Origin of the sequence: Rickettsia hoogstraalii (assembly GCF_000825685.1) — a bacterium.
In the GTDB taxonomy this organism is placed as follows: domain Bacteria; phylum Pseudomonadota; class Alphaproteobacteria; order Rickettsiales; family Rickettsiaceae; genus Rickettsia; species Rickettsia hoogstraalii.
The window spans coordinates 1035147-1265832 of sequence record NZ_CCXM01000001.1; the positions used below are offsets into that span (position 1 = coordinate 1035147).

Below are 230686 nucleotides of genomic sequence, written 5' to 3' on the forward strand. Positions count from 1 at the left end.
ATTAAAAAGTTATTTAAAGAAAAAAATACTGAGCAATTTATTTTAGAGTTACCAAATGGCACAGTAATTAATGAAGGTGGAATTTTAACTCAAGAAGGTTATATTCTACAAGATACTCAAACAAGCTTAGGTGATCAACATCGTTTATTAAATAATAAACGAGATATTAATACAGAAAATCCTTTATATTTTAATGGAAAATTAGCAGTAATTTCATCTTCTGGTTTTGAAAATTGGTATCATTGGCTGCTACAAATTTTGCCTAGATTAATTATATTAAAAGAAAATTATATTAAAAGAATCGGATCTTGAATATGACCGTATCTATATTAATAATTTAAAATATTCATGGCAAATTAAGTCATTAAAAATAGTATTAAATTATTTAAATATACCGGAAGATAAGCTTTTTGTAGTAAATAGCGATTGTATAATTCAAACTACTAGACTAATTGTTCCATCTGTACCGTTTATTCCGGTAAAAGGTACACCTTTGCCTTTATGGTTAAAAAAAGATTTAAGAAATATTTTTATTTAAAGATAATAGTAAAGCATACGATAAAATATATATTTCTCGTAAATACGCTTCTACCCGAAAAATAGTTAATGAAGAAGAATTAATAGAAAAAATTGAGAAACTTGGTTTTAAGGCAATATATCTAGAGCTATCCTCTCCGTATGAACAGGCCCAGCTTTTTAATAAAGCAAAAATAATAGTTGGACCGCATGGATCAACAGAATGAGAAGCAGAAGCTAATCTTCTAGGATAGGAAATGAATCCTAAACAACAATAAGGAGGTCCATATGGAAGTTACCACAATTGGTATAGATATTGCAAAAAGAATTTTTCAAATTCACGGTGTAGATAAAAATGGTAAGACAATATTAAAAAAAAAATTAATGAGAGAGCAGGTTATAACTTTTATGGCTAATTTACCAAGAAGATGTCTAGTAGGCATGGAAGCTTGCGGTGGTTCTAGCTATTGGGCAAGAGAATTAACAAAATTAGGTCATAATGTAAAACTAATGGCTCCACAATTTGTTAAGCCTTATGTTAAAACTAATAAAAATGATCAAGCTGATGCAGAAGCAATATGTGAGGCAGTAGCAAGACCTAATATGAGGTTTGTGCCTATCAAAACTGTAGAGCAACAAGATATTTTATTTATTCATAGGGTAAGACAGAGATTGGTAAAAAATCGTACAGCTCTTGTTAATGAGATCAGGGGATTATTACATGAATTTGGTTTTGTTATTCCGCAAGGAATCAATAAGATTATGACAAAATTAACCGAAATTTTAGATGAAGGGGATTTAAGTCAGCTAAGCTATCGAACGTTTAGTGAGTTAAAAGAAGAATTTCTAGAGAATGATAAAAAAATAAAAGAATTAAATTAATAGATTCTAATCCGGAATATGCGAAAGAATGATAATATTGATGGTAAATAAGACGAACCTTAGCTTACAAAAAAACTGAACTGGACAATGACTCTTTAGAAGTCGACAAAATGATAAGTAATATAGTTTGTAAGCCAGCGAATTCCATCAGGGCTATAGGGTAAATTTAAAGTGATTTATTAACTATAAGCCGGATACATGACTGCATTCGATTTTTTTGCTGTTATATATTATTTTTTTCTTGCATTATCGGGTAGGTCCATACATGTAAAGTAGTAGAGATTGATCATGGTACAACTCCTCCTAGAAGTTTTTATAAAAGAATGGCAAATTATATGTCATGTGATTATTATCCTTTTTATGTAGATCAGACAACAGAAGAACATTTAGAAGATGATATAAAAATCAATATTGATGAATTTATTAAATTTCTTAGGTCTATCTGTAAATAAATTTTAATTAGTAATTAAAGAGCTTTTTTAGCGAAAATTGATAAAATTTTTGAAGGGATAATATTCATATTTCAATCTCTTAAGGAAGTTAATTCTTAAAATCATTATTTAATAAATAAGATTCGCTATTCATTTCATTTAGTCTTGAAATAGTGCGTTTGAATTCTGTGGCTCGTGCTGAACCTTGATATATTTTACTCGGCTTATCTTCTAGGCTCATAAATAAAAGTATTTTATAGAAATAGGCATTATCGATAAAGTTGATAAATCTAACGGCTGTATTTGTATCATTAGCATCGATAGTATGAACATTCCCCACTATAATAACGTTGAAATTTTGACAAATATTAACATAATCGATATAGCTTAAGTCTCTTGTAAATAATTCATTATAATCTGTTACTAATATTCTTTTATGTACTTTTTGAAAGGATATTTCTCTACCTAGAACCTGTATATTTTGAGAAACGAGATTATTATCACTAATATCTGTGATAATTTTTTCAAGTTTGTTTTGGTTTTCTAAAGTTAAGGGATAAATTATCCTTGCCCCTTTAACTCCTAACGCTTTATCAAATCGATAATCATGGTGATTATCTAGATATTTAACGTAAAATGTATTATTGATTATCTTTATAAAAGGTAAGAAAGATTCTCGTTGTAATCCGTCTTTGTAAAGATTATTGGGACTCGTGTTAGAGGTTATAAAAATAAAAATATTTTGCTTTATTAATTCATTAAATAATCTGCCTATTATCATTGCATCGGTAATGTCTTTAATTTCAAACTCATCTATACATAAAAGTTTAGTTTGTTTAGCATAGTTTTTAGCAATTTTAGGGATGATATCTTTCTGATTTTCTGTTTGTAATTTATGCATAGATTTATGAATTTCCTGCATAAAGTTCTGATAATGGATAATGATTTTAGGTATGCTTATCTCTTCAAAAAAAGAATTCATCAGCATAGTTTTACCGCTGCCCACCGGACCGTATAAATAAATTCCGCTTTTTAAATTTTTTTGATTAAAGAATTTAAATAAACTTTTAGGCTTGTTAAGTTCTGCTGCTAGTTGTTTTAATTCTTCTAATAACGCAGTTTGTTTTGAATCTAATATTAATGAAGTAGAGAATTTTATCATCCAAAATATTTTTTCTCTAGTTTATTATATGTTTTTTCTAAAATCGGCAGATATAACTTTATATTCTCAAAAACTTGTTTTGCATCTTCATATTTATAAACATGAGAAGTATTATTGCGGTCATCAAGCATTCCAAGCCACATTTTTTCATCATCGATAAGACTAAACTGAAAAGCTTTACTTAAGACATCTTTTGGAGTATTACTTTCAATCTTTTCGTGTTTAAGTATTTTTTTTAAGGTTTTCCAAAATAATTCAATAACAAATTCAAATCTTTTTACAGAGGCATCTAACACATAATCATTTTTATCTACCTTAGATCGCTCTATAACTTCATGTAAACGTTGTATAGCTTGCCCTAGTGCTAGGAAAGAGTCTTTCCAAAATATTTCTTCCATTAGTGTGAACCTTTTTTATAAAGAATTTTTTTAAAATTAATAATATTTTGTTTAAGTTTATCATCATCGTTTAATGTATCGAATCGTACACAATCTATTTTTAAAAGTGTATCTGCATCATCTATTATGTCTAAAACTTGATGCCAATCATCTTCATTTGCATTAGGGCAAAGAATGGCGATATCAATATCTGCTCTCTCATGATTATCGCCTCGCCCGCGTGAGCCAAAAAGCCAAATCTCCTCGATAAAAGGTAATTTAGTAAGATTTGTTAAAAAAGAATATTCTGTGATACTATTCATACTTTCCTATACAAAAGTGTTGCATCGCCATAGCTGAAAAAACGCATTTTTTCTTTTATAGCATATTTATATAATTCATGCATCTCTTTAAAGCCGGCAAAAGCACATATAAGCATAAATAAAGTAGATTTAGGGAAATGGAAATTAGTAAGTAGCATATCTGCTGTTTGAAATTTAAAACCCGGGGTTATGAAGATATCGGTTTCAAAGCTACCTGCTTTTACGATGCCGTTATTGCAAGAACTCTCAACTGTTCTAAGTGTTGTAGTGCCGACTGCGATAATACTCCTCCTTTCTTGCTTTGCTTTGTTGATGATTTCAGCAGTTTCAGGAGTAATAGAGCAATATTCGGTGTGCATTTTATGCTCATGAATATTTTCGGTTTTTACAGGTAAAAAAGTTCCAGCTCCTACATGTAAGGTTAAAAATGCTGTTAGTACGCCTTTTGTTTCAAGCTGATCAAGTATATCTTTAGTAAAATGCAAGCCTGCCGTCGGTGCTGCAACCGAACCTTCTATTTGACTATAGATGGTTTGGTAGCGTAGAGAATCTAGTTTAGCGTGATTGCGAGGCGTCCTTTGGGATGCCGTGGCAATCTCAGGATTTTGTAACGAGATTGCTTCGTCAGAACTCTGTTCTTCCTCGCAATGACGTTTAGAACGCCTAATATAAACCGGTAGCGGCATCTCACCGTATTTGTCTAAAAATTCAAATACCGAAATATTATCAAGTTCAAATTTTACTTTAATCTCACCCATTGCAGATTTCTCAGTAATAATTACCTTATGATTATCAAAATAAAATTCATCATCTACATGAAGCTTTCGAGTCGGTTTAGCAAAAGCCGACCAACTATCATCCGATAATTTTTGATTCAAATTTATTGTAATATTCTTCCCTAAATGTAACTTTGCTTTAATCACTTTGCTATTATTAAAGACTAATAAATCCCCTTCTTTTAAGTAATCTAATATGTTGTAGAATTTGGTTTTAATAGGTGGTGTAGTAGCAATTAATAAATCCGAGTTATCACGTTCACTAGATGGATATTGTGCAATAAGTTCACTTGGCAAATTAAAGTCAAAATCAGATAGTTTCATTGTTTAAATATTAGTAACTAAAGAAGTCATTATAACAGCATATGACAATATTTAATATAAGATTTTAGTTTAAAGGTTGAGGTCGGTATTATGTCACGTAAGGTTTGCTTGCGTGTATACTAAAGGTCATCATTGCGAGGAAAAACTGTAAGTTTTGACGAAGCAATCTCAGGATACTTGACAAGATTGCCACGTCGCTTCGCTCCTCGCAATGACGACCTTTAGTATACACGCAACAAGGCCGGCGGGGCCACGGTATGACAATAGACTTCTTGCTTCACACTATCAATCCTTTAACTTGGGAGTTCCATAATTTTTGATACAGCTTACTATTTTTAAGTAATTCTGTGTGGCTACCGTCATCGATTATACTACCTTTTTCAAAAACTAAAATCCTATCCATATTGAGTAAAGTAGATAATCTGTGGGCAATAACTATCACGGTTTTATTTTGCATTAAATAATCCATTGACTCTTGAATTAGGCTTTCCGTCTCGCTATCTAAGCTACTTGTTGCTTCATCAAGAATTAAAATAGGAGCATTTTTTAAGATGGCTCTTGCTATGATAATTCTTTGACGTTGACCGCCGGATAAATTATTTCCTCGCTCTCCGCACATAGTATCGTAACCGTCCGGTAGATTATCAATAACATCATGAATATGTGCAGATTTTGCTGCTTCTATAACCTCCTCAAGAGTAGCTTCTTTTTTTCCGTATCTGATATTGTCCAAAATGGTACGATGAAAAAGCACCGGTTCTTGAGGTATAAGGCTAATGACTTTTCTTAAAGAATCTTGAGTTACGTTTTTAATATTTTGATTATCTATTAAAATCATTCCTTCTTCTATATCATGTAATCTAGTGAGTAAACTAATAAAAGTGGTTTTCCCTGAACCAGAAAATCCGACTAGCCCTACTTTTTGTTTACTCGGTATTAATACCGATTTATTATAAAATAGATTGTTATTATGATGATAATTAAATGTAACATTTCTAAATTCGATAACCCCTTCTTTGATATCTAAAGGAGTAGCATTTTCAATATCCGTTATAATATGCGGTGCCATTAGGGATAAGCCTTGATTAAATGCCCCGACCTGCTCGAACATATCACCTATTTCTTGCGTTAAATCCCAAATATCGTCTGCTACATTTATACATAATGTTAGTACTAATACGCAATCACCTATGCTTATATATAATTCGCTACGAAGTTTAGATAAATAATAAATCATTATAAAAATCATTATTGAACAAGAAGTTCCAAGAGCATAACGCAATTTGAACATAAAGAATTGCATAGTCTGCTCATCAGCCACGGCATTTTCTACCCTTGTTTCTAGATGTTGACGTTCAAATTTATGGGCTGTAAACATTCTAACCGCATTAATGTTGCTAATTGCATCTACGATACTACCGGCAACAAAAGATTGGCTTCTAGCATAATTTAATGAGTATTTATTGATTTTATCCGAGAAAAGAACACTAAGTCCTAAAAAAACCGTAATCCATAAAATAAATATCGTAGCAAAAACGTAATGTACGGAATATAAAGCAATTAATGCAAATACGATAATAGCTAGTTTACGAAGAATTTTTTCACCGAATATTGAAATAATCATCTCAAACGATCTTGCGGTTTCGGTAATACGATTGCTAATATGTCCGGCTAAATTATCCTGAAAGAATTTATGGCTATGATATTGAGTATAATTATAAAGTTCATTTAGTATTTTTCCTTTTATTACGGGCATAGTCTTTAGATACAAATAATCATATGAACGATATGCTATATTAATACTCTCCCACCAAAGAGCATAAAATACTGCCCAGTAAATCATGGAAGATAAAAGGTTATTTGCGTTCTCATCACTGAAAGATTCGATTAGATCAATGATTTTCTGAAGTAATATACTATCAATTGCCGGAATCATACCGAGTAAAATACAGATTACAGTCAATAAAGTAATTTTAACTTTATCGAATTTTAAAAAATAAATACCTAAGCTAAATGTTGATTTAGATAAAGTAGGGTATTTTATCACGATAATGTACCTCAATTTTAAAATAATATATTAATTCGTGTTATTTCAGAGCATATTTTAATTTAATTGATTTTGCAAAAATATACCTAAAAATTTAAATCTATGGAAAAATAATAAACAAGCCTTGCTTTTTACCCTAAATAATGCTACAAAATTCAGAAAATAACTTCAAAATCATTAGAAATGCAAGAAAAAGAATTATCTAATAATTTTTTAGAAGAACAAGAAAAGTCTAAGGAAGACGATTCTCCGTTCTTTGATGTAAAATATATTTGTCAAGCAAGTTTATTAATTATGGATTCTATCCGAAAAGGGTATGATGTAACTCAATTGCCCAATGGTGATATTAATGTTACAGAAGTAAGAATAGTAAATGTTCATTATAATTGGAACTCCGAAAAAGGAAAATTTGTTAAAACTAATCAGATAGAATTTAATAATAGCAAAGGTGGATGATTAAATCAAATATTGTATTGATGTTATTGTGTACTTCAGTTTTTTCGTCATTGCAAGCGGGCATTGCCCGTGTGATACCAAATCGTCATTGCGAGCAGCCGTAGGCTGCGTGGCAATCTCATTGAATAATAAGAAACTCCTGAGATTCAAAATTTTCAATTTTTTCTCGCAATGACGTTGAATCTTAAAACAGCAGCTTAAATATGGAATTTGATCAAGTATTATTATCGAGGATTCAGTTTGCTTTTACCATAAGTTTTCATATAATATTTCCTGCTTTTACTATAGGGCTTGCAAGCTTTCTAGCGGTAATTGAAGGGTTATGGTTAAAAACAAAAAAGCCGGTTTATCAAGAAATATACAAATTTTGGGTGAAGATTTTTGCCGTTACTTTCGGTATGGGAGTAGTTTCGGGCGTTGTAATGTCTTATCAATTCGGTACTAACTGGTCGAATTTTTCAGATAAGGTTGGAAATGTCCTCGGTCCGCTTCTCGGTTTTGAAGTATTTACTGCCTTTTTCCTGGAATCTTCTTTTTTAGGTATAATGTTATTCGGATTTAATAAAGTCAGTAAAAAAGTACATTTTATTTCTACGTTAATAGTTGCTGTTGGTACTGTAATCTCAGCTTTTTGGATACTTGCAGCTAGTAGCTGGATGCATACGCCTGCTGGTTTTGAACTGCGAGGCGATGGGTTCTTTTTCCCTTTAAATTGGCTAGAAATTATCTTTAACCCTTCTTTCCCATATCGCTTTTTCCATATGATTACGGCGGCTTATTTAACTACTTCTTTTGTTATCGGTGGTGTAGCTAGCTTTTATTTACTAAATAATCGTTATAAAGAGCATGCTAAAATTATGCTTTTTATGGCGGTGTTAATGGCGTTAATCGTTGCACCTATTCAAATATTTATCGGTGATTTGCATGGTTTAAATACTCTTAAATATCAGCCGGTTAAAGTTTCGGCTATGGAAGGTATTTGGAATACGGAAAAAGGAGCAGCTTTTAATCTTATCGGCTTTCCTGATGGGGAAGAAGAAAAAACAAAATATGCTGTAGAAATACCTTATGCTAGTAGTTTAATTTTAACGCATAGCTTAGACGGTGAAGTGAAAGGATTAAAAGAATGGACAAAAGAAGAGCGTCCGCCGGTTGCAGTAGTATTTTTTAGCTTCCGTATTATGATAGGAATCGGTTTCTTAATGGTATTTACAGGTATTGCTGGGTTATATCTTTACTTGAAGAAAAGATTATATACTACGCATTGGTTTCAATATTGGTATATATTAATGTCACCTTCAGGTTTTATTGCAGTACTTGCTGGTTGGTTTGTAACCGAGGTAGGTAGACAACCTTATATAGTATATAATATTTTAAAAACCGTAGATACGGTATCACCGGTACTCGGCAAATATGTATTTATTTCTCTAATTGCTTTTGTAGTAGTATATGTAATCATTTTCGGAGCGGGTATATATTATATAATGCATTTAATAAAGAAAGGTATAGAAGCGATAGATAATAAAGAAACGTACGGAGAGATTGGTTTGAATAACCCATTATTAGAAAAGTAAAATAGTTTTTACTTAAATAAATCAGAATGAGTGCCTGTGTGTTCAAAAATTATACATTCATTATCAATTTTATAGATTAGTAACCAATTGGGTTCTATGTGACATTCTCTCCGACCTATAAAATTTCCGATTAGTTGATGATCTCGATATTTGATAGGTAAAGCTGTTTTATTAACTAATAATTCTATAAGCATTTTTAGTTTATTTAGGTCTTTGCCTCGCTTAATTGCTAGTTTTATATCTTTTTCAAAAGATTTAGTATACATAGGTCTAAACACAACTTAAATACCAAGTTTTTTAAACATTTCCTTTGTGTTATTAGAGGCAATTAGTCCGATTTTATTATCAGTTGATTCAAATGTTTTTAGAGTAACGGCATTGGGAATTTTTATTGTAGTAGGCCATTTATGTTCGCGTGCTACGTACTTATATAGCATAGTAACCGCTTGTGTAGGAGTGATGCCAAGCTCATCAAGCACGTTTTCTGCTTCTTCTTTTAATTCCGGTTCAACTCGTGCTCTTATGAAAGCTGATTTAGTCATACAATTACTTGAAATTTAACAATGATTACTACTATATTAGTAGCACAAATGAGATACATTAAGCAAGAATATTTGTAACCTTATATAAAAGAACTCTACAAAAAGAAGAAAAAAATGTATATACTAATATCGTAAATGATATAATTTAAAGAAAAACCTAATGTTAAACTTTGCACCTTATATAGATTTACCGCTTGTTTGGGGTGGTCTTATAGCTACTGCTATTTGTTTATATGTTTTATTAGACGGTTTTGATTTAGGAGTAGGAATCTTATTTCCGTTTGCACCTACCGATGATTGCCGTCATAAAATGATCAATTCTATTGCTCCTTTTTGGGACGGTAACGAAACTTGGTTAGTACTTGGCGGCGGTGGTTTATTTGCCGCTTTCCCGCTGGCATATTCGCTATTAATGCCGGCCTTATATATTCCTATTATATTAATGTTACTTGGTCTAATATTTCGTGGTGTAGCTTTTGAATTCCGTTTTAAGGCTCATATAGGTCATCGTTATATTTGGGACTATGCTTTTCATTTCGGTTCTATGCTTGCTGTTTTTTGTCAAGGTTTAATGCTTAGTACGTTTGTCCAAGGAATAGAGATAGAAGGACGAGAATTTGCAGGAGGGAGCTTTGATTTTCTTACTCCCTTCTCCGTTATGACGGGGATAGCATTAATATTCGGTTATGCACTCTTGGGTGCTACTTGGCTTATTCTGAAAACAGAAAAGAAAACACAAGATTGGGCTTATAAATCTGCTTTATATATTTTATTTTACGTTGCACTTTTTATGGGACTTGTAAGCTTATGGGTTCCTTTCTTAAATAACCACATAAATCATCGTTGGTTTAGTGTACCTAATATTTACTATTTATCGATTGTACCTATTGTAACTGCTTTAATATTTATTAAGTTAATTAAAGCCGTTAAGCAAAAAAAAGAAGTAAAGCCGTTTATTTATACGATCTTGTTATTTTTATTAGGATATTTAGGGCTTGCGATAAGTATATGGCCATATATCGTTCCTTATAAAGTTACGCTCGAAACCGCAGCAGCAGCACCGGAGTCACAGTCTTTACTGTTGATAGGGGCTGGGATATTCCTACCTGTCATACTTGGCTATACTTTCTATTGTTATTATATATTCCGTGGCAAATCATCTCATCATCCGATATATTAAAAAAATAACCTCTTGTCTAAAAGGGTGGCAATGGTTTATTATTCTATGGCTCAGCGGATTATTATCCACGCTACTTTTAACTTATGTAGTTAAGTTGGTGTTTAGGATGATAGGGTAAAAAAGTAATTAAAATTGTCATTGCGAGCGAACAAAGAGAGCGTGGCAATCTCAGAATTTTGACCTGAGATTGCTTCGTCAAAATTTTCAATTTTTCCTCGCAATGACATATTATAAAATATATGGAAAAAATCTCAGCATTTATTATTACCAAAAATGAAGTTGCAAGAATAGCACGAGCTATAAATAGCGTAAAAAATATTGTCGATGAAGTTATAGTAGTCGATAGCGAAAGCACAGATGATACGGTTAATATAGCTGAAAAATTAGGAGCAAAGGTAATAGTAAAGCCGTGGCTTGGCTATGTAGGGCAGAAATCTTTTGCCGAAAGCCTTTGCGTAAATGATTGGATTCTTAATATTGATGCCGATGAGGAGTTGTCTAAAGAGTTACAAGACGAAATAAAGTATATTTTTGCCTTTCATAATCAAAATCGTTATTTGGTTTATCAAATAAAGCTGTTAATAATGCATCGTAATGACCAAAAGCCACGAATGTTTGCTCCATTTAATAAATGTACTCGGTTGTATAATAAAAAATTTGCAAGTTTTGCAAATACCGTAAATAGTACTACTCATGATTCGGTGGTATTTAACAAAGATGTTGATTTTGCAGGTAAATTTTATCTATTAAACGAAGCTGCTTATCATTATTCCGGTACTTCAATTGAGCAGTTGGTAACTAAAGCAAATTTTTATTCTAGCGAGCAAGCAAAAGATTTAGTTAAGCAAGGAAAAAAGCTTTCAAATTTTCGTTTAACAACTGAAATGATATGGTGGTTTTTTAAGGCGTTTTTTATCAGACGCTATTTTGTATTCGGTTTTGACGGTTTTGTAGATTCAATAATTTTTGCTTTTGCAAGATTTCTAAGGCTTGCGAAGTTAAGAGAGTCATCGCTTAAATCAAAAAACGTCATTGCGAGCGACTATAGGCATTATTGCATGGATACCAAGTCGTTATTGCGAGGAGCGAAGCGGCGCGGCAATCCAGAAAATAATATAAAAAAATTCTGATTTACAGAATTTTTAACTGGATTGCTTCGCCTTGATTACTATGTAATTCTTCTTAGCTCAGACGGAAAACCGGTCCACGCAACAACGCCTCGCGGGAATGACAATTTAGAAAGTAAAAAATAAATTATGAAAGAAAATTTTAACGTTAATAAATTAAAAAACGGCTTGACAATTTTAACCTATAATATGCCTTATGTTAATTCGGTAGCAATAAATTTAATTGTTAAAGTCGGAAGCCGTTATGAAAATCCTGAAGAAGAGGGCATTTCTCATTTTCTTGAGCATATGGCTTTTAAAGGTACAACAACAAGAACGGCAAAACAAATAGCCGAAGAATTTGATGAAATAGGCGGTCATTTTAACGCTTATACAGGTCATGAAAAAACAATATATTATGCACGAGTATTATCCGAAAATTGTGATAAAGCACTTAATATACTTGGCGATATAATACAAAATTCTATCTTTGCTGAAGAAGAGATAGCAAAGGAATATCAGGTAATATTACAGGAAATAGCCCATAGTCAAGATAATCCGGATGATTTAATATATGAGAAGTTTTATAGCAGTGTTTATAAGGATCAGCCGCTCGGTAAACCGATTCTTGGAACAAGAAAAACATTATCTAGTTTTACTAAAGAGCATTTTTTGAGTTTTATAGATAAACATTATAACGCTGGAAATTTGTATTTATCGGTTGCCGGTAATGTTGATCACGATAAAATAGTAAGTAGTGCAGAGCGATTGTTTTCCTCTTTAAAGCAAGGAGAAAAAAGTAATTTTCTTCCTGCAAAATATATAGGAGGTAATAGCTTTATCAATAAGGATTTGGAGCAGACTACTTTAATCCTTGGTTTTGAAGGAACGCCTTATATTAACTTAGAAAGGCTTTACCGAACCCAGTTACTTGCTATAATATTCGGAGGTGGTATGTCTTCACGTTTATTTCAGCATATTCGTGAAAAATTAGGTCTTGCATATGCAGTGGGTAGTTATAATAGTACATATTCTGATAGTGGGGTATTTACTATTTATGCAAGTACCGCACATGATAAATTGGAGTTATTATACAAAGAGCTTAAAACCGAAATAACCAAGATGACTGAGAAAGTTAATGAAGAAGAGATGATTAGAGCTAAAACGCAACTACGAAGTAATTTGTTGATGGCACAAGAAAAAGTAGCTTATAAATCAGAAGAAATTGGTAAAAATTATGCAGCTTTCGGTAAATATATTTCTCCTGAAGAGATTATGGAAATTATTACGAATATAAAAGCCGATGACATTATTAATACGGCAAATAAAATATTTAGTGGTATTACTACATCGGCAATTATCGGTCCGAATGATCTTCAGGGATTTTAATGATATGTTTATGCGGATACCCGAGTCGTCATTGCGAGAAGAATTACGTAGTAATCAAGGTGAAGCAATCTCGTGCCAAAGTCCTGAGATTGCCACGCTCCTTTTAGTCGCTCGCAATGACGATAGCCTATGGCGAGGAAAATGAATTTTGAGAAAATAACAAATGAAAACACAACTTTACAAAGGTTCAAGTAAAATTCTATATTCCGCCGAAGAAGATTTTTTACTTATAATGGCCTTTTCCGATAATGTTACCTTAGAAAGCGGTGAAATTATTGAGGTCTCAGGCAAGGGGGTACTTAATAATAATATTTCTTCCTTTCTAATGGATAAACTGGAAATGAACGGCATTGAGAATCATTTTATTGAAAAAATAAATATGAGGGAGCAATTAATTCAATATGTTGAGGTTTTTCCGGTACAAGTAATAATATCATCGGTAGCGTGCGGTAGATTTGTAAAAGAATTCGGTATGGACGAAGGGTATGTATTTGATAAACCGATCATTGATTTTAAGGTCCGAAGTCGTGAATTTAAATATCCGATAGTTAATGAGTATCAAATATTAAATTTCGGCTGGTTAACTAGGGATGAAATTAAAGCGGTAAAAGAACAAGCTTTGCGTATATATGATTTTCTAAGCGGCTTATTTATCGGTGTCGGGATTCGGCTTGTTGAGTGTAAATTAGAATTTGGGCGTGTGTTTAACGGTGAAGAATCTATAATTATGTTAACTGATGAAATTAGTCCGGATAATTGTAGGTTATGGCATATTAACAGTAATGAAAAATTGGGATTTGAATTGCTTGAAAACGAGCCGAATAAAGCTTTTGAATCATATCAGCTAATAGCTGATCGTTTAAAAGAAAAATAAATATATTTTTAAAGCGATATATGCTATTTTGGACTTGAAAAATACTCCGATGTCATACCGGTTTTGTTGCATGGTGTTTCATCGTCATTGCGAGCGGTCATTGTTGTGCGGACACCAAATCGTCATTGCGAGGAGCCGTAGGCGACGTGGCAATCTCATGAAATAATAACAAATTCCTGAGATTGCTTCGTCAATTGCTACGCAATTTCCTCGCAATGACGGATAAACCAATCCACGCAACAATGACGATTTGGTATCCACACAAGGATAACATTTTTGATTTTTAATAATTTTTTACAGTAAAAAAGATGAAAATACGATTTATTATAATAAGTTTTATAGCTCTAATCTTAGTGGGATGGGGATATACTGCCTATAAATTTGAACATCAAAGTAAAGAGAATATTATCTCTATTCTTGATGAATACGGGGAATATATAACCTATGATTCAATAAAAGTTAATAAATATTGCTTTAGTGTTACTTTGAATAAAGTAATGTTAAAACCTATAGATTTTTATTTTGATGAAATAGTTATTAGGCATATACCGTTTTTAAATATTACAAAAATTGATTCTTACGGAAATGACGTAAAAATTACTACCGCTCAAGATGAAAAAAATATTTTTTACTCACCTGATCATCATACAACAATTTGGTTTAGAAAATCTTTATTTAATAGAGAGCCTGATTATTGGAAATTAAGCTTGAGTGACAATAAATCAACTCTTTATAGTTCTTTAGATGCAGAGAGATTAGCAGAAAGTGATATTAGCAATTCTGTAATTACTAATACTAAAACATCAGATAACCTTAATTTGTTAATTTTGGATGGAGAAAATACGGTTTCTTTTATTTCTGAAAATTACAGAAGAAATTTATATGATAAAATTTTTGAATTTTTGAGAGATAAAATAGCTAATGACTCTGATACTGCTTCCTTTGAGTATGGTTTGACAAAGTTAGATATATTGAATTTGCCTATTTCTTATAATTCCAAATTAAAACTAAAATATAGTGATGAGTTAGTAGCTCTTGGAAAATTATTAATTCAAAACTTTTCTCTAAATCAAAAGCAAGATGAAAATATGCATGCTGTTATTTTTATGCAGATGTTAGGAGAATTAGTAAAAGGTAAACCGTTTTTATTCTCTTGCGATATTGAAAGAAAAGGAAAAGTAGAAAGTAATTTATATAAATTAAATATAGAAAAAGATAAAATTTTTGATTTTGCTTTAAATATTAAATCTACTATAGAACCTTCTGAAACATACCAAAAAACGGCAGTTGAAGCTTTAGGAAGCTACTTTAGTAATGGTTTAAATAAAAAAGCCGAGTTAGATAAAATTTTTAAATTAACTAGCCCTATTACTCAAGAAGACGGGGAAAAAGTAATGGGTGTTTTTGCAAAAATAAATAATTCTGAATTTAATTTAAAAGGTGAGTTTGATCCTGAAGCAAAAAAATTATCCGGTAAAACTAATCTTGTAATGGATGATTTTAATTTTGCTATTGATATTGATATGCTTAATTTAGATAATCCTCTGAATCTAGAAAGTGTAATAAAATTATCGGATCCAAATGCGGTTATAAATAATTTTGTGAATTATACCGATAATGCCGTAATACCGGTGCTTAATAAAATAGAAGATTCTAAGGAATTTGCTTTAAATCTAGGAAAACAATCTTCAGTAATAAAGCAATACGGCTTTAGGGCAATAGAAGCTTTTAGTAAAAACTCTGAGTTAAAAGACGGTGAATCTTTAGTAGTTGATGTGAAAGGTAAAGATACCGGACTAACCTTTAATGATAAAACTATAGATCAGATTTTTGGTGATGCTAGAGTATTAGAATTTATGAATGCTATGGCTCAAATAGACCACGAAAGAAAGTAGTCTACAGTGTCATTCCTGCCTGGATACCAAATCGTCATTGCGAGCGAACTTTAGTTCGCGTGGCAATTCCAGCAAAATAATAAAAAATGCGGGTTTTTAGCATTTTTTACTGGATTGCTTCGTCAATTACTTCCGTAATTTCCTCGCAATGATGTTGAAAACTAATTATGAAATTTGAAGAAAAAACAAGTTAGAATAAAAAATGATAAATATATCTTTTCCCGACGGTAGTATAAGACAATTTGAAAAAAACATTACCGCCTATGAAGTAGCAAATGCAATTTCAATGTCACTTGTAAAACAAGCAATGGTTGCTGAAATAAACGGTGAGCTTAAAGACTTAAGTACCGTAATTGAAAATGATTGCAAGCTTCGTATTTTAACCGCAAAAGACCCTGAATGTCTTGAGATAATAAGGCACGATGCGGCACATTTAACTGCTGAAGCAGTAAAGGAACTATTCCCTGAAACTCAGGTAACGATTGGTCCTGCAATTGAAAACGGCTATTATTATGATTTTGCTCGTGATAAGCCTTTTACCACTGAAGATTTAGCCGTTATAGAAGCTAAAATGCAAGAACTTTCAAAGAAGAACGAGAAAGTAACAAGAGAGCTATGGGATAGGGATAAAGCCGTAGAGTTTTTTAAGTCGATAGGAGAGCATTATAAAGCCGAAATTATTGCTTCAATTCCGGCAGGTGAGCAAATTACTTTATACAGGCAGGGTAGTTTTATTGATTTATGCCGAGGTCCGCATGCTCCCTCTACAGGGTTTGTTAAACATTTTAAGTTGATGAAAGTTGCAGGAGCTTATTGGCGAGGTGATAGTCGTAATGAGATGTTGCAGCGTATATACGGTACGGCGTGGGCCACGAAAGAGCAGTTGGATAATTATTTATTCATGCTTGAAGAAGCCGAGAAACGTGACCATAGAAAGCTTGGGAAAGAGCTTGATTTATTCCATTTTCAGGAAGAAGCTCAAGGAATGGTATTTTGGCATAATAAAGGCTGGAGTATATATAATACTATCGAGCAGTATATTAGGAAAAAGATTCGTAAGAACGGTTATACTGAGGTTAAGACTCCTGTTTTGGTGGATAAAAGCCTTTGGGAGGCTTCAGGACACTGGGAAAAATTTCGTGATGATATGTTTGCGTTAGAAACAGATGACAAGACATTAGCTTTAAAGCCGATGAATTGCCCTTGCCATGTGCAGATTTTCAAACAAGGTATCAAGAGCTATCGTGATTTACCGCTTCGTATGTCGGAATTTGGTTTGTGTCACCGTAATGAAGCATCGGGGGCTTTACACGGTTTAATGAGAGTGCGGAGTTTAGTGCAAGACGATGCACATATATTTTGTGCGGAGGAACAAATTACCGATGAAACGGTTAGTTTTTGTAAATTACTGACGGAAGTTTATAAAGATTTTGGTTTTACCGATATAAAGGTAAAATTTTCTGATCGCCCTGAAATTCGTGCAGGTAGTGATGAAGTTTGGGATAAAGCTGAGAATGCTTTAAAAGAAGCAGTAGAAAAAGCAGGTTTTACCTATACGTTAAACCCAGGTGAGGGAGCATTTTACGGACCGAAGCTTGAGTTTGTATTAACCGATGCGATAGGGCGGCAATGGCAATGCGGAACACTTCAGATGGATTTTGTATTGCCGGAGCGACTCGATGCTAGCTATATTGCAGCAAGCGGTGAGAAAAAAAGACCGGTAATGCTCCATAGAGCAATCCTTGGTTCGCTTGAGCGTTTTATCGGTATATTGATTGAAGAATATGCCGGGCGTTTTCCTCTTTGGCTTGCTCCTATACAAGTCGCTATTGCAACAATCACAGGCGATTTAAACGATTACGCTTTAGAAGTGCAAAAAGCTTTAATTGATAATGGCGTAAGAACGGATATTAATATCTCACCTGATAAAATTAACTATAAGATTCGTGAATTTTCTAATCAAAAAATACCGATGATTGCCGTAATCGGTAAGCAGGAAAAAGAAAATAAACAAGTAACGATTAGAAGACTTGGAACTACCGAGCAGGAAGTCTTATCGATAGAGCAGCTGATAAAGTTAATTAAGGAAGAGAATGAGAAGTATTTGTAGATTTTAAATCTAAAATGTGATAGTATCATAATATCCCAGTTAGGAAAAATCCTAAGGAGCTTATGTGAGAACTATTATTAATATAGCTGATTCGCAAATTAAAATTCTAGATCAACTATCCAAGAAAAAAAAAGTATCAATAGATAAAATTATTAGGCAAGCTTTAGCTAGTTACATTGCTAATCATGATCATAATAATAAAGCATTTGAAAACGCTTTTGGACTTTGGAAAGATAAAAATCTAGATAGTTTAGAATATCAGACTAAATTATGTAATGAGTGGAACGAATGAAAGCTACCTTTGATACTAATATATTAATAGACTACCTCCTTGGAAACTTATCAGCTCGTAGAGAAATTAGTTTATATAATAATCCTCAAATTAGTATAATAACTAAAATGGAAATACTAGTTGGTACATCAAAAGAGAACTAAGAAATTATAGAAAGTTTTTTAAAAAATTTTCTTATAATTAATCTGAATGAAGAAATTGCTGAAATTGCAGTAGTTCTTCGTAAAGAAAATAAAATTAAACTACCTGATGCTATAATATGGGCTACTGCAAAGTTTACCAATAGCATATTAATTACAAGAAATACTAAAGATTTCCCTGTTAATGCTTTTGATATATAAAGTACCTTACAGTATATAGGTTAGATCTGGGCATTCCTTATATAACCTAAATTTGTCCAATATTTCTCAATTTATGAAAACAACATCTCATCTCGTCTCTTTTTTATGGTCAGTTATAAAGCCGTATAAATATTGCTATCTTATTATGATTATGGCACCGTTTGCGAGTGCTTTTTTAACTATGCCATAAAACTTTTGCTGGATTTATTTACTCAAAATGAAAAGATTACATTTGCACAAAGTTATAAACCGGTAATGGTTTTTATAGCTGCATAAGCAATACTTGATGTAGCTTGGCGTGTTCACAATTTTGCCCAGCTTAAAGCAATGCCTTATATTTTTCAAGATATGATGAATAAAATATGTAATCACTGTTTTAATTTGCCATACACTTATTTTCAAAATAACCTTTCCGGTTCTATAGTCGGAAGAGTACGGGGCATAGGTGATAATTATCATAAAATGCATCAAGCAATTGAGTATAAATTAAGCCAAACTCTACTTATTACATTATTTTCCGGTGTTACTCTTGCCTATATTAATATTAAAATATTTATTATTATTGTTGGTTTTATTGCTGTTTATTTACCTCTTGCATTACGGTTTTTTATCAAACTTGCAAGAATGGAGCAGGATAAGCAAGATTCTTGGTATAATTTATTTGGTATCGTAGCTGATTGTATAACAAATATCTTTACTATTTTTTCATTTGCGGCAAAACAGAGAGAATTAAATAAAATAGAAGATTATTATTATAATGTGCATAATATTTTAACAACTAGATATTATAAATATGATCTCATTATCTCTATAATATTGAACTTAGTATATTGGGTATATTTGATAGGAGTATTTGTATATGTAATTTACTTGCGTAATTTTGGTGAAATTAGTATCGGTGATATCACTTTTATTATGTCACTAACTTTTTTATTTGCTGAAAATTCTTGGCATGCTACTATGAGAGTTAAAGACTTTTTAGAAGATGTAGCAGCATTTCGCTCCGCCTTTACAATCATGCAAACCCTGCAAGATATTATAGATAAAGAGGATGCGGTCGAATTAAAAATATCTAAAGGCGAGATTATATTTAAAGATATATCCTTTGCATACAAAGAGGGTAGTAGTGTATTTCAGTCTCTTAACTTGCATATTAAAAGCCGGTGAGAAAGTAGGTATTGTAGGACATTCAGGTAGCGGTAAATCTACTTTGATTGCGTTATTATTAAAGAACTTTAAAGCCGAAATCGGCGATATTATAATCGATAACCAAAGCCTTTACGATACTTCCTCTGACAGTCTACGGGAGCAGATATCATTAATTCCTCAAGATATTATGCTTTTTCATCGCTCCATCGGTGAGAATATCGGTTATACCAAACAGAATGCTTTGCCTCATGAAATAGAAAATGCCGCCAAAGCTGCAAATATCCATGAATTTATCGAAAGTTTACCGGAAAAATATAACACCATTGTCGGTGAGAGAGGAGTAAAGCTAAGCGGCGGACAGAGGCAACGTATAGCAATTGCTCGTGCTATTCTTAAAAACGCTCCGATTTTGGTTTTAGATGAAGCAACTTCAAGCCTTGATAGTCATACCGAGCAAGAGGTACAAAAATCTATTAATACCATGCTTGATATTGAAAATGTAACTATAATTGCTATAGCTCATAGATTATCTACTATCAAGCATATGGATAGGATTATTGTTATGGATAAAGGCAAAATCGTAGAAGACGGAACTTATTAGTAAGAAAAAGGGTAAATTTAAAGAACTTTGGGAGCATCAAGTTAACGGCTTTGTCTAGACTCGTTTATCTGTTATTAGAGTACCATATGATTTTGACTTTATGTCATTCTCGCGTAGGCGAGAATCCAGTAAAACCATATAAAAACAAGTTTTTATATGGTTATTTTATCAATATGTAACTTCTATAGCAATATTGAAGCTATTTTTCTGGATTCCCGCTTTTGCGGGAATGACATAAAAAATCGTAGGGTACTATAATCTACTCTTTATTTTACTTATTTATTGGACTTTATTCCTAAAAAAGCTTACTATTTAGGAATGTATTCCTGATAAGTAATGAAAAAATATTTAACAGATATATAAAATTAATCTTAGATAAAAAGCAAACTGCTTTTTTATGGGGAGCAAGAAAAACAGGAAAATCTACTTATTTAAAAGAATTATATCCGAATTCTATATATTATGATTTATTAAAAACCGACTTACAGATTAGATATTTAAAACAGCCGTCAAATTTTCGAGAAGAAATATTAGGGCTTGAGAAAGATAAGCTTACTTTACCGATTATAGTAGATGAAATACAAAAAGTACCTTCATTACTTGATGAAATACACTGGCTTATAGAAAATACAGACAGCTATTTTATGCGGTTCAAGTACGAGAAAATTGCGGGTCGCAGGAACAAATTTATTGGGTGGTAGAGCAATAAAATATAATTTTTATCCTTTAGTATATCCCGAAATAAAAGAAGATTTTAATTTACTCAAGATATTTAATAATGGTTTAATTCCGCTACATTTTATTAGTAATAACCCTCGTAAACTCTTAAAAGCCTATGTAGAAGATTACTTAACAAATGAAATACGTGCGGAAGGGTTAGTGCGTAATATAGCAGCTTTCGGTAGGTTTATAGATAGCATCGCTTTTTCTCACAGCGAATTGTTAAATTATTCTAATATAGCCCGTGATTGCGGAATAGACGCAAAAACAGTTAAGGAATATTATCAGATACTTGTTGATACGTTAGTAGGATATTTGGTTTATCCTTATACCAAGAAAGTTAGTAGAGAAGTTATATATTCTATTCCGAAATTTTATCTTTTTGATGTCGGAGTTGCAAATAATATCATGCAATACCAATTTAATGAAGTCAGAGGAGCTGAAACAGGCAAAGCTTTAGAACATTATATATTTACAGAACTTACGGCTTATTTAGGTTTAAATGATCTCGATTACGCAATAAATTACTGGCGTACCAAAACAGGTTTAGAAGTTGATTTTATAGTTAGTACTATTAGAGGTAAAGCGGCGCCGATCGAAGTAAAAATATCGTCAAATGTACATAATAACGAACTTCGAGGAATTAAATCTTTTATAGAAGAACATCAAATAAGTAAAGGTTATATTGTTTGTTTAGAACCAAAGCTTAGAAAAGTAATTTGGGGAACTCAAGAAATAGATATAATACCGCTGCAACAATTTTTAGAAAAATTATGGAATCATGAAATTTTAGAGTAACTTTTATAGACGAAGTTTAATTTGGAAAAGAGCAAGGCATTTTATATTTTTTGACCGCAGCGTACATACTAGTACGTGAGGATCAAAAAATATAAAACAACGATGCCAATTTTTCAAATTAAACGAGTATTACACCCCTAAGGCTTTTTTATCTTTAGATTGTTCTTGTTCAACTGCTTGAGTATGAGATTTGACTTGAGGGATTGCAAGATCGACTACATGTTCATATCTAACGCCGTTTTCAAATAAAACTTGACCGCATTTATTCACTTGAATAACATCTTCTTTAGAGAACTTATTTAAAATAACTTCCGTAATGTCGTAAAGGAATTTCCAAGATAATTCTATTCTTTCTTGTAATGTCAGCTTTTTATTTTCCGGTTTTTGACTATTAAGGGCAACATTTGGCGAATCATCAATATTACCTCCTTCAGTAGGTAATATATTTTTTTTACGTGCTGCTATTTTCTTATACATTAAAAATATTAATAATAATGCTAAGCAACCTATGGCAATTAAAATATGAGTATTAGAATTAGACACTATTTTGCTCTTCCTTGTTGTTGAGTTAAGTTTTGTGTTTTAGAAAGCATCGTAACCACTGCTTTACCTATATTAACTAAGTTAGCTATATCAGGAGCTAGCTTTGCAACTGCTAAGACAGGAGGCGGTAATAAGTTAGTTTTTATTGTTAGACTTATAACATTTCCGAGTTCTTTACTTCCTGGTATTACTCCTACTATTTTTTTTATGTCACTTGCAAGTTCCATAGCTTTTTCTGCGGCTTTACATAAGGATTCTATCTTTTCGCCAAAAGAAGCTTCCGGATTTAATACTTTTAATAATTCTGTTTTAGCTTCATTTAGATTATCCGAAATAGTATTCTTTACAGAGTTTAATTTGTCAATATTTATATCTTGTGGAATTGCATTTTCAATATTACTTTTTAGTTCTGCTATTTTTTCTTCTACTTCATCTTTATTTTTTGGTATAGCTTTAGTAGCTTTTGCAGCATTCTCTAGTGAAGCTTGGTTATTAGGGTTTTTATTTGCTATTTCAATAATTTTTTGAGGCGGTTCTTTTGATATTTCTGAAATTGCGGCAACTTTCTTGGCTTTTTCATAGATGTTTTCAAGCTTCTCATTAGATTTAGCCTCTTCTCTTATTTCTTTTATATCATTATGCAATTTTGTTATTTTTGGCAATAGTTTTTCAGAGTCAATAAGATTATTTACTTTTTCAAGTATTCCGCTTGTTTGTATAAATATTCCAAGCATCGGTATTTGAGTGGATATAACCCCGACTAATATATTTTCTAATGATTCTATAATTTTTTTAGAAGCTCCAGGATAGAGTTTATCTAATTCTTGCTGAAATTTTAAAACTTGTTCTAAAACGTTTAAACATTTTTCTACAATAATCCCGTCAAATAAAAAGATATCTTTTGTTTTTAACTGTTCTTGATATGCTTTCTCAAGTGCTTCAGATAAAGTAGCTAGAGATTCTTGGATTGTCCTATTAAAAAGTTTTTCTATTTTCTCTACATCAATATTTTCAGTGTGAGATAATTCATTTAAAGAATTTTGTAAAATATAAAATAAATGATCTTCTAAATCTTTTACATTCATTTTCAAAGATTTTGTAAAACCGTTTAATTTTATTAAAAGTCTTTGTAGTTCTTCTTGTTGTTCTTTATTTAATCCACTAAAACTAGAAAAATCAATTATAGACATAAAATTTATTATTTTGTTACCAAATATTAATTAATCTTAAAGCTTTATAACCGTAAAATAAAATGTAAAATAGTTATCATTGCCCTTGAGATTAATTTTTGTTATATTACGTGCTAACATTGCTACAATAGATTTATATTGTTTATTGGGATATAGGTATATTCTTGAAAGATTAAACTAATCTAACTAACATATTATCAATTATTCAAAAAATTTATGCGTAAATTAACTACATTTATTATCACATTATTACTAACTGGTTCGGTTGTCGCTGTTGATTTGCAGGAAGCTTTAACTGAAGGATATAAGAATAATGAGGAGCTGAAAGCTGCTAGAATTAAGTTTTTGAATGCGATTGAGCAGTTCCCTCAAGCTTTCTCAGGATTTATGCCTAGTGCCGGATTGCAGATTAATAGACAAAATAGTAAGACTAAATATAATAAAAAATATACTGATAGGCTTGGTCTTACTCCAAGAGAGACAGATAGCAATCAAGGTGCATTAACAATTGAGCAATCATTATTTAGCGGTGGTTCTAGTGTTGCGGCTCTTAAAGCTGCTCAATCAGGGTTTAGAGCGTCACGAGGCGAATATTATGCCGGCGAACAAAAAATATTATTAAATTTAATAACTGCTTATCTTGATTGTTTTGAGAGCAAAGAGAAATATGATATTTCTGAAAGTAGGGTTCGTACTAACATACAACAAGTTAACACTGTTGAAGAGAAATTAAGACTAGGGGAAGCAACGGCAATAGATATAGCAACTGCAAGAGCAGGGCTTGCAGCGGCAGAAACGAATAAACTAGCTGCCTATGCCGATTTTCAAGGAAAAAAAGCAAATTTTATTAGAGTATTCGGTATAGAGCCTAAAGATATAACTATGCCTAATTTACCTGATAGATTACCTGCTTCATTGGATGAGTTAACAAGAAAAGCCGTTAAATTAAACCCTGATATTGATTCGGCAAGACATAATGTAACTTCGGCGAAAGCTTTGGAAATGGTGCAGAAAGGAAAATTATTGCCGCAAGTAAGCGTAAAGTTGCAATCAGGTAGAACTAACTATAATCCACAAGATCCAGCTGTTCAAAATATAAACAGTAAAAGCTATACTACTATTCTTTCGGTAAATATCCCTATTTATCCAAATGGAGGGGCTCAATATTCAGAAATTAGAAAAGCTAAAAACCAAACAAGAAATAGTGCAGTTCAGCTTGATAGTGCGATAAAGCAGACACAAGCGGGTGTTGTAAGCGTGTGGGAAGGATTTGAAGCAGCAAAATCTCGTATTGTTGCAGCTGATCAAGGTGTGGAGGCTGCACAAATATCATATGATGGTACGGTGCAAGAGGAAATAGTCGGCTCCAAAACTATACTCGATGTTTTAGATGCTGAGCAAAAATTGTATGAAGCAAAAATAACTCGTGTGGATGCGTATAAGAATTCAGTACTTGCAGCATATCAAATGAAATTGTTAACCGGCGAGCTAACGGCTCAAAGTTTAAAACTTAAAGTAAAATATTTTAGTCCTGAAGAAGAGTTTAAGACTATTAAAAAGAAAATGTTTATAGGTTTCTAACGTGAGTAAGGAAAATAAAAAGAACCAAGATATGTCTGTAGAAGACATATTAAAATCGATTAAAGGAGTAATTAACGAGCGTAAAAATCCTATTTATGAAAATGATAGTGAAGATGAAGATATATTAGAGCTAACGGAAATAGTAAATCAAGATGAGGAAGAAAAGTTAATATCAACTAAATCTGCTGAAGCGGTAGGTGATATTTTTAAAAATTTTACCGATACTATTAAAGATAAAAAGCTGGATAATAATATCTCATCTAAAAATGCACTTGAAGAATTAGTCGTCCAGATGTTAAAACCGGAACTTAAAGCTTGGCTTGATAAAAATCTACCTGTACTTGTTAAAGAGTTAGTAGAAATTGAAATAAAGAAATTGGTGCAGAATAGTAAGAGGTAGGTAGATGTCATTCCCGCGTAGGTGGGAATCCAGTACTTTAAAGCTTTTTAAAAGCTCGATTTATCTCGCTTTATCCTAGATTCCCGCCTACGCGGGAAGGTATTGTTGCGTGGATATCTAATCGTCATTGCGAGGAGCGAAGCGACGCGGCAATCCAGAAAAAATAATAAAAAAATTCTGTAAATCAGAATTTTTTACTGGATTGCTTCGTCGAATTACTACGTAATTCTTCTCGCAATGACGGAAAAGCAGGTCCACGCAACAATGCCACGCGGGAATGACATCTGTTTGTAATTATTTAATAAGGAATTATATGTTAAATAAATTATGTAAGATATTATTTTTTATCAATCTGTTATTGGTTGCAGTGCAAAGTTATGCTTCCCCTCCGCCCTTACCGCCATCATTACCGGCTGCCGAAGTAGATACTAAAGACAAGGATGTTAGCTCTAATTCCGATATTTCTTTTTTTGATAAATTTAAGCAATTTTTTAGTAAATCAAAAAAGAAAAATATCCCCCCTAAACAGCCAAATGAACAAACTAAAGCAGCTCCTCAAGAAGAGCCAAAGCTAGCTTCACAAGAGCATACTGAAGCTGATGCGTCTGAACCTTTTATAGATACCGGTAATACGGCGTTGCCTAGTGCCACCGCAAGTAATGAACATGAAAATAGTGTAAATTTAGCTTCTCATGACATTCAGGAATCTAATGAAATCGAAGCATCTAAACCGTTTATAGATGTCGGTAGTACAGATGTCGGTAGTACAGCATTGCCTAGTGCTGCAAGTAATGATGTTCATACAAATACCGAACATGAAAATAGTACAAATTTAGCTTCTCATTATAACACACCGGATATACAAGTTACACAACAAGAACCTAATGAATCGGAAACATCTGAACCTTTTATAGATATTGGTAGTGCAAAGTTACCTAGTGCTACAAGTAATGAAATACATGAGGAAGAAGTTGCTTCTAATGAGCATAAAGATACAAATTTAGCTTCTAATATTATAACTTCTAATGTACCGAGACCGATAGTATCTATGCCTCCGGCTCAAGCAGGAAGTTATGTAGTGCCTCCGCAGCGACCGGTGCAAATATATAAACCAACCAATTTGCCGCCTGTGCATAAGCCTATTCCGCTTAATCCCCCTCCTGATGCTAATAAAGAGGAAGAAAGCGTAGCACCGATAGCACCGCAATCTATATCTAATATGCCTGCTGTTTCTCCGCCTGTGGTCAGCCCGCCGGTAACCCAAGATACTACTACCCCTAGTACTATGCCGACAACGGTACCTCCTGCAGAAACTCCGGCAGTACCTAGTAATGTACCTGCACCTCCGGTAATGCCTACAAATCAACCTTCTACACAGCCTATACTACCTCCTAGCCCAAATACACCCGTTACTACTCCGTCTAAAGTAGTTCCTACAACTGATTCTTCGGCGGAAATAAATAACTCGCAAGAGACATTTGTTGCTGTTTCAGATGTCCCAAAAAAACAAGATTGGAATACTCCGCTTATACCAGTTGTTGTAGTGAAGCCGAATCAACCTCAATCTCAGCCTTTAGAGAAGCAAATTAATAATGATCAAACTACAAATAATCAAGAGAAATCACCTCCGGTAAGCTCTCCAAATGTCACGATTCAAAAACAAGATAATAAGGTGAATAATGAAACCTCGGAATCGACAACAAAATTCGTTAAAGATGAAACACAAATGTTGCTTTTGCCTGATGATGATATAGTTCTTGGTAAATTAACAGAGCAAGCAACTTTAGAGCAGATGGATATGTATGCATATATAGAACTGTTCCAAAAGAAAGAAGAATGGATAGCAAGTGCTGAAAGAAGAAAAGTTGTAGAGAGTTTTATTAAATATGATAATGATATAAATAAAAAGAAAGATATTTATGCCAATCTATCTTATTGTAAGGCAGTAGATAATGCTTTTAGAGCAGTTGATAGAAATAATCTTTTTGGGTTGCGTGCGTTACTTGACGTTTATCCAATATTGCAAGAAAAAAGTAAAAGCGGTGAAACATTACTAACTGCTGCTATTTATAACGATAATTACTATTTAGCAAAATTTTTGGTCATACGAGGTATTAAAATCTCTACTCTAAATGATGAATGTCAATATCCGTTAGATATTGCATTAGCTCAAGGAAACGCTAACATAGCTTGCATGTTAATCAAAGCTAAGGGGTATAACTAATTATGTCATTCCCGTGTGGTATTGGCGTTGTTGTATGGCTCGATTTTTCCGTCATTGCGAGGAAATTATGAAATAATTGACGAAGCAATCCAGTAAAAAATTCTGATTTACAGAATTTTTTTATTATTTTTGCTGGATTGCCGCACTCCCTACGGTCGTTCGCAATGACGACTTAGGTATCCGTGCAGGCAATACCTGCTCGCAATGACGTAGAATTTTCAAAACAATTTCTTTAAAGCTTAATTGCTTTTCTATGTTAAATAGTTTATTTAGGAAAGAAAATAATTAATTAAATCTCTAATATATGAGCGATTTATTCAGCTTTAACAAAGAAAAGAAAAATAAGCTAGTCGATAATAACTATAGTGCAAAAGATATTGAAGTATTAGAAGGGCTTGAGCCTGTTCGTAAAAGACCGGGGATGTATATCGGGGGTACTGATTCAAATGCTATGCATCATTTAGTATCTGAGGTGCTGGATAATGCTATGGATGAAGCAGTCGCCGGCTTTGCAAGCATCATCACGATAAAAATGCATCAGGATCATAGTATTACTATATTTGATAACGGTCGCGGTATTCCTATTGATAATCATCCTAAATTTCCTGACAAATCAGCTTTAGAAGTAATTTTAACTACTCTTCATTCAGGAGGTAAATTCTCAAATAATGTTTATCATACTGCAGGCGGATTGCATGGTGTTGGAATATCGGTAGTAAATGCTTTATCTAAACATTTAGAAATAAAGGTTTATAAACAAGGTAAATTATATAGCCAAAGTTATTCTAAAGGAGAAAAATTAACTGATTTAATATGTGAAGAAGCATCTAAAAGGCTAAGAGGTACATCAATAAATTTCACTCCAGATCCGGAAATTTTTAGTGAAAAATTACATTTTAACCCTAAAAAGATTTATGAGCTTGCAAGGTCAAAAGCTTATTTATATCGCGGTGTTACTATAGAATGGGAATGCGAAGTAGAAGTACCGTCAGATATACCTAAAAAGGCATTAATAAATTTCCCGAACGGTTTAAAAGATTATTTAAGTTCAAAAATAACTTTAGATAATTTAATTATTCCGGAAATTTTTTCAGGTAATATAGAGTCTACGCCGGACGAGATAAAACTTGAATGGGCGATTTGTTGGCAAAATAATGATAACTCGGCATTTATTCAATCATATTGTAATACTGTTCCGACTCCTCAAGGAGGAACGCATGAGCAAGGTCTTAAGTCGGCTATTTTACGTGGGCTTAAAGCATACGGTGAAATGATAGGGAATAAAAAAGCTGCTAATCTAACTATTGAGGATATTTTAGAAACCGCAAGTGTCGTACTTTCTATTTTTATAGCTGAGCCGTCTTTTCAAGGACAAACTAAAGAAAAATTAGTATCAAACGGCGTAAGTAAACCTGTCGAGAATATAATAAAAGATCATTTTGATCATTTTCTTAGTAGCGATAAAGCTTTAGCTACTAATTTACTTGAGCATGTAATTGCTATTGCTGAGTTTAGAATAAGTAAGAAAAACGAAAAAAATATTTCCCGTAAAAATGCCACTCAAAAATTACGTTTACCCGGTAAACTTGCCGATTGTACACGAACTTCACCTGAAGGGACGGAATTATTTATTGTAGAGGGTGATTCGGCAGGAGGCTCTGCAAAACAAGCACGTAATAGAGAAACGCAAGCAGTATTACCGCTATGGGGTAAAGTTCTAAATGTTGCGAGTTCTACGCTTGAGAAAATCGTTAATAATCAAGCAATACAAGATTTAGAAATAGCTCTTGCCTGCGGTAGTTTAAAGAATTATAAAAAAGAAAATTTGCGTTACGAAAAAATAATTATTATGACTGATGCAGATGTTGACGGTGCTCATATAGCTTCGTTATTAATGACTTTCTTTTTTTTACGAATGCCGAAATTGGTAGAAGAGGGGCATTTATATCTAGCTAAGCCTCCGCTTTATCGTTTAACGCAGTCTAATAAAACTTATTATGCAGGTGATGAAGAGGAAAAAGCTAAGTTAACGGATAAATTATCGAAAGCTAGTAAAGCTAAAATTGAAGTAGGTAGGTTTAAAGGTCTCGGTGAAATGATGCCTGCACAATTAAAGGAAACTACTATGCATCCGGAAAAAAGATCGCTTTTAAAGGTAACTTTAGAAGATTTCCAAAATGTCGATAAAATAGTAGATGATTTAATGGGTAAAAAGCCGGAAAAAAGATTTCAATTTATTTATGAACAGGCTTTAGTTAAAATGGATAAAATTATTAACGAGTTGGATATTTAAGACAAGGTGTCATTGCGAGGCATTGTCAACGTTGCCCGCATGACTCGGTTTTTCCGTCATTGCGAGGAAAAACTGTAAGTTTTGACGAAGCAATCCAGTAAAAAATTCTGATTTACAGAATTTTTTATTATTTTTCTGGATTGCCGCGTCGCTTCGCTCCTCGCAATGACGGTCTGGGTATCCACGCAGTCTACGACTGCTCGCAATGACGTTTTAAAAACTTAAAACACACACATATTCGGAGTATTATGTTATTACGTTTAATTATAACACTATTTTTTATTATAAATTCTATTTGTGCATTTGCAGAAGAAGAAAAAGAAACTGAAAATAAAATATCAAATCAGGAAGCTTATAAGCAATTTCAAGACGTATTTGAACGTATTGAAAAGGATTACGTACAGGTACCCGATAGGCAAAAAATGATAGATGAGGCAATTAACGGTATGTTAAACTCGCTTGATCCTCATTCAAGCTATTATACCGATGAGGATTTAGAAGATATTTTTACTTTTACAAAAGGTGAATTCGGCGGAATCGGTGTTGAAATAATGTATGATAGCGGAGCAATTAAGATAATATCGCCTATTGACGATTTGCCGGCTTTCAAAGCAGGGCTTAAAGGCGGGGATTATATAGTAGGCGTGAATGACGAGTTAGTCTCTACGCTTGGACCTAATAAAGCTATAAAAGAGATGCGTGGTACGCCTGGTACTAAGGTTAAATTGTTGATAATTAAGGAAGAAGAGGCAAAACCGCAAGAGCTAGAGCTTACTCGCGAAATAGTAAAAATCAAGCCGATAAAAGCACATTTAGAAAAAAATAATATTGCATATATACGTATAACTACTTTTAATGAGTCAACAATTTCTGAGCTGAAATCAGCAGTAAAGAAGTTAAAAACTGAAAGTAAAGATGACCTAAAAGGTATAATTCTAGATTTACGTAATAATGCCGGAGGTATACTAGATCAAGCTATTGCCGTTAGTGATTATTTTATTGATTCCGGTGTAATTGTAACAACAAAAGGTAGAACTACATCAAGTAATAGCGAAACTAAAGCAAATGAGTTTTCTTTAAAAGCTCCTAAAGTACCTATGATAGTTTTAATAAACGGTAATTCTGCCTCTGCCTCGGAAATAGTTGCCGGAGCTTTGCAAGATCATAAAAGAGCAATAATACTTGGCACTAAGTCTTTTGGTAAAGGATCAGTTCAGGCTTTAACGCAAATCAATTCTAGGGCTGCCGTAAAACTCACTATATCTAAATATTACACCCCAAGCGGTCGTTCTATTCAGGCAGAAGGAATAGAGCCTGATATTTTAATTGAGCCCGCAAAAGTCGAATATCCTGAGGTGAAAAAAATAGATAAGCGTTTTTCAGAAAGTTCTTTAAAAAATTACTTAAAGAATGATAATGAAAAAAATAAAGATAATTCATCTAAAAACAAAGATAGCAAAAAAGAAACAAAAGCCAAAAATAATAAACAAGAAGAGAATGAATTATCGGAATTATACAAAAAAGATTATCAATTTGCTCGTGCTTATGATGTAATTACAGGGTTGATTATTAATAAGAAGCTGGAAACGAAAGAGAAAGTTAAACAAGAAGATAAGTAGAGAGGATAATGTCATTCTAGGTTTTGCTGCATGGATGCCGAGTCGTCATTGCGAGGAGCCGTAGGCGACGCGGCAATCCAGAAAAATAATAAAAAAAATTCTGTAAATCAGAATTTTTTACTGGATTGCTTCGTCAATTACTTCGTAATTTCCTCGCAATGACGACTTTCAGTATCCATGCAACAATGCCTTTAGTTGCGTAGCTTATGACGATTTGGTATGCAAGCAAGCTTTCCACAGGAATGACATCCGTTGAGCTAAAAATAACTACTAGGTCTCGTAATGAACCATAATAAGTATATAGTAAGATTGTCATTTATTATATTATTTCTTAATATTGTCATAAATATGATGTTTTATCGTTATTTTATGATAAAAGAAATGATAGTAAAACAAGTGGCTTTGGAACATACTAAAATTGTAGAACTTTACACTGATAATATTTGGAATACTCATCAGAACGTAATCAGTAAATTACATAAATTCGATTATTTAAAATTATTACAAGATCAAGATTTTATTAATTTTGCAAAGATTACCGCTCAATGGTTCACCAATCTTAATATTAATATTTCTCTCTACGATCTCAAAGGTAATAAATTCATCACTAGTAATATGTTACATATGTATAGTGTAGACAATTATAAAGATGATAGTTTGGTTGAGATATTTACTGCAAAAATCGATAAATTTTTTTTAAAATCCTTTACTTCAAAAGCTCCGCTTCGAGATGCTTTTGAGGGTATTACAAGTCATATATTATTACCAAGGGTAGTAATAGAAAATGAAAGTGATTTAACAGTGGAAGAAGCTTCTTTTGTTACTAGCTATATCCCTGTTATAGATAATAATTTAGATTTTCCCGTAGATGCAGTATTTGAGATTAATACTAATATTACCAGCCAGTGGCAAAATATAACCTCTCTTGAGCAAAAGGTTTTTATAACTTTTATCATTATTTTTATAATATTCTGCACTATAATTATTAGTAATACTAACTATGCTAGACAAATTATTGAGAAGCAGCTTGAAACAAATAGAAATTTAAAAGCTCAAATAGTAAAAGTAGAAAAAACCAGCTCTTCAAATACAAAGTTTTTTGCCAATATTAGTCATGAATTGCGTACACCGCTTAATGCTATAATAGGCTTTTCGGAAATTCTTATGTCGGAAAGAGATGCAGAAAAAAGTAAAAATTATATTAAAGATATAAATGATGCCGGTAAACATTTGCTTAGTATGATTAATGATATTTTAGATCTTTCTAAAGCTTCTGCCGATAAATTAAAAGTAGATAGTATAGATCTTGATTTAAATAAATTAATTAGTTCTTCGCTGATACTTGTTAAGCCTCGTGCCGATCAAGCCGAAGTGGCTTTAATTAGTAGATTACCGAGAGAGCATGTGGTTATAAAGGCTGATCCAAAGAGGCTAAAACAAGTATTCTTAAATCTTTTATCAAATGCCGTGAAATTTACAAATTCCGGAGGAAGTGTTACTATTGCACTTGAAAAAGATGAGTTAGCAAAATTAGTATATATAAAAGTTATAGATACCGGTATCGGTATTGAGGAAAAAGATATCCCAAAAACTTTATCGGCGTTCGGTCAAATTGATAGTGAGCTTAGTCGAAAATATGAAGGTACCGGTCTTGGGCTGCCGCTCACTAAAAAGCTGGTTGAACTTATGAACGGTAAATTTGATTTGCAAAGTAAGATAAATGAAGGTACCACCATAACAATAACTTTTACATATGATGGTAGTATTGAGATATAAGCATTGCCTAAAAAGAATTGTTTGAGATAGAATGCCTATATGTCATTCCCGCGTAGGCGGGAATGACAATAAGGTCTTTATTAAGTGTTGTATAAAACAAAAGTGCCTTTTTAGGTAATTCCGAAATATAAAAAATTGTGTGGAATATTAAAAAATTTTCGGTATTATAAAAAAATTATAAATTTTAAAAAAATATATGAAGCTTATTATCTTATTATTTACTTTTTTATTTTCTATGTTTTCTTTTGGAGAAAGCGAAACTATTAAAGGAAAGCCTTTAAAATATGCAGCAAATAATGATTTTGAAAATAGACTAGATGAACAGGAACAAGAAATCAGAAGGCTAATCGGTAAAGTTGAGGTTTTACAGCATAAAATTGATATGCTAACGCAGAACTCAAATATTCCAAATCAAGAAGAAAATACTGAAGTTTTAGAAGCCGGTGATTCAAAAAAACAAGATGTTTTTGATATAGCTTTGCTTAAAGATATGCCGGATAATGCTCCTAAAAAAGCTATTGCGGTTAATAAGGATATAGCTCCTGATAAGCAAGCTTACGATTTGGCTCTTGCTGCTTATAAAGATAATAAACTTACTGAAGCAAAAGATAAGTTTAAAAATTTTATCCAAAAATATCCTAACAGTTCGCTAATTAGTAATGCTTATTTCTGGTATGGGGAATGCTTTTTTAAACAAAAAGACTATAACGGAGCCGCGGTTAACTATTTAAAAGGCTATAAAGAGTCGCCGAAAGGGGCAAAATCTTCCGATGGATTATTGAAGTTAGCACTTTCCTTAGGCGAACTAAAAAAAACTCAGGAAGCATGTAATATGCTTGCTAAGCTTGATAAGGAATTTCCAACTAATAGAACTGCCGCATCCAAGAAAATGGCAGAAGATGCTAAGATTAAATTTGGCTGTAAAAATAAATAAAAATAATAAAATATGACTGATATTTTGGATGAAGTACTGAGTGATCAAAATGAAGAAAAAAGGTTAATTTTTTTCAAAAAGCTTTTACCTATAATAATAATCATTTCTATAATAGCTATTACTATAATGGTTGTTATTAATAATAATAAAGATAAAAGAGTTAAAAATAACAAAAAAAACGGAGATATTCTTGTTAAGACTGTTGGTTTGGAAACAACAAAAGATAATGAAGAATTAGCTTTTAATACTTTAGAGAATTTAGTTACTACTAGTAATACTAAAATAAAAGAAATAGCTGCATTAGAACAAGTAGCCATAAAGATTTCGGAAAAAAAATATTCAGAAGCGAAAGACCTGCTTAATAAAATTATTGAAAATAAAGAATATTCCGAAATTTCTACTTCTTATGCACGTATTTCATGGTGTGGTCTTGTTATTGATGATCAAAATCTAGATATTCAAGATAAAGAAAAATTGACAAAATATTTAAACTATTTTGATGACGAGAAAAAACCTTTTTGGGCTACAGCAACTATCATAAAAGCTATGTGGGATATTAAGAATAATATGAAACCGCAAGCAGAAAAAAATCTAAAAAATTTATTAATTTCAAATAATGTATCTGATCTAATAAAAGATCAGGCTAAAGCATTGCTTGTAAATTTAAATAAATAATAATTTGTACTTAAGGAAAAATATGACAAAAAAAATAGCACTTCTGTTATTACCTTTTATTTTAATTTCATGTAACGGGCTTGGACCAAAAAGGGTAAAAAATATTGTTGAGTTGACTCCTAAATTAGCAATTCAGACTAATGAGCCTATATATTTAGATTCTAATGCAAATATATATACATTTAATACAAATATGCTTAAGAATAAACAGTATAGTTTCGCTAGAAGCAAAACAATTACTGAGCCGATTTTTATAGGCGATATGATTTATGCATTAGATATTAGATCGAATATTTCTGCATTTTCTATAGAGAAAAATAAGATTATTTGGTCTTATAATTTAAGTAGACATAAAAAAGATAATTATATAGGTGGCGGAATTTTACACCATAACGGAAAATTATACGTAACATACGGTTCAAGGCTGCTAGTAGTACTAGATGCAAAATCAGGTTATGAAATAATTAGAAAAGAACTTCCGGATATTATTAGAATTAAGCCTATTGTGCTAAATGATAATACTGTCTTAGTGCAAACTATCAGTAATCAAACTATTGCTTTAAATGCAGAAACTTTAAAAACCGTATGGGAACATGAAAGCCTAGCGGAAGTTTTATCGGCTAGTTATTTTATGACGCCGATAGTACAGCATGATAATGTAATAGTAACTTATAATTCCGGTCAAGTACTTGCCTTAAATATAAAAAACGGTGAAGTAAGATGGAATTTTGAGTTTGTAAATCTTAATGATCGTACAGCTATACCGAATTTTGACGAATCAAGTATTTTATGTACCCCCGTTCATGATAATATGAATCTGTATATAGCGACCGGTCTTGGTAAGCTTATTAAGCTTAATATAGCAACCGGTAGTGTGATTTGGCAGGTAAATGCCGAGGATATTCAATCAATATCTTTAATCGGTAATAGCCTATTTGTAACAAATAATGCTAGACAAATAGCAGCATTTAATCCTGAAACAGGGAAAGTAAAGTTTGTAGCTGATTTAAATGATGGAAAAGATCCTAAGAAACTAAAATCTGCTACTTTTTTAGTACCTTTTGTTGGAGTTGATAATAACAATAAACGAAGTTTAAATGTTATTTCCGTTAACGGTGTTTTATATAGTTTTGATGTTGATAATAATGGATTAAACATGATGCCTCATATTGTCAAAATTATAAAAAATATTCGTTATTATGGGCTAATGGCAAATAATAATTTATATTTTTCTACCGATAGAAAAATAATATTCGGAAGTAAATAGATTATATTTAGCTTGACAGATAGCGGGTATTAATGCTATTAAATATGTTTCTTGATTCTTTAATTTTAAATTCTAATTAAAATAGATACTATTGTGAAAACTTACTCGGCAAAGCCATCGGAAATTGAAAAGAAATGGTGGGTCATAGACGCAAAAAATATTGTACTAGGACGACTCGCTAGCAGAGTTGCTAATATGCTACGCGGTAAGCATAAGCCTAGCTTTACGCCTCATTTAGATTGTGGTGATAATATAATCATAATAAATGCAGAGCATGTAAAATTAACAGGTAAAAAAGCGAATCCCAAAGACGGAAAAATATATTACAGACATACAGGATTTCCAGGTGGGATAAAAGATACTACGGCAGGTAAAATCTTAAGCGGTAAACACCCTGAGAGAGTTATTAAAATGGCCGTAAAAAGAATGATTACAAGAAATGCTTTAGGTGCTAAGCAAATGAGTAATTTGTATGTTTATGCAAATGGTGATCATCCTCATATGGCACAGCAACCTACTGTTTATGATTTTGCAAGCCAAAATCCAAAAAATAAAAAGTAATAGAATATGACCGAGTTAAAAATTAAAACAGAAAAAGTAGAAAAGCAGTTAACTAAAGAGCCTTTAAAACCGGTATTAAAAACTCCTAAAGAAAAAATAGATAATTCAGGCAAGTTTTATGCTACAGGTAAAAGAAAAAATGCTATAGCACGAGTATGGCTTAAAGTAGGAAAAGGAAAAATAGTTGTTAATAAAAAAACAATAGACCAGTATTTTCCTTCTGAAACTTATGTGAAAACTATCTTACAGCCGTTTGTCTTAACAAAAACTATTGATCAGTATGATGTAATTTGTACTGTTAGAGGTGGAGGAATTTCAGGACAAAAAGGTGCTATTTTACATGGAATTTCTAAAGCTTTAGATAAATCTGCTCCGGATTTTCATGCTATTTTGCGTAAAGGCGGTCTTTTAACACGTGATTCTAGGGTAGTAGAGCGTAAGAAATACGGACAACGTAAAGCACGTAAGAAAACACAATTCTCTAAACGTTAAGATAAAATTTGAGATTTGGCTGTTGCCATTGCTGCATTTTTTGTTATTGCGTGGATCGGTAAAACCTACTGTGTCACCCCGTGGCTTGACCACGGGGTCCAGAAAAACAATAAAAAATACTAATAATTTTAGTATTTTTAACTGGATCCCGTGGTCAAGCCACGGGGATGAGACAGAGGTAAAATTGATCAATGCGGGGATGACATAGAGTAGGTTTTTTGAGCCATACAACAAGGTCGACTTGATCGCAGGATCTCCAGTCTTTGGTTAGTTTTTTTGTGGATTCCCGCCGCTGCTGGAATGACATAAACAAGCCTATACGACAACGCCTACGATCTTAATAAATTATATAAACACTTCTCCCCTGGCGGGGTAGCTCAGCTGGTTAGAGCGACGGAATCATAATCCGTGTGTCGGGGGTTCAAATCCCTCCCTCGCTACCATTCATTCATCTTTTTGAAAGTTCTATATTAAACTGATTTGAACTTTGTGCTTCGTTGTTTATCGTCTCGTCTATTTAATATCCTCCTGTCTGTCACAAAATTGGGTTGAGTTTACTATAAAACTGTTAACAAAATAAATTTTAAAGCTAATTAAATTACTTTTTGCTACAAATTATAAGATTTTTTTGAAATAGGATTAACTATTCCTACAAAAATCTTATTAATTTTCGCTAAAAATTATTTTGTTAATAATTCCATAGTTTTTAATAAAATTTTGTATAAGATAAATATATAAATAATTAGGTATTGCTCACTAAAGAGAGATGTCATCCCGTGGCTTGGGAACTAGATCCAGTAAAACAACTAAAAATACTAGATGTTTAGGTATTTTTTTTGGATCCCGTGAATAAATCTATAGTACAGGACAGTTTTTGAAAAGACCTCGATGTCATCCCCGCGAAAGCGGGGAGCCAGTCTAAAAAATCTTAATTTTAAAGATTTTTTATTATATCGTTTTTTTTAAAGATAAAGCTTTCAAAAAAGCTTTAAAGTACTGGATTCCCGCTTTTGCGGGAATGACATAGAATAGAAATTGTCCGGTACTATGTAATAAATCACGGGATGACATTGAGTTTTTTACTATTATCTCTCTTTAGTTAACAATACCAAATATTAGATTTCTTGCATAATCTATCTTATAAAGAGGAATTTAAAAGATGCACGGAACACAGAACCGGAACGTATCAAATCTATGTGAGGATTCAAGTACTGGATTACCTTTAGAAAGAGGTTATACAAGAAGTCTATTTTATATTAGGTTCTATGAAGATCTATAAAAAGATTTGATTTGCACTAAAAAATATCTTAAAATAACAAATCAATTAAAAACCTTTACAAAGCCTAGGTTCTGTGCACTTTTAATAGAATAATCATAATTATGGCTCTTTTTAGCTGCAAATTATAAGATTTTTTTGAAATATGAATAACTATTCCTTCAAAAATCTTATTAATTTTCGCTTAAAAATATCTCATAATTATAATCATTAATCAAAAGTGCACAGAACCTAGCATTTTATGAAATTGATTTTAACAAGTTTGATTTTTATATTTATGAGCTTTTTTCCAATATATGCTAAATCCTTACCTAAAGGGTTCGTGTATCTGAAAGATATCGACCCTACAATTATTCAAAATATGCGTTATTATTCAGATGAAAATTTTGTTGGTAAAAAGGTAGATGGTTATAAAGCACCAGAAGCAATTTTAACCATAGAAGCTGCTAAGGCTCTTAAAGCAGTACAAGCTGAGATAAAAAAAGATGGTTATTCACTTATTATATATGATGCATATAGACCGCAAAAAGCTGTACAACATTTTTTAAGATGGAGCAAAGATAATATTGATCAAAAAAATAAGGAAAGCTTTTACCCATATATAGATAAGTCTAAATGTTTTACACTAGGTTATATAGCTGAAAAATCCAGTCATAGTAGGGGTAGTACTGTAGATTTATCAATAATAAAGCTTCAGAAGGAAGTTAATAATAATCCAAAAGTCATTAAGAGAAAATTGAAAGATGAACGTGTTATATCCTATTTAGATGATAATACGGTAGACATGTATACTTCTTTTGACTTATTTGATGAAGCTTCACATCATGACAGTAAATTAATTGATAAGCAATATTTAGAAAAACGTAATTATTTACGTTCTAAGATGCAAAAACATAATTTTAAAGCATGTCAGATTGAGTGGTGGCATTATACACTTGAAGATGAGCCTTATAAAGATCAATATTTTAACTTTGATATAGAATAGACTTCCTGCATAAGTCACTTCTAAAGGTAATTTGTACGTCGATCCGGTACTCGAATCCTCACGTACGCTTGTGTACGCTGCGGTTCTGCGTTCCGTGTCTCCTTCAAATTCCTCTTTATAAGATGACTTATGCAGGAAGTCTAATAAAAAACTATGACAGTATTAAGTGAAAAAAATGCATACCATGTGAGGGCGGTATTCCGCCGCTTGAGAAAAAAGAAATTGATAAGTTACTAGTTCAGTTACAAAGCAAGTGGCAAGTGAATGAATTAGGGCATCTTTATAAAAAATATAAATTTCCTAATTTTATAAAGGCTATGGAATTTGCAAATAAGATAACTGAAATTGCAGAGCAGGAAGCACATCATCCCGATTTAACTATATCTTGGGGAGCATGTGATGTGGAAATATGGACTCATAAAATCGACGGTCTTACGGAAAACGACTTTATATTGGCTGCAAAGATAGAAAGTATTAATTACTTAAGTGAAAAGAATAATAGCAAAAATCACACAAGTATCAACAGCTAAACGATGATTTCTTATTAAATTAATTGAATTATAACAATATTCTTAATAATAAGGCATGTTTATAATAAACATAAGGTAACGTTATGCCAAATTATCATATTAAATTTTTACCAAATATAGTTAATTTAATCGGTTATTTTTGTAGACTTGTTTTATTACCAAATTTAATATCAGCTGATTCTAGTGAAAATAGTTATGACCAAAGCCTTGATAGAAATAAGGTATATTCTGTACATTTAAAACCTTTTTCTAATAGTTCTACATATTTTTTAGATGAGCATCCTGAACATACCTTTGTACATATTGCTGATAAAAAATATATTTTATGTGGATTGGTTAGAGAACTAAAATTTGCGTTTGAAGATATAAATTCATGGTTTTTAATGCCGGAAGCTCAAATTGATACGGTTAATTGGGAAACTGAAACAACAACAAATCACTGTCTAAATAATTTTATTATAAACTTATTTCATATAAGAGAAGTAAAAGATTTTATTGCTAATATAACTATATCTAACCTAGCAAATGTATTTACTGCACATTATAATCGGTGATAATAATTATAACTTAATAAAGAATGATAGTACATATTATATGATCGAATCTAGTTGCGATAAAGATATTAGTTTATTGTCTAGAGGAACAAATGAATGTGTTGTATTTACTTTAGGCAATGATACGGATACTTCATTATTTAGTGCTATAAATGAATTAATTGAAGGTGATAGAGAGGTAAATAGTGCTGCTACAAGTACTATATTTATCTGTATTACAACAGCAGTAACATTAAGTATATTAGGCATAAGATACATAGCTAATAAAATTAAGGTACATATAAATTCTGATTACCATGATGATAGTGATCAACATAATATATGTTTAGGTCAAATAGAGGATCAAGGGGCTCTAAATAATTAAGTATACTCGTTTAATTTGAAAAATTGGCTATTATGTTATCTTTTGCTGATAATCCTCACGTACTAGTATGTACGCTGCGTTTATCAGCTTCAAGATGCCTCGCTCTTTTCCAAATTAAACTTCGTCTACCAATTCTTCATTTATGAGAGGTATATATAAAATTTTTACTGAATTAATGATTCAAATTCTTTTACGACGGCTTGATAAAGTTTCCGTTTGAAAGGAATTATAATAGATAATAGTTCGTCAAGTGATGCCCAACGCCATTGGTCAAATTCCGGATTAGAGGTATTTATATTAATATCTTCGTTATTTCCGGTAAATCTAATTAAAAACCAGCGTTGTTTTTGTCCGCGAAAATTACCGTTCCACAATTTAGGTATTAAAAAGCTTGGTACATCATAACTATACCAGCATTTGCTTTCGGCAATAATATATCCTTTATCGCTTCCTATTTCTTCTAACATCTCACGCATTGCTGCAATACTTGGTGTTTCGCCGGGAACTATCCCACCTTGCGGCATTTGCCATGCAGATATTTTTGTATCTATTCTTTTACCGACGAATATATGGTTATCGGCATTTAATATCATCATGCCGACTCCTGGTCTATATGGTAAATCAAGATGTTTTTTGGAAGAATTTCTCATTATTTTTTTACTTTAAAAAATCAATTATAATTTTACTACTTTATTTTTACCCATTGTTTTAGCCTCATACATAGCTTTGTCAGCACGTTCAATGAAAGATTCTATTGATTCTTCTTTTTTATATTCCGTAACTCCGATTGAAATAGTTTTTTTTAAAGGTTCAATTTGATCTTCAATATGAAAATCCATATATTCTATTTTAACTCTAACTCTCTCCGCAGTTTCAATTGCTTTAGAAATATCTATATCCGTTAAAAGTATAGTAAATTCTTCACCGCCGAATCTTGCTATTAAGTCTGTTACTCTAAGAGTGTTCTTCAAAATACGGGATACAATTGTTAAAACCTTATCGCCTGCTTGATGACCGTAAGTATCGTTTACGTGTTTAAAATTGTCGATATCGCACATAAGTAAATATAATTTAATACTTTCTTTATTAGCTTTCTCAATCATTTGTTTGAGGTGTATATCGAAATAGCGACGATTAAATAAGCCGGTTAAGCCGTCTTTAGCTGCTAAATTAACACTTTGTTCAAGGTCATTACGTAAATTATCTTGATATTGCTTACGCCTTAATTGTGTTCTAATTCTAGCAAGTAATTCGCTTTCCTCTATAGGATAAACGAAATAATCATTAATACTGAGTTCAATACCTTTCACAACTAAAGGCATACCGTCTTCATCAATTTGTAAAATTATTACCACGCCGCTTATTTCTGCTTTACCTCTTAAAATAACACTGATTCTCAAAGGATCTTCATTTTCGAGCGTACTACTGATAATTACTAAATCGGGTATATATTCATTTATAATATCTAATTCATCGGAATTACTTATTACCTTTACGTTTTGGGTAATCTTAAGTAACATTTGTTTTATATTTTTAGCTTGTACCACATCATCATTAATTAGTAATATTTTTTTATCTGCAAAAGTGTCATGTATTTCGATATTTGTTACGCCTAATAATGCATTAGTGCTATTACGAAGCTTTAACTCATCAATTAAGCTTTTCATTCTAGATAGCGATTTAAGTCTTACAAATAGAGCAGTATCGTTAACCGGCTTTGTTAAAAACTCATCAGCGCCTGCCTCAAGACCTTTAACTCGATCATCAATATCAGAAAGTGCAGTTACCATTACGACCGGTATATGAGTAGTTTCCGGATCAGTTTTTATCGTTTTACATACCTCAAATCCATCCATTTCCGGCATCATAACATCAAGTAGTATAATATCAATTTTTCCTTTTTTAAGAATTGCTAGTGCTTCTTTGCCGCTATTTGCAGTAAGAACCGTATAATACTCTTTTAAAAGTTTGGCTGTCAGTAACTTAATATTGGTTTCTATATCATCTACTACTAATATTGTGGTCATAAGATTAAATTCTTGTTTTTAAAGGAAATAATTTGTATATTTATACTTTAATTTTAAGTCTTAAATGTATAATATATGAAAATTTCAGCAAATTCAATTAGAACAGGTAACATATTAGTTTATAATAATGATTTATGGGTTGTAAGCAAAACACCGGAACATACTCAACCAGGGAAAGGTGGAGCTTATGTACAAGTTGAGATGAAAAATTTAAAAACAGGGACAAAGCGTAACGAAAGATTCAGTTCTTCCGATTATTTAGAAAAAGCCGAACTTGAACAAAAAGATTATCAATTTTTATATTTTGAAGGTGATGATTTGGTATTGATGGACACCAAACATTTTGAACAAATAAATGTTTCCAAGGAAATTTTAGAAGAAAAATTACCTTTCTTAACTGAAAATATGATTGTTAAAGTCGAATTTTATAATGAGAAGCCTTTAAATATTGAGCTTCCTCCAACTGTTATACTTGAAATTAATGAAACTGATCCGGTAATAAAGGGAGCAACCGCTACCGCTTCTTATAAACCGGCAATTTTAGAAAACGGTATTAAAGTTAAGGTCCCGCAATATTTAGAAGTAGGAGAAAAAATTGTTGTTAAAACTGATGATATGACATATGTCGAGCGAGCAAAGTAAGTTGTTTTATTGAACCGTGGATGTCATGTCTAGCTAAAATACCCGAATCGTCATTGCGAGCAGTCGTAGACTGCGTGGCAATCCAGAAAAAATAATAAAAAAATTCTGTAAATCAGAATTTTTTACTGGATTGCTTCGTCGAATTACTGTGTAATTCTTCTCGCAATGACGGAAAACCGATCCATGCAACAACGCTTCTAAAAGCGTAAATGACACAATAAATTAACTACTAAAATATAAATGCAACCTATAACTAATTTATTAATTAATGCCCTGCGTAAAGCAGTTAAGTTTTTGCATAGAGATTTTTTAGAACTCGAAATGCTACAAAAAAATTCTGTAAGAAATGAAGAATTTTGTAAGCGATCTTATTTAAGATTAAAAACTTTATTATGTGAAGAATTACAAAAACATACACAATATTTATTTTTTCCAGAGGATCAATTCGATTTAAATAATAATTATGAGAGTGTTTTTTTAATTAATCCTATAGATAGCCCAAATAATTTCGCTAGAAGCATACCTTTTTTTGCGATATCCGTAACTTATTTAAAAAGGAATCAAGAAGTTTTAACTCCTACTTCTACAGTAATATATTTTCCTGCTCTTAATGAAATTTATTATGCTGAAAAAGGTAAAGGAGCTTGGATAGAAAAAAATAATTTAAACTCTAATTATCAAGGATTAAGACTTAGAGTTTCCGATAATGCCGATTTAAAAAATTGTTTAGCAATTATTGAAGGTTTAAATCATAATGATTTGGAGGAGATAGAGGTAGATAATATTAGATCTTTTGGCTCTCCTTGCTATGGGGCTACGCTTATAGCATCAGGTAAAGCGGATTTAATATGTTTATCATTATTAAATTTTACATTATATTATGCATTTGAGCTTCTTATTAAGGAAGCAGGCGGGATAATTATAGATTCTAACGATAAATTTATATATTCAAATCGTTATATTACTAAGAAACTTAAAAAATATTAGAGGTTATATGTATCAGTTATTTTAATTGATAATTAAAGAGATTTTATAGCGAAAATTAATAAGATTTTAGAAGGAATAGTAGTTCCTATTTCAAAAAAATCTTATAATTTGTAGCAAAAAAGCTTTTAATTAGCTTTAAAGTAACTGATACAGTAACCTCTTGGACAGAAATTATTTTAGATTTGCATTTTTATTGTTAGAATATAATAATATTAATATAATTATTAATTCATAAAGTTATGGCACATTATAAAGAGTTTGAATTTGACTGCGATTTTGGTGGAAAAAGAGCCAAGTTTAAGTTTTATATAGGTACGCCTCAAGAAGGGCATCATCCGCTACAATTTCAAGCAAAATGGTTATCTGACGAAAGAGGCGGTACTATTCCTGATGAGGTTATGAAAGCAATATCACAGCTAAATGATCTTGCCAAAAAAAACAGTGTTCCACTTCCGGATTTATGCGTATATGCTCTTGGTTCTGCTCAAGAAGCCCAGGCTACCCCTCAAGAAGAAGATGAAGATGAGAGTGAGAACCAAGAGGATAAAGTAGAGCAGGCATAGTTAAAAATAATAAGAATCGCCAATAGCAAATTACTTACGTAATTTACTATTGATCTAAAAGTTGTAGAAATCGGGGTTTGAAGCGGTTCTTCACCCCGATTTCAAAATAATATGTTATTATATTCAGTAAAAAATTATAAATTTTTGCTAAAAATAACATATATACTTAATTCATATAAAAGGTGGAAGGCGGCTTCCACCTTTTATATTCAATATTTTAACCGAATAGCGGATTATATAATAATTCGCTATTCGCGTTAAGAAGATTCATAGGGATTAAAATGAAACAATATAATGATTTATTTAAAATTATTCACCGCGAAGGATATATATTTATTGCTAGCTTTGCATTAGTAAGTTTTTTATTAGCATCATTTAATGAAAAACTTGGCTGTATTGGATTTATCGCTACTGCTTGGTGTATTTATTTTTTCCGTAATCCTGATCGCTTTGTGCCTATAAGTGATGATCTGGTAATAAGTCCTGCAGACGGAATAATTCAAGAAATTAAGGAAGCATTGCCGCCCCCGGAATTAGGTCTTGGTGATGTGGAAATGATTAGAGTTAGTATTTTTCTAAATATTTTTAATGTCCATGTTAATAGAATCCCGGCAAACGGAAAAATTTTAGCACTTCATTATAATCCCGGAAAGTTTTTTAATGCTTCACTTGATAAAGCTAGTATTTATAATGAGCGTCAATCAGTATTAATGGAAACTGATCAAGGGCAGAAAATCGTTTTTGTTCAAATAGCAGGACTTATAGCAAGGCGTATAGTTTGTGATTTAGAAGAGGGTAATGAAGTTAAAACAGGCGAGCGATACGGTATAATTCGTTTCGGTAGCAGAGTAGATGTTTATCTACCGTTGAAAACAGCTTTATTAGTGAGTAAAGGGCAGACTGCTATAGGTGGTGAAACTATCATTGCTGATTTTGGACGTAAAAAGACAGCAGAATTTAAGTTTGAGAGGAAGTAGTCTCGTAACTTCAAGGTCGTCATTGCGAGGAGCGACGCGACGCGGCAATCTTGTCAAGCATCCTGAGATTGCTTCGTCAAAACTTACAGTTTTTCCTCGCAATGACATTATAAATACATTTTGAGTATTAAAATTGTTAAAAATTCGTAAATCTATAATAACTAAGCCTGTACCTCTAATAAAATTAATTCCCAACTTTATTACGTTGCTTGGTTTAGTAACCGGTATGAGTTCTATAAAATTTGCTTTGGATAGTAGATGGGAACTTGCAGTATATTGCATTATAGTAGCGGCAATTATTGATGGTATCGACGGTAGAATAGCAAGGATACTAAATGCAACTAGCCCATTTGGTGCAGAGCTTGATTCATTATGCGATTTTGCTAATTTTGGTATAGCTCCTGCCTATCTGATATATTTATGGTCTTTTCAGCAATATGAATATAAGGTATTTTCATCAGCAGTAATGCTATTATTTATAGTGTGTATGGCACTACGTTTAGCTCGTTTTAACGTTGGTATTTATCAACCGAAACAAGATAAAAAAACTGAATATTTTTTTACCGGTGTACCTGCCCCATGCGGTGCTTTACTTGCTTTAACGCCTGTAATGATAGATTTTGAAATCGGTACGTTATTAAATATCAATACCCGTACTCACACTATAACAATTAATATATATTTGGCTATTATAGCTTTTCTACTTGCTAGTAGGCTTCCTACAATCTCAACAAAAAATTTGAGTATTAAACCTGAATATTTATCGCTGGCAATGATTTTAGTTGCTATTGTTATTATAAATCTTATCATATATCCATGGTATTCGCTGCCGTTAATTGCAGTTATATATATTTTTTCTATACCAATTTGTTATTTTTTTAAACATAGAGGGTATTGGTAAAGTTAATTATGCCGAGTGTATTACAACAAGCTATCGACAAATATAAACATCATCCATTTACTAAATATGTAATTATTATAGCCTTAATAATATTTATTTATTTGGGATATAGAATTTATGTTTGGGCAAATACACAATCCACGGATAATGCTTACATAGATGCAGATATTTCAAATGTTAGTGCTGAAGTTAGCGGTGTTTTAACAAAGTTATTTGTTACCGATAATACTAAAGTTAATAAAGGCGATCTTATAGGCGAAATTGACGATAGAGATTATAAGGCAAAGCTTGCAGCACTTGAAGCATCTATTGAAGCTTGCATAAAAAATATAGAAATTATAGAGCAAAAAATCTCAATAGGGCAGATTAGCCTAGAGCAAGCGGCTGAAAAATTAAAGCTTACTAAAATAAGCTTTGATATTGTTTCAACAGATTTTACTAGAGTGCAGGAATTAAATAAGGCAAAATTTGCTAGCTCTAAAACGTTAGATGATTCTAAAAACGCATATCAGAAAGCCAAAACGGATTATAAACAAGCACAGTTAGATTTAGATATATCTAAGCAAAATTTACAACTTCTTGAGCTTGAAAAAGCAGCAGAACAGGAAAAACTTAAAGAGTTAACGGAAAACAAAAAAGTAACCTTAAGGAGCTTACAAAATACTAAACTTATTGCTATGGTACCCGGTATATTCGGTAATAGTAGTTTAGAAGTCGGAAATTACATAGTACCGGGTAGGGCGTTGTTTTCTATAGTTCAAGATAATACTATGTATATTCAGGCTAATTTTAAAGAAACACAAATTAAGAAATTTAAGTCCGGCATGAAAGTCAAAATTAAATTTGATGCTTTGCCTAAAAAGGTAATTTACGGGAAGATTCGTAATATTGCTCCTGCTACCGGTTCTAAATTTAGTTTAATCCCGCCCGATAATGCTACCGGTAATTTTACTAAAATCGTACAACGTGTACCTGTTTTAATAGATTTTGAATCCCCAAATGCTAATCTAGTCCCCGGCATGTCAGCAATAGTATCAATCAGAACTGATCAAAGTACATAATTTTTGTTAAAAAATAGATTAATTTAATTTTCCGCACGCAAGAACCTATTAAAAGTATACATTCTAGTATTATTTACTTATTACTTAAAAAGTTATATAATATAGTAATACTAAAAAGTAATAATTAATATGCAAAGATATTTAGATCCTACAAATGATAGTTTATTTAAAAAAATCTTTCGTGATTTAGAAAGGTTAAAGGAATTTATCAATGCAGTTCTTGAATTACCTGAGGGGTTTAGAATTAAAGAAATAGAATTTATACCTGTAGAGCAAGTACCTATTATTGATAAAGGGGAAAAAAGCATATTTGATTTAAAGGTTAAAGATGAAGCCGGTAGCTGGTATATAATCGAAATGCAAAAAAGAAATGAAAGCGATTATTTAAAAAGAGTACAATATTATTCTGCTCATTCTTACGTACAGCAACTGACTAAAGGAATAAAGCATAAAGATTTATTACCAGTAATAGTTATTTCGCTTATAAAGACTAAAATGTTTGATGACGAAGTACCTTGTATAAGTCTTCATAAAATGCTTGAAACTAAAACAAATAAGCAATATTTATTTGATTTTTCCTATGTATTTATAGAGCTTAAAAAGTTTGATAAAGATAAGTTTGATAATACTATAGATGAGTGGCTACATTTATTTAAGTGTGCAGAAAACGAAATTAGTCCACCTGCAAATATAAAGAGCGAGAAAGTACTAGATGCGTATAATGTAATTGAAATGTACAACCTCACCCCCGAAGAATACGACGCCTATATAAGAGCAAAATTAATGGAAGATGCCGAGGAAATAGCTTTATCTGAAAATTTTGAAAAAGGTAAAGCCGAAGGGAAAGCAGAGTTAATACAAATAATGCTAAAACAAGGTAAAACTGTTCAGCAAATAATAGAGTTCACAGGATTATCTAAAGAAGAAATAGAACAGCTAAAAGCAAAAATAGAAAATTCTAAAGCTAGTTGATTAATTATTTACCGCTTAACTCTGTTAATTCTTTTTTTAGTTTTATTACTAAAGTTTGTAATTTTTCAAATTCTTCGCGAGTGACGTAATTACCTTTAAGTATTTTATCCTCAATTATGCCACAGCTTTTATCCGCTATGCTATTTAAGGCTTTTTGTGCTACGCTGCTAGCTCCAACGGCTACTTTTAAAATATTATTTGTTTTCATATTACCTCTATAGATAAAGCATGTAAGCCGCTATTAAATTCATCGGTAAGTAAGTTATTAATAGTGCGATGATTGGCAATTAGGCTTTTTCCCTGTAATGTTTCTGCAGCAATTCTTATTTTTATATGGCTGTGAATTCCGTCATAATGACTAGCATGTTTATAGCTTTCATCTATTATTTCTTGAAAATGTGGTTTTAACACACTTAATTTTTCTTGTATCCTTTTTATGCGGCTCATATTTTTATTTCATTTACAGTAAAAATGTCCTAATATTCTTAAGTATATAATTTTATGATAAAAATGGCAATGTCGGAATTAATAACGGATTATAAAGATTTACAAGATGAGATAGATAAATTGGAAAAAGGCGCATGTTTTGCTTGTAGATTAGTTAATTATGATGAAATAGAATTTATAGAGCAGGATAAGCATTTTATAATTGAAGATTTAGATCAAATCATTGAAGATGTAAGCAAAGAACTTAATATTTTTTCAAAGTTTAAGAAAATAAAGAAAGATAGAATATTATTTATCCTAAATACTACTGATTCTGACTTAATTAAAAATTTTGCTAGAAAATTATATTTATTTTCACAGCTTTATATTAATGAACAGAAGCCGGCAATTTATATGAATTGTTATATTGCTAGTATTAAAGTAAGTAATAATACTAAAGAAATTGAAAAAACATTAAATATGTTACTTTCACAAAATAATAATTATTATTACCGTGAATATAGCCCTGCAGAACATGATCTGGAAAATATAAGAAAATCTAATCTTCAGCTTAACTTATTACGACAAGCCTTAGCAAAAAAGACTATGCGATTTGCTTATCAGCCTATAATAGATCGCAATACCATGAAAGTTCATTATTATGAATGTCTGCTTCGTATACCTGACGAGAACGGCGTTTATATTTCCGTAGGTCCTATAATCCCTATTGCTGAAAATAAAGGATTAATTTTTATAATTGATCAAATTGTTTTGGAAATGACTGTTAACGAACTTGCAAGCAACCCAAACTTAATGTTAGCCGTTAATATTTCAAATATAGGAACAGGCGATGAAGCTTTATGGGAAATAGCAGAAAACTTATTAAAAGCTCATAATGTTCGGGACCGTTTAATTATTGAAATTACAGAAACTTCTTTCAATGAGAATTATGATAAAATAACTTTATTTATTAATAAACTACGTAAGTACGGATGTAAATTTGCATTAGACGATTTTGGCTCGGGTTTTACTTCTTTTAAACAACTTCAAAGCTTACCAATTGATATTATCAAAATTGACGGTAAATATGTACGTAGTATTACAAGTGACGTACAAAGTAGGTATTTCGTAGAAAGATTAATTAAAATTTCAGAAGATTTAGGTATTGAAACGGTAGCTGAATTCGTAGAAAACGGAGAAATAGCTAAATTTTTAATTGATCTAAAAGTCGGTGGGCTACAAGGAAACTTCTATTCCGAAGCAAAATTTGATAGGGTGGATGATATTTAATTATTGTCGTATAAAGTCGTCATTGCGAGCGACTGTAAGGAGCGAAGCAATCTTATGAAATAGTATAAAATCCTGAGATTGCTTCGTCAAAACTGACAGTTTTCCCTCGCAATGACGTTTTATAGCACTTGACAATCTACATAAAAACCTATATGCAGAACTCAACTTTAAATGATTAAACTTAGATGCTGTTACTTGAATTAAAAAAAACTAATCAAACTTTAGAAACTATACATTTTATAGGTATCGGCGGCGTTGGAATGAGCGGTATTGCCGAGATATTACATAATCTAGGTTATAAAGTACAAGGTTCCGATTTAGTAGAAAATTATAATACTAAAAGACTTGAGTCATACGGCATTAAAATATTTTTAGGACACGCCGAGCAGAACATTACCAATGTTTCGTATGTTGTTATTTCATCGGCAATTAATTCAAATAATCCTGAAATAAAAGAGGCATTAGAGCGTAAAATTCCGATTATTAGGCGTGCGGAAATGCTTGCTGAACTTATGAGATTAAAATGTTCGGTAGCAGTTTCGGGATCGCACGGTAAAACCACTACTACTTCTTTAATTGCTTGTTTATTTGAGGCAGCCGGTTTATGTCCTACAGTTATTAACGGTGGGATTATAAATAATAAATCGACTAATGCATATCTTGGTTCAAGTAATTATTTAATTGCGGAGGCCGATGAATCGGATGCGACGTTTATTCATATTCCATCAACTATTGCGATAATAACTAACATTGATCCTGAACATTTAGATTATTATAAAGATTTTGAAACATTAATTGGTGCGTTTAAAAGCTTTATTACTAATTTGCCGTTTTACGGTTTTGCTGTTTGTTGTATCGATCATAAAATAGTTCGTAAGTTAGTAGATGATATTACTGAAAGGAAGATTGTTACTTATGGAATCGATTCAGAAGATGCTCATATTGTAGCGTTTAATATTAACACTGATATTGCTTCCTCTACTTTTGACGTAAAAATTAGTCTACCAAATGTACTAGGTACAACGATTATTGAAAAAATTACTATTCCAACGCCCGGAAGACATAATATTTTAAATAGTCTTGCTGCAATTGCTGTTGGGATAGAATTAGATTTCGGTATTAAAGTTATTAAAAACGGTTTTAATAATTTTAAAGGAGTGAAGAGAAGATTTACTAAAGTAGCTGAATATAATAAGGCTTCAATTATCGATGATTACGCTCATCACCCCGAGGAAATCAAAGCAACACTTGCGACGGCTAAAAATATAGCAAATAAACAAAACGGTAAAGTTATTGCTATTTTTCAGCCTCACAGATATTCAAGAATGCAGCATTTATTTGATGATTTTATGCTTTGCTTTAATGATGCGGATATGATTTATATTACCGATATATATGCTGCAGGAGAAGAGCCTATAGAAGGGATGACAAGCCAAAATTTAGTTGATAAAATTGCTAAGAATAAGCATCACGATAAAGCAAATTTTCTAGCACAGCTAGATGATGCGGTCGGGGTTATTATAGATAATGCAGCTTCCGGTGATATGATAATTATGATGGGAGCAGGTAATATTTCAAGTTTTGCTAATGAATTAGATGGGAGATTATCATCCCGCACTTGGTATCCATGCAACAACGTCACACAAGAAAAAAGATGACAGTAAAAATATGTTAATTTTACCGACAGTAAAAGGCGAGTATAAAAAAGATTATAATTTAAAACATCTGACATGGTTTAAAGTAGGCGGTAATGCCGAAATTTTCTTTAAACCTTTAGATAGTGAAGATTTAGCAAGTTTCTTAATACAAAATAAGCAAAAATTACCTATAACTACTTTCGGTGCAGGCTCAAATATTATTATAAGAGACGGCGGGATAGAAGGAGTTACAATAAAGCTCGGTCAGAATTTTAGTAATATTGAGTTTATAGATGATCATCTAATAGTAGGTAGTAGCTGCCTTAATTATAATTTAGCAAAATTCTGTCAAGCAAATGCTATTTCCGGTTTTGAGTTTTTAGTAGGTATTCCTGGTACTATCGGTGGCGGTGTTGTTATGAATGCCGGTGCTTACGGTTCTGAATTTAAGGATATCATAGTTAGAATAGAAGCGATTGATTTTGCAGGAAACTTTTTAACATTCACAAATGAAGAAATCGGTTTTAAATATCGCGGCAACAATTTACCAAAGGATTTAATTATTCTCAAAGCCGTTTTTAAAGTAAATAAAGGCGAGAGTGAGAATATATTATTACGGATGAATGAAATAAATAACGCAAGATCATCAACGCAGCCTATTAAAGAGCGTACAGGCGGTAGTACTTTTGCAAATCCTGAAGGGCTTAAATCTTGGGAACTTATTGACAAAGCGGGGCTTAGAGGCTATAGAATAGGCGGTGCTTCGATGTCAGAACTTCATTGTAATTTTATGATAAATAATGGTGATGCTACCGCTAAGGATTTAGAAGATTTAGGTGATTTCGTCCGGCAGAAAATATTTGAAGATAGCGGCGTTGAATTAAGGTGGGAAATAAAACGTTTGGGTAGGTATGTTTAAAAATCGTCATTGCGAGCAGTCGTAGACTGCGTGGCAATCCAGCAAAAATAATAAAAAAATGCTAATCTATAGCATTTTTACTGGATTGCTTCGTCAAAACTTACAGTTTTTCCTCGCAATGACGAAAAATAAGTCGCAGGATGACAATATAGAATAAAAGCAAATAATATGAAATATCAAACACATTGGGTGGAACATTCTGAAGTCAAAATATTAAGTACTACCGGTAAAAAACATATAGCGTTAGTAGCGGGCGGTATGTCTGCCGAGCGTGAAGTATCCTTAGTATCAAGTGAAGGAGTTAGTAAAGCCTTAATTGAATTAGGATATAAAGTTACCTTTATTGATATGGGAGCGGATATTGCGGTTAAATTACAAGAAATAAAATCTGATATTGTTTTTAACTGTTTACACGGTACATATGGTGAAGATGGTTGCTTGCCTGGATTACTTAATATAATGCGGATTCCTTATACTCATAGCGGCGTGTTACCTTCAGCTTTAGCATTCGATAAAATACATTCTAGGAGCTGGTTTTTAACGAATAATATTAATATGGCTGAAAGTATCGTTGTAAATAAAAGCGATAATATTAGCCATCTCTCCAAACTCGCTTATAGAGAGGAATTTGTAGGAGACACGGAACACAGCACCGCAGCGTACAAAAACGTACGTGAGGATGCGAGTACCGGATCGACGCACAAATTACCTCTAGAAGTAGAGTTTCGAGAGATGGCAAATGATCCTATGAAGCGACCATATGTAATTAAGCCTCTTACGCAAGGTTCAAGTATTGGTGTTGAGGTGATATTTGAGGAAGATGATTTTAATTTTGCCGATTATAATTTCCCTTACGGTGATCAGGTGATAATAGAGCAATATATAAAAGGGCGAGAGTTGCAAGTAGCGGTATTAAACGGCAAAGCTCTTGGGGCTTTAGAAATTAAATTACTAAAGAATCGTTTCTATGATTATGAAACTAAATATACCGAAGGATTTGCTGAGCATCTTTGTCCTGCTCCGCTACCTGCTAATTTATATGAAAAATTGCTTATAGAATCAGAAAAAATTTATAAAACAATGAATTGTAAAGGTCCTGCTAGAGCAGAATTTATTTTAGAAGAGCAGACAAACAAATTATATGCTTTGGAGATAAATACTCACCCAGGTATGACGCCTTTATCAATAGTGCCGGAAATTGCAGCTTATGCAGGGATAAATTTTACTAACTTAATTGAAGAAATTATAAAGACGGCAAGCTTTGAATCATGAGAAAAAAAACAAACTCCAAAAAAAAAAAACAAACAAAAAAAACTAATAATATCTCATTACGCCGAAAATTAGGACTAATTTACAAGAAAGCAATATTAGGGTTTAAGATTGCTTTAATTATCTTTGTATGTCTATTTGTTTTTACAAAATATTTTGCCGGCATAAAAACCTACTTAACAACAAATATATATCAAACAACAACAAAACTTGGGTTTAAACTTGAGAATGTTATCATCGAAGGACAGCAAAATGTCGATGAGCCTACAATATTAAAGGTTTTAAATGCGAATAAGGGTAGTCCTATTTTTGCTCTTAAATTAGACGAAATTAGAAATAATTTAAAGAAAAATAAATGGATCAAGGAAGTATATGTCAGTAGAAGATTACCAAATACGGTATATATAAAATTATTTGAAAGAGAACCTATTGCTATTTGGCAAATTAATAATCAGCTTTTCTTAGTTGATGAAGAAGGTTACGAAATTAGTAAAAATATTCAGCCTTTTCTTCATTTATTACATGTTGTAGGGGAAGGGGCAAATATCTACGCAGGTAAATTAGTACTAGAGCTACAGAAATATCCGGCATTAATGAATAAAACTTCAGCTGCCGTAAGACTCGGAGATAGAAGGTGGGATTTAAATCTTAAAGGTAATATAAGTATTAAGTTACCTGAAAAAAAGTTTGAAGAAGCATTAAAATATGTCGATGCACTTAATAAAGCAAACAAGCTATTTAACCAAAATTATAAGGCTTTGGATTTAAGGGATAAGAATAAATACTATATAGAGAAGTATTGAGAATCGTCATTGCGAGGCAAAACGTAGTTTCGACGTGGCAATCTTGTCAAGCATCCTGAGATTGCTTCGTCGAATTACTACGTAATTCTTCTCGCAATGACGTTTTTGGAATAACAAACATAAAAAAAATGAAAGAGAAAATATCAAATTTTGTAACGCTTGATTTCGGTAGTAGTAAGATTGCCGTAATTGCTGCCTATATTAGTAAAAAAGGTGAAATTAAAGTAGCTAGCCAAAATTTGCATCATTCTAAAGGTATTAAATCAGGAGTTATATCAGATTTAAAAAACGCTGAAACTAGTATTGTTTCGGCAATTTATGCACTTGAAAAAGATTGCGGTAAAAATATAAAAAAAGTTATATTATCGTTATCAGGTGCCGATACTAAATCTTATTATATTAATTATACCATTAAAGTTAACGGGCAAACCGTAACGCAGCAGGATATTAAAAAGTTACTACAAAAAGCATTACTTGAGTTTAAAGTTAAAAACCAAGAAATTATTCATTATTTTCCTCTTGAGTTTACTCTTGATAATAATTCAGTCGAGAATCCTATAGGTATGTACGGTAGAGAGCTTAGTTGTGAATTACATATTATTGCAGCTAGTTCAAATATGTTATTAAATATTGTACAATGCTTCGCTAAATGTCATGTTGAAGTCACAAATATTACTCTAGCAATTTATGCTTCTGCTATTAGCTGTCTTACGAATGATGAAAAAAATCTAGGCTCGCTTATTATAGATATGGGCGATAAAACTACCTCTTTCGGCATTTTTTTTGCCGGTAAATTAATATATACGGGGCATGTAAATATAGGTAGTTTTCATATTAGCTCGGATATTGCTAAAGTTTTCGGTATTGATCTTGTTACGGCAGAGAAATTAAAAATTTTATACGGTAATGCAATTATACCTTTATTTGAGAAAGATAGTATTATAAATATGGATGATTTTCAGGTTGATACTCATCATAATTTAAATACTTCCGTAACAATTTATAAATTAGCTGAGGTAATAAGAGCAAGAGTCGAAGAAATATTATCAATGGTAAAAGCCGAATATGATAAAGCAACAAAAGGGCAGGTTGAAGTTTTTAGAGTTGTAATTACCGGTGGTGGGTCTCAGCTTAGAGGACTTAAAGAGCTTTCAAATAAAATTTTTGAAAAACAGAGTAGAATCGGTAAACCGGAGATTATTGCCGGTTTTACAGAAGATTATAATCCGGCTATGTATTCAGCAACTATAGGAATGCTAAAAATTCATGCTCTAAAACAGCAAAAAGAATTCGCTCATATTAGACTTGATGAAAATAGCAGCTTCTTTAAAAAAGCTTTTGATTGGTTTAAAGAGAATGTTTAGAGAAGTTATTGCGTGGATCAATTCCACCGCGTCATCCCGTGATTTATTCGCGGGATCCGGTTAAAAATACTAATATTATTAGTATTTTTAGTTGTTTTACTGGATACCGTGGACAAGCCACGGTATGACACCGAACGCATTTTTCAAACTACGCAACAATGCCATTTAGAAATAATATTTTGCTAAGAATTATTATTAGATTTTTCTCTAGAACAAATTAGTACATTCCCTTTAACTTCGACAATAAAAAGTCGGTCGCCTGTTTTTGCATCGATTTCGTTTGGTGCAAGATAAGCATTCATAATAGCACCAGACCATTTTACTTGTCCTAAAGTATCAGAAGAGACGGTAGAACTATAAACCTCTACCGTTTTGCCTATCATATCCAAGTAATTTTCTGTTTTATCAGTTTTATTATAAACATATTTTTTAAGAGGATAATATAATATGCAAAACCAAATAAGCGATAATATACCAAAAAATGTTATTTGATTTGTTAAGCTAACTAGAGGATAGTTATATACCACAAGAGTGTTTGATAATGCTCCAAGCCCAAAGAATAAGAATCCGATACTTGGAACTGCAAAGAATTCAACGACTACACAAATTATGCCGATTATTAACCATATTTCGGTGAGGTAATTATTTATCATGAACATAAGTTTTTAAAAATAATATTACGTCAGCTATGTCTTGTGGTTTTGAGATACCGGCAAAGGACATTTTAGTTCCCGGAGCATAGCTACTTGGTTTATGTAAGAAAGCAAATAAACTATCATCATCCCATACGCCGCCGAGTTTTGATAGAGCAGGGGAATATTTATAGTCTGCTATGCTTGCTTTTGGTCTGCCTGCTACATCCCAGAGATGCGGTCCTAGTTTATTTGGACCGTCTTTATCAAGAGAATGACACATTAAACATTTCTTGGCTATTTCACGACCGTTATCGGCGTTAGCAGTCTTCATTAATTCCGGTATATTTACCGGTGCTTGCTCTAATGCGGTAGTATTTTGATTTTCTGATGATTCTTGAACCGCAACGCTGTAGCCGCGATGCTGTAACTCTAGAGTGGGTTTGTATAATATATTTGCAACAAATCCAACCATCATAGCAATTAAACTAGCAAATAAGATGGCTGCAACAATTTTATTTAATTCTTTTCCAGACATTTATTTTGTTTTTTATTAGAATTTATACTATAATTTAAGTTGTAAGAGAAGTTAATTAAATAAATAAAAGAAAAATTTATAAAAATATTTGTTCTTTGGAGAGAAAAATAAATGTCTGATTCAAAAAAAATCAAGGGTTAGAAAAATATTTAATAAGTTAAAATCTTATTGGACTAGTTTTAGACAAAGTAAAATCGGTAAAATATTATTTAGCAATAGTTTAAGTTATGCAGTTTCCATAGCTTCTATAGCAATTGCAGTTTCCGGGCTTTTTACTCCTATATCACCGATAATTATAGCTGTAGCTGTTGTTTCAGGAGTTAGCGTAGGAATTCAAGCTATAAATGAGACTTTGAAAGTGCATGGTTTGCGTAAACTTCATAAAGAGAATAATTTATTAGTACATAACAGAAATGCTAAAAGTCAGCAAGATTATATATTATCATTAGAACCGAGTTTAAAAGATATTTTGAAAAATGAATTATATACGCCGCAAACGGCAGGCAAGGATGCTACTCAAGATAAGTATGAGTTAAATGTAAATAAATTGAAAAGTACAGGACGAATATTTGGAAATAATTTAGGTGGAGCCGCAAATTTGGCTGCCTCTATTATTAAAGGTGCTAGCGGTAATGTGCTTGATATATTAAAAGCTACGGGTTATGGTGTAGTTACGACCGCATCATTAATTATCGACGGTCTTACTGAAAAGGAAAAAATAGAAATAAAAGCAATATTTAAATTAAATATAAATGAAGAATATAAAAAACAAGACACTCCTATATATGAAAATTTAGAACAATTAGAGAATTATACTAAGAATCAAGTATTGCAAACATTGGCTTTAAAAAAATTAATAACGGATAAGAATTATTGGAGTATGAATAAAGACCAAAAAATACAAAAATTTCGAGAAATAAGAGGTAATTTTAATTTTGAAATAAAAAGAAACGGTTTAGAAGAATTTTTTAAAGAAAATAAAATAACAATGGATAATAGAAAAGAGAGTTATGTTAAAGATATTAAAAATGTAATGAATCCATTTTATGAAAATCCTAGTAAAGCCGAAGGATATAGTCCGTTAACTAAAGCTATGGATAAAGATAAAGTTAATAATGCTGAAATAAAAAGGACAAAAAGTGAAAATTTAAAAAGGATGCAAAAAAGAAAGCGAAATTTAACAATATGAAATGATTATTATAACTCACTGCTAGTTACAAATTTGTAAGAGGTAGTATCGCTAAATATTCTATGCAATAATTCATTATTAAGAGCGTGGCTGGTTTTGTAGCCTTTAATTGAACTTACAACGCTAGTGCCGCTGGTATATAAATCACCGAATAAATCTAATAGTTTATGGCGAACAAATTCATCTTCATAACGTAAGCCGTTTGGGTTTAAGATTTTATCCTGCTCATCTATTCCTATAGCATTCTCAAATGAGGCACCTTGGGCAAGTCCTTTGCTTTTCAAATAGTCAACATCTCTTATAAATCCAAAAGTTCTAGCATCCGCAATATTTTTAGTAAAAGATTCTTGATCTCTAAAACTTAGATTTTGTCTACCTATAGCTTTACTGCTAAAATCAATGGTTAAATCTACAGTCATGTGATCGGAAGGAGTACAATATAATTCACAATCTTTGTGAACTACTTTTATATCTTTTAAAATTTTTAGATATTTTTTAGGAGCATTTTGTAATTTTTTTCCTGCACACTCAATCATAAACACAAAAGATTTACTACTGCCGTCCATAATTGGTACTTCAGGACCATCAATTTTAATAATTGCATTATCAATGCTGCATCCCCAAAGTGCTGCCATTAAATGTTCAATTGTTGAAATTTGAACTTTATGATCATTACTTATAGTGGTAGATAACAAGGTATCGGAAACATTGAAATAGCTAGCTTCAATATAATTATTTTCAGAAGATATATCGGTTCTAATGAATATAATTCCGGTATTTTCTTTAGCAGGTTCTATAGTTAACTGGGTACGTTTTCCTGAGTGAACCCCGATCCCATAACAACTAACCGGTTTTAATAATGTACTTTGCTGCATGCGAGGCTATAAAAAATATACTTAAATATTAATATTTTATGCCATTTTATGCCGAATTATACAAGCTATATTATGTTACAAAATATTACACATATACTCGATGAACTTCAAAAATTGGCTACGTCATCCTACAAGTACTGCGGTACTCACGTATTAAGTATACGCTCCGTTCCTCGTCTTGGGGATTCCTTGCTCTTTTTGAAGTTGATCTTCGTATATGTATTATATAATCGAAGTACAAATTACCCTGAGAAGCAAGTTATGCAGGAAGTCTAATTAAAATCTATACAATTTATACTTAATAAAATACCAAAAATGATAAGCTACAAAACTACCGACTACGGCAAAAACGGAAAATAAGAAATCACTGCCGTTAATGGTGCCGTAAGGTACATGAGATGATAAAGCTCCGGCATATATACCGATGCTGCACATTGAAAAATACGAAAATAAAGCTGTTCTAAGTTCGTAATCTCTAAATTTATCAATTAGTATTAAAATATTGCAAATATAAATGGATCCTAAACAACTACCGATTAGTATTATATATAATATATTAAGGTTTTTACTAGTTCCATGAAGCGGTAGTAAAATAAAGCAGACGAGCAGAATTATAGTTAGTGATAAATTAGCCAAATATTTATTTACTTTGCTTAATATGTAGCATATAGGAATTATAGAAAAACATATTGCTAGAAAAATATATTTTAATATGAGTCTTAAATTAATTAATGCTAATTCTTTCTTTAATGCAAAAGCTTCATAATACCATAATATATCCAAGGTGACATAAGCAACTACGAAGCCTGTCAATAATTGTAATTCGACATTTTTTATTAAGGATGAGAATTTTGAATTTAGATTTAATTTATGAGATGTGGGATTATAATGCAGAAATTCAGTTAGTATATTGATACAATATAACAATGCACAAATTACTATAGTATTATTTGTCGGTTTTATAAATGGATTTAATAAATCTACCATTAAGTTTCCACCCGCCCATAACAACATTATACAAGCTAAAAAAAAATATTTCTTTTCTTTGCTACTCTCAATAATGTCTAATGTTATAGAAGTGAAATATGAAAATGTTCCAAAATTAATTAAAATAAAATTAATTTTAATTAGAGTATAATTATTTAATAAAATGAGGTTTATTGTACAAATAATTAATAAAGATAAGCTAATTAAAATAATTTTTTTATTACTTAACCTATTAATTAATTGTGTTAAGGCAAAGCCTGCGATTATCGAACCTATAAATTTAGTTTGATTTATATGATTTATTTGTTCTCCGCCTAGATTTTTATTTATCAGTAAAAAGATTTTAAAATTATAAAAATTTATAGCATTGATACAGGAAAAAATAAATATTCCCAAAAGCGAGAAAAAAATAGTTTTGTAATCGTTTTTTAAAGTCATAAATTAAGTGTTTGCTAAACATAAATACATGGTATATAACTCATAATTATAATGATTAAGATTATTATCTTAAAAATTAAAGAGATTCGTAATTCCATTATTTAAGTATATATGGATAGTTATTAGATTATCAGCTTTTAATCAAGTATGGTAGTCTTAATTTATAATTTGTATATAATTATTGTTTAATTTTAAAAAAATTAATGAATTAAATAATATGAAAATATTTTAATGTAAGAAAAATAATAATATATTTTTTAGTATTTTAAAGAGGTGTTATTTGAAGTTTATCTAGAATTTCATTTTTGCTCTTTAATCATAGATAAATTATCTATTTAAATAAATTAATACAAGATAAACAATGATTTTTCTTAAGATACAAGCATTATATTAATTATTTGTTCTTCAAGTTAGTGAGCAAGATAAATGAATAAAAAGATTATAATTGATGCTAATTTTCCAAGCGAAACAAGAGTAGTTTTATTAGGACAAAGCAACAATATAGAAGATATTGAATTTCAAACAACTGTAAGACAACAAAATAAAGGTAATATTTATTTAGCAAAAGTCACAAGAATAGAACCATCGCTACAAGCTGTTTTTATAGAGTACGGAATGGATAAAAGTGGATTTTTACCGTTTAGTGAAATCCATCCTAACTATTACAATTTGCCTGCCTCAGAGAGAAATTTTCCGGTTAATGCTTTTCCTGAAATAGCTCTTTCAAATATTACGGTTGAGGATGATAAAGAGAAACCGGCTGCTATATATGATTCTTTGGTTGATAGTGAAGAAATTGACCTAAAAAACATAGAAGATTTAGTAGAGAGTGAATTCCAGTCAGAACTTAATTTAGAAGCGGCTGACGATATTGAAATTATTCAAAGCGGTGTTGAGCAGAACGTTCCGCAGTATAAACAATATAAAGTTCAGGACGTAATAAGAAAAAACCAAATATTATTAGTACAGGTTACTAAGGAAGAACGAGGAAATAAATGTGCCGCTTTTACTACTTATATATCCTTGGCTGGTAAATATTGTGTTTTAATGCCTAATAAAGGTTCGCAAAACGGCATATCACGTAAAATATCAAACGGGGAAGAAAGAAAAAGACTGAAAGATATTTTAAATAAAATAGTAAGCGGTGACAAAAATGCTTACAGCGTCATTGTTAGAACCGCAGGTAGAGGAAGTAGCACCTTAGATTTGAAGAAAGACTATAATTATTTAGCAAGGTTATGGAATAAAATTCGTAAAAGTACTATTAAATTTCCGGCTCCGTGTTTTATTCATGAAGAAGATAGTATAATACGTAAAACCATACGTGATATGTGCGATCACAATGTTAAAGAGGTGGTAATTCAAGGACAAGAGGCTTATGAAGACGCTTCAAAATTTATGCAGGATTTATTACCTTCAGAGCTTTCAAAACTTAAAGAACATAAAAATAAAACTCCTATATTTACTAAGTTTCAAGTAGAAGAGCAATTAGTTAAATTATATCAGCCTGTCGTGACACTACCTTCAGGGGGATATATCGTTATTAATCCTACAGAAGCTCTTATTTCAATTGATGTAAATTCCGGTAAATCAACTTCTGAAAAAAATATTGAAGAAACGGCACTAAAAACTAATTTAGAAGCAGCCAAAGAAGTAGCGAAGCAAGTAAAGCTTAGAGATCTATCAGGTTTGATAGTTGTTGATTTTATAGACATGAGTGAAGCTAAGAATCGTAAAATTATTGAACGATCCTTTAAAGAGTTTTTAAGTCGTGACCGTGCTCGTATACAAACCGGTAATATTAGTCAGTTTGGACTACTTGAATTCTCAAGGCAGAGATTACGTTCTTCTTTCTTAGAAACTAATTCGGCAATTTGTTCTCATTGCAACGGTAAAGGAGTCATTAGAGCAAGTGACGCTAATGCTATGTTAATTTTACGTACTATAGAGAATGAAATTTTTGAAGAAAGAATTGATGTAATAAATGTTTTTACCAATATCGTTTCAGTTATTTATCTACTTAATAATAAACGTGCTGAGATAAAATTTATTGAAGAAAAATATAATATAAAGCTTAATTTTTATTCCGATCCTAATGCTACATCAGATAGTTATTCGATTGAAAAAGTGAAGCTATTGAAGAAAAATAATAATAATGTTAATCCTGTTAAGCCGGTAATTCAGAATCATAGTGCCGATTATACTGAAGAAGAGCCGAAAAAAGAACAGTTACGCAAAAATAAACATAAATGGAAAACAGCTAATAATAGTAATAATATTGCTAATGAAGTAAAAGATAAGAGTTTAGAGGTAAAAGAACCGGTAGAGCAAACCGTAAGCGTTGTGGAAGAGGTGAAAGTTGTAGAAAGTAATGCCGGCTTAGAAGAAGCACAAGCTGTTCCAAAAAAGACAAAACGTAGATATCGTAATAAAAAATCAAATAAGAAACGTCCTGCTAATACCGCCGAAGATACGGAGAAGAATGTAGAGTCTTGATTTGACTGGTGGTTACCGTCATTGCGAGGAGGCATTGTTGCGTAGACCGGTAAAATCCACTGTGTCACCTAGTTCGCTTGACCACGTGGCCCATAAAAACAATAAAAAATACTAATAATTTTAGTATTTTTAACTGGATCCCGTGGTCAAGCCACGGGATGACAGAGGCGAAATTGATCCACGCAACAATGCCTTGCGAGGAGCGAAGCGACGTGGCAATCTAGGATAAATAATAAAAAAATTCTGTAAATCAGAATTTTTAACTGGATTGCTTCGTCGAATTACTTGCGTAATTCTTCTCGCAATGACGGAAAACCCATCCATGCAACAATGCCCGCTTGCAATGACGAGGCAACAAAATAAAAACATAAACTTAAAATAAAAGTGCAGAAGAGTTTAATTACAAAATGGTTGTTTATAAGTTGTATAATGGTCATAGCGATGATTGTTATAGGGGGGATAACAAGGCTTACAGGTTCTGGTTTATCTATAGTTGAGTGGCGTCCGGTAACCGGTATTTTGCCGCCTTTTAGTTTTGAAAGCTGGCAAGCAGAATTTGCTAAATATAAAGCTTTTCCTGAATATAACTCCGTTAATTATGGAATGACTTTATCGCAGTTTAAGTTTATTTATCTGTTAGAGTTTATACATAGATTACTCGGTAGAATTACAGCTTTAATATATATTGTACCTTTAATATATTTTTATTTTAAAGATGTTATAAAAAATCATGACATACTACCTTATATAATTGCTTTGCTATTATTTTGCGTACAAGGTTTTATGGGGTGGTATATGGTTAAAAGCGGTTTGTTGAGTAGCCCTTCTGTTAGTCATTTTCGACTTGCTTTTCATTTAATTATTGCCGTAATTATTTATCATATACTTTTTTATCAATTAATAAAAAATCGTTGTGATATTTTGTTAATACCGTCACAAACAGATTTAAAATTACCATTAATATTTTCCAGTATTGCTATTACTGTAATATATGTGCAAATTTTTTTAGGGGCGATGGTTGCAGGGCTTGATGCAGGGCTGATATATAATAGTTTTCCGCTAATGGGTGATAGTTTTATCCCGATGGAGATAAAAGATAATTTCTTTAATCTTGCAAATTTGCATGATCAGGTTTTTATACAATTCATACATCGTTTAGGCAGCTATAGCGTATTTTTGGTTGTTGTGATTTTGGTAATTTGCTTGTTAAAAATAGAACATCCGAAATTAAATAAGATAGCGTATTTTCTAATGATTGCATTATTGATACAGATATCTACCGGAATAATTACTCTTTTATACTCTGTACCTATAATAATTGCCTCTATACATCAGCTTTTTGCTATAATCCTTTTATCTATAATAATTTGGTGCTATTTTTTAATAAAAAGTAGTTAAAATGTTACTGTGGTTAAGTCGGCATTGTTGCGTGGATACCAAGTCGTCATTGCGAGGAGCGAAGCGACGCGGCAATCCAGAAAAAGATTAAAAAATTCTGTAAATCAGAATTTGTATAACTGGATTGCTTCGTCAAAATTTTCAATTTTTCTTCGCAATGACGAAAAAACTAATACATACAACAACACAATAAAAAGCTCTAAATGATCATCGATGTCAATACTCCTATTCCTTCTAGGTTAGATAAATATTTAAAACGTCTATATCCATTATTGACTCAAGGAGTAATAGAGAAAGCATTACGTCAAAAACAAATTACCGTTAATTCTCAGAAAGCAGAAGCGAGTTTAAGAGTAAAGGGCGGCGATAAAATTTTTATTAACGATAAGTTTAATTTACCTGTTAAGCAACCCGAAAAATTAGTTTTTACCGATGCTGAAATTAAACTAGCGAAGAAAATTACTACCGATTATCTGATATATGAAGATGATAATTTAATAGCTATAAATAAACCTGCAGGTCTTGCTACTCAAGGTGGCAGTAAAATAAATTTATCTATTGATTCTGCATTAAAATATTTGAATTATAAAGGTGCTGATTTTAAGCTAGTACATAGGTTAGATAAAGAAACAAGCGGTTTGCTCTTAATAGCCAAAAATTATTTAAGTAGTGTAAAACTTCATGATGCTTTTAAAGAAAAATTGATTGTAAAAACATATTTTGCTGTAACCTATGGAAAGCCAATTAAAAATGTAGGAGAAGTTAGAAGTAATATAGAGAAGAGTAAGGGAAGTACACCTAAAATTACTGATATTTATAGTGAAAATGGTAAACTTGCCATTACTTATTATAAATTACTTAAATCACTTGATAATAACTTATTTTTAATTGAATTTACGCCGGTTACAGGTAGAATGCATCAATTAAGGTTGCATGCTAAATTATTAGGTTGCCCGATAGTTGGGGATGATAAATATGGTAATAAAGAAATAATGCCGTATAGTAAATATATGTTCTTGCATGCTAATAATATATGTTTATCTGAAAAGATTTTTGGTAAAGAGATTAATTTAGAAGCAAAATTACCGTTTTATTTTACTAGACGTCTTACATAAATTGCTTCTAAAGGTAATTTGTACGTCGAGCCTAGACTCGAATCTGCGCGATTGCTTGTGTATGCTGCGGTTCGAGGTGAAGTGTCTCTTTCAAATTCCTCTTTATTAGCGAACGTTTGTAAGACGTCTACTGATAAGTTTGTGGAGTGTTGAAGTTATGATTCGTAGATATTTTTTGTTGCTGCTTTTTTTAATTACTAATAGTATTGATTGTTTTGCAGATATACAGCAAAGAATCAATGAAGCAGAAAAAGAATATATAAGTAATAGATTTTTAAATGCCGTTTTTATGTTTGCCGATGATTATAAACCTTTATTAACCGGTGCTAAAGGAATCTTTGCTTTAAACGGTGAGCAATTAAAAGCAAATGAAATGATGCCTATTGCTTCTGCTACAAAGCCTTTTACGGCAGCAGGAATTTTAAAATTACAAGAACAGGAATTATTAAATATTAACGATAAAATCTATAAATATCTTGATCCGGAAATGTGGGGTGGAAAAGTACCGGATTGGGCGTATAAAATATCTATCCATAATTTATTAACGCATAGTAGCGGTATTGCTGAATATTTTAGTTTTGTTAAACTTGATTTAAATGTGCCTAAGAAAGAGATTTACAAGAAAATATTACAATTTGTTTCTTCTAAACCTTTAGAAATATCTATAGGGAAAAAATTTAAATATAGTAATACTAATTTTGTTATACTCGGTATGATTATCGAAAAGGTTGCTAAAAAAGATTTAGCTAACTTTTTTTATGATGAATTTTTTAAACCTCTTAATATGAAATCTACTAGCTTTGCTTCATATAGTGAAGCCGCTAGAATCCAAAAGAACGTTATTAGTTCTAATTATCCGGTAAGATATTTTTTAACGCCTAATAATAGTAATAAACCTATATTTACTCCTGTAACTGCTGATTTTTTAGCAGTTCCTTGTGCTGACGGTGGTATAATATCAACACCGGTTGATCTTATTAAATGGTATAGGGCATTAAATGAGGGAAAAATTCTTTCTAAGAAGTCGTATAAACTTATGACTACTAAATATTTTTTAGCAAAAGATATAGAAGGGCGTAAGTCTTATATGGGTTACGGTATTTTCCTTACGGATCTTGATTCTAAGCATTTAATGATTCATTATACCGGAAAAGCCCTTGGAATACAAAGTGAAGCAGGATATGTTTTGCCTGATAATCTTTATTTTGCTATACTCAGTAATACTATGATTAAAATTCCTGAAGAAGAAAAAGATAAAATTGACATGAAAAATCCTTTAAATCAACTTGGAATAATTTATCTCAGAGATGCAATAATAGGGGCAGCTATAAAAAATTGATTAGACTTCTTGTATAACCTATCTTATAAAGAGGAATTTGAAGGAGACACTTCACCTCGAACCGCAGCGTACATTTAGTACGTGAGGATGCGAGTACCGGATCGACGTACAAATTACCTTTAGAAGGAGGTTATACAAGAAGTCTAATGAAGATAGTTACATGGAATATCAATTCATTGCGTCTGCGGATCGATTTATTAAGAAAATTAGCACATGAGCATCAACCGGATATTATTTTACTTCAGGAAACAAAAGTAGATGATTCGCTATTTCCTCTTGAAGTTATTAAAAATATAGGCTATGAACATGTAATATATGCAGGACAAAAATCATATAACGGTGTTGCTATTATTTCAAAATTTCCTTTGAATAATGTTTTTTCATTGGAGTTATATAATAGTGATAAAAGGCATATAGCAGCTATAGTTAATGATATAGAAATACATAATTTTTATGTTCCTGCCGGTGGTGATATACCTGATATAGAGGTAAACTTAAAATTTAAGCATAAGCTCGAATATGTAAGGTTAATGCAGGAATGGTTAACTACTAACCGTACTAAAAACGATAAAATTATCATTGTTGGGGACTTGAATATTGCACCGCTAGAACATGATGTATGGTCTAGTAAGCAGTTGAGAAATGTTATCAGCCATACCGATATTGAACGCTCGTTATTGGTAGAGCTACAAAACTCGTTAGGTTTTATTGACAGTAGTAGACATTTTGTTCCACTTGACGAAAAATTCTATACTTGGTGGAGCTATAGAAATATAGATTGGAAAAAATCTAACAGAGGTAGAAGGCTTGATCATATTTGGGTTAGCGATAATTTAAAAGATGCATTATTTTCTATGCATTTACTACCAGAAGCACGTGATTGGCTGCCACCTTCGGATCATGTACCGTATTTTGTGACATTAAAAAGCGTCATTGCTTGCGTGGATACTGAATTGTCATTGCGAGGAGATGCGTAGCATCGACGAAGCAATCCAGTTAAAAATTCTAATTTACAGAATTTTTTTAATCTTTTTCTGGATTGCCACGTCGCTTCGCTCCTCGCAATGATGTTTAAGATTATAAGGAGTAATTAGTGGATATAAGCTCAAGAAAATATAAGCCGATAAAGGAAGAATATATAAAAAGCTTTAAAGATATGCTACTACTGCGTCGTTTTGAAGAGAAATGCGGGCAGTTATACGGTATGGGAGAAATAGGCGGTTTTTGTCATTTATATATAGGACAAGAAGCAGTAATTTCTGCGGTAGATATGGTTAAACAAAAAGGAGATAGTACAATTACTAGCTATCGTGACCATGCTCATATTATTTTAGCGGGAACAGAGCCTAAATATGTTCTTGCCGAGCTTATGGGGCGAGCTACAGGCTGCTCGAAAGGTAAGGGTGGTTCGATGCATTTATTTGACGTACCGAACAAATTTTACGGTGGACACGGTATAGTCGGAGCTCAAGTACCTATAGGCACAGGGCTTGCTTTTGCTGAGAAATATAATGGTACGAATAATATTTGTTTTACTTTTTTAGGTGATGGTGCGGTTAATCAAGGTCAAATATATGAAGCCTTTAATATGGCTGCTTTATGGGGTTTACCTGTAGTTTATATTATTGAAAATAACGAATATTCGATGGGGACGTCTGTAGCACGTTCTACCTTTATGCGTGATTTATATAAAAAAGGGGAATCGTTTGGGGTTAAAGGATTTCAGTTAGACGGTATGGATTTTGAAGAAATGTATAATGGAGCTAAACAAGCAGCCGAGTATGTTAGAGAAAATAGCTTTCCGTTAATATTGGAGGTAAAAACTTATCGTTATCGTGGGCATTCGATGTCCGATCCGGCAAAATATCGTAGTAAAGAAGAAGTTGAGCAATATAAAGAACGTGATCCGCTAGTGATAATAAGAAAAACGATACTCGATAATAAATATGCAACCGAAGCGGATTTAAAAGAAATAGAACAGTTGGTAAAAGAAATTGTGAAAGAAGCAGTAGAATTTTCAGAAAACTCACCACTGCCTGATGAGGGGGAGTTGTATACACAGGTGTATTATTAAGGCGTCATTGCGAGGAAATTACGTAAGTAATTGACGAAGCAATCTCCTTATTATTTTCTGAGATTGCCACGCTCCTTTCAGTCGCTCGCAATGACGTTTAATTTAATCAAATAAAAAAGAAAAATGCAAATAACGGTACGTGAAGCATTGCGTGATGCGATGCAAGAAGAGATGATAAGAGACGACAAGGTTTTTGTCATAGGCGAGGAAGTTGCAGAATATCAAGGAGCTTATAAGGTAACTCAAGGATTACTAGAGCAATTTGGTCCTAAGAGGGTAATTGATACACCGATAACGGAATATGGTTTTGCAGGGCTTGCAGTTGGAGCAGCTTTTGCAGGGCTTCGTCCGATTGTGGAGTTTATGACCTTTAACTTTGCTATGCAAGCATTCGATCATATAGTTAATTCAGCTGCAAAAACGCATTACATGTCAGGCGGGCAGGTCAAATGCCCTATAGTATTTAGAGGACCAAACGGAGCAGCAAGTAGAGTAGCTGCTCAACATAGCCAAAATTATACAGCTTGTTATTCCCATATTCCAGGGCTAAAAGTAGTAGCCCCTTATAGTGCCGAAGATCATAAAGGCCTTATGCTTACGGCCATTAGAGATGATAATCCGGTTATTTTTTTGGAAAATGAGATTTTGTACGGTCATAGTTTTGACGTACCGGAAACAATTGAGCCTATACCTTTTGGTCAGGCAAAAATTTTAAGAGAGGGTGGTAATGTTACTATAGTGACTTTCTCAATTCAAGTAAAACTTGCCCTAGATGCCGCAAATATTTTACAGAATGATAATATTGATTGTGAAGTTATTGATCTTCGCACTATTAAACCGCTTGATACGGATACAATAATAGAATCAGTGAAAAAAACTAATCGTTTAGTTATAGTAGAAGAAGGGTGGTTTTTTGCCGGCGTTGGAGCAAGTATAGCCTCTATTGTTATGAAAGAAGCCTTTGATTATTTAGATGCACCGATAGAGATTGTCAGCGGTAAAGACGTACCGCTTCCTTATGCCGTTAATTTAGAAAAATTAGCTCTGCCGAGCGAGAGCGATGTAATAGAAGCAGTAAAGAAAGTTTGTTATTATAGTGTTTAATATATAGCTTAGTTTTTCCGTCATTGCGAGGAAAAATTGGTTTTGTTGCATGGATACCCAAGTCGTCATTGCGAGCGACTGAAAGGAGCGTGGCAATCTCATAAAGCAAGACTCCTGAGATTGCTTCGTCAAAACTTACAGTTTTTCCTCGCAATGACGATGTCAACTTTTTCTAGGCAATGCCTACTTCGCAGCTCTTTTACGGTCGTTAGGGTCAAGTAGAGCTTTACGCAAACGAATAGATTTCGGTGTTACTTCAACTCGCTCGTCATCCTGTATATAGCTGATTGCCTGCTCTAGAGTTAAAAGCATTGGCGGGGTTAGCCTTATGGCTTCGTCTTTACCTGATGCTCTAACATTGCTTAGTTGCTTTGCTTTTAGCGGATTTACCTCTAAATCATTATCACGATTATGTTCGCCGATAATCATGCCTCTATATACTTTATCGCTAGGGTTTATAAACATTTTTCCCCTTTCTTCTAGATTCCATAGAGCATATGCAACTGCTGCCCCGTCACCGTTAGAGATAAGTACGCCGTTGCGTCTTCCCTCGATAGCTCCTTTATAATCATCATATCCGTGGAAAATACGGTTCATAATCCCCGTGCCTCGTGTTTCGGTTAAAAACTGACTGTGATAGCCGATTAACCCTCTAGAAGGTCCGATAAACGTAACACGGCTTTTACCTCCGCCTGACGGTCTCATATCGGTCATTTCGGCTTTTCTAAGTGCTAAAGATTTTACGACTACTCCAACATAATCGTCATCAACGTCAACCTGAATTTCTTCCATAGGTTCTTGTTTATTACCTTTCTCATCGGTTTGGAATAATACTTCAGGTCTGCTAATAGATAACTCAAACCCTTCACGACGCATAGTTTCGATTAAGATACCAAGCTGTAATTCTCCTCGTCCTGCAACTTGGAAAGCATTTTTTTCAGCTGCTTCGGTAACTTTTAGTGCAACGTTACTCTCAAGCTCACGCATTAACCTAGCTCCAATCAAGCTTGACGTAACTTTTGTCCCTTCACTTCCTGCAAGCGGTGAGTCATTAACGCTAAAAGTCATGGATAAAGTTGGGGGGTCAATAGGTAGAGACGGTACAGCTTCGGTTACTTCAGGTGAACAAATAGTATCGGCAACGTTAGCATTTTCAACGCCTGCTACGGCAATAATATCGCCGGCTGTAGCCTCATCTATAGCGATTCGCTCTAAGCCTATAAATGCTAATATTTTAGTGATACGTCCGGTTTCAAGTACTTTATTCTCACGATTTAATACTTTTACGTTTTGATTGATTTTAACAGTGCCGCTTTGTACACGTCCCGTTAAAACTCTACCGAAGAAAGAATTATATTCTCTAGTAGTAACAAGCATAGAAAACGGTGCTTTATCGTCAGCTGCGGGTTTTGGTACATGTTTTACTATGAGATCAAACAGCGGTGCTAGATCCTCTGCTAAATTGTTTAAAGGATTAATTTTATCATCAAAGTTTAAAGATGCTCTGCCTGCTCTACCTGAGGCATAGACTATAGGGAAATCAAGCTGATCGTTATTTGCCTCGAGTGCCACAAATAGCTCGAATACTTCGTCGATAACTTCTTTAATTCTTTGGTCGTCTCTATCGATTTTATTAATAACAACGATAGGTTTTAAGCCGAGATTTAAAGCTTTAGAAAGTACGAATTTTGTTTGCGGCATTGGTCCTTCAGAAGCGTCGACAAGTAACACAACACCGTCAACCATGCTTAATATGCGTTCTACTTCACCGCCAAAATCAGCATGTCCAGGTGTATCAACGATATTAATACGGATATCGTTCCACATAAGAGCAGTGCATTTGGCTAGTATTGTTATTCCACGCTCACGCTCAAGGTCGTTAGAGTCCATAGCACGCTCGGCTACTGCTTGGTTAGCTCTAAATGTCCCGCTTTGTTTAAGCATATTATCAACAAGCGTAGTTTTCCCATGATCAACGTGGGCAATAATTGCTATATTACGAATAGATGTCATCTTTAAAAATTCTCACAAGTTTACAATAGTTTTCCGTATTATACACTAAAATACCAAAAATTGGAATAAAGTTCTTGAAAAAGAAATTGATTTAACTGCAGAATAAAAATTACTAAGAATTTTTAAACTTTAAAATAAGAGAAATTAATGAACGATAATACAGCTTTATTTATATTTGATTTTGACGGAACTTTAGTTAAAGGACATTCGCATAATTATATTGGAAAGTGGTTAGGAGGTCTTATAGCAGCTAATATACAAAATCGCTTTTTTAGTTCATATGACGAACGTGATAAAGAAAAAGCTAGGCTTGAGCAAAAATTTTCTATAGAGCTGATGGAGGTATTCCTAGATAGTAATAAATTAGGTTGGAAAAATGAAGAGCAATTAATATGTCTTTTTAAAAATATCATATCATCCGGTCATAAAATAGCCATAGCATCGTTTAATGATTACCATCATGCCGTAAAATATGCATTAGAGCAATTATTAGACAAAGAAATAGTAAAAAATATATATATAAAATCAGGTTTACCTTCTAATAATTTTCAAGAAATACAAAATTGTACTAAAAAAGAATATATAAGAGAAATAATTAATAATACCGGAGTAACTAATAAAAAAAACGTATTTTTCATGGATGATGATATTAAACATGTTAATGCTGCAAAAGACTATGGTATTACAGCAGTTTTGGTTGAGAACAAAGGAAAAGAGCATATTCATCAAGCTTGTAATTTTTTATATAAATTTAATGAACAACATGAAATTTATGTTGATTTTAAAGATACTGATACTGAATTTTTTCTTAGCGAAAAAGATTTAAGAGAAACTATTCCATTTGACCCTTGTTCTGATGATTATTATTTGAATAGCGAGGAGTATACACCATGGGGAGAGGGAAATGTGCCAACGTTAGGTAACAGTTCAAGTTTTTAATGATAGACAAATCACCTGATGTTATTTATTCTTGGATTAATAGGGTGTCATTGCGAGCGACTAATAAAGAGCTTGGCAATCTCAGGCAAAATTCCTGAGATTGCCGAGTCGCTTCGCTCCTCGCAATGACGGGGTGGCATCCACGCAACAATGCCTACTCGCAATGACGAAGATAACCGACACCGTTTAATCTAAAAGGACCAAAGATGATATACCGAATATTATGTTTATGTATATTCATAATAAATTTCTCAGTAATAGCAAAAGCAGAAAGTGCACCGATTAAAGAAGATAATTTCAAAGTTAGAGTAGCTGTTGCTGATGTACAATCTATATTAGAAGGTTCGATTGCTATAAAAGATTTGCGTAATAAAATCGAAAAGCTTAACCATAGAATCCAAGAGGATATTGCTGCAAAAGAAGCAGAATTTAAACCGCTGGAAGAGAAATTGCTAAATGAGCGTTCTAATTTAAGTGAAACCGAATTTGAGCATAAAGTAAACGAATTTAATGCAAAAGTTAGCCACGTTAGAAAAGAAATTCAGATTAAGAAAACAAAGCTTGAACAAGCACACGCTGAGGCTATGAGTAGAGTCCATGAAACAACTATTACAATAATTAGTGAACTTGCCGAGAAATATAACCTTAATTTGGTAATTCCAAGTGCTCAAGTCTTATATGCCAAAAATAATTTGAATATAACTTCCGAAGTGACTTTTATGTTGAATGAGAGATTAAAAGAAGTAACGATTAACTATTAATTGTGTTGTATGGTTTAGTTTTAACGTCATTGCGAGGAGATGTGTAGCATCGACGAAGCAATCTCAGGAGTATTATTTCATGAGATTGCCACGCTCCTTGCAGTCGCTCGCAATGACGATTTGGTATTTATTTAACAAGAGTATTTAATATGGCAGAATTTACACCGATTACAATTGCATACGGGGACGGTATAGGTCCTGAAATAATGGAGGCAGTGCTGTATATATTACGTAAAGCTGAGGCTCGTATTCGTTTAGAAACCATTGAAGTAGGTGAAAAGCTTTACAAGAAGCATTATACTTCAGGCATAAGCGAGGAAAGTTGGGAATCAATACAACGTACCGGTATTATACTTAAAGCCCCGATTACTACCCCGCAAGGGGGAGGATATAAAAGTTTAAACGTCACGATTCGTAAAACATTACAGCTTTTTGCTAATATTCGTCCTTCTGTTTCGTTTCATCCTTTTACTAGAACTCTGCATCCAAATTTGAACCTAACTATTATACGTGAGAATGAGGAAGATTTATACGCAGGTATAGAATACCGACAAACGCATAATATGTATGAATCAATGAAGTTGATAAGTCATACTGGTTGTGAAAAAATTATTAGATATGCTTTTGAATATGCAGTAAAAAATAACCGTAAAAAAGTCACGTGCTTAAGCAAAGATAATATTATGAAATTTTCCGATGGGGTTTTTCATAAAGTATTTAATGAGATTGCAAAAGAATATCCGCAAATTAATAACGAGCATTATATTATCGATATCGGAACTGCAAGGCTTGCTACCAAACCGGAAATATTTGATGTTATCGTAACTTCTAATTTATACGGTGATATCATATCCGACGTAGCTGCTGAAATTTCAGGCTCGGTAGGGCTTGCAGGTTCTGCAAATATTGGGCAGCATTATGCGATGTTTGAAGCAGTACATGGAAGTGCTCCCGATATTGCCGGTAAAGATATTGCAAATCCGTCAGGGCTGTTAAATGCTGCTATAATGATGCTAGTACATATAGGGCAGGGTGATATTGCTAGTTTAATCGAAAATGCTTGGAAAAAAACTATAGAGGATGGAATTCACACGACGGATATATATAACGAGCAGAGTTCTAGTAAAAAAGTCGGTACAAAAGAATTTGCTGAAGAAGTAACGAAAAGATTAGGACAGATACCGACAAAGCTACCTAAAGCAGATTATCCGTTGATTGCCGAGAAACAAGAAAGTAATATAGATTATAAAATTAATACTAACGAAGTTAAGAAATTGGTCGGTACGGATATATTTGTGAATATGAATGTATCTTCCGCTCACGATATAGTAGATAAAATTAATAAGCTTGATCTTGGTAATGTTGAGTTAAAAACAATCTCGTCAAAAGGGCTAAAATTATGGCCTCGTGATACAAGGTTTGAAACTGTTTCCGATCATTGGTGTTGTCGTTTTATGAATAAAGACGGCACGGAAATAAAGCATTTAGATATAGCAAGGTTGCTTGAAGCTTTAGGCAAAGCAAATATTGATTTTATCAAAGTAGAGAATTTATTTGAGTTTGATGGTGTGGCAGGGTATAGCTTGGCCCAGGGGGAATAGGTATACAAAACCGTCATTGCGAGGAGATGCATAGCATCGACGAAGCAATCTCATGAAGTGTAAGAAACTCCTGAGATTGCCACGTCGCTACGCTCCTCGCAATGACGAAAAAAGGATAAAAACAATGACACTATATTATATCGGAATTTTATTAGTAATTATTGGATTATTTGCTGTATTTTCAGGGATAATCGGTTTTTTTAGATTTCCTGATTTTTATACTAAATTACATGTAGCAAGTGTTATTGAGAGTTTTGGAGTGCCTGTTTGCTTAATAGGTTTTGCGTGCATTGAAGCAGATATTGTTAACTCCGGTAAATTAATTTTAGCGGCTTTATTGATTTTCCTACTAAATCCAGTAGCAACCCATGCACTCGGTAAAGCCTCGTTATTTATGAAAATTCGAGCTACCGTCATTGCGAGGAAAATTACGAAGTAATTTGACGAAGCAATCTCAGGCTGCTTGATAAGATTGCCACGTCGAAACTACGTTTCTCCTCGCAATGACGTTAAATTTTAATAACCATATGGCAGTAAAAACAGCTTTAAATTTTGATCTCGGCAATTACCTACTTAACTTAATTGCTTTTTTATTGATTTTAATCTCAATAAAAATAATTTTTGCTAAAGATTTACTAAATGCAGTTATTGCTGCGTCAATATTTAGCTTATTAATCGGTGTATCTTATCTTATTATGGATGCTCCTGATGTCGCAATGACTGAGGCAGCACTTGGAGCTTGCTTATCAACATGCGTATATTTGAATTTGTTACGTAAATTACCTCCTGATTTAAAGAATATTGAGAGAACTAATATTATTCTCGCAAGTTTAATATGTTTATTGTTTGTAGTAACTCTTGCTTATATGGGGTTAGAATTACCGAATTACGGTGATGATAATGCTCCTATTCATATGCATTCAAGTAAATATTATCTCGAAAATACCTCTAGAGATATAGGTGTACCTTCTTTTGTTGCGGCTATTCTTGCAAGTTATCGTGGATATGATACTTTAGGTGAAACTAGCGTAATTTTAATTGCAGGAATTGCCGTGCTGTTAGTATTTTCAAAGAAACTTGAGAAAGTGGAAGTGGATTCCCGCTTTCGCGGAAATGACATAAATAATATGAATGACACTGTACTTAAAGCGTACCCAATAATAAAATATATCACTAGTTTTATAATACCTTATATAATTTTATATAGTATATATATTCAGCTTAACGGTGAGTCTTCGCCGGGTGGTGGGTTTCAAGCAGGGGTTATATTTGCATCTAGCCTTATTGCTTATGATTTAGTTTACGGTAATCGAAAATTAAGCAGATATTTTCCTCCTAACGTGCTAATTTGTATTGCTGTTTTAGGTGTAGCAATATATGCAATTGTAGGAACAATATCGCTATTTTTTAACGATAATTATTTAAATTATTATTCACTAACAAATTTTATCAATGATAAGCTACTTGCTCAGCATATCGCTATAGTTATTGTTGAAATTGGTATAGGTTTAACTGTCGCAGCTATTATGTATTTAATTTACAACGTATTTAACTGTATACTCGATGAACTTTAAAAATTGGCTACGTCGTTTTATAAGCTCAATGATGCTCACGTATTAGTATATACGCTCCGCTCATTGACTTATAAACTCCTTGCTCTTTTTAAAGTTGATCTTCGTCTACTAAATAGAGAGTAGAATATGTTTTTATTAATTAAGCATGAATTTATAGTGCAGAATCGTATTAATAATATAATTAAATATATAGTTATATTTTTTTTATTTTGCATAATTAGTACTGTTTTAATTAACAGTGAAAGGGATATTAACAAATTCGGTTTAATTTTTTCGGTAATTTGTTTATTAATTTCATTAATCGGCTTTTCTGCGGTTATATTTAAATCTGATTTGGAAGACGGAAGCTTAGAGTTATTATTATCAATTGTTAGTTATGAAAAAATTATATTAGCTAAATTTTTTGCTATATTTATCAGTAGTACGGTAGGGCTGGTTTTTGTTTTACCCATTATTTATGTTTTTTTTGATCAAACTTTGCTTGAGATAATATTTTTCTTTATTAGCGTATGGATGATGTTAGTTTTATCAAGTAGTTTAGTAGTTTTATCCGGTAGCGTGCAATGTTATTTTAAGAAGAATGCTAACTTTGTCGGTACGTTTATCATGCCGTTATTAATTCCGAATATTATAATGACGGGCTTAATATTACAAGATAATAACTTACAATTAATTTTTATTATGATAGGAATTAATTTAGTATTTTTACCGATTTCATTCTTCTTGAGTTCCTATTTAATTAAAAATATTTATAATATTACGTGATTTTGCTTTATTTTTACTAATGTAGTGATATAAAATAAAGATGAATATTATTAATAAATTTTTTTGAGAAAAATATATGTGGCAGGCTTTACGAAGGTTAATTGCAGCAAATCCTATGGGATTTTTTCTGTGGTCTATTATCACTAAATGGTATTTAATTATAGCAGTTGCTTCCTTAATTACTTTATATTATACAGTATTGGGCTTAAAAAAAATTGGGTTTATAGATTATTTTACTGAAACTACAGTCGAGATATTAGATACAACTAAAGCAGTTGCTCAAAATTGTACTACAAAACTCGGTCCTAATTGGAATCATTTAGTTAGTTTTTGGAATTGCCTAAGTAATTCTGGAGAATATAAGCATGAAGAAGGGACAGGGGCAAAAGTGTTAGAAGATGAAATAAATAAGCTTACGCCAAAACAAGCAGATAGTGCTGCAGACGCTGAACCTCCTATAATAAACCCTTATGAAGAACTAGAAAATCCAAATAATCTTAATAATACCCCAAGCGGTAGTAATAATAATCGTTAATTTATGTCACTTTAATATTATATGTCGGATACTGAAGATAATAAAAACAAACAAACTACACGTCGTGATTTTATGGTTCTAACGGCTAGTAGTGTTGCAGCGGTCGGGGCAGCATGTACTCTTTGGCCTCTCATTGATTCTTTAAACCCTTCTGCAGACGTGCTTGCTTTATCATCAATTGAGGTTGATCTATCAAATATTGCGGTAGGGCAAACAGTTACGGTTAAATGGCAAGGTAAACCGGTTTTTATCACGAACCGTACTCCTGATAAAATAGCTGAAGCAAGAGCCGTAAAGATGTCGGAGCTTATTGATCCTGAGACTGATGAAGCACGTGTGAAAGCAGGGCATGATAATTGGCTTGTAACAATCGGGATTTGCACGCATTTAGGTTGTGTGCCGCTTGCTAATCAAGGTGAGTATGATGGATGGTTCTGCCCGTGTCATGGTTCACAATATGATTCTTCAGGTAGGGTTAGAAGAGGTCCTGCTCCTTTAAATTTAGCAGTGCCGCCTTATACCTTTATTAGCGACAAAAAAATTAGAATCGGGTAGTTTTATTTATGAATGAAGATATTACCCCTAAAAAGCCTAATGCTATTGTTGAGTGGATAGATTATCGTCTACCAATTTTCTCTTTCCTAAAGCATTTTAGTCATTATCAAACTCCAAAAAATCTTAGCTATTTGTGGAATTTAGGCTCTATTGCCGGTATTGCACTAGTAATTCAGATAATTACCGGTGTGGTGCTTGCTATGCACTATACGCCGCATGTTGATCATGCTTTCGATAGTGTTGAGAGAATCATGCGTAATGTTAATTACGGCTGGTTACTGCGTTATACTCATGCGGTAGGTGCATCGATGTTTTTTGCTGCTGTATACTTACACATAGCAAGAGGTTTGTATTACGGCTCTTATAAAGCTCCTAGGGAACTGCTTTGGCATATCGGTATTATCATTTTTCTAACCATGATGGCTACTGCCTTTATGGGTTACGTGCTTCCTTGGGGACAGATGAGCTACTGGGGTGCTACGGTAATTACTAATTTATTCTCGGCTATTCCACTAATAGGAGAATCCATAGTTACTTGGCTTTGGGGTGGTTTTTCTGTTGATAACCCGACATTAAATAGATTCTTTTCACTGCATTATTTATTGCCGTTTATTATTGTTGCTCTTGTGATGCTGCATTTAGTAGCCTTACATCAGCATGGTTCAAATAATCCGAAAGGTATCGACGTTAAAAGCCCTAAAGATACTATTCCTTTCCACCCTTATTATACCGTAAAGGATTTTGTCGGTTTCGGAGTTTATTTCATAATATTCGCTTATTTTATTTTTTACGAACCTAATTATTTAGGACATCCCGATAATTACGTTCCGGCAAATCCTTTAGTTACGCCTGCTCATATCGTACCTGAATGGTATTTTCTACCGTTTTATGCGATCCTTAGAGCCGTACCGTCTAAGCTCGGTGGAGTGTTATTAATGTTCGGAAGTATATTCGTGTTATTCTTACTACCGTGGCTTGATACTTCAAAAGTCAGAAGTAGCAATTGTAGACCGATATATAGAATTGCTTTTTGGATATTTATGGCAGATTGTTTACTGCTTGGTTATTTAGGCGGGCAGCCGGCAGAAGAGCCGTATATTACAATTAGCCGCTTTGCTGCATGCTACTACTTCTTCCATTTTCTAGTAGCTCTACCGCTGATAGGTAAATATGAGAAGCCACTGCCGCTACCGGAGGAGTTGTAGAATCGTTATTGTAAGCAGGTAGTTCTATGTCATTCCTGCGTGGATACTTGGGGCGTCATTGCGAGGAAATTGCATAGCAATTGACGAAGCAATCTCAGGCAAGATTCCTGAGATTGTTTCTTCAAACTACTTGATTAGCAATGACATTTTTTTTTTATTATACAAACTTGTGAAGCAAACCATATAGTATATATAGTAACTAACAAGAAAAATGGTATACTCTATACTGGTGTTACTTCTAATTTAATAAAAAGAATATACCAACGCAAAAATGATATAATTAATGGGTTTAGTAAAAAGTATAATTGCAAAATTTTAGTATTTTATGAGATTCATCAAACTATGAATTCAGCAATAAATAGAGAAAAACAAATTAAAGCCGGTTCAAGAGACAAAAAAATTAAACTAATAGAACAAACAAATATAAATTGGGATGATTTATATAATGAAATTATTCTGTAATAAAAATATCATTGCAAGGAAAGACAAAATCTTAACACGACAATCTTATAAAATAATGATAAACTCCTGAGATTGCTTCGTCAAAATTTTCAATTTTTCCTCGCAATGACGCAATGACGACTCAAAAAATTTATGAAAACAAAACTACTTATTTCTATCATCATACTACTAACTTCGTGCTTAAGTCTAGCCAACGAAAAAGCATTACATCCTAAAAAGATGAAATGGTCGTTTGACGGCGTATTTGGCACAGTTAATCGTGAAGCAGCACAAAGAGGTTTTCAGGTTTATAAAGAAGTTTGTAGTGTCTGCCACGGTTTAAATAATTTATATTACCGTAATCTTAAAGATATCGGTTTTTCGGATGATGAGATAAAAGAGATTGCCAAAGGTTATACGGTAAAAGACGGTCCAAATGATGACGGTGAGATGTTTGACCGTCCCGCTCTTCCATCAGATCGTTTTGTACCTCCTTACCCTAATGAACAAGCAGCAAGAGCGGCTAATAACGGAGCACATCCTCCTGATTTATCGTTGATAATAAAAGCACGTCATGATGGAGCTAATTATATATATTCGTTGCTTACCGGCTATACCGAACCGCCGGCAGATTTTAAGCTAATGCAAGGGGCTCATTATAATCCGTATTTCCCAGGTGAGCAAATAGCAATGCCGCCGCCTCTTACAGACGGGCAGGTAACCTATATGGACGGTACTAACGCAAGCGTAGAGCAGATGTCGCATGATGTTGCAGTATTTCTACAATGGGCAGCTGAGCCGGAAATGGAACATCGTAAATCTATGGGTCTTAAAGTTATGATGTTTTTGGTAGTGTTTACTATCTTTTTCTATATTGCTAAAAATCGCATTTGGTCTAATTTAAAGTAGTTCCTATTATTGGTGTTGTTGCATAGATTATTAAACATGTTCGATGTCATTCCTGCGAAAGCAGGAATCCAAAAAAAATATAAATACAGCAAATTTTTAAAATTAAAAGCTCGCTTTATGCTGGATTCCTGCTTTCGCAGGAATGACATATCAGCCCATGCTGTCCACTCCTTCCCCTTTCTTAGTGCGGTAATTAATTTTTGCTATACTTATCCTAAATTATATAGATAGGTATTTATGATTACTTTACTTGCGGCGATAACAGGATTTATTAGTTCGATAATTCCTGAAATTTTAAAAATATACAAAGATATTAACGACAAAAAACACGAGATAAATATTTTAGATCGTCAAATTGCTAATAACAAACTCAATCAATCCAAAATTTTACAGAGCTTACTATATCACAAGAAATGGCAGAGCAATATTCTCTTTACTCCACTTATAAATCAGGTGTTAGTTGGGTTGATGCTTTAAACGGTTCGGTAAGACCGGTGCTTGCTTATAGTTTCTTTGCAATGTATGGAGGAGTTAAATATGTTCAATATAAATCGTTAAAAAGTTCTGCCCTGCTAGTGGAGTATCTAGATATATTATGGAGTATAGAAGATCAAACTATTTTTGCGGGAATTATTAGCTTTTATTTTGGGCAACGTACTTTCAGCAAATTATGGAAATGTAAGACTTGAATTTTAAATAGATAATTTTATATATTTAAATATATAACTAATAAATATGGAGATAGTGCTATGTTAAAATATATTCTGTCTATAATAGCTATTATTTTATCTAGTAATATTGCAATAGCTAATAAGAATTATGATTCCAGTCATGCAATGCCGCTGCGTCAGGTAGCGGATTTAATAGATAATCAAATTACAAATATTGATAATTTATTTAAAAATAGATTGCCGCTTTATGAATCTAATAGCGTAAAAAGCAATTTTATTACTAAAGATAAGCAGTATATTATTGTTATGGAAGTGCCTGGCTTTGATAAAAGTCAAATTAAGATTAAAGTAAACGGCAATAAATTATTTATTACAGGGAATATAGAAGAAAAAAATAAAGCTGATGGTTCAGATAATTATATGAATAAAAATTTTAATTATGTAATATCATTATATGAAGATGTAGATCAGACAAATATCTCTTCAAGCCTTAAGAATGGAATACTTACTATTATTCTACCTCGCACTGAGGTTAAAGAGCAAGATGCAAGAGAGATAGTAATTGATTAATCAAGCATTGCTAAATTTAGCATTTAATTTTTCTGAAACAAAACCTTTCTCTATATAGATAGGTAATTTTATTAACTCCTGCTTTAGTTCATTGTCTACTCCTGAGGCTTCAAATTTTCGATCGACTAAGAAAATTATAGGTTTGGTGTTATGATAAAGAAGAAGTCAAAATTCGGTTTGTTATCAAAATATCTATTAACACGAGGAAAATGATAAGCATGAGTAATAATAGCAATTTCAGCGTTATTTAAATCAATATTAGACTTTTTTTGAAACTCTATACTTCTCTAGGGGTAATTTGTACGTCGATCCGGTACTCGAATCCTCACGTACGTTTGTGTACGCTGTGGTTCTGTGCTCCGTGTCTCCTTCAAATTCCTCCCTATAAGCGAGTTTCAAAAGAAGTCTATTACCGTTTTCATGCTCTTGATATAGAGTTTTAAATTGTCTGCCTGTATTAACCTGCCCCTCAGGTAATGTAAAAATATAAAAATTTTCTTTTGGATAATCGGTAATAATATTTTTATCAATAGCTTCTTTTAGTAAGCTATTATCATAAGCTCCGCCATTAAACAAAATCATCGGTCCGTATTTTTGTAATTCTTCAGATGTTAGGCTAGATATTTGCTTATCAAGTTTTTTAGCTGTCACTTCTCTTGCAATTTCTATACCGAGCCTCATTCTATTATAACCGTCTTCTTTATCTGCAGCTCCTATATTTTGAGCATCAGAATTAATCGGTATTTTTGTATAAGAATGTCTTGCCGATAAAACCCATACATATTTTATATTCTTATCTATTTCAGGGTTTTCGGTTGTATAAATATTTTGTATTTCAGAGATAAAACTCTTGCGGATTTTTTCATTAGCAGGATCAAACTCTAGATTATTTAGATTGCTAATTATCTGCTCAAAATGTTTATCTTGAGCAAATTTTTGATAATTTTGAAATCCTAGAACTGAGACTATAACTATAATAAATATAGAAATAGCAGTAGTAAAGTTTTTATAGTTTTTCATGGTATAACAACAATTAAATTCCGCTCTCTTATGTCATTCCTAGCTAAAAGCGGGAATCTAGTAAAAAATTTAAAAATGACTGGATTCTGCGATCAAGTCGTGGAATGACAGCACAGAATTTACCTCTTACCACCCGCATTCATAGCAAGGCTTGCGGAAACAAATTCTTCAAGGTCGCCGTCAAGCACTCCTTTAGTATCAGAAGTTTCATAATCGGTACGTAAATCTTTCACCATCTGATAAGGTTGTAAAACATATGATCTAATTTGATGCCCCCAGCTATTATCGGTTTTGGCAGCATTCTGCTCGTTAACGCTGTCTGTGCGTTTTTGCATTTCAAGCTCATAGAGTTTTGCTTGAAGCATCTTCATAGCTTGAGCTTTATTTTTATGCTGTGATCTATCACTTTGACATTGTGTTACCGTATTTGTTGGTATATGGGTGATACGTACCGCAGAATCGGTAGTATTAACGTGCTGTCCGCCTGCTCCGGATGCTCTAAAAGTATCGATTCTTAAATCTTTATCCTCAATAGTAATTGCTATATTATCGTCAATTTCGGGGTATACCCAGCTACTTGCAAAGCTAGTCATTCTTTTACCTGCAGCATTAAACGGGGAAATACGCACTAATCTGTGAACACCGGCTTCGGTCTTAAACCATCCGTAAGCACGCTTACCTATTATCCTAATCGTGCATGATTTAATGCCTGCTTCTTCGCCGTTAATTATATTAATTATTTCGGTTTTAAAGCCGAGTCTCTCGGCAAAACGCAAATACATACGCATCATAATAGATGCCCAGTCATGACTTTCAGTTCCTCCGGCTCCGGCATTAATCTCTAAAAAGCAATTATTACCGTCTGCTTCACCTGAAAATAAGCATTCGGTTTCAAATTTGGCAGCAATGATGCTTAAATTTTTAAAATCCTGTTCAACTTGTGAAAGTGTTTCTAAATCGTTTTCGGCTTCAGCCAGTTCTTCAAGTTCTAAAGCGTCTTTTAAATTAGATTTGAGTTTATTAAAGGCATTTAGTTTTTCTTCCAAATTGCTTTTTTCTCGCAGTAATGTTTGTGCTTTAGCTTGGTCGTTCCATAAGCTCGGATCGGCTGTTAACTCTTCTAACTCTTTCAGTCTTTCAGTTGATGCTTCAACGTCAAAGTGACCTCCAAAGTAGTTCTAAAGACTGCTCAATTTTTTTTACGTAATTTTCTATTTCAGCTCGCATTATTTTTTCCTGTTATAAATTTCGATTTTGTTATATATTATCGTGGTTTAGTGTCATACCGTGGCTTGACCATGGTATCTTGTATCACAGCTTGTGTCCTGAGATCCCGCGATCAAGTCGCGGGATGACACCGCTCCAATAAACAAACGCAAATTATATCACAATAATTATGAATAATCAAAAATATATACGGAACTTCTCAATAATTGCCCATATCGATCACGGTAAATCTACGTTAGCCGATAGGTTAATTGAACATTGCGGCGGCTTGCAGGCCAGAGAAATGAGCCAGCAAGTGCTAGATTCAATGGATATCGAAAAAGAAAGAGGTATAACTATTAAGGCACAAACCGTGCGGCTTGTATATAAAGCTAAAGACGGTAATACTTACTACTTGAATTTAATGGATACTCCGGGGCATGTTGATTTTGCTTATGAAGTTAGTAGGTCACTTGCTGCTTGTGAAGGCTCGTTATTGGTAGTTGATAGTACGCAAGGAGTAGAAGCACAAACTCTTGCCAATGTTTATCAAGCAATCGAGAATGATCACGAGATTGTGCCAGTACTTAACAAGATTGATTTACCCGCTTCTGAACCTGAGCAGGTGAAGCAGCAAATAGAAGATATAATCGGGATCGATGCAAGTGAGGCTGTCTTGATTTCAGCCAAAAGCGGTATAGGTATTGATTTGGTTTTAGAGGCAATAGTAAATAAATTACCTCCGCCAAAAGAAAGTAGTTCTGATATTTTGAAAGTTTTGCTTGTTGATAGTTGGTATGACCCATATCTCGGCGTGGTTATCTTGGTACGCATTATTGATGGAACTTTGCGTAAGAATATGCGGATTAAAATGATGGCTACTAACTCGGTTTATACAGTCGAGAATGTTGGATATTTTACTCCTAAAAAGCATATTTCGGATGTTTTGCATGCAGGCGAAATCGGTTTCTTTACTGCTTCTATAAAGCAAGTAGCGGATTGTAAAGTCGGAGATACTATAACTGATGAGAAGAAACCTTGCGAGCAAGCACTGCCCGGCTTTAAGCCGAACCTACCCGTAGTGTTTTGCGGGCTTTATCCAACAGATAGTGCAGAGTTTGAACATCTAAAGGATTCGCTAGCTAAATTACGCCTTAATGATGCTAGTTTTGAGTATGAAATGGAAAGCTCTTCGGCACTCGGAGTAGGTTTTAGATGCGGCTTTTTAGGGTTATTACATTTAGAGATAATCCAAGAGCGTTTAAGTAGGGAATTCGATTTAGATTTAATCACTACCGCTCCAAGCGTGGTGTATAAAATCCATATGCGGGATGGTGAAAGCTTAGAGATTCATAACCCGGCAGATTTGCCTGATTTGCAAAAAATTGAATCGATGGAAGAGCCTTGGATTAAGGCAACTATAATGGTACCTGATGAGTTTTTAGGTACAGTATTATCGCTTTGTACGGAAAAAAGAGGTGTGCAGCTCGATCATAGCTATATAGCAAATAGAGCTAAAATAATTTATAAATTACCGCTAAATGAGATAGTTTACGATTTTTACGATCGTTTAAAAAGCTGTTCTAAAGGTTATGCAAGTTTTGAATGGCAAATGGATGTTTATGAACCTTCTGAGCTTGTTAAGCTTGGGATTTTGGTTAACGCAGAGGCGGTTGATGCACTGTCCACAATCGTACACCGCTCACGTGCTGAGCAGAGGGGTAGGGCGTTATGCGTGCGGTTAAAGGATTTAATACCAAGGCAGCAGATCGATATAGCCATTCAGGCAAGTATCGGTAGCCGTATTATTGCCCGTGAGACCATTAAGGCTCTACGTAAAGATGTTTTATCTAAATGTTACGGCGGTGATATAAGCCGTAAACGTAAGCTACTTGAGAAGCAAAAAGCAGGTAAAAAGAGAATGAGACAGTACGGAAATATCGAAATTCCGCAATCTGCGTTTATTGCAGCATTGAAAATTGGGGATGAGTAAAACTTTTTTTATTTTATATAAAGAAAACGCTAGACGTTATAATAAAGATTTGTTATAAGAAGTTATCTAAAAATTTTAGATACCTCCACTTATTCCTCGGTAGCTCAGTGGTAGAGCAAACGGCTGTTAACCGTTCAGTCGCTGGTTCGAGTCCGGCCCGGGGAGCCATTCCTCGACTTTCGACAAATTCACGAATGAATCGAACGGCGAATGCAGCATAAAGTCAAGCTTTTTGCCTGTTAATTTAATTGTCGAAAACACAGTTTTTATTAGGCGTCTTTTTCTCTCAACATTCGACAAATTAAAATATTGATGTGCATTGGCAACTAAATTTAGCACATCTATCATTTTTTCCGTAAAACAATTATCACCTTTATTATGCTCCGCTATTTCTAACATTACTTTATCACGACGTGTTGTTAATTTGTATTTATCTTCCTCATATTCTTCATTTGTAAATATATCTTCTAAAAGTTTACTCCTAAGCTTATCAAGTTTATTTTTTATACTTAAAAGCTCTTTATTTAATTCTGTTATTCTTGTGTTATAATAATCTTTTTCATGTTTTGCCGATTCTTTAACACTTTTGATTATTTTGCTCAATAAATCAGGTTCAATATACATTGATACAAAAACTTTTTCTATTTGTTCTAATATTACTTTTTCGTTTGTATAAATTCTGCTATTGCTACCTTTTTCTTTGTAAGCACCTAATAAAATTTCTTCACATTTTATCCCGTCTTTAGATATCCTTTTTTTAGTTTCTGCCGATACTACTCTGCCGGTAATACCGCAAGTTATTGAACCTCTAAACATGTACTCATTTCCTCCCCATTTAAAAGGTACTTTATTCTTGCCTTTCATTACTGATTAGCATTTTTCAAATAATTCTTTAGTAATAATAGGCTCGTAAACGTGGGGATAATATTTATTGCCGTTTTTATAATGTAGTACTCCGTAATAAAAAGTATTATTTAACATTTCATGCACGTATGAACGTCCTAAATAACTCTTTTTGCCTCTTGAATTTGTTAATCCCCACTCTTTAGCTTTCTTCGTTAGCTTGGGTATTGAATATAAACCTGTTGAGTATTCGTCAAAAAGCTTTCTAATTAAAGGTACTCGGCTATGGTCAATACTACATCAGCTTTTTTGCCGTTTTTAACATTAATATAACCGACTGGTGCTGTACTTACACACTCACCGCTTAATAGTTTTTGCTCTATACCATGCTTTACATTATCTCTTATATTATCAACGAAATTTTGAGCTACTGTAACATTTATATTCCAAATCAGTTTTTCGTTAGAAGTTGAATATTTATGAATAATGCAGTTTTCCGTATAAAAATGTATTTCTATTATTCCTTGTTCTACTAGTTCATAAAGCATAGCAGACTGTTTAAAATTACGCTGCAATCTATCTACTTTGTTTATTACTATTGCTATTATTTTCTTTTTTTCGTTGGCCAAATTTTTAGCAAACTCTATAGCTTCCATAAATTTTTTGCGGTTACCTACCGTTGAAGATTCAGCAAACTCAAAACTTTTAGCAATTTCTAAATTTTTATTTTTACAATAATCATTTAATCGTCTTGTTTGTGAATCTATTGAACAACCTTCGTCATATTGTCTTCCAGTTGATACCCTAGATAATGTTATTGCTTCTTCTGCTACTTCTCTATCTTCTAAAAATAACATTTTGAACTCTTTTTAAGTGAAAAATTAAGATTTACTCCTCAGAATCTTCGTACATTTTTTCTAATACCTCTAAGCGTTCGTTTATTCTCTCTATGTCTTCCTTGGTTAAAGGTTCTGCTATTTGCTCCTTTATTTTCTTTCTTAGACCTTTTTCTGGTTCGTCTTGTTTATTATTTTTTCTAAAAATAGATAATATTTTTCTATTAGGCATTTTAACCTCTATTTAATTTGAATTAATTTGATTTTAATTAAGTGATATTAATTGCTTGCTTCGGTTCTATGATATATTGATTCAAATCTTTTCCATTCATCAAACCCATATTGTTCAGCAAAAATCATAGCTTTAGCTATAAGATCATGCTCTTCGTTATTTAAATGCCTTAGTACTATGCTATTTTTTGTCACCGAATAAGTACTAACTTTAATAAGCTCAGATAATTCAAGTGTACCAAGTACTGTCAATAATATTTTGTTAATAGATTCATAAATAGAAAGCCCGTTAATTATAACCGTAACAGGTTTGACTTCCTTAGCTATTACAAGTTTCACTAATTTACGCAAATTTTCATGATCAAAAGGATTTGTAAATTCAATTGTTTCAAGCATGCCAAGCTCATGTTTTTCACAATAAGCTGCAATTCCTGCCGTGAGTTCTTGACTTCTAGAATGAGGTTCTAATAAAAAGATTGATTGAGGTATTAAATTGTTTTGAGTGGCCATATTCTGCTCCCATTATACTTAATTGAGTTAAGTTGTAACCACCGAAGAGCATATCCTTGGTGGTTGGGGAGTTCAAAAAAACCGTTAGCAACAGTTCACAATAGGTTTTAAGCTTAAAGTAATACCTTAAGCTCTGGACATGCCTATCGTCACCCCAACCATAAAAAAGTTGAGGATTGCACCATTTTATGGCTGATGCATATACCATGCTAACAAGAGGTTTTGAAGCCCAAAATAGCCTTAGCTACTTCAGATACGATTTTATATATAACTCCCCGAAAAAGTCAATTAAACTTTACGTTTTATTGTTTTTTTCTTTTTCTTGCCTAATACTTACTTCCATAATAATTTTTACAAATTCAATTAATCTTCTTGCTGCTTTGTGTAATTCCGGTTCGGATAATTTGCCATCATATTTTTTTCTAATATCATTAACTATAGATTCATATAATTTGTTCTGTTTACTCATAAGTTAGTTCCTTTGCGTATTTCACTAAAACATAATCGAGCAGTGCTAAACTATCGGCTTCGTTATCGTCAATCGGTTAAAATCCTTTCTTCTTAACCTCTTCTATAACTTCCTCTTTATTAGCGTTACCTTTGCCGGTTATATGTTTCTTAATAGTGCCGACCGGTATGCCTAAGTAAGGTATTTGGTAATGCTCACAAGAAGCTGTTAAAACAGCTAGAAACCCGCCATATTTATGAGCAGCATCTACACCTTTGTGACTTCGCACCGATTCAAAATAAATATGGTCAATTCCGTCTTCGGCGTTTTTGATATCTACTAACCACCGTCTGAATCGTACGAATACCATGCCGCCGCCCTCAAACTTGTTAGGTTTAAAATTAATAGTGCCTGATTTAGTCATTTGCTCTTTATTATGTACAGCCCAGCCGGTAGTAGTGCCGAGATCAAGAGCTAAGATTGTTTTTTGATTTTGTGATTTATTCATTTTTCTATCTTTAATAATTGATAAAGCCTTTTTAATAATTGTTTTAATGATTCTTTAGCGGCACTGTCTGAAATGAAATCATAAAAATCATTAGGAGTAACAAGTCCCGAAGTAGCTAAGTAAATTCTATGCATAATTGCTAATCTAGGAATTGCTTTTTCGTGCAAATATTTATGAATATGCGACTGAGAAACTCCAATCCTTACAGCCATTTCGCTTGGTGATATTCCTGTTATATCTATATATTCCTCTAATTTCATAAATATACCTTTAATCAAGAAATAGGCTACAAAAGCTAAGGCATATTTGTGTTCCTGCTAGTTTCGATAGAGCTTAATTTTAAATATTCGCATGTATTTGCAACCTAATTTAAAGTTACTTTACATCTAATTTTAAAGGCTGTGTAAAAATTTAACTTAAAGTTAAATTATGATAACCATAAACCTTGAAAACCTTAAGGATAAAGGTTTTAGAAATTCAACTTAAAGTTAAATGAGGTTGAAAAGGTTTTAAAAATAGGGAATGTTGTAAGTACAAGTTCAATTTAAAAAGGAGAAAATTATGAATTTGGATTTAGTTAATAACGACATTTTAAATGTACCGATAGGAAGCCTTGCTAAGTTTGAAACAAAGCAATTATATGAGTATTTGACGGAAGCTAATAAAAGGCTGGATGAAGCTAAGAAATTCAAGGACTGGCTGCACTCAGCTATAGCCTTAAAATACGATCCGTTTGTAAAAGCTAAACGTAAAAGAATGGAAAAAGATACGGGTATTATTCATATAGACGAGTCGAATTTTAAAATAACTAATGATGTACCTAAAAAAGTCGAGTGGCGGCAGGACATACTCGGTAGGTTACTAGCTGATTTAATAGCAAAAGGCGGCAATATGTCTGACTATGTTGAAATCACTTACCATATACCCGAAGCAAAATATAACTCTTTGTCTGAAAAGGAAAAATATAAAATAAATGCCGCTAGAATAATTAGACTTGGTAATCCCGTTTATAAGATAACAAAACAAAATAATAGCGAGTTTGAAACGATTACGCTTGATCAATTTATGTTAGAGTTGGAGGGAAGCCATGAATAAATTACCTATCATAAGTGCTGATGAGCGATTAGCCGAAAAGCGAGGGATTAAGGGGTGTATCTTCGGCAAATACGGCATCGGTAAGACTAGTCTGCTTTTATACATTGCCGTCAGAGAGTACATTGTTTTTTGACCTAGAAGCTGGGGATTTAGCAGTTTCAGGATGGCAAGGTGACAGCATCCGCCCAAGAATTTGGCAGGAATGTAGAGATTTTGCGGTATATATCGGTGGTGCTAGTCCTGCGGTTAAAGATAACGTCATATACGGCAAAGCTCACTTTGAAGATGTTTGTAAACGTTTTGGTGATCCCAAGAGTCTAAACAAATACGAAACTATCTTTATTGACTCTATTACCGTTGCTGGTCGTTTGTGTTTGCAGTGGTGTAAGTCGCAACCGCAAGCTATTAGCGAGCGAACCGGCAAGGAAGATTTAAGAGCTATGTACGGTTTACATGGTCAGGAAATGATTAACTGGTTAACTCACTTAATAGCACACAAGAGATAAAAATATTTGGTTTGTAGGCATCTTAGAAGAAAAGCTTGACGATACTAACCGCAAGTATTTTGGATTGCAAATTGACGGCAGTAAAACAGCATTAGAGCTGCCTGCTATTGTCGACCAAGTTATTACCATGACGCAAAAGGAAGATAAAAGGGTTTTTATCAACCATACTAATAACCCTTACGGCTATCCTGCAAAAGACCGGTTAGGAAAGCTTGAGATGATTGAACCTGCAAACTTAAACAACTTAATGGATAAAATTAAAACTAAAATAATAATTAACTAAAATAGGGATATACATATGAATTATTACGATTTCAATACAGCTGTTTTACAAGCAAATTATGACTTAATACCAAGAGGCACAATAGCCAAAGTAAATATCCATATTAAACGAGGTGGTTATAATGATGAATCGCAAGGCTGGCATGGCGGCTACGCTACTAAAAGCAAGAATAGCGGTGCGATTTATTTTGATTGCGAGTTTACCGTTTTAGAGGGCGAATATTCCAAACGTAAAGTTTGGAGCTTAATCGATCTTTATAGCGATAATAATAACAATAAATGGGGTGAGATGGGTAGAAGCTTTATACGTTCTATTTTAAACTCTGCACGAGGATTTTCTGATAAAGACAATTCTGACGCTGCACAGGAAGCTCGTAAGATTATAGACTTTAGCGAGCTGGACGGCTTAGAATTTATAGCTAAAATTGATATTGAGGTTGATGCTTCAGGCACAGAGCGAAACGTTATAAAGTTTGCTCTAGACCCCAGCCATAAGGATTACACTAAATATATGAGCGGTAGCAATGATATTTTAAGCTGGGCTTAAGAGAGACTATTATGACAAAATTAGATTTTAACCATCGTAATAATAATTTGGGTGTAATAACTAAGCAAATAAACGACCATATCAATATATATTTATGGCAAAAACACCAATTCGAGCCGGCACGTAAATATTTAGGTGCATCACAATTAGGCTTGCCTTGCTCTCGTGCTTTACAATACGAGTATAAAAACTCTCGCTTTGGTCTTGCAAGTAGTTTCGATGCTAAATCTATACGTATTTTTGCAGCCGGTCATTTATTCGAGGAGTTACTGATCAGTTGGTTACAAAAAAGCGGATTTGACTTAGTTACACGTGATAAAGACGGTAAACAGCTTGGCTTTAAAGTAGCAGATAGCAGGATTGCAGGACATATTGACGGAGTAATTACCGCAGCCCCTAAGGAACTTGGTTTAACTTGTCCTTGTCTATGGGAAACTAAAAGTATGAATAATAGAAATTGGAACGATATTACTCGCAAAGGTCTAGTTTATCCAAGCCTATATATGCTGCTCAAATTGCTTTGTATCAGGCTTATATGGAGGAAACTATTACGGGTATTTCTAAGAATCCTTGTTTATTTACGGCAATAAATAAAGATACTTCCGAAATATATGCGGAAGCTATACCGTTTGATGCCGAGCTTGCCCAAAGGATGAGTGATAAGGCGGTTAATATTATCAAAGCTACCAAGGTTGGGGGGCTGTTACCAAGGCACTACAGCAATCCTGATATTTTTGAGTGTAAAATGTGCGAGTTTAGATCTAAATGTTGGAATATACAGGAGGAAGAAGTCTTATATGAGTGAAATCCTACCTGTAAAAGATGACATTAAAGCCTATTGCTGGGTAGTATTTAGTTATCTTGATGGACGCGCTCCCTTGCGTTCATTTGCCGAGAAAGGAGGCGGTAATAACAAGCCGCCGTCCTGCTTTTGGGTTGATGCGGACGATGATATAACTGATAAAGTTTTTGATTTTGCAGAATTTGCTAATAGAAAAAAGGCAGGTTGTTACGTAATTCCTGGGGTAGTAGAGGAAGTAGGACAAGCAAAGAGTCATGATATAAAGCAAATGCAGGTATTGCTGATTGATCTTGATAACGGCGATATTGAAAGCAAATTACGTATCTTAGAAAATAGCTTAGGTGAAGCTACGTTAATCGTAGAATCAGGCGGAATTACTGAAAGCAAACAAGCTAAGCTGCATGTTTATTGGCAATTAATTAGAGCTGTTAGCGGTGAGAAATTACAGCAGTTACTACAGCTTAGGCATAAAATAGCTTTAGCGGTTGGCGGCGATGTTAGCTTTAAATCAGCACATCAGCCTATTAGGATTGCAGGTTCGGTTTATCACAAACACGGCACACTGAAGCCGGTTAAGATAAGGTCATATAGCCGTATAGCCGTATGGAGTATGAGCTTGGGGAATTAATAGAGAACGCTAAAAAACTACAAATTAACGAAACTTCAAGTATCGATAATAATTTCTTTGATTTTCAGAATTTAGTATCTGACCGCAAGCCTTTAAATGAAATAATAACTAGCAAAGTATATGAGGGTGGCATTGGTGAATATACAAGATTTAATTGTTTAAGCAAAGTTATAGGTTACTGGTTAAGAGACGCTACCATGAAGGACTTACTACACATGAGGAAGTAATAGAAGAAATATTATAGCTATAATTTTGCGAATGTCGTGCCGCCATGGTCAAAAGATAGATTACAGCAAGAAATAAATAACTTATGGAAACTACATATTAAAAAATATGGCAAACCTAAAAAAGTAAATAATCAAGAAATTGATATTTTTGATTTAGGTTATTTCTTAACAGATCAAAGTGAATTGCCGCAAGATATAATAGCTCCTCGTATACTAACACCAAGAGGCATGCTTGTTTTTGGCGGTTCACCTAAAGTAGGTAAAAGTGATTTTTTATTGTCTTTATTCACTTACTTAGCAGCAGGTGTAGAGTTTTTATGGTTCAAAACCATAAAGCCTTTAAAGATTTTTTATTTTCAAACCGAGGTAGAATATCATTACTTACGAGAAAGATTACAAAACATTAAATTACCAAAAGAACTACTAAGGCAAGCACTACATAATTTATACATAACACCGAGTAATAAAAAAATATCATTAAATGATGAGGGAATAAAAAACTTAGTAGGAAATGTAAAAAAAGCTTTAAATGGCTTGCCTGACATTATCGCAGTCGATCCTATTCGTAACGTATTTGATGGCGGAAGAGTTGGAGCTACCGAGAACGAAAACGATGCAATGATATTCTTTTTAAGGGAACGAATAGAGAAATTAAGAGATATGATAAATCCTGAAGCCGGTATTGTTTTAGTCCATCATACTAAGAAAATAACAAGGCAGCAGCTAGAAGAAGACCCGTTCCAAGCTTTCAGCGGTGCTAGTAGTTTACGTGGTTATTACACTAGTGGAGCTTTATTATACAAATCAGAAACTAATGACCATCACCGACATTTGATTTTTGAACTACGTAACGGCAAAGCAATTAGACCTAAAATACTGCAAAAGGAAGATGATGTTTGGAGTGAAGTAAACATTATAGAGGAGCGTATTGCTCACAAAACAAAAGGCACGTTATATGACCGAGAACGTGAGCGAAGAATCAATGTAATTATAAAATTGTTAGAGGCAGATAGCATAAAAGGCAAGTTTTATTTGATGAAACAATTTGCTCAAAAGTACCAAAATTACAAAGGCTTAGGCGGTAGAAGAGCAATTTATGATGATTGTTCAGTAGCTGCTACTCAAGGCATAATTAAGTTTTTTGATAATCCTGAAGAATATGGAATTAATCTTGTCGGTAAAAATGCCTCTTTCGGTTTTATGTGTAGCGAAAATATGTATATGAACACAATAAAAGTTATAAATGGTGAGACTAATGAAATTACAAAAGATTATATTAAAATATTACCAACCCATTACAAAGAGGAGTGTGACGGAAGAAAAACAGTGATGATAAATAATGAAAATTGGAATGTAGAATGATAGTTCATTGTGCATTTCATTGTGTATTCATTGTGCATCTGCATTATGAAACCCTTTAAAAACCTTATACTTATGCGTGTTTTAGAGGTAGCTCATTGTGCATTCTGCATTATGAAAAAAATGCACTACGGCATTAAGAGCAATCCTTTATTCTATAAGGCTTTGCAGACAAGTTCATGATGTTGCATTTATCCCCTTTATAAATAAAGGGCTTATTGCATTAAGCCCGTACTTATTTAACAGGATAATTTTGCGTGGGCGAGGCAAGATGCAAAACGATTAACAAAAAATCAAAGGTACAAAAATGATGGAAATAAATAAACAGGACAAAAGACCTATTGCTAAATTTTATCGTTGCTATCTTGAGGATATAAAAAACGGTGTCGGCTTAAACAAATGCCGTGGCATCAATGAAGAGCAGTTTAGAGCGGCTGATCGAATAGCTTGCAATTACGAGCGTGCTTTTGCAGGTAACGGGACCGGTAGCATCATTAAAGTTGAAAACATCAAGCAAATCAAAAGCAGTTATAACTTAGTAAAGCTTGAATCTCAAATTGATGCCCTGCATAACCACAAGCTGGTATTCTCACGGCTAAATAAAAAATCACAAGAGATTATCGAACATTTTTGTTTGAATGAGCTACCTGTACGACAGTTTGAGCTGAAGCAAATCCCGCAGTGGATTAAGGGTGCAGGTACAGTACGTTTATGAGAAGCATTAGATGATTTAGCAGAGATTTATAAGAATTTACCGAGGTAAAAACAAAGGAAACTTAACTTAAAGTTAAATTTTGTAATTAGAATTGCTTTAAGGTAAAGGGGTTTAAAAATAAGTGCTTAACTTTAAGTTAAATTCTCTAAAACCCCATTGCTATGCGGTAAACCGGATGATATAATGGTATGTAAGAATGAAATTAGTAGAGCAATATGTCAGTCACTAGAGAACAAATTAGCAATAGCAAATTAGAGCAACTACTACCGCCGATAGCAATTAATGCGAATAAGAATGATATAGCGGTAGCAGAAGTATCAGGCTTTGAAAGTGCAAACCTTATGATATCGGTTGGCACTTCTGCAGTGGAACTAGACGATACGCATTATATGCAGGTTAAGCTTCAACATTCCAATGATAAGGATATTAACTTCCAAGACTGTTCAAATGAATCGGTAATAAGCAATACCGGGTTTTGGGAATAATATTTCAGTTAAAGAACAAAATACCGGGATTATGGTGAGCTATATCGGTTCTAAGAGTTACGTAAAACCCGTGATTACTAAAATAGGTAATCTAGGCAATGGTGTTACAATAGGAATATCTGCATTACTGCATAATCCAAAATATAAACCGGTTGAATAAAATGAGCTTTGTTATCAATATCAATAGTAATATCAAGCATCTAGAGCATTATATGGACAGCTTAGAAAAGAAGCAATTACCGTTTGGTACAAACCTTGCTTTAAACAAAATAGCGTTGCTATCCCAAGAGCGTATTTGCAAAGTCATTCTACGCATATTTAATAACAGCAAAAACTGGTGGGATAGAAGACAAAGAACAGGTATTAAAGTAGAGTTTGCTGATAAATATAAACGTAGTTCTGCGGTTTATACTAAAGCCCATTTTGCAAATATTCAAGAGGAAGGCGGCACAAAAAGACCTTATTCCGGTAAAATGATAGCCGTACCGACCGCTAACGTACCACGTAAGTCAAGAGGCTCTAATGCTTTACGTAAAGAGGAAAGCAATAAGAATATCTTTAAGCTCGGTAACTCTATATATAAACGGCTACCGGGTAGCAGGTTGCAGCGTCTATACAGTCTAACACCTAAGGCTAATATTAAAGCACGCTTCGGCTTTAAAGATATGGTACTCAACACCCTTTAACAAACACTGGGATCGTGTATTCACAGAGAGTTTTAACCATGCACTAGACACGGCTTAAAGCAAAAGGTACTTCCTGCCTTTTTGGGCGGCGGGTAACGCCCACCCCACACCTCCCCTAGCGATAGAATAATTTTTTGCACTTCACTTCAATTTTAGCACATAAAATACCTTATAAGCCTGTAAATAAAAGAGTTACAAGGTTTTATCAAAACAACAAAAATAATAAAATATACTAAAAATGAAAAAATATACAGTCGCAGAACTTGCTGAATTATTTAATTTAACTGAGCGTAGAATTTATCAATTAACAGAAGAGAAGATTATTCCAAAAGCTTCAAGAAATAGGTATGAGCTTAAAGAAACATTACAAGCCTATATTAAGTATTTACAAGATTTAGCAACAAACCGTAGTTCCAGTAGTGAGCAAAAAGCTTTAAAGATAAGGTTACTAGCAGCTCAGGCAGAAAAAGCTGAGTTAGAGCTGGAAGTACTAAAAGATAAATATATGGAAGTATCGGAAGTAGAATTTGAGTGGAGCAATTTACTAGTAGCTTTTCGGTCAAAAATGCTGGCATTACCAACTAAATTAGTCAGGTTACTTGCTGAAGCAGGAGGTAATTTTGCAAAGATTGAGAGGATATTAGAAACAGAGATACATGAGGCATTACTAGAACTTAGCAAATATGAGCCGGAAGAATCAAATAACGAAAGCAATAGGCAGCAAATTAGCACCACCACCAAAATTGATGGTATCACAGTGGGCAGATCGATACCGCAAATTATCGAGTGAAGCAAGCTCTGAGCCTGGGAGCTGGAGTACCGATAAAGCTCCTTACCAACGTGCTATTATGGACGCTGTAAGTGATCCGCAAATAGAGATGATCGTTGTAATGTCATCGGCACAAGTAGGTAAGACTGAGATAATTAACAATATCGTCGGCTATCATATTCACCAAGATCCCGCACCTATGCTAGTGGTACAACCTACCGAGAAGCTAGCGGAAAGCTGGTCAACTGATCGTTTAAGCCCAATGCTACGAGATAGTGAGGTGTTTAAGAATCTAGTAAAAGACCCAAGAAGTAGAGACTCAGGAAACAAAATATTATATAAGAAATTTCCAGGCGGTCATATTATATGGTAGGCAGTAACTCGCCCTCATCCTTAGCAAGCCGTCCTGTTCGCATCGTTTTATGTGATGAAGTTGATAGATACCCTGCTAGTAGCGGAGCTGAGGGTGATCCGGTTAATTTAGCTAAAAAAAGAGCAACTACTTTCTGGAATCGTAAAATTGTTCTAACATCCACTCCCACCATTAAAGATTTAAGCCGAATCGAGCAAGCCTACTTACAGAGCGACCAAAGACGTTATTATGTTCCGTGTAAACATTGCGGTGAGTATCAAATACTTAAATGGTGTCAAATCAAATGGCAGGATGGAAAGCCGGAAGAAGCACATTACATTTGTGAGGTAAATAACTGTATTTTGCAAGATACTAATAAAGGGTGGGTGCTGAAAAATGGTGAGTGGCGAGTAGAGGGAATAAAAGGCAATGTGGCAGGCTTTCATTTAAGCGAGCTTTATTCACCTTGGACCCGCTGGGGTAAGATAGCACAGGAATTTTTGAAAGCTAAGCTAATGCCTGAAACCTTAAAGACTTGGGTTAATACTACCCTTGGTGAGGCTTGGGAAGAAGCAGGCGAGACTGTTGACGAAACTAACTTGCTTAATAGGAAAGAGAATTGGGGCGATTTAATTCCAAAAGAAATAGTAATCATTACTGCCGGCGTAGATGTGCAAAGTGATCGTTTAGAGATGGAAATAGTCGGCTTTGGCATAGCTGAGGAAAGTTGGTCACTTGATTATCGAGTAATATATGGCGATCCTGCTCAAAATGAGGTTTGGGATGATTTAGATAATATTTTAGAACAAAATTTTACGAATAATATCGGCATAAAACTTCGCATTGCTTGTGTTTGTATTGATTCAGGCGGTCATCATACGCAATCGGTGTATAGCTATTGCAAAAAAAGACAAATGCGTTGAGTATTTGCCGTTAAAGGTTCATCTATTACCGGTAAAGCTTTAGTAAGTCGTCCGACTATCGCTAATAAAATGCGAGTTAAATTATTTTCTATCGGCACTGATACGGCAAAGGAAATGATTTATAGCCGTCTTAAAATTACAGAGCTAGGAGCGGGTTACTGTCATTTTCCAGTAAAATATGACGAGCAGTATTTTAAACAACTAACAGCCGAAAAATGCGTAACTCGTTATCATAAAGGCTTTCCTGTTAGAAAGTGGGAAAAACCTAGCGGTAAACGTAACGAGGCACTCGATTGCCGAGTTTATGCTACTGCTGCACTTCACATACTAAATCCTGATTTGGAAACTTATAACAAATAAAATGCTAGCTATTAAGCCGCAAGTCAAAGAAGAGGAAGAAACAGAATTAGTTAGCTATATTCCTATTGGAAAAACTACATCAAGCGGCTTTGTTAGCAATTGGTAAATAATGACAATATCAAATATTGAACCTAAAAGCTTTACTGCTGGTGAAACTGTCGAGTGGCGTAAAGAACTCTATACCTATCCATCTAAAGACGGATGGCAGCTAGTTTATAGTTTTTGCAGTACCGATAATAAATTTGAAGTTACGGCAATTAGCGAAAATAATCATTATGTTATTCGTTTAAGTTGTGAGCAAACTAGTAAATACTTCCCTACTACTTATTGGTGGCAATCAAGAGTTAGTAAAGAAGATACACAATATATTATTGAAAGCGGCGAGCTAACAATAAAACCGAATTTAGCTTTACTTGATTCTTACGATGGTCGCAGTCATGTTAAGCGTGTTCTTGATGCACTACAAGCTACCATTCTTGGTAAAGCTAGTAAGGACCAGCTTTCTTACTCGATCAGCGGGCGAAGTTTATCACGTCTAAGCCCTTCTGAATTACTCAAATGGCGTGATGTCTACAAGGCAGAATATGCAAGAGTTTTACAAGAAGAACAGCTTAGCAAAGGGATAAACTCTAATCTGATAAAAGTTAAATTTACCTCTCTTTAAATAAATGAAACTCCCAAATATTTTAAGTCTCTTCAAATGCAAAGAGCAGAAGCGTGGGTATGAAGCTGCCGCAATAAATAGGCTAACTTCCGACTGGATAACAAGCGGATTATCTGCTGACGCTCAGCTTTACAGAAGTTTAAGGTTACTCCGTAACAGGTCTAGGGAGTTATGTATCAATAATGATTATGCTTGCAGATTCTTAAAACGTACTTCTACAAATGTTATAGGCAGCAGCGGAATTAAGCTGCAGGTAAGAGCAACTGATAATAACGGTAATTTCTTAAACAACCTAAATAACCAAATAATGGAAAAGTTTGAAAAATGGAGCAGCAAAGGTAATGTTACGGCTTGCGGTAAATTATCATGGATAGATTGCCAAAGACTATTTTTAGAGAGTATGGCAAGAGACGGGGAAGTAATATTGCGGTTACTGAAAGGTTTTGATAATGAATTTAGTTTTACTCTGCAATTTATCGAAGCCGATCATTTAGACGAAGAATTGAATAAACCACTTGCGGGCGGCAATTATATAAGGATGGGTATTGAGTTTAATAAGTGGAATAAACCTGTTGCTTATCATTTGTTGCAACGTCATCCGGGCGAAGTTTTTAACAATCAAACTATAAGAGATAAATATTTAAGAATTCCAGCGGGTGAAATTATCCATGCTTTTATTATAGATAGATCGTCTCAAAGTCGAGGCGTACCTTGGATGCATTCGGCAATGTTACGTCTTCGGATGCTTGCCGGGTATGAAGAAGCGGAACTTGTTGCCGCAAGAGTCGGAGCTTTCAAAATGGGTTTCTTTGTTTCACCTGATGGTAGCGGTTATTTAGGCAGCGAAGACTCTAGAGGTAATAAATTAATGGAAGCAGAACCGGGGACTTTTGAGCAATTACCGGCTGGAATGGATGTAAGGCTATTTGATCCTAACCATCCCACTTCTAGTTTTGCAGATTTTGAAAAATCAATACTCAGGGGCATTGCTAGCGGTCTTGATATTTCCTATGCAACCCTTGCTAATGATCTTGAAAACGTTAATTTTTCCTCAATTAGACACGGTAGTTTAGAAGACCGTGATAGCTGGCGTGGCTTGCAAAACTTCATGATCGAACATTTTTGTAATCCTGTTTTTGAGAACTGGCTACTCATGGCAATTACTACTAACAAAGTCCCTATACAAATAAGTGAATTTGACAAATTTAATAAACCAATTTGGCGACCTCGTGGTTGGGCTTGGGTTGATCCGCTTAAAGATAATCATGCTAACCAAATTGCATTAGAGCAGAAAACTAAAAGCCGCAGTCAAATAATAGCCGAGCAAGGATTAGATATTGAAGAATTATTTAAACAGTTAGTTTTTGAAGAGGAACTAGCTAAAAAATATGGATTAAATCTAGAAACACCAAACAAAGAACAAACTACTCAATCACAGGAGGGAAATAATGACTAATACAAAATTACAATTAGAAAGAAATAATATTAATTCACCGGGCATAATAGAACAACGTTACGCTATTTTATCGATGATTGGCATGGAAGAAGCAAAAAGTCGTCGGTTTTGGATTACTTTTTCAAGTGAAGAGCCGGCAGAGAGGTTTTTTGGCTTAGAAATACTTGACCATAAACACGGAAGCGTCTTGCTTGATTGGCTAAGCTCCGGTAATGCACCGCTACTTCTTGATCATGACCATACTAAACAAATCGGTGTAATTGAAGCAGCAGAGCTAACCGGTGACGGCAAAGCTAGGGCAAAGGTAAGGTTTAGCAGAAGTACGCTTGCTGAAAGTATTTACCAAGACGTGCTTGACGGTATCCGCAGTAATATCTCTGTCGGGTATCGTTATTTATCGTCTGACATAGTTTTAGAGAAAGAAGCCAAAGGCAATAAACCACCGGTGTTTAGAATAAAGAGATGGGAGCCGCTTGAAATATCGGTTGTATCAATTCCCGCTGATCCTACTGTTGGAATCGGCAGAAGTAAAGAAAAACAAGAACCAAAAAAAGTAAGTGATTATAAATATGGAGTAAGAAGTAATATGGAAAATGAGCAAATAATTAATGAAAATACCAATTTTGTTAACGATATAAGAACAATAAACACTGTTAATACGGAGCAAATTACTAAAGATATCAGACAAACCGAAACTAATAGAATTAACGAGATTCTTGCTTTAGGCGATAAGCATAATATGCAAGCTGTTGCGATAGAGTTTATTAAGGATGGTAAAAGTTTAGATAATTTTCGACAAAAGATTTTAGAACATCTAGGGAATCAGCAAACAATAGAAACTATCTCACCTGATCAATCTTTAATAGGTATGAACGATAAAGAAGCAAGAAGCTTTTCGATAGTTAAAGCCATTAAGGCAGCAGTCGCCGGTAACTGGCGAGGGGCAGAGCTTGAGCGTGAAGCATCAAGTGAAGTATCTAAGCGTATTGGCAGAGAACCGGCAAGCTTTTTTATTCCTGCTGATGTAATGCTAGAGCAAAATAATTATGAAAGAAAAGATTTACAAAAACTAGTTAACACTGCCGGTGGTTATTTAGTTTCTACTGACTATTTAAGCGGTAATTTCATTGAGTTACTACGTAATAAAATGTTAGTACGACAAATGGGAGCTAAGGTGATGAGTGGATTACACGGCGATATAGCAATCCCAAAGCAAACAGGAGGTGCTACTGCCTTTTGGGTGGCTGAGGGTGAATCACCGCAGAAATCACAGCAAACATTCGGACAAGTTACATTATCGCCGAAAAGCATTGCTGCCTATACGGATTTTAGCCGCAAGCTGATATTACAAGCAAGTCCTGATATTGAACAGTTAGTGCGAGAAGACTTAGCAACCACCATCGCACTTGAAATAGATAGAGCTGCGATACTTGGAAGTGGTAAAGGTGCTGAGCCGTTAGGCATCTTAAACCATAAAATAAGTAAAGTTAATATTGCTGATGATGAGCAGATTGATTTCGGTAAAATAGTAGATTTAGAAAGTAGTATAGCCTCTAAAAATGCTGATATCGGTAGCCTTGGTTATTTATGTAATGCTGCGTTGCGTGGTCACTTAAAACAAACTGAGAAAGCAGATGGTACAGCACAATTTATTTGGGAAAGCTATAGTAAAGAGTCAGGGTTCGGCTATTTAAACGGCTATAAAGTCGGTACAACTAACCAAATGCCGGCTGATACTTTATTATTCAGTAATTTTGCTGATTTAATCATCGGTCAATGGGGAGTGCTTGATGTGTTGGTTGATCCATACGCCTTAGGTACTAGCGGCGGCATAAGAATAAGACTTATGCAAGATATCGACATTGCCATCAGACACCCTGAATCCTTTGCGGTTGCTAAGAAGTAACTAACTTGCTATTTTTGCTACTTCCATAATACGAATACGATTTTTAATATGAGGCCATTCGTTACGCTGTGCAAGCTCTAAATCATAGTGAGATTGTAGGTTGATCCATAACTGAGCTGAAGTTTGGAAATATTTACCTAGTCGCAATGCCATATCAGCCGTGATTGATCTTCTGCCGTGTACTATAGCATGGATGCGACTAGGCGGCACATCAATATCACGAGCTAACCTGTTTTGACTTATATTTAAAGGCTTCATGAATTCTTCTTCTAGCACCTCACCGGGTGTTACAAGATCAAGTAATTTAGTCATAAATAATCTCCTTTAGTGATAATCAACAATTTCTACATTATGAGCATTTCCGTCATGCCAAGTAAAACATATACGCCACTGATCGTTAATACGAATACTATGTTGATCTGCTCTATCTCCTTTTAATGACTCAAGTTTATTACCGGGCGGAGAGCGTAAATCATTAATATTACTAGCTGAATTTAACAACTTAAGTTTCCTTTGTGCTGAACGAATAATTGAGTGAAAACGTTTTGCAGATTGGTTGTAAAACAACTTTTCGGTATCAGAACAAGCAAAGGATGCAATCATATTGTAATGACTTTAGTATTGTTTTAATAGTATTAACAAAAACATAATACATCAAATTTTATGTCATTTCAAGAAGATTTAAAAGAGTTTTTAGATATAGAACAAGGATTCGCTATAACTGCAACCTTGCATCTTGCTTCAGGCGAGAAATATATGATTACCGGTATTATGAGCGAAGAATATCTAGAAATAGATAACGGAACAGCCGGAGTTTATGGCAGTAAGCCGATATTTGAGTGCAGCGAAGATGATATTTTAGAAGTAGAATACGGCGATTTGCTTCTAGTACATAATAAAGAATATCGAATTGTTGGAATAAAAGTGGATGGCACAGGGGTTGCTAGCTTAGTACTTGAGAGAGAACATTAAGCAATGCACGCAAGAACTAGAATAAGGCAAACTTTTGTAGAGCTATTACAGGGTAAAACTTTAGTAGGTACTAAGGTTTATGACAGTAGGCTTTATACTATGGAGTTTACTTCTCTACCGGGCATTATTGTTTTTTCACTTAATGAAGAGGTAGCAACAAGCACGATAAGCCCGCCACATAGCCAAAAAATAGTTGTAGAATGTTATGCTAAAGCTGCTAAAGACGTAAATGTTACAGTTAATAATATCGCTCTTGAGGTTGAGAAACTTGTTACAAATAGTTTTGTCTTAAAAAAGCTTTGTAAAGACTGCCGCTTACAATCTACCGACACTAGCCTTAACTATGACGGTAATCAGCCTGTAGCGGTAGTCTAACATTCTCTGTACATTACAGAACAAAAGAAAATAACCCAACAATCATTATTTAAGAGGAAAATATGTCAACGCATGCAGGATCGGAAGGGATCGTTAAAATAGGCGATAAACAAATTATGGAAGTTAAGTCATGGTCGCTTGAGGAGGTTTGCGACACGGTAGATGCAAGTATCATAGGTACTCAGTGGCGAAAGAATCAAGCAACTATTAAGAGCTGGTCAGGTTCTATTGATGCTTTTTGGAACACCGAAGATAATGAGGGGCAAGGCAAATTGGTTATCGGTAACACTGTAGAGTTAAGACTCTATCCTGAGGGAGATGAGAGAGGCAAATATTTCAGCGGCACTGCTATTGTTACCGGTATTTCGAGGCAAGCATCATTTGACGGAATAGTTGAAAGCTCTTTTACTTTCCAAGGAAATGGCGAATTAAAACAAAATATTAAGGCAGAGGATTAATATGCAGGATAAAATTATAGACCGGGTTAAAGCACATTTTGACGCTAAGGAAATTAAAATAATTGAAGTACCTGAATGGGGTGATGGCGAGCATCCTTTATATATTTATTCCTCGCCTCTAACCTTAGCTCAAAAGAATCGTTTATATAAAATGGCTAAAGAGGATGATTTAGGCTTAATGGTTGAAGCTTTAATTATGAAAGCTAAATACAAGGAGGGAAACTGTTTATTTACTAGAGCTGATAAACCGGAATTAATGCGTAGCTGTGATCCTGATGTATTAATCCGAATTAGCACAAGTATAATGGAGTGAGAATGATCTTGAGACTGCCGAAAAAAACTAATTGCAGAGCCAATGTTATTCAATCAATTTGCACTTGCAGAACATTTGCATAAGACAGTTCACGAGATTGAGCAAATTACAATAGATGAATGGCATTACTGGCTTGCATATTTTAAGATTAAAAAAGAAAAACAGAAAAAAATGAATTAATACGAAATAATTATTTGTAATCGATTTGTATAGATGCTATTCGTCTATAATTATAATAAAAATAAATAGTATATGAAAAAATTAATTAATAATATTACTTTCAAAATAATTTTTATATATTGTTACTTTTGTAGTTCTTTTATTTTAGCTGATAATATAAATGATATTAAAGGTTACAAAGTAAATTTCGATTATACAAAACCATCAAACAGAGCGTGAAATAGTTTATAAATACTTAATTGATCGTTATGGAAATGATGAACCAATACTCGAAAAAAATCAAATAGGTATAGATTTATATGATATAAATAATGATGGTAAAAAAGAAATTTTAATATATATAAAAAATTCAGGACTTTGCAGGAGTGCAGGTTGTCTTTTTGAAATTTTACAGTTATATCCTAAGAATCATAAATTAAAAAAAGTTGAACGAATTTTTAGTATGAATATATATGATGGTATTAAAGTACAAAACAATATTACTTTAGGGTCTCATGACTTATTATTAGACATAAAATTTGATAGATATACAATATGGAGATGGAATGGAGAAATATACAAGTTAACCAAAAAGTTAAGTAAAGTAAGTAAAGAAGAATCTTCTAAATCATTTTTCAAAGATATTTAATAAGCTTACTTATCAAAAGTTTTTTATGATTTATATAAATGATTAATATTTAAATAATTTTAGTTTCTTTCAATTCACACTTAATACTAAAAATTAGTACTACTAAGGAAATTAGAGTAATTTTTTGAGGGATTGATAAAACTAGAGAAGCGTTTGGCAGAGCGTTAAGAGAAGATAGATTTGAAAATTTAACAGTTGTATAGCTAATACTAATAGTTGTATTTATTGAGCATACTAATTATAATTACTTAATTAATAATATGATATTATTTAGACTACAATATGAAAAATAAAATAATTAATTTATATAATAATGAAATTGCTATTTTCTTAGCTCTTAGTTCTTTTATTACTTTAATAATGTGGGTTGCTGCAAAAAATTTTATAGAACCAACTGTAATGTTTACTTTTAAATATGTAGCACATAATATATCAACAGATGAGAATGTTAAACGAATGATAAAAATATTGGGATCTAGGTGAACCAGTTAATACACAAATGATTGCATTTTTTGTTGTTATACAAAGTTTCATATTAATTCAAACTTATATATACACTATTACAGTTATATCTGCTTATATTGCTTTTACAATAACAAGCTCAAACATAGTTTTAAGAAAATTTAAGTTGAAACATGATATTGGCTTTATCAATAAGTTAAAACTGGTTTCAGTTTGGGTATTTTTATATGGTTGGATAAATTTTCTACTTTACATTTTGGGGTTACCGGATTTTTGGTATACTAAATTAGCTATTTTATCACAAATAATAGTATTTTTCTTTTTGATATATAATAATTGCTTTGGTTTTCAACTACAAAAACGTACTAAACCTATCAAATATTAATTACACTATCAAAGCCGCAATCAAATTACCGCCGATATGGCAAGGAAAATTTCCCGAAGCAAACGTAATTTATAATATTATAAACTTGACAAGATATTAGTACGAATTGTACAATATAGTTATAATTAACAATATAGGTTAATATGAGTAGTATTACTACAGCAAGTGCTAGAGAACATTTTGCAGAAATAATAAATCGTAGCAGCTATGGTAAAGAAAGAATAGTTTTAAGTCGTAGAGGTAAAGACCTTGCTGCTATAATTCCTATGGAAGACTTAAAACTAATAGAAATGATTGAAAATAAATTAGATTTACAAGAAGCTAAAGAAGCTATTAAAGAATCAAAGCTAAAAGGAACTATTTCTTTAGAAGAATTTAAAAAAGAAATATTGTAAATATGCAATCTGAATATAAAATTGAGCTTGCTCCAAATGCTCAAAGGCAGCTTAAAAAACTATCTAAACAACTACAACTTACTATAATCCAAAAACTCGAAGATTTAAAAATTACACCTTTACCTGTAGGGATAAAAAAACTATCCGGTATAAATAATTTATATCGTTTAAGAATAGGAAATTATCGAGTAATTTATCAAGTAGAACATAAAATATTATTAATTTTAGTACTAAAAATAGGCGATCGCAAAGAAGTTTACGATAATCTCAAAGCTTTATCTAATAAGCCATCTTAAATAATTCTTTCTTACATATGATTTCTTTTGCCTAGGTACAATTCCGCCTGAAATATCATACGGCTCTAAAGGCGGTCCTGAATTTTCTACGGATATTGTAGCTACCTTTAGCGGTCATGAGCAGTGTAACATTATACTTACAAAAGAAGCAAGAGCTAAATATGACATTAGTAGCGACATAAAAACCGAAGCTCAATGGCAGCAATTAATAGCTTTTTTCAGAAGCAAAGGAGGTAAAGCAATAGGTTTTCGTTACAAAGACTGGTCAGATTATAAGGCTATTAATCAGCTAATCGGCAAAAGTAACGGAACACAGCAAGAATTTCAGCTAGTTAAACACTATTTTAGCGGTGATTATAATTATACTCGCATTATTAATAAACCGGTCAATAATGATTTCTGTAAAATCTATATTGATAACATCCCCTTAGAAAATTTTGATTTTGTACCACGAAGTGATGAAGAAATAAGAGCCGATTTTGAGTTTGATGTGCCGGTTCGTTTTGATACTGACCACTTAGACTTGTCAATGGATAGTTTTGCCATAGGCTCATGGGGTAACATTCCTTTGGTTGAGATTCGTATATAATGTACCCAATTGTCATTGCGAGCGACTGCAAGGAGCGTGGCAATCTCAGGAGATTTTGATAAGATTGCTACGTCGCTACCTTAGGACAACAAAATGATTGGTTTACATATGGTTACGTTCTATGGCTAAGCGGCAGAAATATAGGTTTAAAGATGGAAGTAAAAAGTTTCAGCAATAGATTAGTCACTTTAGTTTTACCGATGCCTTTTGTGATTAATACAGGCGATGAGTTTACTATAATTGCCGGTTGCGATAAAGCTAGCCGCACTTGCATAGAGAAGTTTAATAACATTATCAATTTTCGTGATGAGCCTGACGTACCAGGGATTGATAGATTAAACTCTTCATGAGCTAATAGTTCATTTTAATCTAGACTAATGATATATTTTATATAATAATTTTACCACTTTTAGGCTCTGTGAACAAAACTTAAATTAATGGTAAAGATTATGAAAAATTCAAAAGATGATACCTATTATTTAGAAGTAGGAAAAAAAGGAGAAGAGCGTCTTAATATACTAAATCAATCAATGAATGAGTCAAGCTGTAATTTTTTATTAAAAATGGGTTTGAAGTCGGGAATGAAAGTTCTAGAGCTAGGATGCGGTACAGGGCAAATGGCTATTTTTCTAGCACAGCAAGTTATGCCTTTAGGCACAGTTATTGCAATAGATAACAGTGTGCAACAAATAGAAATAGCTCAAAAGTCCGCTCAAGAAGCAGGAGTAAATAATATAGAATTCCATGTAATTTCTGCAAATGATATTAATTCTTTAGGTTTAAATAATACAATTGATCTAGTTTTTGCTAGATTTTTATTTGCTCACTTAATTGAGCGTCAATCCGTACTAAATACCGTTAAAAACGTTCTCAAATTAGAAACGGGAGTTATTGTTCTACAAGAGCCTATATCCAGCCAAAAATTTTGTTATCCTGAAAGCCCAGCTTTAAACCAACTAACTGCTTTATCGGTTAAAGTTAGTAAGTATTTTAAGAAAGACATTAATTTAGGCATGAAGTTAATAGAACTTTATCATAACACAGGATTAAAAGTTTTAGATTATGAATACCATGATCCTTTATCAAAAACGAAAGATGAAAAACTACAATTTTATCGGGCTCTTGTGGAAGCAGAACCAACGGTTTTAAAACATAATTTAGCTATTGAAGAAGAAATTAGTAATATAAAAAAAGGTCTTATAGATCTTGCAGAAGATGACAATGTTATGGTAAGCGGTATACCTAACGTAATTATCGGTGGTATGAATATAGAACCAATAGGCGAACAAAATACACCGGCTACATACTTAGAGTAATAAAAATGTTTGGCTTAGGTACAGTACTGCCTGTAGTCGGCGGAGCTTTCGGGCTTATGCTTGGGGGCTTTGGCGGCGGCATTAAAGGTGCGGTACTTGGGAATGCTATCGATAGTTTATTTTTATTTAAACAGATATATTAATTATACCAATTCCAAGCAAATTATTGACTTTATAATTAACATTATATAATTTTTTTCATTATATATACTTATTTATAATTAGGTAAAACACTTAAAAGTTTTTTCATAAAAGTAATTTTTAATGTCTAATTCTAACAACAAATTAGATAAAAACTTTGACAAAGCCTTATTATGTCTTGAGGAAGAAAAGTATGAAACGACGATAAAGTATTTTGATAAAGTTTTAAATCAAGCCCCATCTTTAAGCTCAGCTTATAGTAATAAAGCTTTTGCTTTAAAGTAACTTGATAGAATTGAAGAAGCTTTAGAAGTTTTAGATACAGCTATAAAAATCAATCCTAAAATATCAGGTTATTATGATAATAGAGGTATAGTTTTAAGTATTTTAGGTCGCTATGAGGAAGCAATAAAGAGTTATGATCAAGCCTTAAAGCTTGACCCGCTGGATGTTCTAACTTTTAATAATAAAGGATGGACTCTTAATAGTTTGGGGAAATATAGAAAAGCACTTAGTGTTTTAGATAAAGCTATTGAACTTGATCCTACTGACATTAAAGCTTACGCTAATAAAGCAATATCTTTAGAAAAATTGGGTAAATTTGATGAAATAGTCCAGATGTATAATAAAACTTTGGAAATAAATCCCAATTATCCTGAACTATATTTTGATAGAGCTAAGGCTTTAATTGATATAGGTGAAAAAGAAAAAGCACTTATTGATATTAATAAAGCAATTGAAATTAATCCAAATGAGATTGAATTTTATCATAAAAAAGGCTGGATATTATCAGAGCTTTATAAATATGATGAGGCAATAGAATGTTGTAATAAAATTATTGAAATTGATTCTCTAGAACCTTACGGTTATTTTAATAAAGGATCAATGTTACGCCTCAATAAAAAATATGAGGAAGCAATTGAAGCTTTCAATATGGCTATTAATCTTATGCCAACTGAAGCTGAATTATATTATTTGAAAGGAAAATGTTTATATAAATTAGAAAAATACGAAGAAGCACTTGCAGCTTTTAACATAGCCATTAAATGTACTTTAACTAATTCTGAATTATATTATTTAAAAGGTCGATGTTTATATGAATTAAAAAGATATAAAGAAGCAGTTAAAGAGTTTAATAAAGCTATTAAGCTTGAACCTGATATTTTAGCTTATCACTATAAAGGTCAGGCACTATATAGATTAAAAGAATATCAAAAGGCAATTGAAGCCTATAACCATGCTCTTAGTTACCCTCAATATGATAATTATACTTATTATTTTAAAGCCTTCAGCTTGGGAAAATTAGAACGATATGAAGAAGCAATTGAAGTTTTTAATGAAGCATTGAAAATTAATTCTAAGGATGAAAGAACTCTTTATGCTAAGGGGCAGGTTTTGAACGAATTAATGAGATATGAACAGGCTATTAGAGCTTTTGACAAAGCAATAAGAATTGATCCAAAAAATAGGAATGCTATCTATGCTAAAGGTGAGGCTTTAGCAAAATTAATGAGATATGAAGAGGCTATCAAAGCTTTCGATAAAACAATAAGAATTGATCCAAATTATTGGAAACCTTATTACGCTAAAGGCTGGGTATATAATAGACTCGCTAAATATAAAAATGCTATAAATTATTTCAATAAAGTTATTGGATTAGGTAAAGCCAATCCAGATACCTATTATGAAATTGCTCTAGCTTCTTACAATCTTAAAAGGTACAAAACAGCAATAATAAATTATGATAAGGCAATAGAACTTGGAATTGAAGCACTAGACCTAAAAGTTTCTACCTACTCTACTAAAGGGGATTGCTTATATAATATTAAAAACTACGAAGCTGCATTAGAATCATACAATAAAGTAATTGAGCTTGAGCCGGCTAATTATGTTCATTATTATGACAAGGCTTATACATTAAATAATTTAAAAAGATATGAAGAAGCATTAGAGAATTATGATAAAGTAATTTTATTAAACCCTTCATATTCGTCAGCTTATATTAACAAAGCTGATATTTTTTGTAAATTAAAGGAGTATCCTAAAGCTATAGATTGTTCTAATCAAGCTTTAGCAATATACCGATGACGATGCAGCATATTATAATAAGGGCTTAGCTCTAATTAAATTGCAGCAGTATGAAGAAGGAATAGAAAATTTGGATAAATCCATAAAACTAGAGTATGCATATTATTATAACGCTATAGCTTTAAATAAACTTAAAAAGCCTGATTTAGCTGTAGAATATATCAATAAAGCTATAGAACTTGCACCTAAAAATAAAGTTTATCAAAAACTATATAAGGAGTTATTAAATTCAGCTAGGCGTTCCTAGTTGTTTCAATTTCTATATTTTCCACTTTTCTTAAAATCCGACTCTCATAAAGATTACCAACTATCTAGTGTGGTTGGGAGAAGCAGCGGTACTAATTTTTTCCATTCCTTTTTAGCACTTTCTAAAAAGGTATTAATATTTACCGGTATTTCTTTATCATTTTTACGTTCCTCTATGATTTTGCTTAGCTCATATCATCAATCATTTCTATCATAACTTCATATAAATCAGCAGAAACACAATAAAAAACCGGTTGATTTCTAAGGTAAATATGCTAATGATGTAGAAATTATTCCTAATTCAAGTTAATTCACTATATAATGCATAATATTCAATTTAGAATTACAATTCTTCTATAGCATATTTAATAATAATTTATTTTTTTATTTTGTATTGTGATAACGGAAATAAGTGAAAGAACTATACTTATTATAAAGAAAATACCTAAAATTAAAGGAGAATTATATTGTTCTAATAAATAAGAAGCTATAACCGGAATAAAGCTTGCTACGGAATAAAGCACTATTATAAATTAATGCTATAGCAGTGTAACGCATTTTAGTAGCAAATAAGCGTGATAATATAGGCATATAGCTGGTAAAGAAGAGAGAAATAAATAATTGATATATTATAAAAAATATTTGTAATGACCAAAAAGTTCCCTTATTAAGTAAAGCAAATGATACAAATAAAAATATGCTAAAAAGTATTAAAGAACATAATAAAATTTTTAGCTTTGAAACATAATCTGACAACCAACCAAAAATAATGGTAAATATAAAAGAGGCGATCATACTAATTGTCATACTACTATAAATATCAACTAATTCATAATTAAAGTATTTATTGAGATAAACAGGAAAATATAAATTTATAATAACTAGGTTAGCATGAAAAAATACTAGCCCTAATCCTATAGCTATATTAACTAAGTTTTGTGATAGTAATAATTTCAATGGTATTAATAAATTAGTGTCAGTTTGTTCTCTATTCTTTTCTTGTAAAAATTCAGGAGTTTCACTAATATTCTTACGAATATAGTAGGAAATTATAGCTAACATCCCCCCGCATATAAAAGGTATTCGCCATGCCCATTCAATAATTTCTTGATAACTATAGAGTTTATTTAACGTAGCTACCATAGCTGTAGCCATAAGTGCACCTATACTAATACTTGATAACATTACACTACATAAATTTACCTAATTTACCGGTAGGAGCATACTCGCTAATAATGGTAGTAGCCCAGGTAACTCAGCTCCTAAGGATATACCTTGACATAGACGGCATACTAATAATCCAATAGGGGCAATAATTCCTATTTGATTATAGGTAGGTAGTAAGCCTATTCCCATTGTTGAAAAACCCATTGTTAGCATAACCACAACAAATGTTTTTTTTCGCCCATAAGTATCTGCTATCATTCCTATAATAGTTCCTCCAAACGGTCTGATCAAATAACCTACCGCAAAAACTATAAAAGTTTGAATCATACTGCTTATACTATCATTTACAGAGAAGAAAATATCTGATAAATATTTAGCCATCATGCCATATATAACAAAATCGTAATATTCAAGACCTGACCCTAATGAAGTAAATAAAGCTACTTTTAAAGGGATATTACTATTTACATTCTTTGCGTTTAACATTTTATTCACTCTTTATTTTTTATTTAATTTAGTTTTTTATCAGGATTTTATTATCTCCATAAATCTCTTGAAAAAAGTAATTATTATCATTTATTAAAACGTTCTATTATTTTCTCTAACTCCCTATACACTAATAAATCCTTTAAATCAATCTCAACTCATTTATTCATACTTTTAGTTAAATTTCTATTGCTTTCTTAAAGCTTCTTACTATGATTTGTCTATAGCTCATTTTTAACAAAATATTAAAATTTATAGAATTTAATAAGGGTATAGTCATGTTTGAAAAGTTAATAGAAGCAATAAAAGCAGAAAACACGGCAGAAGCACAGAAATTAATTGCCCAAATGGATACAAACGAATTAAGCAAAGTTAATAATGATGGGGATACAACTTTAAGCTTGGCTGTTTTGTATCGTTTAGAAAAAGTTTGTGAGTTGCTGATTCCTAGAATGTCCGAGCAGGCTATTAATCATATTGATAATCAATGGCAACACAGCTTTAAGTATAGCTAAGAATAAAGGCTTTAAAAATGTATATGACTTATTGCATAAAATAGATGGTTTTCAAAAGTTGGCTGAAGGAATAAATGATAAAGTAGCTACTAATATTGCAATAAATACTAAAGATAAAGCTATAATAAAAGACACTATAGAGAATATAGTAAACAACATTAAAGTCCTTAATAATATAACCGATATAGACAAAATAACTGCTAGTATACAAGAGCTTATAGTTGATAAATCTACAAAATTTAAAATTATAACTATAGAAAACCAGCTTAACGAAATAATTGATAATCAAAATATAACCGACAATATTAGTGTGCTAGGTGATAGTACCTTTTGATAAGTTAGCAAAAGGACAGAGGCAACTTGCCTCCACCCTTTGGGTTTTTGGGCTGCTTGAATACGAGTTTGTTGTGTAAAAAATACTGGTTGGAATGAGGCTAATATTTGACTAATTAAGGGTAGGGGATAAGACATAACAAGGCTTAAGCGTAGCCTGAATCAAGGCTAATCTGTACTCGTTTAAGGTTCGCAATACGTACGATACGGGGAGCCATTCCTCGACTTTTGACAAATTCGTAAATCTATCGAACGGCGAATGCAGTATAAAGTCAAGCTTTTTGCCTGTTAATTTAATTGTCGAAAACACAGTTTTTATTAGGCGTCTTTTTCCTTGGGCATTCGACAAATTAAAATCTTTATTATGCTCTGCTATCTCTAACATTACTTTGCTTTGGTGTTTTTTTCGTGATGTTTCCTTCGTCAAATAGAACGTACAGTATTTTAGAGAAAGAGGATTTATTAAATATATAATTATTACAATCAACAATTATAGTTATTGACTTATTTTAATTACTTCTATAGATTACTTCTCTCAGGTGATAATTAAGCTCTATCATTCATATATAAGTTAATTTAAAAGAGTTAAAATATGGAAAATAAAGAAGAAATTTTAACCTCTGAATCTTATATTGATGAAGAGGAAGAAAAGAGATTAAAAGCTGAAAACGCAAGGAAAGAGCTTAAATTAATATTATAACTTTTGCTATTATTCTTACTAGTTTTTTAACTTTTACTTATTTCTTTTTAAATTACGTAGAAGAAAAAGCAGCAGAGTATAAATTACAGCAGGAACAAGAAGCTAAAGCAACTAATAAAACAGAATGAAGTTGCTTAAATACAATGTAACCAAAAGTTATTAATACATTTAAAGTTAAAAAGCTATTTGTTATTGCAATTTTTTAATTTTTACTATAATTGTAATCAACTATTATTAACAAAAATAAGAAAATAACTTTTATGGAAGATTTAAGCTCTTGGAAAGAAAAGTTTGAAGTTTGTGTTTACTCTAAAAAACTATTAGATAAAGTCGAATATTTAAACACTAAAGTAAAAAATCCTGTTGATATAGAGGAAGTTAAAAAAGGTATCTACTACGCTCGTAAATATCATGGGTTACAAATGCGTAAATCAGGCGAACCTTATTACTCTCATCCGATTGAAGTAGCGATTATGTTTGCTGAATTTGTAGCCGAAGAAGCCCCTAAACTTTATAACGCTATTATGCTGCAAGCTGCTCTACTTCACGATACTATAGAAGATACAGAACTTACTGAAGAAATGATCACCGCAATTTGTGGACCGGAAGTGGCAAAGCACGTAGAGGGATTAACGCGAATCAAACCTTATGGTAAAATTACTGCTAAAGAAAGTTTAAATCTATTAATTCAGCAAAAAAGATATAATACGGCACTTATAAAATTATTTGATCGAATACATAACGTGCAAACTCTAGGAGCTAAATCTCTTGAAAAAGCACAAAAAATTATAGAAGGAACTATAACGGATTTTTTAGTTGTTGCTGCCCGCTTGGAAATACACAGTATAGAAGAAAAATTATTCAATATATGTAATGAATTTATTAATGGCAACAAAACTAAAACTATTATTAAATTTGATGCTCACTGTTCTTTTCTAAATTCTCAAAGTGACGCAGCCCGAAATGGTAGCCTATTGTTGCCAGTACCATAATTATTAATATCCCCCAGTAATCAAAACGCTCAGTCAAGTAAGCAAGACCAAATGAAGTTATTACGAACATGAACGCACGGGACATAGCATATATATGACGCTAGTATGCATAAAACGTTTAAATACCGGAAAATGTTTATAAAAAACTGCTTTAGCAGGGGCAGCCGCAGGAGCAAACATAAGAAAATATAATTAATTAACATTATGTAAAAGGGCGTTAGATTCTGCATTATAACAGGGAAAAAACAAAGGAATATCACAAGAAATATAAAAGGTAGCTCTTAATATCTTTAGAGGATAAATTTTATAACTTAAATAGGCTAGTAGTATAGCTGATAGAAGATCGCCGATTGCAATATAAAAGTTATGATTAATAACTTCAGCAGGACTATATCCAAAATCTTCGGTTAAAATATTTCCGCAATAAAAATAACCAAAGTAATTCCACACAGGATAGGCACATGTAATTAAAAAATAAGATAATAAAGTTTTTAATTTTGTTTTTTCATTTACAATATCATTATTCTCAATTTGTTTAGGATCTAAGCCGGTTTTTTCTATAGCCAATTTTATTCGTCTTTTAGCATCAACAAAATCAGGTGTTTCTTTTAATGTTGTTCGTGCCATAGTACCGGTAATGGCTACAAATGCTCCAAATAAAAAAGCATAACGCCAATTAAGATTCGTTGAAGTTACAAGGGTTGCAACAGCAAGAGCTGCCATTGTCCCTAATGCAGTAGAAACCATAAACGATGTTACCGCAGGATATTGCAGGGGTGGTTTGACCGTTTCTGTTAAATAAAGTTCAGCACCGGTAACTTCCGTAGTAGATGAAATTCCTTGAATGGCACGGAAAAGTGTAACTAAAACTGTAGCAGTAAAACCTATTTCATCATAAGAAGGAAGAATAGCCATACCTATACAAGTACAAGCCATTAACATAGTAGTGATAATAATTGTTGGTTTACGCCCTATAGTATCACCTATCCAACCAAAAAGAAGAGAATCGAAAGGGCTAAAAACAAAAGTTGAACAATATGCAAAAGCTGTAAGCATTTTTACTGAATAAGTATTATCCGGGGAGAAAAATATTTTATTCAAAAGCACCGACATATGCACGTAGAGCATAAGATCAAAATATTCAAGAAATGTACCGATGGATAATAAACCTACAGCTTCTTTTTGTTCCCTTGTTAAGCTTCTTTGTTCCTTTTCATAGCCACGCATAAATTCTTTAATAAAAGTTAAATTGTAAAGAAACCTATACTGTTTTATATAAAAGTCAATAGGAATTTTCGCTTTACACGATAAATAAGGAAATGAAGTGCAACTTAATACTGTATTGTGCGGCGTTCAAGGTGTTATTCCTGTAGAGGTATTGTTGCGTGGATCAGTTTTTTAGTTGTCATCCCGCGACTTGACCACGGGATGACAGAGGTGAAATTAATTCACGCAATTATGATTTGCGTGGATAGGTTTATCCGTCATTGCGAGCGACTGTAAGGAGTGTGGCAATCTCATGAAATAATAACAAACTCCCTGAGATTGCTTTGTCAAAACTTACAGTTTTTCCTCGCAATGACGATTAGGTATCTACATAATAAGTTAGGGTTAACATATTTCGCAGCCCTCTTTTTCTTGAGGATGTTGCCCCATAGGTTTAACAAATTGCTTTGGTTGCTCCGGTGGGACATAGGTATTAGTTATTGTAGTTGTAGTTTTATTATGATAAGGATCATAATAATTAGCTTGCTTCGGAGCAGGAGGCGGAACAAAAGTTTCAGCTATTTCTGCTTCTGACTTTGTAACATTAATATTACTGTTATAAGCATTTAATCCGATAGAGTTTTTTATAAGCTCATTTTTTAAGAAAATTTGACTAGCTGCTAACTCTTGAGTAGTTATTTCTTTGTCTAAATCTCTTTTATATGTATTTATATGATTTGCCCAAATAGTTGCTTCTTTTTCAACATCATAATTATTATTTTGTAGTTGTGCTAGAGCTTGCATACAAGATTGATTTCCAAGCTTACTACCGATAACTAAAAACAATTTTTCATTATAAGGGTTTTTACTCCCTCCCAATCCTTCTCTGTTGATGTAAGCAAGACCGGCACAAGCTTCAATCTTACCAAAAAGAAGAGCATTTGTTAACTTGCTTTTACTGTACAATTTGCTATAGCAAGAGGCGTTAAATCTCCTTGTTGAGCTTTTGATATAGTTACATTGTTCATATTTTGTAAAGCATATTTGTAATAATTGTTAGCTGTATACAAATCTTTTTTATCATCATCAAGGTAACGATTAGCATCTGATTTTGACATATAGTTAATCTATTAAAGTTGTTATTATCTAGTATGACTTTCATTCTTTTTATTTTGTTGATTAATTCTGTTTAAATGTTGATTAACCACTGTTTCTTTATTATTTTTTGCAGGTATAGGAGTTTGTTTTTGTAATCCGGTTCTAAGCCCTTGTCTTACACTTTTTTTCTCTTCTTCAGGTATAGAATTAATACCGTATTTTTCTTTTAATTCCACAATTTTATCACCAAAGCTATTAGTAATTTTTTTAAGTATATTTTCTTGTTGAGTTTGAGCTTGAATTGGTATCTCTTCTTTTGTAATGGGCGGTGATATTGGCGGAATTTCTATGGGAGATTTTGTCGGTATTTCTTCAGGAGTTTTTACAGCTATTTCAGGTTGGTTTTCTTTACCTAAAAATTTATTACGTAATTCACTATCTTTAATTTCACCTGTTTCAGCTGCTTTTGTTTGATTAAGGAGCAAAGTTGAGAAATCATCAAATGCTGAATTATATTTTTCAGGATTTTTTTCCTTATGTTTTTCTATTTCTTCTCTGATTTTTTTTCTAACTCTATTTCTTCTTTTTTTATTTTTCCCAACTCCTCAACTTTCTTATCAATATCATCTTTCATCTTTTTAGCATCTTCCATTTTTGGGTAGATGGCTGCTAATTTAACATCTGTCTGTTGTGTTTTATTATCAAGTACGGCTAATTTGTGCTGTCCTTGTTCTAATTCTTTACCGACAAGTTTTTCGTTAGCTTTGCGTTGTTCTTCTGCCTGTTTAGCAGACTCAGCCCGTTGCTTTTGTAGCCTTTCTTCTTCGGCTTTTAGTTCTTGATAATGTTGTGTGTATTGCTGCTGACGTTTCTTAAGGGCTTGTTCTTTTTCCCTCTCTTCTCTCATCTGTTCTTCCGTCTTAACGGCAGACTTCAAGCTTTCTGGATCAATTTCTTCACCATTTCTCAGGGCATTTAAAATACCTTGTAAATTTTCATTATATTTTTTCTTCTTCTCTATCAGCTCATCGGTATCTTGCATGAATTTATCATGACTCACTTTAAAATTCTCATGTTTTTCATGCAATTCTTGTTCACGTACAATTTCCGGATCGTGTTGTTGCTGTGGTGCTTCTAAATTCTCGGCAGCTATTTTAGAAGAGATATTCTGCTCGGCAGTTTCTTCTTTTTTGCTAATTGCAGCTTGTACGCCTTTAATTTGTTCTAGTAGGTCAGGATATTAGTACTTGCTGCTAAACCTGCTGCAGCACTTGCTAAACGTGCAAGTTCGGCAGGGTTTGCAGTAGCGGTAAGTTGAGCCTTAATTGCTCTAAGCTCATTTTTAACCTGAGCATCATCCTTATTATTCTGTATATCCTCTTTATCGTCTGCCATTGGAATAATTTTTAATAGTGTTTTAAAACCTATTAATTATTCTAGAATCTTTGATCTATTGGCTCAAAATATATCAACTGTTAAGAATATTATTAAGTTGTTAAGTTAAAGGTTAATATTATTTAAACAAACAGTCAAACAATTAACTATTTTTTTCTATTTGTTCTAAACCTTATTGTAAAAATACAATCTTTCAATCTAGGCTACCGGACAGTTTTTAAAAATATTATGTTTTTGCACAAGGCTTAAAGCTCTATATGTCATTCCCGCGAGGCATTGTTGCGTAGACCGGTAAAATCCACTGTGTCACCCCGTGGCTTGACCACGGGGTCTATAAAAACAATAAAAAATACTAATAATTTTAGTATTTTAAACTGGATCCCGTGGTCAAGCCACGGGATGACAGAGGTGAAATTGATCCACGCAACAACGCCTTCCCGCTAAAGCGGGAATTCAGAAAAAAGCGAAATAAATTGAGCTTTTAAGATTAAAAATTCAATATATTTATACCTTTTTATTACTGGATCCCCGCTTTCGCGGGGATGACATCGAGGACTTTATAATTTAATTTTCCTTCACAGAACCTAATATTTTATAGACGGGAAATATAGTAATTTGCCTTTCTCTTCTATTTCTTCTTTACCGTATAAGGGATTTAATTCCGGAGGTAAAATTTTAACAAGCTCTTTAGCTTCTTCTATATCCCCAAGGCTTGCATAGCTAAAAGCTTTTGCTGCGAGTATTATTCCTCTGTTTCTCTCTGATATTTGACCTGCTCCGTGCTTTAAAACGTAATTACAGCAATACATTGCTTCTTTATATTTTCCTATTAAATTTAGCAATACGGCTTTTTATGTCTATATAAATTTAGTTTTTCATATTCAATTTTAAATTCTAAAGCCTCATTTATAGAAGCAAGTGCTTCATAGTATTTGTTCTGATCACTTAGATGTATTGCTCTTATAAAAAGATAGCATATTTGTAATTCTTTATTTTTTATACCTAATCTTTGGATTCTTCTAAAAAATCTTTCTGATTCTTCAATCTTTTTTTCATTTAGTAAACTTAAAGCTTTATCTAATAACATCTCTACGTTATTTATATTTCTAGGCAGCTGGTTATTTGCAAAGCCTAATTCTTTTAAACATCTTAATTTAAAATTAATAGCACTAGGAAATTCAGGGTTTAAAGTTAAGACTTGATTTAACTTAATAAGTGCCTTTTGATATTTTTTTCTATGAAATAAACATATTCCTGCAAGTGTAAATAAAGTTTCTTTTGTGTAATTATCATTTATTTTATTAAATATTTTATCTCTTAATATTCCGGTAGCTTTTTCAAATTGTTGTTTTTCAATAAGTTTGTTAATGATAATTAATAAAGTTGCTCCTTTAATATAAATATAATCAGGATTATCAGGATTTAATTTTATTGCTTTATTATAAGCTTTAATCGCTTCTTCGTTTTCATTTAATAATCCTAAAGCTATGCCTTTATTAAAGTAGAATAAAGCATCGTCACGTTTTAGCTTTATTGCTTTATTAAATGACTCTAATGCTTTTTCCGGTTCCATATATATTTGAGATTTACCCAACAAATACCAGTATTCACTATTATGTGATTCTTTATCAACTTGCATAATAACCTAAATATTAAAGACTTTTTAAAGCCTATAATCTGCTTAATTTTTATAAACTTATAGTTTCATTTTATTAACTTATTACTAGCTATTCAATAATCGCTAACTAAAAAATTAATAAACATTATTAATTAGTTGTATTTTTGTTAACTACATTTCTTAATAATAGTAAAAATAGTGAAAAAATTATAAAGACTTAGTGTTGGTTATTCTTGGAGTTATTATTTAAGAAAAACTCTATGTATAAAAAGTTAAGCAAAAAATATTATCTCCCTTACTTTACTCATTCCGAACTTGCCTGTAAACAAACCGGTAAAATAGTACTAGCTGAAGGATTCGCAGAGAAATTAATTGAACTACGTACTATATTCGGTAAATCCATGCCAGTTGTTTCAGGTTGCAGATCACGTGAGTATAATATCAAAATAAAAGGAGCTAAGAACTCTTTTCATATCTACGACTATCCTCACCATAGCGGTAAAGGTTACTGTGCCGTTGATATTGCTACTACAGACTCTAATTATCGAGGTAACCTAACGGCTTTAGCTTGGAGTCTCGGCTGGTCCGTCGGTATTCACAAAAACTTTCTACATATAGATAGACGTATCGATTATACAACCTCTAACCAAATTATGTTTTTGTATGATTGATAAAAAATAAGTTGAAAATAAAATAAATCTTACTACTATAGGCTACAATATTTATTACAATGTAATAATTTAAAAAAAGTTTTTAAAAATGACTATTAATAATAATGTTTATATAAATCAGTTAAAACCAACTGCGAAAGCAGCAATGCTTATTCGTAAACCAATTGACCAAGTATTTGAAGCTTTTATAAATCCTAATATTACTTCAAAATTTTGGTTTACTAAAAGTAGCGATAGACTAGAAGTTAAGAAACAAATCACTTGGACATGGGAAATGTACGGCTTCTCAGCTCAAATTAACGTGCAGGAAATTGAAAAAAATAAAAAAATACTTATTGAATGGGATACGTATAAAATCCCAACATTAGTAGAATGGCAGTTTACTTCGATTAGTTCAGAAGAAACTTTTGTTACTATTACAAATACCGGTTTTATAGGTGATGGTGATGAAGTGATAGAGCAGGCTATTTCTTCAACTGAAGGATTTACCTTAGTACTTGCCGGAGCTAAGGCATTTCTAGAGCATAATATTATTTTAAATCTTGTAATTGATCGCTTTCCTAAAAAATAGATTAATAAAAGAATTAAAACTTTAAATTTTCTTTTAATAGTTTAATATGCGAAAAAAATAAACTTTAGAGATACGCTTCCCATAGTAGCAGCTAAGAATATGCAAACTTCAATTCTAAATCCATTAGTAACAAAACTAAGAACCTTATATAGTTCTCACAATACTTTACCAAAGCTAATAGAAGACGAGAAAATCAAAGCTCAGTCTTTAGAGGAATATTATGTAAAATTACAGATATTACTGAGTGAAGATGATGAAGCAGGTAAAGCAGCATTACGTGATAAAGTTATCGGAGAAAAGAAACCGGTAGAAATAGAGAAAATCTTTAAAGCTATAGATACGGAAAAAAAGATAAGGGAGTTGCTTAAGAAAGAGCTACCTAATAAGGATGATGAGATTGATAATATAGTTGAGTTACTAAACGAAGAAAAAAATGAGAAAAAAAAGTTTGATATACTTCGCAGGAATCTACCTAATAAAAGTGAATCGGAAATAAAAAATATAGCTGAATCAATAAACAGAATTCAAGCGGATGTCGGTAAAGTATTGTTACTCGGTAGTGCAGGAATAGGTAAAACCACGTTAATGCACTATCTATCTTATAAATGGGGAAAAGGAAATTTATGGAACGATAAGTTTAATTACGTGTTTAGAATTAAATTAAAAGAATTGCTAAGCAATTGGACGGGTACGCTACGGTACTGGTATAGATGACGATATACTAAGTTGTTTTATCCATTATTGTCTAGATTCTAAAGATATAAAACTTGAAGATATAAAAAGCATACACGATAAAGATAAAGTATTATTATTACTGGACGGTTATGATGAGGTAGCGTTTTTATCACAAAGTAATCGTGATTACCGAGATATTATGGATTCGGTATTTCAGTATAAAAATATCGTAATGACTTCTAGATCTAATGCGGTTGTAGAAGAAATGAGTAACAGGTTTGAGCGGAAAGTAGAAAATACAGGCTGGGATAGTGAAGGGATAGAGCAATATGTAAATAAAAATTTTGAGTATGATAAAGAGTTAGGAGTGCAATTAAAAAGCTTTTTGGATACTCATAGCCAAATAAAGGAAATATGTGAAGTTCCTATCAATACTGCATTAATATGTTTGGTTTGGAGCGATAAAGATATAAGGGATAAATTTCAAAAAAATAGTAATGAAGATTTTAATATAAGTCAACTATATCATGAAGTAGTAAGTTGGCTTAACAATAGGCATTTAGAAAAAACACAAAATAAATATAAAAATAAAACCGAAGCTAATAATCACTTAAAAAAACAAAATGAGTTTTTTAGAACAGATAGCCTACGAGTCATTTGTTGCGACAGGGAAGTTAGTAGAGAACAAAGTAGTAGAAGCAAGAAAGATACATTAGATATAGACGAAGTTATAGAACAAGGGCTATTAAGAAGAGAAGGGCAAAATTTTCAATTTATTCATTTAACATTTCAAGAATATCTAGCTGCATGTTATTTAAAAAATCAGTTAGCAGATAACAACACAAAATACAAAGAAGCGAATTTTATAGGTAAGCATAGAAACGACCCAAAATATCTAATGACTCTGAAGTTTTTAGCAGGGATAGTAAATAATGATGATAATCAAGAATTAATAGAAATATTTTGGGAAGCAGCCATCTGTAACGTTGACGGAATATTAGAACTCGGAATTGAAAGAAAGATTATATTATTAATGCACTTGTTAGCTCAAAGCAAAATTAATGGGAAATTTGATAACAGAATACCGAATTTAAAACAAATCCAAGAGTTAATAGATGAGGTTGTACTAAAAGATATTACAATTTGGGAACAACATATAATAGACAGCGGCTATTTATCGGAAGAGATTGTTAAAACAGTAAATGAAAAATTACGAAAAAGCAAAACTGATTTCCAAGAATTAAAAACATCTGCGGAAATAATAGCCGCTTTAGCAAATAAACATGAATGGGGTAGTAAAACTAAAGTTTATACAAAATTAATCGACCTATTAAAAATTAAAGATCCACAGTTACAGAAAATAGTACTACAAAAATTAGCACAAATATTAGATGAGACAATAGATCAAACAGTATTACAAGAAAGTTTGGAAAGGATAATACTATTTACTAAATACTTGGATATTAAATGAATATATAAATATAACATTAGTCAGAATAATAAATGTCAAGCCTAATTTAGAGAAAGAAATATTAAATCAGATACAAAAACTGGATGATGAATACTTAATTATTAAGAGCTTAGCTGCAATAGTAAGATTAAGACCTATTATAGCAAAAGAGGCATTTAAAATATCGAAAAAACTTATCAATAATTCTGATAATTATTTTAAGTCTGTAATTATTGATAGTTTAATAGAAATAGCAAAAGCAAATACTAATTTAACACAAGAAGCATTTAGCTTATTTAAAAAGCTATTTAGTGATTCTAACGATTATGTCAAGACAGTATAGTTGCTAGTGGTATAGTTGAGATAGTAAAAGCAAATTCTAGTTTAATAGAAGAAGGGATTAATGTGTTTGAAAAACTACTTAGTAATCATAATTATTATGTCAAGTATATGGCTGTTAGTAACATAGTTAAAATAGTAAAAGCAAATCCTAGGTTAGTAGAAGAAAGATTTAGTGAATCTAAAGAGTTACTTAAAAATTCTGAAGGTTATGTCAAGCATATAGTTGCTAATAGTATAGCTAAGATAATAAAAGCAATGCCTGTACAGAAAGAGTCTACCACATTACAGGAGATAGCTAAAATTCGTAATCATTATGCTAAGCCGGTAGTCGCTAGTAGTATAGCTGAAGTAGTAAAAGCAAATCCTAATATAACACAAAACGTATTTATAGGCTTAAAAAATCTACTTAGTGATTCTGATGAAGTTATTAGCTGTGCAGCGGCTCATTGGGATAGCTGAAGTAGTAAAAGTAAGCCCTGATACAATACACGATGTATTTATAGGACTGAAAAATTTATTTATTGATTCTAACGAAAATATCAGATGTGCAGTAGCTGATAGTATAGTTGAAATAGTAAAAGCAATGCCTACACAGGTATCGTTAAAGAACTAAAAGAATTACTTAGTTATTCTAATAAGTATATTAATGGTATAGTTGTTGAGAGTTTAATTGGGATAGTGAAAACAAACTCTAGTTTAGTAGAAGTAGCAGTTATCATATAATGAATTATTAAAAATAACTGCTCTAAACAGAACTAACTATGTTGATAAAGATTTATTTTAGAAATAGAAACAAACACCACCATACACAAAATAACCCACCATCTTACTCAAGAATATGAGAAAAGTAAAAATCCTGAAGTAATAGAATGGTTTAATAAATTGTTTTAACGAATTACCGAATATAAGCGAAACACGAATATTTTTAAAAGAAATATGTAAAAGCATATTAAAAGGTGGGGTTATAAACGAGTCGGAAAGTAAGTTTATTTTGAGCTGTATAAAGAAATATAATTTTACTTTTACGGTATCGGTTAATAAAGAATCAGAAATAGAAGGCAAGATAATATTTGAAGATAGAAACTATGAAATATTTACAACTGATAATTCAGCAAGCAAAATAGTAAGTTTAGAAGAGTTTGCAACTAAATTACTTGCGGAAACAGATGATCCGTTAGCAGAGCAATATAAAACGCATACACCTTTATTCTCAAACAAAGGAGTAGGGCTTAAAATAAATAGCGGCAAGTGACATTAATTACGTAAGTAGTATTACAAATGAAAATACCAAACTTTCCACTGAAAGATATCTTTTATCTTATGCAGGTGATAATAAAGATAAGTTCGTAATGTTGTTAGAAAAAAGAAGTATTTTCGGTGATCATCTAATATATAAATTTAGTGAGGATAATTTAAAGAAAATAGCCACTATTTATCCAGCAGAAATTAGCAAAGAACTAAGAGGGCAACTATTTAACGAATTAGAATCCAAAGAACAATTTAATTGCTTTATTAAGAATGAAAAGCTTAAGTCTGAAGAAGAAAAACGGATATTTAAATGCCTTAACAAACTAAAGTTTGCAACCGAAATAATTCAAGATGCGAAAATAAGGTTGGAAACCAGTAATTTTAAATTACTAGATGCCGGGGCAAATAAAAGATTAGATGCCCATGAAATTAAGATAGACAGTCATAATAAAACACTAAAAGATAGTGGAACAATACAAAAAGCAGAAATTAAGAGAAAAGTTAAAAGTTTAACACAAGAAAGCCCATTATTATACGATTACTGTAATACATTTTATTGGAATATAAAAAATATCATAAATGCTTGCTGTATTGCTGAAACTAAAATATTTAAAAATAATATTAATGAGAAAGAGGGTATAATAAAAATATTATCGAAAAGTCTAGATTTAATAATGAAAAATCTCTTAATAGATGAGTTAAAAAATTTGGCTTGCAGTATAGTAGAAGCAAGGCGTGAGAGAAAGCGTGGGAATGAAGTAACTAGTATAAACGATATTATTCGCAATGCAATTGGAATGGAAGATTTAGACGATAGCTTAAAGAAAATAGCTATTAATAAAACGCAAGAACGTAAAAACGAAATAATAAATCTTTCAAAAGCACCTATATCAAATTCTCCGAAATCTCAAACTACAACACGAAAATTAGGTAATATGGTTAAAGAATTCGTATTTCCTAAAGCTTTAAAAAGACATGACATGGATAATTTAGATAATTTAGCCGTGCAACTAGCTTTAAAGGACTCTATTTTATTTATTGAATCTTTATATACAAACCGTGATGATATATTGAATAAAAAAAATGATCTATTTTTTAGAAAAAAATAATATAAAGAAGATTTTTGATAGACAAGCTTAATAATATTAATAAAACAGAATGAAGTTGCTTAAATACCAAAGAGTTAAAATTATCATGCTTCCTTAGGATTAAAAAACTATTTATTATTGCAATTTTTTAATTTTTACTTTAATTGTAATCAACTATTATTAATAAAAATAAGAAATGATTTTTATGGAAGATTTAAGCTCTTGGAAAGAAAAGTTTGAAACTTGTATTTACGCTAAAAAACTATTAGACAAAATCGAATATTTAAACACTAAAGTAAAAAATCCTGTTGATATAGAAGAAATTAAAAAAGGTATCTACTACGCTCGCAAATATCACGGCTTACAAATGCGTCAATCAGGCGATCCTTATTATTCTCACCCGATTGAAGTAACGATTATGCTCGCAGAGTTTGTAGCCGAAGAAGCTCCTAAGCTTTATAATGATATTATGCTGCAAGCCGCTTTGCTGCATGATACTATTGAGGATACAGAACTTACTGAAGAAATGATAACTAAGATTTTTGGTATAGAAGTAGCGAAACATGTAGAGGGATTAACTAGAATCAAACCATATGGTAAAATTAGTGCAGAGGAAAGCTTAAATTTATTAATTAATGAGAAACGACATGATACAGCTCTTATAAAATTATTTGATCGCATACATAACATTCAAACGCTAGGAGCTAAATCACCTGAAAAGGCTAGGAAAATAATTGAAGAGACACTAAAAAAGTTTTTAATTTTAAGTATGTATTTAGGAATACCAAAAATAAAAAATAAATTATTAGAACTATGTTTAAAAAAATTAGAAGATAATGATGTTATTTCTAAAAGTAGTTCTGACTTTTCTTTTCTAACTGCTCAAAATGCAGTAACCCGTATCCGTAACCTATACTTATCGGAATCGCAATAAATAATACTCCCCAGTGACCAAAATAATTTACTAAATATATCATACCAAACGAAGTAGCCACATGTATTAAAGCACGAGATAAGGTGTATAAAAAGCTCGAATAAGTGAATCTTTTGAAAACCGGAAAATGTTTAAAGAAAATTGGTATAGCAGGAACATCCCCTAAGCCAATAACAGCTAGTGTTAACTGAATAATAAATAATTCTGTAGGAGAAGTGATATTATTTAGTAAATGCGGAACAATAACAATAAATAATGAAAAGGTAGCTAAAAATCCTTTAAGAATCTTTAAAGGATTTATTATACCACTTAAGTAACATCTAAGGACTAAAGCTAATCCAAACTGTATTATAGATACAAAGAAATTATGAGTTATAACTTGTTCAGAAGTATAATGAAAAGTATCTTTCAAAATATTGCTACAATAGAAAAATACAAGATAAAAAGTGACAGGCCATGAGCATTGAATTAGAAAATATGATAAAGATGTTTTCCAGTTAACTTTTTCTTTCCAAATCGGATCATTTTCCAGTAATTTTATATCCATATTAGCTTTACTAAAGCTATTTTTAACTTGTTGTTTAGCATCTATAAAATCACGAGTTTCGCGTAAACGTGTTCTAGCATAAATTCCTGTTATAGCAATTACTGTTCCTATAAAAAAAGCTATACGCCAGTTAAATCCAAAGTGAGTAATTAATGAAGCCAGTCCTAATGCTGCAACCCCTCCAAGTACTGAAAAACAAGCGACCAATGCTACAATTGGATATTGTTTAGGAGGTGATATTATTTCTGTAAGATAAAGCTCTGCTCCTATTAACTCGCCTAGAGACGATATACCTTGAATAATACGACATATTGTAACGATCCAAGTAGCAGTAATTCCTATTTGAGCATAAGTAGGTAACCCAGCCATAATAGCACAAGAAATAGCCATTAAAATTGTAGTTATAATTACTGTAGATTTACGTCCATATTTATCGCCCATCCACCCGAACAATAAAGCACCAAAAGGTCTAAAAACAAATGTAGAGCAAAAAGCACTAGCAGAATATATAGCAGCAGTTTTGGTATCAGCTTTTGGAAAAAATAACTCATTAAGCAGTACTGTCATATGTACATAAATCATTAAATCGAAATACTCAAGGAAAGTTCCTAAAGATAATATTCCAACAGCTTCTTTTTGTTCTCTTGTTAACTTTCTCTGTTCTTTTGCATATCCTAGCATCGTTTCTTTACTGTTTAAAATAAAAGTCAATAAGAAATTTCGTTTTATACGATAAATAGAAAAATGAAGTGCAACTTATTATCAATTTTATAAATATAATTGAACTAGTTTAAAGTGGTATGCCCGTGTACTTGAGCATTCATCACAAGCCCAAAGCCTATTAGCATAGAGGCGATCATTGTTCCGCCGTAAGAAATAAACGGTAAAGGTACGCCTACTACGGGAAGCAAGCCCATAACCATAGCTATATTAATAAATACGTGACTAAATAAAATCGAAGTAATACCTATTACCATTAATTTACTAAAAATCTCTCGGCAATTTGCAGCAATTAATAAAGAAATAGTTATAAGTGCAAAATATAATATTAGTAAAAACATTCCTCCTATAAAGCCGAACTCTTCAGCAAAGGTAGCAAAGATAAAGTCGGTTTGATGTTCGGGAAGAAAATCCAAATGGCTTTGGCTCCCTTGATTTAAACCGCGTCCAAATAGGCTACCTGAACCTATAGCGATTTTAGACTGAATAATATTATAGCTAGCACCGAGCGGATCATGTTCAGGATTTAAAAAAACCATTACCCGTTTTTTTTGATAATCATACATCATATTCCAAGCGATAGGCAGGCTAATAAGAGCAGCAAGACCTAGTATTATAAAATATTTTATTCTAAAACCTGCTGCAAAAAATATAATTGCCGAAACAATTAAAACAATCATTCCCGTCCCTAAATCAGGTTCTCTAATTATTAGAAAAGCCGGTATTAAAACTCCGATAATTGGTATGATAACTTTATGGAATTTTGTTAGATCATCAATTGTTAGTGAATGGAAATATTTAGCAAGCATTAGTACAACGGCAATTTTTATCGGTTCGGAAGGCTGAAGCTTAACTATACCGATATCAATCCATCTTTTACCGCCCATGGCAGTTGAGCCGAAAAGCTCCACGGCTACTAGTAAAGCCAGCACGCAAAAATAGAAGATATATGATAACCTAAATATTATTCGTAAATCAATTAATGCAATAATAATGGCTAAAGGCAAGAATATACAAAAATTTATAATTTGTTTGTAAGCCCAGGGTTGTAAATTACTATTCGCTGCAGAATAAAGCACAATGAAACCAATACAGCAAATTAAGCTAATTAGTAAAATTAAAGTAATCGGTAATTTTTGTAATTGTTCTAGATAATTTTTATGCATTTGGTTTTTTATATTTATTCTGTCATGCCGTGGAGGAGGACAGCATTGTTTGTGTAGATACCTAATCGTCATTGCGAGCAGCCGTAGGCTGCGTGGCAATCTCATGAAATAATAACAAAACTCCTGAGATTGCTTAGTCAATTGCTATGCAATTTCCTCGCAATGACGATTAGTTATCCAAAGTCTTTAAACCTCCACATTAAATATATTAAAAATAAATACTAATTCGTCGGCTATCTCTTTCAAATAATCAAAGCGACCGGCAGAACCCTTATGTCCCGTATCCATATTCGTTTTTAATAATAAGGGATTATTATCCGTTTTTAGTTCTCGTAATTTTGCTACCCATTTAGCAGGTTCCCAGTAACCTACACGTGGGTCGGATATACCGCAAGTAATGAATAGAGCAGGATAGTTTTGTGCTTTTACGTTATCATAAGGAGAATATGATTTAATATATTCAAAATATTCTTTCTCTTTCGGATTACCCCATTCATTATATTCTAAAAGAGTTAGCGGTAAGCTTTCATCAAGCATGGTATTAAGTACGTCTACAAATGGTACATGAGCAACGGCTAATTTATAGAGTTCAGGTTTTTCGTTTAGTACGTAACCGATTAACATACCGCCGGCACTACCGCCCATTATTACTATATTGTTGTTACTTGTATATTGCTCATTAATTAAAGCTTTACTACAAGCTATGAAGTCTTCAAAGGTTCTTTTTTTGGTTAAAAACTTAGCAGCTTCATACCAGTCATGACCTAGATCATCGCCACCTCTAATATGAGCAACCGCGTAAATAAAACCACGATCAGCAAGTGTCACTGCCGTATTTCTAAAATTGACAGGCATGCTAATCCCGTAAGCTCCGTATCCCATTAGATATAAAGGATTTGAGCCGTCTTTTTTAAATAAAGATTTTTTGTAGAATAAAGTAATAGGTACTTTTACGTCACCATTATCTGCAAATATTCTCTCTACTTTATACTCTTCAGGATTAAAGCCTGAAGGTATTTCTTGGGTCTTTAATATCGTTAATTTATCACTAGACCTCTTCGGAAACTCTACTTCTAGGGGTAATTGGGACAATGATCCGGTACTCGCATCTGCGCGATCGCTTTTGTACGCTGCGGTGCTGTGTTCCGTGTCTCCTTCAAATTCCTCCCTATAAGCGAATTTCTGAAGAGGTCTACTATCAAAATCGTAGCTATAAGTAGTATTTGGTCTTGCTAGAGAAGAGTAATCTATTCTGATATCGTCTTCCTCAAAGTTTGTAGAAAAGCTACTTGCTTGGAAACTTTCGTCAGGAAAATGAATTGTTTTTTCGTGTAGATCTTTAAATCGCTTTATTTTAATAAGTGGTAATCCGTTATCACGATAATTTAAGATTAAATAATTATTTGTAAAATCAAAGCTTTTTAAATATTTGTCCTGTTCTTCTTTAATATAAATATCATCCCAGCTAGTATTTTCAAAATTATTTATCGGCAGTTTTACAACATGGAAATTTTTAGCTTTAAAATTAGTTTTAATATAAAAATAATCGCCATTATGTTCTATTTCATAGAATATTTTATTTTCTGCGGCTCGTACTAATTTAGGAATGAAATTATCATCCTGCATAGAAATTACATAAATTTCATTTTCATTATGATCGCCTGAATTTATAAAAATATATTCGTTACTTGCAGATTTCTCACAGCTGATAAAATGAAGAGGGTTTTTTACCTCAAATATTAATTTATCCTGAGTAACATCTTCACCTAGACGGTGAAACATTACCTTATCCCAGCGTTGATTCTCATTAATAGTAATATAGAAAAAGCCGTTTAATTTTTCATGCCAAATCACAGTAGGAGCTATATCCGTTACATTATCAGGTAAGTATTTTTGCTCTTTAAGATTGTATATTTTGATATTATATTGCTCATTGCCTGTAAAATTAACGCTATAAGCCATTAAATTTTGATTAGGTGACATTGCGACTTTGGCAACATCGGTAAAACCGCCGTTTGGAGTAAGAAGGTTGACGTCTAATATTACTTCTTCAGCAGCATTCATATTATTATGCTTTCTGCAATATATCGGATAATTTTTATTACCCTCTACTCTATGGTAATAGTAATAATCTTTTTTCTTAACATAAACTGATTCATCGTCTAATTTGACCCGTCCTTTTAATTCCTCAAAAATCTTTTCTTTATCTTTTTGTAAATCAGCAAAGAAATTTTCGGTATATTTATTTTCAGCCTTTAAGTAGTCTAGAATTTTAGAGTCTTCTACATTTGGCCATTTAGGATCACGTAGCCATTGATAATCATCGTTTATTGTTGTTTCGTGAACTTCAAAGCTATAATTTTGTTTATTTGCGATTGGTGGTTTCATGGTTTTTATTTTTTGTGTTGTTATTCCTAAAGTCGTCATTGCGAGGAGGCGTAGGCGACGCGGCAATCTTATGAAATAGTAACAAACTCCTGAGATTGCCGCGTCGCTGCTAACGCAACTCCTCGCAATGACGTTGAGTTACTGTAATGTTAAAATCAAACTAATTAATAGGAATAATATAATAAATATAGCAGTTTGCTGATTATGCCAAGCAGATATTTTACCTAAAATATTATCCCAAATAACCTTAAAATTAAGATATTCTTCTGTATCTTCGGTACTGTCTGTCCTTTCTTTATATTTATCGATACTGAAATATATAAATTTTTCAATATATTGGTATAGGTCAAGGTTTATGTTTTCTGTCGAAATGCGTGGTATTTTTCTAAATATTAAAGCCAATAATACTGAGATTGCAAGGATAACTAGCTTAAAATTAGCAGTATGTGATATTTGAATAGGGTAGAATAAACATACGCATAAAGTTATGATGCACGAGGAGAGGTAGATTAAGTCCCTGAACGTTATTGCGAGGAAAAACTGTAAGTTTTGACGAAGCAATCTCAGGATATTTGACGAGATTGCCATGCTCCTTTTAGTCCCTCGCAATGACGATAGCAAACTCTCCATCAACAACCCAAATAACACGGTACAAGTTGCTATCTTGGAAAATATAATAATATTATTTGCATCTAAAAGATTGGCAATTCCGTCTTTGATATAAGAAGAATTAATAGGCAGTATAAATGTATATATTAATATGCTAACTACAAACCCGCCTAATAAAATAAAATTAATTTGAGTATTCTGAAGATCTTGGTAATTTTTAATACTGTATTCATCTTCTATATAGGTAAAATATAAAGCAAATAACCCATTATATAGTATATGTATGAATATAAAGCTTGTAATAAGATAAGCTATGTTTGGAGAATTTATACTAATAGCTGCTAATATAAAACCAAGCTGCGAAACTGTAAGATAGCATATTAATCGTTTAAGGTTTTTCTCAATTAGAGAAAATACTAACCCGTAAATAATTATTGATATTCCAAAAAACTTAAGTATCTCAAGACCGCTAAATAATTTTAAAATGATAATTAAAGTAACTTTAGTAGTAAAACTTATTAAATATACAATACCGCTACTTGAAGCTGCAGGATAGCAATTAACTACCCAGCCGTTTACAAAAATAGCTGAAGCATTAATCAAACAACCTGCAAGTATGAATATTGCCGGTAACTCAAAATTATATTCCGTTAAAGAAATAAAAGCTGTATTACCTGTTGCTTGGATTAGAAGAGTCATGCCAATTAAAATTAGCCCGCTGCTGAATAAATGAGTGAGGAAATATTGACGTGCCGGTTTTATCTTTAATTGGTCACAAAAAATAATTATGCAGGCAAAAATCGTCATGAATTCAAGCGAGATTATCATAGAAATAAAATCAGCCGCAAATACGCATATAATAGAGGATAAACAGTATAAACTACCTATTAACGTCTCTAACTTTCTATTTTGAGAAATTGTATAAAGACTTAAGATAGCAGTAATAATTAGAAATGCGAGAGCTATTAGCTGATTTTGTGGGTTAAAATCAAACATAAGCTCAAAATTAGTAAGCGGAAATGTAAATCTGGTATTTTGAATAAACATTTTAATCTTTAGAAGAAACTGTTAAAACCTCTAGTCCTTGAATCCTTTTAAAGTCTTTTACATTTAGAGTTAATAAAGGATAACCATGCGTTATTGCCGTTGTTGCAATTAGCATGTCATTAGTATCGATAGTTATCTTTTCTTTACGTAAATTGTCTATAATTTTTGCATATATACGGGCTTCTTCAGTCTTAAAAGGTATTACTATAAGTGAATTGATTATATATTCGATAAAAACTAAACGTTTAATACGTCTATTTTCATTATCGGCCCTATCCACACCTATTAATAATTCCGTTAAAGTAATAGGACTAATATAGCATTGTTCATATTCTTCTAGTACCTTATAGGCTAATCTACCTCTCTCTAAATCCACTAATATAGAGGTATCAATAACTACTTCCATTTATCATCTCTTTTAAAATCATATTTTTGACGTGCTTCATACACGACTTTTTTAAATTGTGCGGCATCATCATGGTCTAATATAGGTGCATGCTCAAAAAACTCTTTTAACGTTTTTTTTGGTTTGTCAGCTGCATGTACAGGCGTAATTCTTGCTACGATATGGTTACCTTTTTGAACATCAAAACTCTCTCCTTTATAGTAAACTCTGTTCATAATATCTGAAAAAGATCGTACAAATTCTGTTGCTCTAATAATTTGTGCCATATTTATCCTCAAAAATAATTGCATATTGTATGATTATAAGTAAATACATAAATTATGTAAATACATATTTATGTAATGTAAGCTAAAAATTCTCTAATTAAGATTTGGATAAAGTAAAATAATGTTATAGCTAAAGCACAAATTATTATACTAATTTGCATAGAGTAGGGGAGTGGTTTTGTTACGCTAGATTCTATAAAAGAAGGTTTATAAATAGAGCTTAATATTTTGAGAAGGTAAAGGCTTGAAAATATGCTACTAGCTATTACGACAATCATAACTATGATTTGGTTCTGCTCGCTTGCAGCAAGCAATATTGAGAATTTGCTGATAAATCCGCTAAAGATGGGTATACCGATTAATGATAATGAAGAGATAAATATAATAAAAGAAATTAAAGGAAATTCTTTGGATGTACCATGTAAATTCTGTACTTGATCGGCTTTCTTTAAACTGTAAATACTTCCCATACTATAAAATAAGCAGATTTTTGTAAAAGAATGCGAAACCAAATGTAAGGTGGCAGCTCCAAGTGCTTTAGGTGTTAACATGAAAGCACTAAGTAAGGCAAGGCTTAATTGGTTCATAGTGGAGTAGGCGAGTATTTTTTTGATATTATCCGTGCCTAGTGCTTTGAGTGAGCTGTAAAATATACTCACTATCGGTATAAAAATTAACCAGTTAAACTCGGCAAATATCATTTGTAAATACGATAAACCGAATATATATAATAGGATTTTGTAAATACAAAATAATCCGGTTTTAACAACTATTACAGCGTGCAATAAACTACTAACGGGGTAATGGGCAACCATTGCGGCGGGAAGCCATGAATGTACTGGAAAAATTGCAGTTTTAGCAATACCAAAAATAAACATTAATAATAAGATAATGGATTGGCTTTGAGAAAAATAATTTTCTACTAGGCTGCCGCTTGCAAAATCTCCGTTACCGGTTTTAGCATAAATAATTATCACTGCCGGTAAAAATAATATTGTGGCAGAAATCATCAGAATTTTTAGATATTTATATAACCCACTAAGTACTATATTATTTTTAGTATGTCCTACTAAAAAAGCTGTAGAAATAGTTAAAAGCTCATAGCAAATAAACATCGTGAATAAATTGCTAGATAAGGCAATAAAAACACCGATTAGAATAGTTAAATTAAAGAAAAATAAAAATCTAGAAGAGTTTTCTATATTATTAATAGCAAGATATTTAGGAGTGTAAAGTAAAGCACAAATCCATAAAAAGCCTATTAAGCTTAAGAATATAAGCCCTAAAGGTTCAAGATGGAATCCTATAGAGTAATTACCGAATATATTAAATTCAAAGCCTGCTCTAATACCTTTTAAAAACAACCAGTCTATAATTAAAATATTACCGAAGAAAAAAATAGCGATAGTAATAAGTAAAAAATTACGTATAAAGCTATCTTTTTTAGTGGCATACGGACTAGTTAAGTTTAATGCACCAACTAGCAAAGTTGATAGAATCAAAAGACTCGGAGTAGTAAATTGTGTAATCATGTTTTCCCTTGTTACCTAGTTCGCTTGACCTTATAGTATCGGATAGTTTTGAAAAGCCCCGTCATTGCGAGCCAGCATTTATGCTGGCGTGGCAATCTCAGGAGTTTTTTTATCTTATTAGATTGCCGCGTCGTTGCTAACGCAACTCCTCGCAAGGTATTGTTGCGTGGATCAATTTCGCCTCTGTCATCCCGTAGTCAAGCCACGGGGTGACACCGAGCCGTCATTGCGAGCGACTGTAAGGAGCGTGGCAATCTCGTCAAATATCCTGAGATTTGCTTCGTCAAAACTTACAGTTTTTCCTCGCAATGACGGATAAACCGGTCCACGCAACAATGCCTCCTCGCAATGATGAGGGATTTTCATAATGTCAAAGGTTAATCAATTCTTCCAAAAAGTAACTTTCACCATTTTATAATGATAAAATAGTGATCCTACGGAGCTTAGTAAGATTATAACAAAATCTAATAATAGTTTTTGTCTAAAAAATAATTCGAGAATATTTATTTTGATAAAAAATAATGGGCTGATAGGTAAGCCGCAGCTGCAAATAATAATAATTATGGTTAAAACTTTGTTAGAATTCTTTTTATAGCTTTCATTATAAGCATCTATCAAGAAAAGAGCTATTTTATTTATACTGTCCGCAAGTAATAAGCTCGGTAAAATTGTTATACCGCCCTCAGTAACATATAATAGAAATACATAACCTATTTGAGTGAAACATGAATAAATTATAATATTCTTGAAGTCTTCTGCTCGGTAAGCAAAATACGGAGCTATAATAAGAGTAGCTAAAGCAATAGGTTTTATAAAATTTGTAATAGAAGTTTTAATCGTCTCATAGCCTATAATAATATAAGTAAATTTATATATTATATATATTCCTATTATAGTAGAAATCCCTGCTAAATATACTAAAGTGACTGAAGCCGTGTTATTATAAGCTCTCATCATCCAAAAATGCATAGGGAAAAAAGCTGTTTTTAAAATAGCTCCTGTTAAGAAAAAACCGATAGCTATAATGATTATACGGGAATTGGTATGTTCCTGTAAATAAGCTGCAACATCATACATATTTAAGCTACCCGTAATGCTTAGCAAAAATCCTATGGCTATAAGAATAAGAGTTGCACCAATACTACCCATTATCAAGTAGTCAAAAGCTCCGATTAAAGATTTTGGGTTATTACCTGAGGCTATCAATACATAGCTACTAAGTGCCGAAATTTCTATAAACACATATAAATTAAAGAAATCATTAGTACTAATCATTCCTAAATAGCCCGTATGAGCGAATAATAATATACCGTAAAATAAAGATTTTCTATTATTGTTGATATATTTTAAGATTGTTCGATTAGTAATCTTATGACAAAAAACTAAAAAGAATAATAAAACCAAGTTAAGATAAATAATAATAGCTTGATTTAGTGAATTTAGCCGATATTCTATTCCTATTTTTGAACTCCATCCTCCCATGGTATAAGATAGCTCCGTATTTTGTATAACACTATATCCATAAACACTGACCAAAAGACTAGATAAAATGCAAATCGTAGTAATTACTCGTGCAAAGGTAATAAAGCGAAAAGATATTATTGAGAGTAAAGCCCCGAATAAAGGCAATAATATTTGTATGATAGGGAAATGGTTAGCTAGGATCATTTATCAAAATTAATTTCATTTTCTGATATTGTACCAAAATGTTTATAAATTTGATATATTAAACTTAAAGCTACGCTAAGAGTAGCAAACCCAACTACTATAGCAGTTAGCATTAATACATGAGGCAAAGGGCTAGTGTAAGTAGTTAGCCCATCTTGTAAAATAGGTACACCGCCTGTTTTAATTTTTCCGATACTTAAATAAAATACTAACACCGAACTTTGAAATATTCCAAGCCCGATAATTTTATGAATATAATTACGGCTTGTAAGCATTATAAATAAGCCGCTAGTTAGTAACATCAAGGTAAAGAAATATATTAAATGTGACATAATTATATTGTTATTGTAAGAAAAGCATTGTTACGTGAATCAGTTTCATCGTCATTGCGAGAAGAAACTGTAAGTTTCGACGAAGCAATCCAGTAAAAAATTCTGTAAATCAGAATTTTTTTAATTATTTTCTGGATTGCCACGCTGCTTCGCTCCTCGCAATGACGTTGGTAGACATTACTAGTACGCTTTGAAAGACTGATTAAATACGCATGTGACTTTTTTACCCTTACGTATAGCGAGCTTAGGAAAAACCTGTTCAAGGATCACCATATTAGGATTATCTTGAGCAAGGCGATAATTTACTAAAGATTCTCGAAGTGAATCATCTACAGCAAAAATACCGGAAATTTCAGCGTTTTTATCTCTAAATTGTAGATAAGTAAACTCGCCGTCGTCAAAAATTTTAATAGGAGCTATTTCTTCGCTGCCGCTAATATAATAATTAAAGTTATATTTTTCAGGATGAGTAAGATCGGGACTGGCTAGGGAAGCAGAAAAAGTTTGCATATGACCGCTCATATTGTCATTTTCGTCATCCGGGTAAAGAAACTTTACGTTAAAGACCATTTCAGGATCACGCATATCAAGAGTTTCGGCGGCATATAGTTCAAAGAAATAAGTCCGTTTATTAGTAATTAAAGTCATATTAGTAGTAGCATCCGGTTCCATCGGTTTAATAAAAATCCTATGACCGGCAGGTACTATTTGCCATGAAGTAGTATCTCCCATAGAAATACTGACTATTTCCTCATCTCTTGCTAGTTCTATACTTGCTTGATAGCCGTAATATCCTGTGAATTTGAAAACATCGTCAGGGTTATAAGTCATAACTCTTAGACGCGGGTCTCGACCTAGAGGTCGTGATATAGTAAGAGCAAATACATCTAATGTAAGTATTATAAAAGTACAAAATATTATTAGTTGCTTCATATTATTTCTGATTTTTATTCCTTAATAACTTTAGCTTGTAACTAGTAACGGTAAAATTGAAGGGCATATCAGGTGATGTACTTGTACTGATAGAATCCATTATAAATCCGATTCTTGCTTCCCATACCATATTTTCTAAAATTTCACCCGTACTATTTTGTGCCAATGATTCAAAAGTAACAACTGCCTCGTTATCGTTTATATTGTTAATTGATAATATATTAATTGAGCGTCTATATAGTTTTTGATATCTTATGACCGGTGATAATGAGTTATCAATATTCATAAAATTAGCAAATTGCATATAAACAATACTCGTAGAAGCATTTTTGATAAAGGTAAATTGTTCTTTTAATATATCGTAATTATATTCTTCCCGTTGTTTTACATAATTCTGAAGCATAATATTTGCAACAAAGATATAAGGATTTGCTAATGTTGAATGTTTAGTATTAGTAACGGTAGCTTGTTTTTCGGCATCATCTTTTATTAAATAACTTACTTTTTCGTTTATTGGTAGCAATATGTTGATATTTATACAAATTAAGGTTAATAATAAGGTAAAAATCGTGCATATTAAAAGCAGAAGACTTCTATGACTTAACGGTAAGATATACTTAAAATTATACCATTTTCTTGCATCAATAAAATATTCGCCGGATTTTATATATTCTTGTATTGCGTTGGTTAATGGGTCCATAATTACTAGATTAATATCTAATTTTATTCTGTTTTAACTCTATCATAATTATTATAATATGATTATGATTTGTTAATTTAATGTTATTTAAGCTATAAAATAAGTTTATATTGTTGCTACAATACCAAATTTGTTTAACTTTAAAATTAAAATAAATAAATTATAAATTAAAATTATACAATAACAATTATTGATGGTAGTTATTATGCTATACTCGTCCCACTTGAAAAATTGGCGACAATATATTTATAAGTCCGCAGGTAGCCACGTATTAAGTATACGCTCTGCTCTCAAGTTGAACTTCGTATAACTACTCTTTATTTACTTCAGAGTATAATAGTTTACAATCTTTTTAATATTTTTTTATATTTATAAATAGATTTTTTCAAAAAATGCTTGTGAACTATTGTATAGTAAGGTAATTTTAAAATAGTAACAAGATAATTTAATAATGTATTAGAATGTTAAAATCATTAAAGTTTCTATTAGTATTAATTATGCTTGCTCAATTGTTGTCATGTACCCCTTCAGCTCCTTATGAAATTAAAAGCCCGTGCGTTTCTGCTGATATAGATGATGGATCGAGTTTAAGCGTAAATCCTTGTATAAGAAGACCGGTTAATTCAGTAAATATAGCATAAAAGTAATAGTTTTATACAATAACAATGTAATAATAAAAATAGTAATAATAAAAATACCTTTGATATGAATAATATATTTGGCTTCTTTAAATCAAGTAACAACTCGAAAAGCGGTTCAGGAGATACACAAAATCAAGAAAGTATTAAATCGGCTAATCCTTTAAAAATTACTCAGAATTGGTATGAAGAGCGATCTGATAAGTTAATTGTTCAACGTAACTTACTTATCATATTAATAATACTACTAACCATTTTTATGGTTATATCAACTTTAGTAATAGCATTTGTAGTAAAATCTAAACAGTTTGATCCTTTTGTTATTCAGCTTAATAGTAATACAGGGCGTGCCTCGGTGGTAGAACCTATTTCATCACCGGTATTAACGGCGGATGAGTCTCTTACAAGGTATTTTATAAAGAAATACATAACGGCACGGGAAACATATAATCCAGTTGATTTTGCGACGCTAGCTCGTACGACAATAAGATTATTTTCAACAAGTGGTGTTTATTATAATTATCTTGGCTATATAAAAAATAAAGATTTTGATCCTACGATAAAATATAAAGAAGATAATACTACATTTTTAGTAATAAAATCATGGTCAAAAATCGCAGCAGATAAATATATAGTTAGATTTTCCGTAAATGAAACATCAGGAAGCCAATTAATTTATAATAAAATAGCGGTAGTAAGTTATGCTTATGTGCCTATGCAATTAACAGATTCAGAACTTGACATAAATCCGGTAGGGTTTCAAGTTAACGGATATAGGGTAGACGATGACAATAGTTAGATTTTATTTTTTAGTTTTTATATTATTAAGCGGTTTTACAGTACAACGAGAATGTCCGCTTGTAGATGATCCGTGTAATAATAGTAGTAATAATTATGTAGATGATTTATCTATAACTAAAGATAATAGGATAAAAACTTATATATATAATCCAAATGAAGTTTATTTATTAGTTTTGCATTTTGGCTTTCAATCGCATATAGAATTTGCTAAAAATGAAGAAATCCAAAATATAATTCTTGGGGATGCTTATGCTTGGAAAATAACTCCTTTGGCAAATAGATTATTTATTAAGCCTCTTGAAAAAGATATTCGTACAAATATGACTATTATAACTAATAAAAGAACATATGAATTTGATATCGCTTCTACGGAACTTATGATGGGTAACGAAAGGGATTTAGTATATGTAATTAAATTTTACTATCCTAAGAAAAATAGTAATTACATGGCAAGGTTTTAATCGATGTCATTGCTGTGTAGATACGTCATTGCGAGCAGCCGTAGGCTGCGTGGCAATCTCATGAAATAATATAACTTCTGAGATTGCTTCGTCAATTGCTATGCAATTTCCTCGCAATGACGGGGCAATAATGACAACAAGAACACTTTAACTAATATAATTTAGATATGGCTGAAGAGCAAAATAACAATAATAATACCGGTTCTTTATCAGGAGCAGATGCTCCTGAAGTACAGAGAGAATTATCAAAAGTTTCAGTTAGCTTTAATAAGAGTATTGCGATAGTAGTCGTAATTTGCGGTATTTTTATATATATTTTTTATACTCTTTTTTTTGGTACTAAAAAAGAAGAAATACCGGAGACTCAAGTGCCGACTAATATTGTAAAACCTGTTACTGATGTTGATGATAATATTCCGGAGATTCCAAAGTTACCTGATCCGCCTAAGCTTGAGACGCCTACTGCTCCTTCACCACCGCCGCCTCCGGTAGTAGAAGTTCTCCCGGTCTTACCTCCTACTATTCCTGTAGAAGAGAATAAAGACAAAACGCTTCCATTGCCGCCGGTTTCGTTGCCTTCGACTTCAGGAACGTTAGTTGAGAGTGATGCAGAGAAGCAACGTCGTGAAGCAAAAAGAAAATCAGCTATAGTATTAGTTGGTGGTGTAGAGCCTAAAAAAACACCGGAACAGATTACGGCAGAAGCGACCTTTAAAGATCGTGGTGATATGTCTTTGGTTCTCGGACGCGGTAAATTAATTGATGCAGTACTTGAGACGGCAATAAATAGTGATCTCGGCGGTGAAATAAGAGCCATTATTAGTAGAGACGTATTTTCTGAGAAAGATAAAGTTATATTAATACCGAAAGGGTCAAAAATATTCGGTAAATATGCAACCTCAACCTCATCAGATAGTTACGGTAGAGTTTCTATAATATGGGATAGAATCGATTTAACTAACGGTTATACTATAGAATTCGACTCACCTGCAGTTGATAATTTAGGTAGACCGGGACTACAAGGGAGAGTCGATAATAAATATAAAGAACAATTTGCAAATGCCGTATTACAATCCGGCTTTAATATAGGTCTTGCTAAAGTCCTTGATAAGTTAGTGCCGCCTCCTATAGATTCGCAGGCAGCAGCTACCAATAGTGCTACGGCAACGCAATTGTTAAATACTGCTCAAACTATTGCGGCTAATACCGCTATGGATGCAAATACTAGGATAGTTACAATTTGTACTAATATACTTGCTGCTATTACCGATAAAACTTCGACTGCTTATACTACTATGACTCAAGCATGTACAACAGCACAAACTGCTTCTTCAGCGAATACTGCTGAGCAGAGACTTCAAACCTTAGTACAGGCAGTTAATACGGCAGCTTCAAGTTTGCTTACTACTACCTCTATAGCATTGACTCCGACACAAGCACAACAAGCTTCTACTCAAGCTTTTACGGATGTGACGAATGTTGTACAAAATATGATAACGCAGCAGCAGTTTAAGCCGACGACAACGGTTAATCAAGGTACGCCGGTTAGAATATACGTTAATAAGGATTATAAATTCCCAAAAGCCGTTTTATTAAAATCGAAGGTAATGAAATGAATGAAGAATTTGCAGCCTTAGAGACGTTTTTACTTCCTTTTAAAAATTTATTTGCTGAAGACGGTATTAATGAGATTATGGTTAATAAGCCTGGAGAAGCATGGGTTGAAAAAAAAGGCGATATATATTCTAAGCAAATACCGGAATTAGATAGTGAACATCTACTTTCATTAGGGCGTTTAGTCGCTCAATCTACCGAACAGATGATTTCGGAAGAAAAACCTTTACTTTCTGCAACTTTGCCGAATGGCTACCGTATTCAAATAGTATTCCCTCCCGCTTGTGAGATAGGACAAATCATTTATTCTATAAGAAAGCCTAGCGGTATGAATCTAACTTTAGATGAATATGCTAAAATGGGAGCATTTGATGATACTGCAACGGAGAGTTTAGTAGATGAAGATGCAGTAATTTTAAATAATTTCTTAGCTGAAAAAAAGATTAAAGAATTTATTAGACATGCAGTTGTTTCAAAGAAAAATATCATAATTAGCGGCGGTACTTCAACAGGTAAAACTACTTTTACTAATGCGGCACTTACTGAAATACCTGCAATAGAAAGATTAATTACTGTAGAAGATGCTCGTGAGGTTGTGCTATCAAGCCATCCTAACAGAGTGCATTTACTTGCTTCCAAAGGAGGACAGGGACGTGCAAATGTTACTACTCAAGATTTAATAGAGGCATGTTTGCGTTTAAGACCGGATAGAATTATAGTAGGTGAGCTTCGAGGTAAGGAAGCTTTTAGTTTTTTGCGTGCTATTAATACAGGTCACCCCGGTTCAATATCAACGCTGCATGCGGATAGTCCCGCTATGGCTATTGAGCAGTTAAAGCTTATGGTTATGCAAGCAGATCTTGGTATGCCGCCTGAAGAAGTAAAGAAGTATATTTTAACCGTTGTAGATATCGTTGTGCAGTTAAAACGCGGTAGCGGTGGGAAAAGATATGTTTCGGAAGTGTATTATAAGAAGAATAAGAACGCCGAGGGGATGATTTAAAAGTGTCATTGCGAGGGAATTACAAAGTAATTGACGAAGCAATCTCAGGCAAAATTCCTGAGATTGCCACGCTCCTTTTAGTCGCTCGCAATGACGTAAAAATTACTTCACGCAAAAACTAACATATAAGTAAAAACTAGGAATATCAATTCATGGAATGGCATAAGATACTTAAAGTTACTAGGAATATATTCGGTCATGCTATAATTTATCCGGTTGTTATTTTTTGTACCATTTGGATAAGCGGTGCATTTGTTGCAATTTTTACTAATGAGGTTGGAGCTTTAGGTGTAGATATAAATGCTATAAATATTGCTTATAAGTGGGCTTACTGGCTTATTAAAGTTTGGGGGCAGTTAAAAATTGCCGACTATAATTATTTAAAATTGAAGCTACTTGCATCTCTTCTTGGTCCCGCTATTGTTGTCATAATATTTTACATTAAAAATTTTGAAAGAATAAAATCATTACAATTTTTTGAGCAACCGGAAAAAGTATATGGAGATGCTAGCTGGGCTAATCCGTCAGATATAGAGGCTGCTGGTCTTAGATCCAAAAAAGGTATGTTAATAGGTGTTGATGCCGGTGGATATTTTGTTGCAGATGGGTTCCAGCATGCTTTATTATTTGCTCCTACAGGTTCAGGTAAAGGTGTGGGTTTTGTGATACCTAACCTGTTATTTTGGAGTGATTCGGTAGTAGTGCATGACATAAAGCTTGAGAATCACGGTTTGACGAGCGGTTGGCGTGAGAAACAAGGTCAGAAAGTTTTTGTATGGGAGCCTTCTAATCCAGACGGTATTACGCATTGTTACAATCCGATTGATTGGGTTAGTACTAAGCCCGGGCAGATGGTTGATGACGTGCAGAAAATTTCAAATCTTATAATGCCGGAAAAGGATTTTTGGAATAATGAAGCACGAAGTTTATTCTTAGGTGTAACTTTATATTTAATAGCCGATCCTACTAAAACTAAATCTTTCGGTGAAGTAGTGCGTACCATGAGAAGTGACGACGTAGTTTATAATCTAGCGGTCGTACTCGATACGCTTGGCGGTGTAATACATCCTGTTGCATATATGAATATTGCTGCGTTTTTGCAAAAAGCCGATAAAGAGCGTTCGGGTGTAATATCTACAATGAACTCATCGCTTGAATTATGGGCAAACCCGCTTATTGATTCAGCTACTGCATCTTCTGATTTCAACGTACAAGAATTTAAAAAAGTAAAAACAACCGTATATGTAGGGTTAACACCCGATAATATACAGCGTTTACAAAAATTAATGCAGGTGTTTTATCAGCAGGCTACAGAGTTTTTAAGCCGCAAAATGCCGGATTTAAAGGAAGAGCCGCATGGGGTAATGTTCTTACTTGATGAGTTCCCGACACTTGGAAAGATGGATACTTTTAAAGCCGGTATAGCTTATTTTAGAGGTTATAGAGTTCGGTTATTTTTGATTATTCAAGATACGCAGCAGTTAAAAGGAACATATGAAGATGCGGGGATGAATTCTTTCTTATCTAATGCAACATACCGTATTACTTTTGCTGCTAATAACTATGAAACGGCAAATTTAATATCGCAGCTTGTCGGTAATAAGACGGTAGAACAAAGATCATTTAGTAAACCTTTATTTTTTGACCTTAATATTTCTACTAGAACCCAAAACGTTTCTCAAGTTCAAAGAGCTTTACTTTTACCTCAAGAAGTAATACAGTTACCGAGAGATGAGCAAATTGTTTTAATAGAATCCTTTCCGCCTATAAAATCTCGTAAAATTAAGTATTACGAAGATAAATTTTTTACTAGTAGATTATTACCGCCGACTTTTGTACCTACTCAAGTACCTTTTGATCCTAGGGCAAATAATAATGAGGCTTCTGAAGAGACTGAAACAACAACTGCTCCGGAAAATAATGAGTAAGATCCAAAAATGCGTTCAGCTATTATTGATATCGGTTCAAATGCTTTAAGAGCTGTAGTTTATGAAAGTGATGAGCTTGGAGCTCCGGAAATTTTTAATTATAAATTTAGAAATTATCTTACAAATTTACTTAATTTAGATAATTTAGACGTAAAACATCAAACATATTTATCTCTACAATATCTTATCCATATTTTTACCAAACTGTCCGTTACTAATATTAGATGTGTTGCAACAGCTATACTTAGGGGGCATCCTAAAGCAGATGAATTCAAAGCTATAATTAAAAAGAGATTCAATATTGATATTGAAATTATCTCAGGTGAACGCGAAGCTTATTTAACTGCTGCCGGATTAATTTCCGGTATTAGTGATGCTTTCGGTATTGTGGCCGATCTTGGCGGTGGAAGTCTTGAGCTTGCACAGATTGGAAATAAAAAAGTCGGTAAATTAAAATCATTGCCGCTTGGTACAAAAATTATTGCTAGTAGCAATTTTGGTGATGTTGGACTGATTACTAAAATGCTAGAGGAAGAATTTGGAGCTGCACATCATCCTAATTTATATTTAATTGGTGGTGCATTACGTCTAATGAGCCGTATATATATGGAGTCTATAAATTATCCCCTTAAAAATTTACATAATTTTGAAATAAATCGTGTAGAGTTTGAGTTATATTTAGAGAAATTATCGCAAATCGATAAATTAAAGCTGAGTTATTACGAGCAGAAAGCCATAAATTATAATGCAGTTCTAGTAATAAAAGCGATGATTAAGGTATTTTCACCGGAAAAGATTATTATCTCAAATTACGGTTTAAAAGAAGGAGTAAGATTTGACTCGTTGCCGTCTCATGAAACAGAAAAAGATATTATTTATGAGAGGGTGAAGAGATTAGTAAAATTTGATAGAAATATATGTAAAATTGAAAAATATATTGAAGCAGTACAATATCTTTTAATTAATTTCGATGCCACGACTCTTATTATTATTGAACTCGCTATAATGCTAGCACAATATAATAAAAATATTGATAAAACCCTCAGAGCAAATTTTGTTTCGGAATTTATACTATCTTCAGACATTCCTTTTAGTCATAGACAGCGTCTTATGCTCGGCATTGCTCTTACGGTTACTTATACTGCTAAAACTGACATGCAGATTAATAAAATAGCTAAGAAAATGATTAGTAAAAGTGATTATTATAACAGTCATATAATCGGTTATTATATAAAAATTGCTAGAGAAATTGATGGACCGGAATTCCAAGAACCTTCTTTTTCGATTAAATTAAAAGACGATAAATTTTTACAAATTAATGCTTCAAATATCTTGCCTAAACAAGTTTTTGAAAAGGTTTGTGAACGTTTAAAAGATATAAGTTCTGCTAGAAAAAATATTAGTTATAATTTTAGTGATTAATTGTTTTTTGGATCCCGTGGTCAAGCCACGGGATGACATCGAGTGCGTTTTCCGGTCTACACAACAAGACATTCCTGCTTTCGCAGGAATGACATCGAAATCTTTTTAAAAACTGTCCGGTACTTATTTTAAGCTCTCTTAGTCTACCTCCTAAATCATTATATAATCCTGAAAACAACAAATATATTAGGATATATGATAAAAAATTATTGGAAAAAGTTTTGGAAGAATAGTACTACCAAATCACAAAATTTTATTGAACTAAACGACATTGCATACGGGAACTTAAAAAGAGTTAAGGTAGGCATAGAAGCTTATCGTGAAAATGTTATAGTATATAGATGTATTAATTTAATTGCCCAATCGGCGGGACATGTGCCGTGGAAAGTGCTTAAAAGTAGAACCGGAGAAGTAATATCAGACCATCCGGTACATTATTTACTAAAAAGACCGAATCCTGAAAAAGCCGGAGCGGATTTTTTTAGTGAGCTAATTGCAAGCAAATTATTATTCGGTAATAGTTATATTTTATCAACTCTGGATTCATATCCTAAAGAAATTTATTTACTACCGGCTCTTGCTACTGAGCTTGTTATAGAACATAACAATTTAGTTGCTTATAGATATAAAAGTAGCAAAGGTGATAGGATTTATAAGATTGACCATATAGCTAAGATGAGTAGAGTCTTGCATTTAAAAAACTATCATCCTCTAGATCAGCATTACGGATTATCTTGTTTAGAAGCTGCTTCTCTCCCTATAGATTTACATCAGCAATCTTCTTATTGGAATCATTCATTATTACAAAATGGAGCAAGACCTTCCGGTGCATTAATAGTAAAAGATAGTAACGGCTATCTTAGCGATGAACAGTTTGAAAGATTGCAAGCTCAATTATCAGAGAAATTTAGCGGTAATAGTAATGCCGGTAAGCCTTTGTTGCTTGAGGGAGGGCTTGGCTGGCAAGAAATGAGTATCAACCCAAAGGATATGGATTTCATTGAATCTAAAAACTCTGCGGCAAGAGAAATAGCTTTAGCCTTTGGAGTGCTGCCGCAGTTACTAGGTATTAACGGCGATAACACCTATAGCAATATGCAGGAAGCTCGTCTTGCTTTATGGGAAGAAACGCTAATCCCTTTACTTGATAAAATTGCGGATAGTATGAGTAATTGGTTTTCATATCTTTTTAAGGAAGATATTATTATTGATTTTGATCGTGATTCTATATCTGCATTAACCGAAAAGCGTGAAAATTTATGGGCTAAAATCTCTAATGCTAATTTCATGACTTTAAATGAAAAAAGAGCTTTTGTCGGACTTCCACCGGTTATAAACAGTGATAGATTATGACTAAAGATATTAGCGATACGTTAAATAATTTGTATGACCTTATAATGAGGCTCATTATTCTACTCGAAGATGAATTAGTACGTATTACATTGCATAAAAATAAAAATAATATAATAGACACTAAAAACCTTACTGAAACCTTAAATAAACTAGTTAACTTAATAGTACAGTTAAATAAATTATCTAATAGCCGACAAGCTCGGAAAATTCAAAAATAGATGAAAAAGATAAAATGATAATAGATAATTTTTTAGAAAATTATAATTTAAAAAATCTTTTTTAGAAATGTTCACAGAACCTAATATCTTATCTAATTTTAACCTCCTGATTAATATATTAATAGCCTAAAAACCTAATGTTGTAAAAACGCCTCATCAATTCAATAAATATATCATTACTTTATACAAAAATTAATAAATTAAAGAGTTTTAATATAAAGTTTTAGTCAATAAATCAACTATAAGGTTAAGAGTTATGAGGAAAAAATCTAGAATATTAAAAAGTTTTCTAGCAACCGCATCAATATTAGGTCTGTCATTGACCATGCCGGTAAATGAAATATATGCAGCAGCTGTTAGTCAAATGGTCGGGGATGTTAATCTTAATAATCCGAATACTAATTTTAATCCACCATTTGGTGATGGTAATACTATTGAAGTGATTAATTCCGGTAATATAACTGTATCAAATAGCGGTACTTACAATATAGGTGCTATACGGGCTGATCAAGAAGTAACTACAATGTCGGTCGGTAGCGGTAGCACGGATCTAGCTATAAATCTTACAATTGGTTCAATGTCCGGTGTTGTAAAGAGTTTGAATATTACAAGATTTAATAATGCTACTAATATAAATATTACTTTAAATGGTAGTGCAGGGGTCGGCGATATTCCTTCAGTAAATGATTATAGTGCATTACAACAGGTATCATTTACACAGATGGGTGGCGAATAGTATTAATTTGAATATTAATGCCCCAGTAACTCTAAATAGCACCTTTTACACTAGTGCATCCTCAGAAACAATAAATGTAAATAACGATGTTATAATAACTAAGACTACTACAGCTAATGGTGCAGGAAATATGAATTTTAATATTGCCGGAGATAAATCGCTTACTTTATCTGCTCCCAATTCGATTCAAGATGGAACAGGTGCAGGGAGAGTAAGGTTTAATTTTACAGGTGCAAATTCTGTCCTAAATATAGACGGTACTAATACTACAATTAGAGGAGCAATAACTAACGGAGCAAATGGAACATTAAATGTAAATGCCGGAGTTACTACGGCTACTGATTCAACTGTTACTAATATTCAAAAGACGAATATCGCCGATAACACTACTTTTGATATTGATAGTGTTAATAGTAACATGAATTTATTAAATAATGGAACAAGTATAGCGTTTAAAGGAGCAAGTTCAGAGTTAGGTTTAATAAATACCGGTAATACGGATAAGCAGTTTACGTTATATGCTAACTTAAATCCATCAGATGCGGAAGATGAATATGGGATAGTACGAGTAGAAGCAACTACAAATAATCTTAACTATAGCAAATAATGGAGGACCATATACGATAGGGCAGGACAATACGCATCGTCTTAAAGAATTTGAAGTTAAGGGAGCAGGAAATATTGTAATTGATAATACGCTATTTACAAAGTTACTAAGTATGAATAATACCGGACAGGTAACTCTTAATCAAATCTTAGATTTAGGAGTAGGCGGTAACATCGCTTTTGGAACTGATGGTACGCTAGTGTTAAACAGGGGGATAATTGGGGATGTTGATTTTAATGATGGTGCTGGTACGTTAGTAATGGCTAGTAACTTTAGAACTGGTAGTAAGTTTAGTAATGCGGCGAATGCTACAGTGCAAATATTTAGTTCTTTAATATCTTTAAGAGATTCAAGTGCAGGAAATATAGGGAATATTATAATTGGAAATGATAATGGCGGTGCTACGCTTCAAGCGAATGGTGGAATAAATTTTATGAGTAATATGAGGTTTGGTAACAAAGGTGGGACACTTTTGATTACTAATAGTCAAGTTTCATTCTCAGGAAAGATTATTAACGGTGAACAAGGTCGGTTAGATATAAATGCTAATTTTACAGCTTTAGATCCAACGATTTCTACTATTCAAGAAACTAATATTGCAGATAATGTTGCTTTTAATATAGATGCTAAAAACGGCAACGTAGATTTATTAAATAATGGAACAAGTATAGCGTTTAAAGGAGCAGATTCAGAAGTAGATTTAGTAAATACAGGGAATGCAAATAAGCAGTTTACGTTATATTCTAATTTAAATCCATCAGGTGCAGAGGATGAATATGGTATAGTAAGAGTAGAGGCAACTACGAACAATCTTACTATAGCAAATAATGGAGGACCATATACGATAGGGCAGGACAATACCCATCGTCTTAAAGAATTTGAAGTTAAAGGAACAGGTAATATCGTAATTGATAATACGGTATTTACAAAGCGATTTAACATGAATAGTACCGGACAGGTGACTCTTAATCAAGTATTAGATTTAGGAGCAGAAGGAGAGGTATTATATAATCAGCCCGGTACATTAAATGTTAGTGGTGATAATCCTATTATAGGAAAGGTTAACTTTCAAAATGTTGATGATATTCTTAAGGTAAGCATAGGTTCTAATCAAGTTTTCGCAGCTAATATAGATAATATAAATAATGCAGATAATAATGGTTCAGTTATTATATCGCAAGGAGGAAATAATATAGCACAACCTTCTATTATAAATAGTGCTATAGGTATGACTAATCCTATAAAGGAATTAATAATAAATAATGCAAATGAATATAGTCTTAATATTGTATTAAACGGGGAGGTCAAAGCGTCTAAGATTCAAGTAAATCGTACTAGTGGCAGTAACCCAAATATGCGAATGACTATAAATAATGATGTTACTGCTGATATAGAAGGTGTTAGCAATGGTAGTAATAATTTTGTATTAACTATTAATCAAGGAAAGACAGTTACCGGTGCAATAAATTCTATAAATACCGCTTCAACAACTATAAATTTGAGAGGTAGCGTTACGGGTCCAATAACCAATGCCACTACTATTAATTTCGATGGTACAGGAAATACAAGACTAGGTTCTACTGCAAATACTACAGATTTTATAGTAGCTAATGCTAAAGCTAATGTAACTGCCGATGGTCGTATGATTGGTAATTTAAGTTATAACGCAGCAGGTACGGTAGCAGCTACTAAAGGGATAACAGGAGATATTAACTTTAAAGGTAATGATGGAGTATTTAATTTAGGTAATGGTTCTACGATTGATGGGGCAGTGACCAGTACCGGCTCCGTTGCCGGTAGCTTGTATTTTATAGGTGATGGAGAGGTTACCGGTGGAGTAGAGGCAAAAAAAGTAGTGTTTAACGGTGTAGATAATATAGATGGGGCTGCAAATGCAGAAATATTTATTGTGGCAAATGTTAATACAAAAGCAGATATTACCGGAAAGATGGTAGGAAATATAGAATATACTGCTGCAGGTGCTTTACTTGCAAATGGAGGGCTAACAGGAAATGTTAACTTTAATAATAGAGGAGGTACATTTTATTTAGAGGAGGGAGCTAAGATTATCGGTAGTGTTACTAGTACCGGCGGTATAGCCGGTACTTTAGTGTTCATAGGTGATGGAGAGGCTACGGGAGATATAGGTACGGATGACGAAAATAAGCCTGATATTATAGAGATTGCGGGTGATAATACAAAACAAGTAGCGTTAAGAGGAAATGTACTTGTAAATGATTTAGTTTTTGTTCAAGGTGTTGATTCTTCAGGTAAGGCAAATATTGAGAGGGGTTTAGTTGCAAGAAGAGTAGTTTTCAATAATGAGAATGCAGATGGAGGTACATTAGTAATAAATGCACCATCTGCAGTTAATGCTATAGTAAATCCTAATAACGGTATGATAGTTCTGAATGCTGATTTTACAATTAGTGACCCAAGTGCCGGAGATATAAGAGAGATAAAAATAGCTAATAACATAAAATATACGATTGATGCTAAAAGTGGAAATGTAGATTTATTAAATAACGGTGCAAAGATAATATTTGAAGGGGCAGGCTCGGAATTAAATTTAATAAATACCGGTATACGGATAAGCAGTTTACGTTATATGCTAACTTAAATCCATCAAATGCAGAAGATGAATACGGTATAGTAAGAATAGAGGCAACTACGAACAATCTTACTATAGCAAATAATGGAGGACCATATACGATAGGGCAGGACAATACGCATCGTCTTAAAGAATTTGAAGTTAAGGGAGCAGGTAATATCGTAATTGATAATACGGTATTTACAAAGTGATTTAATATGAATAGTACCGGACAGGTAACTCTTAATCAGGTCTTAGATTTAGGAGCAGGCGGTGAGGTAGTGTTTGCAGCAGATGGCAAGTTAACGGCAAGTAATGGGATTAGCGGAGCGGTTACAACGGCTACAAATGATACAGGAACATTGACGATAGGAGCAGGGAATGTAACCGGTACGATTGGTACTAATGGGAAAAGTTTAAAATTAGTAAATATCGGAGCAAATCCTATTACGTTCTCATCTAATGTATTTGCTCCTGTTGCTTTAACTGATCAAAATTCACAATTAACATTAGCAGACGGTATTGTAGTTACCGGATCAGTAACCACAAAAAACAATACAAGAGGAGTATTATCGCTTGGAGTCGGAAGTAGCATAACGAACGGAATAGGAGCAAATAACTTCAACTTAGAAAGAGTAGAGCTTAGAGCTGGAGTGAGCAGTCTTGGCGGTAATATATATGCTGGAGCGGTGAAGCTTATGGCCGATACTTCAGTCTTAACGCTTGAGGATAATGCAAAGGTTTATGGCAGTGTAACAACGAAGATGGACACAAAAGGTATATTAGTACTTGGCCGAAATAGCAGCGTTGCGGGTATCGGAGCAAACGGGTTTGCTCTTGAAAGAGTAGAGATAGGAGTGGGAGAGGGCAGTTTAAGAGGTAATATATATACGAGAACAGTGAAGCTTATGGCCGATGATTCAGCTTTAACGCTAGAAGATAATGCAACAATTTACGGTAGCGTAACAACGAAGACTAATGAGAAAGGCATATTAATTTTCAGCCGGAACGGTAGTGTAACGGATAATATAGGAGAAAATGGAGCAGCTTTAGAGAAAGTAATATTTAAAGGTGTAGATACTATAGAAGGTGCGGCTTATGCTCAAACTTTTACTATAGCAAATGCTAATGTCACGGTTAAAGGATTAATGACCGGTAACGTAAATTATGAAGCAGACGGTACATTAGCACCTGAAGGTATAATAGGAGATATCGACTTTAAAGGGACTAACGGAACGTTTAGTATAAATGACGGTCGTGCAATTGATGGAGCTGTACTTAATACCGGCGGGATTGGCGGTATTTTGAATTTTAAAGGAACGGTACTGTAAGTGGAAGTATAGGTACGGATGCCGAAAATAGCCCTGCTATTATAAATATCCAAGGAGATGATACAACAAATGTATCTCTAGCAAATGATGTATTTGTAGGTGGTGTTAATTTTACAAACGGTGGGAAACTACAACTTAATAAAAATCTCACGGCAAAGAATGTTGATTTTGGAGCAAAAGGCGGTACTTTAGAGTTTAACGGTAATGATAAATATATTTTCAATACCGTTATAGCAAACGGACAAACCGGTATATTAAACGTTTTAACTACCTTAACGGCTACGGATGCAAGCGTTGGTACGCTTAAAACAATAAATATAGGGAATGCTAATGCAGGACAGAGTTTTTTAATTGTAGTAAATAATGCTAACTTAGCTCTACTAACTAGTCAAAATAGCAGTATTAATTTTGGCAATGCAAATTCAAAACTAACATTAACCGCTCCTGTAGATCAAATTGTTACATTTGCGGGTAGCTTATTAAAAGGTACTGCTGGTGGTGGCGGTATTGTTCTTTTGGATGGTAACGGTCATAATTTAGTTGTAGACGGTAAGAATGAAGCAATGCTCGGTACGGTAGGTAATGAGTTAGCTGAATTAAATATTAAGGGGGACGTTACTATTACAGGTGAATTAAAAGCCCAAGCTATTAACTTCTCAAATGCAGGACAAGAAGCGATATTAACGCTACAAGCGGCAGGTGGAGTTACTAATATTACTACAGCAGGAAATAATCTTCACACTTTAGCAATAACGGATTTTGACACCGGTAACGGTGCTATTGGGACTGAAGATCACAGATTAAAAGCAATAGAATTAACAGGAAACGGTTTAGTTACGGTAAATACTAAGAATTTTTATTCAGATGTAACTACCGCGAATAACGGGCAAGGTAACGTAAAACTTAATATAGAGGGTGGTACTACTTATAATTTAGGAAGTAAAAATAATAGTTTAGCAAGTGTACAAGTTAGTGAGAATAGTACTATTAAAGGTGATGTATATTCTAAAGAGATTAACATTGATGCAGGTAAGAATATGGATTTTGAACGAGGTAATAATAGAAATGCTAAAAATATAATTATACAGGATGTTTTAGTAGATAGAGATCTCCTTCCTCGTTCGCTTCAGTTATTTACTTATTTAACTGATATTAAAGTAGATAAGCTGAATTTTGTAGATGCTGCTGCTTCTGTACATTTTAAAGATGCGGTTTTAGTAAATGCTGAGATTAATGGTGGCGGTGCTATAAAATTTGATGAAAATGTTTGGTTAAAAGAAGAAATCAAAAATGTAGAGCGTTTAGAGTTTGGTCCTGAGAAATTTGCTATTCTTGAGAAAAATATTAAAGCAGCTAATTTAGTAGCAAATAAAGCAAATATAGTATTATTGGATAATTTAGGAATAGATGCTGATTCACAATTTACGGATATTGCTTTAGATTTAGCTACTTACGAATTAAAGCATACAGGAAATGTTACATATAACGGTACTCTTGAGATTATTACATATTTTGATGTGACTGTGAAATCGGGAGGCATATATTAGTCGGTAACGGGGCTAATGTTGATATGTCGGCTTTAGCTTTAGATAGTTTAGTAATTAAAGTCAAATCACGCTCTGATATTACTAAAATTACTCCTGATACCAAACATGAAGTAATACTAAAAGAAGCAGGTGGAAATTTTACTCCTGTTGCTCAAAATAAAGTTACTGTTGATACAGGTGGAGAATTAAACAGGTTAATAAGATGGGTAAGATGGGTAAGCGATGAGAATGGAGTTGTATTACTGAATAATAATGATAACGGTGGCGGTAATCCCGAAAATCCTGATCCAGGAGGTGGTGATCCAGAGAACCCAGGTGACGGCGATAACGGTGGAGGAAATCCTGGAGACGGAGAAGGTGGTGTAATAGTGCCTATTTTTGATCCAAAACCGATAAGAGATGAGGTTACGGGTCCTATAGCTCCCGGTCTTGTAGAGCAATTAATTGGTATTGGCATTGGTAATGAGAGTGATGCAGGTAAAGTATTAAATGATTTAGGATCAACAAAAAATGTTTCAGAAACTTTAAATCGGTTAGGTGGAAGAACAGATGTACGAGAAGTGAGTGAGGGACTTGGAGAGTTTAATATAGAAGAAATACAGGACATATTAACAGATATTTCGGTAAATATGGACAGCGTTGTTTCTTCGGGGATTAATGCTAGACTAGGTGAAGTAAATAATAAAGATGAAAGTACATTTAAGCTAAACGGTTTAAATAAACCAAATGCTAGTGAAAGTCTTACTAATCAAGCGGCAGTAGCTGCCGGTGATGAGGATAATATCGGTACGGGTATCTGGGGCGTTCCTTTTTACGGTAAGGCTACACAAAAATCCCGTAATGATGGGGCAAGTGGGTATAAGTCTAAATCTCAAGGAGGAATAATAGGTTTTGATTATGCTCTAAGTGACAGTGTAATAGTTGGAGCTGCTTACACTAGAGCCTATAGTAAATTACGCCATCAAAATTATAAAGTCGGTGATAAGACTAAAGCTATAAGCGATATATATTCTATCTACCTACGGGCTTTATAATTGTGGGACAAGTAATTTCTTTGTTGAGGCTATAGGCTCATACGGTAGAAGTAGAGTTAAGAATTATGAAAAACGTAAGGTTTATACGGACGATCAAACTGCAATCGGTAAATTTAATAACACTTCTTATAGTGGTGAATTACTTGGCGGTTATAATTATTTAATATCTAACTTTACTGCTATAACACCGATGATCGGAACTCGTTATGCTACATTTAAAAATAATAGTTACAAAGAAACAGGTACTACTTTCCAAAATTTATCCGTTAGAAAAAAATCATATGATAGATTTGAAGGCATAGCTGGATTAAAAGGTGTAACTAACTTCTTTGTAAAAGACGTAAAAATGAAACCGGAATTGTATGGTTTTGTAAATTATGATTTTAAAGGAAAATTACCGAATACCGATGCACGGCTTGATGGAATAGATGAGCCGCTTACAACAGTTAAATTTAAACCTACAAAACTAAATTATAATTTAGGCGGGAGTCTTTCTGTTCAATATAATATGATGGAGTTTGGTATTAGATATAATTTATCCCTTGCGCAGAAATACATAGCTAATCAAGGTTCTTTAAGGCTTAAGGTAAATCTGTAAGTTTATTTAATGCGAACTATGGACAAGGAACTTATTTATGGCACTGTTAACAAAATAATTTTAATGGATAATTAAAAAGAATTTTTAGCGAAAATTAATAAGATTTTTGAAGTAATAGTTATTCATATTTCAAAAAAATCTTACAATTTGCAGCAAAAAGTGATTTAATTACCCTTGAAATTTATTTTGTTAACAGTGCCATAGTTTGCATTAAGTAAATATAGCCTTTAAAGTCTTAAAAACTAAATTTATAGTTTCATTGTCTAAAGTTCCAAGTTTTTTTATAATTCTAGATTTATCTATAGTATGAATTTGATCTAATACGATATTGCCTTTTTTACCATCAAAAGTAACCGTAACACGAGTTGGATAGTTTTTAATTTTACTCGTCATAGGAGCAACAATAAGAGTATTAATATACTTATTCATTTCATTAGGAGAAATAACAACGCAAGGTCTAGTCTTATTTATTTCCGTTCCTTTAGTCGGAACAAGAGAAATAAGTAATATATCGAATCTGTTAATATTTACCATTCCCAGCCTTCTGTGTCTAAGTCTATATAATCTTCATCTAAGAGTTGGTCATCTTTCTTTTTAACCATAGTTTTAAAACTTTCTTCCCATCCTTCTCTTATATTTTCATAAGGAGTTATTATAAGAGAGTGATTTTTTACCGTTAAATTTACTGTACTTTTTATTTTACATTGTTCAAGAAAAGCTTTAGGAATGCGTAAGCCTCTTGAATTACCGATTTTAATAATTTCTGCGTGCATGTTTATTACCGATATAAATGTCTTAATACAGTATAATTACTTTGTATATACATATCAAGCGATTTTTTTATAATACTACATTATTTTAAAAATATAAATTTCAATCTTGGGTTGTTACATTTTTTCTGCTATTGTGCAAATATACTACTCATAAATAACATTATGTCAGAAAAAATAAAGCATGATAAGTTTTTTCAAAAAGCTTTAGCAAATCCTTTTGTTGCTAGAGAATTTTTTAATATGCATTTACCGCCGCATATAAAAGCTTTATTTTCCCCTACTACCTTAACACTGGAAAATGATAGTTTTATAGAGCCAAACCTTAAAGAATCTATCACGGATGTTTTATTTTCTGTTAAAATTAATAACAACGAAAGTTATTTATATCTACTACTGGAACATCAAAGTAGCTCCGATCACTTGATGGCTTTTCTCTTGTTTAAGTATATGTTAAATATCGCTGAACGACACTTGAGCTTGTATCCTAACCCCAAGAAATTTCCTTTTATATATCCGTTAGTATTTTTTAATGATAATCAAAAATATACCGCTCCTTTAAATTTATGGGATTTATTTGAAAATAGTGAGTTAGTAAAAGCTACTTGGAGCAATGATTATCAACTTATAGACTTACAAAATATAGCTGATGAGAAATTAAAACAAAATCCTTGGCTAGCTATTTTGCAAATTCTAATGAAATATATTCACAAACCTAATTTATTTAATAAATGGTAAGAAATATCTAACTGTTTAACAATAGTTGCTAATTCTAATACCGGTGTTGATTATATAAAGAGTGCTTTGAGTTACTCTTTGACTAAAGTAGAACAAACTAATAAAATATACCGGTTTAACAAAAGGAGAGATTAAAAAATTAAATTAAAATTTTCTATCTATAATCCCGCTTTGTTTTGGAAAGTAATTTCTATAGATGATAGGTTGCCGACTTTAAAATATATTTTTTTACCTTTTAATTTTTTAGCTACAGGAATGATATTAAAATTCTTTTTAAGTAAAATAAAATTTTCGTGTTGAAGATGAGAGCGAATTAAGTTTTGGGTGGCAAATTCGCCTCTAATTATTTCGCTTATTTTATAAGTATCAATATCTAATTTTTCCCATCTTTTGAATTTTATAATTTCTAGACCGAAAGCTGCCAAATTCCAATCATCATTAACTAGCGTTTCAAAACTTTTACAATTAATAGTAAGAGAGTTTGAAGTAAAGCTGATAACGCTTCCTATAAAAGTCCGGTTAGTTAAATTTGCTATTTTGGTATAATCTCTGCCGTCTGTAGACACATATAAGGCTTCATTAACATTACTCTGTAATAAACAGCTAGATAAGGCTGATCATTTCCTTCTACCACATTAAAAGGTAAATCAAGTATAACACATTTAACTTCGGTCTTTATGGTTTTCTCAAAACCGGATAAAATATTTGCAGCTGGCAAATAATAAGAAGATAAATTATCTATAACGCCTGTAACATAAGAAGTTAGGGAAAGTAGTTGTATATTTACTATTCTAATTTGATATTTAAGTTTGTTATAATGCAGTATTAAAAAATCGCCTGGCTTAAAACCCATGAAAGACGGAAGGTATTAGGAATTTAATTACTTTGCTCTCAATAGAAGCATTTTTTGATTAATCCTCCTATTTTCTCTATTTCGGGTAGGGATAAAATAATAGGAATTTTGACGTTAAGGGTTGGACTATTTGAACCTGTTTCATTGCTTATGTAACAATAGGAATTAGTATAATTATTAAACCTATCGATAAAATTAATACTAAGCTTGCTAATAATATTTTCTTCAGGTATTTCCGTTTGCTTTAAATAACTATTATCTGAAATTTTTATTAAGCTCTCACTGCTTAGATGCTCTAAATTACCTGCTCCTCGCTTCAGAAATTTAATTTTTTCACATTCGCTTGCTATCACATCAAAAAAGTAAAATATTCTATAAATCCTTTAATAGCCGTACGTTGCACTGAGAAATCCGTGCCTGCCGAGGAATATTTAGGACTACCGCCGTCCGTGCATTTAGGATCAAAGAACACGTTTGGTTGATTTGGAGCTTTATCTATTGACGGAAAGCCAAACTCAGTAAACCATATTTTTTTCATTTTTGGTTCCCAAGCCGTTCGATTTTCATCAGGATTATAGTGATGGTTTTTCCACCAATACTCTACGTTTTTCCAAGCATAAGCAGCAGATAGAGGCTGTTTATTACCATTACCGTCTAAATAATAATCATACCCTTCACCGGTGTGGCAACCTTTCATAATTTCTTCTTTAGTTATCTGAGAACTTAAAGAACTAGTTAAAGGGAAATAAGCATCTATCCCGACAAAATCGATATAAGGGGAGGCAAATAACGTATCTAGATTATACCAGCCACCGCTAGTGTGATGATATTCTGACCAATCGGCAGCATAAGTAACTTGTACATTACTTCCTAATATTTCTTTTACTAAACGAGCAAGATTTATAAGTTCTAGCACTGCCGGAAAATTATTTGCTGAATCTTTTATAGAAGTTATGCCGATTAGTTCCGAGCCGATTATAAAGGCATCAACGTAATCTTTAACAAGCCTTGCATAGTGAAGAATGAAGTTATTATAACCATCCGCTTTATGAAAAAAATTACTTACTGCATTTGCAGAACCTGTTACATGCCCACGCCATGGTTTACCTGATAGATCCATGAAAAACATTGGATAAAACATAATTTTTAAATTACGTCTTTTTAGCTCAGCTAAGTAACGCACTAAACTAGCGTCATTAACCGTGTCGCCGTAATGAGGGTTGTCATGCTCATCTTTAGAGATAATTTTAGCATTTACTCTATTATAACGACCGACTTGCCAAGTACATGAATATGAGGTTAGAGGGTCGTTAAACTCTATAGCCGGTTTTATGCTGCAATAGCCTATATCTAAACTATCGCCAAACCAAGAAACTACCGGTGCTATCCATTTAATATTAGGGCAGGTATTTTGTAGCTGATTGAGACTAAATACACTATCCGCAATATTATAATGATTATGGGAGTTAATAGCCTCATGGCTTATAATGCCGCCGTAAGAACTTTCCAAAGTTTTATATTGTACTTCCGTATCGTAAACAAATTCGCCTGAGCCAGGGATCATGTTAATGCTACTAATTAGATTTTCAACTTTTGCATAATTATTAGGCAGATAAATATTGGGTTTTCTTGTTACTTCAAATGAGAAATTTGGAATAATATTGCTGAAATCTTCTAGGGGTAGTTCTTCAAATACTATATAGCTAAGCGATCTAAAAGCAGGAGTTTTGCCGTTGCCGAGATAGTTTTCAATTAAAGGATCGGGTAATTGTGTTTCTGAGCCTTTATATAATCTAAAATTATACTTACCTAAATTTATTACCTCATCACCTGCCCATACTCTGTTAATCTTGGTAATTTTTCCCTCGCAAATACTAACTGCAAAAGAAAAGAAATAGCTATATTCAGTGAAATTAGTAACGGATTTTAAGTTATGAAAATAAGGAAATATTCTTTATGACGGGTACTATTTGCTACTTCTTTTATTGTATCTGCCCAAATTATTTTTCCGTTAACTCTTGTAGTACCGAAAATTAACGGTATAGCTTCGCCGTAATTAGCTGTTATATATTTAAAACTTTCTTTGAAATTTTTAATATTGTCATATTCTATCGGTTCGTGATTTAATTGATCTAAATACTCACCAAGCATTTTACCGGCAAATCTTCCCACGCTTGAAAATATGCCGCCTCCAAATGTATTTCCTATGCCGCCGCCAAGCGAGCTAAAAAAACTTCCAAACATATTTACCATATTATAGTTTAATATGGATTGATATTAGCACTATGATGTGGTAACACTAATATATACTCGTTTAATTTGAAAAATTGGCTACGTCGTCTTATAAGTTCTGTGGTGCTCACGTATTAAGTATACGCTCCGCTCCTCGCCTTATAGACTCCTTGCTCTTTTCCAAATTAAACTTCGTCTATCCTATACAATAATAAAATTTAAAAAATTATGATGATATTCAAAAAATCTTTATTTATCTTACTATTACTTATTACTTCCTTAGTTAAAGCAGAGATTATCGAAGTAGATAACTTAGATAAAATAAAACAAGATTTTAAAGAAAATTATAATAAAAATTATGTACCTCAGGATTTATTAGTAGTAACGGTTTTAGATGAATTTTTGTTTAAGTCTTTAGTGCCTATAGGTGAACAAATTGACAAAGATATTTATCTTACACTAACTCCTCTTTTGCGTAATATTAATAAAAATTCAAAAGCTATTTATATAGATCAATTGATTTTAACTAATGATAGTTATAAGAAAGAATTACAAGAATCTGATTTTCCAAATTTTGTAAATGAAATGAGTAATAGTAAAATCCCTATAATAGCAGTAAATGATGGATTTACCGGTAATTTTAATAATATTCCTAAATTTGAAATATGGTTTGCCGATTATTTAAAGAAAAATTTCAATATTGATTTTTCAAATAGTTTTCCAAACAATAATTATGTTATTTTTAACAATTTAGACAGTTTTGCTAATACTTATCCGGTATTTTATAAGGGTATATTGACGAGTAATAATATATCGGAAGCGGAAATGATACTCAATTTCCTTATTCAAATGGGATTTATGCCTAAAGCTTTTATAATAATTAGCAGTAACATAGAATTATTAAAATCAATGGAGTTTCAACTTAGTAGTTATAGTTCTAATATATTATTTATTGGTTATCATTATAATAATAAAAATACCCCGGAAAATAAAGATGCTGCATATTATACTAAACTGATTAATGATTTAATACCTCAAATAAATAAGATAAAAAGAAATAATCCGCCTCTAAAAACTAACAAGATAAAAGATAAAAATCCTTATGATAAAAATCAATAAAGTTTTATTGAGCTTACTTTGCTTAGTTATTTCGTGTGTAAGTTATGGTCAAATTATTCCTACTTACTCTGTAGATTCGGTAACAATGAAAAATTTATTACCGAAGATAGATGCAGATACGCTGGTACTTATAAATATAGATAATACTATTATAACACCGAAATCCAAATTATTTCGATACCGGGATAATTCTTATATAAATTTTACTAAATATTTATATAGTCTTGCAGCGGATAACGCATCAGTTAATAAAACTATTGCAAAATTGATAGTGCAGCGTCAAATGATGCTTGTTGAATCTAAATGGGTAGATTTAATTAATAAGATGAAACAGCAAGGTGCAACAGTTTTAGGTCTTCAAGAAATAACTGCTCCATGTAATTTAATTGAAAATTATGAAGGATGGTTATATACCTTACTTTACGGACTCAATATTAATTTTACTAATAAAGTTAATGATAAAGATGTATTTAGATTTAATCCAAGCGATGCTGGAGCCCCTATTTTTTATTTAGGTATAATATTTACCGGTAATATAAATAGAGTAAAAACTCTTATAGAGTTCTTAAAAATTATACCAAAACAACCTACAAAAATAGTAATTTTTGCAAATAATAAAAAAGATTTAGAAAATATGGACTCTTATTTAAGCATGGTTGATATAGGATATTATGGAATTGAATATTTGGGGTGGCAAATGTTACCGGGATCACCTGATCATCAAATCGCTGAGTTGCAGCAATCTACGTTTTTAAATACCGGTCAGTGGTTAGAAGATGATGTAGCTAGCGAGATGTTAAACATTCCCGATAACAAATTACAAAAGTAATCTACTATTGAAAGGACAACGTTGTTGCATGGCTAGTAAAACGTCATTGCGAGGAGCGAAGCGACGCGGCAATCTTGTCAAATTTCCTGAGATTGCCACGCTCCTTGCAGTCGCTCGCAAGGCATTGTTGCGTGGACCGGTAAAACCCACTGTGTCACCCCGTGGCTTGACCACGGGGTCCATAAAAACAATAAAAAATACTAATAATTTAGTATTTTTAACTGGATCCCGTGGTCAAGCCACGGGATGACAGAGGTGAAATTGATCCACGCAACAATGCCCGCTCGCAATGACGGAAAAACCGAACCATGCAACAATGATATTCGCATTTAATAAATAATATGAATAATAACTTAATAGCCGCTTTAAAAGATTTAATTATTAATACCGGTAAGGTTGCACTAGATATAAAAAAGGCAGGAATATTGACTGATATTAAATCAGATGGGTCAGTAGTCACTAATGCCGATAAGGAAATTAGTAAAATAATTTATCAAACTCTACGAAGCTTAACCTCTCAAATAGCTATAGTATGTGAAGAGCAGCCGCTACCTATATTAAGCAATGATACTTTTTGGTTAATCGATCCTATTGACGGGACACGGAGCTATGTAAACGGTAAAAGTACATATACGGTAAATATAGGGCTTATTGAAAACGGTCTTCCAACTATCGGCTTGATATATCACCCTGAAACAGCAAAGCTATATTATACCGATGTAAACGGTCGGTTAAAAATCGAACAGAATTCTAAAGAAATATTTGTTAATCATGAACCTAAACATGAAGAGCTTAATGCGGTAATAGGTTTTTATAATTCAAATAAAGCTACTAAAGAATTTTTAAGTAAATATTCATTCGGTCAAATAAATGCAATAGGTAGTTCAATTAAACTATGCTTAATTGCTGAAGGAGCAGCTGATATATATCCAAAATTCGGTCAAACTATGGAATGGGATATAGCGGCAGGTCATGCTTTAATTAAAGCCGGCGGCGGTAATATTTTAGATACACATGGACAAGAAATTACTTACGGTAAAGAAAATTTTGCTAACCCCAATTTTTTCGCCTGTAGTAAATATTGGTTGGAAAGGGAGGCTGTGTTTCGTGAATACTAAATCGTCATTGCGAGCAGGCATTGTTGTGTGGATACTGGATACCGCCCCGTCATTGTGAGCAGTCGTAGACTGCGTGGCAATCTCATGAAATAATAACAAACTCCTGAGATTGCTTCGTCGAATTACTGCGTAATTCTTCTCGCAATGACGAAAAAATCGAGCCATGCAATAATGCCAACCCACATCAAACTAACTTCTTCAACTCATAAATCAACTCAAGTGCTTCTTTAGGAGATAATTTATCAGGGTCGATAGTTCTAAATTGTTCATCTAATTTGCTGCTTATAGTAGTTTTACTAGGCTCAAGATTAAACAAACTCAAATTATTTGATTCCGTTGATAAGATATTTTTTCCTTTACCGGTAGAAGTTTTCTCAAATTTAAGCAGAATCTGCTCAGCTCTATTTATGACACTGGCAGGGAGTCCTGCTAAAGCTGCAACATGAATACCATAAGACCTATCGGCAGCACCTGATATAATATTATGTAAAAATAGAATATCTTTACCTGACTCCTCAATAGCAATAGTATAATTTTGCAAAGCCGGCAGGAAATTACTCATAACAGTAAGTTCATGATAGTGAGTTGCAAACAAACAGCGACATTTTAGCTTATCATGGATATATTCAAGCACCGACCACGCTATAGATACACTGTCATAAGTGGATGTGCCTCTACCTACCTCATCAAGTATTATTAGTGAGTTTTTTGTAGATTGGGCAAGAATCGCTGAGGTTTCAAGCATCTCAGCCATAAAGGTTGATTGTCCCTTAATTAAGTCATCAGCAGCACCTATTCGGCTAAATATTTTATCGACTATCCCTATTTTGGCACTTTTAGCAGGCACAAACGAACCTATTTGAGCAATGATTGCAATAATGGCGTTTTGACGTAAAAAAGTACTTTTACCTGCCATATTAGGACCGGTAATTAACCAAATACGCTCAAGTTCCGATAAATGACAGTCATTATATACAAAGCTTTTGCTTTCTCGTTGTAGTGCTTTCTCTACTACAGGATGCCGTCCTTTAACGATATCAAAGCTTAAATCGTCGGTAAATTCAGGCTTAACATAATCATATTCATCAGCGATATATGCAAAATTACAAAATACGTCAAGTCCGCTTAAGGAGCTTGCAAGCATTCGTAAATAGGAAGCTTTTTCGATTACTTGGCTACAAATATCCGCATATAATTCTTTTTCCAAGCTTATTACTAAGGTTTTAGCGTTGACTAACTCGCTTTCAAGCTTTTGTAGTTCAGTAGTAGTGTAACGGACATTATTAACCGTTGTTTGACGGTGAATAAATTTGGGATCAAGGATTTTATTAACATTTTTAGCGGTAATATCGATAAAAAGCCCTATAACATTATTATGAGATATTTTTAAACTGTCTATGCCCGTTTCTTTGCGATATTGATCTTTTAGCTTTTCAATATGTAATTTTCCGTTATTAATTAAATCATGTAATTGGGCTACTTTCGGATGATATTCATGTTTTATTATACCTCCGTCATTTAAATTATTCGGTGCATCTTCTCTTATGCTCTCGTCTATTAAATTATATAATTCTGCATCGCCTGATAGAGGTTTAATAATTTTTTCGATAAAATCAGGTAAATTAAAACCGTAAGCGTCAAAAAATACTCCTTTAATAATCGTTGCAGTTTCCAAGGTATATTTAATACTAAGTAAATCACGACCTGAACTTCTGTTCATTGTGATACGTGTTAGGCAGCGTTCTATATCACTAGTTTTTTTTAGAAGTTCTCTAATTCTTTTTACTATTTCTAAGTTGGAATAAAAGAACTCGGTAATATTTAAACGATGATTTATTTTAGCAATGTTGGTTAAAGGACTTGAAAGAAAATTATATAGTAAACGTCCGCCTTGTTTAGTAACCGTATGATTGAGAGTGTTTAGTAAACTTCCTTTCGAGCCGCCTTGTGAGTTTGTTACAATTTCAAGGTTGCGTCTAGTAGAGAAATCAATAGTCATATAGCTATGAAAATTGATAATTCTAGGGATTGGTAAATGAGGAATATTTTGTTTTTGCGTTAATGATAAATATTCTAAAATGCTACCTATGGCACAAATTTGACTGCTAGATATCTCACCGATTCCTTTAATATCTTTCATTTTATAAAAATCTAAAATGATTTTTTCGCATTTATTAATCGCAAAAAAACTATCAACCTGATAGGTAATACGAAAATTTAATTGTTTGAAAATACTATCCGCAAGATTAGAAGATCTTAGATTTTCGCTAAGCAGAATTTCACGAGGCTTTAAACGAGCAAGTTCATTAAGAATTTCAGCTTCCGGGACATTAACTACAAAAATTTCGGAAGTAGAAAGATCAACATAACAAAGGCTAGCCGTTTCTTTATTTTTCGGTATTACGAGACTTGCTAAATAATTAGGTTCGGCTGAAGCAATTAAATTTTCTTCAATTATAGTTCCCGGAGTTATAATACGTGTAACGTCTCTAGTAACTACCGCTTTATAGCCGCCTCTATTTTTTGCCTCTTCAGGGGTTTCAAGCTGGTCACAAATAGCAACCTTATAATTTTCTTCGATTAGCTTAGTTAAGTAATTCTCAAGAGCATGATAAGGCACTCCGCACATCGCAATTTCTTCTTCACCGTTTTTACCTCTTTTTGTTAAGGTAATACCGAGTACATTGCTGGCTAAGATTGCATCATCATAGAACATCTCATAAAAATCACCCATTCTAAATAGTAGTAAACAATCTAAATGAGCAAATTTAATGTCTAGATATTGTTGCATCATTTTCGTTGCAACATCGTAATTATATTTTTGTTTAAACTCTTGAAGATTCATATTAAGCAGTATTATTCATATTATGGTTTATCGAATATATAATAATGTTTCATCAAGTTAAATATATATTTTTATAGGAAATTTAATTATAATGCTGCATTATTAAATTATTTCTGTTATTATTAATTTATACTGAAAATATTTACAATTAGATCATTATGAAAGCACAACTTGTATCTCTCACTAATAGAGGGCAAATGACAATTCCAAGTTATATTAGAGAGAAATTAAATTTATCTACAGGAAGTAAGTTAGAGCTAATAGTGCAAGATAATTCTTTTATAGTAATACCTATAAATAAATCAGTTAAAAACTTGAAACATATTTTACCAAAACCTAAAAATATTCTAACTATAGATGAAATGAATGAAATTATTAAAGGTTCTTATGATAGGAATTGATACAAATATTCTCATTCGTTACTTAACCGGAGACTATAAGGTACAAAGCATTAAGGCTATAGAATTAATAGAAAAATATTCCGGTAAAGAAAATTCAATATTTATAAATAATATAGTTATATGTGAATTAGTTTGGGTGCTAGAAAGAGGTTATAAATATTCAAAAGAGCAAATAATTTCGGTATTAAAGGAAATATTTAGTACAGTTGAATTTAGTTTTGAGAATCAACAAGTCTTATAGTTATCAGTTTTAGAATACGAAAATTATAAAACAGATTTTTCCGATATATTAATAGGTAAGCTAAATATATTTAACGGTTGTAATTATACCGTTACTTTTGATAAAGCTGCAAGCGAACTAACAATGTTTAGGTTCTTGCGCACTATTTGCTCTTAATAAGCTTATAACGTGTAGCTTTTCCTTGTCCAAGACGCTCTAAACATTTTAAATTAGATAATTTTTTTATTATAGACTCAACAGTTCGTTCAGGAAAACCAAGTGCATTTACAGCATCTTTACGACTAAATTCGTTAATTTCTTTTGTATTAATCCAATTCCACATCATTAGTTGTTTTGCAGATAACAAATACTCTATATTATCATTTTTAATTATTTGTAATGCCCTAGTACTTTGTGATTTAACCACATTTAAAAAAATCAACCAAGCGGTAATATCTTCTGATTTTGTCTTCCATGTAGCTTGAGTTTTATTAAGTGCCATGTAATAATCAATTTTATTTGCTTCAATAATGTGTTCATAAGAAATAATCTGAACAAATAAATAACCATGCTTTAAAAGCAATAAATTAGTTAGTAATCTGCTTGTTCTACCATTTCCGTCCTGAAATGGGTGAATTGCTAAATACTCAAAATAAAATTAGCAATAATGATTAAAGGGTGCTTAGTTTTACTATCAACCGTCCAATTGTACCAATCTATTAACTCCTGCATTTCTTTTTTTACTAGATAAGGTGGAGTTGGATCAAATATTGTACCGACTACATTGCCATTATGATCTTTTGCTTCTACACGATTTGATCCAAATTTATAATTTCCTTTATGTCTTGCGTCTTTTTCACTATGAACCAACATATCATTATGTAACTTTAATATAAATGATTCCGTAATACTAATTTCTTCATAATTATTAAAGATAAATTCAAGACATTTTAAATATCCAACTATTTCTTGCTCATCACGAGTCTTAAATTTTGTAACACTTAGATTTTTATATAGACTTTCGACTTGCTCATCAGTAAGTTTATTACCTTCAATACGATTGGAGGAGCCGGTTGAAGTGATAATTACTGAACGTGTAAGACGATCTAGTGTTTGAGGTAAGATTTGTCCCGTAATATACCAACTATTTTTTACTCCTTCAATTTCAGAAATTTTTGTATAAATTTCTTCAATTACTGAAGGATTAAGATTTAGTCTTTTATGTATACGAAAATCTTGTAGATTTATTTCACTATTTTTACATGAGTACCATGTGAAATAATGTTAGATAATGTGAGTAAAGTCAATATATTTTTATTTTATTTTTAACAATCTAACGTTATGTCTGCCGCCTTCAAATTTAGTGGTTAAAAACTTATCTATAATATCAAATACTATTTTGTGATCTACGGTTTTTGCTCCGAGTATCAAGATATTAGCGTCATTATGAGCTTTAGCATTTTCGGCAGTTAATATATCATTGCATAAAGCGGCTCTTATCTCTGAGCTACGATTAGCGGCTATAGACATACCAATCCCCGTGTCACTAATTAAAATACCTATAGGAGCTGATTTTTCAATAATAATATCTACTACTTTCTTAGCATAATCAGGATAATCGACAGTTTGCGTATTATTCGTTCCGCAGTCATAAACCTTTAAAGATTTCTGCTCTAAATAATTGATAATTTCAGACTTAAGCTCATAACCTGAGTGATCACTAGCTATGACAATATTATAAGTTTTCATAGTTAATTTTTTGATGGAAAATAATGATAAAAATTATATACTATGTAAGATTTGTTTTCTAATGTAAATAATAGTTTTGTTAAATATATGAAATATCCTGTTGTACTTAGTATCGTTATATGTTTTTGTTTAGTTGCTTGTGTTGAACAGCCGCCTGCTCCAATTGAGTATAAAGTAGGAGATGTTACTGCAAATAATAATTCTACCGAATTAGAACATGATGAGGGGTTGATAGTTCAAAGAACTATGGAAGACGATTCCGTATCAGAAAAAGTTAGCGGTAGACTCGAAGAACCAAAGGCAAAAATTATAGAAGATTATAATGATGATATTGAGATTCCTATATCTCGGAATGAAGATGAAGAAGAGATAGAGCAGTCAAACTTTGCAAAACCGTTAAACGGGGTAATTATTACTGAGTTTAAAGCCGGTAAAAGTAAAGGGATAGATATTGCCGCTAAAGAATATAGCGAAGTTAAATCGATAGCCGCAGGAACGGTAATATATTCAGGTTTTAATAAACAATTCGGTAATTTAGTAATAGTTAAGTTAGATAAAGACGATTTAGAAGTAGCATATGCGAGTTTAGACGATTTGTTACTTAAAAAAGGTGGTAAAATTACTAAAAATAGTGTTATCGGACATGTAGAACATAAGTTATATTTTGCGATGCGTAAAAACAAAATAGCGGTTGATCCGAGTAAATATATAGAATTTTAAATGGAAGATTTTATTACTCTTACTAAATACGGTGAACCTCAAAATGTTATAGTAAGGAGGAGTGGTAAAGCTAAAAATATAGCCATACGAATTACGCCTAAAGGTGCAGAGCTTGTATTGCCTCTTAAGGCAAAGCTAGAGAAAGGTCATAATTTTCTGTTAAGTAAAGAATATTGGGTTAGGCAAAAATTACGTCGTAATGTAACTGTGATACCAAAGGATGAAGATAAGATTTCTATTTTGGGCAAATCTTATGAAATAATACATATTGATTCGTCTAAAAATCAGATAAAACTAAATGATTCTACGTTAGAAGTATATTGTAGTAAGGTGCTAAAAAAACTTAGTATAGAAGTATTCCTTAAAAAGACATTATTAGCAGAAATAAAAATAATAGTAGAGAATATATCTAAAAAACATAATTTGACTTATTCTAATATTAGAATAATGGAAAATGTTACTCGCTGGGGAAGCTGTTGTAGCAAAGGGAATCTTGCTTTTAATTGGCGAGTAGTTTTTGCTCCCTTTGAAGTACTGAAATATTTAGTAGCTCATGAAATGGCACATTTAAAAGAAATGAATCATAGCGAAAATTTTTGGGAGTTAGTTGAGGATATATATCCTGAATACCAACCGGCAAAATTATGGCTAAAAAGAAACGATAAAAATTTATATAGTTATTTGTCTTAGAGTTTATCAATTAAAATAAAAAGGTAAAATATATGAATCATTTAGTTACAAATGAAGAATCTAAATATATAAATAAGCTAATTGATGAAGTTACGCTATATCATCAACCAACTTTAATAAAAGGAAAAAGAAATAATGCTATATTAATTTCTGAAGAAGATTGGGAAGATATACAAGAAACTTTACTAGTATCGTCAAATAAAAAATTAAGTGAGTCTTTACTTAAAGGCAAAAATACCCCTTACTCTGAGTGTAGTACAAAATTAGATTAGTTATAGTGTATACATTATATTATACGCATGATGCGAAAAAAGATTTTAAGAAAATTATAAAATCAAATCATAAAGAGATTTGCTTACAGTTTTTAGATTTAATAGCTCAAAATCCTTTTCAAACTCCACCTCCATATAAAAAGCTTTTAGGAGTACATTCAGGGATGTATTCACGAAGAATTAATATACAACATAGATTATTTTATGAAGTTGATGAAAAAAATAAAAGAATAAAAGTATTAAAAATGTGGAATCATTATTATGATAATTAAAGAATACAGAGGATAGAATGCACAACACCACAAAAAGAGTAACAGTTCCGGCACTTGAAGAAATCTTATACGAGCCTATAAAAGTGTTAGATCACGGCTTTATTAGGGTTATCGACTATATGGGGGATGATAGTGCTATAGTACAAGCTGCTCGTGTTTCTTACGGTAAAGGTACGAAGCAGCTAAACCAAGATAAAGGGCTAATAAATTATTTACTCCGCCACTATCATACTACTCCTTTTGAGATGTGTGACATCAAGTTCCATATTAAATTACCGATATTTATTGCAAGGCAATGGATTAGGCATAGAACAGCTAGTGTTAACGAATATTCGGCAAGGTACTCTATTTTAGGCAACGAATTTTATTTACCCGAACCGGCAAATATTGCTTCCCAATCTGCCGTAAATAAACAATGTAGGGAAGGGGATAGCTTACCGAAAGAAGTGGCCGAAAAGGTCCTTGCAATCTTAGAGGAAGATGCTAGACAGTGTTATGGGCATTATAAGGAGCTGATGAATGCCGATGAAGATGGTAATATTATAGATGAGAATACCACAGGAATAGCAAGAGAGCTTGCCCGTATGAATTTAACTTTAAATTATTATACGGAATGGTATTGGAAAATTAATTTACATAATTTGCTTCATTTCTTAAGATTGCGTGCCGACCCTCACGCACAATATGAAATTAGAGTTTATGCCGAGAAGATGCTTGAGATAGTCAAAGCTTGGGTTCCTTTTACTTACGAAGCTTTTGAGGAATATCGTTTGCAGGGAGCAAATATTTCACGTAAAGGTTTAGACGTAATTAAAAGAATGATAAACGGTGAAAAAGTTACTCATGAGAGTAGTGGTATGACTAAAAGAGAGTGGGAAGAATTAATGAAGATTTTTAGATAATTGATATGGCTTGCAAAGTGTTGCCCGCGTGAATACCAAATCGTCATTGCGAGCAGCCGTAGGCTGCGTGGCAATCTCATGAAATAATACTCCTGAGATTGCTTCGTCAATTGCTATGCAATTTCCTCGCAATGACAGATAAAGCCGATCCACGTGGGCAATGCCCGCTCGCAATGACGTTAATTATAAATAAGGAGTATTTTGAGTGAGAAATATTATATATTTTATACTATCACTATTATTTAGCTTTAAAGGTTATGCACTTGAAACAATAAATATTGAGTATGGGCGAGCTGATCCTACGCCTATAGCAGTTAATAAATTTAATGCCGATAGTTCTGCTGATGACGCTGTAGGTCACGATGTGGTTAAAGTTATCTCTAATGATTTAAAGCTTTCGGGGTTATTTCGTCCTATTTCCTCTGCATCTTTTATAGAAGAGAAGACAGGAATAGAATATAAACCGCTTTTTGCTGCATGGCGTCAAATTAATGCTAGCCTTTTAGTAAACGGTGAAGTTAAAAAACTAGAAAGCGGTAAGCTTAAAATTAGCTTTATATTATGGGATACGTTGCTTGAAAAACAGCTTGCCGGCGAAATTCTTGAAGTACCGGAAAATTTATGGCGAAGAGCAGCACATAAAATTGCCGATAAAATTTATGAAAAAATTACCGGTGATGCCGGTTATTTTGATACTAAAATAGTGTATGTATCAGAAAGCACTTCTTTACCGAAAATAAAAAGAATTGCTTTGATGGATTATGACGGTGCTAATAATAAATATCTTACCAATGGAAAGTCACTAGTCTTAACTCCAAGATTTGCTCGTTCAGCGGATAAGATTTTTTATGTTTCATACGCAACTAAAAGAAGAGCTCTTGTTTATGAAAAGGATTTAAAAACAGGTAAAGAAAGCGTAGTAGGTGACTTTTCCGGTATATCTTTTGCCCCTAGATTCTCACCGGACGGTAGAAAAGCCGTAATGTCGATAGCTAAAAACGGCTCAACTCATATTTATGAAATTGACCTTGCTACTAAACGGCTTCATAAGTTAACTGACGGATTCGGTATTAATACCTCTCCTAGCTATTCACCGGACGGTAAAAAAATTGTGTATAATTCTGATAGAAACGGTGTGCCTCAATTATATATCATGAATTCGGACGGAAGTGATGTTCAGCGTATTAGTTTCGGTGGAGGTTCTTACACTGCTCCTAGTTGGTCGCCTAGAGGAGACTATATAGCATTCACTAAAATTACTAGAGGAGCTGAAGGAAAAACTTTTAATATCGGAATTATGAAAGCATGCCCCCAAGATGATGAGAATAGTGAAAGGATAATAACAAGCGGATATTTAGTCGAAAGCCCTTGTTGGTCGCCTAACGGACGAGTTATTATGTTTGCTAAAGGTTGGCCTTCAAGAGCTAAAGCTCCTGGCAAAAATAAAATTTTTGCAATTGATCTAACAGGTCATAATGAAAGAGAAATTATGACACCGGCAGATGCTTCTGATCCTGAATGGTCAGGCGTGCTGAATTGATGTCATTCCTGCTTCTGTGGAAAAGCATTGTTGCGTGGATCAATTCTACCGCTGTCATCCCGTGACTTGACATAGAGTAGGTTTTTCGATCCATGCAGCAATGCAGGTCAAGACACTGGATGACAATCCAATAAGGCTTAAGCTACTTCTCTACTATGGTTTAAGATAAACTTTTTTATTTTTTCAAAAGCCGTATTTTCTATTTGTCTAATACGTTCCTTAGAAATATTATACTCGTTGCTTAGAATATCTAGAGTTTTAGGAGTATCCGTTAATTTACGCTCTGTAAAAATACGAAGTTCTCTATCATTTAAAATCTTCATAGCATTTGATAGTAACTTCCTTTTACCGGTAGAGTCTTGCTTATTAATAGCTATAGTTTCGGGAGTAGGTCGTGTTTCCGATAATAATTCTATTAATTCTCCTGATTCTGCATCGTCGCTATTTATAGGGTTATTTAACGATAAATCAGGACTTGAAATTCTAGTATTCATCTCGGAAACTTCATTAACCGAAACGCCTAACTCATCTGCTATTTGTGCAAAATCATCGGGAGTAATAGCTCTTGAGTATAAATTAGTAATTTTATGCTTAACTTTATTAAGACTAAAAAATAATTTTTTTTGTGCAGCCGTTGTTCCCATCTTTACTAATGACCAAGATTTTAATATATATTCTTGTATAGCTGCTTTAATCCACCACATCGCATATGTTGATAGGCGGAAACCAAGTTCGGGATTGAATTTTTTTACTGCCTGCATTAAACCTATATTACCTTCTGAAACCAATTCAGTAATAGGAAGACCGTAAGTCCTATAGCCGCTTGCAATTTTTGCAACAAGCTTAAGATGGCTAGTTACTAATTTATGTGCAGCTTGTAAATCATTTTCTTCTAAATAGGATTTCGCTAATAAAAATTCTTCTTCTTGCGTAAGTGAAGGAATTTTATTGATTTTCTGTAAGTAGCTATAAAATCCTGATTCGCTAGAAATTGCTAATGCATTAATATTATTAGTCATACCAACCTTACTATTTTCTTTATACTAACACATATATGATCTAAAATAAACTTTTTCTAGAGTATTTTTAAATAAAATCAAATAATGCCTAAAAAATCCAATAAAAATTTAGCCTTTTCCTTGCTGGGATTAATAATTAGTATGGTGTTACTAAGTTTTGCTTTCGTACCTATCTATAATTTATTTTGTAAAGTTACAGGATATGGCGGTACTACTGCAAAAGAAACGGTGAGTGTATATTCTAAGGTAAAAGGCACTAAACCTATAATTATCGAGTTTGATGCTAATGTTGATAAAGATTTACCTTGGCGGTTTATTCCAAGGCAGCAAAGAGTGCAAATTGTTCCGGGGCAGAATACTCTAGTGTTCTATGAAACGGAGAATCTAAGCAATAACGATATAATAGGTACTTCCGTATATAATGTTACTCCAAATAAAGCAGGAAAATATTTCGTAAAAATTCATTGTTTTTGTTTTGAAGAACAATTATTAAAAGCCGGCGAAAAAGTCTTAATGCCGGTTACATTTTATATAGATAAGGATTTTGAGCTTGATCCTGAAATGCAAGACATTAAAGTACTTACCTTATCTTATAGTTTTTTTAAAGTAAGAGAACTATAGCTGTCACCTAGTTCGCTTGACCTATATACCGGATAATTTTTAAAAAATTCTCGATGTCATCCCCGCGAAGGCGGGGATCCAAACTAAAAAATCTTTAATTTTAAAGATTTTTTATTACATAGTTTTTTAAAAGTAAAGCTTTTAGAAAAAGCTTTACTTTACTGGATTCCCGCCTACGCAGGAATGACATAAGTGAGCCGTGCAACAACGCAGGTCAAGCCACGGTATGACAACGGAGCGTTTTTCAAGAGCCATGCAACAAAGCTCATCATTGATGTTCGATAATCCATTTACGAAGCCTAACAATCGGCGGAGTATTTATAAGAGCAGTAGAAGGTAAAACTTTGCCGTTAGTATTAAAATTAATTATAGGTTCTATACCGTATATGCTATACCAAGGTTTTAACGGTGAGCTATTTGAATATTTACGGTGAAACCAAGATAAAGAAGGTGTTGTTTCTTCATATTCTATTACTTTAACCAATTGTGGATTTTTGTGATATATAAGGCTAAGTACCGATTGGTCGGAATGATGCCATTTATATTCATCGTAATTAGGATGAATATTATAATCTTTGCCTGAAAGAATTCTAATATCTTCACAACTTTTTAGCCATTTTTCAATAAAAGAACGAGAAAGCTTGGTATTACGCACAACAATAACGGCACTCCAAATATGATCGTCATTTCTGCATTCTTCGTTCAGACAATCCATTAAAGCAAAAGTTTCGCCTTTAACAAAACTACCGTTTTTACGATCGCGATCATGTACCAGTAATATATCATTATCGCCTAAAAGATTTGTTAAATTACTGATATGCTTTTTAATAACAAAAGCTGAATCTAAATATACTATAATAGCTCCTTCCGGTGCATTTTTCATTGTTTCAAGTATAATATAAGGTTTCCATAGCCATAAACCAGCTCCTGCAGGCTCATTAAAAATTTCTTGATTTTTCTCTATAAACACTTGAGGTATATTCTTTTTCTTATAGTTAAATATGAAATCTATACCTTTATTAATCGCATAATGAGTGGTTGCATTTTGATTACGATAAACATACTCCGGACCGTCGGCATAAGAAACTAAATAAATAGGCTCTTTTATAGAATTCTGAATAGATAAATCTACTTTTTGTAATGATAAATCATTAATAAAACCTTGACGTGAATATTCTAAGATAACCAGTACGAAATAAATTAGAGCTAATGTAATAATCGTTTTGTATAATATTTTAAATAACATATTATTTTATAATTTTTAATTTTTAAGCTACGTTATTGTAAGTTTTCCGTCATTGCGAGGAAATTTACGAAGTAATTTGACGAAGCAATCTCGTACCAAACTCCTGAGATTGCCGCACTCCTTACAGTCGCTCGCAAATGACGTTATAGCATTTTAATATATTAAAAGATAGTGTTGTAATTTAATTATAAATTTAGTATAATTTGCTGTTTGTTTAAGGTTGGTATGATTAATTTAGGGGATAAGCAGTCTACTATAGTTGTCGCGATGTCAGGCGGGGTTGATAGTTCAGCGGTTGCCGCAATGTTGCATGAACAGGGACATAATGTTATAGGTATTACCTTGCAGCTATATGATCACGGTATGGCAGTAGGGAAAAAAAATGCCTGTTGTGCCGGTCAGGATATTTACGATGCTAAAATGGTAGCAAATAAGCTAGGTATTCCCCATTACGTACTTGATTATGAGAGTAAGTTTAAAGAGTCGGTAATAGATAATTTTGTCGATAGCTATTTACAAGGCGAAACCCCGCTGCCATGCGTGCAATGTAATAAATCGGTGAAATTCAGGGATTTAATTAAAACGGCTAGAGAGCTTGGAGCAGCTCAGCTTGCTACCGGTCATTATGTACGAAAAATAAACGGCGATAACGGAGCGGAGTTACATACAGGACTTGATCCGGCAAAAGATCAAAGTTATTTTTTATTTACGACAACTAAAGAGCAATTGGAATATTTAAGTTTCCCTCTAGGAGGACTTACTAAGGATGAAACACGTAGGCTTGCTAGTAAATTTGGGCTTGAGGTAGCAGATAAACCCGATAGCCAAGACATTTGCTTCGTACCTGATGGAAATTATAAGAGTGTAATAAATAAAATACGTCCGGGAGCAAGCGAAAGCGGCAGAATTATTCATGTAAACGGGTTTGAGCTAGGAGAGCATAGCGGTATAATTAATTACACTATAGGGCAACGTCGTGGCCTTGGTATAGCTTATAACGAGCCTTTATATGTAGTAAAGATTGATCCTAATAATAATATAGTATATGTAGGACCGGAGTCTGCATTAAACGTGCAGGAGTTTATAATTAAAGACATAAACTGGCTTGCAGATGAGATTAAAGATAACGAAAAGCTAGAAGTAGAAGTTAAAATTCGTTCAACAAGACTGCCTCGTTTAGCCGAAATAAGTAAACTCGGTGATGATAAAATGAAGATAAAATTTTTATCCGAAGAAAAAGCCGTTGCCCCTGGGCAAGCATGCGTTATTTATGCCGGTGAAAGGGTACTTGGCGGCGGATGGATTACTAGGGATATAAGGTAATAATTTCCTTATAGATTCGTCATTGCAAGCAGCCGTAGGCTGCGTGGCAATCTCAGGACTTTGGCACGAGATTGCTTCGTCAAAATTTTCAATTTTTCCTCGCAATGACACAATTCACAAAAAAATAAGCTCACTAAAACAGGAGAAACTAATGAGTTTTTTAAGGAAGAAAAGTTTTGAATCAGTAAAAGAGATAGGTAGCTCAAGCGGTCTTAGCAAGACGCTTGGAGCATTCGATTTAATATTACTGGGTCTTGGTGCAATGATTGGTACCGGCGTATTCGTTGTTACCGGTATAATTGCTGCTAAATATTCAGGACCTGCAGTAATGTTATCTTATGCGATTGCAGGTATTACCTGTATTTTCGTAGCACTTGTTTATACTGAACTTGCTGCGATGCTTCCAACTTCCGGAAGTATTTATACTTACTCCTATGTTGCATTCGGTGAAGTATTTGCTTGGATGATCGGTAGCGTTATAATATTAGAACTCGGTGTTGCTGCAGGAATAGTAGCTGCAGGCTGGTCGGGTTACGTACAAGGAATATTAGCAGCAGGCGGAATCAATTTACCGAAAGAATTAACTACCGTACCGACAAATGGCGGTATAATAAATTTACCGGCATTTTTAATCTCGGTATTTATCGGATTTATTTTATATTTAGGTACTAAAGATAGTAAGAGACTAAATGCAATTTTAGTTTTCATAAAAATGGCTGCAATATTTGTATTTGTACTCGCTGCTGCTCCTCATTTCGATGCTACTAACTGGAGCAATTTTATGCCTTTCGGTTTTAGTAATGTTTTAGTAGGTGCATCTATTTTATTCCTAGCTTTTACAGGTTTTGGAACGATTGCAACCGCAGCTGAGGAATGTAAAAATCCAAAACGTGATATAATGATCGGTATTATCGGCTCGCTTGTTCTAACTACTATAGTTTATGTAACAATGGCAGGGCTTGTGACCGGTATTGCACCTTTTGATCAGTTAAATAACGATCAACCGCTTGCTTATGCTTTAACTATCAATAATAGCAAGATTGGCTCTGCTATTGTTGCAACCGGTGCGGTTTGTGGTATGATGACGGTGTTGATGATGAATATTTACGGTACTTCTCGTATTTTTTATGCTATTGCACGTGACGGTTTACTACCGAAAGGTTTTGCAAAGTTGCACCCAAAATATGATAGCCCGTATATTACGATTATAATATTTGCTTCTTTAGCTGCTATCCTTGGAGGATTTTGCTCTACGGAATTATTAACTCAATTAACTTCAATGGGAGCATTAATTGATTATATAACCGTCACAATAATAGTGGTATTATTTAGGGTAAAGCTACCTGATGCTCAAAGACCTTTTAGATGTCCTTTAGTATTTATTATTGTACCGTTTATTTTAATTGCGTGTGCTTATTTGTTATTTATTCAAGTTTATGACGGTGAATTTAATCTATTAACGGCAGGTCGTGCATTAATATATTGGTTTATTACAATATTTGTTTTATATATTGTAAGATCATTTTTTATGAAGAAAGAGCAAAATTAGCTCCTTTCGATGTCATCCCGCGACTTGATCGCGGGATCCAGTCTTTTTTAATTTTTTTTGATACCGTGGTCAAGCCACGGTATGACATCAAAGAGTTTTTAAGAGTCACATAACAAAACCACAAAATTAACCAAATGACTGAAAAGCTGCAGCCACTTCGAGGAATGAAAGATCTATTGCCGGATGATTATAAAGTTCACGACTATATAATTAACAAAGCAAGGGATGTAGGAGTATTGTACGGCTATACGCAAATGAGTACTCCAATACTCGAGTATAGCAAGGTTTTTAACCGCTCGATGGGTGAAAGCTCTGACGTAATCAGTAAAGAAATCTACAGTTTTTTAGATAAGAGCAATGATTCCGTAGCATTACGGCCTGAATTTACAGCAGGTATTATTAGAAGCTTCATCTCAAACGGCTTACAACATAAATTGCCCTTAAAGTTTTTCTCTACCGGTCCTGTTTTTCGTTATGACAGACCGCAAGCAGGGCGTCAAAGACAATTTCATCAACTAAATTATGAATATATCGGGGCTAAAGGTGCTATTACTGATGCTGAAACTTTGAAGTTGGCCGTAGACATACTTAAAGTACTTGAAATAGAGCAGGATACTATTTTAGAGCTTAACTCTCTTGGATGCAGCGAATCAAGAAGTGTTTATCAGCAAAAATTAGTAGAATATCTAAATGATTTTAAAGATCAATTATCTGAAGAAAGCAAAGTAAGGCTGACCAAAAACCCAATGCGGATTCTTGATTCTAAAAGCGAAATTGATCAGAAAATAATAGCAAACGCACCGGTTTTATCTGAATATTACACTGATGAATCCAAAGAATATTTTGAGGAGTTACTAAAATATCTTGATATTTTAGGCGTAAAATATAGCATAAATCCACGTTTGGTTAGAGGGCTTGATTATTACTGCCATACTGCTTTTGAATTCACTACGAAAAAGCTAGGGAGTCAATCCACTATTTTGGCTGGCGGACGTTATGACGGGCTTGCTAAAATCATGGGTAATAATGATAATGTACCGGCTATCGGTTTTGCTGCCGGTATCGAGCGAATTGCTTTAATGCGGGAATATAATATATCTGAAGTAAAGCCGGTATTTGTATTACCGATCGGTGAAAATAATATTACTTACTCTTTAGAAATTGCCGATAAATTACGTTCGCAAAATATTGCTACTATTATAGATCCTGTAGGTAAAATAGCTAAAAGAATGCAACGCGTTCTTAATGAAAATGCTAAATTTATTATTTTTATAGGTGACGAAGAGCAGGCGAATAATAATTTCAAACTTAAAGATTTAGAAAAAGAAGAAGAATATATAGTAGATTTTACAAAAGCTTTTGAGTTATTGAAGAAATATTAAAATCTAAAAATATGATTATTATAAATGATTTAGCCATGAGTTATGGTGCAAAAATACTATTTACCGATGTAAATTTGCATATTAAAAATAATAAAAGATATGGTTTAGTAGGTGCCAACGGAGCAGGTAAAACAACTTTTTTTAAAGTCTTGACTAAGGAAGAAGAACCGGCTTTCGGTGATATTAATATACCTAAAAACTCTAAAGTAGGTTGTTTAAAACAAGATCAATTTCTTTATGAAAATACTAAAATTATAGATACGGTAATAGCAGGGAATAAGGAGCTATGGAAAGCTTTACAGGAAAAAGCAGAGATATTAAATCGACAAGAATGTAGTGATGAAGATGGGTATAAGCTTGGTGAGCTTGAACAGGTAATATACGATAATGACGGTTATACCGCTGAAATTTTTGCAGCTAGTTTACTTGTAGGTCTTGGAATAGCCGAAAAATACCATTATGAGCCGCTTTCTGCTCTATCAGGAGGTTATAAGCTTCGTGTTTTACTTGCACAAAGTCTATTTAATAATCCCGATATTTTACTACTCGATGAACCGACAAATCACTTAGATATTATTTCAATATATTGGCTTGAGAATTATTTAAAAAATTCTTTTAAGGGAATATTAATTTTTATATCGCATGATTTAGCTTTTTTAAATAATGTTGCAACAGATATTTTAGACATAGATTATGGAGAGATAAAACTATATACAGGAAATTATGATAATTTTGTTCAAGAAAAGCAGATAATAGCTGCTCAAAAATTAAGCGAGAGAAATTTCTTAGAAAAGAAAATAGAAAATATGCAGGCTTGGGTTGATAAATTTAGAGCAGGGACGAGAGCAAGGCAAAGTGCCTCTAGAGAAAAGCAGTTAGAGAAAATAGAATTGCCGGATATACAAAAATCTTCAAGAATTAGTCCGTTATTTAGATTTAAACAACTAAGAAATTCAGGAAAATTAGTATTAAAAATCGATCAAATAACTAAAGATTTTGAGAATAAGCAAATATTAGGCCTTTTGCATAACGAAGCTAATAAAGAGGAATTTAAAGGATACACGGAACGCAGCACCGCAGCGTACACAAGCGTACGTGAGGATGCGAGTACCGGATCGACGTATAAATTACCTTTAGAAGCAAGTTATGCAAAAGGTCTATTAAATAAAGTTAGTTTTAACGTATTACGAGGAGAAAAAATTATTATTATCGGTGCAAACGGTATCGGTAAATCTACTTTATTAAAAATCTTAATGAATAAAATAATAGCAGATCAAGGTAGTTATGAGTGGGGTTATGAATCACAAATATCTTATTTCGCTCAAGATCATCATGAGCTACTTAATGAAAATATTAGTATTATTGATTGGCTTAAAAAGCAATCCGAAAAGGAAACGGAAAATACTATTAGAAATACGCTCGGACAAGTATTATTCCGTAGTGATGAAGTAAATAAAAATATTTTGAGTTTAAGCGGGGGTGAGGGTGCAAGGTTATTACTTGCTAAAATGATGCTAGAAAAAAGCAATATTTTGGTTCTTGATGAACCGACAAACCACCTTGATATAGAGTCAAGAGAAGCTCTTAAAAAATCTCTAATTGATTTTGAGGGTACGGTAATATTAGTAACACACGATCGTGATTTTGCAAAATCCATAGCAACAAGAATTATTGCTCTTTCCCATAGGAAAAATATTGTTGATTTTAAAGGTAAATATGATGATTATATTGAGAAATACGGTAATGATTATTTAAGTTCTGCTATTAAATTATCCTAAGTTTTAGGCATTGTTCATTAAATATAGATATCGTCATTGCGAGCAGCCATAGGCTGCGTGGCAATCTCGTCAAATATCCTGAGATTGCTTCGTCAATTACTTACGTAATTTCCTCGCAATGACGATGAAAATTTAATCACTCCACATTATAGAATTCCAAATGATGACCGCTAATAAACTTTTTTACTTCAGCATGGTTACCATACTCATCAAACTTTAATAATAACCCTTGTTTGTTAAAATATAATATATTTGTAAATAGTCGATCATCACAGTCCCACTTAGCTTTAAAAGCATTGTCCTTAATAAGCTTAACTCCGTTTACTCCGTGTTTGTGATATATTATTCCTTTTTTTAAAGCAGAAACAAAAGACATAATTTTACTTTTATCAAAGGCATTATAGATTTTTTTAGAAATTGTACCGTAACAATCAAATCCTCTATATTTACCGAGTAATATAGCCGTACCTTTATCTAATTCTTTATCAATTTTAATCTGTCCTTCTTTAGGAATATTCCAAGAATTATTATTGAAGTGGATAATTTTTTGAATGGCTAGATAAAATTTATGTTTCTTTTTTAGTTGATAATATTGATGAATTTTTTTGTATCATATTGATCAATTAATTGTTCTAAATTTTCTATTTGCTTATTATCGGGGGAATAGCTTGCAATAATCTCTTCTTGTTTGTTTTGACTTAATTTACTTGCATATTCTTGTACTTTTTCTTGATTATTATTTAATAAGGCAGTAACTACCCCAATCTCTAAAGTATTTTCATTGCAAGAATCATTTTGTAGAGCATTTTCAACATTTTGGAAAATCTTTTTGGATTTTTCAGTAGTTAATTTAGTTTCGTTATCTGCTATTAAAGTGGTATTAATGGCATTAAGAAGTTCTACTTTTTCATCGGGCTTCAGAGTATTATTTTGAGGCAATATATAATTTTGGTCTACGTAACTCTGAAGCTTTATAATAGCCTTTTCATACAAATTTATTTGATGCTCAGGCATCTTATTTAAAAGATCGGAAGCCGTTTTAAATTGCTTACTACATAGGGCGAGTGAGAATGCTAGAAGTATATTGCTTGGGGCATCACTAATTGCTTTTAGTTTGTCGGTTAATATTGATTGCTGTTTTTTTGTAATTGCTTGTTTATTGGAAATTTTGTTATAAAAAGCCATATATTCACAGCCGTCATATATTGATGAATAGAAGGGAACTAAGACATTTTTTTTAATTAAATTTAACTTCTCATAAGAAATTTTATATGGATCAGTTAACATTTCTAGAATATGTTTTATATATTCTACCTGTACATATTGTATTAAATCGTTAGCTTTATCAAATTCGCCTTGTATTCTATAATTAGCCCATAAATGATAGGAGGCTGTCGGATGTGTGGGTAGAAGCACAAAGGCATGTTCATAACATTTAGTGGACATATCATAGCTTCCGGTTTCCTCATAAGTACGGCCTGTTCTATAATACCACTGGGCTAAAACCTGATTTTCAGTATTAGTATTTAACGAAAAAATAGATTCTTCAAGTAACGCTTTTGCTTCTTCAAAATTCTTATTCTCTATTAATAAATTAGAGAATTGACCTGATAAATCTAAGCTAAATTTTATATATGGTACTAGTGCTTGGATAATTTTAAGCTGAGATTCCGGTTCAATAAGCTTTAGAATGGGAAGTATATATTCTGCACATTTGCTATATTGTTCAACTTCTTTTGTAAAGTGATTAAAATATAAGTTGGTTGCTGTAATTATATATTTAAATATATCTGCGGTAACTTTATCGCTTCTATTTAATATACTACATTGAAAGGCAAGACTCATTACTTGAATTTTAGTTAGTGTATCAGGCTCTGTCCATTCTAGAGGTTCGTCTTTAAAATTGCCTAGTTTCTGTATTGCTTCATAATTTTTTAACAGTTTAGGGTGTTTGGCACTTTCGGATGGATACTTAAATAATAATCGTTTCATTAGTGAATACTTAATTTGTATAGTTTGATTGCTACTTACTATATAGTTTTTTCACTATCTAAATGCTTGAATAGGTAAGTCATTACTTCCATAGCGACATTGAAAGTCGGTATAGATAAAAAGTTTTTATCTATTGTTTCTACATCAAAGAGTAGTTTGTCTAAAATTTCTTATACTAGTTTGTGATAATATATTAGTGGTGTTATTAATTTCAGCAATATTAAGCTTAAAGGTAATTGAAGGTTCTGTATTTTTCATGAATATAATTTAGTATTAGTTGGGCTTAAGAACTGCTAAATATAAATGTGATGAGAAAGTTTTGAGATTTTACATAGAGTTATTATTTTTAGAATAGACCTCTTGCATAACTTGCTTCTAAGGGTAATTTGTACGTCGATCCGGTACTCGAATCCTCACGTACTTAAGTGTACGCTGCGGTTCTGCGTTCCGTGTCTCCTTCAAATTCCTCCTTATTAGCTACGTTATGCAAGAGGTCTATTCTAAAAATAATAACAAGAGAGTTTAAGAAGACAATAGATTTTTTAATTTAAAATATGGTGTTGTTTAGAAAAAGTTGATAATTTGAAAAGCTTACGTCATTGCGAGGAAATTGCATAGCAATTGACGAAGCAATCTAGTAAAAAATTCTAATTTACAGAATTTTTTTTATTATTTTTATGGATTGCCGCACAGTCTGTGACTGCTCGCAATGACGGGGTGGTATCCACGCAACAAAGCTACGCTGGAATGACATCGAAAGGCTAAATTACACCATAAAACATAATAAAAATATTGTACAAATTATAAATCCAACTTCTATTTTGTACAATATTGTATTATTCAAACCCAAATCCAGCAAAATATTTATGAAAATATCCGGCATCATGACCTATAACTTTAACTTTATCATTAGAATAAAGTGATTCAGATTCACTATATATAGTCGTGCCGTCATCCATATAGCGAATAGAATAAGATGGGAGGCCGTAAGGTCTAAAAAAAATGTCTTCACGTATAACTTTAGGAGCTTTATCGGATTTTTGTATAGTTTCTGATTTCAGCATATTGGCTTCCTTAATAAATTATTATTTTATTATATAATTTTTATATCTTATCACAAGAATAATTATAATAGCTATCTGAGCCTAGAAATTCAGATTTATAAATTGCCGTATTATATTCGTAAGGATATTCTAAATATTTTTGCAATTTTAAAGTATTTTCTTGAAACAATTGGTAATTATTTGATGGTTCGTGCTTTGATAAATTGAAATATTTTCTTGCTAACCATTTCTTATCTTGAACATTATTAAAAGCTTTGATTTTTGAATATCCACCTTGTTGTTCTTCTTGTAAAAAATAATCTTTATAATCCTTATAATCTTTTGGAAGATTTAATATAAATCTAGAATATTGTTCTAACTGAAAGTTAGTTAACCAAGTAAATATAGAATATAAATTTTCTCTATGGTCTAAAGAAAAAATAACTGCAGCTTCTGATTGCTTTATATCCGCTCCTATCTCTCTTTCAATAATGTCATTAGATAATATCACTAATTCTTTATTATAATGTTTTTTATTTTTTTGAGCTTGAATGATTATGTCAAACATCTCAGTGTTTAATTCTTTTAAGGTAAATAATTGTTTGTATTTATTAAGCCATGGATCAAAAGCTATAGATTCAAGTTTTTTAAAATATTCGGTTAATTTCATGTGCAACTCTAGATTAAATTTAAGAGCGGCACTTTATATAAAAAATTGAGATAGGTCAAGAGATATTAAATTAATGGTTTAAAAATATGTGTCATCCCGTGGCTTGACTAACGTTGTTAGCCCGTTTATGTCATTCCCGCGTAGACCGGTTTTAACGTCATTGCGAGGAAATTACAAAGTAATTGACGAAGCAATCCAGTAAAAAATTCTGATTTACAGAATTTTTTTATTATTTTTATGGATTGCCACGCAGTCTACGACTGCTCGCAATGACGGCTCGGTATCAACACTCTCCCTAACAATGACAAAATTTTTCACATAACTTAATGACAAAAGTAAAATATGAATATATTATTTTATATACTCGTTTAATTTGAAAAATTGGCTACGTTATTTTTTGCTTTTAATACTCACGTACTAAATAATGTACGCTGCGGTTAAAATCTTCAAAATGCCTTGCTTTTTTCCAAATTAAACTTCGTCTATCATTTATCAAGGAAGTTATGAGTACGGATATTAATAATATTAGCGATAGCTTAGAAATTGTTACGCAAGATCATTTATCGATTTTTTCTTTAATAAGCTCCTCCGACATTATCGGTAAGTCGGTTATGTTGATGCTGCTTATTGCTTCCATTTGGTCATGGGCTATTATTTTGGATAAAATATTTAAGCTAGCACAAGTGCAGCGAAGAATGAAGAATTTTGAAAATGTATTTTGGTCCGGTGGAGTATTAGAGCAATTATATGAAAGCATAAAGAGGTCGGTTAATAATCCGCTAGCTTTGATATTTGTCTCAGCTATGGATGAGTGTAAGAGTTTAAATACTAAAGGGCTTTCCGATGCGTTAAAAAACAACCATAAAGAGCGTATAACGGGTGCAATGTACTTAGCTCAAAATAGGGAAGTCGAAAAGCTTGAGAAGAATTTAAGCTTCCTGGCAACTGTTGGGTCAAGTGCTCCTTTCGTAGGCTTATTCGGTACTGTTTGGGGGATTATGCACAGTTTCCAATCGATTGCTACTTCCAAAAATACTTCTCTTGCCGTAGTAGCTCCCGGAATTGCCGAAGCGTTACTTGCAACTGCGATAGGCTTGTTTGCAGCTATTCCGGCAGTAATTTTTTATAACTATCTTATTTCCCGTATTACTCTTATCAATAATAAGATTGAAGATTTTAGTAGCGAGCTAAACTCTATACTTTCTAAGGCAATTGATCAGGAGAAAATGTAATGGCTATAAAGCTTGCCGGAAGTAATAGAAAAAGTAAAAGGGCAGTAGTTAGCGAAATTAATGTTACTCCGCTCGTTGATGTGATGCTTGTGCTATTAATTATTTTCATGATTACTTCTCCAATGCTTGTTTCAGGTGTAAATGTGGATTTACCTGAGACAAATTCAAGTCCGATTTCAGGGCAGGATGAACCGCTAGTCGTTACTATCAATAATAAAGGTGAAATTTTCCTGCTTGAAACTCCTATAGAGAGAACACATTTAACCGACAAGCTTGCAAATATCACTAAAGAAAAAAAGGATGCTAGAATTTTTGTAAGAGGCGATAGAAATGTCTCTTATGGGCAGGTGGTAGAGATAGTTGCCGAAATTCATGCTGCCGGTTTTTCTCGTGTAGCTCTTATTTCAAATATTAAAAATAATGAAAAGTAACCAAAATAGGGATAACTTTACGATTTTCCTTAGCTTCTCTGTTGTTCTGCACTTACTTCTTTTATATTTTTTTCTATTCGGTATGCCGTCACTTTTTGAAAAATTACCGGAAGAGCAAACTATAACTTTTGAAATGCTACCTGTTAGCGATAAATCAAATATTATAACTCAAACAAAGCAAAAAGAAGCACCTATAGAAAACGAAGATGCTAAAAAGTCTGAGCAGAGTAAGCCAAAAGAAGAAGAACCGCAACAAGATTTGCCAAAAGAAGAAAAAGCAAAAGAGCCTGAAGCTAAAACAATAGAAGAAAAGCCAAAAATAGAAGAGAAAAAACCTATAGAAGAACCAAAGCCTGAAGAAGCGAAAGAAGCGTTACCTGAGAAGAAAGAAGAAGTAAAGGAAGAAAAGCCTAAAGAAGAGGAAAAAAAACCGGTAGAGGAAGTGAAAAAGCCTGAAGAGAAGAAAGAAGAAAAGAAACCGGAAGAGAAACCAAAAGAGGTAAAGAAAAAAGAGCCTAAAACCGATGAGCTTGATTCTTTACTGAAGAATTTAGAGCAATCTTCGGAAGGAAATAATGTAAAATCCAATAAGCATCAAAGATCAAAAAAAGTTGATAATGCAAAAGAAGCTAAAGGTGTTTATACTGATGGACTGCCTCTTTCCGATAGTGAAACATCTTTAATAAAAAGACAGATTGAAAGACACTGGAGTAATGTACCGGCAGGGGTTAGAGGTAATAATAAGGTAAAAGTCATTATTAGTATTACGCTAGATAAAGCAGGGAACGTTGAACAGGCAAAGGTTAAAGAAAGAATTTGTCCTAATATTCCGGCTAGTGTTTGTGAAGCTTTAGCGGATAATGCAATTAGAGCGGTATGGCAAGCAAGCCCCATCGAAAATCTTGATCCTGCTCGTTTTAACCATTGGAAAGAGATTAATTTTAGCTTTGATCCAAGTAAATTGTAGGCTGGGCATTGCCTGTGTGGATACCAAATCGTCATTGCGAGGAGGTATTGTTGCGTGGATCAGTTTTACCTCTGTCATCCCGTGGCTTGACCACGAGATCCAGTTAAAAATACTAAAATTATTAGTATTTTTTATTGTTTTTATGGACCCCGTGGTCAAGCCACGGGGTGACACAGTAGGTTTTACCGGTCTACGTAACAATGCTTTCCCGCGTAGGCGGGAATCCAGTAAAACATATAAAAAATAAGTTTTTTTAGGTTTATTTTTTAAATAAATAACTCCCATATCGATATTTGAAGTTATTTTTCTGGATTCCCGCTTTCGCGGGAATGACATAAAGTAAAAATCCGGCACTATAATTGCCTACGCAGGAATGACATTAAGAACCATGAAATAATTTTAAAATATTATTCATCATGTTCGTGGTGGTCACCGATTAATTCAAGCCCCATATCTTTTTGCTCATTATCAAAACAACAGTAGCAGCAATAACCTATCAAGAATAATAAAGTTGCTCCCATTAAAAGTAGAGTCAAAGCAGCATTATTAGAGCTTGCTAACTCATATTCTGAAGGTAATAAATCCGTAGGGATGTCTTTTTCATAAAACTTAGTTATTATGTTTACTATTTATAAATAAAAAAACTCTATAACTTTGTCTATTAAAATTAGATTTATTTCACAAAGTTTTAAGAGCAGGATAAGTAAATAACAATAAATGGCATAGATTTAGACCAAAATGGACTATCATAGAGCATAATATTTTGCCTGTTTATATGTATAACCATAGAAAAAACCGCATATAGTACTTAAGGCTATATATATTATTCCGCCTTGAAAATGTGCGACCTCAAATATTAAAGATGCTATAATAACAGCTAAAATTTGCCGTTTCGGTAAAAGATTTTGTAATGTTCTTTGTAAAAAAAACCTAGAAAGAATGTTTCCTCAGCTATACATACGAAAAAGAAATTATTAATTGCCCATATTGGTAGTATGGTTGGGATTTTAGGTTCAAATAAGACATAACCGCTTATTAAAGATAGAACCATAATTATTGCTATACATAGTAATAGAGAAAGAGAAGTATATCTTATAGCATTCGTATGTTCTTGTTTTTCTAAAATATATAAATCACTGACAGAAAAAATTATTAAAGCCGGTATTATCTTATCAAAATTTAGATACATAGAAAATGGTATGGATAATTCCGATAACTGTACTTTATTAATAGCAAGTATATTAAAAAATCCCGGAACTTTATGAAAAGCAAATAAAGTAAAACAAAGGGAGATTAATATAAATAATGAGGTTTTTAGTACTTTATTTAGCTGTAAATTAAAATAGGTATAAGTAATAGCAGCAAAAATAGATAAAGCCCCAACTCCTATATATTTATTACGCCTTGATATAAAGCGGCTAAAATTGTAATGCCTATGCCTAAATATGCAAGTCTTTTATCACGACAAAATAAAGATATTAAGATTGTTGTAATGAGAAAAATATAGGTGATAGTTAAGGATGACATATAAATCTTTGTAAAAAACTATTTTTAATATATAGTTATTTTTTAGCATTAAAAATAGAAAAATTATTAAATATTAGATTTTAAAAAGAAAATATAAAAAATAATCATAAGAAAAACCAATAAAATAATATATATGTAATTGGGAGATTTTATGAAAGATATAGAATATTGGGAAAAAAATATAGAATATTGGGAAAAAAATTTTGAAAGTTGTAAATATTCACATAAATTAATCAAAAGGCTTTTATTTTTAAATACCCAAGTAAAACAACCTGTTGATATTAGAGAAATTAAAAAAGGTATTTATTATGCTCGTAAATATCATGGTGAGCAAATGCGTCAATCGGGTGATCCTTATTATTCTCATCCAATCGCAGTAACAATTATGGTAGCAGAATTTGTAGCGAAAGAAGTGCCTAAACTCTTTACTTTTAGAATGCTACAAGCTGCATTACTTCATGACACTATTGAAGATACTAAACTTACTGAAGAAATGATTAGTAACATTTTTGATGAAGAAGTAGCAAGGCATGTAGAAGGTCTAACTAGAATTAAACCTTGTGGAAAAATAAGTAGCGAGAAAAGTCTTATTTTATTAATTAAACAAAAAAGATACGATACTGCTCTTATAAAACTTTTTGATAGGATACATAATTTACAAACTTTAGAAGCAAAATCGCCTGAAAAAGCTCATAAAATAATTAAAGAGACATTAAAAAGCTTTTTAGTGTTAAGTGAAATACTTGAAATACCTTCAGTTTCAGAGCTTATATATGCTGAATGTTATAAAAATAATTTAAAGTTTAATATAAATTCTACTTTTAATAAAATTGTAAATTTCGATTCTTTTCCATTCTCTCAAAATAAGTTACTCCCATAAAGAAAGTTATACCTACCGGAATGAAAATTAAAAATAATCCCCAATATCCTAGATAATTGGTAATATAAACTAAACCAAATGACGTTATAATATAAGTAAATAATTTTGCTATTGCACTTAGCATACTAGTATATGTAAATCTCTTAAAAACCGGAAAATATTTATAAAATATAGGAGCTGCCGGTACATGATCAAATACGAATAATGCAGCTAAACATTGAAAAATAAAAATATATAAAGGAGTAGGGTTATAATTTAACATTATAGGAAAAAAAATGAGAGAGGTAAAAAATAGATATAATTTTACCTTTAAGATTTTTAAAGGATAGATTTTATAGCTAATAAATGCAAGACCGATAATACCGAGTAAATCTATTATAGATACCCAAAAATTTTGATTTATAATTTGATTCGGAGTAAAACCACATTCTCTTTTTAATATATCAGCACAATATATATACACGAAATAAAAACACGGAGGTCTAGCACATTGGATAAAGAAATACCAAATAGAAGTGGCGTTTGGAACTTGTTGATCTAGAATATCTTTGTCAATTTCTTCAAGCTTAATATTATTTTCTTGAAGTCTTAGTTTTAATTTATTTTTTTTATTTGAAAATGCCTCTGCTTCTTTTAAACTAGTCCTCGCAATAGTACCTACAAAAGCAATAGTTGCACCAACAAAAAAGGCTATACGCCAACTTGATTCATGTTGATAAATATTTTGATTAGTAAAAATTGATGCAATACCTAGTGCTACTGTCGTGCCTACGGCAGAAAATACGGTTATAATTGCTACTAATGAATATTGTATAGGAGGAGATGAATTTTCGGTTAAATATAGCTCTGCACCTCGTGCTTCTGCAGTTGCCGACATACCTTGAATTATACGACATATAGTAAGAACCCAAGAGGCTGTTATACCTATCTGTGCATATGTTGGCATACTGCCTATAATCATACAAGTAATAGCCATTAATAGAGTAGTTAAAACAACTACAATCTTACGTCCAAAATGATCGCCTATATATCCGAATATTAATGCTCCTATAGGTCTTAACAAGTAGGTAGAGCAGAAAGAAAAGGCAGTAAGCAGCGAAAAAGTGAAGGGATCATATTCCGGAAAAAATAAATTATTTAAAAGCACCGCCATATGCACATAAAGCATAAGGTCAAAATACTCTAGAAATGTACCTATAGAAAGTAATCCGACAGCTTGTTTTTGTTCTTTATTTAAACTTCTTTGTTCTTTTTCGTAGCCTAACATAACCTATTATATATAATTAGATTACTAAATAAGCTATACTTTTTTGATTAAAAGTCAATAAAGGATTAAGAATTTTTAATAAATATTGTTACAAAATATCTAGATTATGTAAAGTTATCTAACCTAAAATTTTCAAAATAATTTAAAGTTTAATATAAATTCTACTTTTAATAAAATTGTAAATTTCGATTCTTTTCCATTCTCTCAAAATAAGTTACTCCCATAAAGAAAGTTATACCTACCGGAATGAAAATTAAAAATAATCCCCAATATCCTAGATAATTGGTAATATAAACTAAACCAAATGACGTTATAATATAAGTAAATAATTTTGCTATTGCACTTAGCATACTAGTATATGTAAATCTCTTAAAAACCGGAAAATATTTATAAAATATAGGAGCTGCCGGTACATGATCAAATACGAATAATGCAGCTAAACATTGAAAAATAAAAATATATAAAGGAGTAGGGTTATAATTTAACATTATAGGAAAAAAAATGAGAGAGGTAAAAAATAGATATAATTTTACCTTTAAGATTTTTAAAGGATAGATTTTATAGCTAATAAATGCAAGACCGATAATACCGAGTAAATCTATTATAGATACCCAAAAATTTTGATTTATAATTTGATTCGGAGTAAAACCACATTCTCTTTTTAATATATCAGCACAATATATATACACGAAATAAAAACACGGAGGTCTAGCACATTGGATAAAGAAATACCAAATAGAAGTGGCGTTTGGAACTTGTTGATCTAGAATATCTTTGTCAATTTCTTCAAGCTTAATATTATTTTCTTGAAGTCTTAGTTTTAATTTATTTTTTTTATTTGAAAATGCCTCTGCTTCTTTTAAACTAGTCCTCGCAATAGTACCTACAAAAGCAATAGTTGCACCAACAAAAAAGGCTATACGCCAACTTGATTCATGTTGATAAATATTTTGATTAGTAAAAATTGATGCAATACCTAGTGCTACTGTCGTGCCTACGGCAGAAAATACGGTTATAATTGCTACTAATGAATATTGTATAGGAGGAGATGAATTTTCGGTTAAATATAGCTCTGCACCTCGTGCTTCTGCAGTTGCCGACATACCTTGAATTATACGACATATAGTAAGAACCCAAGAGGCTGTTATACCTATCTGTGCATATGTTGGCATACTGCCTATAATCATACAAGTAATAGCCATTAATAGAGTAGTTAAAACAACTACAATCTTACGTCCAAAATGATCGCCTATATATCCGAATATTAATGCTCCTATAGGTCTTAACAAGTAGGTAGAGCAGAAAGAAAAGGCAGTAAGCAGCGAAAAAGTGAAGGGATCATATTCCGGAAAAAATAAATTATTTAAAAGCACCGCCATATGCACATAAAGCATAAGGTCAAAATACTCTAGAAATGTACCTATAGAAAGTAATCCGACAGCTTGTTTTTGTTCTTTATTTAAACTTCTTTGTTCTTTTTCGTAGCCTAACATAACCTATTATATATAATTAGATTACTAAATAAGCTATACTTTTTTGATTAAAAGTCAATAAAGGATTAAGAATTTTTAATAAATATTGTTACAAAATATCTAGATTATGTAAAGTTATCTAACCTAAAATTTTCAAAATAATTTAAAGTTTAATATAAATTCTACTTTTAATAAAATTGTAAATTTCGATTCTTTTCCATTCTCTCAAAATAAGTTACTCCCATAAAGAAAGTTATACCTACCGGAATGAAAATTAAAAATAATCCCCAATATCCTAGATAATTGGTAATATAAACTAAACCAAATGACGTTATAATATAAGTAAATAATTTTGCTATTGCACTTAGCATACTAGTATATGTAAATCTCTTAAAAACCGGAAAATATTTATAAAATATAGGAGCTGCCGGTACATGATCAAATACGAATAATGCAGCTAAACATTGAAAAATAAAAATATATAAAGGAGTAGGGTTATAATTTAACATTATAGGAAAAAAAATGAGAGAGGTAAAAAATAGATATAATTTTACCTTTAAGATTTTTAAAGGATAGATTTTATAGCTAATAAATGCAAGACCGATAATACCGAGTAAATCTATTATAGATACCCAAAAATTTTGATTTATAATTTGATTCGGAGTAAAACCACATTCTCTTTTTAATATATCAGCACAATATATATACACGAAATAAAAACACGGAGGTCTAGCACATTGGATAAAGAAATACCAAATAGAAGTGGCGTTTGGAACTTGTTGATCTAGAATATCTTTGTCAATTTCTTCAAGCTTAATATTATTTTCTTGAAGTCTTAGTTTTAATTTATTTTTTTTATTTGAAAATGCCTCTGCTTCTTTTAAACTAGTCCTCGCAATAGTACCTACAAAAGCAATAGTTGCACCAACAAAAAAGGCTATACGCCAACTTGATTCATGTTGATAAATATTTTGATTAGTAAAAATTGATGCAATACCTAGTGCTACTGTCGTGCCTACGGCAGAAAATACGGTTATAATTGCTACTAATGAATATTGTATAGGAGGAGATGAATTTTCGGTTAAATATAGCTCTGCACCTCGTGCTTCTGCAGTTGCCGACATACCTTGAATTATACGACATATAGTAAGAACCCAAGAGGCTGTTATACCTATCTGTGCATATGTTGGCATACTGCCTATAATCATACAAGTAATAGCCATTAATAGAGTAGTTAAAACAACTACAATCTTACGTCCAAAATGATCGCCTATATATCCGAATATTAATGCTCCTATAGGTCTTAACAAGTAGGTAGAGCAGAAAGAAAAGGCAGTAAGCAGCGAAAAAGTGAAGGGATCATATTCCGGAAAAAATAAATTATTTAAAAGCACCGCCATATGCACATAAAGCATAAGGTCAAAATACTCTAGAAATGTACCTATAGAAAGTAATCCGACAGCTTGTTTTTGTTCTTTATTTAAACTTCTTTGTTCTTTTTCGTAGCCTAACATAACCTATTATATATAATTAGATTACTAAATAAGCTATACTTTTTTGATTAAAAGTCAATAAAGGATTAAGAATTTTTAATAAATATTGTTACAAAATATCTAGATTATGTAAAGTTATCTAACCTAAAATTTTCAAATTATCTATTTTTCTCTGAAAGCTTTAAATGCAGTATCAGTAACGGGATCAAGTAAATATCTAAGTAGTGTTCTAGTACCGGTTACGATTTGTACCTCAGCTTGCATACCAGGGTGTAATTCCAAATTTTTAACTTTAGCAACTTTATCAAATTCATCCATATCGATTTCAACTCTTGCAACATAATAATTATCTTGCTGTTGTCCCGGATGTTGTCTTTCATCTTGTACTATATCGGGAGATATGCTTACTACTTTACCGGTAAATGTTGGAGTTGTTCTTGATTTAAATGCACTGAAACGTATTTTTGCAACTAATCCCTCATGTACTGAGTCAATGTTTTTTTGAGATACCTTTGCTTCTATTATTAATGGGTCATTAATTGGCGAAATTTCCATAATAGGTTGTCCGTGACTTATAACACCGCCTATTGTATGATATTTTAAATTATTAACTATACCGTCAACAGGTGATCTGATTATCACACGATTAAGTGAATCCGTCAGGGAATTATATTTTTCTTTAAGAGATGCTGTTTGTACTTGAGCTTCACGAAGCTCTGTTAAAGTCCGTTCAGTGTATTTATTTTGTTGATTTATAATTTTAATTTGAGTTTCGGTAATAGCATGGCGTATCCCTGCTATTTCGGCTTCAGTTGTTGCAACATCGCTTTTTGAAGCGGCAACTTTTGCCTCTTGATCTAATAAAGCTGCTTTTTGTACAAAGCCTTTTTCTTTTAACGTTCTTAAAGCTTTTAAACGGTCTTGATAAACTTCAGCAGTTTTGGAAGCGGCAACTTTTTTTGCTTCTAAACCTTCAATTTTTTTCTCAAGTTGAGCAATATTTTGATGTAATGCATCTTTCTCTGAGTTATATACTTCTTTTCTAGATCTAAATAAATTTTCCTGTGTATGAATTATTTTAGCTACTTCCGGTAAATTTATATCCTGCATTAGAAAATCAGAGAATTCGATTTGTTCTAAATTATCACGTTCGGCAATTAAACGATTTTCAGTTGCTAAAAAATTACGGTACTGACCAAGAATATTTTCATGTTCGCTTTTTATTCTAGTTTCTTCAAGCTCTATTAACTTATCGCCTTCTTTGACTTTATCACCTTGCTTAACGTAAATAGCATTGATTATTCCACCTTCATTATGTTGAATCGTTTTTTTATTTGTGCTTGGCATTACGATACCGACAGCTACAGCACCGCTATCAAGTGGAGCAAGAGCCGACCATAATCCGCCTATTAATACTAAAAAGATAATAACATAAATACCGAAAAGTATAGGTGACCTTGCAGCCTGGGCTACGTTATTACGATCTTTATCAGTTTTCTTGGTAATAAAATTAACAAACCTATCAAGTTTTACTAATAAGAATTCTATAGTATGAGAGGTTTTCTTTAATGTAGTATTTATTAAAGCTTTACGTTTAGAGCTTTGACCTTTAAGGTTTAATGAGTCTTCGCGTAAGGACAATAATTGTTTCAATTGTTCCGGAGTAATTTGAAGTTTATTGTGTTTTAAGTCCTGCATAATATTTAATCATTATTATTTTTAGTCGGTGTCTGTCTGCGTTGTTTTCGATGTCATTCCCAGTAACGTTGGGAAAGCATTGTTGCGTGGATACCCAAACCGTCATTGCGAGGAGCGAAGCGACGCGGCAATCCAGAAAAAAATAATTAAAAAAAATTCTGTAAATCAGAATTTTTTACTGGATTGCTTCGTCAATTGCTATGCAATTTCCTCGCAATGATGATTCGGTATATATACAACAATGCCAGTCAAGTCATGATATGACATTATTAGTTATTAATATGAATTGTGCCGCTTTTTAAAGTTTTAAAGTGTTTTTGAATCTCTTCTTCCGTTCCGTAAACTGCAACGGCTCCATCCTGTAATATTAGAATTTTATCAACAACGGATAATACGGATGGTCTATGTGAAATTACAAGAACTGCTATTCCTTTAAGTTTTGCTTGTTTTAAGGCACTTGCAAGCGCGACTTCACCTGCCTCATCTAAATTAGCATTAGGCTCATCTAAAATGATGAGTTTTGGATTGCCGTAAAAAGCCCTAGCAAGCCCGATACGTTGTTTTTGACCACCTGATAGATTAGAGCCTGCAGGACCGATATCAGAATCATAACCGTCAGGAAATCTTAATATCATTTCATGAGCTCCGGCTATTTTAGCTGCTTCAATAACTTTTTGCGGATCGGCATCTTCTTCCATTCTAGCTATATTTTGTTTAATACTACCGCTAAAAAGTTCTATTCCTTGAGGAAGATAACCAACATGTCTACCAAAATCTTCTCTATTCCAACGATAAATTTCAGCACTATCTAAACGTACGGAACCTGATGATTCTTTCCATACCCCGACTATGATTTTAGCTAAAGTTGATTTTCCTGTAGCCGAAGGACCGATAATTGCTAAAACTTCGCCCGGTTGTACTGCAAAACTAACGCCTTTTAAGATATATTTTGGTACGGGAGGTTGTGGTAAATGTTTCGGTATAGGATGAGCATAATAAATATTTTCAACAGTAAGATGACCATCAACGTTCGGAATTGGCATCGCTTCATCTCTAGAAGAATAAGTGTTAAATAAATTATTAATGTTTTTGTATGATTTAATAGCACCGCTCATACTTTTCCATAAATCAATAGCATTATCGAAAGGAGCAAGAGCTCTACCGACTATGATAGAACTCATAATCATATTACCGGGAGTCATATCTGCACTGTGAGATTTTACAACAATGTAAGCACCGACTCCGGTAACAGCCATTTGCATTATGTTACGGATAAACCTTGAAAAGTTAGAAATAACACCGTTACGATAGCTAGCAACTGATTGTTTATCAAGTGCTAATATGTTAAATTTATGCCAATTTTTTGTAACATTCTTCATCATTCCCATTGCTTCAATTGCTTCTGCATTTCTGTTTGCAATATCGGCTTGTGTCATACCTTTTATCGAAAATTCGGTAGCTTCACCGAGCGTTTTATTAGTAGCAGCAGCGTTAAAGAAAGCGGTTGAAACTATGATAATTGCACCAAAAACGGTAATAAGACCGATATATGGATGAATTGAGAAAATAACGGCAATATAGATAAGGCTCCAAGGGGCATCGAATAAAGTATTAATTCCAGTACTTGTTAGGAATGTTTTGACGGCTTGAAAATCACGTAATAATTGGCTAGAACCCATATTTGCTCGTGTTGCAGCTGCAGAAATTGAAGAAGCAAAAATTACGGGAGCTACTGTTCTATCAAGCCATTCTCCTACCTTTATAAGTGTAAAAGAACGAGCAATTTGTAATAATCCGTAAACAAAATAGATATATGCGATTATTATCGATAAAAATAATAATGTTTGTAGATTACCGCTTCCAAGTACTCTATCAAGAACTTGTAGTGAGTAAAGAGGAGTAATTAACATTAGTAAGTTGATTACAAAAGCAAACCAAAAGACTATCCAAAAAGCTGTTCTACATTCGCCTAATGCTATTACTAGCGGGTTTTTTTTATTTAGATTATTATTTTTATTATCCATATTAGTTATATTATAAATAATTATTAATTAGTTCTTCAGCAATTTGGACACTGTTTAAAGCTGCTCCTTTACGTAAGTTATCACATGTAATCCATAGATTTATCGTGTTATCTCTACTTACGTCATTTCTAATGCGGGAGACATATACGGCATCTTCGCCTACCACTTCAACGGGCGAGATATAAGCAAGGTCATTATTATTAGAAATTGTAACAATTCCATCGGCATCTTGTAATATTTCTTCAGCGATGTTAGCGTCCATTTTGTCGTTAGATTCTATGTTAACCGATATAGAATGACCGATAAATACCGGTACTCGCACGGAAGTAACACTAGCTTTAAAGTGATTGCCCATAATTTTGTTTAGTTCAAAAGCAATTTTTGCTTCTTCACTTGTATAGCCGTCTGTATTTAAATCACCTATATGAGGAAAAAGATTAAATGCAATCTGTTTTGGAAATTTCTTAGGATCATTCTCTCCAAAAACATATTTAGATTTTGTTTGGTCGTAGAGTTCGTCCATTCCTGCTTTACCTGCTCCTGATACTGATTGATAAGTAGATATCACTACTCTTTTAATCTTTATTTCATTATCTAGCGGTTTTAATGCTACTGCAAGCGGAATTACTATACAGTTAGGGTTAGCTATGATATTTTTAGTATTAAACTCTTTAAGTGTTGATAAATTAACCTCAGGTACAATTAACGGTACTTGATTGTCAACTCTAAAAAGTGAGGATTTGTCGATAACTACACAATTACTAGCAGTAGCTCTAGGTACAAATTCTTTTGAAACTTCTGAACCTGCACAAAAAAAAGCAATATCGATATCATCAAAATTTAAATTAGTTAAATTACTGATTTTCAGTATTTTTTCTCCATAACTTATTTCTCGTCCGATAGAGTTATCTGAAGCTATAGCATAAATTTTATTAACGGGAAAATTACGCTCAGCTAGAATATTTAGAGTTTCACGCCCTACATTTCCTGTAGCTCCGATTACTGCAATATTGTATTTTTTAGTCATTTATTTATTAATCCGATGAGTTTTTCGCCTCCGATAATATGGAAGTGAAAATGAAAAATGGTTTGTCCCGATTTTTCGCCTTTATTAGTTATTAAACGATAGCCGTCTTTATCTAAACCCGCTTCATTTGCTATATCAGAAATTTTAGCAAAAAAATGTTTTATTTCGTCTATTTGAGCTTTAGAGATAAAATCCGAATAATCTATATATTCGTTTTTAGGTATAACGATAATATGTACAGGTGCTACGGGTGCTATATCTTTAAATGCTAAAATTTGTTCGTCTTCATAAATTATTTTTGCCGGAAGATTTTTATCTATAATTTTTGCAAAAACATTTTCTTTGTTATACATCATTTTATTCTTGTTAAAGGCTTTATTGAAGCGAAAATCGTCATTGCGAGGAGCCGTAGGCGACGCGGCAATCTCGTCAAATATCCTGAGATTGCTTCGCCTTTATTACTGCGTAATTCTTCTCGCAATGATGTAAATTAAACAAGCATACTACGTTCTAAAAATTTCAATTCAGCTTCAATGCTAGAGTTGGCAATTATTATATCTTCTAGTCGGTAATTATTTCTTTTTAAATAATTTTCTCTAATATCTGAAGCAAAAAAGCCGAAGCCTAATATTAAGACTATCTTAAATATAAACTTTAACTCTTCGATATTAATCGCCGTAACGATTATATTTGCTATTACGGCAATAGCAACAACTAACCGCATTTTATGGTATAATGCCCAAAATATACTTAAAAGAGCAGCTATCCATGAAAAGCCTTCTTCAATAACAATAAAATTATTATTTTTTTGTGTGGAGTTAATGTATATTGCGTATATATTCATTATTTAAGTTTAAGCCTTGAAAATTCAAGGGACAATAATTAATTAAACCGGATTAGTCAAGTATACTCTGCTGCTTTCAAGAATTGCTCTTTAGTTATCTTCATGGATTCATGTACTCACTTATTAAGTATAAGCTGCGTGCGTTCACCATTTGATAACAAATTCAATTCTTGAAAGCATTTGAGTATATACTAAGATAGAACTTCAAAAATTGGTGACAATGTTCTACAAGAGTTGCGGTACGAACTATATTAAGTAACGGCTTCCGTTCCGAGGACTTTGAACTCCTAGCTCTTTTTGAAGCTGTGTCGAATAACTCTTCATTTTATTTAGGAGTAATTCAATCCTATATAGTACCTAATTAACAACTTAATATCAATAAATTTTATATTATGTCAGATAATTTAGCCTTACACGGCACAACAATACTTTGTTTAAAAAAGAACGAAGAAATAATTATAGCAGCAGATGGACAAGTCTCGCATGGTAATACCGTACTAAAATCTACAGCACGAAAACTTCGGACTATAGCAAATAATAAAATTATTGCCGGTTTTGCGGGTTCTACGGCTGACGGTCTTGCGTTATTTGAAAAACTTGAAGTAAAGATAGAGCAATATAAGCATAATTTACTTAGAAGTGCAGTTGAGCTTGCAAAAGATTGGCGTAACGATAAATATTTGAGACGTTTGGAAGCAATGATGATTGTTGCCGATCGTAGTCATATATTAATTTTAACCGGTAACGGTGATGTCGTAGAGCCTGAAAATAATGTTGCAGCAATAGGTTCAGGCGGTTTATTTGCACTATCTGCCGCTCGTGCTTTAATGTCTTACGAGAACAATTTAACTGCTGAAGAAATTGCTTTAAAATCTATGAATATAGCTGCAGATTTGTGTGTATTTTCTAATCATAATATTATAATGGAAAAAGTTGTATGAAAGCTACTAAAACTACTTATAAAAAAGACCCTATGGGGCTTACCCCTTCTCAAATAGTTAATGAACTTAATAGATTTATCGTAGGTCAAGAAAAGGCCAAAAAAGCTGTTGCTATTGCACTTAGAAATCGCTGTCGTCGTAAAAGAGTAGAAGGTAATTTACGTAATGAAATAGTACCGAAAAATATTTTAATGATCGGTTCAACCGGTGTCGGGAAAACGGAAATAGCAAGACGCCTTGCAAAGCTGACTAATTCTCCTTTCTATAAAATTGAAGCAACTAAATTTACCGAAGTCGGATATGTAGGGCGTGATGTAGAATCAATAATTCGTGATTTAGTCGAAATAGCCGTTAATACTGAAAAAACTTTAGCAAAAATGGAAGTAGATATTAATGCACGTGAAAAAGCGATAGAGAGAATATTAGATAGTTTAGTAGGTAAAACTTCTAGTAGTGAGACTAGAGAAAAGTTCAAAGAAAAAATTTTAAACGGTGAACTTGATGATACGGAAATCGAAATTAGCGTAGCTGATACTACACCTGTCGGTGGTGGAAGTTTTGAAATACCAGGCATGCCGGGAGCATCTATGGGCGTTCTTAACCTTGGCGATATGATTGGACGAGCCCTTGGCAGCAGTAAGACTAAAACAAAAAAAATGCTAGTTAAAGATGCTATGGCTATTATTATACCTGAGGAATCAGAAAAATTAATAGACCAAGAAAAAATTATTCAGCAAGCTATAAATTTAGCTGAAAATGATGGGATAGTTTTTATTGACGAAATTGATAAAATAGCTTCGACCGGTAGTTCCGGAGCAAAAAATGCCGAAATAAGTAGAGAGGGTGTACAAAGAGATTTGCTACCTTTGATAGAAGGAACAACGGTTAATACTAAATATGGACCGGTTAAAACCGATCATATATTATTTATTGCTTCCGGTGCTTTCCATATTGCTAAACCTTCTGATTTATTACCGGAGTTACAAGGAAGGTTACCGATTAGAGTAGAATTAAATTCGCTCACCAAAGATGATATGATTAAAATATTGCTTGAGCCTGAAACTAGTTTAATAAAGCAATATTCGGCGTTAATAGGTACTGAAGACGTGCATCTTGAATTTACGGATTCTGCTATTGAGAAGATAGCGGATTATGCGATCACCGTTAATTTAGAAGTCGAAGATATAGGGGCTAGAAGGCTGCATACTATACTTGAGAATTTGCTTGAGGATATAAGCTTTGAAGCTAGCGAAATGAAAGGCAAAAAAATAACTATCGATGATAAATTCGTAGAAAATCAATTATCAAAAATAATAACTAATCTTGACTTAGCTAAGTTTGTTCTATAGTATGCTTTTTCGATTGGTGGTTGTTGTTTCTGTCATTGCGAGCAGCCGTAGGCTACGTGGCAATCTCATGAAGTAGGATAAACTCCTGAGATTGCTTCGTCAAAACTTGCAGTTTTTCCTCGCAATGACGGGTAAGCCGATCCATGCGGGAATGACATCGAGCCATGCAATAACACCTACAACCTCACAAAATAGCATTTGAAGAAAAATTTCATGATAATTCATATAGCAAGTCTAACGTTTAATGGAATTGATATTATCGATGTTGACGTGCAGGTACAAATATCCCCGGGTATACCTGCTTTTACTATAGTAGGGCTTGCCGATAAAACTATAGCCGAGTCGAAAGAACGAGTTAAAGCAGTGTTATCTTCTATAGGGCTTGCACTACCTACTAAAAAGATTTTAATAAATTTAGCTCCGGCAGATTTAGTAAAAGAAGGAAGCCATTTTGATCTTGCAATTGCCTGTTCAATACTTACCGCAATAAATATTTTACCTGAACTTGAAATTGCGGAATATTTGATAATAGGAGAGTTATCATTAGACAGTTCAATCTTACCGGTAAGCGGAGCTCTACCTGCAGCGATTGGGGCTTCTGCTAGAGGTAAAGGTCTTATTTGTTCAAGTAAAAACAGCTCGGAAGTTGCTTGGTCGGGTAATGATAATATACTTGTTGCAGATAATTTAATTGAACTAGTAAATCATTTTAAAGGTTCACAAGTTTTAACTCCTCCGGAAGCTAAATTGCAAGATGAGCCGATAAATTATCCCGATTTTAAAGATATAAAAGGTCAAAAAATTGCTAAACGAGCTTTAGAAATTGCAGCATCAGGTGGGCATAATCTTTTAATGTTCGGTCTTCCCGGAACCGGCAAATCAAGGCTTGCTGCTTGTCTTCCCAGTATACTCCCTAAAATGTCTACAAAAGAAATTTTAGAATGTAGCACGATTACAAGTATTGCAGGAAAATTTTTAGATGGTAAACTTACCAAAGCAAGACCGTTCAGAACTCCGCATCATTCATGCTCACTTGCCGCTATGGTCGGTGGCGGTGTCGGAAAAAAAGTAAAGCCTGGGGAAATTACGCTAGCTCATAACGGAGTATTATTTTTAGATGAACTACCTGAATTTCCACAGCATGTTATTGATGCATTAAGACAGCCTATTGAAAACGGTGAAATACTAATCTCACGATCAAACGCTCATATAAAATATCCGGCAAATTTTCAGTTAATAGCAGCTATGAATCCTTGTAAATGCGGTTATTTAGGCGATCCTTATAAAGAATGCATGAAAGCTCCAAAATGTGCTAACGACTATCAAATGAAAGTTTCAGGACCTATTATGGATAGATTTGATTTGCATATAGAAGTATCAAATATTAATATTTATAATTATGACTTTATTACAGATAATTCTGAGGAAAAATCTGAAGATATAGCTATAAGAGTCGAGAAAGTACGTTTGATTCAAGAAAAGAGATATGAGGGCTATAACAAATAACAGATTAGACGGGCAGTTATTAATAGATTACGCTATGCCTGCGGATGAAGGTAGGGATTTACTGAATGAAGCGGCAAATAAATTTCGTTTATCAATGCGTGCTTATAACCGAATACTTAGAGTAGCACGCACGATTGCCGATCTTGAGAATGTTGATAAGGTCTTGAAAATTCATATTGCTGAAGCTTTGAGTTACCGTAAAATGGAATTTAATAATATGTAATTAGACAGAAAAATATGAGTACCCTAATAAGTTTTGATTACGCTATAAAATATTTGCTTAAGGATAAAGGTGATTATGAAATAGTTGAAGGATTTATCTCGGCAATACTTAAGGGTGCGGGTTATAGTCCGGTTAAGATAACGGCATTACTTGAAAGTTGCAGTAATAAAGAAGATGATATCTTAAAATCTAGCGTAGCAGATGTAATAGTAGAAGATGTGAAGAAGGACATAAATATATAGTGGAAATAGATAAGTCCTATACAAATCTTTTTATGCATAAAGCTTGTTTTAATTCTAGTAGGTTAATAGTCGATAGTATTTATAAAAGTGAAGACTACACTACTATAAAAAAGATATTTCATATTAATTTACTATATTTCCCTTTTGCTAAGATAAAAGCACCTTTATATCACGGTAAGACTATTTTTAGAGAAGTCGATAAAAAACACCCTATGAAATTTTCTTTAGGAGATATGAGAGGTAAAATATTCGATTTATGTGATGTATTTTCGGAATATTTTGTAATATCGGTACCGTTATTTAATGATATTATAAGAGATGAATTGGATGAATGGCTATATGTAGTAAAACATTCTGAAGTTAAGAAAGACTTTAAATCACCGTATATGAAGAAGGTAGCAAAAAAACTTGATATCCTTAAAATGACAACTAAAGAAAGAATTATTTATCGTGCTCATATGAGCAAAGGCTTTAAAGACCGCGATTATATTAGTTTCTGCTGAAGAAAAAGGTAGAGAAGAAGGTATGGCAAAGGGTATAGAAGAAGGCGAAGTTACAAAAAGTATAAAAATAGCAAAAAAGATGTTAATGAAAAAAAACTCGATAGAAGAAATATATGAGATTACTGAATTATCTATAGAAAAAATAAGGCAGTTGAAAGCAGAAATTGAGAACCTTAAAAAATAATTATCTTCAATGACAAAAATTTACTTTATAGCCGGCGAGACGTCAGGGGACTTTATCGGTGGACGCATAATTCAGCATTTAAAAGATAATATAGAAATAAAATGTATAGGTGTTGGTGGTAAATATATGGAAGAGGCTGGCAGTTTTAAAAGCTTATTTCCTATTACTTCCATAAATTTAATGGGTTTTGTAGAGATTTTGCCTCATATTTTTAAGCTTAAAAAATTAATTGATAAAACTGTGGAGGATATAATAAATAGCAAAGCTGATTTATTAATTACCATAGATTCACCAGGGTTTACTTATCGTGTGGCAAAGCGAGTAAGAAAACTTTTACCAAAGCTGAAAATGATTCATATCGTTGCACCGTCAGTTTGGGCATATAAAGAGGGTAGGGCAGTAAAATACGCTAAAATTTATGATTGTTTATTTGCTTTACTACCGTTTGAACCTCCATATTTTACTAAAGTCGGTCTTGACTGTAGATATATAGGTCATCCGATTATGGAGCAAGAGTTTTATAGTGATAAAATAGCTTTACGTGAAGAGTTTAAAATAGATGAGAAAGAGAGAGTTTTATGTGTTACTCTTGGAAGCAGAAAAGGAGAGATTCTAAAGCATTTACCGGTTTTTATTTCTTCTATTGAAGAAATATTCAAGAGTTGTAATAATCTTAAAGTTATATTTACTCTTGCAAATCCTGCTCATGAGGCAATAATAAAGCCGTTTTTAGAAGATGTTAAGTTTAATTATTTATTTTCAAGTGAGAGACTTAAAACTTATGCTGTTGCGGATGCAGCTTTAGCAAAATCCGGTACTAATACTTTAGAGATAGCAGCTTCCGGTACTCCTATGATTGTGGCTTATAAAGTTAATCTTATAAGCTTTTTTATTATCAGGCTATTGATAAAAATAAAATATGTTACGTTGATAAATATTATAGCAGGTAGCGAAATAATTCCGGAATTTATCCAATTTAATTGCCGAGCTAGTCTTATGAGTAATAAGCTTCAAGAGTTATTATTTAATTCTAAAAAAGCGTCTGAGCAGGTAATAGAAAGCCAAAAAATTTTGCAGCAATTAGGATTTAAATCAAAACGATTACAGCTAAAATCAGAAAGCTTTAGACACGATGAATTTAAAGGCAAGCTAGCTAAGCGTACAAAAGTACGTGAACACAGGCTTAGCTTGGAAAATTCGCTTGTATCAAGTGATCGAGATGATGCTATACCTTCTTATATAGCTGCAGAAATTATTAAACAGGAGTTCTTAGAACCTAAAATAAAGTTGTTAAAAGAGAAAAATTAGTACTTGAACCGGTGGTCCACAACATTTTCCGAATTATAATAAACATTAATATTAATATAATAACAAAATATATTTCCATATTTTTTCTTATAGTATTAATTTGTTTTATTAAAATTTCTAAATCATTGGAAATTTTTTTGTATTCCTCATTGTTATCAGAACGCATTGTTGTCAAGAAACCGGATAAGTTTCCTAACTTATTTTGTAAAGCTTTTAACCTTTCAGTATGTTCTTCGTGTTTTAGATCGGTATTGTGATCTTGTATCATAATATATAATGCCCATTATAAGATCAGTATTAACGCCGGTATAGTAATATGAACTATGAATAAAGATTTATATTTTTTGTTTGTAATAAAAATTCTAACTTTTCATTTTACAGGAGTATACTATTGTTATAGTAAATTGGTTTACGTTATTAATTTGTTGCTCGTTAGTCATCTAATTTTAATATTTTAATTACCAAATATTAAAACTATTGATTTATTTAGCAAAAACTATATAATTTAAATTCAGCAAATATTTAACTTCAACCAAACTTTAAGTTAGTTTTACTATATGTTATTTCAAATGTCAAGAAAAAACCATATTTCGTGGTAAATTTTTTTATCAATATTTCTAAGTCTTATAAAAATAATAGTTATTATGTTAAAAAAACTATTAAAAACTAAACTTTTTTTAGTTATAGTATCTCTAACTATATTTATTACTTTGCTAAATTTTAGTATATTTTATATTTTTGTGCCGGGTAATCTTACTCAAAATAAAACGATAATTATTGAACCTAAATTATCCGTAAATCAAATAGTTACAAAACTTTATTCTAATGAAGTAATCAAATATCCGAGAATTTTTAAGGTAATTGCTAAAATTTATTCTATAAAAAGACCTCTTAAAAGCGGTGAATATGTGTTTACTCGTAATATATCGCCTCTGCAAACTTTAAGAATATTAGCAAGCGGTAAATCTATAATACATAAGATAATTGTCCCGGAAGGTACGGTAGTTAGTGAGGTTATAAAGAAAATTAATGAAGAAAATCGTTTATTTGGAGAAATAAAAGGAATAATACCGGAAGGGTTTTTAATGCCGTCAACGTATTTTTTCTCTTATGGAGATCAAAAAGAGCAGATAATCGATCAAATGAGAAATTTAATGTCTGCTAATTTAGATAAGGTAATGCAGAATCTTGCACCGGATTCTCCGTTAAAAACTAGACTTGAGGTATTAACTCTAGCTTCGATAATTGAAAAAGAAGCCGGTTCAAATGCAGAAAAGCCTATTATAGCAGCAGTATTCATTAATCGTTTAAAGAAAAATATGAAGCTACAAGCCGATCCGACTACTATATATGCTTTGACTGAAGGAAAATTTAAATTAGCAAGAGCTTTAACAAAAAAAGATTTATTGCAAGAACTACCATATAATACTTATTATATAAAAGGTTTACCACCCGGTCCGATTTCTTGTCCGTCGTTAAAATCTTTAGAAGCAGTGGTAAAACCTGCTAAAACGGATGCCTTATTTTTTGTGGTTGACGGTAAAGGCGGGCATAATTTTTCTAACAATCTTAATGATCATAATAGATTTGTTGAAACTTATAGAAAAAGTTTGATTAAAGTACCTGAGCCGGAAATTGATCCTGAAAAACCAAAAGAGAATTATGAATAATACTGAATTTAGTAAAATAGCCGAAACAACAATTGCATATATAGCCGACAAGATAGAAGAGCAAGATAAAGAAGCAAGTATAGACGTAGATTTACAAGGTGATATATTAAATCTTGATACTGATAAGGGTATATATGTAATAAACAAACAAAGTGCCGCTAAAGAAATTTGGTTATCGTCACCGGTTAGCGGTCCTTATCATTTTTTTTATGAACAAGGAAAATGGAAAAATAGAGCAGGATTTGAGCTGATGGATATTTTAACTAAAGAGCTTAGGATTGAATTTAATAACATATGAAAGATTTTGAAACTGCCGATAGTGCCGCAAAAATCTATGATTTAATAATAAAAAATGCCCCTGATGATGTATCTTTTATTGATGTTGACGATACTATTATTGCTCTTAAATCAAAAACTTTTAAGAAGCCGCCTTATAATAAAATGATTGATAGAATTAAGGAAAATAAAAGTAATTATGATAATTATGAAGAAATTGTCAGTAATTGGCGGCTTCAGCGAAAAGTAATATTAATTGATGAAGAGTGGGCAGAAGTTATAAACAAGCTCAAGGCAAAGTTTCCTGTTTATGCTCTTACACAAATGAATACGGGAGAGTTCGGCAATATTCTTTCGACGCAAGATTGGCGATATAAAGAATTAAAGAGTCTAGGTATAGAATTTTCAGATAATGAAGAATTAGCAGCGTGTAATTCAGGACAAAAGGATGATGCTGTTATAAAGGGATATTTATAACAGGTAATCATTCAAAGAGCGGTACTTTATCAAAATTTTCTGAAGAGCTAAATGCTAGTTTTATTGTATTTATTGATGACCGTGCGAAACATGTGGAAGATGTAAGAGATTATTGTAAAAAGAATAAAATCGGTTTTTTAGGCATTTTATTTGACGGGCTTAAACATTTAACGGGAGAACCTGATCCAAAACTTGCCGAATTTCAAGAATCATATTTAATAGAAAATGCTAAATGGCTTGAAGATGATGAAGCTTATAAATTAATGGTCGGGAATAATTATTTAGGTAAAAAATCAGTTTATACTTGAAATTAATAAAATTTATAATAAAAATTTTATTAAATTAACTTTACAAGATTAAAATTATGGGAAATACAATTGTAACGAGTGATTGTTTATCAAGACCATTGTTTATTGCGGCAAGTAATGGGGGATATAGAAGCTGTGAATAATATGATTGCTTCTGAACCTAAAACTTTAATTGATATAAGTTGGACTGAAGAACCATTGGATTTAGCTGGTAAAAGTAATAATATAGAAATTGCTAAATTATTACTAGAATATGGAGAAAAATGTAATTTTCCAGAAGATAAGTATGGCAGTGATTTTGAAAAGATGATTAAATCATCTCAATTAGCACATAAAATTTTTAATTTAAAGGATTTAGATTACAACGATATACAAAATTTAGAAATAGTTAAAAATGATTCTTATTTAAAAGAAATATTAATAACTACTTTCAAAAACGATATATTTCATTCGGAATATATACCAAATGCTATTAGTATAAAAGTAAGCAGTAATTTATCTGAGTATTGTATGAGCATAAAAAATATTTATCAAAATAGATTTGAAGAAGCTTTAATGGAGTCATTATTAGCAGTTATTATAGAACTAGAACTTCAGTATATAAATGAAGTAAAACAGTGTATTATAGAACTTAAAAAAAAATTTTGTTGAAGACAGTAATAATAATTTTCAAAATTATCTAAAGAATATGGTTAATGATCCTGAAAAACAGCATACAAAAGAAATAATAAGAAACAATCCGAATTTAATAAAAATCATTGAGAAATTAACAAATAATAAACATTTAGATATAGAGTTGAGAAATAAAATTAGTAATTTTATTGATTTTGATTTTTCTAGTGACTCAGGCTATGATTCTCACGATGAAGTATCAAATATAGGCGAAATATAAAAAATTTTTTATTTGGGAGATATGCACTTAATAAAAACTTTTATATTGCTAATTTTAATTTTTATCTCAAATCTAGTATTAGCAAATACTTATCGGCAGGTAAATTACAAAATAAACACCTTTGTCTAACATGCCTGTTTCAGCTATTAAAGTTGAAACAGAAATAATAGGCGATATGAGCGGTGAAGTTATTTTAGATTTACCCTATGCTTGGGCAAACGCTACATATTACAAGCAAATCAAAAATGTTAAGCTAGAATATCCTATTGGAAAGTTGCAGTTTAGAAATCAAGACTCAAATGAAGTTATTTTAAATACGGGAAAAATCAATATTATTCGTTTAAGCTACGAAATATATCAAAAAACCGGTAATCCTTGTGATATCCACGAAGCAATAATTAGACAAAATCTAATTCATTCACCGGGTTATGGGCTTTTTGCTACTCCCGGCGATTTAAATGGAAATGACATGATAGAGTTTAATATTGAATGGAATAATATTCCTGATAGCTGGAAAACAATATCAGATTATGGTCTTGGTAAAAGCATGAAATTTAAAGTTAAAAAGGAAGAGCTACTTAGTGCTTTGTATGCAGCAGGTGATTTACGTGTTTACAAAATTGTCGATCAAAAAAATCCTGTATATCTTTCTCTGCATGGTCAGTTTGATCTTAAAGATGAAGAAATAGCTTCTTATATAAATAAAATTATCAAGGGACAAAGAGCATTTTTCCATGATAATGATTTTCCTTATTATGTAATCAGTTTAATTGAAGGTGATGAGCCTAATCACATGGGAGGAACAGGTTTAACAAATAGTTTTACCGCGTTTATTCCTCAAGGTTTAGACAAACAGGATTATATAACGTTACTTGCTCATGAACATTTGCATAATTGGACAGGGAAGAAAATACGTAATAATTTAGAAGGATTAAATTATTGGTGGAGTGAGGGGTTTACCGATTATTATAGCAGAGTTTTAGCTTTGCGTGCCGAAGTTATAACACTTGAAGAGTTTGTAGAAGCATTTAACCAATTCTTTCAGGATTATTATTTATCACCTGTAATAAATGAACCTAATAATTTAATCAAAACAGATTATTGGAAAGATTATGCAGTAGAGAAATTACCGTATTATCGTGGGTTTGTTTTTGCACTTTATTTGGATAATCTCATTAAAGAGAATAATAGGAGTAAATCGCTGGATAATGTTATGCTTGATTTGTTTAAAACCTCAAAAGAACAAGATTTTTCAAGCGATTATTTTAAAAAAATAGTTAAAAATTATCTTCCAAAAGGGGTAGATAAAGAGATAAACGATAAAACTATAGATTTAGCTGATGTTACTAAAGTGCTGCCAATCGAGAAAATAAAAATGGGTGCATATGACCGTGGTTTTGATAAAGATGCTTTAATAAATAATTATACAATAAAAAATATTGATGAAAATAGTAACGCTTATAAATCTGGACTTAGAAACGGGGACATAGTTATAAAATACGATTTTCCTAAATGGGGTTCTCCTGATCAGATAGTTACAATCAAAACAACTAAAGGTGAGTTTAAATTTAGACCTGAAAGTGCTAATAAAAAAGATATATATAGGTTCAAGCCTAATTTGTCTAAAGAAGATAAGCTAAAAATCAAAAAGTTTTTTAGTTAGGAATAACATTTTAGCTATTTTTGGACCTCTTTGTAACTGAATAGTTAAAAATTTTATACATCTTAAAATTATACTTTTCTTTTTTTTATTTCTTTATATTATCCAAAAATAACTTATAAACTAAATAATGAGGTATACAATGAATTCTTTATTAAAAGTATTATATCCGAACAGAGTTGTAGAATATTTAAATACAAATTCTTATGCTCTAGATATTGTTAAAATAGTTATGGGAGTAGTTGCTATTTTTGCTTCGTCCCAAATAAGTATTCCTATAAAACCGGTAGCAATTACGATGCATAGCGTAATACTTTGTATTATCGCTTTTACTTATAGTCCACGCCTTAGTTTTCTAACTATACTGACTTTCATTTTTGTAGGTGTAATGGGTTTGCCGGTATTCTGTAAATTTTCTAGCGGGATAAATTATTTTTTAGGAGCAGCAGGAGGTTATTATCTCGGCTTCTTAATTGGAACTCCAGTTATGAGTGCTTTAAAAGATAAGCTAGCTGAGAATTTTGTAAACGTTACCATAATTTGTATTATCGGTCATACTATATTTTATCTATTCGGTGTTAGCTGGCTTGCAAGTATGATAGGTTTAAAGCAAGCAATTTATAGCGGATTTATAATTTTTATTCCCAGCGGTCTTGCTAAACTTTTTGTTTTCTCTTCTTTATTCTCTTACGTTAAGAACCTAAGACAAAAATAATTTTTAGAAATGAAAAAATGGACTTTTGACGAGGCTAAAGAAATCTTTAGCCTTCCGTTTATGGAGCTAATCTATCAAGCTCAGACAGTACACCGTACTAACTTTGATCCGAATAAAGTTCAAATAAGCAGCCTCTTAAGCATTAAAACAGGTAGTTGTCCTGAAAATTGCAAATTCTGCCCTCAATCTGCACACTATAAAACTGATGTAAAAAAAGAACCTTCTAAAGAAGCAGGTAGTACTCGCTTTTGTATGGGAGCTGCGTGGCGTGGTCCACGTGATGAGGATTTAAAACTGGTTTGTGAGATGATTAAGGAGGTCAAAAAATTAGGCTTAGAAACTTGTGTTACTCTTGGTTTATTAAAAGAACATCAAGCAGTTACGCTTAAAGAAGCTGGGCTTGATTTTTATAATCATAATATTGATACTTCTGAAGGGTTTTATGATAAAATTATTACCACTCGTACTTTTCAAGACAGGCTGGACACATTAGGATACGTTCGGGCTTCCGGTATGAAAGTATGCTGCGGCGGTATTTTAGGAATGGGAGAAACAAATGACGATCGTATTAATATGATCTTAACTCTTGCAAATCTTGAAGAACCTGCTGAATCGGTAACTATTAATAAGCTAATAAAAATTCCCGGTACGCCATTAGAAAATGTACAAGATATTGATCTATTTGATTTTGTTCGAGTAATAGCTTTGGCAAGAATAATGATTCCAAAATCTTATATTCGTTTATCGGCAGGTAGGGAACAAATGTCTGATGAATTACAAGCTTTATGTATTATGGCAGGCGTTAATTCAATATCCTATGGAGAAAAGCTTTTAACCTCAGCTAATCCAATGCCTAAAAAAGATAATGATTTATTTCAGAAATTGGGAATTACACACTAATTTACCTTCATTAATTTTTTTAATTATTTATTAATTAATATCCATTGACATGGTCTAATATTTAAGTTATAATCGCTGCGTCACGATTTAATTTTAAGGGGAAAAATCATGACAAAAATCTATACAGGGCCACAAACCTCAAAAAAACATCTAGTTACTTTGATAGTGCTACAATTCATTTTCAAAATGCTACCAAAGCTGCAGCAGATTTCACAATGTATGCTACCTTAGCAACAGAACATGCTATTAATGTGATAGAGAATGGTGCAAGTGCTGTACGTTCTATTCAAGGTGTTATTTCTGATGTAAGCACTAATTATTCTTTTATATCTACATTTGCTCAAGCAACTGTAGCAAGCCTTGCAACTTTTGCTTATTACAATCCGCCTGTTCTTATAGGTGCTTGTGCTTTAGGAGCAATTGCAATTTCGCCGTACGATTCTATCAAATGTGCAGAAAATACAATAAAAGCAGGGATAGCTGCAGGATATGTAGCTTGTGAAACTGTGGAAGGTTTAATGGCAGGAGCAGCAGGTATAGTTTCTCTTATTGCTGATAATATCTACGGTGATACTGCAGAACTTGCCGGTGCTATTAATACTAATATGATAGAGTATTATAGCTATTGCGAGCAGGCATTGTTGCATGGACCGATAAAACCCATTGTGTCACCCCGTGGCTTGATAGAGGTGAAATTGAACCACGCAGCAATCCAGAAAATAATAACAAACTCCTGAGATTGCCACGCTCCTTTCAGTTGCTCGCAATGACGGTTAGGTGTCTACGCAACAATGCCTTGCGGGAATGACATAGAGAGTTACGCACTAGTTAATCGTTTTATTATCTCTTCTCTATCAATCAAGGGTAAAACTCCTGCGATTTCCGGTCCTGATTCTCTACCGGTTAAAGCAAGGCGAAGAGGCAAAAATAACACCTTACCTTTCTTGCCTGTTATATTTGTTATTTCTTTAGTCCAAATGCTCCAGCTATCTTTAGTAATTTCTCCTTGCGGTAATAATTCTGCAGCTTGCTTTAAATAGTCCTTATCTAAATTTAGATTTTCTACATTCGGAGTTTTATGACAAATCTCCCACCAATCTTTTACATCACGTAATTTTTGTAAATTGGGTCTTACCGATAACCAAAAATTTTCATCAATATACTCGGCATCGATTTCTTTAAGGCGGTCTTTTACTTCGTCAAAATCTAAACTTATTAATAATTTATGATTTAATCTTTCCAAATCTTCCGGCTGATAGATAGTCGGGCTTTTAGAAAAACTACTTATCTCAAATTGATTTGCTAGCTTCTCCATTGATTTATAAGGCAAGATTTGTGCCGATGAACCAAGTAAGCTAAAAAAGCTAGTTATTGCCATAGCTTCGATTCCGATTTCTTTTCTAAGAGTTGCGATCTCAAATCCCCCGACTCTTTTAGAAATTTTCTCATCCTTGTTAATAATTAGGCTTAAATGTCCAAAAGTCGGAGGAGTAGTATTTAAAGCCTCAAACATTTGAATTTGAATAGCGGTATTGCTAACGTGATCTTCACCCCTAATAATATGAGTAATATCATAATCAATATCGTCAATAACCGAGCATAACATATAGGTTATACTACTGTCTGCTCTTATCACTATTGGATCACTTAAAGCCTTGCCGTCATATTTAACTTCGCCTTTGATCATATCATGCCAGCTAATCGGTTCATAATTTACCAAAAATCTATAATGCGGTTTTCTTCCTTGTTCTATATATTTTTGTATTTGTTCTTCAGTTAAATTTAAAGCAGCTCTGTCATAAATTAGCGGTAAACCTTTAGATAATTGAAATTTACGCTTTAATTCTAGCTCTTCAGGAGTCTCATAGCAGGCATATAATCTTTTTTTGTCTAATAATAGATTTTTGATTTCATTATATCTACTTAAACGACTTAATTGATTAAATGTCTGATCCCAATTAAGATTTAAAAATTTTAAATCTTCTTCGATAGCGTCTTTATATTCCTGTTTACTACGCTCTAAATCCGTATCGTCAAATCTTAAAATAAACTGCCCGTTATGCTTCTTTGCATATAGCCAGTTAAGCAATGCTGTCCTGATATTTCCGACATGTAACATACCGGTCGGCGACGGAGCAAATCGTGTTATAACTTTTGTCATTTTTACTTATTTTTTTAGTGTTTTGTACTATCGTCATTGCGAGGAGCGTAGCGACGTGGCAATCTCGTAAAATATCCTGAGATTGCTTCGTCGAATTACGTTGTAATTCTTCTCGCAATGACGATTATGACATTCTTACCCCTGTTTCTTTTCTAACTTCGCTTTATTATCTTCAATTAGTTTCATCGCATCATCTAAGCTTAAATTTAGAAAATCATATTTTTTTGGCACTGAAATAAATTTACCCATATATTTTATGTAAGGACCGAATTTACCGTATCCTATCATAATTTCCTCGCTGCTATCTTTATGAATACCTATTTTTAGCGGTAAGCTTAGAAGCTTTAATGCCATCTCAAGTGTGATGTCGTTTTGATTCAAGCTAGCAGGTACGGGGCTACGTTTTGGCTTTACTTTGCCTTCTTGTTCACCAAGTTGAATATAAGGTCCGTAAGGTCCTTTTTTCAGATATATTTCTATCCCGTCTTTATCAGTGCCTAAAATTTTATTCTCATTAGGAATAGCGGAAGGTTCGCCTTCGTTTTCGTTATTATCGTTACCGCTAACAATAGATTTTCTGAAAGTACATTCAGGGTAATTACTGCATGCTAAAAACGCTCCGAACTTACCGAGCTTTAAGCTAAGCTCGCCTGTTTTACATGAAGGACAAACTTTAGATTCTTTATTCTCACCGAACAAGTGATAATCAAGGGCTTTCTGTACATAGCTAATAATCTCGGTTATTTTTTGTTCGTTTACCGATTCAATATTATGGTTAAAACCGCTCCAAAAATTACTTAAGGCAGCTTTCCACTCAAGCTTACCTGCCGCTATTTCATCTAATTCATTTTCAAGACCTGCTGTAAAATCATATTCTACATATTTCTTGAAAAAACCGACCAAGAATACCGTTACCAAACGTCCTAATTCTTCAGGCATAAATCGTTTTTTCTCAAGAGAAACATATTTTCGATCTTGTAAAACCGATAAAATACTAGCATAGGTCGAAGGGCGACCGATCCCAAGCTCTTCAAGTTTTTTCACTAAGCTTGCTTCCGAATATCTTGGAGGAGGTTCTGTAAAATGCTGATTAGGAATAATTTCTTTAGTTTTAAGCGGTTCTTGTTCTTTTAAAGGCGGCAGCATTTTATTTTCTTCTTCAGCCTCATCGTCCACACTTTCACGATAAACCTTATAAAACCCGTCAAATGCTATAGTTGATCCGTTTGCTTTTGCCAAATATTCTTTATTTTCCGAAGCTAAATTTGCAATTACCAAATCCATTATAACATTTTCCATTTGGCAGGCTATAGTTCTTTTCCAAATTAGTTCATAGAGTTTATAATAATCCTTTTCTAGCTTTTCTTTTAAGCTATCGGGAGTATAAGTAATATTTGTCGGTCTTATTGCCTCATGAGCTTCTTGAGCATTTTTGACTTTGGATTTATAAATTCTAGGGCTAGTCGGTAAATATTTATCGCCGTAACTTTTATCGATTAACTTGCGTATATCAGCTATTGCATCATTTGATAATGTAACGCCGTCGGTTCTCATATAGGTAATAAGCCCTATAGTTTCCTTACCTATGTCAACGCCCTCATAAAGTTTTTGTGCTATTTGCATAGTCTTTTTAGCACTAAAACCTAATTTTCTTGCTGCTTCTTGTTGTAGTGATGAAGTAATAAAAGGAGGTTGCGGTGCTCGTTTTTGTTGTTTCTTTTCTATCTTATCAACATGAAAATTTTGAGATTTTAATTTTTCAGTTAAATTTTTGGCGTCTTTTTCGTTAATAATTGAGAATTTTTCTAACTTCTGATCGTTTACGTGAGTCAATTTAGCAATAAAAGGCTCATTACTGCTATTTTGCATTTTAAGGCTAATATCCCAATATTCTTTTGACTTAAAACGCTCGATTTCATCTTCTCTCTCACATATTAACCGCAGAGCCACAGACTGTACACGTCCCGCCGATTTACACCCGGGTAATTTACGCCATAAAAGAGGTGAAAGGGTAAAGCCGACTAAATAGTCTAAAGCTCTCCTTGCTTGTTGGGCATTTACTAAGTTAACGTCAAGTTTCCTAGGGTTCTCAACGGCATGAATAATTGCTTTTTTAGTGATTTCGTTAAAGGCTACCCTTTTGAAAAAATCATCGGATTTAACTTTATTCTTTTCTTTTATCACCTCTGCAACGTGCCATGAGATGGATTCACCTTCACGGTCAGGATCGGTGGCTAAATATATCGCTTCGGCTTTTTTTGCATCTTTAACTATTGCATCTACATATTTACCGGTTTTATCGGAAATATCATATTTCATTGCAAAATTTTCATCAGGTAATACTGAGCCTTTTTTAGAAGGTAAATCTCTAATATGACCGAATGATGCAATGACCTTAAACTCATCACCTAAATATTTATTTATCGTTTTTGCCTTTGCAGGCGATTCTACTATTACTAATTTCATCTATTTATTATAAACTAATGATATTTTATTGCCGGCGTGACGTATTGCTTTGCTGGCAAGTTCTAATTCTAATATTACCATATATATAATAGGAAGCGGTAATTCCGTTTCTTTTTGTAAAAATTCAAAATCTATAGGTACTGCCGATAATAATTCCAATATAGCAGTACGCTCCTTTTGTGAGGGTTCTTTAACATATCTAGTATTTACTGTTCCTAGCTCAACAAAATCCTTAAATAATCTATCATCTTTTTTCATAAATTCTTCATATTGCGGTAAATTAGCTACAATATCGTCCACTGATTCCACTAAATATGCTCCCTCTCTAATCAATTTATTTGTACCTTGACATCTTGGATCTAAAGGAAAGCCGGGAACGGCAAATATTTCCCTATTTTGTTCAAGTGCAAATTTTGCAGTTATTAATGAACCGGATTTTAAGCTTGCTTCTACTATCACTACTCCTAAGGCTAGTCCCGATATTATCCTATTACGCTGTGGAAAATGTTTTCCAAGCGGGGTAGAGCCGATAGGTAACTCAGCTAATATTAAACCTTCTTCTGCTAAATTTTCAAATAGTTTTTTATTTTCCGGTGGATATATATGATCAATACCGCCTGCAATAACTCCGATAGTTTGAGAAATTGCAGCTTGATGTACGCTGCTATCTATCCCCCTTGCTAATCCTGAAATAGTTATATACCCTTCTTTTACTAAATCATTTGCAATTTTATGAGCAAAGCTTCTTCCGTTTGCAGAAGCGTTTCTTGCACCTACTATTGCAACGCATTTATTATGATTTAATAACTCTATATTACCTTATATAGCTTAATATTGGCGGTGGATCATAAATTTCAAGTAATAATTTTGAATATTCCGGAGATTTATATGTGATAATCTTAGCATTGTCTTTTTCGAGAAGCTCTAACTCTTTTTCAGCATCGCTTTTACTGAAAATTTTAATTGGTTTTGACTTTCCGCCTCGCAATGAAAAATCCGGAGCGTTATCTATGGCAGTTGCTGCATCACCGAATAATTTAATTAAACTAAAGAAAGTTTTAGGACCGATATTTTCACTCCTAATAAGACGTAAAATATTAATTGTTTCAATATCATAAGATATTTTAGAGCAGAAAATAATTCTTTTAGCATTAGGTAAGTTTAATTAGTATTGTGGACGGGTTCTAAAAAAGTGTTGTGTCATACCGTGGCTTGTCCACGGTATCCAGAAAAAAATTATAAAATAATTTTTTCATATAAATCATCCCACGCTGGATTTTGAGACTCAATTAAATTTAATTTCCCCTGTCTTTTATATTCTTTTAATAATTTTTCAAGATTAATTGCAGCTATAATATCGTCATATTCCTCAAAATAAACTAATTTATTTATGTTATACTTTAGAAGAAAATCTTTTGATTATTTTATGCTTATGCTCATAAGTACGCTTTATGATATTTGAAGTCACTCCAATGTATAATGTACCATTACGCCCACTAGCTAATATATATACATAATATTGCTTCATTATATTATTAAGTTTCCTGGATCCCGTGGACAAGCCACGGGATGACAGTTTTCCACTCTAAATAACACAGTAGTATACTACAATTTCTCGGCATGTGAGCTTAAATAATGTGCTATACCTTCATGTGACGGGGTAATTGCTTCCTCACCTTTATGCCAGCCGGCAGGACAAACTTCGCCGTGCTTTTGATGATGAGTTAAAGCATCGATTACTTTTAATGTATAATTAATATCACGACCGATAGGTAAGTCGTTAACTAGCATGTGACGTACTATGAAATCCTTATCAATTAAAAAAGTTCCACGCAAAGCAACACCGTCTTCATTAAGTACGTTATATTTTGAAGAAATATCCTTTTTTATATCGGAAACCATTGGGAATTGTACTTGTCCAAGTCCGCCTTTATTATGCGGAGTATTTTTCCAAGCTAAATGGCTAAAATGAGAATCAACGCTAACAGCTACTACTTTAGTACGTCTTTCGGTAAATTCACCAAGCTTATTGTGAAATGCTATAATTTCCGATGGACAAACAAAAGTAAAATCTAGGGGATAAAAAAATAACACTATATTATCCCCTGCAGCATAATCGCTAAGTTTAAACTTTTCGTCTATATTATTATTAGGCATAATAGCTTTAGCTGTAAAATCCGGAGCAGTTTTGCCGACAAATACTGACATATTCATAACCTTTTATTAATTAATAATCTGATATGATATATAAAACTAATTATTATTACAATAATAAATCTTTATAAATTGCTACTTATCTATTTTCTTTTCCGAAGAAGCTTTTAATTGGTTAAATATAGTTAACGCTCCGGTTACAAAACTACTCGGTTCTGAAAGATTTGCGGGTAAAATTACGGTGTTGGTATCTTTAGCCAAATTACCGAATGCACTAATATATTGCTCGGCTATTTTAAGAGCTACTGCGTCGCTTCCTCCTGTTTTTTGTACGGCAGCTGCGACAATCTCAATACTATTTGCCGTAGCGGTAGCGACTAAGCCTATTGCTTCAGCTTCACCTTTTGCTCTGTTAACTTGATCGGTATAAGAAGCTTCTGAATTCAGTACGATTTGTGCTTTTTCACCTTCTGCATGGTTAATTTTTGCTTGTCTATTACCTTCCGACTCTAGAATTTGAGCTCTTTTTTGACGCTCTGCAGCTACCTGCAATTCCATAGCTTTAAGTATAGTTTGCGGAGGTTGAATATCTTTAATTTCATAACGCATACATTGTATGCCCCAATTTATAGCAGCCTGATTAATAGCTGCCACAATTGCTACGTTTAAAGTTTCGCGCTCTTCAAAAGTTCTATCTAAAGGAAGTTTACCGATTTCCGAACGCATAGTAGTTTGAGCAAGCTGTGTTATGGCATAGTAAGGATTATTAACACCGTAAGATGCTGCCATCGGATCAATGATTTTAACATATAAAACACCGTCGATAGATAATGTTACGTTATCGTTTGAAATAGCTGTTTGAGCGGTAACGTCTATAGCTTCTTCTTTTAAAGTATGTTTGTATGCTACTCTCTGAATGACAGGGATTAGTAAGTTTAAACCGGGTTGCAGTACTTTATCAAATTTTCCAAGTTTTTCTACTACCCATGCTTGTTGTTGAGGTACAACTTTAACCATTTGTATTATAACTAAAATCGCTATAATACTGAAAATTAATAATGCATATTCCATAATTCAATACCTTTTTTATTAGACTTCTTACAAAATTCTACTTCTAGAGGTAATTTGTACGTCGATCCGGTACTCGAATCCTCACGTACATTTGAGTACGCTGCGGTTCTGCGTTCCGTGTCTCCTTCAAATTCCTCTCTATAAGCGAATTTTGTAAGAAGTCTATTCCACTCTATATTATTTTTAATTATAAAAAAAGGATTTAAATTAAATGGTACTTAATTATATATTTTTTTATCAATAAAATGGGTTTTAATTACTTTGAGTAAAGAAAGAATGCTTGAATATTCTTCAAGTTGTTCATTTATATTTTTTATCTCATTTAAAGCACTATTGAAATCTTTCTGTAATAAATAAGTTTCAGCGGCTTTATTTTGTTCTAGTGTTTTAAGTAAAATACTTTGTAAAAATCTATAATAATAGTCGTCTAGTTTAGGTATATCAGACATAATAATAAATCATATAATTATTGAGATTTTAATTTATATATAAAATTTTAATAATTCAATAATTTTTAACTAGATTTACATATACTTAAGTCTTTATCTACTATGTCGGAATCTATATTTAAACAGTCAAGGATTGAATGAAATACATAATCATGGCTAATTTCGGTATTAGCATAATTTTTAATTGAGTCTACCGATTCAGGATATTTTTCTTTAAAATCATCTGATACCCAAACTATAAGTGGTACTGTTATTTGTTCTGCAAGTAGTGGACCACCGTGACCGTAATAACCATTTTCTCCTAACGATTCGCCGTGATCGGATACATATAATAAAAATGCATTTTTATCTTTAAGCAAATCTATTAAATTAGATAAAAAAAAATCGGTGTATAAAATTGAATTATCATAACTGTTAACTAAAGCAAGCTTATCGCAATCACTTGCATCCCCCTTAACCTTAATAGGACAGGTAGGGGTAAAATACTCAAACTCTTTTGGATATCTTGCGTTATAGTTCCAGTGACTTCCTGAGGTATGAACTACTAAAAATTGTTTCTCTGAGTTTGTTATTATTTCTTTTATAAAAGGTAATATTTTTTCATCATGATCATTTAAAGAAAATAGAGCAGAGCCGCCCGGTACTATAGTAAAATTAACGTCATTATATATATTACTTAGGTCAAAATTTGCGAAACTCCTCATTAAAGTTTGAGTACCGATCCAGGTAGTATTAAAGCCAAGATTTGTTAAAATTGATAAAAAGCTGTTCTCTTGTCTAGTATTTTCAATTTGACTTGCAGGGTAACGTGAAAGTAATGACGGTACGGAAAGATAGGTAAGATTAGAAGAAGATTTAGCTTTGAAAGAAGTTAGATTTTGGGCAGTTTTTAAGTAAGGAGTCGTATCTCTTTCATAACCGTTAATACCGAAATGATCAAATCTTGCCGATTCTCCTATAACTAAAACACCGATAATATCTTTATCTGACTTATCTATAAAGTTATATTGCTTACTAATATCTATACATGCATAATTTTTATCACCAAAATTTCCAGCAAAATTAAGGTAGCTATTATGTAAATACTGAATGGGAAAATAATTTTTTAGTATCTTAAATGAAGGAGTAATAATATTATATACAAAAATAAGTAAGCAAGCGGCAGATAATAATTTTGTTACGAATGATTTAGAATTTTCGGCGGCAAAAGATTTGAGAGTATAAAAACAGCTAAAAAGGCAAAAAATTATCCATATTACTAACTTAATGCTGATTAATTCATAAACTTCGTTTAAATCCGTTGAGAAAAAACTACCTATTACTTGTTTAGTAGGATTGATTTTGAAGAAATAAATGTAATAACTAGCAATAGCGGATGTTATAAATAAAAACCCTACGCCGATTTTTAACACTAATTTATGTACGCTAAGACCAAAAAATGCTATAAAAGAAAATATATAAATATAACAAAAATCTTTTGATAGCTCTAATATCCCTCTAAAAATCGTTGCTTTATAATAATCAAATTTATAAATCAATATTGCGGTATTAAATAACAAACAATAAATAAAAGCTAAAATCGCCGATAATTTAATTAATTTCGTATCTAAATGTTTTTGAATATTTTTTAGCATAAATAAGTAATATAAAATAAATAGTAGTTATACGAAGTTCAACTTGAAAAAGAGCAAGGAATACACAAGGCGAGGATCGCAGCGTATAACTTAATACGTGAGAACCACAGCTCTTGTAGGATTACGTAGCCAATTTTTTAAGTTCAACGAGTATAATATAAGTAGACTTAATAACTACCATGATAATAAAAAATCTTCAAGAATTTTATCGGCTTTTAATACCAAATGCTCCACTTATCGCTATTGATTACGGAAGCAAAAAATTAGGAATCGCATTATCTAATCAAGAACGTAGTATTGCTATGCCCTTAAATACTATAACCGAGATAAATAAAAAAATCGTTATTACTTCCTTGCTTAACATCATCGAAAAATATAAAGTTTGCGGTGTTGTAGTAGGTCTACCGATTGATATGAACGGAGCAGTAACGGAGCAAACAAATATAGTGATGAAATTTGCAGAAGAATTAACAAAATCTATAAACTTGCCTATATATTTACAAGATGAAAGACTAACTACAAAAGCTGCAAATAATTTCCTTAAATCATTCGGCGTGAAAAGAAAAGACCGTAATAATAACGATGATGCCGTAGCTGCTAGTATGATCCTTGAAACCGTGCTTGATTCGATTAAGAGGTTTTAGATTTAATGTTTTTAAATGATATCGATTATTTTTAAATAGCCTAAATTAGCATATTCTATAATTTTTTGATCACAAGTAAATAAATATGAGTTATTGTTTCTAGTAGAGGCTATAATAAATCTATCAGCTGGATCTTTATGTTCATAATTAGGTAAAAAACAGCTTTCTATTAGAACTGAAACCGAGAGATCAATTAGATTTAAGCCTGGAATAGATAATAACTTATTTATCCAGTCATTTAGGCTAATTGAAAGCACTATTTTACCCTTGTTTTCAAGCATAGCTACTTCCCACAAATAGATATAGCAGAGATATATAGCATATTAATGTTCTCTTGCTTTTTCTATTAATTCTATTTGATGTTTAGATAATTTTATTCCCTCCGCATACCAAATTAATATATGAGTATCCAAAATTAAGTTTACTAGATTATCTTTAATATTAGTCATTACTTGTTTCCCATTCAGATTCAAAAGAACAGTTTACTATATCATCATTTATTTTTATTGTTTCTTTTAAGAATCCAAAATAACTTTGTCTATTTTCTACTTTATTAATTCCTAAGGGGACTATTTTAGCAACCGGTAACTTTCTTTTTGTTATAATAAAAGAATTACGCTTATTTTTGACCTGATCAACTAGGTTTAAAAAATGTTTTTTAAATTCAGTAGCCGATATTTGTGCATTACTATCTTTCATATATCTATATGGTCATATTATATATAAATATACTAATTTAAAAATCAATAAAATAAATTTATTGCCAAAGCAATTTATTAAATTGATTAATTTCATCAAAAAAATAAAATATAAAAAAGTTTAATAAAGTAATTTAATTATTTTTTATGATAGTACAAAAAAGCTATATTGATAATAACGGTAGACTAGTTATTCCTATAAAAGTAAGGCAGAAATTAAAACTTAAAATAGGAGATAAAGTAACAATTAAGTATAACAATTCAGAATTAATAATATCGAGTTTTTATTCAAATATAGAAAAAGCAAGAAACATACTGGATAAGTATAAAGATATTGATTTATATAAAGAATTAAAGCTTATGAGAAAAGAAGAGGATATAAATTAATTCGTTGATAATTATATAATTTCTAGCTTTTCAAAAACCTTATTGTAAAGATATATTATTTATGATAGAAACGATGCAAAATAAATAAAATATATCATGAAAATATTAATTCTAGGTGTTACCGGTATGCTGGGTAGCAGTATGTTTAGGTTTTTAAGTCAGGATAGTAAGTTTGACGTTTATGCGACAGCTCGAAATAATTCCGCTCGTTCTTATTTTTCTAAAGATTTATCCGATAAATTAATTACAAATGTAGATGTTGAGAATTATGATTCGTTAGTTGAGGTATTTAATAAAGCAAAACCCGAAATCGTCATAAATTGTATAGGGCTTGTAAAACAACTAGCTGATGCAAACGACCCGTTAAAAGCATTGCCAATAAATAGTTTGTTACCGCATAGGCTAGCTAATTTATGTAAATTAGCTAATTCAAGGTTAATCCATATTAGTACTGATTGTGTATTTTCAGGAAAAAAAGGTAATTATAAGGAAAGCGATTTTCCTGACTGTTATGACCTTTACGGTCGTTCTAAATTC

Annotated in this window: 259 protein-coding genes, 2 tRNA genes and 28 pseudogenes (1 of these 289 running past the window's edge); 180 read left to right on the top strand and 109 right to left on the bottom strand. The window is 32.4% G+C overall.

All coding sequences use genetic code 11. The annotated features are described in order from the left end of the window. Positions 1-286: 286 nt before the first annotated feature. From BN1174_RS10890 to BN1174_RS10050, 3 pseudogenes are all read left to right on the top strand, one after another. A pseudogene (locus tag BN1174_RS10890) lies at positions 287-734 on the top strand (glycosyltransferase family 61 protein); the annotation flags it as partial. A gap of 70 nt (positions 735-804) precedes the next feature. Continuing rightward, positions 805-1392 (top strand): annotated as a pseudogene (locus BN1174_RS05365) (IS110 family RNA-guided transposase); the annotation flags it as partial. A 272-nt stretch (positions 1393-1664) separates the two neighbouring features. After that, positions 1665-1850: pseudogene (locus tag BN1174_RS10050) on the top strand (glycosyltransferase family 61 protein); the annotation flags it as partial. An 88-nt stretch (positions 1851-1938) separates the two neighbouring features. On the opposite strand, the gene zapE reads toward BN1174_RS10050, so the two are convergent. From zapE to BN1174_RS05390, 5 genes are all read right to left on the bottom strand, one after another. Next, positions 1939-2991, bottom strand: coding sequence for a cell division protein ZapE (gene zapE / locus BN1174_RS05370; RefSeq protein ID WP_040257125.1), 1053 nt, complete (start codon positions 2989-2991; stop codon positions 1939-1941). Continuing rightward, the gene (locus BN1174_RS05375; RefSeq protein ID WP_040257127.1) at positions 2988-3389 is read right to left on the bottom strand and encodes an HI0074 family nucleotidyltransferase substrate-binding subunit; all 402 of its coding nucleotides are present in this window, start codon (positions 3387-3389) and stop codon (positions 2988-2990) included. The genes zapE and BN1174_RS05375 overlap by 4 nt, the downstream gene beginning before the upstream one ends. Next, entirely contained in the window at positions 3389-3691 is a 303-nt protein-coding gene (locus tag BN1174_RS05380) for a nucleotidyltransferase domain-containing protein (RefSeq protein ID WP_040257129.1), read from the bottom strand. Before BN1174_RS05380 ends, BN1174_RS05375 begins: the two co-directional genes overlap by 1 nt. Next, entirely contained in the window at positions 3688-4791 is a 1104-nt protein-coding gene (queA, locus tag BN1174_RS05385; RefSeq protein WP_040257131.1) for a tRNA preQ1(34) S-adenosylmethionine ribosyltransferase-isomerase QueA, read from the bottom strand. Before queA ends, BN1174_RS05380 begins: the two co-directional genes overlap by 4 nt. A 277-nt stretch (positions 4792-5068) precedes the next feature. Next, positions 5069-6838: an ABC transporter ATP-binding protein gene (locus tag BN1174_RS05390; protein WP_040257132.1), complete on the bottom strand. Its 1770-nt coding sequence runs from the start codon at positions 6836-6838 to the stop codon at positions 5069-5071. A 183-nt stretch (positions 6839-7021) separates the two neighbouring features. Between BN1174_RS05390 and BN1174_RS05395 the strand changes: the two genes are divergently transcribed. Beyond that, a complete protein-coding gene (locus BN1174_RS05395; protein WP_040257134.1) occupies positions 7022-7294 on the top strand; it encodes a DUF2671 domain-containing protein in 273 nt (90 codons plus the stop codon). On the opposite strand, the gene BN1174_RS10055 is transcribed toward BN1174_RS05395, so the two are convergent. After that, the gene (locus BN1174_RS10055) at positions 7295-7453 is read right to left on the bottom strand and encodes a hypothetical protein (RefSeq protein ID WP_156138501.1); all 159 of its coding nucleotides are present in this window, start codon (positions 7451-7453) and stop codon (positions 7295-7297) included. 44 nt (positions 7454-7497) lie between these two features. On the opposite strand from BN1174_RS10055, the gene BN1174_RS05400 reads away from it, so the two are divergent. After that, positions 7498-8868 carry a cytochrome ubiquinol oxidase subunit I gene (locus BN1174_RS05400; protein WP_040257137.1) on the top strand — a complete coding sequence of 457 codons (1371 nt, stop codon included), beginning with the start codon at positions 7498-7500 and terminating at the stop codon, positions 8866-8868. An 8-nt stretch (positions 8869-8876) separates the two neighbouring features. On the opposite strand, the gene BN1174_RS05405 is transcribed toward BN1174_RS05400, so the two are convergent. Further along, positions 8877-9134, bottom strand: a complete 258-nt coding sequence (locus tag BN1174_RS05405; RefSeq protein WP_331370578.1) for a type II toxin-antitoxin system YafQ family toxin — start codon at positions 9132-9134, stop codon at positions 8877-8879. Positions 9135-9149: 15 nt separating this feature from the next. Further along, positions 9150-9410, bottom strand: coding sequence for a type II toxin-antitoxin system RelB/DinJ family antitoxin (locus BN1174_RS05410; protein ID WP_040257140.1), 261 nt, complete (start codon positions 9408-9410; stop codon positions 9150-9152). 160 nt (positions 9411-9570) lie between these two features. Between BN1174_RS05410 and cydB the strand changes: the two genes are divergently transcribed. The 5 genes from cydB (at position 9571) to BN1174_RS05430 (ending at position 13959) form a co-directional block, all read left to right on the top strand. Beyond that, positions 9571-10590: a cytochrome d ubiquinol oxidase subunit II gene (gene cydB, locus BN1174_RS05415; RefSeq protein ID WP_040257143.1), complete on the top strand. Its 1020-nt coding sequence runs from the start codon at positions 9571-9573 to the stop codon at positions 10588-10590. 239 nt (positions 10591-10829) lie between these two features. Continuing rightward, a complete protein-coding gene (locus tag BN1174_RS05420) occupies positions 10830-11720 on the top strand; it encodes a glycosyltransferase family 2 protein (protein WP_040257145.1) in 891 nt (296 codons plus the stop codon). Between the two features lie 126 nt (positions 11721-11846). Next, positions 11847-13085, top strand: coding sequence for a M16 family metallopeptidase (locus BN1174_RS05425; protein WP_040257147.1), 1239 nt, complete (start codon positions 11847-11849; stop codon positions 13083-13085). A 10-nt stretch (positions 13086-13095) separates the two neighbouring features. Beyond that, positions 13096-13230 carry a hypothetical protein gene (locus tag BN1174_RS12330; RefSeq protein ID WP_266263370.1) on the top strand — a complete coding sequence of 45 codons (135 nt, stop codon included), beginning with the start codon at positions 13096-13098 and terminating at the stop codon, positions 13228-13230. An 18-nt stretch (positions 13231-13248) separates the two neighbouring features. Then, entirely contained in the window at positions 13249-13959 is a 711-nt protein-coding gene (locus tag BN1174_RS05430) for a phosphoribosylaminoimidazolesuccinocarboxamide synthase (protein WP_040257149.1), read from the top strand. A gap of 84 nt (positions 13960-14043) precedes the next feature. Here the strand turns inward: BN1174_RS05430 and BN1174_RS08975 are convergent, their stop codons facing one another. Then, positions 14044-14175, bottom strand: coding sequence for an RND transporter (locus BN1174_RS08975; RefSeq protein ID WP_082022368.1), 132 nt, complete (start codon positions 14173-14175; stop codon positions 14044-14046). 92 nt (positions 14176-14267) lie between these two features. Between BN1174_RS08975 and BN1174_RS05435 the strand changes: the two genes are divergently transcribed. The 9 genes from BN1174_RS05435 (at position 14268) to BN1174_RS05460 (ending at position 21865) form a co-directional block, all read left to right on the top strand. Further along, entirely contained in the window at positions 14268-15854 is a 1587-nt protein-coding gene (locus BN1174_RS05435) for a hypothetical protein (protein WP_040257151.1), read from the top strand. A gap of 202 nt (positions 15855-16056) precedes the next feature. After that, positions 16057-17964: a threonine--tRNA ligase gene (gene thrS, locus BN1174_RS05440; protein WP_040257153.1), complete on the top strand. Its 1908-nt coding sequence runs from the start codon at positions 16057-16059 to the stop codon at positions 17962-17964. 64 nt (positions 17965-18028) lie between these two features. Then, on the top strand, positions 18029-18256 hold the full coding sequence (locus BN1174_RS05445) for a ribbon-helix-helix domain-containing protein (protein WP_040257155.1): 228 nt from the start codon (positions 18029-18031) through the stop codon (positions 18254-18256). Next, on the top strand, positions 18253-18399 hold the full coding sequence (locus BN1174_RS10895) for a PIN domain-containing protein (RefSeq protein WP_197062049.1): 147 nt from the start codon (positions 18253-18255) through the stop codon (positions 18397-18399). The genes BN1174_RS05445 and BN1174_RS10895 overlap by 4 nt, the downstream gene beginning before the upstream one ends. Positions 18400-18405: 6 nt before the next feature. Then, positions 18406-18597 carry a PIN domain-containing protein gene (locus BN1174_RS13125; protein ID WP_408005893.1) on the top strand — a complete coding sequence of 64 codons (192 nt, stop codon included), beginning with the start codon at positions 18406-18408 and terminating at the stop codon, positions 18595-18597. A 327-nt stretch (positions 18598-18924) separates the two neighbouring features. Further along, on the top strand, positions 18925-19764 hold the full coding sequence (locus BN1174_RS10905; RefSeq protein ID WP_082022304.1) for an ABC transporter transmembrane domain-containing protein: 840 nt from the start codon (positions 18925-18927) through the stop codon (positions 19762-19764). Then, a complete protein-coding gene (locus BN1174_RS10910) occupies positions 19724-20347 on the top strand; it encodes an ABC transporter ATP-binding protein (protein WP_231555809.1) in 624 nt (207 codons plus the stop codon). Before BN1174_RS10905 ends, BN1174_RS10910 begins: the two co-directional genes overlap by 41 nt. Before the next feature lie 368 nt (positions 20348-20715). Next, positions 20716-21048 (top strand): AAA family ATPase, encoded by a 333-nt coding sequence (locus tag BN1174_RS11805; RefSeq protein ID WP_231555891.1) that lies wholly within the window; start codon positions 20716-20718, stop codon positions 21046-21048. Then, positions 21038-21865, top strand: a complete 828-nt coding sequence (locus BN1174_RS05460; RefSeq protein ID WP_231555810.1) for an ATP-binding protein — start codon at positions 21038-21040, stop codon at positions 21863-21865. The genes BN1174_RS11805 and BN1174_RS05460 overlap by 11 nt, the downstream gene beginning before the upstream one ends. Positions 21866-21994: 129 nt before the next feature. Here the strand turns inward: BN1174_RS05460 and BN1174_RS05465 are convergent, their stop codons facing one another. Continuing rightward, entirely contained in the window at positions 21995-22408 is a 414-nt protein-coding gene (locus tag BN1174_RS05465) for a DUF2660 domain-containing protein (RefSeq protein WP_040257157.1), read from the bottom strand. Continuing rightward, on the bottom strand, positions 22408-23598 hold the full coding sequence (locus BN1174_RS10915; RefSeq protein WP_040257158.1) for a hypothetical protein: 1191 nt from the start codon (positions 23596-23598) through the stop codon (positions 22408-22410). Before BN1174_RS10915 ends, BN1174_RS05465 begins: the two co-directional genes overlap by 1 nt. A gap of 216 nt (positions 23599-23814) precedes the next feature. On the opposite strand from BN1174_RS10915, the gene BN1174_RS05475 reads away from it, so the two are divergent. Together BN1174_RS05475 and BN1174_RS05480 are read left to right on the top strand one after the other, a co-directional pair. Next, positions 23815-25179 carry a TolC family outer membrane protein gene (locus tag BN1174_RS05475; RefSeq protein WP_040257159.1) on the top strand — a complete coding sequence of 455 codons (1365 nt, stop codon included), beginning with the start codon at positions 23815-23817 and terminating at the stop codon, positions 25177-25179. Between the two features lies 1 nt (position 25180). Continuing rightward, the gene (locus tag BN1174_RS05480; protein ID WP_040257160.1) at positions 25181-25579 is read left to right on the top strand and encodes a DUF2497 domain-containing protein; all 399 of its coding nucleotides are present in this window, start codon (positions 25181-25183) and stop codon (positions 25577-25579) included. 117 nt (positions 25580-25696) lie between these two features. Here BN1174_RS05480 and BN1174_RS10070 read toward each other — a convergent pair whose 3' ends face one another. Then, complete coding sequence (locus BN1174_RS10070) at positions 25697-25837, bottom strand: hypothetical protein (protein WP_156138451.1); 141 nt, start codon at positions 25835-25837, stop codon at positions 25697-25699. A 55-nt stretch (positions 25838-25892) separates the two neighbouring features. On the opposite strand from BN1174_RS10070, the gene BN1174_RS05485 reads away from it, so the two are divergent. Continuing rightward, a complete protein-coding gene (locus tag BN1174_RS05485) occupies positions 25893-27803 on the top strand; it encodes an ankyrin repeat domain-containing protein (RefSeq protein ID WP_040257161.1) in 1911 nt (636 codons plus the stop codon). A gap of 61 nt (positions 27804-27864) precedes the next feature. Here BN1174_RS05485 and BN1174_RS13130 read toward each other — a convergent pair. Further along, positions 27865-27969, bottom strand: a pseudogene (locus tag BN1174_RS13130) (zinc ABC transporter substrate-binding protein); the annotation flags it as partial. A 138-nt stretch (positions 27970-28107) separates the two neighbouring features. Between BN1174_RS13130 and parE the strand changes: the two are divergent. The 10 genes from parE to BN1174_RS05535 all read left to right on the top strand — a co-directional run bounded on the left by parE (position 28108) and on the right by BN1174_RS05535 (position 39681). Further along, positions 28108-30096 carry a DNA topoisomerase IV subunit B gene (parE, locus tag BN1174_RS05490; RefSeq protein WP_040257162.1) on the top strand — a complete coding sequence of 663 codons (1989 nt, stop codon included), beginning with the start codon at positions 28108-28110 and terminating at the stop codon, positions 30094-30096. A gap of 248 nt (positions 30097-30344) precedes the next feature. After that, a complete protein-coding gene (locus tag BN1174_RS05495) occupies positions 30345-31715 on the top strand; it encodes a S41 family peptidase (RefSeq protein WP_040257164.1) in 1371 nt (456 codons plus the stop codon). Positions 31716-31997: 282 nt separating this feature from the next. Beyond that, positions 31998-33491: a sensor histidine kinase gene (locus BN1174_RS05500; RefSeq protein WP_040257166.1), complete on the top strand. Its 1494-nt coding sequence runs from the start codon at positions 31998-32000 to the stop codon at positions 33489-33491. Between the two features lie 196 nt (positions 33492-33687). After that, complete coding sequence (ybgF, locus tag BN1174_RS05505; RefSeq protein ID WP_040257168.1) at positions 33688-34425, top strand: tol-pal system protein YbgF; 738 nt, start codon at positions 33688-33690, stop codon at positions 34423-34425. Between the two features lie 12 nt (positions 34426-34437). Continuing rightward, positions 34438-35100 carry a DUF2659 family protein gene (locus BN1174_RS05510; protein WP_040257169.1) on the top strand — a complete coding sequence of 221 codons (663 nt, stop codon included), beginning with the start codon at positions 34438-34440 and terminating at the stop codon, positions 35098-35100. 22 nt (positions 35101-35122) lie between these two features. Beyond that, entirely contained in the window at positions 35123-36367 is a 1245-nt protein-coding gene (locus BN1174_RS05515; protein ID WP_040257171.1) for an outer membrane protein assembly factor BamB, read from the top strand. A 93-nt stretch (positions 36368-36460) separates the two neighbouring features. Then, positions 36461-36928 (top strand): 50S ribosomal protein L13, encoded by a 468-nt coding sequence (gene rplM, locus BN1174_RS05520; RefSeq protein WP_014413045.1) that lies wholly within the window; start codon positions 36461-36463, stop codon positions 36926-36928. 6 nt (positions 36929-36934) lie between these two features. Next, positions 36935-37420, top strand: a complete 486-nt coding sequence (gene rpsI / locus BN1174_RS05525) for a 30S ribosomal protein S9 (protein ID WP_040257175.1) — start codon at positions 36935-36937, stop codon at positions 37418-37420. Positions 37421-37786: 366 nt separating this feature from the next. Then, a tRNA-Met gene (locus tag BN1174_RS05530) sits at positions 37787-37863 on the top strand. Between the two features lie 1194 nt (positions 37864-39057). Next, the gene (locus BN1174_RS05535) at positions 39058-39681 is read left to right on the top strand and encodes a M15 family metallopeptidase (protein ID WP_231555892.1); all 624 of its coding nucleotides are present in this window, start codon (positions 39058-39060) and stop codon (positions 39679-39681) included. A 9-nt stretch (positions 39682-39690) separates the two neighbouring features. Here the strand turns inward: BN1174_RS05535 and BN1174_RS11810 are convergent. Then, positions 39691-39828, bottom strand: a pseudogene (locus BN1174_RS11810) (palindromic element RPE1 domain-containing protein); the annotation flags it as partial. 32 nt (positions 39829-39860) lie between these two features. Here BN1174_RS11810 and BN1174_RS05540 point away from each other — a divergent pair. From BN1174_RS05540 to BN1174_RS13140, 3 genes and pseudogenes are all read left to right on the top strand, one after another. Beyond that, a complete protein-coding gene (locus tag BN1174_RS05540; protein ID WP_082022308.1) occupies positions 39861-40211 on the top strand; it encodes a 4a-hydroxytetrahydrobiopterin dehydratase in 351 nt (116 codons plus the stop codon). A gap of 83 nt (positions 40212-40294) precedes the next feature. After that, positions 40295-40585, top strand: a pseudogene (locus BN1174_RS05545) (hypothetical protein); the annotation flags it as partial. A gap of 151 nt (positions 40586-40736) precedes the next feature. Beyond that, complete coding sequence (locus BN1174_RS13140) at positions 40737-41129, top strand: hypothetical protein (protein WP_231555811.1); 393 nt, start codon at positions 40737-40739, stop codon at positions 41127-41129. A gap of 164 nt (positions 41130-41293) precedes the next feature. Here the strand turns inward: BN1174_RS13140 and BN1174_RS05555 are convergent, their stop codons facing one another. Beyond that, positions 41294-41779 carry an RNA pyrophosphohydrolase gene (locus BN1174_RS05555; RefSeq protein ID WP_008580323.1) on the bottom strand — a complete coding sequence of 162 codons (486 nt, stop codon included), beginning with the start codon at positions 41777-41779 and terminating at the stop codon, positions 41294-41296. Between the two features lie 24 nt (positions 41780-41803). Continuing rightward, entirely contained in the window at positions 41804-43156 is a 1353-nt protein-coding gene (locus tag BN1174_RS05560; RefSeq protein WP_040257179.1) for a PleD family two-component system response regulator, read from the bottom strand. Positions 43157-43231: 75 nt separating this feature from the next. Between BN1174_RS05560 and efp the strand changes: the two genes are divergently transcribed. The 9 genes and pseudogenes from efp to BN1174_RS09010 all read left to right on the top strand — a co-directional run bounded on the left by efp (position 43232) and on the right by BN1174_RS09010 (position 49259). Continuing rightward, entirely contained in the window at positions 43232-43798 is a 567-nt protein-coding gene (gene efp / locus BN1174_RS05565) for an elongation factor P (protein ID WP_040257180.1), read from the top strand. Positions 43799-43844: 46 nt separating this feature from the next. Further along, positions 43845-43980, top strand: a pseudogene (locus tag BN1174_RS13145) (zinc ABC transporter substrate-binding protein); the annotation flags it as partial. 58 nt (positions 43981-44038) lie between these two features. After that, on the top strand, positions 44039-44785 hold the full coding sequence (locus BN1174_RS05570) for an inositol monophosphatase family protein (protein ID WP_040257183.1): 747 nt from the start codon (positions 44039-44041) through the stop codon (positions 44783-44785). A 239-nt stretch (positions 44786-45024) separates the two neighbouring features. Then, positions 45025-45348, top strand: coding sequence for a DUF2610 domain-containing protein (locus BN1174_RS05575; RefSeq protein WP_040257185.1), 324 nt, complete (start codon positions 45025-45027; stop codon positions 45346-45348). 281 nt (positions 45349-45629) lie between these two features. Further along, on the top strand, positions 45630-46325 hold the full coding sequence (locus BN1174_RS05580) for a phosphatidylserine decarboxylase (protein WP_011271361.1): 696 nt from the start codon (positions 45630-45632) through the stop codon (positions 46323-46325). Continuing rightward, entirely contained in the window at positions 46312-46449 is a 138-nt protein-coding gene (locus BN1174_RS10085; RefSeq protein ID WP_156138505.1) for a hypothetical protein, read from the top strand. The genes BN1174_RS05580 and BN1174_RS10085 overlap by 14 nt, the downstream gene beginning before the upstream one ends. A 9-nt stretch (positions 46450-46458) precedes the next feature. Further along, the gene (pssA, locus tag BN1174_RS05585; protein WP_040257187.1) at positions 46459-47226 is read left to right on the top strand and encodes a CDP-diacylglycerol--serine O-phosphatidyltransferase; all 768 of its coding nucleotides are present in this window, start codon (positions 46459-46461) and stop codon (positions 47224-47226) included. A gap of 8 nt (positions 47227-47234) precedes the next feature. Continuing rightward, positions 47235-48287 carry an HlyD family secretion protein gene (locus tag BN1174_RS05590; protein WP_040257189.1) on the top strand — a complete coding sequence of 351 codons (1053 nt, stop codon included), beginning with the start codon at positions 47235-47237 and terminating at the stop codon, positions 48285-48287. Positions 48288-48416: 129 nt separating this feature from the next. After that, entirely contained in the window at positions 48417-49259 is an 843-nt protein-coding gene (locus tag BN1174_RS09010; protein ID WP_040257191.1) for an Rpn family recombination-promoting nuclease/putative transposase, read from the top strand. A gap of 4 nt (positions 49260-49263) precedes the next feature. Here BN1174_RS09010 and BN1174_RS05600 read toward each other — a convergent pair whose 3' ends face one another. Together BN1174_RS05600 and BN1174_RS05605 are read right to left on the bottom strand one after the other, a co-directional pair. Next, positions 49264-49467, bottom strand: a complete 204-nt coding sequence (locus tag BN1174_RS05600) for a hypothetical protein (RefSeq protein ID WP_040257194.1) — start codon at positions 49465-49467, stop codon at positions 49264-49266. Next, complete coding sequence (locus BN1174_RS05605) at positions 49464-49706, bottom strand: BolA family protein (RefSeq protein ID WP_040257195.1); 243 nt, start codon at positions 49704-49706, stop codon at positions 49464-49466. The genes BN1174_RS05600 and BN1174_RS05605 overlap by 4 nt, the downstream gene beginning before the upstream one ends. 54 nt (positions 49707-49760) lie before the next feature. Here BN1174_RS05605 and BN1174_RS05610 point away from each other — a divergent pair, with 54 nt between their 5' ends. Then, positions 49761-50975 (top strand): EAL domain-containing protein, encoded by a 1215-nt coding sequence (locus BN1174_RS05610; RefSeq protein WP_040257196.1) that lies wholly within the window; start codon positions 49761-49763, stop codon positions 50973-50975. Here the strand turns inward: BN1174_RS05610 and BN1174_RS12335 are convergent, their stop codons facing one another. Then, the gene (locus tag BN1174_RS12335) at positions 50976-51110 is read right to left on the bottom strand and encodes a hypothetical protein (protein WP_269379005.1); all 135 of its coding nucleotides are present in this window, start codon (positions 51108-51110) and stop codon (positions 50976-50978) included. Positions 51111-51160: 50 nt separating this feature from the next. On the opposite strand from BN1174_RS12335, the gene murC reads away from it, so the two are divergent. The 5 genes from murC to ftsA all read left to right on the top strand — a co-directional run bounded on the left by murC (position 51161) and on the right by ftsA (position 56967). Beyond that, complete coding sequence (gene murC / locus BN1174_RS05615) at positions 51161-52633, top strand: UDP-N-acetylmuramate--L-alanine ligase (protein WP_040257197.1); 1473 nt, start codon at positions 51161-51163, stop codon at positions 52631-52633. Between the two features lie 10 nt (positions 52634-52643). Continuing rightward, on the top strand, positions 52644-53531 hold the full coding sequence (murB, locus tag BN1174_RS05620; protein ID WP_040257199.1) for a UDP-N-acetylmuramate dehydrogenase: 888 nt from the start codon (positions 52644-52646) through the stop codon (positions 53529-53531). Between the two features lie 168 nt (positions 53532-53699). Beyond that, complete coding sequence (locus BN1174_RS10920) at positions 53700-54803, top strand: palindromic element RPE1 domain-containing protein (protein ID WP_040257200.1); 1104 nt, start codon at positions 53700-53702, stop codon at positions 54801-54803. Further along, the gene (locus tag BN1174_RS05630; RefSeq protein WP_040257202.1) at positions 54800-55603 is read left to right on the top strand and encodes a cell division protein FtsQ/DivIB; all 804 of its coding nucleotides are present in this window, start codon (positions 54800-54802) and stop codon (positions 55601-55603) included. The genes BN1174_RS10920 and BN1174_RS05630 overlap by 4 nt, the downstream gene beginning before the upstream one ends. A gap of 128 nt (positions 55604-55731) precedes the next feature. Further along, the gene (gene ftsA / locus BN1174_RS05635) at positions 55732-56967 is read left to right on the top strand and encodes a cell division protein FtsA (RefSeq protein WP_040257203.1); all 1236 of its coding nucleotides are present in this window, start codon (positions 55732-55734) and stop codon (positions 56965-56967) included. A gap of 182 nt (positions 56968-57149) precedes the next feature. Here the strand turns inward: ftsA and BN1174_RS05640 are convergent, their stop codons facing one another. Continuing rightward, the gene (locus BN1174_RS05640) at positions 57150-57626 is read right to left on the bottom strand and encodes an NfeD family protein (protein ID WP_040257205.1); all 477 of its coding nucleotides are present in this window, start codon (positions 57624-57626) and stop codon (positions 57150-57152) included. Continuing rightward, positions 57610-58137: a c-type cytochrome gene (locus BN1174_RS05645; RefSeq protein ID WP_012736554.1), complete on the bottom strand. Its 528-nt coding sequence runs from the start codon at positions 58135-58137 to the stop codon at positions 57610-57612. Before BN1174_RS05645 ends, BN1174_RS05640 begins: the two co-directional genes overlap by 17 nt. A 118-nt stretch (positions 58138-58255) precedes the next feature. On the opposite strand from BN1174_RS05645, the gene BN1174_RS05650 reads away from it, so the two are divergent. Then, the gene (locus tag BN1174_RS05650) at positions 58256-59326 is read left to right on the top strand and encodes a hypothetical protein (protein WP_040258061.1); all 1071 of its coding nucleotides are present in this window, start codon (positions 58256-58258) and stop codon (positions 59324-59326) included. Between the two features lie 8 nt (positions 59327-59334). Here the strand turns inward: BN1174_RS05650 and lpxC are convergent, their stop codons facing one another. Both lpxC and BN1174_RS05660 read right to left on the bottom strand, forming a co-directional pair. Next, the gene (gene lpxC / locus BN1174_RS05655) at positions 59335-60201 is read right to left on the bottom strand and encodes a UDP-3-O-acyl-N-acetylglucosamine deacetylase (protein ID WP_040257212.1); all 867 of its coding nucleotides are present in this window, start codon (positions 60199-60201) and stop codon (positions 59335-59337) included. A gap of 276 nt (positions 60202-60477) precedes the next feature. After that, a complete protein-coding gene (locus BN1174_RS05660) occupies positions 60478-61626 on the bottom strand; it encodes an MFS transporter (RefSeq protein ID WP_040257213.1) in 1149 nt (382 codons plus the stop codon). Positions 61627-62052: 426 nt separating this feature from the next. Between BN1174_RS05660 and BN1174_RS05665 the strand changes: the two genes are divergently transcribed. Next, entirely contained in the window at positions 62053-64122 is a 2070-nt protein-coding gene (locus BN1174_RS05665) for an Rne/Rng family ribonuclease (RefSeq protein WP_040257215.1), read from the top strand. 129 nt (positions 64123-64251) lie between these two features. Here the strand turns inward: BN1174_RS05665 and BN1174_RS10100 are convergent, their stop codons facing one another. Beyond that, entirely contained in the window at positions 64252-64491 is a 240-nt protein-coding gene (locus BN1174_RS10100) for a hypothetical protein (RefSeq protein WP_156138506.1), read from the bottom strand. A gap of 15 nt (positions 64492-64506) precedes the next feature. Between BN1174_RS10100 and BN1174_RS05670 the strand changes: the two genes are divergently transcribed. Together BN1174_RS05670 and BN1174_RS05675 are read left to right on the top strand one after the other, a co-directional pair. Next, positions 64507-65520 carry a COX15/CtaA family protein gene (locus BN1174_RS05670; RefSeq protein ID WP_040257217.1) on the top strand — a complete coding sequence of 338 codons (1014 nt, stop codon included), beginning with the start codon at positions 64507-64509 and terminating at the stop codon, positions 65518-65520. Positions 65521-65723: 203 nt separating this feature from the next. Continuing rightward, positions 65724-66635, top strand: a complete 912-nt coding sequence (locus BN1174_RS05675; RefSeq protein ID WP_040257219.1) for an RluA family pseudouridine synthase — start codon at positions 65724-65726, stop codon at positions 66633-66635. Here BN1174_RS05675 and BN1174_RS09025 read toward each other — a convergent pair. Beyond that, a pseudogene (locus BN1174_RS09025) lies at positions 66617-66769 on the bottom strand (palindromic element RPE1 domain-containing protein); the annotation flags it as partial. The gene BN1174_RS05675 and the pseudogene BN1174_RS09025 overlap by 19 nt on opposite strands. Positions 66770-66792: 23 nt before the next feature. Between BN1174_RS09025 and BN1174_RS05680 the strand changes: the two are divergent. The 5 genes and pseudogenes from BN1174_RS05680 to BN1174_RS05695 all read left to right on the top strand — a co-directional run bounded on the left by BN1174_RS05680 (position 66793) and on the right by BN1174_RS05695 (position 71152). Beyond that, on the top strand, positions 66793-67974 hold the full coding sequence (locus BN1174_RS05680) for a serine hydrolase domain-containing protein (protein ID WP_040257221.1): 1182 nt from the start codon (positions 66793-66795) through the stop codon (positions 67972-67974). Then, positions 67975-68103: pseudogene (locus BN1174_RS13150) on the top strand (palindromic element RPE1 domain-containing protein); the annotation flags it as partial. Between the two features lie 17 nt (positions 68104-68120). Then, complete coding sequence (xth, locus tag BN1174_RS05685) at positions 68121-68951, top strand: exodeoxyribonuclease III (protein ID WP_040257223.1); 831 nt, start codon at positions 68121-68123, stop codon at positions 68949-68951. Positions 68952-69067: 116 nt separating this feature from the next. Beyond that, positions 69068-70048 (top strand): pyruvate dehydrogenase (acetyl-transferring) E1 component subunit alpha, encoded by a 981-nt coding sequence (pdhA, locus tag BN1174_RS05690; RefSeq protein ID WP_040257225.1) that lies wholly within the window; start codon positions 69068-69070, stop codon positions 70046-70048. Positions 70049-70171: 123 nt separating this feature from the next. Further along, positions 70172-71152, top strand: a complete 981-nt coding sequence (locus BN1174_RS05695) for a pyruvate dehydrogenase complex E1 component subunit beta (RefSeq protein ID WP_040257227.1) — start codon at positions 70172-70174, stop codon at positions 71150-71152. On the opposite strand, the gene BN1174_RS09030 is transcribed toward BN1174_RS05695, so the two are convergent. Together BN1174_RS09030 and typA are read right to left on the bottom strand one after the other, a co-directional pair. Beyond that, positions 71073-71306, bottom strand: coding sequence for a hypothetical protein (locus BN1174_RS09030; RefSeq protein WP_156138507.1), 234 nt, complete (start codon positions 71304-71306; stop codon positions 71073-71075). The two genes, BN1174_RS05695 and BN1174_RS09030, sit on opposite strands and share 80 nt — an antisense overlap. Before the next feature lie 29 nt (positions 71307-71335). Next, complete coding sequence (typA, locus tag BN1174_RS05700) at positions 71336-73165, bottom strand: translational GTPase TypA (RefSeq protein ID WP_040257229.1); 1830 nt, start codon at positions 73163-73165, stop codon at positions 71336-71338. 147 nt (positions 73166-73312) lie between these two features. Between typA and BN1174_RS05705 the strand changes: the two genes are divergently transcribed. From BN1174_RS05705 to BN1174_RS05765, 15 genes and pseudogenes are all read left to right on the top strand, one after another. Next, a complete protein-coding gene (locus BN1174_RS05705; RefSeq protein WP_040257231.1) occupies positions 73313-74104 on the top strand; it encodes an HAD family hydrolase in 792 nt (263 codons plus the stop codon). Between the two features lie 206 nt (positions 74105-74310). Continuing rightward, positions 74311-74865 carry an OmpH family outer membrane protein gene (locus BN1174_RS05710; protein ID WP_040257233.1) on the top strand — a complete coding sequence of 185 codons (555 nt, stop codon included), beginning with the start codon at positions 74311-74313 and terminating at the stop codon, positions 74863-74865. Positions 74866-75014: 149 nt separating this feature from the next. Further along, positions 75015-76466, top strand: a complete 1452-nt coding sequence (locus tag BN1174_RS05715) for an NADP-dependent isocitrate dehydrogenase (protein WP_040257234.1) — start codon at positions 75015-75017, stop codon at positions 76464-76466. Between the two features lie 124 nt (positions 76467-76590). Continuing rightward, positions 76591-76905, top strand: coding sequence for a Na+/H+ antiporter subunit G (locus BN1174_RS05720; RefSeq protein ID WP_040257236.1), 315 nt, complete (start codon positions 76591-76593; stop codon positions 76903-76905). Between the two features lie 88 nt (positions 76906-76993). Next, a complete protein-coding gene (locus BN1174_RS05725; protein WP_408005876.1) occupies positions 76994-78040 on the top strand; it encodes a DUF4040 domain-containing protein in 1047 nt (348 codons plus the stop codon). Positions 78041-78166: 126 nt separating this feature from the next. Next, positions 78167-78805 (top strand): heme exporter protein CcmB, encoded by a 639-nt coding sequence (locus BN1174_RS05730; protein ID WP_040257240.1) that lies wholly within the window; start codon positions 78167-78169, stop codon positions 78803-78805. Between the two features lie 76 nt (positions 78806-78881). After that, positions 78882-79340: a DUF2670 domain-containing protein gene (locus BN1174_RS05735; RefSeq protein ID WP_040257243.1), complete on the top strand. Its 459-nt coding sequence runs from the start codon at positions 78882-78884 to the stop codon at positions 79338-79340. A 21-nt stretch (positions 79341-79361) separates the two neighbouring features. Then, positions 79362-79895 carry a ubiquinol-cytochrome c reductase iron-sulfur subunit gene (gene petA, locus BN1174_RS05740; RefSeq protein WP_040257244.1) on the top strand — a complete coding sequence of 178 codons (534 nt, stop codon included), beginning with the start codon at positions 79362-79364 and terminating at the stop codon, positions 79893-79895. An 8-nt stretch (positions 79896-79903) separates the two neighbouring features. Next, the gene (locus BN1174_RS05745) at positions 79904-81100 is read left to right on the top strand and encodes a cytochrome b (protein WP_040257246.1); all 1197 of its coding nucleotides are present in this window, start codon (positions 79904-79906) and stop codon (positions 81098-81100) included. A 58-nt stretch (positions 81101-81158) separates the two neighbouring features. Next, entirely contained in the window at positions 81159-81287 is a 129-nt protein-coding gene (locus tag BN1174_RS12340) for a hypothetical protein (protein ID WP_269379014.1), read from the top strand. 29 nt (positions 81288-81316) lie between these two features. After that, a pseudogene (locus BN1174_RS11825) lies at positions 81317-81439 on the top strand (GIY-YIG nuclease family protein); the annotation flags it as partial. A gap of 3 nt (positions 81440-81442) precedes the next feature. Beyond that, positions 81443-81562 (top strand): GIY-YIG nuclease family protein, encoded by a 120-nt coding sequence (locus tag BN1174_RS11830; RefSeq protein ID WP_231555812.1) that lies wholly within the window; start codon positions 81443-81445, stop codon positions 81560-81562. 132 nt (positions 81563-81694) lie between these two features. Next, positions 81695-82450 carry a cytochrome c1 gene (locus BN1174_RS05755; RefSeq protein ID WP_040257250.1) on the top strand — a complete coding sequence of 252 codons (756 nt, stop codon included), beginning with the start codon at positions 81695-81697 and terminating at the stop codon, positions 82448-82450. Between the two features lie 413 nt (positions 82451-82863). Further along, complete coding sequence (locus tag BN1174_RS10105; RefSeq protein WP_040257252.1) at positions 82864-83139, top strand: hypothetical protein; 276 nt, start codon at positions 82864-82866, stop codon at positions 83137-83139. Between the two features lie 60 nt (positions 83140-83199). Continuing rightward, the gene (locus BN1174_RS05765; RefSeq protein WP_040257253.1) at positions 83200-83691 is read left to right on the top strand and encodes an Hsp20/alpha crystallin family protein; all 492 of its coding nucleotides are present in this window, start codon (positions 83200-83202) and stop codon (positions 83689-83691) included. Between the two features lie 285 nt (positions 83692-83976). On the opposite strand, the pseudogene BN1174_RS11835 reads toward BN1174_RS05765, so the two are convergent. The 3 genes and pseudogenes from BN1174_RS11835 to prfB form a co-directional block, all read right to left on the bottom strand. Then, positions 83977-84099 (bottom strand): annotated as a pseudogene (locus BN1174_RS11835) (palindromic element RPE1 domain-containing protein); the annotation flags it as partial. Next, positions 84087-84273: pseudogene (locus BN1174_RS12715) on the bottom strand (hypothetical protein). The pseudogenes BN1174_RS12715 and BN1174_RS11835, both read right to left, overlap by 13 nt. 557 nt (positions 84274-84830) lie before the next feature. Next, a protein-coding gene (gene prfB, locus BN1174_RS05775) for a peptide chain release factor 2 (protein WP_156138508.1) occupies positions 84831-85938 on the bottom strand; the annotation gives its coding sequence in 2 pieces (ribosomal slippage) (positions 84831-85868 and positions 85870-85938; 1107 coding nt in all). Between the two features lie 169 nt (positions 85939-86107). Between prfB and lepA the strand changes: the two genes are divergently transcribed. Then, entirely contained in the window at positions 86108-87910 is a 1803-nt protein-coding gene (gene lepA / locus BN1174_RS05780) for a translation elongation factor 4 (RefSeq protein WP_040257258.1), read from the top strand. Positions 87911-88003: 93 nt separating this feature from the next. Further along, a tRNA-Asn gene (locus tag BN1174_RS05785) sits at positions 88004-88078 on the top strand. Between the two features lie 702 nt (positions 88079-88780). Here BN1174_RS05785 and BN1174_RS13155 read toward each other — a convergent pair. From BN1174_RS13155 to BN1174_RS10120, 7 genes and pseudogenes are all read right to left on the bottom strand, one after another. Then, positions 88781-89047, bottom strand: coding sequence for a recombinase family protein (locus tag BN1174_RS13155; RefSeq protein ID WP_082022313.1), 267 nt, complete (start codon positions 89045-89047; stop codon positions 88781-88783). Then, a complete protein-coding gene (locus BN1174_RS05790) occupies positions 89023-89610 on the bottom strand; it encodes a recombinase family protein (RefSeq protein ID WP_040257260.1) in 588 nt (195 codons plus the stop codon). The genes BN1174_RS13155 and BN1174_RS05790 overlap by 25 nt, the downstream gene beginning before the upstream one ends. Before the next feature lie 31 nt (positions 89611-89641). After that, positions 89642-89821 carry a hypothetical protein gene (locus tag BN1174_RS05795; protein ID WP_040257262.1) on the bottom strand — a complete coding sequence of 60 codons (180 nt, stop codon included), beginning with the start codon at positions 89819-89821 and terminating at the stop codon, positions 89642-89644. A 47-nt stretch (positions 89822-89868) separates the two neighbouring features. Beyond that, positions 89869-90330 (bottom strand): hypothetical protein, encoded by a 462-nt coding sequence (locus BN1174_RS05800; protein WP_040257264.1) that lies wholly within the window; start codon positions 90328-90330, stop codon positions 89869-89871. 295 nt (positions 90331-90625) lie between these two features. Next, positions 90626-90799, bottom strand: coding sequence for a hypothetical protein (locus tag BN1174_RS10115; RefSeq protein ID WP_156138509.1), 174 nt, complete (start codon positions 90797-90799; stop codon positions 90626-90628). Between the two features lie 79 nt (positions 90800-90878). Continuing rightward, positions 90879-91286, bottom strand: a pseudogene (locus tag BN1174_RS05805) (crossover junction endodeoxyribonuclease RuvC); the annotation flags it as partial. Further along, positions 91283-91546: a helix-turn-helix domain-containing protein gene (locus BN1174_RS10120; RefSeq protein ID WP_197062050.1), complete on the bottom strand. Its 264-nt coding sequence runs from the start codon at positions 91544-91546 to the stop codon at positions 91283-91285. The gene BN1174_RS10120 and the pseudogene BN1174_RS05805, both read right to left, overlap by 4 nt. Positions 91547-91847: 301 nt before the next feature. Here BN1174_RS10120 and BN1174_RS05815 point away from each other — a divergent pair, with 301 nt between their 5' ends. From BN1174_RS05815 to BN1174_RS05885, 18 genes and pseudogenes are all read left to right on the top strand, one after another. Further along, positions 91848-92381, top strand: a complete 534-nt coding sequence (locus BN1174_RS05815) for a hypothetical protein (RefSeq protein WP_040257267.1) — start codon at positions 91848-91850, stop codon at positions 92379-92381. A gap of 104 nt (positions 92382-92485) precedes the next feature. After that, positions 92486-92887 carry an AAA family ATPase gene (locus tag BN1174_RS13330; RefSeq protein WP_331370580.1) on the top strand — a complete coding sequence of 134 codons (402 nt, stop codon included), beginning with the start codon at positions 92486-92488 and terminating at the stop codon, positions 92885-92887. Between the two features lie 19 nt (positions 92888-92906). Next, positions 92907-93170 (top strand): DEAD/DEAH box helicase family protein, encoded by a 264-nt coding sequence (locus BN1174_RS13335; RefSeq protein WP_331370596.1) that lies wholly within the window; start codon positions 92907-92909, stop codon positions 93168-93170. Positions 93171-93185: 15 nt separating this feature from the next. Continuing rightward, positions 93186-93716, top strand: coding sequence for a hypothetical protein (locus BN1174_RS05825; RefSeq protein WP_052454742.1), 531 nt, complete (start codon positions 93186-93188; stop codon positions 93714-93716). Positions 93717-93727: 11 nt separating this feature from the next. After that, on the top strand, positions 93728-94306 hold the full coding sequence (locus BN1174_RS05830; protein WP_197062051.1) for a hypothetical protein: 579 nt from the start codon (positions 93728-93730) through the stop codon (positions 94304-94306). After that, on the top strand, positions 94252-94521 hold the full coding sequence (locus BN1174_RS10935) for a hypothetical protein (RefSeq protein ID WP_197062052.1): 270 nt from the start codon (positions 94252-94254) through the stop codon (positions 94519-94521). Before BN1174_RS05830 ends, BN1174_RS10935 begins: the two co-directional genes overlap by 55 nt. Then, positions 94514-95146, top strand: coding sequence for a hypothetical protein (locus BN1174_RS05835; RefSeq protein WP_040257269.1), 633 nt, complete (start codon positions 94514-94516; stop codon positions 95144-95146). Before BN1174_RS10935 ends, BN1174_RS05835 begins: the two co-directional genes overlap by 8 nt. Next, entirely contained in the window at positions 95122-95373 is a 252-nt protein-coding gene (locus BN1174_RS05840) for a hypothetical protein (RefSeq protein WP_040257271.1), read from the top strand. The genes BN1174_RS05835 and BN1174_RS05840 overlap by 25 nt, the downstream gene beginning before the upstream one ends. A 36-nt stretch (positions 95374-95409) precedes the next feature. Beyond that, complete coding sequence (locus BN1174_RS05845; protein ID WP_052454743.1) at positions 95410-96735, top strand: AAA family ATPase; 1326 nt, start codon at positions 95410-95412, stop codon at positions 96733-96735. A gap of 304 nt (positions 96736-97039) precedes the next feature. Then, positions 97040-97447, top strand: coding sequence for a hypothetical protein (locus BN1174_RS05850; RefSeq protein WP_156138510.1), 408 nt, complete (start codon positions 97040-97042; stop codon positions 97445-97447). Between the two features lie 215 nt (positions 97448-97662). After that, a complete protein-coding gene (locus tag BN1174_RS05855; protein ID WP_040257275.1) occupies positions 97663-97932 on the top strand; it encodes a hypothetical protein in 270 nt (89 codons plus the stop codon). Between the two features lie 31 nt (positions 97933-97963). Then, entirely contained in the window at positions 97964-98092 is a 129-nt protein-coding gene (locus BN1174_RS12345; RefSeq protein WP_269379022.1) for a hypothetical protein, read from the top strand. Between the two features lies 1 nt (position 98093). Next, positions 98094-98618: a hypothetical protein gene (locus BN1174_RS05860; RefSeq protein ID WP_156138511.1), complete on the top strand. Its 525-nt coding sequence runs from the start codon at positions 98094-98096 to the stop codon at positions 98616-98618. A 238-nt stretch (positions 98619-98856) separates the two neighbouring features. After that, complete coding sequence (locus BN1174_RS05865) at positions 98857-99408, top strand: MerR family transcriptional regulator (protein WP_040257279.1); 552 nt, start codon at positions 98857-98859, stop codon at positions 99406-99408. Between the two features lie 58 nt (positions 99409-99466). Beyond that, positions 99467-101022 (top strand): annotated as a pseudogene (locus tag BN1174_RS11840) (phage terminase large subunit family protein). 109 nt (positions 101023-101131) lie between these two features. After that, complete coding sequence (locus BN1174_RS07940) at positions 101132-101686, top strand: hypothetical protein (protein ID WP_052454746.1); 555 nt, start codon at positions 101132-101134, stop codon at positions 101684-101686. Positions 101687-101690: 4 nt separating this feature from the next. Next, entirely contained in the window at positions 101691-103142 is a 1452-nt protein-coding gene (locus tag BN1174_RS05880) for a phage portal protein (RefSeq protein WP_052454747.1), read from the top strand. Then, a complete protein-coding gene (locus tag BN1174_RS05885) occupies positions 103135-105048 on the top strand; it encodes a phage major capsid protein (RefSeq protein ID WP_040257281.1) in 1914 nt (637 codons plus the stop codon). The genes BN1174_RS05880 and BN1174_RS05885 overlap by 8 nt, the downstream gene beginning before the upstream one ends. Here BN1174_RS05885 and BN1174_RS05890 read toward each other — a convergent pair whose 3' ends face one another. Both BN1174_RS05890 and BN1174_RS05895 read right to left on the bottom strand, forming a co-directional pair. Beyond that, complete coding sequence (locus BN1174_RS05890) at positions 105049-105360, bottom strand: HigA family addiction module antitoxin (RefSeq protein ID WP_040257283.1); 312 nt, start codon at positions 105358-105360, stop codon at positions 105049-105051. It lies immediately after the preceding gene. 12 nt (positions 105361-105372) lie between these two features. Continuing rightward, positions 105373-105651 (bottom strand): type II toxin-antitoxin system RelE/ParE family toxin, encoded by a 279-nt coding sequence (locus BN1174_RS05895; protein ID WP_040257285.1) that lies wholly within the window; start codon positions 105649-105651, stop codon positions 105373-105375. A 60-nt stretch (positions 105652-105711) separates the two neighbouring features. Here BN1174_RS05895 and BN1174_RS05900 point away from each other — a divergent pair, with 60 nt between their 5' ends. The 15 genes and pseudogenes from BN1174_RS05900 to BN1174_RS05960 all read left to right on the top strand — a co-directional run bounded on the left by BN1174_RS05900 (position 105712) and on the right by BN1174_RS05960 (position 113893). After that, positions 105712-106020 carry a head-tail joining protein gene (locus BN1174_RS05900; protein WP_040257287.1) on the top strand — a complete coding sequence of 103 codons (309 nt, stop codon included), beginning with the start codon at positions 105712-105714 and terminating at the stop codon, positions 106018-106020. Between the two features lie 3 nt (positions 106021-106023). Continuing rightward, positions 106024-106395 (top strand): hypothetical protein, encoded by a 372-nt coding sequence (locus BN1174_RS05905; RefSeq protein WP_040257289.1) that lies wholly within the window; start codon positions 106024-106026, stop codon positions 106393-106395. 62 nt (positions 106396-106457) lie between these two features. Continuing rightward, positions 106458-106853 carry a phage tail tube protein gene (locus BN1174_RS05910; protein WP_040257291.1) on the top strand — a complete coding sequence of 132 codons (396 nt, stop codon included), beginning with the start codon at positions 106458-106460 and terminating at the stop codon, positions 106851-106853. Position 106854: 1 nt separating this feature from the next. After that, complete coding sequence (locus tag BN1174_RS05915; RefSeq protein WP_040257293.1) at positions 106855-107166, top strand: hypothetical protein; 312 nt, start codon at positions 106855-106857, stop codon at positions 107164-107166. A gap of 42 nt (positions 107167-107208) precedes the next feature. Next, the gene (locus BN1174_RS10140; protein WP_156138514.1) at positions 107209-107346 is read left to right on the top strand and encodes a hypothetical protein; all 138 of its coding nucleotides are present in this window, start codon (positions 107209-107211) and stop codon (positions 107344-107346) included. Positions 107347-108964: 1618 nt separating this feature from the next. Then, the gene (locus tag BN1174_RS05935; protein WP_040257302.1) at positions 108965-109216 is read left to right on the top strand and encodes a type II toxin-antitoxin system Phd/YefM family antitoxin; all 252 of its coding nucleotides are present in this window, start codon (positions 108965-108967) and stop codon (positions 109214-109216) included. Positions 109217-109218: 2 nt separating this feature from the next. Next, on the top strand, positions 109219-109512 hold the full coding sequence (locus BN1174_RS05940) for a type II toxin-antitoxin system RelE family toxin (RefSeq protein ID WP_040257304.1): 294 nt from the start codon (positions 109219-109221) through the stop codon (positions 109510-109512). A 52-nt stretch (positions 109513-109564) separates the two neighbouring features. Then, the gene (locus tag BN1174_RS09055; RefSeq protein ID WP_269379107.1) at positions 109565-110101 is read left to right on the top strand and encodes a DUF2460 domain-containing protein; all 537 of its coding nucleotides are present in this window, start codon (positions 109565-109567) and stop codon (positions 110099-110101) included. A 107-nt stretch (positions 110102-110208) separates the two neighbouring features. Next, positions 110209-110451: pseudogene (locus BN1174_RS05945) on the top strand (phage BR0599 family protein); the annotation flags it as partial. A gap of 99 nt (positions 110452-110550) precedes the next feature. Beyond that, positions 110551-111417 (top strand): class I SAM-dependent methyltransferase, encoded by an 867-nt coding sequence (locus tag BN1174_RS05950; RefSeq protein ID WP_040257308.1) that lies wholly within the window; start codon positions 110551-110553, stop codon positions 111415-111417. Between the two features lie 5 nt (positions 111418-111422). Next, positions 111423-111560: a hypothetical protein gene (locus BN1174_RS10145; protein ID WP_156138515.1), complete on the top strand. Its 138-nt coding sequence runs from the start codon at positions 111423-111425 to the stop codon at positions 111558-111560. Between the two features lie 121 nt (positions 111561-111681). Further along, a complete protein-coding gene (locus BN1174_RS10150; protein WP_156138516.1) occupies positions 111682-111843 on the top strand; it encodes a hypothetical protein in 162 nt (53 codons plus the stop codon). A 60-nt stretch (positions 111844-111903) separates the two neighbouring features. Continuing rightward, the gene (locus BN1174_RS05955) at positions 111904-113646 is read left to right on the top strand and encodes a tetratricopeptide repeat protein (protein ID WP_408005894.1); all 1743 of its coding nucleotides are present in this window, start codon (positions 111904-111906) and stop codon (positions 113644-113646) included. A 19-nt stretch (positions 113647-113665) separates the two neighbouring features. After that, positions 113666-113728, top strand: a pseudogene (locus BN1174_RS12350) (hypothetical protein); the annotation flags it as partial. After that, positions 113717-113893 (top strand): hypothetical protein, encoded by a 177-nt coding sequence (locus BN1174_RS05960; protein ID WP_269379109.1) that lies wholly within the window; start codon positions 113717-113719, stop codon positions 113891-113893. The pseudogene BN1174_RS12350 and the gene BN1174_RS05960, both read left to right, overlap by 12 nt. A 461-nt stretch (positions 113894-114354) precedes the next feature. Here the strand turns inward: BN1174_RS05960 and BN1174_RS05965 are convergent. Next, positions 114355-115545, bottom strand: a pseudogene (locus BN1174_RS05965) (MFS transporter). Positions 115546-115823: 278 nt separating this feature from the next. Here BN1174_RS05965 and BN1174_RS10155 point away from each other — a divergent pair. From BN1174_RS10155 to BN1174_RS05995, 4 genes and pseudogenes are all read left to right on the top strand, one after another. After that, complete coding sequence (locus tag BN1174_RS10155) at positions 115824-116060, top strand: ankyrin repeat domain-containing protein (RefSeq protein ID WP_156138517.1); 237 nt, start codon at positions 115824-115826, stop codon at positions 116058-116060. Then, a complete protein-coding gene (locus BN1174_RS05980) occupies positions 116023-116394 on the top strand; it encodes a hypothetical protein (RefSeq protein ID WP_040257315.1) in 372 nt (123 codons plus the stop codon). Before BN1174_RS10155 ends, BN1174_RS05980 begins: the two co-directional genes overlap by 38 nt. 591 nt (positions 116395-116985) lie before the next feature. Next, positions 116986-117221: pseudogene (locus BN1174_RS05990) on the top strand (RP671a family tick cell line-upregulated protein). A gap of 132 nt (positions 117222-117353) precedes the next feature. After that, positions 117354-118085 carry an HD domain-containing protein gene (locus BN1174_RS05995; RefSeq protein ID WP_040257317.1) on the top strand — a complete coding sequence of 244 codons (732 nt, stop codon included), beginning with the start codon at positions 117354-117356 and terminating at the stop codon, positions 118083-118085. 192 nt (positions 118086-118277) lie between these two features. Here the strand turns inward: BN1174_RS05995 and BN1174_RS06000 are convergent, their stop codons facing one another. From BN1174_RS06000 to BN1174_RS11850, 6 genes are all read right to left on the bottom strand, one after another. Next, positions 118278-119312, bottom strand: a complete 1035-nt coding sequence (locus BN1174_RS06000) for an MFS transporter (RefSeq protein WP_231555813.1) — start codon at positions 119310-119312, stop codon at positions 118278-118280. Between the two features lie 384 nt (positions 119313-119696). Then, the gene (locus BN1174_RS06005) at positions 119697-120257 is read right to left on the bottom strand and encodes a hypothetical protein (RefSeq protein WP_040257318.1); all 561 of its coding nucleotides are present in this window, start codon (positions 120255-120257) and stop codon (positions 119697-119699) included. After that, a complete protein-coding gene (locus tag BN1174_RS10160) occupies positions 120236-120409 on the bottom strand; it encodes a hypothetical protein (protein WP_156138519.1) in 174 nt (57 codons plus the stop codon). Before BN1174_RS10160 ends, BN1174_RS06005 begins: the two co-directional genes overlap by 22 nt. Positions 120410-120433: 24 nt before the next feature. Then, entirely contained in the window at positions 120434-120874 is a 441-nt protein-coding gene (locus tag BN1174_RS06010; protein WP_040257320.1) for a hypothetical protein, read from the bottom strand. A gap of 59 nt (positions 120875-120933) precedes the next feature. Further along, the gene (locus BN1174_RS11845) at positions 120934-121476 is read right to left on the bottom strand and encodes a hypothetical protein (protein ID WP_052454748.1); all 543 of its coding nucleotides are present in this window, start codon (positions 121474-121476) and stop codon (positions 120934-120936) included. Positions 121477-121613: 137 nt separating this feature from the next. Next, positions 121614-121784 carry a hypothetical protein gene (locus tag BN1174_RS11850; protein WP_231555814.1) on the bottom strand — a complete coding sequence of 57 codons (171 nt, stop codon included), beginning with the start codon at positions 121782-121784 and terminating at the stop codon, positions 121614-121616. Positions 121785-122054: 270 nt separating this feature from the next. Between BN1174_RS11850 and BN1174_RS13165 the strand changes: the two are divergent. Then, positions 122055-122219, top strand: a pseudogene (locus tag BN1174_RS13165) (tRNA lysidine(34) synthetase TilS); the annotation flags it as partial. 149 nt (positions 122220-122368) lie between these two features. Here BN1174_RS13165 and BN1174_RS06020 read toward each other — a convergent pair. Continuing rightward, the gene (locus BN1174_RS06020; RefSeq protein ID WP_040257322.1) at positions 122369-122626 is read right to left on the bottom strand and encodes a hypothetical protein; all 258 of its coding nucleotides are present in this window, start codon (positions 122624-122626) and stop codon (positions 122369-122371) included. Further along, positions 122620-123423, bottom strand: a complete 804-nt coding sequence (locus BN1174_RS06025; RefSeq protein ID WP_040257324.1) for a tetratricopeptide repeat protein — start codon at positions 123421-123423, stop codon at positions 122620-122622. The genes BN1174_RS06020 and BN1174_RS06025 overlap by 7 nt, the downstream gene beginning before the upstream one ends. Before the next feature lie 239 nt (positions 123424-123662). Here BN1174_RS06025 and BN1174_RS06030 point away from each other — a divergent pair, with 239 nt between their 5' ends. The 9 genes from BN1174_RS06030 (at position 123663) to BN1174_RS06070 (ending at position 130381) form a co-directional block, all read left to right on the top strand. Then, positions 123663-124073, top strand: a complete 411-nt coding sequence (locus BN1174_RS06030; protein ID WP_040257326.1) for a D-Ala-D-Ala carboxypeptidase family metallohydrolase — start codon at positions 123663-123665, stop codon at positions 124071-124073. Positions 124074-124161: 88 nt separating this feature from the next. Further along, positions 124162-124644 carry an SRPBCC family protein gene (locus BN1174_RS06035; protein WP_052454749.1) on the top strand — a complete coding sequence of 161 codons (483 nt, stop codon included), beginning with the start codon at positions 124162-124164 and terminating at the stop codon, positions 124642-124644. A 99-nt stretch (positions 124645-124743) separates the two neighbouring features. Further along, positions 124744-125358, top strand: a complete 615-nt coding sequence (locus tag BN1174_RS11855; RefSeq protein WP_082022316.1) for an NACHT domain-containing protein — start codon at positions 124744-124746, stop codon at positions 125356-125358. Between the two features lie 193 nt (positions 125359-125551). After that, positions 125552-126790: an NACHT domain-containing protein gene (locus BN1174_RS11860; protein WP_231555815.1), complete on the top strand. Its 1239-nt coding sequence runs from the start codon at positions 125552-125554 to the stop codon at positions 126788-126790. Between the two features lie 384 nt (positions 126791-127174). Then, entirely contained in the window at positions 127175-127570 is a 396-nt protein-coding gene (locus BN1174_RS06050) for a hypothetical protein (RefSeq protein ID WP_040257328.1), read from the top strand. Further along, the gene (locus tag BN1174_RS10945; protein WP_197062054.1) at positions 127545-127724 is read left to right on the top strand and encodes a hypothetical protein; all 180 of its coding nucleotides are present in this window, start codon (positions 127545-127547) and stop codon (positions 127722-127724) included. The genes BN1174_RS06050 and BN1174_RS10945 overlap by 26 nt, the downstream gene beginning before the upstream one ends. 378 nt (positions 127725-128102) lie before the next feature. After that, complete coding sequence (locus tag BN1174_RS10950) at positions 128103-128363, top strand: hypothetical protein (RefSeq protein ID WP_040257330.1); 261 nt, start codon at positions 128103-128105, stop codon at positions 128361-128363. Between the two features lie 97 nt (positions 128364-128460). Then, positions 128461-129468, top strand: coding sequence for a hypothetical protein (locus BN1174_RS11865; protein ID WP_231555816.1), 1008 nt, complete (start codon positions 128461-128463; stop codon positions 129466-129468). Between the two features lie 184 nt (positions 129469-129652). Next, on the top strand, positions 129653-130381 hold the full coding sequence (locus BN1174_RS06070) for an HD domain-containing protein (RefSeq protein WP_040257332.1): 729 nt from the start codon (positions 129653-129655) through the stop codon (positions 130379-130381). On the opposite strand, the gene BN1174_RS06075 is transcribed toward BN1174_RS06070, so the two are convergent. From BN1174_RS06075 to BN1174_RS06125, 13 genes and pseudogenes are all read right to left on the bottom strand, one after another. Beyond that, positions 130296-131609, bottom strand: a complete 1314-nt coding sequence (locus BN1174_RS06075; RefSeq protein WP_040257334.1) for an MFS transporter — start codon at positions 131607-131609, stop codon at positions 130296-130298. The two genes, BN1174_RS06070 and BN1174_RS06075, sit on opposite strands and share 86 nt — an antisense overlap. Positions 131610-131713: 104 nt before the next feature. Next, complete coding sequence (rodA, locus tag BN1174_RS06080) at positions 131714-132814, bottom strand: rod shape-determining protein RodA (RefSeq protein WP_040257336.1); 1101 nt, start codon at positions 132812-132814, stop codon at positions 131714-131716. Positions 132815-133000: 186 nt separating this feature from the next. Beyond that, positions 133001-133867: pseudogene (locus BN1174_RS13170) on the bottom strand (prolyl oligopeptidase family serine peptidase); the annotation flags it as partial. A 144-nt stretch (positions 133868-134011) separates the two neighbouring features. After that, positions 134012-135202, bottom strand: a pseudogene (locus tag BN1174_RS13180) (S9 family peptidase); the annotation flags it as partial. Positions 135203-135340: 138 nt separating this feature from the next. Next, the gene (locus tag BN1174_RS06090; RefSeq protein WP_040257340.1) at positions 135341-136858 is read right to left on the bottom strand and encodes a proton-conducting transporter transmembrane domain-containing protein; all 1518 of its coding nucleotides are present in this window, start codon (positions 136856-136858) and stop codon (positions 135341-135343) included. 1 nt (position 136859) lies between these two features. Then, positions 136860-137264, bottom strand: coding sequence for a PIN domain-containing protein (locus BN1174_RS06095; RefSeq protein ID WP_040257342.1), 405 nt, complete (start codon positions 137262-137264; stop codon positions 136860-136862). Next, on the bottom strand, positions 137255-137530 hold the full coding sequence (locus BN1174_RS06100) for a hypothetical protein (RefSeq protein ID WP_040257344.1): 276 nt from the start codon (positions 137528-137530) through the stop codon (positions 137255-137257). Before BN1174_RS06100 ends, BN1174_RS06095 begins: the two co-directional genes overlap by 10 nt. A gap of 68 nt (positions 137531-137598) precedes the next feature. Then, a complete protein-coding gene (locus BN1174_RS06105; protein ID WP_040257346.1) occupies positions 137599-139062 on the bottom strand; it encodes a proton-conducting transporter transmembrane domain-containing protein in 1464 nt (487 codons plus the stop codon). 186 nt (positions 139063-139248) lie between these two features. Continuing rightward, entirely contained in the window at positions 139249-139428 is a 180-nt protein-coding gene (locus BN1174_RS10170; protein WP_156138521.1) for a hypothetical protein, read from the bottom strand. A 15-nt stretch (positions 139429-139443) separates the two neighbouring features. After that, complete coding sequence (locus tag BN1174_RS06110; protein WP_040257348.1) at positions 139444-140730, bottom strand: proton-conducting transporter transmembrane domain-containing protein; 1287 nt, start codon at positions 140728-140730, stop codon at positions 139444-139446. Next, positions 140727-141062, bottom strand: coding sequence for a Na+/H+ antiporter subunit C (locus tag BN1174_RS06115; protein ID WP_040257350.1), 336 nt, complete (start codon positions 141060-141062; stop codon positions 140727-140729). The genes BN1174_RS06110 and BN1174_RS06115 overlap by 4 nt, the downstream gene beginning before the upstream one ends. 180 nt (positions 141063-141242) lie before the next feature. Continuing rightward, positions 141243-141995, bottom strand: coding sequence for a P-type conjugative transfer protein VirB9 (gene virB9, locus BN1174_RS06120; protein WP_008580257.1), 753 nt, complete (start codon positions 141993-141995; stop codon positions 141243-141245). A gap of 1 nt (position 141996) precedes the next feature. After that, positions 141997-142695, bottom strand: a complete 699-nt coding sequence (locus BN1174_RS06125; protein ID WP_040257353.1) for a VirB8 family type IV secretion system protein — start codon at positions 142693-142695, stop codon at positions 141997-141999. Between the two features lie 461 nt (positions 142696-143156). Between BN1174_RS06125 and BN1174_RS06130 the strand changes: the two genes are divergently transcribed. The 13 genes from BN1174_RS06130 to BN1174_RS10180 all read left to right on the top strand — a co-directional run bounded on the left by BN1174_RS06130 (position 143157) and on the right by BN1174_RS10180 (position 157397). Continuing rightward, the gene (locus BN1174_RS06130) at positions 143157-143336 is read left to right on the top strand and encodes a DUF2706 domain-containing protein (protein ID WP_011270796.1); all 180 of its coding nucleotides are present in this window, start codon (positions 143157-143159) and stop codon (positions 143334-143336) included. Positions 143337-143400: 64 nt separating this feature from the next. Further along, positions 143401-144132: a VirB8 family type IV secretion system protein gene (locus tag BN1174_RS06135; protein WP_040257355.1), complete on the top strand. Its 732-nt coding sequence runs from the start codon at positions 143401-143403 to the stop codon at positions 144130-144132. Then, entirely contained in the window at positions 144119-144595 is a 477-nt protein-coding gene (locus BN1174_RS06140) for a TrbG/VirB9 family P-type conjugative transfer protein (protein ID WP_040257357.1), read from the top strand. The genes BN1174_RS06135 and BN1174_RS06140 overlap by 14 nt, the downstream gene beginning before the upstream one ends. Before the next feature lie 167 nt (positions 144596-144762). Continuing rightward, complete coding sequence (locus tag BN1174_RS06145; RefSeq protein WP_040257359.1) at positions 144763-146211, top strand: TraB/TrbI/VirB10 family type IV secretion system protein; 1449 nt, start codon at positions 144763-144765, stop codon at positions 146209-146211. Then, positions 146208-147212 (top strand): P-type DNA transfer ATPase VirB11, encoded by a 1005-nt coding sequence (gene virB11, locus BN1174_RS06150; RefSeq protein WP_040257360.1) that lies wholly within the window; start codon positions 146208-146210, stop codon positions 147210-147212. Before BN1174_RS06145 ends, virB11 begins: the two co-directional genes overlap by 4 nt. Before the next feature lie 152 nt (positions 147213-147364). Then, on the top strand, positions 147365-149140 hold the full coding sequence (locus BN1174_RS06155; protein ID WP_040257362.1) for a type IV secretory system conjugative DNA transfer family protein: 1776 nt from the start codon (positions 147365-147367) through the stop codon (positions 149138-149140). A 9-nt stretch (positions 149141-149149) separates the two neighbouring features. Continuing rightward, complete coding sequence (locus BN1174_RS06160; protein WP_040257365.1) at positions 149150-150562, top strand: Ppx/GppA phosphatase family protein; 1413 nt, start codon at positions 149150-149152, stop codon at positions 150560-150562. Positions 150563-150757: 195 nt separating this feature from the next. Further along, positions 150758-151915, top strand: a complete 1158-nt coding sequence (locus tag BN1174_RS06165; RefSeq protein ID WP_040257366.1) for a phage portal protein — start codon at positions 150758-150760, stop codon at positions 151913-151915. Beyond that, positions 151912-152133 (top strand): hypothetical protein, encoded by a 222-nt coding sequence (locus BN1174_RS06170; RefSeq protein WP_231555817.1) that lies wholly within the window; start codon positions 151912-151914, stop codon positions 152131-152133. Before BN1174_RS06165 ends, BN1174_RS06170 begins: the two co-directional genes overlap by 4 nt. Positions 152134-152389: 256 nt before the next feature. Continuing rightward, entirely contained in the window at positions 152390-152869 is a 480-nt protein-coding gene (locus BN1174_RS06175) for a hypothetical protein (protein ID WP_156138523.1), read from the top strand. Positions 152870-152876: 7 nt separating this feature from the next. Beyond that, positions 152877-153476 carry a hypothetical protein gene (locus BN1174_RS06180; protein WP_040257371.1) on the top strand — a complete coding sequence of 200 codons (600 nt, stop codon included), beginning with the start codon at positions 152877-152879 and terminating at the stop codon, positions 153474-153476. Between the two features lie 112 nt (positions 153477-153588). Continuing rightward, complete coding sequence (locus tag BN1174_RS06185; RefSeq protein WP_040257373.1) at positions 153589-156096, top strand: beta strand repeat-containing protein; 2508 nt, start codon at positions 153589-153591, stop codon at positions 156094-156096. A gap of 188 nt (positions 156097-156284) precedes the next feature. Next, positions 156285-157397, top strand: coding sequence for a hypothetical protein (locus BN1174_RS10180; RefSeq protein ID WP_156138524.1), 1113 nt, complete (start codon positions 156285-156287; stop codon positions 157395-157397). On the opposite strand, the gene BN1174_RS06195 is transcribed toward BN1174_RS10180, so the two are convergent. Continuing rightward, complete coding sequence (locus BN1174_RS06195; protein WP_040257374.1) at positions 157378-157620, bottom strand: hypothetical protein; 243 nt, start codon at positions 157618-157620, stop codon at positions 157378-157380. The two genes, BN1174_RS10180 and BN1174_RS06195, sit on opposite strands and share 20 nt — an antisense overlap. A gap of 292 nt (positions 157621-157912) precedes the next feature. Here BN1174_RS06195 and BN1174_RS06200 point away from each other — a divergent pair, with 292 nt between their 5' ends. The 3 genes from BN1174_RS06200 to BN1174_RS12360 are packed head-to-tail and all read left to right on the top strand — an operon-like array spanning position 157913 to position 160576. After that, complete coding sequence (locus tag BN1174_RS06200; protein WP_040257376.1) at positions 157913-158944, top strand: hypothetical protein; 1032 nt, start codon at positions 157913-157915, stop codon at positions 158942-158944. A 23-nt stretch (positions 158945-158967) separates the two neighbouring features. Then, on the top strand, positions 158968-159978 hold the full coding sequence (locus BN1174_RS12355; protein WP_040257378.1) for an autotransporter outer membrane beta-barrel domain-containing protein: 1011 nt from the start codon (positions 158968-158970) through the stop codon (positions 159976-159978). 31 nt (positions 159979-160009) lie between these two features. Further along, positions 160010-160576, top strand: a complete 567-nt coding sequence (locus BN1174_RS12360; protein ID WP_269379110.1) for an autotransporter outer membrane beta-barrel domain-containing protein — start codon at positions 160010-160012, stop codon at positions 160574-160576. Between the two features lie 210 nt (positions 160577-160786). On the opposite strand, the gene BN1174_RS06215 is transcribed toward BN1174_RS12360, so the two are convergent. Then, positions 160787-161110: a type II toxin-antitoxin system PemK/MazF family toxin gene (locus BN1174_RS06215; RefSeq protein WP_197062056.1), complete on the bottom strand. Its 324-nt coding sequence runs from the start codon at positions 161108-161110 to the stop codon at positions 160787-160789. After that, positions 161104-161349, bottom strand: a complete 246-nt coding sequence (locus BN1174_RS06220) for an AbrB/MazE/SpoVT family DNA-binding domain-containing protein (RefSeq protein ID WP_040257384.1) — start codon at positions 161347-161349, stop codon at positions 161104-161106. Before BN1174_RS06220 ends, BN1174_RS06215 begins: the two co-directional genes overlap by 7 nt. 162 nt (positions 161350-161511) lie before the next feature. Here BN1174_RS06220 and BN1174_RS06225 point away from each other — a divergent pair, with 162 nt between their 5' ends. Next, positions 161512-162084, top strand: coding sequence for an Rpn family recombination-promoting nuclease/putative transposase (locus tag BN1174_RS06225; protein WP_040257386.1), 573 nt, complete (start codon positions 161512-161514; stop codon positions 162082-162084). A 158-nt stretch (positions 162085-162242) separates the two neighbouring features. Here BN1174_RS06225 and BN1174_RS06230 read toward each other — a convergent pair whose 3' ends face one another. From BN1174_RS06230 to BN1174_RS06250, 5 genes are all read right to left on the bottom strand, one after another. After that, a complete protein-coding gene (locus BN1174_RS06230) occupies positions 162243-162650 on the bottom strand; it encodes a hypothetical protein (RefSeq protein WP_231555818.1) in 408 nt (135 codons plus the stop codon). After that, the gene (locus BN1174_RS06235; RefSeq protein ID WP_040257388.1) at positions 162617-162937 is read right to left on the bottom strand and encodes a hypothetical protein; all 321 of its coding nucleotides are present in this window, start codon (positions 162935-162937) and stop codon (positions 162617-162619) included. The genes BN1174_RS06230 and BN1174_RS06235 overlap by 34 nt, the downstream gene beginning before the upstream one ends. 38 nt (positions 162938-162975) lie before the next feature. Further along, on the bottom strand, positions 162976-163290 hold the full coding sequence (locus tag BN1174_RS10185; RefSeq protein WP_231555819.1) for a phage tail protein: 315 nt from the start codon (positions 163288-163290) through the stop codon (positions 162976-162978). Further along, positions 163287-164501 carry a baseplate megatron protein TIM-barrel domain-containing protein gene (locus BN1174_RS06245; protein WP_052454751.1) on the bottom strand — a complete coding sequence of 405 codons (1215 nt, stop codon included), beginning with the start codon at positions 164499-164501 and terminating at the stop codon, positions 163287-163289. The genes BN1174_RS10185 and BN1174_RS06245 overlap by 4 nt, the downstream gene beginning before the upstream one ends. A 362-nt stretch (positions 164502-164863) precedes the next feature. Beyond that, positions 164864-165181, bottom strand: coding sequence for a hypothetical protein (locus BN1174_RS06250; protein WP_052454777.1), 318 nt, complete (start codon positions 165179-165181; stop codon positions 164864-164866). Between the two features lie 222 nt (positions 165182-165403). Between BN1174_RS06250 and BN1174_RS06255 the strand changes: the two genes are divergently transcribed. The 4 genes and pseudogenes from BN1174_RS06255 to BN1174_RS06270 all read left to right on the top strand — a co-directional run bounded on the left by BN1174_RS06255 (position 165404) and on the right by BN1174_RS06270 (position 168235). After that, positions 165404-166288 (top strand): DUF2608 domain-containing protein, encoded by an 885-nt coding sequence (locus BN1174_RS06255; protein WP_040258084.1) that lies wholly within the window; start codon positions 165404-165406, stop codon positions 166286-166288. After that, on the top strand, positions 166272-167117 hold the full coding sequence (locus BN1174_RS06260) for a DUF2608 domain-containing protein (protein WP_040257391.1): 846 nt from the start codon (positions 166272-166274) through the stop codon (positions 167115-167117). Before BN1174_RS06255 ends, BN1174_RS06260 begins: the two co-directional genes overlap by 17 nt. Before the next feature lie 28 nt (positions 167118-167145). Beyond that, positions 167146-167420 (top strand): annotated as a pseudogene (locus tag BN1174_RS13190) (hypothetical protein); the annotation flags it as partial. 38 nt (positions 167421-167458) lie between these two features. After that, a complete protein-coding gene (locus BN1174_RS06270; RefSeq protein ID WP_040257395.1) occupies positions 167459-168235 on the top strand; it encodes a 3'(2'),5'-bisphosphate nucleotidase CysQ family protein in 777 nt (258 codons plus the stop codon). 184 nt (positions 168236-168419) lie between these two features. Here the strand turns inward: BN1174_RS06270 and mutS are convergent, their stop codons facing one another. Continuing rightward, positions 168420-171080, bottom strand: coding sequence for a DNA mismatch repair protein MutS (gene mutS / locus BN1174_RS06275; RefSeq protein ID WP_040257397.1), 2661 nt, complete (start codon positions 171078-171080; stop codon positions 168420-168422). A 158-nt stretch (positions 171081-171238) separates the two neighbouring features. Here mutS and BN1174_RS06280 point away from each other — a divergent pair, with 158 nt between their 5' ends. Further along, a complete protein-coding gene (locus tag BN1174_RS06280; protein ID WP_040257399.1) occupies positions 171239-171481 on the top strand; it encodes an AbrB/MazE/SpoVT family DNA-binding domain-containing protein in 243 nt (80 codons plus the stop codon). After that, positions 171468-171722: a PIN domain-containing protein gene (locus BN1174_RS11875; RefSeq protein WP_231555820.1), complete on the top strand. Its 255-nt coding sequence runs from the start codon at positions 171468-171470 to the stop codon at positions 171720-171722. The genes BN1174_RS06280 and BN1174_RS11875 overlap by 14 nt, the downstream gene beginning before the upstream one ends. A 142-nt stretch (positions 171723-171864) precedes the next feature. Here BN1174_RS11875 and BN1174_RS11880 read toward each other — a convergent pair whose 3' ends face one another. The 3 genes from BN1174_RS11880 to rpiB form a co-directional block, all read right to left on the bottom strand. Further along, positions 171865-172284, bottom strand: a complete 420-nt coding sequence (locus tag BN1174_RS11880) for a Fic family protein (RefSeq protein ID WP_231555821.1) — start codon at positions 172282-172284, stop codon at positions 171865-171867. Positions 172285-172340: 56 nt separating this feature from the next. Continuing rightward, the gene (locus BN1174_RS11885; RefSeq protein WP_231555822.1) at positions 172341-172574 is read right to left on the bottom strand and encodes a hypothetical protein; all 234 of its coding nucleotides are present in this window, start codon (positions 172572-172574) and stop codon (positions 172341-172343) included. A 441-nt stretch (positions 172575-173015) separates the two neighbouring features. Beyond that, positions 173016-173450, bottom strand: coding sequence for a ribose 5-phosphate isomerase B (rpiB, locus tag BN1174_RS06295; RefSeq protein ID WP_040257401.1), 435 nt, complete (start codon positions 173448-173450; stop codon positions 173016-173018). A 51-nt stretch (positions 173451-173501) separates the two neighbouring features. On the opposite strand from rpiB, the gene BN1174_RS06300 reads away from it, so the two are divergent. Genes BN1174_RS06300 through thyX form a run of 5 tightly spaced genes read left to right on the top strand, consistent with a single transcriptional unit; the run spans position 173502 to position 176306 of the window. Then, on the top strand, positions 173502-174170 hold the full coding sequence (locus BN1174_RS06300; protein ID WP_040257402.1) for a murein hydrolase activator EnvC family protein: 669 nt from the start codon (positions 173502-173504) through the stop codon (positions 174168-174170). Continuing rightward, the gene (locus BN1174_RS06305; protein WP_040257404.1) at positions 174171-174860 is read left to right on the top strand and encodes a M48 family metallopeptidase; all 690 of its coding nucleotides are present in this window, start codon (positions 174171-174173) and stop codon (positions 174858-174860) included. It abuts the gene before it with no gap. Positions 174861-174892: 32 nt separating this feature from the next. Then, on the top strand, positions 174893-175132 hold the full coding sequence (locus tag BN1174_RS06310) for a type II toxin-antitoxin system Phd/YefM family antitoxin (RefSeq protein ID WP_040257406.1): 240 nt from the start codon (positions 174893-174895) through the stop codon (positions 175130-175132). 5 nt (positions 175133-175137) lie between these two features. After that, positions 175138-175404: a Txe/YoeB family addiction module toxin gene (locus BN1174_RS06315; protein WP_197062057.1), complete on the top strand. Its 267-nt coding sequence runs from the start codon at positions 175138-175140 to the stop codon at positions 175402-175404. Between the two features lie 17 nt (positions 175405-175421). Then, a complete protein-coding gene (gene thyX, locus BN1174_RS06320) occupies positions 175422-176306 on the top strand; it encodes an FAD-dependent thymidylate synthase (RefSeq protein ID WP_040257410.1) in 885 nt (294 codons plus the stop codon). On the opposite strand, the gene BN1174_RS10960 is transcribed toward thyX, so the two are convergent. Then, positions 176286-176438, bottom strand: coding sequence for a hypothetical protein (locus BN1174_RS10960; RefSeq protein WP_197062091.1), 153 nt, complete (start codon positions 176436-176438; stop codon positions 176286-176288). The genes thyX and BN1174_RS10960 overlap by 21 nt on opposite strands. 73 nt (positions 176439-176511) lie before the next feature. On the opposite strand from BN1174_RS10960, the gene tolB reads away from it, so the two are divergent. After that, entirely contained in the window at positions 176512-177846 is a 1335-nt protein-coding gene (tolB, locus tag BN1174_RS06325) for a Tol-Pal system beta propeller repeat protein TolB (protein ID WP_040257413.1), read from the top strand. A 137-nt stretch (positions 177847-177983) separates the two neighbouring features. On the opposite strand, the gene rpoH is transcribed toward tolB, so the two are convergent. Continuing rightward, positions 177984-178865 (bottom strand): RNA polymerase sigma factor RpoH, encoded by an 882-nt coding sequence (rpoH, locus tag BN1174_RS06330; protein WP_040257415.1) that lies wholly within the window; start codon positions 178863-178865, stop codon positions 177984-177986. An 84-nt stretch (positions 178866-178949) separates the two neighbouring features. Here rpoH and BN1174_RS06335 point away from each other — a divergent pair, with 84 nt between their 5' ends. Next, complete coding sequence (locus tag BN1174_RS06335; protein ID WP_040257417.1) at positions 178950-179486, top strand: cytochrome c oxidase assembly protein; 537 nt, start codon at positions 178950-178952, stop codon at positions 179484-179486. Positions 179487-179754: 268 nt separating this feature from the next. On the opposite strand, the gene BN1174_RS06340 is transcribed toward BN1174_RS06335, so the two are convergent. Then, positions 179755-180732: a hypothetical protein gene (locus tag BN1174_RS06340; RefSeq protein ID WP_040257418.1), complete on the bottom strand. Its 978-nt coding sequence runs from the start codon at positions 180730-180732 to the stop codon at positions 179755-179757. A gap of 225 nt (positions 180733-180957) precedes the next feature. Between BN1174_RS06340 and mnmA the strand changes: the two genes are divergently transcribed. Then, on the top strand, positions 180958-182055 hold the full coding sequence (gene mnmA / locus BN1174_RS06345; RefSeq protein ID WP_040257420.1) for a tRNA 2-thiouridine(34) synthase MnmA: 1098 nt from the start codon (positions 180958-180960) through the stop codon (positions 182053-182055). A gap of 8 nt (positions 182056-182063) precedes the next feature. Here the strand turns inward: mnmA and BN1174_RS12365 are convergent, their stop codons facing one another. After that, on the bottom strand, positions 182064-182189 hold the full coding sequence (locus BN1174_RS12365) for a hypothetical protein (RefSeq protein WP_269379069.1): 126 nt from the start codon (positions 182187-182189) through the stop codon (positions 182064-182066). Positions 182190-182206: 17 nt separating this feature from the next. On the opposite strand from BN1174_RS12365, the gene BN1174_RS06350 reads away from it, so the two are divergent. From BN1174_RS06350 to abc-f, 3 genes are all read left to right on the top strand, one after another. Then, entirely contained in the window at positions 182207-183604 is a 1398-nt protein-coding gene (locus tag BN1174_RS06350) for an amino acid permease (RefSeq protein ID WP_040258086.1), read from the top strand. Between the two features lie 134 nt (positions 183605-183738). Beyond that, on the top strand, positions 183739-184986 hold the full coding sequence (gene hisS / locus BN1174_RS06355) for a histidine--tRNA ligase (RefSeq protein WP_040257422.1): 1248 nt from the start codon (positions 183739-183741) through the stop codon (positions 184984-184986). Between the two features lie 11 nt (positions 184987-184997). After that, positions 184998-186764 carry a ribosomal protection-like ABC-F family protein gene (abc-f, locus tag BN1174_RS10965; protein WP_040257424.1) on the top strand — a complete coding sequence of 589 codons (1767 nt, stop codon included), beginning with the start codon at positions 184998-185000 and terminating at the stop codon, positions 186762-186764. Positions 186765-186900: 136 nt separating this feature from the next. On the opposite strand, the gene BN1174_RS10970 is transcribed toward abc-f, so the two are convergent. The 6 genes and pseudogenes from BN1174_RS10970 to BN1174_RS13195 form a co-directional block, all read right to left on the bottom strand. After that, positions 186901-187140: a hypothetical protein gene (locus BN1174_RS10970; protein ID WP_231555823.1), complete on the bottom strand. Its 240-nt coding sequence runs from the start codon at positions 187138-187140 to the stop codon at positions 186901-186903. Between the two features lie 203 nt (positions 187141-187343). Beyond that, positions 187344-188756, bottom strand: coding sequence for a tetratricopeptide repeat protein (locus tag BN1174_RS11890; protein ID WP_231555824.1), 1413 nt, complete (start codon positions 188754-188756; stop codon positions 187344-187346). 352 nt (positions 188757-189108) lie between these two features. Continuing rightward, positions 189109-189255: pseudogene (locus BN1174_RS09115) on the bottom strand (palindromic element RPE1 domain-containing protein); the annotation flags it as partial. A gap of 337 nt (positions 189256-189592) precedes the next feature. Beyond that, on the bottom strand, positions 189593-189820 hold the full coding sequence (locus tag BN1174_RS06380; RefSeq protein ID WP_040257429.1) for a hypothetical protein: 228 nt from the start codon (positions 189818-189820) through the stop codon (positions 189593-189595). A 40-nt stretch (positions 189821-189860) separates the two neighbouring features. Next, the gene (locus BN1174_RS10980; RefSeq protein ID WP_040257430.1) at positions 189861-190469 is read right to left on the bottom strand and encodes a hypothetical protein; all 609 of its coding nucleotides are present in this window, start codon (positions 190467-190469) and stop codon (positions 189861-189863) included. A gap of 147 nt (positions 190470-190616) precedes the next feature. Beyond that, positions 190617-190708: pseudogene (locus BN1174_RS13195) on the bottom strand (lytic transglycosylase domain-containing protein); the annotation flags it as partial. A gap of 264 nt (positions 190709-190972) precedes the next feature. On the opposite strand from BN1174_RS13195, the gene tolQ reads away from it, so the two are divergent. Genes tolQ through BN1174_RS13200 form a run of 4 tightly spaced genes read left to right on the top strand, consistent with a single transcriptional unit; the run spans position 190973 to position 193346 of the window. Then, positions 190973-191701, top strand: coding sequence for a protein TolQ (gene tolQ / locus BN1174_RS06390; RefSeq protein ID WP_011270836.1), 729 nt, complete (start codon positions 190973-190975; stop codon positions 191699-191701). Beyond that, on the top strand, positions 191701-192132 hold the full coding sequence (gene tolR / locus BN1174_RS06395; RefSeq protein ID WP_040257432.1) for a protein TolR: 432 nt from the start codon (positions 191701-191703) through the stop codon (positions 192130-192132). Before tolQ ends, tolR begins: the two co-directional genes overlap by 1 nt. Beyond that, entirely contained in the window at positions 192122-193099 is a 978-nt protein-coding gene (locus BN1174_RS06400) for an energy transducer TonB (protein ID WP_040257433.1), read from the top strand. The genes tolR and BN1174_RS06400 overlap by 11 nt, the downstream gene beginning before the upstream one ends. A 16-nt stretch (positions 193100-193115) precedes the next feature. Beyond that, entirely contained in the window at positions 193116-193346 is a 231-nt protein-coding gene (locus BN1174_RS13200) for a hypothetical protein (RefSeq protein WP_197062058.1), read from the top strand. A 160-nt stretch (positions 193347-193506) separates the two neighbouring features. Here the strand turns inward: BN1174_RS13200 and BN1174_RS12745 are convergent, their stop codons facing one another. The 4 genes from BN1174_RS12745 to BN1174_RS11905 all read right to left on the bottom strand — a co-directional run bounded on the left by BN1174_RS12745 (position 193507) and on the right by BN1174_RS11905 (position 194626). Further along, a complete protein-coding gene (locus BN1174_RS12745; RefSeq protein ID WP_082022320.1) occupies positions 193507-193716 on the bottom strand; it encodes a hypothetical protein in 210 nt (69 codons plus the stop codon). A 129-nt stretch (positions 193717-193845) separates the two neighbouring features. After that, complete coding sequence (locus BN1174_RS11895; RefSeq protein WP_331370598.1) at positions 193846-194040, bottom strand: CPBP family intramembrane glutamic endopeptidase; 195 nt, start codon at positions 194038-194040, stop codon at positions 193846-193848. Beyond that, complete coding sequence (locus BN1174_RS11900; protein WP_231555825.1) at positions 193977-194288, bottom strand: hypothetical protein; 312 nt, start codon at positions 194286-194288, stop codon at positions 193977-193979. Before BN1174_RS11900 ends, BN1174_RS11895 begins: the two co-directional genes overlap by 64 nt. 197 nt (positions 194289-194485) lie before the next feature. Next, the gene (locus BN1174_RS11905) at positions 194486-194626 is read right to left on the bottom strand and encodes a hypothetical protein (protein ID WP_231555826.1); all 141 of its coding nucleotides are present in this window, start codon (positions 194624-194626) and stop codon (positions 194486-194488) included. A gap of 151 nt (positions 194627-194777) precedes the next feature. Between BN1174_RS11905 and BN1174_RS06410 the strand changes: the two genes are divergently transcribed. Next, positions 194778-195506 (top strand): HD domain-containing protein, encoded by a 729-nt coding sequence (locus BN1174_RS06410; protein WP_040257435.1) that lies wholly within the window; start codon positions 194778-194780, stop codon positions 195504-195506. On the opposite strand, the gene BN1174_RS06415 is transcribed toward BN1174_RS06410, so the two are convergent. The 9 genes from BN1174_RS06415 to BN1174_RS06450 form a co-directional block, all read right to left on the bottom strand. Then, the gene (locus BN1174_RS06415) at positions 195448-196773 is read right to left on the bottom strand and encodes an MFS transporter (protein WP_040257443.1); all 1326 of its coding nucleotides are present in this window, start codon (positions 196771-196773) and stop codon (positions 195448-195450) included. The genes BN1174_RS06410 and BN1174_RS06415 overlap by 59 nt on opposite strands. A 167-nt stretch (positions 196774-196940) precedes the next feature. Next, positions 196941-198266, bottom strand: coding sequence for an MFS transporter (locus tag BN1174_RS06420; RefSeq protein WP_040257443.1), 1326 nt, complete (start codon positions 198264-198266; stop codon positions 196941-196943). A gap of 167 nt (positions 198267-198433) precedes the next feature. Beyond that, entirely contained in the window at positions 198434-199759 is a 1326-nt protein-coding gene (locus BN1174_RS06425; RefSeq protein ID WP_040257443.1) for an MFS transporter, read from the bottom strand. Positions 199760-199900: 141 nt separating this feature from the next. Next, on the bottom strand, positions 199901-201436 hold the full coding sequence (locus tag BN1174_RS06430) for an HlyD family type I secretion periplasmic adaptor subunit (protein ID WP_040257445.1): 1536 nt from the start codon (positions 201434-201436) through the stop codon (positions 199901-199903). Positions 201437-201705: 269 nt separating this feature from the next. Continuing rightward, positions 201706-203460: a type I secretion system permease/ATPase gene (locus tag BN1174_RS06435; RefSeq protein WP_040257447.1), complete on the bottom strand. Its 1755-nt coding sequence runs from the start codon at positions 203458-203460 to the stop codon at positions 201706-201708. Positions 203461-203470: 10 nt separating this feature from the next. Continuing rightward, complete coding sequence (gene asd, locus BN1174_RS06440) at positions 203471-204487, bottom strand: aspartate-semialdehyde dehydrogenase (protein WP_040257449.1); 1017 nt, start codon at positions 204485-204487, stop codon at positions 203471-203473. Beyond that, a complete protein-coding gene (locus BN1174_RS06445) occupies positions 204484-204840 on the bottom strand; it encodes an HIT domain-containing protein (RefSeq protein ID WP_040257451.1) in 357 nt (118 codons plus the stop codon). Before BN1174_RS06445 ends, asd begins: the two co-directional genes overlap by 4 nt. Further along, a complete protein-coding gene (locus tag BN1174_RS12375; protein ID WP_269379082.1) occupies positions 204840-204968 on the bottom strand; it encodes a hypothetical protein in 129 nt (42 codons plus the stop codon). The genes BN1174_RS06445 and BN1174_RS12375 overlap by 1 nt, the downstream gene beginning before the upstream one ends. A gap of 9 nt (positions 204969-204977) precedes the next feature. Continuing rightward, positions 204978-205331: a hypothetical protein gene (locus BN1174_RS06450; RefSeq protein WP_040257453.1), complete on the bottom strand. Its 354-nt coding sequence runs from the start codon at positions 205329-205331 to the stop codon at positions 204978-204980. A 392-nt stretch (positions 205332-205723) separates the two neighbouring features. Between BN1174_RS06450 and hslV the strand changes: the two genes are divergently transcribed. The 6 genes and pseudogenes from hslV (at position 205724) to lpxB (ending at position 211587) form a co-directional block, all read left to right on the top strand. Continuing rightward, positions 205724-206272: an ATP-dependent protease subunit HslV gene (gene hslV / locus BN1174_RS06455; RefSeq protein WP_040257455.1), complete on the top strand. Its 549-nt coding sequence runs from the start codon at positions 205724-205726 to the stop codon at positions 206270-206272. Then, entirely contained in the window at positions 206269-207621 is a 1353-nt protein-coding gene (hslU, locus tag BN1174_RS06460; protein WP_040257457.1) for an ATP-dependent protease ATPase subunit HslU, read from the top strand. Before hslV ends, hslU begins: the two co-directional genes overlap by 4 nt. Positions 207622-207834: 213 nt before the next feature. Next, a pseudogene (locus BN1174_RS06465) lies at positions 207835-209350 on the top strand (YifB family Mg chelatase-like AAA ATPase). Between the two features lie 14 nt (positions 209351-209364). Further along, positions 209365-209592, top strand: a complete 228-nt coding sequence (locus BN1174_RS10210) for a hypothetical protein (protein ID WP_040257459.1) — start codon at positions 209365-209367, stop codon at positions 209590-209592. Positions 209593-209624: 32 nt separating this feature from the next. After that, positions 209625-210279: pseudogene (locus BN1174_RS10215) on the top strand (nuclease/transposase family protein). A gap of 9 nt (positions 210280-210288) precedes the next feature. After that, the gene (lpxB, locus tag BN1174_RS06485) at positions 210289-211587 is read left to right on the top strand and encodes a lipid-A-disaccharide synthase (protein ID WP_040257461.1); all 1299 of its coding nucleotides are present in this window, start codon (positions 210289-210291) and stop codon (positions 211585-211587) included. Here the strand turns inward: lpxB and BN1174_RS06490 are convergent. Further along, positions 211556-211855, bottom strand: coding sequence for a hypothetical protein (locus BN1174_RS06490; protein ID WP_040257463.1), 300 nt, complete (start codon positions 211853-211855; stop codon positions 211556-211558). The two genes, lpxB and BN1174_RS06490, sit on opposite strands and share 32 nt — an antisense overlap. 376 nt (positions 211856-212231) lie before the next feature. Here BN1174_RS06490 and mltG point away from each other — a divergent pair, with 376 nt between their 5' ends. From mltG to BN1174_RS11930, 9 genes and pseudogenes are all read left to right on the top strand, one after another. After that, a complete protein-coding gene (mltG, locus tag BN1174_RS06495; protein ID WP_040257465.1) occupies positions 212232-213257 on the top strand; it encodes an endolytic transglycosylase MltG in 1026 nt (341 codons plus the stop codon). After that, entirely contained in the window at positions 213250-213555 is a 306-nt protein-coding gene (gene cyaY / locus BN1174_RS06500; RefSeq protein ID WP_040257467.1) for an iron donor protein CyaY, read from the top strand. Before mltG ends, cyaY begins: the two co-directional genes overlap by 8 nt. Further along, positions 213552-214318 (top strand): annotated as a pseudogene (locus BN1174_RS12750) (DUF2608 domain-containing protein). The gene cyaY and the pseudogene BN1174_RS12750 overlap by 4 nt, the downstream one beginning before the upstream one ends. 117 nt (positions 214319-214435) lie before the next feature. Continuing rightward, positions 214436-214969 carry a hypothetical protein gene (locus BN1174_RS06510; protein WP_040257469.1) on the top strand — a complete coding sequence of 178 codons (534 nt, stop codon included), beginning with the start codon at positions 214436-214438 and terminating at the stop codon, positions 214967-214969. Positions 214970-215006: 37 nt separating this feature from the next. Further along, positions 215007-215210, top strand: a complete 204-nt coding sequence (locus BN1174_RS06515) for a hypothetical protein (RefSeq protein ID WP_040257471.1) — start codon at positions 215007-215009, stop codon at positions 215208-215210. 130 nt (positions 215211-215340) lie between these two features. After that, positions 215341-216873 carry a M61 family metallopeptidase gene (locus tag BN1174_RS11925; protein WP_231555829.1) on the top strand — a complete coding sequence of 511 codons (1533 nt, stop codon included), beginning with the start codon at positions 215341-215343 and terminating at the stop codon, positions 216871-216873. Between the two features lie 127 nt (positions 216874-217000). Further along, positions 217001-217585: a biotin transporter BioY gene (locus tag BN1174_RS06530; RefSeq protein WP_156138526.1), complete on the top strand. Its 585-nt coding sequence runs from the start codon at positions 217001-217003 to the stop codon at positions 217583-217585. 9 nt (positions 217586-217594) lie between these two features. After that, entirely contained in the window at positions 217595-218485 is an 891-nt protein-coding gene (bioB, locus tag BN1174_RS06535) for a biotin synthase BioB (protein WP_040257475.1), read from the top strand. Positions 218486-218700: 215 nt separating this feature from the next. Beyond that, positions 218701-219222 (top strand): hypothetical protein, encoded by a 522-nt coding sequence (locus tag BN1174_RS11930; protein ID WP_231555830.1) that lies wholly within the window; start codon positions 218701-218703, stop codon positions 219220-219222. Positions 219223-219302: 80 nt separating this feature from the next. Here BN1174_RS11930 and gltX read toward each other — a convergent pair whose 3' ends face one another. The 9 genes and pseudogenes from gltX to BN1174_RS06580 form a co-directional block, all read right to left on the bottom strand. Beyond that, complete coding sequence (gene gltX / locus BN1174_RS06545; RefSeq protein WP_040257477.1) at positions 219303-220646, bottom strand: glutamate--tRNA ligase; 1344 nt, start codon at positions 220644-220646, stop codon at positions 219303-219305. A 135-nt stretch (positions 220647-220781) separates the two neighbouring features. Further along, positions 220782-223112 (bottom strand): type I DNA topoisomerase, encoded by a 2331-nt coding sequence (gene topA, locus BN1174_RS06550; protein ID WP_040257479.1) that lies wholly within the window; start codon positions 223110-223112, stop codon positions 220782-220784. Beyond that, positions 223113-223925 (bottom strand): DNA-processing protein DprA, encoded by an 813-nt coding sequence (gene dprA / locus BN1174_RS09145; RefSeq protein WP_197062086.1) that lies wholly within the window; start codon positions 223923-223925, stop codon positions 223113-223115. A 1-nt stretch (position 223926) separates the two neighbouring features. Next, positions 223927-224253 (bottom strand): DNA processing protein DprA, encoded by a 327-nt coding sequence (locus BN1174_RS12755; protein ID WP_331370599.1) that lies wholly within the window; start codon positions 224251-224253, stop codon positions 223927-223929. A 95-nt stretch (positions 224254-224348) separates the two neighbouring features. Continuing rightward, positions 224349-224640, bottom strand: a pseudogene (locus BN1174_RS09155) (GIY-YIG nuclease family protein). A 77-nt stretch (positions 224641-224717) separates the two neighbouring features. Then, positions 224718-225320, bottom strand: a complete 603-nt coding sequence (locus BN1174_RS06565) for a peroxiredoxin (protein WP_040257484.1) — start codon at positions 225318-225320, stop codon at positions 224718-224720. Between the two features lie 81 nt (positions 225321-225401). Continuing rightward, a complete protein-coding gene (locus tag BN1174_RS06570; RefSeq protein WP_010423399.1) occupies positions 225402-226337 on the bottom strand; it encodes an SPFH domain-containing protein in 936 nt (311 codons plus the stop codon). 218 nt (positions 226338-226555) lie between these two features. Beyond that, positions 226556-226786 (bottom strand): hypothetical protein, encoded by a 231-nt coding sequence (locus tag BN1174_RS06575; RefSeq protein WP_040257485.1) that lies wholly within the window; start codon positions 226784-226786, stop codon positions 226556-226558. A gap of 65 nt (positions 226787-226851) precedes the next feature. Next, positions 226852-228420 (bottom strand): phosphoethanolamine transferase, encoded by a 1569-nt coding sequence (locus BN1174_RS06580; protein WP_040257486.1) that lies wholly within the window; start codon positions 228418-228420, stop codon positions 226852-226854. Between the two features lie 179 nt (positions 228421-228599). Here BN1174_RS06580 and ruvX point away from each other — a divergent pair, with 179 nt between their 5' ends. After that, positions 228600-229064, top strand: a complete 465-nt coding sequence (ruvX, locus tag BN1174_RS06585; protein WP_040257488.1) for a Holliday junction resolvase RuvX — start codon at positions 228600-228602, stop codon at positions 229062-229064. Positions 229065-229075: 11 nt separating this feature from the next. Here ruvX and BN1174_RS06590 read toward each other — a convergent pair whose 3' ends face one another. The 3 genes from BN1174_RS06590 to BN1174_RS06595 are packed head-to-tail and all read right to left on the bottom strand — an operon-like array spanning position 229076 to position 229763. Continuing rightward, positions 229076-229345, bottom strand: a complete 270-nt coding sequence (locus tag BN1174_RS06590; RefSeq protein WP_156138528.1) for a PIN domain-containing protein — start codon at positions 229343-229345, stop codon at positions 229076-229078. Positions 229346-229387: 42 nt separating this feature from the next. After that, a complete protein-coding gene (locus BN1174_RS12380) occupies positions 229388-229513 on the bottom strand; it encodes a PIN domain-containing protein (protein ID WP_269379088.1) in 126 nt (41 codons plus the stop codon). Continuing rightward, positions 229506-229763: a type II toxin-antitoxin system Phd/YefM family antitoxin gene (locus tag BN1174_RS06595; protein WP_040257489.1), complete on the bottom strand. Its 258-nt coding sequence runs from the start codon at positions 229761-229763 to the stop codon at positions 229506-229508. The genes BN1174_RS12380 and BN1174_RS06595 overlap by 8 nt, the downstream gene beginning before the upstream one ends. 146 nt (positions 229764-229909) lie before the next feature. Here BN1174_RS06595 and BN1174_RS06600 point away from each other — a divergent pair, with 146 nt between their 5' ends. Together BN1174_RS06600 and BN1174_RS06605 are read left to right on the top strand one after the other, a co-directional pair. Further along, positions 229910-230149 carry an AbrB/MazE/SpoVT family DNA-binding domain-containing protein gene (locus BN1174_RS06600; protein WP_011270869.1) on the top strand — a complete coding sequence of 80 codons (240 nt, stop codon included), beginning with the start codon at positions 229910-229912 and terminating at the stop codon, positions 230147-230149. Positions 230150-230245: 96 nt separating this feature from the next. Continuing rightward, positions 230246-230686: the 5' portion of a dTDP-4-dehydrorhamnose reductase family protein gene (locus tag BN1174_RS06605; protein WP_040257491.1), read on the top strand. It continues 414 nt past the right edge of the window; 441 of the gene's 855 nt are visible here — the first part of the coding sequence; the start codon lies at positions 230246-230248; its stop codon lies beyond the right edge, outside the window.

What these genes read in the sequence shown, in the direction of transcription:
- zapE (WP_040257125.1), bottom strand. Translation starts at nt 2,991, where the DNA reads ATGATAAAATTCTCTACTTCATTAATATTAGATTCAAAACAAACTGCG.
- BN1174_RS05375 (WP_040257127.1), bottom strand. Translation starts at nt 3,389, where the DNA reads ATGGAAGAAATATTTTGGAAAGACTCTTTCCTAGCACTAGGGCAAGCT.
- BN1174_RS05380 (WP_040257129.1), bottom strand. Translation starts at nt 3,691, where the DNA reads ATGAATAGTATCACAGAATATTCTTTTTTAACAAATCTTACTAAATTA.
- queA (WP_040257131.1), bottom strand. Translation starts at nt 4,791, where the DNA reads ATGAAACTATCTGATTTTGACTTTAATTTGCCAAGTGAACTTATTGCA.
- BN1174_RS05395 (WP_040257134.1), top strand. Translation starts at nt 7,022, where the DNA reads ATGCAAGAAAAAGAATTATCTAATAATTTTTTAGAAGAACAAGAAAAG.
- BN1174_RS05400 (WP_040257137.1), top strand. Translation starts at nt 7,498, where the DNA reads ATGGAATTTGATCAAGTATTATTATCGAGGATTCAGTTTGCTTTTACC.
- BN1174_RS05405 (WP_331370578.1), bottom strand. Translation starts at nt 9,134, where the DNA reads ATGTATACTAAATCTTTTGAAAAAGATATAAAACTAGCAATTAAGCGA.
- BN1174_RS05410 (WP_040257140.1), bottom strand. Translation starts at nt 9,410, where the DNA reads ATGACTAAATCAGCTTTCATAAGAGCACGAGTTGAACCGGAATTAAAA.
- cydB (WP_040257143.1), top strand. Translation starts at nt 9,571, where the DNA reads ATGTTAAACTTTGCACCTTATATAGATTTACCGCTTGTTTGGGGTGGT.
- BN1174_RS05420 (WP_040257145.1), top strand. Translation starts at nt 10,830, where the DNA reads ATGGAAAAAATCTCAGCATTTATTATTACCAAAAATGAAGTTGCAAGA.
- BN1174_RS05425 (WP_040257147.1), top strand. Translation starts at nt 11,847, where the DNA reads ATGAAAGAAAATTTTAACGTTAATAAATTAAAAAACGGCTTGACAATT.
- BN1174_RS12330 (WP_266263370.1), top strand. Translation starts at nt 13,096, where the DNA reads ATGCGGATACCCGAGTCGTCATTGCGAGAAGAATTACGTAGTAATCAA.
- BN1174_RS05430 (WP_040257149.1), top strand. Translation starts at nt 13,249, where the DNA reads ATGAAAACACAACTTTACAAAGGTTCAAGTAAAATTCTATATTCCGCC.
- BN1174_RS05435 (WP_040257151.1), top strand. Translation starts at nt 14,268, where the DNA reads ATGAAAATACGATTTATTATAATAAGTTTTATAGCTCTAATCTTAGTG.
- thrS (WP_040257153.1), top strand. Translation starts at nt 16,057, where the DNA reads ATGATAAATATATCTTTTCCCGACGGTAGTATAAGACAATTTGAAAAA.
- BN1174_RS10895 (WP_197062049.1), top strand. Translation starts at nt 18,253, where the DNA reads ATGAAAGCTACCTTTGATACTAATATATTAATAGACTACCTCCTTGGA.
- BN1174_RS10905 (WP_082022304.1), top strand. Translation starts at nt 18,925, where the DNA reads ATGCCTTATATTTTTCAAGATATGATGAATAAAATATGTAATCACTGT.
- BN1174_RS10915 (WP_040257158.1), bottom strand. Translation starts at nt 23,598, where the DNA reads ATGTCTATAATTGATTTTTCTAGTTTTAGTGGATTAAATAAAGAACAA.
- BN1174_RS05475 (WP_040257159.1), top strand. Translation starts at nt 23,815, where the DNA reads ATGCGTAAATTAACTACATTTATTATCACATTATTACTAACTGGTTCG.
- BN1174_RS05485 (WP_040257161.1), top strand. Translation starts at nt 25,893, where the DNA reads ATGTTAAATAAATTATGTAAGATATTATTTTTTATCAATCTGTTATTG.
- parE (WP_040257162.1), top strand. Translation starts at nt 28,108, where the DNA reads ATGAGCGATTTATTCAGCTTTAACAAAGAAAAGAAAAATAAGCTAGTC.
- BN1174_RS05495 (WP_040257164.1), top strand. Translation starts at nt 30,345, where the DNA reads ATGTTATTACGTTTAATTATAACACTATTTTTTATTATAAATTCTATT.
- BN1174_RS05500 (WP_040257166.1), top strand. Translation starts at nt 31,998, where the DNA reads ATGAACCATAATAAGTATATAGTAAGATTGTCATTTATTATATTATTT.
- ybgF (WP_040257168.1), top strand. Translation starts at nt 33,688, where the DNA reads ATGAAGCTTATTATCTTATTATTTACTTTTTTATTTTCTATGTTTTCT.
- BN1174_RS05510 (WP_040257169.1), top strand. Translation starts at nt 34,438, where the DNA reads ATGACTGATATTTTGGATGAAGTACTGAGTGATCAAAATGAAGAAAAA.
- BN1174_RS05515 (WP_040257171.1), top strand. Translation starts at nt 35,123, where the DNA reads ATGACAAAAAAAATAGCACTTCTGTTATTACCTTTTATTTTAATTTCA.
- rpsI (WP_040257175.1), top strand. Translation starts at nt 36,935, where the DNA reads ATGACCGAGTTAAAAATTAAAACAGAAAAAGTAGAAAAGCAGTTAACT.
- BN1174_RS05535 (WP_231555892.1), top strand. Translation starts at nt 39,058, where the DNA reads ATGCGTTATTATTCAGATGAAAATTTTGTTGGTAAAAAGGTAGATGGT.
- BN1174_RS13140 (WP_231555811.1), top strand. Translation starts at nt 40,737, where the DNA reads ATGTATTTACTGCACATTATAATCGGTGATAATAATTATAACTTAATA.
- BN1174_RS05555 (WP_008580323.1), bottom strand. Translation starts at nt 41,779, where the DNA reads ATGAGAAATTCTTCCAAAAAACATCTTGATTTACCATATAGACCAGGA.
- BN1174_RS05560 (WP_040257179.1), bottom strand. Translation starts at nt 43,156, where the DNA reads ATGACCACAATATTAGTAGTAGATGATATAGAAACCAATATTAAGTTA.
- efp (WP_040257180.1), top strand. Translation starts at nt 43,232, where the DNA reads ATGAAAATTTCAGCAAATTCAATTAGAACAGGTAACATATTAGTTTAT.
- BN1174_RS05570 (WP_040257183.1), top strand. Translation starts at nt 44,039, where the DNA reads ATGCAACCTATAACTAATTTATTAATTAATGCCCTGCGTAAAGCAGTT.
- BN1174_RS05575 (WP_040257185.1), top strand. Translation starts at nt 45,025, where the DNA reads ATGGCACATTATAAAGAGTTTGAATTTGACTGCGATTTTGGTGGAAAA.
- BN1174_RS05580 (WP_011271361.1), top strand. Translation starts at nt 45,630, where the DNA reads ATGAAACAATATAATGATTTATTTAAAATTATTCACCGCGAAGGATAT.
- BN1174_RS05590 (WP_040257189.1), top strand. Translation starts at nt 47,235, where the DNA reads ATGCCGAGTGTATTACAACAAGCTATCGACAAATATAAACATCATCCA.
- BN1174_RS09010 (WP_040257191.1), top strand. Translation starts at nt 48,417, where the DNA reads ATGCAAAGATATTTAGATCCTACAAATGATAGTTTATTTAAAAAAATC.
- BN1174_RS05600 (WP_040257194.1), bottom strand. Translation starts at nt 49,467, where the DNA reads ATGAAAACAAATAATATTTTAAAAGTAGCCGTTGGAGCTAGCAGCGTA.
- BN1174_RS05605 (WP_040257195.1), bottom strand. Translation starts at nt 49,706, where the DNA reads ATGAGCCGCATAAAAAGGATACAAGAAAAATTAAGTGTGTTAAAACCA.
- BN1174_RS05610 (WP_040257196.1), top strand. Translation starts at nt 49,761, where the DNA reads ATGATAAAAATGGCAATGTCGGAATTAATAACGGATTATAAAGATTTA.
- murC (WP_040257197.1), top strand. Translation starts at nt 51,161, where the DNA reads ATGCTGTTACTTGAATTAAAAAAAACTAATCAAACTTTAGAAACTATA.
- murB (WP_040257199.1), top strand. Translation starts at nt 52,644, where the DNA reads ATGTTAATTTTACCGACAGTAAAAGGCGAGTATAAAAAAGATTATAAT.
- BN1174_RS10920 (WP_040257200.1), top strand. Translation starts at nt 53,700, where the DNA reads ATGAAATATCAAACACATTGGGTGGAACATTCTGAAGTCAAAATATTA.
- BN1174_RS05630 (WP_040257202.1), top strand. Translation starts at nt 54,800, where the DNA reads ATGAGAAAAAAAACAAACTCCAAAAAAAAAAAACAAACAAAAAAAACT.
- ftsA (WP_040257203.1), top strand. Translation starts at nt 55,732, where the DNA reads ATGAAAGAGAAAATATCAAATTTTGTAACGCTTGATTTCGGTAGTAGT.
- BN1174_RS05640 (WP_040257205.1), bottom strand. Translation starts at nt 57,626, where the DNA reads ATGTTCATGATAAATAATTACCTCACCGAAATATGGTTAATAATCGGC.
- BN1174_RS05645 (WP_012736554.1), bottom strand. Translation starts at nt 58,137, where the DNA reads ATGTCTGGAAAAGAATTAAATAAAATTGTTGCAGCCATCTTATTTGCT.
- lpxC (WP_040257212.1), bottom strand. Translation starts at nt 60,201, where the DNA reads ATGCAGCAAAGTACATTATTAAAACCGGTTAGTTGTTATGGGATCGGG.
- BN1174_RS05660 (WP_040257213.1), bottom strand. Translation starts at nt 61,626, where the DNA reads ATGACTTTAAAAAACGATTACAAAACTATTTTTTTCTCGCTTTTGGGA.
- BN1174_RS05665 (WP_040257215.1), top strand. Translation starts at nt 62,053, where the DNA reads ATGAATAAAAAGATTATAATTGATGCTAATTTTCCAAGCGAAACAAGA.
- BN1174_RS10100 (WP_156138506.1), bottom strand. Translation starts at nt 64,491, where the DNA reads ATGTTTTTATTTTGTTGCCTCGTCATTGCAAGCGGGCATTGTTGCATG.
- BN1174_RS05675 (WP_040257219.1), top strand. Translation starts at nt 65,724, where the DNA reads ATGATCATCGATGTCAATACTCCTATTCCTTCTAGGTTAGATAAATAT.
- BN1174_RS05680 (WP_040257221.1), top strand. Translation starts at nt 66,793, where the DNA reads ATGATTCGTAGATATTTTTTGTTGCTGCTTTTTTTAATTACTAATAGT.
- xth (WP_040257223.1), top strand. Translation starts at nt 68,121, where the DNA reads ATGAAGATAGTTACATGGAATATCAATTCATTGCGTCTGCGGATCGAT.
- BN1174_RS05695 (WP_040257227.1), top strand. Translation starts at nt 70,172, where the DNA reads ATGCAAATAACGGTACGTGAAGCATTGCGTGATGCGATGCAAGAAGAG.
- typA (WP_040257229.1), bottom strand. Translation starts at nt 73,165, where the DNA reads ATGACATCTATTCGTAATATAGCAATTATTGCCCACGTTGATCATGGG.
- BN1174_RS05705 (WP_040257231.1), top strand. Translation starts at nt 73,313, where the DNA reads ATGAACGATAATACAGCTTTATTTATATTTGATTTTGACGGAACTTTA.
- BN1174_RS05710 (WP_040257233.1), top strand. Translation starts at nt 74,311, where the DNA reads ATGATATACCGAATATTATGTTTATGTATATTCATAATAAATTTCTCA.
- BN1174_RS05715 (WP_040257234.1), top strand. Translation starts at nt 75,015, where the DNA reads ATGGCAGAATTTACACCGATTACAATTGCATACGGGGACGGTATAGGT.
- BN1174_RS05720 (WP_040257236.1), top strand. Translation starts at nt 76,591, where the DNA reads ATGACACTATATTATATCGGAATTTTATTAGTAATTATTGGATTATTT.
- BN1174_RS05725 (WP_408005876.1), top strand. Translation starts at nt 76,994, where the DNA reads ATGGCAGTAAAAACAGCTTTAAATTTTGATCTCGGCAATTACCTACTT.
- BN1174_RS05730 (WP_040257240.1), top strand. Translation starts at nt 78,167, where the DNA reads ATGTTTTTATTAATTAAGCATGAATTTATAGTGCAGAATCGTATTAAT.
- BN1174_RS05735 (WP_040257243.1), top strand. Translation starts at nt 78,882, where the DNA reads ATGTGGCAGGCTTTACGAAGGTTAATTGCAGCAAATCCTATGGGATTT.
- petA (WP_040257244.1), top strand. Translation starts at nt 79,362, where the DNA reads ATGTCGGATACTGAAGATAATAAAAACAAACAAACTACACGTCGTGAT.
- BN1174_RS05745 (WP_040257246.1), top strand. Translation starts at nt 79,904, where the DNA reads ATGAATGAAGATATTACCCCTAAAAAGCCTAATGCTATTGTTGAGTGG.
- BN1174_RS11830 (WP_231555812.1), top strand. Translation starts at nt 81,443, where the DNA reads ATGAATTCAGCAATAAATAGAGAAAAACAAATTAAAGCCGGTTCAAGA.
- BN1174_RS05755 (WP_040257250.1), top strand. Translation starts at nt 81,695, where the DNA reads ATGAAAACAAAACTACTTATTTCTATCATCATACTACTAACTTCGTGC.
- BN1174_RS10105 (WP_040257252.1), top strand. Translation starts at nt 82,864, where the DNA reads ATGGCAGAGCAATATTCTCTTTACTCCACTTATAAATCAGGTGTTAGT.
- BN1174_RS05765 (WP_040257253.1), top strand. Translation starts at nt 83,200, where the DNA reads ATGTTAAAATATATTCTGTCTATAATAGCTATTATTTTATCTAGTAAT.
- lepA (WP_040257258.1), top strand. Translation starts at nt 86,108, where the DNA reads ATGAATAATCAAAAATATATACGGAACTTCTCAATAATTGCCCATATC.
- BN1174_RS05790 (WP_040257260.1), bottom strand. Translation starts at nt 89,610, where the DNA reads ATGTTATTTTTAGAAGATAGAGAAGTAGCAGAAGAAGCAATAACATTA.
- BN1174_RS05795 (WP_040257262.1), bottom strand. Translation starts at nt 89,821, where the DNA reads ATGCCTAATAGAAAAATATTATCTATTTTTAGAAAAAATAATAAACAA.
- BN1174_RS05800 (WP_040257264.1), bottom strand. Translation starts at nt 90,330, where the DNA reads ATGGCCACTCAAAACAATTTAATACCTCAATCAATCTTTTTATTAGAA.
- BN1174_RS10115 (WP_156138509.1), bottom strand. Translation starts at nt 90,799, where the DNA reads ATGAGTAAACAGAACAAATTATATGAATCTATAGTTAATGATATTAGA.
- BN1174_RS10120 (WP_197062050.1), bottom strand. Translation starts at nt 91,546, where the DNA reads ATGAAATTAGAGGAATATATAGATATAACAGGAATATCACCAAGCGAA.
- BN1174_RS05815 (WP_040257267.1), top strand. Translation starts at nt 91,848, where the DNA reads ATGAATTTGGATTTAGTTAATAACGACATTTTAAATGTACCGATAGGA.
- BN1174_RS05825 (WP_052454742.1), top strand. Translation starts at nt 93,186, where the DNA reads ATGAATTATTACGATTTCAATACAGCTGTTTTACAAGCAAATTATGAC.
- BN1174_RS05830 (WP_197062051.1), top strand. Translation starts at nt 93,728, where the DNA reads ATGACAAAATTAGATTTTAACCATCGTAATAATAATTTGGGTGTAATA.
- BN1174_RS10935 (WP_197062052.1), top strand. Translation starts at nt 94,252, where the DNA reads ATGGAGGAAACTATTACGGGTATTTCTAAGAATCCTTGTTTATTTACG.
- BN1174_RS05835 (WP_040257269.1), top strand. Translation starts at nt 94,514, where the DNA reads ATGAGTGAAATCCTACCTGTAAAAGATGACATTAAAGCCTATTGCTGG.
- BN1174_RS05840 (WP_040257271.1), top strand. Translation starts at nt 95,122, where the DNA reads ATGGAGTATGAGCTTGGGGAATTAATAGAGAACGCTAAAAAACTACAA.
- BN1174_RS05850 (WP_156138510.1), top strand. Translation starts at nt 97,040, where the DNA reads ATGATGGAAATAAATAAACAGGACAAAAGACCTATTGCTAAATTTTAT.
- BN1174_RS05855 (WP_040257275.1), top strand. Translation starts at nt 97,663, where the DNA reads ATGTCAGTCACTAGAGAACAAATTAGCAATAGCAAATTAGAGCAACTA.
- BN1174_RS12345 (WP_269379022.1), top strand. Translation starts at nt 97,964, where the DNA reads ATGGTGAGCTATATCGGTTCTAAGAGTTACGTAAAACCCGTGATTACT.
- BN1174_RS05860 (WP_156138511.1), top strand. Translation starts at nt 98,094, where the DNA reads ATGAGCTTTGTTATCAATATCAATAGTAATATCAAGCATCTAGAGCAT.
- BN1174_RS05865 (WP_040257279.1), top strand. Translation starts at nt 98,857, where the DNA reads ATGAAAAAATATACAGTCGCAGAACTTGCTGAATTATTTAATTTAACT.
- BN1174_RS07940 (WP_052454746.1), top strand. Translation starts at nt 101,132, where the DNA reads ATGACAATATCAAATATTGAACCTAAAAGCTTTACTGCTGGTGAAACT.
- BN1174_RS05880 (WP_052454747.1), top strand. Translation starts at nt 101,691, where the DNA reads ATGAAACTCCCAAATATTTTAAGTCTCTTCAAATGCAAAGAGCAGAAG.
- BN1174_RS05885 (WP_040257281.1), top strand. Translation starts at nt 103,135, where the DNA reads ATGACTAATACAAAATTACAATTAGAAAGAAATAATATTAATTCACCG.
- BN1174_RS05890 (WP_040257283.1), bottom strand. Translation starts at nt 105,360, where the DNA reads ATGACTAAATTACTTGATCTTGTAACACCCGGTGAGGTGCTAGAAGAA.
- BN1174_RS05895 (WP_040257285.1), bottom strand. Translation starts at nt 105,651, where the DNA reads ATGATTGCATCCTTTGCTTGTTCTGATACCGAAAAGTTGTTTTACAAC.
- BN1174_RS05900 (WP_040257287.1), top strand. Translation starts at nt 105,712, where the DNA reads ATGTCATTTCAAGAAGATTTAAAAGAGTTTTTAGATATAGAACAAGGA.
- BN1174_RS05905 (WP_040257289.1), top strand. Translation starts at nt 106,024, where the DNA reads ATGCACGCAAGAACTAGAATAAGGCAAACTTTTGTAGAGCTATTACAG.
- BN1174_RS05910 (WP_040257291.1), top strand. Translation starts at nt 106,458, where the DNA reads ATGTCAACGCATGCAGGATCGGAAGGGATCGTTAAAATAGGCGATAAA.
- BN1174_RS05915 (WP_040257293.1), top strand. Translation starts at nt 106,855, where the DNA reads ATGCAGGATAAAATTATAGACCGGGTTAAAGCACATTTTGACGCTAAG.
- BN1174_RS10140 (WP_156138514.1), top strand. Translation starts at nt 107,209, where the DNA reads ATGTTATTCAATCAATTTGCACTTGCAGAACATTTGCATAAGACAGTT.
- BN1174_RS05935 (WP_040257302.1), top strand. Translation starts at nt 108,965, where the DNA reads ATGAGTAGTATTACTACAGCAAGTGCTAGAGAACATTTTGCAGAAATA.
- BN1174_RS05940 (WP_040257304.1), top strand. Translation starts at nt 109,219, where the DNA reads ATGCAATCTGAATATAAAATTGAGCTTGCTCCAAATGCTCAAAGGCAG.
- BN1174_RS05950 (WP_040257308.1), top strand. Translation starts at nt 110,551, where the DNA reads ATGAAAAATTCAAAAGATGATACCTATTATTTAGAAGTAGGAAAAAAA.
- BN1174_RS10145 (WP_156138515.1), top strand. Translation starts at nt 111,423, where the DNA reads ATGTTTGGCTTAGGTACAGTACTGCCTGTAGTCGGCGGAGCTTTCGGG.
- BN1174_RS10150 (WP_156138516.1), top strand. Translation starts at nt 111,682, where the DNA reads ATGTCTAATTCTAACAACAAATTAGATAAAAACTTTGACAAAGCCTTA.
- BN1174_RS10155 (WP_156138517.1), top strand. Translation starts at nt 115,824, where the DNA reads ATGTTTGAAAAGTTAATAGAAGCAATAAAAGCAGAAAACACGGCAGAA.
- BN1174_RS05995 (WP_040257317.1), top strand. Translation starts at nt 117,354, where the DNA reads ATGGAAGATTTAAGCTCTTGGAAAGAAAAGTTTGAAGTTTGTGTTTAC.
- BN1174_RS06000 (WP_231555813.1), bottom strand. Translation starts at nt 119,312, where the DNA reads ATGCGTGGCTATGAAAAGGAACAAAGAAGCTTAACAAGGGAACAAAAA.
- BN1174_RS10160 (WP_156138519.1), bottom strand. Translation starts at nt 120,409, where the DNA reads ATGTCAAAATCAGATGCTAATCGTTACCTTGATGATGATAAAAAAGAT.
- BN1174_RS11850 (WP_231555814.1), bottom strand. Translation starts at nt 121,784, where the DNA reads ATGGCAGACGATAAAGAGGATATACAGAATAATAAGGATGATGCTCAG.
- BN1174_RS06025 (WP_040257324.1), bottom strand. Translation starts at nt 123,423, where the DNA reads ATGCAAGTTGATAAAGAATCACATAATAGTGAATACTGGTATTTGTTG.
- BN1174_RS06030 (WP_040257326.1), top strand. Translation starts at nt 123,663, where the DNA reads ATGTATAAAAAGTTAAGCAAAAAATATTATCTCCCTTACTTTACTCAT.
- BN1174_RS06035 (WP_052454749.1), top strand. Translation starts at nt 124,162, where the DNA reads ATGACTATTAATAATAATGTTTATATAAATCAGTTAAAACCAACTGCG.
- BN1174_RS11855 (WP_082022316.1), top strand. Translation starts at nt 124,744, where the DNA reads ATGCAAACTTCAATTCTAAATCCATTAGTAACAAAACTAAGAACCTTA.
- BN1174_RS11860 (WP_231555815.1), top strand. Translation starts at nt 125,552, where the DNA reads ATGACTTCTAGATCTAATGCGGTTGTAGAAGAAATGAGTAACAGGTTT.
- BN1174_RS11865 (WP_231555816.1), top strand. Translation starts at nt 128,461, where the DNA reads ATGTTGTTAGAAAAAAGAAGTATTTTCGGTGATCATCTAATATATAAA.
- BN1174_RS06070 (WP_040257332.1), top strand. Translation starts at nt 129,653, where the DNA reads ATGGAAGATTTAAGCTCTTGGAAAGAAAAGTTTGAAACTTGTATTTAC.
- BN1174_RS06075 (WP_040257334.1), bottom strand. Translation starts at nt 131,609, where the DNA reads ATGCTAGGATATGCAAAAGAACAGAGAAAGTTAACAAGAGAACAAAAA.
- rodA (WP_040257336.1), bottom strand. Translation starts at nt 132,814, where the DNA reads ATGCATAAAAATTATCTAGAACAATTACAAAAATTACCGATTACTTTA.
- BN1174_RS06090 (WP_040257340.1), bottom strand. Translation starts at nt 136,858, where the DNA reads ATGTTTATTCAAAATACCAGATTTACATTTCCGCTTACTAATTTTGAG.
- BN1174_RS06095 (WP_040257342.1), bottom strand. Translation starts at nt 137,264, where the DNA reads ATGGAAGTAGTTATTGATACCTCTATATTAGTGGATTTAGAGAGAGGT.
- BN1174_RS06100 (WP_040257344.1), bottom strand. Translation starts at nt 137,530, where the DNA reads ATGGCACAAATTATTAGAGCAACAGAATTTGTACGATCTTTTTCAGAT.
- BN1174_RS06105 (WP_040257346.1), bottom strand. Translation starts at nt 139,062, where the DNA reads ATGATTACACAATTTACTACTCCGAGTCTTTTGATTCTATCAACTTTG.
- BN1174_RS10170 (WP_156138521.1), bottom strand. Translation starts at nt 139,428, where the DNA reads ATGAAAATCCCTCATCATTGCGAGGAGGCATTGTTGCGTGGACCGGTT.
- BN1174_RS06110 (WP_040257348.1), bottom strand. Translation starts at nt 140,730, where the DNA reads ATGATCCTAGCTAACCATTTCCCTATCATACAAATATTATTGCCTTTA.
- BN1174_RS06115 (WP_040257350.1), bottom strand. Translation starts at nt 141,062, where the DNA reads ATGTCACATTTAATATATTTCTTTACCTTGATGTTACTAACTAGCGGC.
- virB9 (WP_008580257.1), bottom strand. Translation starts at nt 141,995, where the DNA reads ATGAAGCAACTAATAATATTTTGTACTTTTATAATACTTACATTAGAT.
- BN1174_RS06125 (WP_040257353.1), bottom strand. Translation starts at nt 142,695, where the DNA reads ATGGACCCATTAACCAACGCAATACAAGAATATATAAAATCCGGCGAA.
- BN1174_RS06130 (WP_011270796.1), top strand. Translation starts at nt 143,157, where the DNA reads ATGTTAAAATCATTAAAGTTTCTATTAGTATTAATTATGCTTGCTCAA.
- BN1174_RS06135 (WP_040257355.1), top strand. Translation starts at nt 143,401, where the DNA reads ATGAATAATATATTTGGCTTCTTTAAATCAAGTAACAACTCGAAAAGC.
- BN1174_RS06140 (WP_040257357.1), top strand. Translation starts at nt 144,119, where the DNA reads ATGACAATAGTTAGATTTTATTTTTTAGTTTTTATATTATTAAGCGGT.
- BN1174_RS06145 (WP_040257359.1), top strand. Translation starts at nt 144,763, where the DNA reads ATGGCTGAAGAGCAAAATAACAATAATAATACCGGTTCTTTATCAGGA.
- virB11 (WP_040257360.1), top strand. Translation starts at nt 146,208, where the DNA reads ATGAATGAAGAATTTGCAGCCTTAGAGACGTTTTTACTTCCTTTTAAA.
- BN1174_RS06155 (WP_040257362.1), top strand. Translation starts at nt 147,365, where the DNA reads ATGGAATGGCATAAGATACTTAAAGTTACTAGGAATATATTCGGTCAT.
- BN1174_RS06160 (WP_040257365.1), top strand. Translation starts at nt 149,150, where the DNA reads ATGCGTTCAGCTATTATTGATATCGGTTCAAATGCTTTAAGAGCTGTA.
- BN1174_RS06165 (WP_040257366.1), top strand. Translation starts at nt 150,758, where the DNA reads ATGATAAAAAATTATTGGAAAAAGTTTTGGAAGAATAGTACTACCAAA.
- BN1174_RS06170 (WP_231555817.1), top strand. Translation starts at nt 151,912, where the DNA reads ATGACTAAAGATATTAGCGATACGTTAAATAATTTGTATGACCTTATA.
- BN1174_RS06175 (WP_156138523.1), top strand. Translation starts at nt 152,390, where the DNA reads ATGAGGAAAAAATCTAGAATATTAAAAAGTTTTCTAGCAACCGCATCA.
- BN1174_RS06185 (WP_040257373.1), top strand. Translation starts at nt 153,589, where the DNA reads ATGAATAATACCGGACAGGTAACTCTTAATCAAATCTTAGATTTAGGA.
- BN1174_RS10180 (WP_156138524.1), top strand. Translation starts at nt 156,285, where the DNA reads ATGAATAGTACCGGACAGGTAACTCTTAATCAGGTCTTAGATTTAGGA.
- BN1174_RS12355 (WP_040257378.1), top strand. Translation starts at nt 158,968, where the DNA reads ATGTCGGCTTTAGCTTTAGATAGTTTAGTAATTAAAGTCAAATCACGC.
- BN1174_RS06215 (WP_197062056.1), bottom strand. Translation starts at nt 161,110, where the DNA reads ATGGTAAATATTAACAGATTCGATATATTACTTATTTCTCTTGTTCCG.
- BN1174_RS06220 (WP_040257384.1), bottom strand. Translation starts at nt 161,349, where the DNA reads ATGCACGCAGAAATTATTAAAATCGGTAATTCAAGAGGCTTACGCATT.
- BN1174_RS06225 (WP_040257386.1), top strand. Translation starts at nt 161,512, where the DNA reads ATGTCAGAAAAAATAAAGCATGATAAGTTTTTTCAAAAAGCTTTAGCA.
- BN1174_RS06235 (WP_040257388.1), bottom strand. Translation starts at nt 162,937, where the DNA reads ATGGGTTTTAAGCCAGGCGATTTTTTAATACTGCATTATAACAAACTT.
- BN1174_RS06245 (WP_052454751.1), bottom strand. Translation starts at nt 164,501, where the DNA reads ATGATCCCTGGCTCAGGCGAATTTGTTTACGATACGGAAGTACAATAT.
- BN1174_RS06250 (WP_052454777.1), bottom strand. Translation starts at nt 165,181, where the DNA reads ATGTTTGGAAGTTTTTTTAGCTCGCTTGGCGGCGGCATAGGAAATACA.
- BN1174_RS06260 (WP_040257391.1), top strand. Translation starts at nt 166,272, where the DNA reads ATGATAAAAATCAATAAAGTTTTATTGAGCTTACTTTGCTTAGTTATT.
- BN1174_RS06270 (WP_040257395.1), top strand. Translation starts at nt 167,459, where the DNA reads ATGAATAATAACTTAATAGCCGCTTTAAAAGATTTAATTATTAATACC.
- mutS (WP_040257397.1), bottom strand. Translation starts at nt 171,080, where the DNA reads ATGAATCTTCAAGAGTTTAAACAAAAATATAATTACGATGTTGCAACG.
- BN1174_RS06280 (WP_040257399.1), top strand. Translation starts at nt 171,239, where the DNA reads ATGAAAGCACAACTTGTATCTCTCACTAATAGAGGGCAAATGACAATT.
- BN1174_RS11875 (WP_231555820.1), top strand. Translation starts at nt 171,468, where the DNA reads ATGATAGGAATTGATACAAATATTCTCATTCGTTACTTAACCGGAGAC.
- BN1174_RS11885 (WP_231555822.1), bottom strand. Translation starts at nt 172,574, where the DNA reads ATGTTGGTTCATAGTGAAAAAGACGCAAGACATAAAGGAAATTATAAA.
- rpiB (WP_040257401.1), bottom strand. Translation starts at nt 173,450, where the DNA reads ATGAAAACTTATAATATTGTCATAGCTAGTGATCACTCAGGTTATGAG.
- BN1174_RS06305 (WP_040257404.1), top strand. Translation starts at nt 174,171, where the DNA reads ATGGAAGATTTTATTACTCTTACTAAATACGGTGAACCTCAAAATGTT.
- BN1174_RS06310 (WP_040257406.1), top strand. Translation starts at nt 174,893, where the DNA reads ATGAATCATTTAGTTACAAATGAAGAATCTAAATATATAAATAAGCTA.
- thyX (WP_040257410.1), top strand. Translation starts at nt 175,422, where the DNA reads ATGCACAACACCACAAAAAGAGTAACAGTTCCGGCACTTGAAGAAATC.
- rpoH (WP_040257415.1), bottom strand. Translation starts at nt 178,865, where the DNA reads ATGACTAATAATATTAATGCATTAGCAATTTCTAGCGAATCAGGATTT.
- BN1174_RS06335 (WP_040257417.1), top strand. Translation starts at nt 178,950, where the DNA reads ATGCCTAAAAAATCCAATAAAAATTTAGCCTTTTCCTTGCTGGGATTA.
- BN1174_RS06340 (WP_040257418.1), bottom strand. Translation starts at nt 180,732, where the DNA reads ATGTTATTTAAAATATTATACAAAACGATTATTACATTAGCTCTAATT.
- mnmA (WP_040257420.1), top strand. Translation starts at nt 180,958, where the DNA reads ATGATTAATTTAGGGGATAAGCAGTCTACTATAGTTGTCGCGATGTCA.
- BN1174_RS06350 (WP_040258086.1), top strand. Translation starts at nt 182,207, where the DNA reads ATGAGTTTTTTAAGGAAGAAAAGTTTTGAATCAGTAAAAGAGATAGGT.
- hisS (WP_040257422.1), top strand. Translation starts at nt 183,739, where the DNA reads ATGACTGAAAAGCTGCAGCCACTTCGAGGAATGAAAGATCTATTGCCG.
- abc-f (WP_040257424.1), top strand. Translation starts at nt 184,998, where the DNA reads ATGATTATTATAAATGATTTAGCCATGAGTTATGGTGCAAAAATACTA.
- BN1174_RS10970 (WP_231555823.1), bottom strand. Translation starts at nt 187,140, where the DNA reads ATGTCTTTTGTTTCTGCTTTAAAAAAAGGAATAATATATCACAAACAC.
- BN1174_RS11890 (WP_231555824.1), bottom strand. Translation starts at nt 188,756, where the DNA reads ATGAAACGATTATTATTTAAGTATCCATCCGAAAGTGCCAAACACCCT.
- BN1174_RS06380 (WP_040257429.1), bottom strand. Translation starts at nt 189,820, where the DNA reads ATGCTGAAATCAGAAACTATACAAAAATCCGATAAAGCTCCTAAAGTT.
- BN1174_RS10980 (WP_040257430.1), bottom strand. Translation starts at nt 190,469, where the DNA reads ATGAAATTAACCGAATATTTTAAAAAACTTGAATCTATAGCTTTTGAT.
- tolQ (WP_011270836.1), top strand. Translation starts at nt 190,973, where the DNA reads ATGAGTACGGATATTAATAATATTAGCGATAGCTTAGAAATTGTTACG.
- tolR (WP_040257432.1), top strand. Translation starts at nt 191,701, where the DNA reads ATGGCTATAAAGCTTGCCGGAAGTAATAGAAAAAGTAAAAGGGCAGTA.
- BN1174_RS06400 (WP_040257433.1), top strand. Translation starts at nt 192,122, where the DNA reads ATGAAAAGTAACCAAAATAGGGATAACTTTACGATTTTCCTTAGCTTC.
- BN1174_RS11900 (WP_231555825.1), bottom strand. Translation starts at nt 194,288, where the DNA reads ATGTATCTAAATTTTGATAAGATAATACCGGCTTTAATAATTTTTTCT.
- BN1174_RS11905 (WP_231555826.1), bottom strand. Translation starts at nt 194,626, where the DNA reads ATGTCATCCTTAACTATCACCTATATTTTTCTCATTACAACAATCTTA.
- BN1174_RS06410 (WP_040257435.1), top strand. Translation starts at nt 194,778, where the DNA reads ATGAAAGATATAGAATATTGGGAAAAAAATATAGAATATTGGGAAAAA.
- BN1174_RS06415 (WP_040257443.1), bottom strand. Translation starts at nt 196,773, where the DNA reads ATGTTAGGCTACGAAAAAGAACAAAGAAGTTTAAATAAAGAACAAAAA.
- BN1174_RS06420 (WP_040257443.1), bottom strand. Translation starts at nt 198,266, where the DNA reads ATGTTAGGCTACGAAAAAGAACAAAGAAGTTTAAATAAAGAACAAAAA.
- BN1174_RS06425 (WP_040257443.1), bottom strand. Translation starts at nt 199,759, where the DNA reads ATGTTAGGCTACGAAAAAGAACAAAGAAGTTTAAATAAAGAACAAAAA.
- BN1174_RS06430 (WP_040257445.1), bottom strand. Translation starts at nt 201,436, where the DNA reads ATGCAGGACTTAAAACACAATAAACTTCAAATTACTCCGGAACAATTG.
- BN1174_RS06435 (WP_040257447.1), bottom strand. Translation starts at nt 203,460, where the DNA reads ATGGATAATAAAAATAATAATCTAAATAAAAAAAACCCGCTAGTAATA.
- asd (WP_040257449.1), bottom strand. Translation starts at nt 204,487, where the DNA reads ATGACTAAAAAATACAATATTGCAGTAATCGGAGCTACAGGAAATGTA.
- BN1174_RS06445 (WP_040257451.1), bottom strand. Translation starts at nt 204,840, where the DNA reads ATGTATAACAAAGAAAATGTTTTTGCAAAAATTATAGATAAAAATCTT.
- BN1174_RS06450 (WP_040257453.1), bottom strand. Translation starts at nt 205,331, where the DNA reads ATGAATATATACGCAATATACATTAACTCCACACAAAAAAATAATAAT.
- hslV (WP_040257455.1), top strand. Translation starts at nt 205,724, where the DNA reads ATGTCAGATAATTTAGCCTTACACGGCACAACAATACTTTGTTTAAAA.
- hslU (WP_040257457.1), top strand. Translation starts at nt 206,269, where the DNA reads ATGAAAGCTACTAAAACTACTTATAAAAAAGACCCTATGGGGCTTACC.
- BN1174_RS10210 (WP_040257459.1), top strand. Translation starts at nt 209,365, where the DNA reads ATGAGTACCCTAATAAGTTTTGATTACGCTATAAAATATTTGCTTAAG.
- lpxB (WP_040257461.1), top strand. Translation starts at nt 210,289, where the DNA reads ATGACAAAAATTTACTTTATAGCCGGCGAGACGTCAGGGGACTTTATC.
- BN1174_RS06490 (WP_040257463.1), bottom strand. Translation starts at nt 211,855, where the DNA reads ATGATACAAGATCACAATACCGATCTAAAACACGAAGAACATACTGAA.
- mltG (WP_040257465.1), top strand. Translation starts at nt 212,232, where the DNA reads ATGTTAAAAAAACTATTAAAAACTAAACTTTTTTTAGTTATAGTATCT.
- cyaY (WP_040257467.1), top strand. Translation starts at nt 213,250, where the DNA reads ATGAATAATACTGAATTTAGTAAAATAGCCGAAACAACAATTGCATAT.
- BN1174_RS06510 (WP_040257469.1), top strand. Translation starts at nt 214,436, where the DNA reads ATGGGGGATATAGAAGCTGTGAATAATATGATTGCTTCTGAACCTAAA.
- BN1174_RS06515 (WP_040257471.1), top strand. Translation starts at nt 215,007, where the DNA reads ATGGTTAATGATCCTGAAAAACAGCATACAAAAGAAATAATAAGAAAC.
- BN1174_RS11925 (WP_231555829.1), top strand. Translation starts at nt 215,341, where the DNA reads ATGCCTGTTTCAGCTATTAAAGTTGAAACAGAAATAATAGGCGATATG.
- BN1174_RS06530 (WP_156138526.1), top strand. Translation starts at nt 217,001, where the DNA reads ATGAGGTATACAATGAATTCTTTATTAAAAGTATTATATCCGAACAGA.
- bioB (WP_040257475.1), top strand. Translation starts at nt 217,595, where the DNA reads ATGAAAAAATGGACTTTTGACGAGGCTAAAGAAATCTTTAGCCTTCCG.
- BN1174_RS11930 (WP_231555830.1), top strand. Translation starts at nt 218,701, where the DNA reads ATGTATGCTACCTTAGCAACAGAACATGCTATTAATGTGATAGAGAAT.
- gltX (WP_040257477.1), bottom strand. Translation starts at nt 220,646, where the DNA reads ATGACAAAAGTTATAACACGATTTGCTCCGTCGCCGACCGGTATGTTA.
- topA (WP_040257479.1), bottom strand. Translation starts at nt 223,112, where the DNA reads ATGAAATTAGTAATAGTAGAATCGCCTGCAAAGGCAAAAACGATAAAT.
- BN1174_RS06565 (WP_040257484.1), bottom strand. Translation starts at nt 225,320, where the DNA reads ATGTCAGTATTTGTCGGCAAAACTGCTCCGGATTTTACAGCTAAAGCT.
- BN1174_RS06570 (WP_010423399.1), bottom strand. Translation starts at nt 226,337, where the DNA reads ATGGAATATGCATTATTAATTTTCAGTATTATAGCGATTTTAGTTATA.
- BN1174_RS06575 (WP_040257485.1), bottom strand. Translation starts at nt 226,786, where the DNA reads ATGTCTGATATACCTAAACTAGACGACTATTATTATAGATTTTTACAA.
- BN1174_RS06580 (WP_040257486.1), bottom strand. Translation starts at nt 228,420, where the DNA reads ATGCTAAAAAATATTCAAAAACATTTAGATACGAAATTAATTAAATTA.
- ruvX (WP_040257488.1), top strand. Translation starts at nt 228,600, where the DNA reads ATGATAATAAAAAATCTTCAAGAATTTTATCGGCTTTTAATACCAAAT.
- BN1174_RS06590 (WP_156138528.1), bottom strand. Translation starts at nt 229,345, where the DNA reads ATGCTTGAAAACAAGGGTAAAATAGTGCTTTCAATTAGCCTAAATGAC.
- BN1174_RS12380 (WP_269379088.1), bottom strand. Translation starts at nt 229,513, where the DNA reads ATGACTAATATTAAAGATAATCTAGTAAACTTAATTTTGGATACTCAT.
- BN1174_RS06595 (WP_040257489.1), bottom strand. Translation starts at nt 229,763, where the DNA reads ATGAAAGATAGTAATGCACAAATATCGGCTACTGAATTTAAAAAACAT.
- BN1174_RS06600 (WP_011270869.1), top strand. Translation starts at nt 229,910, where the DNA reads ATGATAGTACAAAAAAGCTATATTGATAATAACGGTAGACTAGTTATT.